This is a genomic window from Novosphingobium chloroacetimidivorans (genome assembly GCF_014204535.1).
GTDB classification, from domain to species: domain Bacteria; phylum Pseudomonadota; class Alphaproteobacteria; order Sphingomonadales; family Sphingomonadaceae; genus Novosphingobium; species Novosphingobium chloroacetimidivorans.
In genome coordinates, this window is sequence record NZ_JACHLR010000002.1 from 53,764 (window position 1) to 282,099 (window position 228,336).

General features: G+C 66.9%; 208 protein-coding genes and 2 tRNA genes (2 of these 210 cut by a window edge). 126 read left to right on the top strand and 84 right to left on the bottom strand.

Translation table 11 applies throughout. From position 1 onward, the window contains the following. The 6 genes from HNO88_RS02665 to HNO88_RS02690 all read left to right on the top strand — a co-directional run. On the top strand, positions 1 to 749 hold the 3' portion of the coding sequence (locus HNO88_RS02665) for a circularly permuted type 2 ATP-grasp protein (RefSeq protein WP_184242538.1). 694 nt of this gene lie to the left of the window's left edge; the window shows 749 of its 1,443 coding nt (coding positions 695-1,443); its start codon lies beyond the left edge, outside the window; the stop codon is at positions 747 to 749. A gap of 217 nt (positions 750 to 966) precedes the next feature. Next, a complete protein-coding gene (locus tag HNO88_RS02670; protein WP_184242539.1) occupies positions 967 to 1,914 on the top strand; it encodes an alpha-E domain-containing protein in 948 nt (315 codons plus the stop codon). Between the two features lie 11 nt (positions 1,915 to 1,925). Next, complete coding sequence (locus HNO88_RS02675) at positions 1,926 to 2,783, top strand: transglutaminase family protein (RefSeq protein WP_184242540.1); 858 nt, start codon at positions 1,926 to 1,928, stop codon at positions 2,781 to 2,783. Positions 2,784 to 2,863: 80 nt separating this feature from the next. Continuing rightward, a complete protein-coding gene (locus HNO88_RS02680) occupies positions 2,864 to 3,625 on the top strand; it encodes a proteasome-type protease (RefSeq protein WP_184242541.1) in 762 nt (253 codons plus the stop codon). A 370-nt stretch (positions 3,626 to 3,995) separates the two neighbouring features. Continuing rightward, positions 3,996 to 5,324: an O-antigen ligase family protein gene (locus HNO88_RS02685; protein WP_184242542.1), complete on the top strand. Its 1,329-nt coding sequence runs from the start codon at positions 3,996 to 3,998 to the stop codon at positions 5,322 to 5,324. Positions 5,325 to 5,421: 97 nt separating this feature from the next. Further along, the gene (locus HNO88_RS02690; RefSeq protein WP_184242543.1) at positions 5,422 to 6,921 is read left to right on the top strand and encodes a hypothetical protein; all 1,500 of its coding nucleotides are present in this window, start codon (positions 5,422 to 5,424) and stop codon (positions 6,919 to 6,921) included. Positions 6,922 to 6,929: 8 nt separating this feature from the next. On the opposite strand, the gene HNO88_RS02695 is transcribed toward HNO88_RS02690, so the two are convergent. Then, positions 6,930 to 8,870 (bottom strand): acyltransferase family protein, encoded by a 1,941-nt coding sequence (locus HNO88_RS02695; protein ID WP_184242544.1) that lies wholly within the window; start codon positions 8,868 to 8,870, stop codon positions 6,930 to 6,932. Between the two features lie 236 nt (positions 8,871 to 9,106). On the opposite strand from HNO88_RS02695, the gene HNO88_RS02700 reads away from it, so the two are divergent. From HNO88_RS02700 to HNO88_RS02730, 7 genes are all read left to right on the top strand, one after another. After that, positions 9,107 to 10,303, top strand: coding sequence for a glycosyltransferase family 4 protein (locus tag HNO88_RS02700; protein WP_184242545.1), 1,197 nt, complete (start codon positions 9,107 to 9,109; stop codon positions 10,301 to 10,303). Next, a complete protein-coding gene (locus HNO88_RS02705; protein ID WP_184242546.1) occupies positions 10,300 to 11,301 on the top strand; it encodes a glycosyltransferase family 2 protein in 1,002 nt (333 codons plus the stop codon). Before HNO88_RS02700 ends, HNO88_RS02705 begins: the two co-directional genes overlap by 4 nt. Then, positions 11,298 to 12,407 (top strand): glycosyltransferase, encoded by a 1,110-nt coding sequence (locus HNO88_RS02710; protein WP_184242547.1) that lies wholly within the window; start codon positions 11,298 to 11,300, stop codon positions 12,405 to 12,407. Before HNO88_RS02705 ends, HNO88_RS02710 begins: the two co-directional genes overlap by 4 nt. Positions 12,408 to 12,501: 94 nt before the next feature. Further along, the gene (locus tag HNO88_RS02715; protein WP_184242548.1) at positions 12,502 to 13,947 is read left to right on the top strand and encodes an O-antigen ligase family protein; all 1,446 of its coding nucleotides are present in this window, start codon (positions 12,502 to 12,504) and stop codon (positions 13,945 to 13,947) included. Next, positions 13,944 to 15,218, top strand: coding sequence for a hypothetical protein (locus HNO88_RS02720; protein ID WP_184242549.1), 1,275 nt, complete (start codon positions 13,944 to 13,946; stop codon positions 15,216 to 15,218). Before HNO88_RS02715 ends, HNO88_RS02720 begins: the two co-directional genes overlap by 4 nt. An 88-nt stretch (positions 15,219 to 15,306) precedes the next feature. Continuing rightward, positions 15,307 to 16,134 (top strand): WecB/TagA/CpsF family glycosyltransferase, encoded by an 828-nt coding sequence (locus HNO88_RS02725; protein ID WP_312856987.1) that lies wholly within the window; start codon positions 15,307 to 15,309, stop codon positions 16,132 to 16,134. A 48-nt stretch (positions 16,135 to 16,182) separates the two neighbouring features. Continuing rightward, positions 16,183 to 18,639 (top strand): WD40/YVTN/BNR-like repeat-containing protein, encoded by a 2,457-nt coding sequence (locus HNO88_RS02730; RefSeq protein WP_184242550.1) that lies wholly within the window; start codon positions 16,183 to 16,185, stop codon positions 18,637 to 18,639. 39 nt (positions 18,640 to 18,678) lie between these two features. On the opposite strand, the gene HNO88_RS02735 is transcribed toward HNO88_RS02730, so the two are convergent. Next, the gene (locus HNO88_RS02735; protein ID WP_184242551.1) at positions 18,679 to 19,527 is read right to left on the bottom strand and encodes an acyltransferase family protein; all 849 of its coding nucleotides are present in this window, start codon (positions 19,525 to 19,527) and stop codon (positions 18,679 to 18,681) included. Between the two features lie 184 nt (positions 19,528 to 19,711). On the opposite strand from HNO88_RS02735, the gene HNO88_RS02740 reads away from it, so the two are divergent. Then, positions 19,712 to 20,725 carry an NAD-dependent epimerase/dehydratase family protein gene (locus HNO88_RS02740; protein ID WP_184242552.1) on the top strand — a complete coding sequence of 338 codons (1,014 nt, stop codon included), beginning with the start codon at positions 19,712 to 19,714 and terminating at the stop codon, positions 20,723 to 20,725. Positions 20,726 to 21,035: 310 nt separating this feature from the next. Here the strand turns inward: HNO88_RS02740 and HNO88_RS02745 are convergent, their stop codons facing one another. From HNO88_RS02745 to otsB, 7 genes are all read right to left on the bottom strand, one after another. Continuing rightward, positions 21,036 to 21,620 carry a thymidine kinase gene (locus tag HNO88_RS02745; protein ID WP_184242553.1) on the bottom strand — a complete coding sequence of 195 codons (585 nt, stop codon included), beginning with the start codon at positions 21,618 to 21,620 and terminating at the stop codon, positions 21,036 to 21,038. A gap of 11 nt (positions 21,621 to 21,631) precedes the next feature. After that, entirely contained in the window at positions 21,632 to 22,636 is a 1,005-nt protein-coding gene (gene galE / locus HNO88_RS02750) for a UDP-glucose 4-epimerase GalE (RefSeq protein ID WP_184242554.1), read from the bottom strand. A gap of 122 nt (positions 22,637 to 22,758) precedes the next feature. Continuing rightward, positions 22,759 to 23,544 carry a sulfite exporter TauE/SafE family protein gene (locus HNO88_RS02755; RefSeq protein WP_184242555.1) on the bottom strand — a complete coding sequence of 262 codons (786 nt, stop codon included), beginning with the start codon at positions 23,542 to 23,544 and terminating at the stop codon, positions 22,759 to 22,761. Between the two features lie 324 nt (positions 23,545 to 23,868). Then, entirely contained in the window at positions 23,869 to 24,114 is a 246-nt protein-coding gene (locus tag HNO88_RS02760; RefSeq protein WP_184242556.1) for a hypothetical protein, read from the bottom strand. A gap of 129 nt (positions 24,115 to 24,243) precedes the next feature. Further along, positions 24,244 to 25,692, bottom strand: a complete 1,449-nt coding sequence (gene otsA, locus HNO88_RS02765) for an alpha,alpha-trehalose-phosphate synthase (UDP-forming) (protein WP_184242557.1) — start codon at positions 25,690 to 25,692, stop codon at positions 24,244 to 24,246. A gap of 212 nt (positions 25,693 to 25,904) precedes the next feature. Beyond that, positions 25,905 to 27,740: a glycoside hydrolase family 15 protein gene (locus HNO88_RS02770; protein WP_184242798.1), complete on the bottom strand. Its 1,836-nt coding sequence runs from the start codon at positions 27,738 to 27,740 to the stop codon at positions 25,905 to 25,907. A gap of 2 nt (positions 27,741 to 27,742) precedes the next feature. Further along, positions 27,743 to 28,519, bottom strand: coding sequence for a trehalose-phosphatase (gene otsB, locus HNO88_RS02775; protein WP_246381133.1), 777 nt, complete (start codon positions 28,517 to 28,519; stop codon positions 27,743 to 27,745). A gap of 141 nt (positions 28,520 to 28,660) precedes the next feature. On the opposite strand from otsB, the gene HNO88_RS02780 reads away from it, so the two are divergent. From HNO88_RS02780 to HNO88_RS02790, 3 genes are all read left to right on the top strand, one after another. Then, positions 28,661 to 29,233, top strand: coding sequence for a hypothetical protein (locus HNO88_RS02780; protein WP_246381135.1), 573 nt, complete (start codon positions 28,661 to 28,663; stop codon positions 29,231 to 29,233). Between the two features lie 72 nt (positions 29,234 to 29,305). Further along, a complete protein-coding gene (locus tag HNO88_RS02785; protein ID WP_184242559.1) occupies positions 29,306 to 29,758 on the top strand; it encodes a Dps family protein in 453 nt (150 codons plus the stop codon). Between the two features lie 81 nt (positions 29,759 to 29,839). Then, on the top strand, positions 29,840 to 30,334 hold the full coding sequence (locus HNO88_RS02790; RefSeq protein ID WP_184242560.1) for an NUDIX hydrolase: 495 nt from the start codon (positions 29,840 to 29,842) through the stop codon (positions 30,332 to 30,334). Here HNO88_RS02790 and dinB read toward each other — a convergent pair. Beyond that, positions 30,316 to 31,428 (bottom strand): DNA polymerase IV, encoded by a 1,113-nt coding sequence (dinB, locus tag HNO88_RS02795; protein ID WP_184242561.1) that lies wholly within the window; start codon positions 31,426 to 31,428, stop codon positions 30,316 to 30,318. The two genes, HNO88_RS02790 and dinB, sit on opposite strands and share 19 nt — an antisense overlap. A gap of 210 nt (positions 31,429 to 31,638) precedes the next feature. Here dinB and HNO88_RS02800 point away from each other — a divergent pair, with 210 nt between their 5' ends. After that, on the top strand, positions 31,639 to 32,916 hold the full coding sequence (locus HNO88_RS02800; RefSeq protein ID WP_184242562.1) for a multidrug effflux MFS transporter: 1,278 nt from the start codon (positions 31,639 to 31,641) through the stop codon (positions 32,914 to 32,916). On the opposite strand, the gene HNO88_RS02805 is transcribed toward HNO88_RS02800, so the two are convergent. The 5 genes from HNO88_RS02805 to crtY form a co-directional block, all read right to left on the bottom strand. Next, the gene (locus HNO88_RS02805; protein ID WP_184242563.1) at positions 32,913 to 33,059 is read right to left on the bottom strand and encodes a lmo0937 family membrane protein; all 147 of its coding nucleotides are present in this window, start codon (positions 33,057 to 33,059) and stop codon (positions 32,913 to 32,915) included. The genes HNO88_RS02800 and HNO88_RS02805 overlap by 4 nt on opposite strands. Positions 33,060 to 33,211: 152 nt before the next feature. After that, positions 33,212 to 34,159 carry a phytoene/squalene synthase family protein gene (locus HNO88_RS02810; RefSeq protein ID WP_184242564.1) on the bottom strand — a complete coding sequence of 316 codons (948 nt, stop codon included), beginning with the start codon at positions 34,157 to 34,159 and terminating at the stop codon, positions 33,212 to 33,214. Further along, positions 34,156 to 34,734 carry an LOG family protein gene (locus HNO88_RS02815; RefSeq protein WP_184242565.1) on the bottom strand — a complete coding sequence of 193 codons (579 nt, stop codon included), beginning with the start codon at positions 34,732 to 34,734 and terminating at the stop codon, positions 34,156 to 34,158. Before HNO88_RS02815 ends, HNO88_RS02810 begins: the two co-directional genes overlap by 4 nt. Before the next feature lie 253 nt (positions 34,735 to 34,987). Beyond that, positions 34,988 to 36,466 carry a phytoene desaturase gene (locus HNO88_RS02820; RefSeq protein ID WP_184242566.1) on the bottom strand — a complete coding sequence of 493 codons (1,479 nt, stop codon included), beginning with the start codon at positions 36,464 to 36,466 and terminating at the stop codon, positions 34,988 to 34,990. 10 nt (positions 36,467 to 36,476) lie between these two features. Continuing rightward, entirely contained in the window at positions 36,477 to 37,664 is a 1,188-nt protein-coding gene (crtY, locus tag HNO88_RS02825) for a lycopene beta-cyclase CrtY (RefSeq protein WP_184242567.1), read from the bottom strand. Between the two features lie 75 nt (positions 37,665 to 37,739). Here crtY and HNO88_RS02830 point away from each other — a divergent pair, with 75 nt between their 5' ends. Then, a complete protein-coding gene (locus HNO88_RS02830; RefSeq protein WP_184242568.1) occupies positions 37,740 to 38,279 on the top strand; it encodes a GNAT family N-acetyltransferase in 540 nt (179 codons plus the stop codon). Between the two features lie 86 nt (positions 38,280 to 38,365). After that, positions 38,366 to 39,208 carry a MipA/OmpV family protein gene (locus tag HNO88_RS02835; protein WP_184242569.1) on the top strand — a complete coding sequence of 281 codons (843 nt, stop codon included), beginning with the start codon at positions 38,366 to 38,368 and terminating at the stop codon, positions 39,206 to 39,208. A 149-nt stretch (positions 39,209 to 39,357) separates the two neighbouring features. Here the strand turns inward: HNO88_RS02835 and HNO88_RS02840 are convergent, their stop codons facing one another. Both HNO88_RS02840 and HNO88_RS02845 read right to left on the bottom strand, forming a co-directional pair. Further along, positions 39,358 to 39,945: a uracil-DNA glycosylase family protein gene (locus HNO88_RS02840; RefSeq protein WP_184242570.1), complete on the bottom strand. Its 588-nt coding sequence runs from the start codon at positions 39,943 to 39,945 to the stop codon at positions 39,358 to 39,360. Positions 39,946 to 40,202: 257 nt separating this feature from the next. Further along, positions 40,203 to 40,276, bottom strand: a tRNA-Gln gene (locus HNO88_RS02845). Between the two features lie 201 nt (positions 40,277 to 40,477). Between HNO88_RS02845 and HNO88_RS02850 the strand changes: the two genes are divergently transcribed. From HNO88_RS02850 to lptG, 4 genes are all read left to right on the top strand, one after another. Continuing rightward, complete coding sequence (locus HNO88_RS02850) at positions 40,478 to 41,806, top strand: Ppx/GppA phosphatase family protein (RefSeq protein ID WP_184242571.1); 1,329 nt, start codon at positions 40,478 to 40,480, stop codon at positions 41,804 to 41,806. Continuing rightward, positions 41,803 to 42,465, top strand: a complete 663-nt coding sequence (locus HNO88_RS02855) for an RlmE family RNA methyltransferase (protein ID WP_184242572.1) — start codon at positions 41,803 to 41,805, stop codon at positions 42,463 to 42,465. The genes HNO88_RS02850 and HNO88_RS02855 overlap by 4 nt, the downstream gene beginning before the upstream one ends. Positions 42,466 to 42,736: 271 nt before the next feature. Beyond that, positions 42,737 to 43,996 (top strand): LPS export ABC transporter permease LptF, encoded by a 1,260-nt coding sequence (gene lptF / locus HNO88_RS02860; RefSeq protein WP_184242573.1) that lies wholly within the window; start codon positions 42,737 to 42,739, stop codon positions 43,994 to 43,996. Between the two features lies 1 nt (position 43,997). Next, a complete protein-coding gene (gene lptG / locus HNO88_RS02865) occupies positions 43,998 to 45,095 on the top strand; it encodes an LPS export ABC transporter permease LptG (protein ID WP_184242574.1) in 1,098 nt (365 codons plus the stop codon). 133 nt (positions 45,096 to 45,228) lie between these two features. Here lptG and HNO88_RS02870 read toward each other — a convergent pair whose 3' ends face one another. Further along, complete coding sequence (locus tag HNO88_RS02870) at positions 45,229 to 46,287, bottom strand: fatty acid desaturase family protein (protein WP_246381149.1); 1,059 nt, start codon at positions 46,285 to 46,287, stop codon at positions 45,229 to 45,231. 159 nt (positions 46,288 to 46,446) lie between these two features. On the opposite strand from HNO88_RS02870, the gene HNO88_RS02875 reads away from it, so the two are divergent. Further along, positions 46,447 to 47,628 carry an N-acetyltransferase gene (locus HNO88_RS02875; RefSeq protein ID WP_312856979.1) on the top strand — a complete coding sequence of 394 codons (1,182 nt, stop codon included), beginning with the start codon at positions 46,447 to 46,449 and terminating at the stop codon, positions 47,626 to 47,628. 194 nt (positions 47,629 to 47,822) lie between these two features. Here HNO88_RS02875 and HNO88_RS02880 read toward each other — a convergent pair whose 3' ends face one another. Together HNO88_RS02880 and lipB are read right to left on the bottom strand one after the other, a co-directional pair. Continuing rightward, positions 47,823 to 48,077 (bottom strand): hypothetical protein, encoded by a 255-nt coding sequence (locus HNO88_RS02880; RefSeq protein ID WP_184242576.1) that lies wholly within the window; start codon positions 48,075 to 48,077, stop codon positions 47,823 to 47,825. Next, positions 48,074 to 48,772 carry a lipoyl(octanoyl) transferase LipB gene (gene lipB, locus HNO88_RS02885; RefSeq protein ID WP_184242577.1) on the bottom strand — a complete coding sequence of 233 codons (699 nt, stop codon included), beginning with the start codon at positions 48,770 to 48,772 and terminating at the stop codon, positions 48,074 to 48,076. The genes HNO88_RS02880 and lipB overlap by 4 nt, the downstream gene beginning before the upstream one ends. Before the next feature lie 162 nt (positions 48,773 to 48,934). On the opposite strand from lipB, the gene HNO88_RS02890 reads away from it, so the two are divergent. From HNO88_RS02890 to HNO88_RS02900, 3 genes are read left to right on the top strand one after another with little or no spacing between them, the layout of a single operon-like run. Next, positions 48,935 to 49,750, top strand: coding sequence for a DUF7847 domain-containing protein (locus HNO88_RS02890; RefSeq protein WP_184242578.1), 816 nt, complete (start codon positions 48,935 to 48,937; stop codon positions 49,748 to 49,750). After that, positions 49,750 to 50,157, top strand: coding sequence for a nucleotidyltransferase substrate binding protein (locus HNO88_RS02895; protein ID WP_184242579.1), 408 nt, complete (start codon positions 49,750 to 49,752; stop codon positions 50,155 to 50,157). Before HNO88_RS02890 ends, HNO88_RS02895 begins: the two co-directional genes overlap by 1 nt. Then, positions 50,154 to 50,459 carry a nucleotidyltransferase family protein gene (locus HNO88_RS02900; protein ID WP_221419801.1) on the top strand — a complete coding sequence of 102 codons (306 nt, stop codon included), beginning with the start codon at positions 50,154 to 50,156 and terminating at the stop codon, positions 50,457 to 50,459. Before HNO88_RS02895 ends, HNO88_RS02900 begins: the two co-directional genes overlap by 4 nt. Positions 50,460 to 50,461: 2 nt before the next feature. Here the strand turns inward: HNO88_RS02900 and HNO88_RS02905 are convergent, their stop codons facing one another. The 9 genes from HNO88_RS02905 to tldD form a co-directional block, all read right to left on the bottom strand. Next, on the bottom strand, positions 50,462 to 51,100 hold the full coding sequence (locus HNO88_RS02905) for a class I SAM-dependent methyltransferase (RefSeq protein WP_184242580.1): 639 nt from the start codon (positions 51,098 to 51,100) through the stop codon (positions 50,462 to 50,464). A gap of 111 nt (positions 51,101 to 51,211) precedes the next feature. Next, positions 51,212 to 51,556, bottom strand: coding sequence for an arsenate reductase family protein (locus HNO88_RS02910; protein WP_184242581.1), 345 nt, complete (start codon positions 51,554 to 51,556; stop codon positions 51,212 to 51,214). Between the two features lie 33 nt (positions 51,557 to 51,589). Next, positions 51,590 to 52,129, bottom strand: a complete 540-nt coding sequence (locus tag HNO88_RS02915; protein ID WP_184242582.1) for a (2Fe-2S)-binding protein — start codon at positions 52,127 to 52,129, stop codon at positions 51,590 to 51,592. A 199-nt stretch (positions 52,130 to 52,328) separates the two neighbouring features. Then, a complete protein-coding gene (locus HNO88_RS02920) occupies positions 52,329 to 54,386 on the bottom strand; it encodes a TonB-dependent receptor plug domain-containing protein (protein ID WP_246381136.1) in 2,058 nt (685 codons plus the stop codon). Positions 54,387 to 54,590: 204 nt separating this feature from the next. After that, entirely contained in the window at positions 54,591 to 54,992 is a 402-nt protein-coding gene (locus tag HNO88_RS02925; protein WP_184242583.1) for a DoxX family protein, read from the bottom strand. Between the two features lie 124 nt (positions 54,993 to 55,116). Beyond that, positions 55,117 to 57,390 (bottom strand): TonB-dependent receptor, encoded by a 2,274-nt coding sequence (locus tag HNO88_RS02930; protein ID WP_184242584.1) that lies wholly within the window; start codon positions 57,388 to 57,390, stop codon positions 55,117 to 55,119. Positions 57,391 to 57,572: 182 nt separating this feature from the next. Continuing rightward, complete coding sequence (locus HNO88_RS02935; protein WP_184242585.1) at positions 57,573 to 58,151, bottom strand: TetR/AcrR family transcriptional regulator; 579 nt, start codon at positions 58,149 to 58,151, stop codon at positions 57,573 to 57,575. 128 nt (positions 58,152 to 58,279) lie between these two features. Beyond that, on the bottom strand, positions 58,280 to 58,693 hold the full coding sequence (locus tag HNO88_RS02940) for a hypothetical protein (RefSeq protein ID WP_184242803.1): 414 nt from the start codon (positions 58,691 to 58,693) through the stop codon (positions 58,280 to 58,282). Positions 58,694 to 58,816: 123 nt separating this feature from the next. Further along, on the bottom strand, positions 58,817 to 60,244 hold the full coding sequence (gene tldD, locus HNO88_RS02945) for a metalloprotease TldD (RefSeq protein WP_184242586.1): 1,428 nt from the start codon (positions 60,242 to 60,244) through the stop codon (positions 58,817 to 58,819). A gap of 172 nt (positions 60,245 to 60,416) precedes the next feature. Between tldD and HNO88_RS02950 the strand changes: the two genes are divergently transcribed. Further along, positions 60,417 to 61,439 (top strand): DUF2889 domain-containing protein, encoded by a 1,023-nt coding sequence (locus HNO88_RS02950; protein ID WP_184242587.1) that lies wholly within the window; start codon positions 60,417 to 60,419, stop codon positions 61,437 to 61,439. A 55-nt stretch (positions 61,440 to 61,494) separates the two neighbouring features. Here HNO88_RS02950 and HNO88_RS02955 read toward each other — a convergent pair whose 3' ends face one another. Continuing rightward, the gene (locus HNO88_RS02955) at positions 61,495 to 61,965 is read right to left on the bottom strand and encodes a GbsR/MarR family transcriptional regulator (RefSeq protein ID WP_246381137.1); all 471 of its coding nucleotides are present in this window, start codon (positions 61,963 to 61,965) and stop codon (positions 61,495 to 61,497) included. An 81-nt stretch (positions 61,966 to 62,046) separates the two neighbouring features. On the opposite strand from HNO88_RS02955, the gene HNO88_RS02960 reads away from it, so the two are divergent. The 4 genes from HNO88_RS02960 to HNO88_RS02975 are packed head-to-tail and all read left to right on the top strand — an operon-like array spanning position 62,047 to position 65,412. After that, complete coding sequence (locus HNO88_RS02960) at positions 62,047 to 62,859, top strand: SDR family NAD(P)-dependent oxidoreductase (RefSeq protein WP_184242589.1); 813 nt, start codon at positions 62,047 to 62,049, stop codon at positions 62,857 to 62,859. Between the two features lie 5 nt (positions 62,860 to 62,864). After that, positions 62,865 to 63,368, top strand: coding sequence for a nuclear transport factor 2 family protein (locus tag HNO88_RS02965; protein WP_184242590.1), 504 nt, complete (start codon positions 62,865 to 62,867; stop codon positions 63,366 to 63,368). Beyond that, positions 63,365 to 64,381: an LLM class flavin-dependent oxidoreductase gene (locus HNO88_RS02970; protein WP_184242591.1), complete on the top strand. Its 1,017-nt coding sequence runs from the start codon at positions 63,365 to 63,367 to the stop codon at positions 64,379 to 64,381. The genes HNO88_RS02965 and HNO88_RS02970 overlap by 4 nt, the downstream gene beginning before the upstream one ends. Continuing rightward, positions 64,378 to 65,412 (top strand): zinc-binding dehydrogenase, encoded by a 1,035-nt coding sequence (locus HNO88_RS02975; RefSeq protein WP_184242592.1) that lies wholly within the window; start codon positions 64,378 to 64,380, stop codon positions 65,410 to 65,412. Before HNO88_RS02970 ends, HNO88_RS02975 begins: the two co-directional genes overlap by 4 nt. Before the next feature lie 131 nt (positions 65,413 to 65,543). Here the strand turns inward: HNO88_RS02975 and HNO88_RS02980 are convergent, their stop codons facing one another. From HNO88_RS02980 to HNO88_RS02990, 3 genes are read right to left on the bottom strand one after another with little or no spacing between them, the layout of a single operon-like run. Beyond that, positions 65,544 to 65,996, bottom strand: coding sequence for a MaoC family dehydratase (locus HNO88_RS02980; protein ID WP_184242593.1), 453 nt, complete (start codon positions 65,994 to 65,996; stop codon positions 65,544 to 65,546). Positions 65,997 to 65,998: 2 nt separating this feature from the next. Beyond that, positions 65,999 to 66,373, bottom strand: coding sequence for a TfoX/Sxy family protein (locus HNO88_RS02985; protein ID WP_312856980.1), 375 nt, complete (start codon positions 66,371 to 66,373; stop codon positions 65,999 to 66,001). Continuing rightward, on the bottom strand, positions 66,370 to 68,220 hold the full coding sequence (locus HNO88_RS02990; RefSeq protein WP_184242594.1) for an acetyl/propionyl/methylcrotonyl-CoA carboxylase subunit alpha: 1,851 nt from the start codon (positions 68,218 to 68,220) through the stop codon (positions 66,370 to 66,372). Before HNO88_RS02990 ends, HNO88_RS02985 begins: the two co-directional genes overlap by 4 nt. 71 nt (positions 68,221 to 68,291) lie before the next feature. Between HNO88_RS02990 and HNO88_RS02995 the strand changes: the two genes are divergently transcribed. Further along, on the top strand, positions 68,292 to 68,732 hold the full coding sequence (locus tag HNO88_RS02995; RefSeq protein ID WP_184242595.1) for an endonuclease domain-containing protein: 441 nt from the start codon (positions 68,292 to 68,294) through the stop codon (positions 68,730 to 68,732). 5 nt (positions 68,733 to 68,737) lie between these two features. Here the strand turns inward: HNO88_RS02995 and HNO88_RS03000 are convergent, their stop codons facing one another. Both HNO88_RS03000 and HNO88_RS03005 read right to left on the bottom strand, forming a co-directional pair. Continuing rightward, on the bottom strand, positions 68,738 to 70,339 hold the full coding sequence (locus HNO88_RS03000) for a carboxyl transferase domain-containing protein (protein WP_184242596.1): 1,602 nt from the start codon (positions 70,337 to 70,339) through the stop codon (positions 68,738 to 68,740). An 82-nt stretch (positions 70,340 to 70,421) separates the two neighbouring features. Beyond that, positions 70,422 to 71,195: an IclR family transcriptional regulator gene (locus HNO88_RS03005; RefSeq protein WP_184242597.1), complete on the bottom strand. Its 774-nt coding sequence runs from the start codon at positions 71,193 to 71,195 to the stop codon at positions 70,422 to 70,424. A gap of 109 nt (positions 71,196 to 71,304) precedes the next feature. Between HNO88_RS03005 and HNO88_RS03010 the strand changes: the two genes are divergently transcribed. The 6 genes from HNO88_RS03010 (at position 71,305) to HNO88_RS03035 (ending at position 77,990) form a co-directional block, all read left to right on the top strand. After that, positions 71,305 to 72,882, top strand: coding sequence for an acetate--CoA ligase (locus HNO88_RS03010; protein ID WP_184242598.1), 1,578 nt, complete (start codon positions 71,305 to 71,307; stop codon positions 72,880 to 72,882). A 125-nt stretch (positions 72,883 to 73,007) separates the two neighbouring features. Further along, positions 73,008 to 74,150 carry an FAS1-like dehydratase domain-containing protein gene (locus HNO88_RS03015; RefSeq protein ID WP_184242599.1) on the top strand — a complete coding sequence of 381 codons (1,143 nt, stop codon included), beginning with the start codon at positions 73,008 to 73,010 and terminating at the stop codon, positions 74,148 to 74,150. A 201-nt stretch (positions 74,151 to 74,351) separates the two neighbouring features. Beyond that, complete coding sequence (locus HNO88_RS03020) at positions 74,352 to 75,356, top strand: alpha/beta hydrolase (protein WP_184242600.1); 1,005 nt, start codon at positions 74,352 to 74,354, stop codon at positions 75,354 to 75,356. Next, positions 75,353 to 76,561, top strand: coding sequence for a CaiB/BaiF CoA transferase family protein (locus tag HNO88_RS03025; protein ID WP_184242601.1), 1,209 nt, complete (start codon positions 75,353 to 75,355; stop codon positions 76,559 to 76,561). The genes HNO88_RS03020 and HNO88_RS03025 overlap by 4 nt, the downstream gene beginning before the upstream one ends. Positions 76,562 to 76,678: 117 nt before the next feature. Then, positions 76,679 to 77,596: an SDR family NAD(P)-dependent oxidoreductase gene (locus tag HNO88_RS03030; RefSeq protein WP_184242602.1), complete on the top strand. Its 918-nt coding sequence runs from the start codon at positions 76,679 to 76,681 to the stop codon at positions 77,594 to 77,596. A gap of 40 nt (positions 77,597 to 77,636) precedes the next feature. Next, on the top strand, positions 77,637 to 77,990 hold the full coding sequence (locus HNO88_RS03035; protein WP_184242603.1) for a PRC-barrel domain-containing protein: 354 nt from the start codon (positions 77,637 to 77,639) through the stop codon (positions 77,988 to 77,990). A gap of 8 nt (positions 77,991 to 77,998) precedes the next feature. Here HNO88_RS03035 and HNO88_RS03040 read toward each other — a convergent pair. The 5 genes from HNO88_RS03040 to pabB all read right to left on the bottom strand — a co-directional run bounded on the left by HNO88_RS03040 (position 77,999) and on the right by pabB (position 82,316). Next, a tRNA-Gly gene (locus HNO88_RS03040) sits at positions 77,999 to 78,072 on the bottom strand. Positions 78,073 to 78,121: 49 nt separating this feature from the next. Next, a complete protein-coding gene (arfB, locus tag HNO88_RS03045; protein ID WP_221419816.1) occupies positions 78,122 to 78,538 on the bottom strand; it encodes an alternative ribosome rescue aminoacyl-tRNA hydrolase ArfB in 417 nt (138 codons plus the stop codon). Positions 78,539 to 78,550: 12 nt separating this feature from the next. After that, positions 78,551 to 79,297: an RluA family pseudouridine synthase gene (locus tag HNO88_RS03050; protein WP_184242605.1), complete on the bottom strand. Its 747-nt coding sequence runs from the start codon at positions 79,295 to 79,297 to the stop codon at positions 78,551 to 78,553. Continuing rightward, complete coding sequence (locus HNO88_RS03055) at positions 79,294 to 80,460, bottom strand: pyridoxal phosphate-dependent aminotransferase (RefSeq protein ID WP_184242606.1); 1,167 nt, start codon at positions 80,458 to 80,460, stop codon at positions 79,294 to 79,296. Before HNO88_RS03055 ends, HNO88_RS03050 begins: the two co-directional genes overlap by 4 nt. Further along, the gene (gene pabB / locus HNO88_RS03060; protein ID WP_184242607.1) at positions 80,460 to 82,316 is read right to left on the bottom strand and encodes an aminodeoxychorismate synthase component I; all 1,857 of its coding nucleotides are present in this window, start codon (positions 82,314 to 82,316) and stop codon (positions 80,460 to 80,462) included. Before pabB ends, HNO88_RS03055 begins: the two co-directional genes overlap by 1 nt. 98 nt (positions 82,317 to 82,414) lie before the next feature. On the opposite strand from pabB, the gene HNO88_RS03065 reads away from it, so the two are divergent. Next, positions 82,415 to 84,013, top strand: coding sequence for a helicase HerA-like domain-containing protein (locus HNO88_RS03065; RefSeq protein ID WP_184242608.1), 1,599 nt, complete (start codon positions 82,415 to 82,417; stop codon positions 84,011 to 84,013). Positions 84,014 to 84,015: 2 nt separating this feature from the next. Then, on the top strand, positions 84,016 to 86,700 hold the full coding sequence (locus HNO88_RS03070; protein ID WP_312856981.1) for a M1 family metallopeptidase: 2,685 nt from the start codon (positions 84,016 to 84,018) through the stop codon (positions 86,698 to 86,700). Here HNO88_RS03070 and HNO88_RS03075 read toward each other — a convergent pair. From HNO88_RS03075 to HNO88_RS03095, 5 genes are all read right to left on the bottom strand, one after another. Next, entirely contained in the window at positions 86,693 to 88,114 is a 1,422-nt protein-coding gene (locus tag HNO88_RS03075; protein WP_312856982.1) for a sensor histidine kinase, read from the bottom strand. The two genes, HNO88_RS03070 and HNO88_RS03075, sit on opposite strands and share 8 nt — an antisense overlap. Next, entirely contained in the window at positions 88,111 to 88,851 is a 741-nt protein-coding gene (locus tag HNO88_RS03080) for a response regulator (protein ID WP_184242609.1), read from the bottom strand. Before HNO88_RS03080 ends, HNO88_RS03075 begins: the two co-directional genes overlap by 4 nt. Before the next feature lie 41 nt (positions 88,852 to 88,892). Continuing rightward, positions 88,893 to 89,510 carry an EF-hand domain-containing protein gene (locus HNO88_RS03085; protein ID WP_184242610.1) on the bottom strand — a complete coding sequence of 206 codons (618 nt, stop codon included), beginning with the start codon at positions 89,508 to 89,510 and terminating at the stop codon, positions 88,893 to 88,895. Positions 89,511 to 89,702: 192 nt separating this feature from the next. Further along, positions 89,703 to 90,101 carry a cupin domain-containing protein gene (locus tag HNO88_RS03090; RefSeq protein WP_184242807.1) on the bottom strand — a complete coding sequence of 133 codons (399 nt, stop codon included), beginning with the start codon at positions 90,099 to 90,101 and terminating at the stop codon, positions 89,703 to 89,705. A 229-nt stretch (positions 90,102 to 90,330) separates the two neighbouring features. After that, positions 90,331 to 92,166 carry an aminopeptidase P family protein gene (locus tag HNO88_RS03095; RefSeq protein ID WP_184242611.1) on the bottom strand — a complete coding sequence of 612 codons (1,836 nt, stop codon included), beginning with the start codon at positions 92,164 to 92,166 and terminating at the stop codon, positions 90,331 to 90,333. 166 nt (positions 92,167 to 92,332) lie between these two features. On the opposite strand from HNO88_RS03095, the gene HNO88_RS03100 reads away from it, so the two are divergent. Both HNO88_RS03100 and HNO88_RS03105 read left to right on the top strand, forming a co-directional pair. Continuing rightward, the gene (locus HNO88_RS03100; RefSeq protein WP_184242612.1) at positions 92,333 to 94,411 is read left to right on the top strand and encodes a S9 family peptidase; all 2,079 of its coding nucleotides are present in this window, start codon (positions 92,333 to 92,335) and stop codon (positions 94,409 to 94,411) included. Between the two features lie 175 nt (positions 94,412 to 94,586). Then, positions 94,587 to 94,955 (top strand): acyl-CoA thioesterase, encoded by a 369-nt coding sequence (locus HNO88_RS03105; protein WP_184242808.1) that lies wholly within the window; start codon positions 94,587 to 94,589, stop codon positions 94,953 to 94,955. 8 nt (positions 94,956 to 94,963) lie between these two features. On the opposite strand, the gene HNO88_RS03110 is transcribed toward HNO88_RS03105, so the two are convergent. Further along, complete coding sequence (locus tag HNO88_RS03110) at positions 94,964 to 95,167, bottom strand: hypothetical protein (RefSeq protein WP_221419802.1); 204 nt, start codon at positions 95,165 to 95,167, stop codon at positions 94,964 to 94,966. 56 nt (positions 95,168 to 95,223) lie between these two features. On the opposite strand from HNO88_RS03110, the gene HNO88_RS03115 reads away from it, so the two are divergent. Beyond that, positions 95,224 to 95,487, top strand: coding sequence for a helix-turn-helix domain-containing protein (locus HNO88_RS03115; RefSeq protein WP_184242613.1), 264 nt, complete (start codon positions 95,224 to 95,226; stop codon positions 95,485 to 95,487). Positions 95,488 to 95,524: 37 nt separating this feature from the next. Here HNO88_RS03115 and ald read toward each other — a convergent pair whose 3' ends face one another. The 5 genes from ald to HNO88_RS03140 all read right to left on the bottom strand — a co-directional run bounded on the left by ald (position 95,525) and on the right by HNO88_RS03140 (position 102,372). Further along, positions 95,525 to 96,640 (bottom strand): alanine dehydrogenase, encoded by a 1,116-nt coding sequence (ald, locus tag HNO88_RS03120; protein ID WP_184242614.1) that lies wholly within the window; start codon positions 96,638 to 96,640, stop codon positions 95,525 to 95,527. Between the two features lie 93 nt (positions 96,641 to 96,733). Then, positions 96,734 to 98,506 carry a cation:proton antiporter domain-containing protein gene (locus HNO88_RS03125; protein ID WP_184242615.1) on the bottom strand — a complete coding sequence of 591 codons (1,773 nt, stop codon included), beginning with the start codon at positions 98,504 to 98,506 and terminating at the stop codon, positions 96,734 to 96,736. Positions 98,507 to 98,600: 94 nt separating this feature from the next. Continuing rightward, the gene (locus HNO88_RS03130; protein ID WP_184242616.1) at positions 98,601 to 99,254 is read right to left on the bottom strand and encodes a class I SAM-dependent methyltransferase; all 654 of its coding nucleotides are present in this window, start codon (positions 99,252 to 99,254) and stop codon (positions 98,601 to 98,603) included. Positions 99,255 to 99,310: 56 nt separating this feature from the next. Then, positions 99,311 to 101,704 (bottom strand): DNA translocase FtsK, encoded by a 2,394-nt coding sequence (locus tag HNO88_RS03135; protein ID WP_184242617.1) that lies wholly within the window; start codon positions 101,702 to 101,704, stop codon positions 99,311 to 99,313. 56 nt (positions 101,705 to 101,760) lie between these two features. After that, the gene (locus HNO88_RS03140) at positions 101,761 to 102,372 is read right to left on the bottom strand and encodes a thiamine phosphate synthase (protein WP_184242618.1); all 612 of its coding nucleotides are present in this window, start codon (positions 102,370 to 102,372) and stop codon (positions 101,761 to 101,763) included. Here HNO88_RS03140 and HNO88_RS03145 point away from each other — a divergent pair. Further along, positions 102,371 to 103,033: a YggS family pyridoxal phosphate-dependent enzyme gene (locus tag HNO88_RS03145; RefSeq protein ID WP_184242619.1), complete on the top strand. Its 663-nt coding sequence runs from the start codon at positions 102,371 to 102,373 to the stop codon at positions 103,031 to 103,033. The two genes, HNO88_RS03140 and HNO88_RS03145, sit on opposite strands and share 2 nt — an antisense overlap. A gap of 174 nt (positions 103,034 to 103,207) precedes the next feature. Here the strand turns inward: HNO88_RS03145 and pyk are convergent, their stop codons facing one another. Further along, entirely contained in the window at positions 103,208 to 104,677 is a 1,470-nt protein-coding gene (gene pyk / locus HNO88_RS03150; RefSeq protein WP_246381138.1) for a pyruvate kinase, read from the bottom strand. A gap of 77 nt (positions 104,678 to 104,754) precedes the next feature. Between pyk and HNO88_RS03155 the strand changes: the two genes are divergently transcribed. The 4 genes from HNO88_RS03155 (at position 104,755) to ruvC (ending at position 106,870) form a co-directional block, all read left to right on the top strand. Next, on the top strand, positions 104,755 to 105,063 hold the full coding sequence (locus tag HNO88_RS03155) for a DUF1244 domain-containing protein (protein WP_184242621.1): 309 nt from the start codon (positions 104,755 to 104,757) through the stop codon (positions 105,061 to 105,063). A gap of 105 nt (positions 105,064 to 105,168) precedes the next feature. Beyond that, positions 105,169 to 105,405 carry a DUF2312 domain-containing protein gene (locus HNO88_RS03160; protein WP_159873866.1) on the top strand — a complete coding sequence of 79 codons (237 nt, stop codon included), beginning with the start codon at positions 105,169 to 105,171 and terminating at the stop codon, positions 105,403 to 105,405. Between the two features lie 216 nt (positions 105,406 to 105,621). Next, positions 105,622 to 106,365, top strand: a complete 744-nt coding sequence (locus HNO88_RS03165; RefSeq protein ID WP_184242622.1) for a YebC/PmpR family DNA-binding transcriptional regulator — start codon at positions 105,622 to 105,624, stop codon at positions 106,363 to 106,365. Positions 106,366 to 106,393: 28 nt separating this feature from the next. Continuing rightward, positions 106,394 to 106,870, top strand: a complete 477-nt coding sequence (gene ruvC / locus HNO88_RS03170; RefSeq protein ID WP_184242623.1) for a crossover junction endodeoxyribonuclease RuvC — start codon at positions 106,394 to 106,396, stop codon at positions 106,868 to 106,870. On the opposite strand, the gene HNO88_RS03175 is transcribed toward ruvC, so the two are convergent. Then, complete coding sequence (locus HNO88_RS03175; protein WP_184242624.1) at positions 106,867 to 108,366, bottom strand: glycosyltransferase family protein; 1,500 nt, start codon at positions 108,364 to 108,366, stop codon at positions 106,867 to 106,869. The two genes, ruvC and HNO88_RS03175, sit on opposite strands and share 4 nt — an antisense overlap. A gap of 150 nt (positions 108,367 to 108,516) precedes the next feature. Here HNO88_RS03175 and HNO88_RS03180 point away from each other — a divergent pair, with 150 nt between their 5' ends. From HNO88_RS03180 to ruvB, 6 genes are all read left to right on the top strand, one after another. Continuing rightward, positions 108,517 to 109,296 (top strand): SDR family NAD(P)-dependent oxidoreductase, encoded by a 780-nt coding sequence (locus HNO88_RS03180; protein WP_184242625.1) that lies wholly within the window; start codon positions 108,517 to 108,519, stop codon positions 109,294 to 109,296. Positions 109,297 to 109,445: 149 nt separating this feature from the next. Further along, positions 109,446 to 110,045, top strand: coding sequence for a Holliday junction branch migration protein RuvA (ruvA, locus tag HNO88_RS03185; protein ID WP_184242626.1), 600 nt, complete (start codon positions 109,446 to 109,448; stop codon positions 110,043 to 110,045). 22 nt (positions 110,046 to 110,067) lie between these two features. Continuing rightward, complete coding sequence (locus tag HNO88_RS03190; protein WP_184242627.1) at positions 110,068 to 110,334, top strand: ribbon-helix-helix domain-containing protein; 267 nt, start codon at positions 110,068 to 110,070, stop codon at positions 110,332 to 110,334. Then, positions 110,327 to 110,626 carry a type II toxin-antitoxin system RelE/ParE family toxin gene (locus HNO88_RS03195; RefSeq protein ID WP_281383976.1) on the top strand — a complete coding sequence of 100 codons (300 nt, stop codon included), beginning with the start codon at positions 110,327 to 110,329 and terminating at the stop codon, positions 110,624 to 110,626. Before HNO88_RS03190 ends, HNO88_RS03195 begins: the two co-directional genes overlap by 8 nt. Continuing rightward, entirely contained in the window at positions 110,626 to 111,030 is a 405-nt protein-coding gene (locus HNO88_RS03200; protein ID WP_184242629.1) for a GFA family protein, read from the top strand. Before HNO88_RS03195 ends, HNO88_RS03200 begins: the two co-directional genes overlap by 1 nt. Further along, complete coding sequence (gene ruvB, locus HNO88_RS03205) at positions 111,023 to 112,054, top strand: Holliday junction branch migration DNA helicase RuvB (protein WP_184242630.1); 1,032 nt, start codon at positions 111,023 to 111,025, stop codon at positions 112,052 to 112,054. The genes HNO88_RS03200 and ruvB overlap by 8 nt, the downstream gene beginning before the upstream one ends. Before the next feature lie 507 nt (positions 112,055 to 112,561). Here the strand turns inward: ruvB and HNO88_RS03210 are convergent. Further along, entirely contained in the window at positions 112,562 to 113,080 is a 519-nt protein-coding gene (locus HNO88_RS03210; RefSeq protein ID WP_184242631.1) for a hypothetical protein, read from the bottom strand. A 357-nt stretch (positions 113,081 to 113,437) separates the two neighbouring features. On the opposite strand from HNO88_RS03210, the gene HNO88_RS03215 reads away from it, so the two are divergent. The 3 genes from HNO88_RS03215 to HNO88_RS03225 all read left to right on the top strand — a co-directional run bounded on the left by HNO88_RS03215 (position 113,438) and on the right by HNO88_RS03225 (position 116,539). Further along, on the top strand, positions 113,438 to 114,544 hold the full coding sequence (locus HNO88_RS03215; RefSeq protein ID WP_184242632.1) for a histidine kinase dimerization/phosphoacceptor domain -containing protein: 1,107 nt from the start codon (positions 113,438 to 113,440) through the stop codon (positions 114,542 to 114,544). After that, on the top strand, positions 114,541 to 114,984 hold the full coding sequence (locus HNO88_RS03220; protein WP_184242633.1) for a response regulator: 444 nt from the start codon (positions 114,541 to 114,543) through the stop codon (positions 114,982 to 114,984). The genes HNO88_RS03215 and HNO88_RS03220 overlap by 4 nt, the downstream gene beginning before the upstream one ends. A gap of 67 nt (positions 114,985 to 115,051) precedes the next feature. After that, entirely contained in the window at positions 115,052 to 116,539 is a 1,488-nt protein-coding gene (locus tag HNO88_RS03225; RefSeq protein ID WP_184242634.1) for a PAS domain-containing protein, read from the top strand. Between the two features lie 222 nt (positions 116,540 to 116,761). On the opposite strand, the gene acnA is transcribed toward HNO88_RS03225, so the two are convergent. Beyond that, positions 116,762 to 119,434, bottom strand: coding sequence for an aconitate hydratase AcnA (gene acnA, locus HNO88_RS03230; RefSeq protein ID WP_184242635.1), 2,673 nt, complete (start codon positions 119,432 to 119,434; stop codon positions 116,762 to 116,764). 161 nt (positions 119,435 to 119,595) lie between these two features. Next, positions 119,596 to 120,501 (bottom strand): DMT family transporter, encoded by a 906-nt coding sequence (locus HNO88_RS03235; RefSeq protein WP_184242636.1) that lies wholly within the window; start codon positions 120,499 to 120,501, stop codon positions 119,596 to 119,598. Positions 120,502 to 120,774: 273 nt separating this feature from the next. Between HNO88_RS03235 and HNO88_RS03240 the strand changes: the two genes are divergently transcribed. Together HNO88_RS03240 and HNO88_RS03245 are read left to right on the top strand one after the other, a co-directional pair. Next, positions 120,775 to 122,214 (top strand): L,D-transpeptidase family protein, encoded by a 1,440-nt coding sequence (locus HNO88_RS03240; protein WP_246381139.1) that lies wholly within the window; start codon positions 120,775 to 120,777, stop codon positions 122,212 to 122,214. Between the two features lie 150 nt (positions 122,215 to 122,364). Continuing rightward, positions 122,365 to 122,703, top strand: coding sequence for a response regulator (locus tag HNO88_RS03245; protein ID WP_221419803.1), 339 nt, complete (start codon positions 122,365 to 122,367; stop codon positions 122,701 to 122,703). A gap of 155 nt (positions 122,704 to 122,858) precedes the next feature. Here HNO88_RS03245 and HNO88_RS03250 read toward each other — a convergent pair whose 3' ends face one another. From HNO88_RS03250 to pyrE, 6 genes are all read right to left on the bottom strand, one after another. Next, positions 122,859 to 124,034, bottom strand: a complete 1,176-nt coding sequence (locus HNO88_RS03250) for a DUF3089 domain-containing protein (RefSeq protein WP_184242639.1) — start codon at positions 124,032 to 124,034, stop codon at positions 122,859 to 122,861. A gap of 69 nt (positions 124,035 to 124,103) precedes the next feature. Then, entirely contained in the window at positions 124,104 to 125,216 is a 1,113-nt protein-coding gene (locus HNO88_RS03255) for an AI-2E family transporter (RefSeq protein WP_184242640.1), read from the bottom strand. Continuing rightward, positions 125,213 to 126,106: a signal peptidase I gene (gene lepB / locus HNO88_RS03260; protein WP_184242810.1), complete on the bottom strand. Its 894-nt coding sequence runs from the start codon at positions 126,104 to 126,106 to the stop codon at positions 125,213 to 125,215. Before lepB ends, HNO88_RS03255 begins: the two co-directional genes overlap by 4 nt. Positions 126,107 to 126,160: 54 nt before the next feature. After that, positions 126,161 to 126,562, bottom strand: coding sequence for a holo-ACP synthase (acpS, locus tag HNO88_RS03265; RefSeq protein WP_184242641.1), 402 nt, complete (start codon positions 126,560 to 126,562; stop codon positions 126,161 to 126,163). Between the two features lie 13 nt (positions 126,563 to 126,575). Next, entirely contained in the window at positions 126,576 to 127,307 is a 732-nt protein-coding gene (locus HNO88_RS03270; RefSeq protein WP_184242642.1) for a pyridoxine 5'-phosphate synthase, read from the bottom strand. A 46-nt stretch (positions 127,308 to 127,353) separates the two neighbouring features. After that, the gene (gene pyrE, locus HNO88_RS03275; RefSeq protein WP_184242643.1) at positions 127,354 to 127,938 is read right to left on the bottom strand and encodes an orotate phosphoribosyltransferase; all 585 of its coding nucleotides are present in this window, start codon (positions 127,936 to 127,938) and stop codon (positions 127,354 to 127,356) included. 215 nt (positions 127,939 to 128,153) lie between these two features. On the opposite strand from pyrE, the gene coxB reads away from it, so the two are divergent. The 7 genes from coxB (at position 128,154) to HNO88_RS03305 (ending at position 134,440) form a co-directional block, all read left to right on the top strand. Beyond that, positions 128,154 to 129,347 (top strand): cytochrome c oxidase subunit II, encoded by a 1,194-nt coding sequence (gene coxB, locus HNO88_RS03280; protein ID WP_246381140.1) that lies wholly within the window; start codon positions 128,154 to 128,156, stop codon positions 129,345 to 129,347. A 28-nt stretch (positions 129,348 to 129,375) separates the two neighbouring features. Then, positions 129,376 to 131,064: a cytochrome c oxidase subunit I gene (ctaD, locus tag HNO88_RS03285; protein WP_184242644.1), complete on the top strand. Its 1,689-nt coding sequence runs from the start codon at positions 129,376 to 129,378 to the stop codon at positions 131,062 to 131,064. A 222-nt stretch (positions 131,065 to 131,286) separates the two neighbouring features. Further along, positions 131,287 to 132,186 (top strand): heme o synthase, encoded by a 900-nt coding sequence (locus HNO88_RS03290; RefSeq protein WP_184242645.1) that lies wholly within the window; start codon positions 131,287 to 131,289, stop codon positions 132,184 to 132,186. Positions 132,187 to 132,195: 9 nt separating this feature from the next. Further along, entirely contained in the window at positions 132,196 to 132,312 is a 117-nt protein-coding gene (locus HNO88_RS23230) for a cytochrome c oxidase system small membrane protein (protein ID WP_512698569.1), read from the top strand. Between the two features lie 4 nt (positions 132,313 to 132,316). Beyond that, positions 132,317 to 132,910, top strand: a complete 594-nt coding sequence (locus HNO88_RS03295; RefSeq protein WP_184242646.1) for a cytochrome c oxidase assembly protein — start codon at positions 132,317 to 132,319, stop codon at positions 132,908 to 132,910. A gap of 65 nt (positions 132,911 to 132,975) precedes the next feature. Next, positions 132,976 to 133,797: a cytochrome c oxidase subunit 3 gene (locus HNO88_RS03300; RefSeq protein WP_184242647.1), complete on the top strand. Its 822-nt coding sequence runs from the start codon at positions 132,976 to 132,978 to the stop codon at positions 133,795 to 133,797. A gap of 70 nt (positions 133,798 to 133,867) precedes the next feature. Beyond that, entirely contained in the window at positions 133,868 to 134,440 is a 573-nt protein-coding gene (locus tag HNO88_RS03305) for an SURF1 family cytochrome oxidase biogenesis protein (protein ID WP_184242648.1), read from the top strand. Positions 134,441 to 134,449: 9 nt separating this feature from the next. Here the strand turns inward: HNO88_RS03305 and HNO88_RS03310 are convergent, their stop codons facing one another. Further along, positions 134,450 to 135,052, bottom strand: a complete 603-nt coding sequence (locus HNO88_RS03310; RefSeq protein ID WP_184242649.1) for a hypothetical protein — start codon at positions 135,050 to 135,052, stop codon at positions 134,450 to 134,452. A 405-nt stretch (positions 135,053 to 135,457) separates the two neighbouring features. Between HNO88_RS03310 and thrC the strand changes: the two genes are divergently transcribed. Genes thrC through HNO88_RS03345 form a run of 7 tightly spaced genes read left to right on the top strand, consistent with a single transcriptional unit; the run spans position 135,458 to position 140,174 of the window. Then, entirely contained in the window at positions 135,458 to 136,867 is a 1,410-nt protein-coding gene (gene thrC, locus HNO88_RS03315) for a threonine synthase (RefSeq protein WP_184242650.1), read from the top strand. Beyond that, positions 136,860 to 137,747 (top strand): class I SAM-dependent rRNA methyltransferase, encoded by an 888-nt coding sequence (locus HNO88_RS03320; protein WP_184242651.1) that lies wholly within the window; start codon positions 136,860 to 136,862, stop codon positions 137,745 to 137,747. Before thrC ends, HNO88_RS03320 begins: the two co-directional genes overlap by 8 nt. Positions 137,748 to 137,756: 9 nt before the next feature. Beyond that, a complete protein-coding gene (locus tag HNO88_RS03325; RefSeq protein ID WP_184242652.1) occupies positions 137,757 to 138,128 on the top strand; it encodes a dihydroneopterin aldolase in 372 nt (123 codons plus the stop codon). After that, complete coding sequence (locus HNO88_RS03330) at positions 138,128 to 138,469, top strand: Rossmann fold domain-containing protein (RefSeq protein ID WP_246381141.1); 342 nt, start codon at positions 138,128 to 138,130, stop codon at positions 138,467 to 138,469. Before HNO88_RS03325 ends, HNO88_RS03330 begins: the two co-directional genes overlap by 1 nt. Further along, positions 138,466 to 139,473 carry a GTP 3',8-cyclase MoaA gene (moaA, locus tag HNO88_RS03335; protein ID WP_184242653.1) on the top strand — a complete coding sequence of 336 codons (1,008 nt, stop codon included), beginning with the start codon at positions 138,466 to 138,468 and terminating at the stop codon, positions 139,471 to 139,473. Before HNO88_RS03330 ends, moaA begins: the two co-directional genes overlap by 4 nt. A gap of 1 nt (position 139,474) precedes the next feature. Then, complete coding sequence (locus tag HNO88_RS03340) at positions 139,475 to 139,717, top strand: MoaD/ThiS family protein (RefSeq protein ID WP_184242654.1); 243 nt, start codon at positions 139,475 to 139,477, stop codon at positions 139,715 to 139,717. 1 nt (position 139,718) lies between these two features. Next, positions 139,719 to 140,174 (top strand): molybdenum cofactor biosynthesis protein MoaE, encoded by a 456-nt coding sequence (locus HNO88_RS03345; RefSeq protein ID WP_184242655.1) that lies wholly within the window; start codon positions 139,719 to 139,721, stop codon positions 140,172 to 140,174. 12 nt (positions 140,175 to 140,186) lie between these two features. On the opposite strand, the gene HNO88_RS03350 is transcribed toward HNO88_RS03345, so the two are convergent. Continuing rightward, a complete protein-coding gene (locus tag HNO88_RS03350) occupies positions 140,187 to 140,711 on the bottom strand; it encodes a hypothetical protein (RefSeq protein ID WP_184242656.1) in 525 nt (174 codons plus the stop codon). Between the two features lie 271 nt (positions 140,712 to 140,982). Between HNO88_RS03350 and rplU the strand changes: the two genes are divergently transcribed. From rplU to HNO88_RS03370, 4 genes are all read left to right on the top strand, one after another. Continuing rightward, positions 140,983 to 141,279, top strand: coding sequence for a 50S ribosomal protein L21 (rplU, locus tag HNO88_RS03355; RefSeq protein ID WP_184242657.1), 297 nt, complete (start codon positions 140,983 to 140,985; stop codon positions 141,277 to 141,279). Positions 141,280 to 141,307: 28 nt separating this feature from the next. Further along, positions 141,308 to 141,577, top strand: coding sequence for a 50S ribosomal protein L27 (rpmA, locus tag HNO88_RS03360; protein ID WP_184242658.1), 270 nt, complete (start codon positions 141,308 to 141,310; stop codon positions 141,575 to 141,577). A gap of 235 nt (positions 141,578 to 141,812) precedes the next feature. After that, positions 141,813 to 142,400: a GNAT family N-acetyltransferase gene (locus HNO88_RS03365; protein WP_184242659.1), complete on the top strand. Its 588-nt coding sequence runs from the start codon at positions 141,813 to 141,815 to the stop codon at positions 142,398 to 142,400. Between the two features lie 120 nt (positions 142,401 to 142,520). Further along, positions 142,521 to 143,084 (top strand): GNAT family N-acetyltransferase, encoded by a 564-nt coding sequence (locus HNO88_RS03370; protein WP_184242660.1) that lies wholly within the window; start codon positions 142,521 to 142,523, stop codon positions 143,082 to 143,084. Between the two features lie 97 nt (positions 143,085 to 143,181). Here HNO88_RS03370 and ygfZ read toward each other — a convergent pair whose 3' ends face one another. Together ygfZ and HNO88_RS03380 are read right to left on the bottom strand one after the other, a co-directional pair. Next, positions 143,182 to 143,925, bottom strand: a complete 744-nt coding sequence (gene ygfZ, locus HNO88_RS03375) for a CAF17-like 4Fe-4S cluster assembly/insertion protein YgfZ (RefSeq protein ID WP_184242661.1) — start codon at positions 143,923 to 143,925, stop codon at positions 143,182 to 143,184. A 46-nt stretch (positions 143,926 to 143,971) separates the two neighbouring features. After that, positions 143,972 to 144,880, bottom strand: a complete 909-nt coding sequence (locus HNO88_RS03380; protein WP_184242662.1) for a LysR family transcriptional regulator — start codon at positions 144,878 to 144,880, stop codon at positions 143,972 to 143,974. Between the two features lie 103 nt (positions 144,881 to 144,983). Here HNO88_RS03380 and HNO88_RS03385 point away from each other — a divergent pair, with 103 nt between their 5' ends. After that, a complete protein-coding gene (locus HNO88_RS03385) occupies positions 144,984 to 145,682 on the top strand; it encodes a pirin family protein (RefSeq protein ID WP_184242663.1) in 699 nt (232 codons plus the stop codon). Positions 145,683 to 145,704: 22 nt separating this feature from the next. Further along, a complete protein-coding gene (locus tag HNO88_RS03390) occupies positions 145,705 to 146,283 on the top strand; it encodes a nitroreductase family protein (RefSeq protein WP_184242664.1) in 579 nt (192 codons plus the stop codon). A gap of 331 nt (positions 146,284 to 146,614) precedes the next feature. Here the strand turns inward: HNO88_RS03390 and HNO88_RS03395 are convergent, their stop codons facing one another. The 4 genes from HNO88_RS03395 to HNO88_RS03410 all read right to left on the bottom strand — a co-directional run bounded on the left by HNO88_RS03395 (position 146,615) and on the right by HNO88_RS03410 (position 149,408). Then, entirely contained in the window at positions 146,615 to 147,499 is an 885-nt protein-coding gene (locus tag HNO88_RS03395) for an ROK family protein (protein ID WP_184242665.1), read from the bottom strand. Positions 147,500 to 147,577: 78 nt separating this feature from the next. Beyond that, complete coding sequence (locus tag HNO88_RS03400) at positions 147,578 to 148,267, bottom strand: sugar transferase (RefSeq protein ID WP_184242666.1); 690 nt, start codon at positions 148,265 to 148,267, stop codon at positions 147,578 to 147,580. A gap of 71 nt (positions 148,268 to 148,338) precedes the next feature. Next, positions 148,339 to 148,857 (bottom strand): FxDxF family PEP-CTERM protein, encoded by a 519-nt coding sequence (locus tag HNO88_RS03405; RefSeq protein WP_184242667.1) that lies wholly within the window; start codon positions 148,855 to 148,857, stop codon positions 148,339 to 148,341. A 377-nt stretch (positions 148,858 to 149,234) separates the two neighbouring features. After that, complete coding sequence (locus tag HNO88_RS03410) at positions 149,235 to 149,408, bottom strand: hypothetical protein (RefSeq protein ID WP_184242668.1); 174 nt, start codon at positions 149,406 to 149,408, stop codon at positions 149,235 to 149,237. A gap of 298 nt (positions 149,409 to 149,706) precedes the next feature. Here HNO88_RS03410 and xrtV point away from each other — a divergent pair, with 298 nt between their 5' ends. Genes xrtV through HNO88_RS03425 form a run of 3 tightly spaced genes read left to right on the top strand, consistent with a single transcriptional unit; the run spans position 149,707 to position 152,164 of the window. Beyond that, positions 149,707 to 150,612 carry an exosortase V gene (gene xrtV / locus HNO88_RS03415; RefSeq protein ID WP_184242669.1) on the top strand — a complete coding sequence of 302 codons (906 nt, stop codon included), beginning with the start codon at positions 149,707 to 149,709 and terminating at the stop codon, positions 150,610 to 150,612. Continuing rightward, positions 150,609 to 151,337 (top strand): exosortase C-terminal domain/associated protein EpsI, encoded by a 729-nt coding sequence (locus HNO88_RS03420; RefSeq protein ID WP_184242670.1) that lies wholly within the window; start codon positions 150,609 to 150,611, stop codon positions 151,335 to 151,337. Before xrtV ends, HNO88_RS03420 begins: the two co-directional genes overlap by 4 nt. Beyond that, a complete protein-coding gene (locus HNO88_RS03425; protein WP_184242671.1) occupies positions 151,334 to 152,164 on the top strand; it encodes a hypothetical protein in 831 nt (276 codons plus the stop codon). The genes HNO88_RS03420 and HNO88_RS03425 overlap by 4 nt, the downstream gene beginning before the upstream one ends. Positions 152,165 to 152,453: 289 nt before the next feature. Here HNO88_RS03425 and HNO88_RS03430 read toward each other — a convergent pair whose 3' ends face one another. Then, positions 152,454 to 153,548, bottom strand: a complete 1,095-nt coding sequence (locus HNO88_RS03430; protein WP_184242672.1) for a glycosyltransferase family 4 protein — start codon at positions 153,546 to 153,548, stop codon at positions 152,454 to 152,456. 43 nt (positions 153,549 to 153,591) lie between these two features. Between HNO88_RS03430 and HNO88_RS22815 the strand changes: the two genes are divergently transcribed. From HNO88_RS22815 to HNO88_RS03445, 3 genes are read left to right on the top strand one after another with little or no spacing between them, the layout of a single operon-like run. Beyond that, positions 153,592 to 154,806 carry a glycosyltransferase family 4 protein gene (locus HNO88_RS22815; protein ID WP_312856988.1) on the top strand — a complete coding sequence of 405 codons (1,215 nt, stop codon included), beginning with the start codon at positions 153,592 to 153,594 and terminating at the stop codon, positions 154,804 to 154,806. Positions 154,807 to 154,811: 5 nt separating this feature from the next. Next, on the top strand, positions 154,812 to 156,020 hold the full coding sequence (locus HNO88_RS03440) for a glycosyltransferase family 4 protein (RefSeq protein ID WP_184242674.1): 1,209 nt from the start codon (positions 154,812 to 154,814) through the stop codon (positions 156,018 to 156,020). An 8-nt stretch (positions 156,021 to 156,028) separates the two neighbouring features. After that, a complete protein-coding gene (locus HNO88_RS03445) occupies positions 156,029 to 157,201 on the top strand; it encodes a glycosyltransferase (RefSeq protein WP_184242675.1) in 1,173 nt (390 codons plus the stop codon). Between the two features lie 566 nt (positions 157,202 to 157,767). Here the strand turns inward: HNO88_RS03445 and HNO88_RS03450 are convergent. After that, positions 157,768 to 159,576 carry an IlvD/Edd family dehydratase gene (locus HNO88_RS03450; RefSeq protein WP_184242676.1) on the bottom strand — a complete coding sequence of 603 codons (1,809 nt, stop codon included), beginning with the start codon at positions 159,574 to 159,576 and terminating at the stop codon, positions 157,768 to 157,770. Between the two features lie 21 nt (positions 159,577 to 159,597). After that, positions 159,598 to 160,764, bottom strand: a complete 1,167-nt coding sequence (locus HNO88_RS03455; protein ID WP_184242677.1) for an aldose epimerase family protein — start codon at positions 160,762 to 160,764, stop codon at positions 159,598 to 159,600. A gap of 157 nt (positions 160,765 to 160,921) precedes the next feature. Here HNO88_RS03455 and HNO88_RS03460 point away from each other — a divergent pair, with 157 nt between their 5' ends. Next, on the top strand, positions 160,922 to 162,262 hold the full coding sequence (locus tag HNO88_RS03460; RefSeq protein ID WP_184242678.1) for a sugar MFS transporter: 1,341 nt from the start codon (positions 160,922 to 160,924) through the stop codon (positions 162,260 to 162,262). A gap of 120 nt (positions 162,263 to 162,382) precedes the next feature. Here the strand turns inward: HNO88_RS03460 and HNO88_RS03465 are convergent, their stop codons facing one another. Continuing rightward, positions 162,383 to 163,135 carry a FadR/GntR family transcriptional regulator gene (locus HNO88_RS03465; protein ID WP_312856989.1) on the bottom strand — a complete coding sequence of 251 codons (753 nt, stop codon included), beginning with the start codon at positions 163,133 to 163,135 and terminating at the stop codon, positions 162,383 to 162,385. A 109-nt stretch (positions 163,136 to 163,244) separates the two neighbouring features. Here HNO88_RS03465 and HNO88_RS03470 point away from each other — a divergent pair, with 109 nt between their 5' ends. The 7 genes from HNO88_RS03470 to HNO88_RS03500 all read left to right on the top strand — a co-directional run bounded on the left by HNO88_RS03470 (position 163,245) and on the right by HNO88_RS03500 (position 173,881). Then, complete coding sequence (locus tag HNO88_RS03470) at positions 163,245 to 164,771, top strand: aldehyde dehydrogenase (NADP(+)) (RefSeq protein ID WP_184242680.1); 1,527 nt, start codon at positions 163,245 to 163,247, stop codon at positions 164,769 to 164,771. Between the two features lie 58 nt (positions 164,772 to 164,829). Then, a complete protein-coding gene (araD1, locus tag HNO88_RS03475; RefSeq protein WP_184242681.1) occupies positions 164,830 to 165,825 on the top strand; it encodes an AraD1 family protein in 996 nt (331 codons plus the stop codon). Between the two features lie 3 nt (positions 165,826 to 165,828). Next, positions 165,829 to 166,755, top strand: a complete 927-nt coding sequence (locus tag HNO88_RS03480) for a Gfo/Idh/MocA family protein (RefSeq protein ID WP_184242682.1) — start codon at positions 165,829 to 165,831, stop codon at positions 166,753 to 166,755. 23 nt (positions 166,756 to 166,778) lie between these two features. Next, entirely contained in the window at positions 166,779 to 168,344 is a 1,566-nt protein-coding gene (locus HNO88_RS03485) for an alpha-N-arabinofuranosidase (protein ID WP_184242683.1), read from the top strand. After that, a complete protein-coding gene (locus HNO88_RS03490) occupies positions 168,341 to 169,342 on the top strand; it encodes an arabinan endo-1,5-alpha-L-arabinosidase (RefSeq protein WP_184242684.1) in 1,002 nt (333 codons plus the stop codon). Before HNO88_RS03485 ends, HNO88_RS03490 begins: the two co-directional genes overlap by 4 nt. Before the next feature lie 29 nt (positions 169,343 to 169,371). Further along, positions 169,372 to 170,805 (top strand): glycoside hydrolase family 43 protein, encoded by a 1,434-nt coding sequence (locus tag HNO88_RS03495; protein WP_184242685.1) that lies wholly within the window; start codon positions 169,372 to 169,374, stop codon positions 170,803 to 170,805. Positions 170,806 to 171,004: 199 nt separating this feature from the next. Beyond that, entirely contained in the window at positions 171,005 to 173,881 is a 2,877-nt protein-coding gene (locus tag HNO88_RS03500) for a TonB-dependent receptor (protein ID WP_184242686.1), read from the top strand. Positions 173,882 to 174,373: 492 nt separating this feature from the next. Here the strand turns inward: HNO88_RS03500 and HNO88_RS03505 are convergent, their stop codons facing one another. Beyond that, positions 174,374 to 175,234: an SMP-30/gluconolactonase/LRE family protein gene (locus HNO88_RS03505; RefSeq protein WP_184242687.1), complete on the bottom strand. Its 861-nt coding sequence runs from the start codon at positions 175,232 to 175,234 to the stop codon at positions 174,374 to 174,376. Between the two features lie 198 nt (positions 175,235 to 175,432). Next, positions 175,433 to 175,741, bottom strand: coding sequence for a hypothetical protein (locus HNO88_RS03510; protein ID WP_184242688.1), 309 nt, complete (start codon positions 175,739 to 175,741; stop codon positions 175,433 to 175,435). A gap of 778 nt (positions 175,742 to 176,519) precedes the next feature. Here HNO88_RS03510 and HNO88_RS03515 point away from each other — a divergent pair. Further along, on the top strand, positions 176,520 to 177,614 hold the full coding sequence (locus tag HNO88_RS03515; protein ID WP_184242689.1) for an acyltransferase family protein: 1,095 nt from the start codon (positions 176,520 to 176,522) through the stop codon (positions 177,612 to 177,614). On the opposite strand, the gene HNO88_RS03520 is transcribed toward HNO88_RS03515, so the two are convergent. Together HNO88_RS03520 and HNO88_RS03525 are read right to left on the bottom strand one after the other, a co-directional pair. Further along, entirely contained in the window at positions 177,510 to 179,087 is a 1,578-nt protein-coding gene (locus HNO88_RS03520; RefSeq protein WP_184242690.1) for a DUF6418 domain-containing protein, read from the bottom strand. The two genes, HNO88_RS03515 and HNO88_RS03520, sit on opposite strands and share 105 nt — an antisense overlap. A 153-nt stretch (positions 179,088 to 179,240) precedes the next feature. Next, on the bottom strand, positions 179,241 to 179,813 hold the full coding sequence (locus HNO88_RS03525) for a polysaccharide biosynthesis/export family protein (protein ID WP_184242691.1): 573 nt from the start codon (positions 179,811 to 179,813) through the stop codon (positions 179,241 to 179,243). A gap of 282 nt (positions 179,814 to 180,095) precedes the next feature. On the opposite strand from HNO88_RS03525, the gene HNO88_RS03530 reads away from it, so the two are divergent. From HNO88_RS03530 to HNO88_RS03630, 21 genes are all read left to right on the top strand, one after another. Then, the gene (locus tag HNO88_RS03530; protein WP_184242692.1) at positions 180,096 to 181,349 is read left to right on the top strand and encodes an outer membrane beta-barrel protein; all 1,254 of its coding nucleotides are present in this window, start codon (positions 180,096 to 180,098) and stop codon (positions 181,347 to 181,349) included. Positions 181,350 to 181,437: 88 nt separating this feature from the next. Then, a complete protein-coding gene (locus HNO88_RS03535; protein ID WP_184242693.1) occupies positions 181,438 to 183,594 on the top strand; it encodes a GumC family protein in 2,157 nt (718 codons plus the stop codon). 625 nt (positions 183,595 to 184,219) lie between these two features. Continuing rightward, complete coding sequence (locus tag HNO88_RS03540; protein WP_184242694.1) at positions 184,220 to 184,462, top strand: XrtV sorting system accessory protein; 243 nt, start codon at positions 184,220 to 184,222, stop codon at positions 184,460 to 184,462. Positions 184,463 to 185,420: 958 nt separating this feature from the next. Next, positions 185,421 to 186,749, top strand: a complete 1,329-nt coding sequence (locus HNO88_RS03545; RefSeq protein ID WP_246381144.1) for a cell wall hydrolase — start codon at positions 185,421 to 185,423, stop codon at positions 186,747 to 186,749. Positions 186,750 to 187,038: 289 nt separating this feature from the next. Then, complete coding sequence (gene rfbF, locus HNO88_RS03550) at positions 187,039 to 187,806, top strand: glucose-1-phosphate cytidylyltransferase (protein WP_184242695.1); 768 nt, start codon at positions 187,039 to 187,041, stop codon at positions 187,804 to 187,806. Further along, positions 187,791 to 188,888 (top strand): CDP-glucose 4,6-dehydratase, encoded by a 1,098-nt coding sequence (rfbG, locus tag HNO88_RS03555; RefSeq protein WP_184242696.1) that lies wholly within the window; start codon positions 187,791 to 187,793, stop codon positions 188,886 to 188,888. The genes rfbF and rfbG overlap by 16 nt, the downstream gene beginning before the upstream one ends. Then, positions 188,885 to 190,282, top strand: coding sequence for a lipopolysaccharide biosynthesis protein RfbH (gene rfbH / locus HNO88_RS03560; protein WP_184242697.1), 1,398 nt, complete (start codon positions 188,885 to 188,887; stop codon positions 190,280 to 190,282). Before rfbG ends, rfbH begins: the two co-directional genes overlap by 4 nt. Beyond that, positions 190,279 to 191,076: an aldolase/citrate lyase family protein gene (locus tag HNO88_RS03565; protein WP_184242698.1), complete on the top strand. Its 798-nt coding sequence runs from the start codon at positions 190,279 to 190,281 to the stop codon at positions 191,074 to 191,076. The genes rfbH and HNO88_RS03565 overlap by 4 nt, the downstream gene beginning before the upstream one ends. A 7-nt stretch (positions 191,077 to 191,083) precedes the next feature. Continuing rightward, positions 191,084 to 192,982 carry a thiamine pyrophosphate-binding protein gene (locus HNO88_RS03570; protein ID WP_184242699.1) on the top strand — a complete coding sequence of 633 codons (1,899 nt, stop codon included), beginning with the start codon at positions 191,084 to 191,086 and terminating at the stop codon, positions 192,980 to 192,982. Next, entirely contained in the window at positions 192,964 to 193,644 is a 681-nt protein-coding gene (locus HNO88_RS03575) for an HAD family hydrolase (RefSeq protein WP_184242700.1), read from the top strand. Before HNO88_RS03570 ends, HNO88_RS03575 begins: the two co-directional genes overlap by 19 nt. 14 nt (positions 193,645 to 193,658) lie before the next feature. After that, positions 193,659 to 194,600: an NAD-dependent epimerase/dehydratase family protein gene (locus HNO88_RS03580; protein ID WP_184242701.1), complete on the top strand. Its 942-nt coding sequence runs from the start codon at positions 193,659 to 193,661 to the stop codon at positions 194,598 to 194,600. An 88-nt stretch (positions 194,601 to 194,688) separates the two neighbouring features. Next, positions 194,689 to 196,659 (top strand): SLBB domain-containing protein, encoded by a 1,971-nt coding sequence (locus HNO88_RS03585; protein ID WP_184242702.1) that lies wholly within the window; start codon positions 194,689 to 194,691, stop codon positions 196,657 to 196,659. Continuing rightward, on the top strand, positions 196,659 to 197,747 hold the full coding sequence (locus tag HNO88_RS03590) for a GumC domain-containing protein (RefSeq protein WP_184242703.1): 1,089 nt from the start codon (positions 196,659 to 196,661) through the stop codon (positions 197,745 to 197,747). Before HNO88_RS03585 ends, HNO88_RS03590 begins: the two co-directional genes overlap by 1 nt. Next, positions 197,744 to 198,727: a glycosyltransferase family 2 protein gene (locus HNO88_RS03595; RefSeq protein ID WP_184242704.1), complete on the top strand. Its 984-nt coding sequence runs from the start codon at positions 197,744 to 197,746 to the stop codon at positions 198,725 to 198,727. The genes HNO88_RS03590 and HNO88_RS03595 overlap by 4 nt, the downstream gene beginning before the upstream one ends. Position 198,728: 1 nt before the next feature. Next, positions 198,729 to 199,118, top strand: coding sequence for a GtrA family protein (locus HNO88_RS03600; RefSeq protein WP_184242705.1), 390 nt, complete (start codon positions 198,729 to 198,731; stop codon positions 199,116 to 199,118). Then, a complete protein-coding gene (locus HNO88_RS03605; protein WP_184242706.1) occupies positions 199,115 to 200,515 on the top strand; it encodes a hypothetical protein in 1,401 nt (466 codons plus the stop codon). Before HNO88_RS03600 ends, HNO88_RS03605 begins: the two co-directional genes overlap by 4 nt. Positions 200,516 to 200,539: 24 nt before the next feature. After that, positions 200,540 to 202,024: a UbiA family prenyltransferase gene (locus HNO88_RS03610; protein WP_221419804.1), complete on the top strand. Its 1,485-nt coding sequence runs from the start codon at positions 200,540 to 200,542 to the stop codon at positions 202,022 to 202,024. Continuing rightward, the gene (locus HNO88_RS03615) at positions 202,021 to 202,509 is read left to right on the top strand and encodes a GtrA family protein (protein ID WP_312856983.1); all 489 of its coding nucleotides are present in this window, start codon (positions 202,021 to 202,023) and stop codon (positions 202,507 to 202,509) included. Before HNO88_RS03610 ends, HNO88_RS03615 begins: the two co-directional genes overlap by 4 nt. Then, positions 202,506 to 203,834, top strand: coding sequence for an FAD-binding oxidoreductase (locus tag HNO88_RS03620; RefSeq protein WP_184242707.1), 1,329 nt, complete (start codon positions 202,506 to 202,508; stop codon positions 203,832 to 203,834). The genes HNO88_RS03615 and HNO88_RS03620 overlap by 4 nt, the downstream gene beginning before the upstream one ends. 94 nt (positions 203,835 to 203,928) lie before the next feature. After that, positions 203,929 to 204,669, top strand: coding sequence for an SDR family oxidoreductase (locus HNO88_RS03625; protein ID WP_184242708.1), 741 nt, complete (start codon positions 203,929 to 203,931; stop codon positions 204,667 to 204,669). Between the two features lie 5 nt (positions 204,670 to 204,674). Continuing rightward, positions 204,675 to 206,357, top strand: coding sequence for an ArnT family glycosyltransferase (locus HNO88_RS03630; RefSeq protein ID WP_184242709.1), 1,683 nt, complete (start codon positions 204,675 to 204,677; stop codon positions 206,355 to 206,357). Here the strand turns inward: HNO88_RS03630 and HNO88_RS03635 are convergent. Next, the gene (locus HNO88_RS03635; RefSeq protein WP_184242710.1) at positions 206,324 to 207,595 is read right to left on the bottom strand and encodes a glycosyltransferase family 87 protein; all 1,272 of its coding nucleotides are present in this window, start codon (positions 207,593 to 207,595) and stop codon (positions 206,324 to 206,326) included. The genes HNO88_RS03630 and HNO88_RS03635 overlap by 34 nt on opposite strands. Positions 207,596 to 207,879: 284 nt before the next feature. Here HNO88_RS03635 and HNO88_RS03640 point away from each other — a divergent pair, with 284 nt between their 5' ends. Continuing rightward, positions 207,880 to 212,676 carry an NAD-glutamate dehydrogenase gene (locus HNO88_RS03640; protein WP_184242711.1) on the top strand — a complete coding sequence of 1,599 codons (4,797 nt, stop codon included), beginning with the start codon at positions 207,880 to 207,882 and terminating at the stop codon, positions 212,674 to 212,676. An 811-nt stretch (positions 212,677 to 213,487) separates the two neighbouring features. Here HNO88_RS03640 and HNO88_RS03645 read toward each other — a convergent pair. Then, positions 213,488 to 213,949, bottom strand: coding sequence for an Lrp/AsnC family transcriptional regulator (locus HNO88_RS03645; protein ID WP_184242712.1), 462 nt, complete (start codon positions 213,947 to 213,949; stop codon positions 213,488 to 213,490). 106 nt (positions 213,950 to 214,055) lie between these two features. On the opposite strand from HNO88_RS03645, the gene phhA reads away from it, so the two are divergent. The 5 genes from phhA to HNO88_RS03670 all read left to right on the top strand — a co-directional run bounded on the left by phhA (position 214,056) and on the right by HNO88_RS03670 (position 219,923). After that, a complete protein-coding gene (gene phhA / locus HNO88_RS03650) occupies positions 214,056 to 214,919 on the top strand; it encodes a phenylalanine 4-monooxygenase (RefSeq protein ID WP_184242713.1) in 864 nt (287 codons plus the stop codon). A 242-nt stretch (positions 214,920 to 215,161) separates the two neighbouring features. Beyond that, positions 215,162 to 215,803 (top strand): maleylacetoacetate isomerase, encoded by a 642-nt coding sequence (maiA, locus tag HNO88_RS03655; RefSeq protein ID WP_184242714.1) that lies wholly within the window; start codon positions 215,162 to 215,164, stop codon positions 215,801 to 215,803. Further along, the gene (locus HNO88_RS03660; protein WP_184242715.1) at positions 215,800 to 216,807 is read left to right on the top strand and encodes a fumarylacetoacetate hydrolase family protein; all 1,008 of its coding nucleotides are present in this window, start codon (positions 215,800 to 215,802) and stop codon (positions 216,805 to 216,807) included. The genes maiA and HNO88_RS03660 overlap by 4 nt, the downstream gene beginning before the upstream one ends. Before the next feature lie 501 nt (positions 216,808 to 217,308). Beyond that, complete coding sequence (locus tag HNO88_RS03665; RefSeq protein ID WP_184242716.1) at positions 217,309 to 218,916, top strand: bifunctional GNAT family N-acetyltransferase/carbon-nitrogen hydrolase family protein; 1,608 nt, start codon at positions 217,309 to 217,311, stop codon at positions 218,914 to 218,916. Positions 218,917 to 219,215: 299 nt separating this feature from the next. Beyond that, positions 219,216 to 219,923: a GntR family transcriptional regulator gene (locus HNO88_RS03670; RefSeq protein ID WP_312856984.1), complete on the top strand. Its 708-nt coding sequence runs from the start codon at positions 219,216 to 219,218 to the stop codon at positions 219,921 to 219,923. A gap of 30 nt (positions 219,924 to 219,953) precedes the next feature. Here the strand turns inward: HNO88_RS03670 and HNO88_RS03675 are convergent, their stop codons facing one another. Next, positions 219,954 to 221,558, bottom strand: a complete 1,605-nt coding sequence (locus HNO88_RS03675) for an ArnT family glycosyltransferase (RefSeq protein WP_184242717.1) — start codon at positions 221,556 to 221,558, stop codon at positions 219,954 to 219,956. A 297-nt stretch (positions 221,559 to 221,855) separates the two neighbouring features. Here HNO88_RS03675 and HNO88_RS03680 point away from each other — a divergent pair, with 297 nt between their 5' ends. After that, positions 221,856 to 223,460: a GMC family oxidoreductase gene (locus HNO88_RS03680; protein WP_184242718.1), complete on the top strand. Its 1,605-nt coding sequence runs from the start codon at positions 221,856 to 221,858 to the stop codon at positions 223,458 to 223,460. 92 nt (positions 223,461 to 223,552) lie between these two features. Here the strand turns inward: HNO88_RS03680 and HNO88_RS03685 are convergent, their stop codons facing one another. Then, positions 223,553 to 223,948 carry a DUF1489 family protein gene (locus tag HNO88_RS03685; RefSeq protein ID WP_184242719.1) on the bottom strand — a complete coding sequence of 132 codons (396 nt, stop codon included), beginning with the start codon at positions 223,946 to 223,948 and terminating at the stop codon, positions 223,553 to 223,555. Positions 223,949 to 224,143: 195 nt separating this feature from the next. Continuing rightward, on the bottom strand, positions 224,144 to 225,574 hold the full coding sequence (mgtE, locus tag HNO88_RS03690) for a magnesium transporter (protein WP_184242720.1): 1,431 nt from the start codon (positions 225,572 to 225,574) through the stop codon (positions 224,144 to 224,146). A 134-nt stretch (positions 225,575 to 225,708) separates the two neighbouring features. Between mgtE and HNO88_RS03695 the strand changes: the two genes are divergently transcribed. After that, entirely contained in the window at positions 225,709 to 226,164 is a 456-nt protein-coding gene (locus HNO88_RS03695) for a peptidylprolyl isomerase (protein WP_159873106.1), read from the top strand. Positions 226,165 to 226,291: 127 nt separating this feature from the next. Next, entirely contained in the window at positions 226,292 to 227,410 is a 1,119-nt protein-coding gene (locus HNO88_RS03700) for a Tle-like phospholipase domain-containing protein (protein ID WP_184242721.1), read from the top strand. 66 nt (positions 227,411 to 227,476) lie between these two features. Here the strand turns inward: HNO88_RS03700 and HNO88_RS03705 are convergent, their stop codons facing one another. Beyond that, a protein-coding gene (locus HNO88_RS03705; RefSeq protein ID WP_184242722.1) for a prolyl oligopeptidase family serine peptidase crosses the window boundary here: on the bottom strand, positions 227,477 to 228,336 show its 3' portion. The gene runs 1,333 nt beyond the window's last position; only the last 860 of its 2,193 coding nucleotides appear in the window; the start codon falls outside the window, past its right edge; its stop codon occupies positions 227,477 to 227,479.

Below are 228,336 nucleotides of genomic sequence, written 5' to 3' on the forward strand. Positions count from 1 at the left end.
TCTTCAACTCTGCTTACTTCGAGCACGCATACCTGGCCGACCAGATGGGCGCCGAACTGGTCGAGGGCAGCGACTTGCGCGTGTGCAACGGTCGCGTGCAGATGCGCACGACAGAGGGCTACAAACCGGTCGACGTGATCTATCGCCGGGTGGACGACAACTACCTCGATCCCCTGAGCTTCGAGCCCGACAGCGTGCTGGGCGTTGCCGGCATCATGGACGTCTACCGCGCCGGCGGCGTCACCATCGCCAATGCGCCGGGCACCGGGATCGCCGACGACAAGGCGATCTACAGCTTCATGCCCGATATCGTCGAATTCTACACCGGCGAGAAGCCGATCCTGCAGAACGTGCCGACCTGGCGCTGCAGCGAGGCGGATTCGCTCGCCTACGTGCTCGACAACCTGTCCGAGCTGGTGGTGAAGGAAGTGCACGGCTCCGGCGGCTACGGCATGCTGATCGGCCCGACCTCGTCCAAGAAGGAGATCGCCGAGTTCGCGCTGAAGCTGCGCGCCAAGCCGGACAACTACATCGCGCAGCCCACGCTCTCGCTCTCGACCGTGCCGATCTTCACCAAGGAGGGCCTGGCGCCGCGCCACGTCGATCTGCGGCCGTTCGTGCTGTGCTCGCCCGATGGCATCGACATCACGCCTGGCGGGCTGACCCGCGTGGCGCTGAAGAAGGGCTCGCTGGTGGTGAATTCCTCGCAAGGCGGCGGGACCAAGGACAGCTGGGTGCTGGACGAATGAGCTTGCTTGCGCGCGCGCTCTGGCGCTCCCCTTCCTTCGTCATCCCTGCGAACGCGGGGATCCATCTCCTAAGCCTTCGCCATCCGCCGCGACGGTGGGCCACGCGACCGGCGGGCCAAGCGATAGCACCGGAGATGGATTCCCGCGTGCGCGGGAATGACGAAGTGGTGGGTAGAGGCGTGCCGCTGCATCGTGCCACCACCGGAGCACCCCACTGATGCTCGGCCGGGCCGCGAACGGCGTCTACTGGATGGCGCGCTACCTGGAGCGGGCGGAGAACACCGCGCGCCTGATCGACGTGGGTTTCCACCTCGCGCTCACCCGCGGCAGTCGGGCCCGCCAGGAGGAGGAGTGGCGCTCCGTCCTGATCACCACCGGCCAGGAGGCCGCGTTCCTGGCGCGCAAGCAGGAGCTGACCGGCGCGGCAGTGTTCAACTTCCTGCTGCGCGAGCGGGACAATCCCGGCAGCGTGCTCTCGATGATCGAGAATGCGCGCACCAACGCGCGGGTGGTGCGCACCAGCCTGACCAACGAGGTCTGGGAAGCCACCAACGAAACCTGGATGATCCTGCGCGAGCTGCTGGCGCGCCCGGTGCGCGAGACCAACTTGCGCGAAGTGCTCTCCACCATCCGCCAGCGCGCCACCCTGGTGCGCGGCGCGATGGAAGGATCGATGCTGCGGAACGAAGTGTTCAACTTCGCCCGCATCGGCACCTTCATCGAGCGCGCGGACAACACCGCGCGCATCCTCGACGTGAAGTACTACGTGCTGTTGCCGTCGGTTGCGTGGGTCGGCTCCAGCCTCGACAACGTGCAATGGGACACGCTGCTGCGCTCGGTCGCGGGCAACCGCGCCTATTCGTGGCTTCACGCGGGCTCGATGGACCCGCGCGGCATCGCCAGGTTCCTGATCCTGGACGGCCGGTTCCCGCGCAGCCTGGTGTTCTGCTTCGAGAAGATCCGCAGCAACATGGCCGGCCTCGCCAAGCAGTACGGCGCCGAGACACAGGCGCACCAGCTGCTGCGCGACGCCGGCACGCGCCTGCACGACGTCAATATCGAGCAGATCTTCGAGGGCGGCCTGCACGAGTTCCTGCAGGACTACATCGGTCGCACCTATCGGATCGGCGAGGCGATCGCCTCCGATTACCGGTTCATCGCATAGGACGGCCCAGCGTGCTCCTCACCATCCAGCATGAGACCCGCTACAGCTTCGACTTCGGGGTCAACCATGGCCTCCAGCGGCTACGGCTGCGGCCCAAGTCCACGCATGGCCAGCAGATCGTCGAGTGGACGACAGACCTGCAGGGTGCCACGCACGAGGCGGCGTACGACGACCAGCACCAGAACCACGTAGAGCTGGTTTCGCTCGATCCCGGCGTGCGCGAGGTGGTCGTGACATGCCATGGCACAGTGCGCACCGCCGACAACAACGGTGTGGTGGGCGAGCACAGCGGCCACTTTCCGCTATGGTGCTTCCTGCGCGCGACACCGCTCACCCGCGCCGGCCTCAAGGTGCGCGCGCTGGTCGCCGGCATCGACGCCGATCGCCGCGATCCGCTCGCCTTCCTGCACAAGATGAGCGAGGCGGTGCGCGGCGCGGTCGACTACGTGCCGGGCACCACCGACGTGAAGACCTCGGCCGAGCAGGCGCTCGCCGCCGGTCGCGGCGTGTGCCAGGACCAGGCGCACGTCTTCATCAGCGCCGGGCGTCTGGTCGACATTCCGACGCGCTATGTCGGCGGTTACCTCAAGATGGATGGGCGGATCGAGCAGGACGCCGGCCACGGCTGGGCCGAGGCCTATGTTCGCGGGCTGGGCTGGGTCGGCTTCGACGTCGCCAACGCGATCTGCCCGGACGAGCGCTATGTCCGCGTGGCCTCTGGCTGCGACTACAGCGACGCGGCGCCGTTCACAGGTATTGCTACGGGTACGGGGGAAAGCCGGCTGTCCGTTCATTTGTCTGTAGAGGAGAATCGGGTAGGACAGCAGCAACAGTCGCAAGGTGGGCAGCACCAGTCTCGGGGCGAGTAAGTCCACAGGCGGGGCCAGGACGGCAAAACGGCCGCGGGGGCGGTCAAGTAGCCGAAGGGTACGAAGGACAGACAGGTCGGATGACGTATTGCGTGGGCATGATGCTGGATCGTGGGCTCGTGCTGATGAGCGACACCCGCACCAATTCGGGCGTCGACAACATCTCCGTGTTCCGCAAGATGTTCCACTGGTGCATGCCGGGGGAGCGCATCATCACGGTAATGACCGCGGGCAACCTCGCCACCACCCAGTCGGTGATCAGCAAGCTGGAGGAACGCAACAAGGCGCCGGCCGAGCGGCACAACTCGCTGCTCGAAGCTCCGACGATGTTCCAGGTGGCGACGATCGTCGGCGATATCCTGCGCGAGACGATCGCCAGCCGGGCCTCCAACAACGGCCAGACGGCCGCGGCCACGTTCGGCGCTTCGATGATCGTGTCGGGCCAGATCAAGGGCCAGGAACCGCGGCTGTTCCTGATCTATCCGGAAGGCAACTTCATCGAGGCGAGCTACGACACGCCCTTCTTCCAGATCGGCGAGACCAAGTACGGCCGTCCGATCCTGCTGCGCGGCTACGAGCGCGACATGAGCTTCGAAAGCGCGGTGAAGCTGCTGATGGTGAGCTTCGACTCAACGCTGAAGGCGAACCTGTCGGTCGGCCTGCCGCTCGACCTGCTGGTGATCGAGCGCGACTGCTTCGAGCCGCTGCACGAGCGGCGCATCGACGGCAACGATCCCTACTTCAAGGCAGTCTCCACCGGTTGGGGCGAGGCGCTGAAGCGGGCCTTCATGTCGCTGCCCAACTACACTATGGACGAGCCGCTGCACCTGGCGGCGGAGTAGGCTGTCCTCGGGATGAGGGTGGTTCTTGTGAGTGCGAGGGTGTTCTTTGATTCCCCTGCAAAGGGAGGGGGACCGCCAGCGTAGCTGGTAGTGGAGGGGTGTAATCCTCTCGGCCGGGTTCTCGACTGGCGGCGACACTCCTTCGTCAGTCCTGCGGACTGCCACCTCCCCTTGCAGGGGAGGATCTTTCCGGTATGGGCACAAGCGTTGGGCCAGCACGCCTCGGCCCAACCAAGGTTGCCGGCACCGCTTGAACGCAAGCGCTGACACCCCATCCATGCTGGACCGCGCAGCCGTTGTCCTATACGGATAGTCCCTCAGTGAAGCGGCCTTTCGGGGTCGTCGGTTCACCGGAGAAACCGTCCTTCCCATGAAGATCGCCGCTCCCGCTTCGCAGTCCTCGGGCAAGGACCGGCTGCTCTACATCGCCGGTTTCGCCTTCTTCACGATGATCCTGCTCGCGCCCGCCATGGTCGTGCGCGAAGTGGCGGCGGGCGACATCAGCGGCTCGGGAGAGGGCAGCGCGGTGCGCCAGATCGGCTACGTGGCGATCCTGGCGTTCTCGATCTTCGCGGCAATGAAGCAGGGGCCGGGCGCGAAGGCGCTGATCATGCCCTGGCCCTTACTGCTGGCGCTAGCGTGGTGCTGGCTCAGCCTCAGCTGGGCGATCAACCCCGGCGTCGCCATCCGGCGCCTGGTGCTGATGACCATCGTGGTGTGGAATACCTTCATCGTGATGCAGGCGGCAGGATACGAACGCACGATCAAGATCCTGCGCATCCTGTTCGTGACCGTGCTGATCGCCGGCTACCTGGTGGTGGTCGCCTATCCGCAGATGGGTGTGCACATGATGCTGGATGGCGACATCCAGCTGACGGTGGTGGGCAACTGGCGCGGGCTGATGGGGCACAAGAACATCGCCGGCGCCGCCTGCGCGATGACCATCCTGCTGTTCCTCTACGACGCCAAGCAGATCAAGTCATGGATCCGCTGGGCCGTGATCGCCGCAGCCGCCTTCTTCCTGTTCAAGGCGCAGTCGAAGACCTCGGCCGGCATGCTGGGCATCGCCCTCCTGTGCGGCTGGATCTTCCAGCGCTACGACGAGCGCATCCGCAGCTTCGCCATTCCGATGATCATGTTCCTGACCGCAGCCGGGTGGTTCTTCTACAGCACCTACCAGAGCTTCGTGCTGGAGAACCTGCTGAACCCCAAGTTCTTCACCGGGCGCGGGTTCATCTGGGACGCGATGATCCGCTATTCCAGCGAGCATATCCTGCTGGGCTCGGGCTATGGCTCGTTCTGGGATGCAGGGCAGGACAGCCCGATCTACGATTATGGCCAGGGCTTCGTGAAGACCGCGGGTTCGGGCCACAACGGCTACCTCGATCTGCTGGTCTCGGTCGGTCTTCCAGGCCTGGTGCTGGTGGTCTTCGCCGCGGTGATCTGGCCGGCGTGGAAGCTGCTGTCCAGCCGCATCACGCCCCAGCGCGGCGCGCTCGCGGTGGCCATGCTGCTGTTCTGCATGGGCCACAACGTCACCGAATCGAGCCTGCTGGAGCGCGATACACTGATCGGCGTGATGATGATGATCGCCGTCGCCATTGCCCAGAACTGGGAGCAGGTCGGCACCGTGACGCGCAAGATGAGCGGCGCCGACATCTTCGCCGCCCTGTCGCAACGCCGCCGCGAGGCGACCTGACGGCGCGGCGGCGGGTGCTTGTGGCCGTGAAGGCCGTCAATTATTGCAAGGCGTCCGTAATTCCGGACATCGGCAACTGGTCCGGGCAGGGGCAGCCATGATCGCCATTCCTTCGAGCACCCGCGAGGCGATACGCGCGTTTGCCGCGCCGCGTGTGCTCGCCTTGCTGCTGGCCGGCATCGCCTTGCTCCACCTGCTGCTGTCCTGGTCGGGCGGCCTCAGCAACGATGCCAGCATGCAGTGGGCCCAAATCGCCGCCAACCGGCTGAACGACTGGCATCCCCCGGCGATGACGCGGCTGTGGCAGGCACTCGGCGTGTTCGGTCCGGGGCCGGTGCCGCTGCTGGTCCTCTCGATCCTGCTCTACTGGTCGGGCGTAGCGGTGCTGGCCCTGACGCTGGCGCGCCTCGGTCGGTCCGGCGCAGCGCTGGCAGCCATCGCGGTCGGCGTGATCGCCGCGGCGGTGTGGTTCGATCCCATCGGCAAGGACAGCCTGCTGACCTCGTTCTTCCTGCTCGGCTATGGCCTGCTGTTGCGCGCTCGCAGCGGTGGCGGGGTGCGGCACGGACTGATCGCGGGCGGCGTGCTGCTGATCGTGTGCGGCGTGCTGATGCGCCACAATGCCGCCTTCGCCGCCGGCCCCGCGCTCATCCTTGCCTTCGCGCCGCAGCTGCTGCGCCGCTTGTGGCTGAGCCTGCTCATTTCAGCGGCGGTCACCGCGTTGCTGGCCGTGGGCGTCCAGCTCTCCAGCCGCCATGTGTTCGGGGCCGAACCCTCGCGCGTGGAAGATTCGCTGCTGCTGTTCGATCTGCTGGGCATAGCCCATGGCGCCGACGATCCGGCGGTGTTCGGACCCGCCAGCCGCATCTCCCGCAACGATGTCGCGCGCTGCTATTCGCCGGTCATGTGGGACACCATGGCGCCATGGGGCCGCTGCGCGTGGTTCCCGGCCAAGGCGGGCGCGCGGCTGCTCGACCAGCGCGAGATCATCGCCGGGCAAGTGCCGCCCCCTTCGGACTTCAAGGCGCGCTGGATCGCCGCCGTCGTTCGCCACCCGCTCGCCTACGTCGTGCACCGCACCCGGCACATGAATGCAGAGCTGCTGCTGTTCACCTCGACCAAGCCGCGCAACGGCATCGTTCCGGTCACCCCCGCCGAACTCGGCGCGCCGCCACGCGAGAGCCTGCCGCGCCTCACCGCCAAGTACACGCTGGGGGTGGTGTTCATCCCGGCGGTGGTGGTCGCCACGGCGATCGGTGCGTTCGCGATCCTGTTCGCGCGCACGCGCCGCCGCGATCCGCTCGATCCGCTCGCCTGGACCGCGCTGTCGATGAGCGCTGCGGGGCTGCTCTATGCCGGGTCCTACGCGATCGTGGGCGTCGCCACCGCGCCGCGCTATTTCCTGCTGACAGCCGCCCTGTCCGGAGTGGCGCTCGCCGCAGCACTGTCGGACGAGGGCCTGCGGGCCATGTTACGAGAGCGGAGGGGGCTCACGCTGCTGTGCCTCGCGCTGCCGCTGCTTGCCATCGCGGGCGCCGAGATCGGCCGGGTCTTCGTGCCGATCCCGCCCTCGACGCTGCTGCTGCCCGAGAACTGACGGCGCGCTCAGTCGGCGATAGCGCGGCGGATCGCCTCGGCGACCGGCTGCGCGGCGAGCGGGGTCAGGTGCGAGTGGTCGATGTGGCGCGGGCCCCCATCGGCGGTGAACAGCAGGCAGCGGCCTTGCGGGCACTCGATCGCGAAGTGCGAGACGTAGCGGGCGCCCGCTTCGCTCGCGACCTTGCGCAACGTCCGGTCGAGCGGAGCGCGATCGGCCAGGCGCACTTGCTCCATCCGCGTAAAATCATGCGCCAGCATCGAGCGGGCGAGCAGGTCCGGCACGTCGGCGTCGTACTCCACCACCGGCCCGACGACGATCACCCGCCTGGCGCCGCGGGCGCGAAGCGCGCGCACCGTGTCGGCGAGCAGCGGGGCATCGCTTGCGAACCAGCGGCCGGCGAGCACCACGGCGCTGATCCGCGCCAGGTCTGCATGCTTCAGCGCTTGCAGCGTCAGCGTCCGGCAGCTCGCGAGGCCGCGACCCTCCAGTACCGGGCGGCATCCCGCGGCGGTCGCCTGCATCAGGTGCGCCGGCGCGATCGCGCGGGACAAGGCTTGCGACAGCTGCGCGGCGTGGCTGTCACCGACGAGAAGGACGTTGTCGCGACCGGCTTCCGGAAGCAGGCAGGCAGGGTCGTTCGGGCGATGCGTGGGCAGCGCGAAGCAGCGATCGGTGGCATATTGCGCGCGGCCGGCGGGCGTCTTGTCGAAGCGCAGGTAACCTGCGACGCGCGCGACTTCAGGCGGGAGAGGGCGGATGCGCTCGGCCTGCGCAGCGATCAGCAGCCCGGCTGCCGCGACGACGCCGAGCGTCAGCACGGCCCAGGCATGGGGCAGGAGCCCGGTGCCCGATCGCCAGCGCCGCAACGCGGGCCGCTCGACCAGCAGATAGGACGCGATCGCCGCCGCGAAACACAGCGGCAGCAGCACCAGCGCGTCTTGGATGGTCAGCACCTCGGACCGGCCTTGCAGGTAGAGCGCGATGATCGGGCGGTGCCACAAGTAGAGCGAGTATGAGATCAGCCCGATCCAGCGCAGCGGCGTCCAGCTCAGCACCCGGGCGACCACGGTGCCGGGCGAATAGGCGATCAGCATCAAGGCGGAGCCGGCCACCGGCAGCGCGAAGGGCACGGGGAAGGGCCAGCTCGGCTTGATCGCCACCACGCAGGCGAGAATCGCCAGGAGCCCGAACCACGAGAGCACCGCCGCCCAGCGCCGTGACACTCGGGGGTAGGCGCCCAGCGCCACCAGCGCTCCGGCCAGCAGCTCCCAGACGCGCGCGGGCAGCAGGTAGAAGCCCGCGGCCGGATCGGTCATGGCGAAGTAACCGCCTACCGCGAGCGAAGCCACAGACAGCGCCGCCAACAGGACGACGAGCCTCTCTCGCGAGAGCTTGCGCGTGGCCATCAGCAGCAGCGGGTAGAGCACGTAGAACTGCTCTTCCACCGCCAGGGACCACGTGTGGACCAGGGGCGTCAGGTCCGAGTAGAAGTAGTCGACGGTCGCATAGAAGTAGATGTTCGAGCCGAACGCGGCCGTCGCGGCGGCGCTGCGCCCCAGGTCGCGCAAGGGGATGGGCAGCAGGATCGCGCAGCCCAGTGCCAGCACCACCGCGATCATCAGCACCAGCGCAGGCAGGATGCGCACGATACGTCGCCGGTAGAACCGCGCGAGCGAGAAGCTGCCGCCCGCGATCTCGGAATGGATGATCGCGGTGATCAGGTAGCCGGAGATGACGAAGAACACGTCGACACCCACGAAGCCGCCACGCAGGCCCGGAACGCCGCAGTGCAGCAGGAGGATCGGCAGGATCGCGAAAGAGCGCAAGCCGTCGATCTCGGGGCGGTGCTGCAGCGACGGCCGATGCTCTCGGGCAAGCTGCTCACGGGCAAGATGCACACGGGCAGGGCCACCGGCAGGCGGGTGATCGGCAGCCGGGTCCTGCATGGCACTCCTTCGCGTGGTACCCGCAGGCCTTGCGCGCCCGCGGTGTGTGGCTTGGGCAGGCGGGCCCCGCAAGCAGCGCCCGGCGACGATGTGTTCGGCAGCGGGACACCTGAACGCTCGGGTTTGCTTCCCCCCGCTCGGCCCCGGTCCCGACCCTCGACGCCACGTAATTGCACTGATAGACGCTTGGCAAGTGCGGCGGGGGCGCTTCGCACGTGCAACGCGAAGGATCGGTGTTGTCCAAGGCAGCAGTCAATGCGGCGACCGAGCCCGATCCGCTCGCGGCGACGCCGGCCAGCATTGGCAGTCGCCGGCCGCGCGTCATGCAGGTCGTGACCAAGCTGGACCTCGGCGGCGCGGAGAGCGTGGCGGTGGATCTGGTCGGAGCACTGCACGAAAGCGTCGACTTCGCCATGTTCGCGGTCTTCGCGCTCGATGCGCCGACCCGGGTCGGCCGCGACATGGCCAGGCGACTTGCAGGGTGGAACGTTCCGGTCTTCACCGGCACCGCCGGGCACTTCAAGAAAGGGGGCGCACTGGTTGCCGCCTGGCGCCTCGCGAAGGCGGTGCGGCGTTTCCGGGCCGATGTCGTCCACCTGCACACCGAAGTGCCCGAGTTGACGTGCGCCATCGCCACCGTGCTGTCGCCGCGCCTTGCTCGCGTGCAGGTGTTGCGCACCGTGCACAATTGCGAGCTCTGGATCGCCTGGGGCAAAGTGGGGCGCTGGGTGACGCAGCGCCTCGCGCGGGGGAGTGCCATCGCCGTGTCGCTGGCCGCCGCACAAGCCGACGCCGCCATTCCGACGCGGATGCCTCGCGCGCCCGCTCCGGTCGTCTACAATGGCGTCGCCCCGCCGCCGATCGCCCCGCCCCGAACCCGGGGACCCTATCGCCTGCTGTTCGCGGCGCGGCTGGTTCCCGCCAAGGGTTCCGACCTCCTGCCACGGATCCTGCACGCCGCGCATGCACGGACGGCGAGGCGCGATGTCGAGGTGACGATTGCGGGGACGGGGCCGCAGGAGGCGCAACTGGGCGAGGCGCTGCACGGCGTGGCGCCCGGCTGGACGGTGCGCATGGTGCCGCCGATCGAGCAACTCGGGGCGCATCTGGGCGAATGGGACGGCGTGCTGATGCCCTCGCGCTTCGAAGGCCTGGGCCTGCTGGCGATCGAGGCATTCATGGCCGGCGTTCCGCTTGCGGCCACCGATGCGCCGGGTCTCTCCGAAGTGCTACCGCAAGACTATCCTTACTGCGCTCAGGTCGACGATGCGGAAGCGCTCGGTGCGGTGGTGGCGCGGATGATCGACGACCCGGCAGGCGCGCGGTCGCATGTCGCACCTTTACGCGCGGCGATGATCGCGCGCTTCTCGCCCACGGTAATGGCGGACGGCTATCTTTCGGCCTACCGCGCGGCCATGGCTCCCACGGCATGAGCGTGACCGTCACCATCGGCATCAAGGCGCTGAACGAGGAGGCGCACATCGCCAAGTGCCTCGCCAGTGCCTGCGCCGCCGCCGAGCCGTTCGGCGGCGAAGTGATCCTGGCGGACAGCGGCTCGAGCGACCGCACGGTCGAGATCGCGCAAGGCTTTCCCGTGCGCATCGTGCAACTCTCCGATCCCGCACAGCGCTCGTGCGGCACCGGGGCGCAACTCGCGTTCCAAGAGGCGCACGGCGAGTTCTTCTACCTCCTCGACGGCGACATGGTGCTCAGCCCGGAGATGATCGCGCAAGGCATCGCCTTCCTGCGCGCCAATCCGGACTATGCCGCGGTCGGCGGGCGGGTGAACGAGGCGAACACCAACAGCATCGAGTTCGAGCTGCGCGCCCAATCCGACGCTCAAAAGGGCTCGCGCGTCTCAGGCGAAGTCGACCGGCTCGACTGCGGCGGCCTCTACCGCACCGAGGCCGTGCGCGCCGCCGGCTATTTCGCGGACCGCAACCTGCACGCCTTCGAGGAATTTGAACTGGGCGCGCGGCTGCGGGCACGCGGGTGGAAGCTGGCGCGCATCCCGGTCGATGCGGTGGACCACTATGGCCATGTCGTCGCCGGCTACAAGCTGATGCTGCGTCGCTTGCGCAGCGGCTATGCCGGCGGCCCCGGCGAGGTCGTCCGAGCGGCGCTGGGCCAGCCGCACTTCGCACAGGTCGCGCGCGACTTCGCGCAGCTGCGCTATGGCGTCGTGATCTATGCCTGGTGGCTGGCGATGCTGCTTGCGGTCGCGACCGGGCAGTGGCTGGCGCTGGCGATCGTGGTGGCGCTGCCGATCGCCTACTTCGCCTGGCGACGCGGGGGCTTGCGGCTGGGGCTCTACTCGCTGGCGACGTGGAACGTGAACGCGATCGGCCTGATCCAGGGCTTCCTGCGGCCGCGTCGCCCGGCCGCTCAGGCGATCCCGCGGCGCGATGTCTCGGGCAAGCCGCGGGCATGACCGGGGCGATCCACTTCGCGATGACGCACAGCGAGCCGGGCGGCCTGCGCGAAATCTGGAACGACATCTCGGCCGGTCTGGAGGCGCGCGGGCACCGTACGGAGCGCTTCGTGCTCTACCCCAACGGCGATGCAGCCCAGCGCGACCATGCGGAGGCCGAGGGGTGGCATCATGTGCTCGGCGGGCGGGCAGGCGGCTTCGGCGGCGTCGCCAAGCTGTTCCGGGCGCTGGTCGGCTATCTGCGGCGCACGCGCCCCGCCGCCGTGATCACCGCGATGCCGTTCGCCAACGTCATGATGCCGCTGGCGGTGCGGGCGGCACGAACGGGCACGCGAGTCTACGTCTCGCACCATTCCCCTGCCGACACGCACAACCCCGCGCTGGTGCGGCTCGACGCCCTAACCGGGCGCATGCGCGAAGTCGCCGCGGTGATCTGCGTCTCGCACGCGGTCGCCGCCTCGCTCGCGGACAAACCTGCCGCCTATCGCGCCAAGCTGGTGACGATCCATAATGCGCTTCCCGAGCCGGTCGAGCGCGCGATCGACGCGCTGGTCGCCGAAGATGCCCCTGCCAAGGTGCCCGGCCGCGTGGTCGCGCTCGGCCGCCTGAGCTACCAGAAGAACTATCCCATGCTGCTGCGCGCGATGGCGCATGTGCCGCAAGGCACGCTCGACGTGGTTGGCGCCGGAGAGGACGAGGCCGAGCTTCGCGCCCTGGCGGAAACCTGCGGCGTTGCTGGACGCGTGCGTTTCCTGGGGCAGATGACGCGCGGCGAGGCGCTGGCCCATGCCGCCACGGCGCAAGTCTTCGCGCAAGTGAGCCACTACGAAGGCCACAGCCTTGCGCTGATCGAGGCGGCGCGGCTCGGCTTGCCGCTGGTGGTGTCGAAGGTGCCGGTGCAGGTCGAAGGGATCACCGATGGCGATGGCGCGCTTTGTGGGTTGCCGGTCCCGATCGGAGACGATGCCGGCCTGGGCGCCGTGCTTGCCCGGCTGCTCTCGGACCCGGTCGAGCGCGAGGCCTGGGCTCGGCGGGCCCGCGCGCTGGGAGTGGCCGCCTCGAATCGGGCGATGATCGATGCGTACGAAAGGCTGCTGGTAGCGTGAAAGCCGTAGTGCTAATTTCCGGGCATGCATGTCTGTGCGCTTCTCTTGAACTTGCGGCTGCCGTCGGCCGGTATCCGGACGTGAGCCAAGGCTGATGGCAACCACCCTGCTTTCGCCCGCGCGCGTCGCGGCCCACAAGTTCGAGCAGCACATGCGCCAGCGGCGCATGATCGCCAGCATCGCGCTGCTGCTGCTGCTGGAGCAGTCTCTGATCGGCGTGCCGTTGCTGCAGGACTGGACTCTCAGCGATTCCGCCGCGGCGCAGGGCGACGTGGTGCGCCAGGTGATCATCCTGGGCGTGCTCGGCGTGCTGCTTCTGGCTCCGTCGCAGACGCGGCCGCCGATGTCGGTGCCGACGTCCATCCTGCTGCTGCTGGGGTATTGCCTGGTCAGCGTCTCCTGGGCGATCGAGCCGCTGATCTCGTTGCGACGACTGGCCTTCACCTCGGCGGTCATCTGGATCCTGGTGCGCTCCATTGGCGACCTGGGGGCGGTTCGCACCTTGCGGTTGGTGCGCGCCGCGCTCGTGGGGCTCCTGCTGATCAACTACGTGATGGTGATGGTTTCCTCATCCGGCGTGCACATGGCGGCGGTGACCGAGGACACCTCGCTGGTGGGCGACTGGCGCGGCATCACCGGGCACAAGAACATCGCAGGACCGGCCTGCGCGCTGACAGTGCTGCTGTTCGCCTTCGACCGTGAGCGGCTTCCGACCTGGGTCACCGGCGCGGTGCTCGCGGCAAGCCTGATCTTTCTCTACTACACCCATTCCAAGACCTCGATCGCCATGCTCGGCATCGCCTTCGTCGTGGGTGCGGCGATGCGCTTCTACAACCCGCGCTATCGTTCGATCCTGCTGCCAGCCGTGCTGGTGCTGGGAGGCCTGCTGCTTGGCGCGGTCGTAATGTATTTCGGCGGCGTCGAGGCGATCCTGGACGATCCGGGCGCATTCACCGGCCGCGGCTCGGTCTGGTCGCTGCTGCTGGAATACAGCAGCGAGCACTTGTGGACGGGTGCGGGCTACCAATCGTTCTGGCAGATCGGTTATTCCAGTCCGATCTGGACCCTGACCACGAACTGGGTCGCGCGCGTGGCCGGGCACGGGCACAACGGCTACCTGGACACGCTGGTGACGATCGGCCTGCCGGGCCTGCTGCTCGCGCTGCTGGTGCTCTTCGTCTGGCCCGCCATTCGCCTCCTGTGCAGCATCAACATCTCGCGCTCGCGCCGGGCGCTGCTTTTCGCGATCCTGACATTCTGCGCCGGCCACAACATGAGCGAATCGACCATGCTGGATCGCGCCGCACCGGTTCAGGTGTTCCTGATGATCGCGGTGGTGCTGATCCATCGCCTGTCCGATCAAAGCGCCGGCGCCCACCAGGACTTGCGGGCACGGGTAGCCCGCATGGCCGGCCGCAACGGCTTTACCGCCTTGCGCAACCGCCTGACGCGGCAGACGCTCGCGCCCGCCAGAGCCCGTCGGCCCGTTTCACGCCCGCAACCCGGCCCAAGCCAGGACCTGGAGGACGGCATCGCGTGAACGCCGGCGAGGCGTCGTCGCTTCGCGGCCGTCTGCAGTGGTACGCGACCGCCGCGGTGGGGCCGATGGCCTCGGCGGGCGTGCAGTTCCTGCTCTCGCTCACCTTGCTTGCGCGCCTGCCGGTGGCCGAGTTCGGACGTCTGTCGTTCGTGTTCGTCGTGTCGCAGTTCAGCGTCGGCATCTGGAGCGCGCTGTTCACCTCGCCGATGCTGGTGCTCTCGGCGCAAGCTGCGAGCGATGGCGGCGGGGCCGAGGCCGCGCGCGAACTGGGTGGGGTGACGGCCGTCTCGGTCTGGGCACTGCTGCCGGCCACGCTGCTGTTCGCCGCCATCGCTGCCGCCGTCGGCCTGGCGCCGCTCTCGGCCGGGCTGTTCTCGCTCTATGCCAGCGTCGTGCTGCTGCGACAGTTCGCCAGGGTCGGCGCGACCGCGCGCGGGGCTTACGGGCGCGCGATGACGTCGGACCTCGCTTACAGCGCGCTGCTGCTGGCGGGCGTGATCGCGCTCGCGGTGCTGCCCGAAGCCGGCGAAGTGACGGCGCTGGCGATGCTGGCCTTCGCCGTTGCCGGGGCGTTGGCGCCGCTGCTGCCGGGCGTGCGCCTCCGCCTGCCCGGCATGTCGAGAGTGCGCGCCTACCGTACGGTCTGGAGCCGCGACGCGCGCTGGTCGCTGCTGGGCGTGATCAGCACCGAGGCGACCGTGAACAGCCACAGCTACATCGTCACCGCGCTGCTCGGCCCTTCCGCGTTCGCCCCGATCGCCGCCACGGTGCTGTTCATCCGCCCGGTGACAGTGGCGGTGAACGCGCTGGTCGAGTTCGAGCGGGCCCGCGCCGCCCATCGCGTCGCCCGCGCCGAGTTTACGGCGATCGCCCAGGCCCGGCTACACTTGCGTCTGCTGCTGCTTGCGGTGTGGACGGGGACCGCGATCCTGGCGGCGCTGGTGATCGCCTTTGCGCCGGCCGAGTACATGGTGGGCAAGTTCGGGCTGGAGACGGTGCTGACCGGAACGGGGCTCTGGCTTGCCGTTGCGATGGCCCGTCTCCTGCACGCGCCCGAGGGCGTGATCCTGTTGGCGGCCGGTCGCTTTCGCCAGCTCGCGTGGATCAGCGGCTGGACGGCATTGGTCTCGCTCGCCGCGGTGCTGGGCTTGGTCGCGGTGGCAAGCCCGGTTCTCTCGATCGCCGGCATCGTGCTGGGCGAGGGCGCGTTCGCCTTCGCCGCCTGGCGGGCCACCACACGCCTCCTTCACGATGCGCCAGTGCCCCGGTGAGCGGCCCGGGGTTTATCCCTAGCAGGGCTGTGCTAAAGTCGACGCTCAAGGCCGGCGAGGCCATGGACCGGAGCTGCGCTTGAACGATGTGAGACAGGACCTCGCGCGCACGAACCTTGCGGCGCCGGCCGCTGGCGCCAAGGGTCCCGCTCCCCGCAGCCCGGAAACGATCACCATCGGCGGCCTGCCGATCGCGCGGCTGACCCGGGCGGAGATGGCGCAGCTGATGCTGGACGACGTGGCGAGCGCACGTGCCGGCGCCCTGCCGCACCCGCGCGTGCTCACGTCCGCCAACGGCAGCGTCGTCGCCGCCTATCACCAGGACCCGGTCCTGCGCGCGGCAATCGATGCCGTCGACCTAGTCGATGCCGACGGCATGCCGCTCGTCTTCGCCAGCCGCGTGTTCTGCAAGCGCCCGCTGACTGAGCGCGCGGCGACCACCGACTTCCTGCTCGATGCCTCGCGCGTGGCGGCGGACGAGGGGGTGCGCTTCTACTTCCTGGGTGCGCGCCCCGGCGTAGCCGCGCGCGCGGCGGAGCATCTGCGCTATCGCTTCCCCGGCCTGCAGATCGCCGGCACTCGCAATGGCTACTTCAAGGACGAGGATCTGCCCGAAGTCGCCCGCCTGGTGCGCGAAGCGCGCGCGGATGTGCTCTGGTTGGGGGTGGGCACGCCCAGGCAGGAGCGCATGGCGGTGGCCTTGCGCGCGCTGCTCCCCGGAGTGGCCTGGGTGCGCACTTGCGGCGGCCTGTTCGACCATTACGGCGGCGGCGTCTCGCGCGCGCCCGACTGGATGCAGGCCTTCGGGCTGGAGTGGCTCTATCGCGGTGCGCGCGAGCCGCTGCGCCTGGGCTGGCGCTACCTGGTGACCAACCCGGTCGCCGTCTACTACTTGCTGACGCGAACGCACGACTGATGCGCCCCATCCCCATATCCGCACACGCGTCCCGTCCATGAGGAAACCATGCCCCCACGCGACCCCCCGCGCGCCAGCGCACGCGACCGACGCTCGATCAGCTACGATCAGTTCACCCAGCCCGCACCCAGGCAGTGGCCGCGCCTGATGCTGTACTTCGGCGTGCCGCTTGCCCTTGCCGGAGCGCTGGCGGGCGCGGCCTATGTCAAGCTGCACGGGCGCGGGCCCGAGGCGCTGGACACCACGCCGCCGGCCGCGCTCGCCAAAGCGGGCGGGCCGGTTCAGAACGAGACCTACCAGTGGAAGCGGGTGGCGATCGGCGGCGGCGGCTTCATCGCCGATGTGTCCATCGACGCAAGCGGCAAGACCATGGTTGCGCGCACGGACGTCTATGGCGCCTACATCTGGAGCGACAAGGACAACCGCTGGCACCAGCTGGTCACGGCCACGGCGATGCCGCAGGACTTGCGCACCCAGAGCGGGGCCGCGCAAGGCGTCTACGAGATCACGGTCGCGCCCTCCGATCCGAACCGCATCTACATGGCGACGAAGTACACGGTCTATCGCTCGGACGACCGTGGCCGGACCTTCACCGCCCCGCAGAGCGGGCCGTTCCCGACGTGGTGGGATGCCAATAGCGAGTGGCGCTTCGCCGGGCCGCACATCGCGGTGGACCCCACGAACCCGGACCTGGTTCTGCTTGGCACGCCCGGGCAGGGCGTCCTGCGATCGAGTGACGGTGGCCGCAACTGGCAGCGTGTCGCCAGCGTGCCGGCGGGCAAGGATCGCGTGCCGCAGCAGGAAGGCGTGCAAGGTCCCGGTAGCCAGGTCTGGTTCGAGCCGGGCCGCGATGGCAAGCCGACAGGCCGCGTCCTCGCGTTCGCGCCCGGCACCGGCATGTTCGTTTCGGCAGATCGCGGCGGCAGCTTCCGCCCGCTCGGTGCCAGCGGCGCACAGCCGACAACGCTGAACCGCGGCGCCTTTGCGCGAAACGGGGATTTCTTCGCCGTCGATCTCGATGGCAAGACCGTCTGGACCTATCGCGAGGGCCGCTGGCACGATCTGGTGCAGGAGGGCAAGCTGAGCGCCATGACCTACCAGTCGCTCGCCACCGATCCGCGTAGCGACCGGGTGCTGGTGCTCGATCAGGGCGGCAACGGCTTCCTCAGCCCCGACGGCGGCAGGACCTGGTCCAACGTGACCCATTCGGCCCGCGTGGGCGAGGGCGACCCGCCATGGCTGAAGGTTGCCGACATCCCTTACTTCGCCACCGGCTCGATCCAGTTCGATCCGGCCAGGCCCGACCGCATCTGGGCCGCGCATGGCGTGGGCGTGTTCCATGCCGACCTCTCCGGCGGCGACACCCACCTGGCCTGGGTCAGCCAGGCGCGCGGGATCGAGGAACTGGTGGCCAACGACGTGGTCCAGCCGCCGGGCCATGCGCCGCTCTTCGCGGCCTGGGACTTCGGCATCCACATCAAGCACGACCTCAACGCGTTCTCGACCCGCTTCGCGCCCGATCGCGGCTTCATCGCCGTGCAGCAGGTCGACTGGACGCCGGCAAAGGCAGGCTTCCTGGTGACCAATGCCAGCGACACGCGGCCCTGCTGCGCCGAGGACGGCAATGCGGTCATGGCCGGATACAGCACCGATGGCGGCAGCACCTGGACCAAGTTTCCGACGCTGCCGACGCCGCCGGGCACCAGGGGCGACGATCCCTGGCGCATGGCGTTCGGCACCATCGCGGTTTCCTCCGGCGATCCCGACAACATCGTGTGGGAACCGGCCCAGAACCGCGCGCCGTTCTTCACCAAGGATCGCGGCCAGACGTGGGAGCAGGTCGTGCTGCCGGGCGCGGTGGGCGATGCCTACGGTTCGTTCCAGAACAACTGGTACCAGCGCAAGACGCTGACCGCCGACAAGACCACCGGCGGCGTGTTCTATCTCTATCACAGCGGCGAGGCGCCCAACGCGGGACTGGCGGGCCTGTGGCGCACGGCGGACGGAGGCGCGGGATGGGAGCGGGTGTTCGCGGGCGAGATCGACCGCGACAGCTCCATCGCCGCCAAGCTGCGCTCTGTGCCCGGCAAGGCGGGACACTTGTTCTTCACGTCCGGGATCGTCCATCAGGCGGCGCCGCTGAAGCGCAGCACCGATGGCGGCCGGACCTGGGCGTCGGTCGGCACCGTGACCCACGTCGACGATGTGGCGTTCGGCAAGGCCGCACGCGGCGCGAACTACCCTGCGATCTACATCTCGGGCCGGGTCGGCGGCGTCTACGGTATCTGGCGGTCGACGGACGATGCCGCCAGCTGGCAGAAGCTGGTCGATTTCCCGATGGGCACGCTCGACCAGGTCAGTGTGATCGGCGCCGATCCCGACGTCTTCGGCCGCGTCTACCTGGGCTACTTGGGCTCAGGCTGGATCTGGGGCGAGCCGGCGCCGTGCCGCGCCGCGCCGCTTGCGACCTTCGCGACATCGCAGTGCAGCACGCTGGGGCAGTAGCTTCGAGCCGGCATCGCTCCTCCGCTGCGAGTGGAGGAGCTATGCCGGCCTTCTTGTACGAAAGATCGGCGGCCGGTTGCGCAGCCAGCGGCTCATCGGCTTTTCTATGTACGTGTGGAACGGTATCGCGATCAGCACGCTGAGCGCGATCGAGCTCACCAATTCGAGCCAGGGCGCCTGCGGCCCGGCCAGCTTGCCGATGACCACGATAGAGCCCGCCACGAAGTACATGTGAGTCAGGTACATGGCATAGGACGCATCGCCCAGTATCAGGCCCACGCGCGAGACGGGGATGTGCTTCTCGACGCAAAGCCCCAGCGCGATCAGTGCCGCCGATGCAAGCGTGAACAGCGCGTCGGTCTTGGGCCCGAGCGGCTGCACCGGCGATACCGCGAAGGCGAGCGCGATCAGCACCACGGCCGCCGCGATCCACACCGGCGCCATGCGCAGGCTCGTCACCAGCGGAGAGCCGCGCAGGAACAATAGGCCAAGGCCCATGCCGACGGTGAAAGTCAGCAGCAGTTCCTCGTAATAGTGCTCGGAATCGATCGTCGGCACCGGGCGGCCGTGTTTCTCCTGCTCGGCCCAGCGCTCTGCCAGTTTGCGATAGGTGGCGCGCACCTGCCACTCGGCCATGGCGCGCCAGGTCGCCTTGTCCCGCGCGGCGATCTCCTGCTGGGCAAGGCCGATCAGCAGGACGATCGCGCCGATGCCGGCGATGCCGACGGCGATGTAGTAATTGCTTTCCCACACGGCGCGTAGCACCAATCCGTAGATCACCGTGCCCATGATCAGGAGCAGTACGAAGAAGCACAGGAGATTGACCACGCGCCCGAACGACCGCAACCGGTTGTGTTCGGGCCGGTCGATCAGTCCTTCGACGTTCATCGCGGTACCATGCCAAGCAATGCTCCGTGCGGCAAGTGGTTGTCCTTAGCAGGTGCAGCGAAGCGGCTCGGGGGCTGCTGTAAATGCCACCGAACTCGCATCGATTGCCGTCAGGGCGCGCTTGTCCGCCTGCCCCGCTCCGCCTATGCGCTGCGGCGTGGACCAGGGGCGGTTCGGAGGGCACATGGCGACGCGTTTTCCCGCAGTTCTGGTAACCGGAGCCGCCGGCTTCATCGGCGCGGCGCTGTCCGACCGGCTGATGGCGCGCGGACAGCGCGTGATCGGGATCGACAACCTCAACGACTACTACCCCGTGCAGCTCAAGCGTGATCGCCTGGCGCAACTGGACGAGCGCTTCGGGGACAAGTTCACCTTCCTGGAACTCGATTTCGCCGACAACGCGGCACTCTATCGGGCGCTGGCCGGGTATGAGTTCGACGCGATCGTTCATTTGGGCGCGCAAGCCGGCGTGCGCTACTCGCTCGAAAACCCACATGCCTACGTGCGCTCGAACCTGGCGGGCCACGTCAACATGCTCGAACTGGGCCGGGCCCGCCAGACGCCGCACCTGGTCTATGCCAGCTCCAGCTCCGTCTATGGCGGAAACGAGAAGCTGCCTTTCGCCGTAGAAGACCGTACCGACCACCCCGTCTCGCTCTACGCCGCCACCAAGCGCGCCGACGAGCTGATGAGCGAGACCTACGCGCACTTGTTCCGCCTGCCGCAGACGGGCTTGCGCTTCTTCACCGTCTACGGACCCTGGGGCCGACCGGACATGGCGCTCTGGATGTTCACGGAGAAGGTGCTCGCGGGCAAGCCGATTTCGGTCTTCAACAACGGCCAAATGCAGCGGGACTTCACCTATATCGACGACATCGTCGCCGGCGTGATCGCCTGTCTCGACCGACCGCCCGCCGACGATGGCCTGGTGAAGCCGGGCGGCAGCACCAAGCCGCATGCGGTGTACAACATCGGCAACAATCGCTCGGAAAAGCTGATGCGGATGATCGAGGTGCTGGAGCAGGCCTGCGGACGCAAGGCCGAGCTGCAGATGCTGCCGATGCAGCCGGGCGACGTGCCTGCGACTTACGCCGACATCAGCGCCATCTCTCGCGATACGGGCTATGCGCCGACGACGCCGATCGACGTGGGCGTACCGCGCTTCGTGGAGTGGTATCGGGCGTATACGGGAACTTGAACGCCGGCAGCGAGGATGCCGTCGTTACGGGCTCGACCCGGGGCCGATTGCGCCACGTTGCGAGCTTTCGTCAAATGTGGTGCACGCTCTTGCCTTGAGAGGGTGCCGTTTGCCGGAAGCGGTCCTGGGTCGAGCCCGAGACAACGTGTCCGCCCCTGGATCCTCCCCTGCAAGGGGAGGAGGACCGCCAGCGTAGCTGGTGGTGGAGGGGTATAACCCTCTCGTCCGAGCACTCCGCCAGCGGTGACACCCCTCCGTCACGCACTGCGTGCGCGCCACCTCCCCTTGCAGGGGAGGATCTCACCGAGTCTCACGTCCAGCCGTGCATCGCCTCGCAGAAGTGTCGCCGGCATAGCGGAACATAGCGTTCGTTGCCGCCGATCAGCGTCTGCGCGCCATCGTGGATTGGCTCTCCCGAGCCATCGACGCGCAGGTTCATCGTCGCTTTGCGCCCGCAGTGGCACACAGCCTTGAGCTCGACCAGCTTGTCCGCCACGCCCAGTAGTGCCCCGGAGCCGGAGAACAGATCACCGCGAAAGTCGGTGCGCAGGCCAAAGCAGAGCACCGGGATGCCAGCGAAGTCGGCCAGGCGCGCACACTGCCACACTTGACTGGGCGTGAGAAACTGCGCCTCGTCGATCAGCACGCAGGAGAGCGGCGTTGCCGCATGGCAGGCACACACCGCTTCCCACAGATCGGTCGCGGTATCGAAGCGGCGGGCATCGGCGCCGAGGCCGATGCGGCTCTCGATCGCATGGTGTTCGCCCCGCCCATCCAGCGCGGCGGTCCACAGCATCGTCGCCATGCCGCGCTCGCGATAGTTGAAGTCGGCCTGCAGCAGGGTTGTCGATTTCCCCGCGTTCATGCTGGCATAGTAGAAGTACAGCTTGGCCATCGCCGACGAACTCAGCCTTCGCCGCGGATCTCGCCCAGCTTGCGCTCCCAGGCGAGGGCGTGGCCGACGATCACGTCGAGATCGGCGTACCTGGGGACCCAAGGCAACGTGCTCTTGATACGGCTGTTGTCGCTGATGAGCGCGTCGGGGTCGCCGGCACGACGTCCCTGCAAGCGGCGGTCGATGGTGCGGTTGGTGACGCGGTCGACAGCGTCGAGCACTTCGAGCACCGAGAAGCCACGGCCATAGCCGCAGTTCATCGTCAGCGAGCGTGTAGGCTCGGCGACCAGCGCCTCGAGCGCCAGCACGTGCGCTTCGGCCAGGTCGGTCACGTGGATGTAGTCGCGCACACCGGTGCCATCGGGCGTGTCGAAGTCGGTGCCGAACACGCCCACGCTCTCGCGCTTGCCTAGCGCGGCTTCCACCGCGACCTTGATCAGGTGTGTCGCACCGGCGGTCGACTGCCCGGTGCGGGCCTGGGGATCGGCGCCCGCGACGTTGAAGTAGCGCAGCGCGCAGTAGTTCATCGGGTGTGCCCGCGCGGTGTCGGCCAGCATGAACTCGGTCATCAGCTTGGACATGCCGTAGGGGTTGATCGGCTGCTTGGGGCTGTCCTCGGTCACCGGCGAGACTTCGGGAATGCCGTAGGTCGCCGCCGTCGAGCTGAAGATGAAGTGTGGCACGCCGGCCTTGACCGCCGCCTCGATCAGGGCGCGGGTCTTGGCGGTGTTGTTGCCGTAGTACTTGAGCGGATTCTCGACCGATTCGGGCACCACCACCGATCCGGCGAAGTGCATGATCGCACCGATCTGCTGCTCCGCAAAGATGCGCGCAAGCAGGGCGGCGTCCTCGATATCGCCTTCGTAGAGCGTCACGCCCTCGGGCACGGCGAAGCGGAAGCCGGTGACCAGGTTGTCGATCACGCAGACCGGCCAGCCGCGGTCGACCAGCGCCAGCACCGCGTGGCTGCCGATATAGCCGGCACCGCCGGTCACGAGAACGGGTGGTCTTTGCATGCGTGTCGCCTGGCTAGCCCGGCGCCCCCTTGCGCCTGATCGCGCTTATGTTGCGCTGCGGTGCGGTTGGCAACAGGGAGGAGAGGCCGGCGCGGGCGGTTTGGGGCATCAACGAGGGCACCTCAGGCCGTCAGCATCTTGACACCGGAGAATGCGAGCATCGCCGCCAGCGCCACCCGGACCCAGGTCTCGCCGATCTTGCCGGCGGCAAAGGAGCCGGCGATCACGCCGGGGATGGAGCCGATCAGCAGCATGCCCAGCAGTTCCCAGTTCACGTTGCCCAGCCACGAATGCCCGATCGCGGCGATCAGCGCGAGCGGGATGGCATGCACGATGTCTGTGCCGACGAGCGACTTGGCGTTGAGCCGCAGCGGATAGAGGAACATCAGCACCACCGCCACCAGCGCTCCGGCGCCAATCGAGGTCAGCGTGACCAGGCAGCCGACCACCGCGCCGGCGGCGATCGTCACGGCAAGCTGGGTCATGCCCAGCCGCTCGCCCAGCAAGGCACGTATGCGCGCGACCGGCGCGTGGATGATGTGCTTGATCGGCACCAGCACGGCGGTGACTACCAGCATCGCGCCCAGCAGCTTCATCAGCAGGTCGGAGTTGAGCTTCCCGCCCTCGGCAAAGCCCAGGTAGAGCAAGGTCAGGATCGCGGCGGGCACGCTGCCCATCGCCAGGCGGCCGATCACGGTCCAGTCTGGCGAGCCGAAGCGGCGGTGCACCACGCCGCCGACGATCTTGGTGAAGGTCGCGAACCACAAGTCGGTGCCGACTGCGAGCGAAGGCGAGAAGCCGAAGCCGAGGACCAGTATCGGCGCCATCAGCGATCCGCCGCCGACGCCGGTCATGCCGACCAGGAAACCGACCAGGGCCCCTGCAAGCGAGTAGTAGAGCTCGGTCATAGGGGCCGGGCGGTCGCGTCTGTGCAGGCGGGAACAGTCATGGCGTTGGCGCGGGACCATGACGCCTGTGGCAGGCGAGGCAAGCGAATTCGGCTGGGGACGTGGCTTGGGCGGAGTTCTCGGGCGATATTAAGCCTCTCGTGATACCCGCGCCGGAGGGGGCCGTTACTCCTCCAGCAAACAGTGCCTTGCCCAAGAAGCGCGGGCTCCGCCTGCGCGGGGCCAACGGGTGGGGAGGGAGGTATTGGAGGCCGGATTGGAGGCGAGGCAGACAATGGCCAGAAGCGTCACCCCGGACAAGCTCAGGGTGACGAGCGACCAGCTTCACGCATGCGCAAAGTGCGCGATGATCCTCTCGTCCAGCGGCTCCCGGAACTTGGCACGCACGCGGCCGCCGCTGTGCTCGGCCGTAACCGGCAGCGGGCCGATGGCGCCGATCCACAGATCCAGCAGGCCTTCGATCCGGTTGGCACCTGTCCGTGCCTCCAGCTGGCACTCCAGCCCATCGAGAGCCGATATGGTGACGGGCGTGCGCTCAAGCACACCGATGCATTCGCCGTAAATCGCCATCAGATCACTTCGGCCCCTTCAAGGGGCTGCTCCCAACTTCATCACAATGCCGCGGGCCCGATCGGACCCGGCGAGCAACGTAGCTATGAACGTCGTGTGTGGCGGGAGAGTTTCAGTTCAGAGCGAATTTCATGAAGCCGCGGCGGACAGTTCCGGCCCGGGCCTTTCTGGCCTTGCGTCGAGCGGCACCTCGGCCCCATGCTCGCCCCGCAGCGCACCAACGAAGTTCTCGCGCCAGCGCACTACGTCCTCGTCGCGCACCGAGGCGAGCAGGCGCTCGTGCCGGCGGCGGCGTTCGGGCAGGGGCATGTGCAGAGCCTGGCGGATGGCGTCGCTCACATCCTCGGTGCTGTGCGGGTTGACCAGCACGGCATCCTCCATCTGCGGCGCGGCGCCGGCGAAGCGCGACAGGATCAGCACGCCGGGATCCTCCGAATCCTGCGCCGCGACGTATTCCTTGGCGACCAGGTTCATGCCGTCGCGCAAAGGGGTGACGAGGCCGATGTCGGCGGCGCGATAGAACCCGGCCAGCTCGGCGCGCGGATAGCCGCGGTTGACGTAGCGAATCGGCACCCAGGCGACATCGGCATGGGCGCCGTTGATGTGGCCTGCTTTACGCTCCAGGTCGTGGCGGATCAGCTGGTAGCTGGCGACTTCGCCGCGCGAGGGCGGGGCGATCTGGAGCAGCACCACGTCCTTGGCCATCTCGGGATTGTCGGTGAGGAAGCGGTCGAAGCTGTCGAAGCGCTCGCCCAGCCCCTTGGAGTAGTCGAGCCGGTCGACGCCGATCAGCATCTTGCGGCCATGGCCCAGGCTGTCCTTGAGGCGCTGGTAGGCACCCTGCGCCAGCTCTGTCCGGGCCGAGGCGACGAACTCCTCGTAGTCGATGCCGATCGGGAAGGCGCGTGCGACGATCCGCCGGCCTTCGTACTCGATCACGCCATCGTCGCTGACCTTCAGGCCCATTTCCTTTTTCAGGTAATGGGTGAAGCTGTCCAGCCACTCCTCCGTCTGCAGCCCGATAAGGTCGTACTGCAGCATCGAGGCGACCAGCTGCTCGTGATTGGGGAGCGAGACGAACAGGCGCGTGGGCGGCCAGGGAATATGGAGGAACAGCCCCATGCGGTTGGTCACGCCCTTTTCCCGCAGCATCGATCCGAGCGGGAGCAGGTGGTAGTCGTGCACCCAGACGAGGTCGTCGGGCTCGATCAGCGGCAGCACGGAGTCCGCGAAGCGGGCGTTCACCCGCTCATAGCCCTCGCCGAAGTTGCGATCGTACTCGGTCAGATCGATGCGGTAGTGGAACAGCGGCCAGAGGGTGCGGTTGGCATAGCCGTTGTAGTATTCCTCGATGTCCTGGGGCTCCAGGTCGATCGTCGCGGTGGTGACGTCCTGGTTGCGCTGCATGTCCAGATGGCCGGTGAAGCTCTCGGTTTCCTTGCCCGACCAGCCGAACCAGATGCCCCGATGCTCACGCAAGGCGGCGCTCAGCGCAACGGCCAGCCCACCCTGGGCGCCTGCCGCTCCCATGGCTTGCGGAACCGAAACCCGGTTCGACACGACGATCAGCCTGCTCATTCCACATCCTTCACACTACCCCTCTCCCCGGCGGGGAGAGGTAGCGAAGCTTACCGCGAGAGCGGTTAGCGTAGCTGGGAGAGGGGGCTCGACGCCCGAGAGCGCACAAACCCCTCTCCAACTTCGGCTAGGCTCCGATGGAGCCAAGCCTGCGTATCCTCTCCCCGCGCGGGGAGAGGGCAGGGGCGCGATTTGTCGTACGGCGGAGCAAATCAGCGCCAGTCGCGCCATGGCCGCGAGAGCAGCCCGGCGCAGTTGATGATGCCAACTAGCGAATAAGTCTGAGGAAAGTTCCCCCACAGCTCGCTGGTCTCGAAGTCCATGTCTTCCGACAGAAGGCCCGATTGCGTGCGATGGCCTAGCATCGCCTCGAACAGATTGCGGGCTTCCTCGTTGCGGCCATCGAGGTGCAGTGCCTCGATCAGCCAGAAGGTGCAGATATTGAAGGCGGTTTCCGGCAGCCCGAAATCGTCCTCGTTGGCATAGCGCAGCATGTGCTCGCCGCGGCGCAGGACCTTCTCGACGGTGCGCAACGTCGCCTGGAAGCGCGGATCGGTGGCATCGACATAGCCGAGCTCGACCATCTGCAGCAGACTGGCGTCGAGTTCCGTACCGCCGAAGCTGGCGGCGTAGTGGCCGCCGTCCTTGAACCAGGCGTTCTCCTCGATGTGCTCGCGCACGGTATCGGCCCGCTCGCGCCAGAGCTTTTCGCGATCGGCCAGGCCCAGCACCTCGGCCGCGTTGGCGAGACGATGGCACGCGGCCCAGCTCATCACCACGGAGTAGGTGTGCACCGCCGTGCGGGTGCGCAGCTCCCACAGGCCGGCATCGGGCTGATCGTGCAGCTTCCAGGCGAGTTCGCCCACCTTTTCCAAGCTGGTGAAGTCGTCGGCATTGCCCATCCGCAGCAGGCGATGGTCGGAAAACGCCTGGATGTTGGGAATGATGATCTGCCCGTAGCAGTCGTTCTGGATCTGGTAGTAGGCGGCGTTGCCCACCCTGACCGGGCCCATGCCGCGGTAGCCGGGCAGCGCCTCGGCCTCCCACTCGATGATCTCCTTGGCGCCGCTCACCGAATAGAGCGGCTGGATGATCCCTTCATGCGAATCGTCGACCAGGTTGCGCAGATAGGCGAGGTACTTCTCCAGGACGTCGAGCGCGCCCAAGCGATTGAGCGCCTGCACCGTGTAGTAGGCGTCGCGGATCCAGCAGTAGCGGTAGTCCCAGTTGCGCTGCGATCCGGGCGCCTCGGGTATGGAAGTGGTGAGCGCGGCCACGATCGCGCCGGTTTCCTCGTGCTGGCACAGCTTGAGGGTGATGGCGGCGCGGATCACCGCCTCCTGGTAATCCATCGGCGTCGCCAGGCCGCGCACCCACAGTTGCCAGTAGCTCTGCGTCTGGCGCAGCATGGCGTCGAGCTGGTCGGCGATGTCGCCGCTGAACGGCTCGTCGGGGCCGAGGAAGAACGCCAGCTCCTTTTCCAGCCGGAAGTACCGCTCGTCGAGGATGTAGCTGACCGGCGCGTTGGTTGTCAGCCGCAAGGCGTTGCGCTCGTTCAGATAGCGGATGTGGTTGGAGCCGTGGGTGATCGGCGCCTGGCGCGCGCCATATCCGTCCATCGGCGTCAGCGTCACCTGGATGCGCGGCGAACCGCAGACCGGGCGCACGATGCGGGCATAGGCGACGGGGCGGTACATGCGGCCGTTGCGCTCGAACCGAGGCGCGAAGTCGAACACGTCGACCGCGGCGCCGCTGGCGTCCTCCAGGCGAGTGCGCAGGATCGGGGTGTTGCGGACATATTCCTGGGTGACCGATACCTGGTTCTCCAGGCTGAAGCGCCAGGTGCCCAGGTCCTGGCCCTCATCGCCGCGCAGGAGCGCGCAGAACGTGGGGTCGCCATCTACGCGCGGCACGCAGCCCCAGACCAATGCGCCGCGCGTGTCGATCAGCCCCGAGACCTGGCAGTTGCCGATCGGCCAGAGCTCCAGCGAGGAGACGGCGGCTTGCGGCCCAACGGGATCGGCGTCGGGGGCGGACGTGGGTTGCATGCTCAAGCTTGTTCCTCCAGCCAGCTGTGAACGGCCGCCACGCTGTCGATGCGCCAGAGCGCCTGGGTGCGGCGCATCGGCCCGACCAGCACGCCGCCGCCATCGAAGCGGCGCACGGCGGCAAAGGCGTCCTCGTCGGTCACGTCGTCGCCGATGAACAGCGGGCGGGTGCCGGCGAACGGCGGCATTTGCATGAAACGATTGACGGCGGTGCCCTTGTCTGAGCCGGGCATGCTGAGTTCGACCACCATCTTGCCGTGCTTGACCGTGAGGCCGTTCTCGGCCGCCAGCCTGGCCGCGAAGTCGTACAGACTGGCGCCGATCTGGGGGCGGTCGCGGTAGTGCACGGCGGCGCTGAACGGCTTGGCCTCGAACACCAGCCCGCCGTTCTCCTGCGCGAAGGCGTCGAGGGCCTGGCACACGGGCCTGGGCAGGGGATCGGCCAGGGGTTCGACTTCGACCGCGCCAGCGGGGCGGAACTCACCGCCATGCGAACCGGCCATGGCGATCGCCACGCCGCCGAGCAGCCGGTCCAGGGTCGCCAGCGCGCGTCCGCTGATGACGGCGAGTCGACCTTCCAGCCGCTCCGAAAGCGCGGACAGCGCTTGCGGCAAGTCAGATGGAACCACCACGTCCTGCGGATGATCGGCGATCTCCACCAGCGTGCCGTCGAAGTCGAGAAACAGAGACAGTCCCGTGCCTGCGCCCAACTGCGGCGGTCTGGAAAGCGGCATGTCGTCCTCCGGCAAGGGAGCGTGGGGCGAGATCGCGATCGTCATGGCCTTCCCGTGTGGCATTGCAGAAGCGCGGGGCCAAGCCCGCAGTCAGGCCCGCAGTCATGCTGGCCCCTACACCGCGTCCGAACGGCCCGAACGAGCGGCGGTTCCTAACCGGCGTTGAATTGCAGTCGCCGAGCGGCCATGCTCGCGGGCGCAATGGGGGCCTTCTATCTCACTTTCGTGGCAGTGCTGCTGTCCGGGATCGCCGCGCGCGACCAAGTGACGATCGCGGCGCTCACCCGCGCGCAAGGGCAGCGCTTCGGCGTGCTGGTGGTCGCCCTCGTGTTGGCGGGAGCGACCAGCGCCTTTGCCGCCTATGCCGCGGCGCAGATGCTCTCGACCGTGCCTGTGCCGGCGCGGCCCATCCTGGCAGCCATCGCGCTCGGGCTTGCAGGGCTTGAATCGCTGATCCTTTCGCCGCGCGCCAATCCGAAGGAGCCGACCCATTCGCTGGGCGCGCTGGCGATCGTGCTGCTGGCGCATCAGGTCACCGACGCCGCGCGGTTCACGCTGTTCGGCCTTGCCGTCGGGATGGGAGCGCCGTTGGCGGCGGGGCTGGGAGGCGGGCTTGCGGGCGTGGTGCTGACCGCCGGCGCATGGGCCTTTCCCCGAGCGCTGGTCTCCCCCCGCATCCGCATCGCCCGCCGGATCGTCGGAGGATTGTTGTTGCTGGTGGCGATCACCATGTTCTTCCGCGTTCGGGGAATTCTGTGATCGCCAAAACCGTGCGAACGGATGCCTCTGATCGCCGTTATGCATCACGAATTGCCACATGGAGGACGCACGATGACCACCAACGCCCAGGCCGCGCTGATCGACAGCCTTAACGGTCTGCTCGCCGACACCTTCGCGCTCTACATCAAGACCAAGAACTTCCACTGGCATGTGCGCGGCCGCCAGTTCCACGACCTGCACCTGTTGTTCGACACCCAAGCGACCGAGATCTTCGCGCTGACCGACCTGATCGCCGAGCGCGTGCGCAAGCAGGGCGGCACCACCCTGACCAGCCCCTCCGCCATCGCCGCCAAGACCCAGATCAAGGCGCAGGACGATACCGGCCTCGATGCGATGGCGATGGTCAAGGAACTCGCCGAGGACAACGACACCTACATCGCCAAGATTCGCGAAGTGAAGGCCGCGGCCGAGGAATTCGGCGACAACGCCACCAGCGGCATCGCCGACGACTGGACCGACCAGGCCGAACAGCGCGCGTGGTTCCTGCGCGAGATCCTGGCTTGAGCTGAGGCGTCGCTATCCCCCTCCACCACTGACCCGCTCGCGGAGCGAGTGGCGGAGGGGAAAGGCGCAACAGTCGCTTTTATGAGTGTCGCCCGCATCCTTTCCCTCATCCCCGCACCGCTACATCGCCGGCTCTACCGCCTCGCCTATTGGGCCCGCTCGACCTGGTGGCGCACGCTCAAGCCCACGATCCACGGCTGCCGCATCGTCGCGTTGGACGAGCGCGGTCGCGTGCTGCTGATCCGGCAGTCCTATGGCTCGAGCCAGTGGGTCACGCCGGGTGGCAGCGTCGGGCGGCGCGAAGATCCGGTCGATACCGCTTGTCGCGAGCTGACCGAAGAGACCGGTTGCACCTTGTCGAACGCCCGCAAGGTGGCGCAGCTGCTGGAGCGGCCGATGGGGGCGTACAACGTTGTGCACGTGGTGGTCGGCCGGGGTTCGGGCACACTACGGCCGGATGGACGCGAAGTCGACGAAGCCGCCTGGTTCTCGCCCGACGACCTGCCGGCAGACGCCTCTCGCCACATCGCGGATGGCCTCGCCGGCTGGATCGCGGCCTACAACAGCGAGAGCTGACCGTCCTTCGCGCGCCCGTGCTCGCGCGGCTCGCGTTCGAGCGACGACAGCGTCAGCCCCATCAAGCGCACCGGCTGGGGCAGCGGCATCAGCTCCTCCAGCAAGGTGTGCCCCAACCGCGCGAACATCGCCTTGTCGGACACGCGCGGCATGACCGAGCGGGCGCGGGTGAGGGTGCGGAAATCGGCATAGCGCAGCTTGAGCGTCACGGTCCGCCCGGTCGCACCCGACCGCTCGATCCGCTCCCAGACAATGTCGACGATCTGGTCCATGGTCTCGCGAAGCTTGTCGGGGTCCTCGATGTTATCGAAGAACGTGCGCTCCCCACCGACCGACTTGCGCTCACGGTTCGCGCGTACCTGCCGCAAGTCGATGCCGCGGGCGGCGCGGTAGAGGTACTCAGCGAAGCTGCCGAAGTGCGCGCGCAGGAAGGCGAGGTCGCGCTGCGCGAGGTCGGCTCCGGTCTGGATCCCGAGCGCCGCCATCTTCTGCGCCCCGCGTGGCCCCACACCATGGAAGCGGCTGACCGGCAGGCCGGCCACGAACGCCGCGCCTTGGCCGGGGCGGATGACGCACAGGCCGTCCGGCTTGTTCTGGTCGCTGGCCAGCTTGGCGAGGAACTTGTTGTAGGAGACGCCGGCGCTGGCGGTCAGCTGCGTGTCCTCGCGGATGCGCCGCCGGATGTCCCTGGCGATGCGCGTCGCCGAGCCGATGCCCTTGAGGTCCGCTGTGACGTCGAGGTAGGCCTCGTCCAGAGAGAGCGGCTCGACGTGGGGCGTGTAGTCGAGGAAGGTCGCGCGGATCTGGTCGCTCACCTGCTTGTAGACCTCGAACCGCGGTTTGCGGAACTGCAGGTCCGGGCAGAGCCGCACCGCGCGCGCCGACGGCATGGCCGAGCGCACCCCGAACGTGCGTGCCTCGTAGCTCGCTGCGGCCACCACCCCGCGGCCCGACGATCCACCGACCGCCAGCGGCTTGCCGCGCAAGCTGGGGTCGTCGCGCTGCTCGACGCTGGCGTAGAAGGCGTCCATGTCGACGTGGATGATCTTGCGCAGGCCGGCTTCGTCCTGTGCATCATCTTCGGCCCTCTCCATGGGGCCAACATAGCGATCTCCGATCTTCTTGTCCTCCTGGATGCGGGGTGACCGCCGCAGGCGGCGATGGGGAGTGCCGCCACGATCTGAGGGCCGCTTGCGGACGCAAGATCCTCCATCATGCTTCGCATGGTTCCCCTTCCCGCATCGGGGAGGACAGTAATCTCACCGTTTCAGAGCTTACGCTGGCAACCACCGTCGGCATGGGCCATGAGCGCTCGCATGCGACTCTCCTCGGCCCCAAGATCGCCCTTGCGCGAGACGGAGTTCGTCGGCCTGATGGCGGCGATCCAGGCCCTCCAGGCGCTGGCGATCGACGTGATGCTGCCCGCGCTCGGACAAATCTCGCGCGATCTGGGCGTGACCGATGCCAACGAGCGGCAACTGCTGGTTGGCATCTTCCTCATCTGCAGCGGTCTGGGCTCGCTGTTCCCGGGCGCCATCGGCGATCGCTTCGGGCGCCGTCCGGTGGTGCTGGCCAGCCTGGGCATCTACGTGGCGATCTCGCTCGCCTCGGCCCTGGTGACCGACTTCACCACGCTCCTGGTGCTGCGCGCCATTCTCGGCTTTGGCACGGCCGCGATGATGGTGATGCCGATGGCGATCATCCGCGATCAGTTCGGGGGCGACCGCATGGCGCGTATCCAGTCGCTGATCTCGATGACCTTCATGGTGGTGCCGATGTTCGCGCCCACGGTAGGGCAGGCCGTGCTGCTCATTGCCGGTTGGCGCTGGATCTTCGGCGTCATGGCGCTGCTCGCCGCGTGCGTCGCCTTGTGGGCGTGGGCACGCCTGCCCGAGACGCTGCGCCCTGAATACCGCCAGACGATAGCCCCGCGCGCGATCCTCTCCAACATGTGGGATGCGCTGCGCTGCCGGGCGGCGCTGGGCTACTTCCTGGGTGCCTCGTTCGTGCAAGGCGCGCTGTTCGGCTATATCAACAGCTCGCAGCAGCTGGTGGCGGAGCACTTCGGCGCGGGCGTGTTCTTTCCGGCGGTGTTTGGCGGGATGGCGCTGGTCATGTCGGCCACGAACTTCATCAACGCGCGCATCGTCGAGCGATTCGGCGCGCGTCGGGTCAGCCATGCCGCGGCGATCACCTACATCGTGGTCGCCGCCGTGCATCTCGTATGCGCGATGCTGGGCGAGACGCTGTGGGTGTTCGTTCCGCTGATGACGATCAGCATGTGCATGATGTCCTTCATCGGCTCGAACTTCGCCTCGATCGCGCTGCAGCCTTTCGCCAGGACCGCCGGTGCGGCCGCCTCGGTCATGGCGTTCGTCAGGCTGCTGCTGGGCGCCTTGCTCGGTACGCTGATCGGCCAGGCCTACGATGGTACGGCGCGACCATTGCTGGCGGCGATGACCGTGGCAGGTGTGGTGGCCTTGGGGTTGGTCTTCTACTCAGAACGAGGCGTGCTGTTCCGGCGGCTCAATCCGCCGGGACAGACGGGGCCGGAAGTCAACGGACCTGCCGAGCTGACCTAGACGCGTCGACCGCGGAACAGCTGAACCAGTCCGACAATCAGCGCGAGGACCAGCAGGATGTGGATGATGCCGCTCGCCACATGGAAGACGACGAAGCCGAGCAGCCACAGGATCAGCAAGATGGCGGCGATCGTATAAAGCATGACACTCTGGCTCCGATGGATTCGGGGATCGTAACGCAGCAAGCCGCCGATGGCTGCGTTCCTGGCAACAGAGCAGCAACATCTAGGTTGCGCTAGCGCCCTTCCACTGTTCGCAACCGCTGACCGCCGGGAAGGGGCGGCGCGATCTATCGTTATCGTGCCAGGGCCGCCAGTTCACGCCGCGATGGCTTCGGCGCCGGAGCTGCTGCGGGCGAGGCCCGCACCGCCTCCCATCCCGCACCCAGCACGAGCCGCAGTTTCTCGGCCTTGGTGGTGCGCACGCGGTGATCCCAGGCATGGGCGCCACGCTCCACCACCTTGCGCCCGATAGCGCCGTAGATGTTGGCGGCGGCCAGGATCGCCCAGCGCTGGCGGAACTGCAACCGCGCCGCGCCCACTCTTGCGGAAGCTTCGTAAGCACGCGCAAGGTCGCAGGCGCGTGCGACGATGCGGACCAGCTGCGGGCGGTAGTGCGGCTTGGTCAGCTCGCCCATCGGCACGTCCTCCTCGACCGTCCACTCGACGGGAAGGTAGCGACGGTCGGCAGCATCGTCCTCCAGCACGTCGCGCACGATGTTGTTGAGCTGGAAGGCAAGGCCGAGATCGCAGGCCCGGTCGAGCGTGTCCTCGTCGCCTTCCGGCACGCCCATGACGGCGGCCATCATCACGCCCACCGCGCCCGCGACATGGTAGCAGTAGCGCAGCATGTCGGTTTCGGAGCGCGGTCGCCATTCGGCGGCGTCGAGCGCGAAGCCGGCGATCACGTCGTCGGCCATCGCCCGGGTCATCGGCACCTCGCGGGCGAGCTGGCCCAGCGCGTCGAACGCCGGGTTTCCGGTTTCCTCGCCAGCGAAGGCGAGTTCGGTCAGCGTGCGGATGGTGGCGAGGCGCGCCTCCGGGTTGAGCTGCGGGCCGAGGGCTCCCCCATGATCCTGATCGTCGGCCAGATCGTCGCAGGCGCGACACCAGGCATAGAGCATCCACACCCGCTCGCGCGTGGTCCGGTCGAAAAGGCGGCTGGCGGCGCGGAAGCTGGCCGAGCCCTTGCGGATCGACCGGTGCGCAGCCTCGACCAGGTCCTCGCGCGACGCTTTGGTCACAAGGTGGCAGGATCCATCGTCGTGATCGTCTGCGGCGGCTGGTGGGCGCGCATGCGCTCGAGCAGCGGGTCGAGTTCGGTGTCGGCCAGGATGATGCCCTGATGTGCGGGCCGCACGAAGCCGACCTCGGCCATGTGCCGGTTGAAGGCGAGCAGCCCGTCGTAGAAGCCCAATGCATTGAGGATCCCGACCGGCTTGGCGTGATAGCCAAGCTGCGCCCAGCTGACCGCCTCCCACAGCTCGTCCATCGTGCCGACGCCGCCGGGCAGGACCAGGAAACCGTCGGACAGCCGGGTGAATGCCGCCTTGCGCTCGTGCATGTCGGCGACGATCGTCAGCTCGCAATCGTAGTTGGCGACTTCGCCGCGCACCAGCGCTTGCGGGATGACGCCGATCACCTCGCCCCCCGCCAGCATCGCCGCGCCGGCGACCGCGCCCATCAGCCCCAGCTTGCCGCCGCCGTAGACGACCCCGATGCCCTGGCGTGCGAGCGCAGTGCCGACGTCGGCTGCGAGCTGGACGTAGCGCGGGTCTGCCGGAGTGGCCGATCCGCAATAGACGGCGAGGCGTTTCATGGTCGGTATTCCAGAGAGGGGTTCACGCGGAGGCGCGGAGACGCGGAGGAAGGAAAAGAAGTAGTGGGCGCGCGCAGAGGCGCAGAGAGGTTGCGCGCGCGGCGCAGCCGCTCTCCACACCTTGGATGCGTGTGCCGCAAGGCTTCAGCAGAGAAGGGCCTGGCGGCCAGCACGACCTCTCTGCGCCTCCGCGCCTCTGCGCGCGCCAAATCCTGTCCTTCTCCGCGGCTCCGCGCCTCCGCGTGAAACATGCTCACGCCAGGTCCTCCAGCATCAGCTTGGCGGTCGCCTTCGCGCTGCCGACCACACCTGGAATGCCCGCACCCGGGTGCGTGCCGGCGCCGGCGAGATAGACGTTCTTCAGCTTGTCGTCGCGATTGTGGCCACGGAACCAGGCGCTCTGCGTCAGGATCGGCTCGAGGCTGAAGGCGCTGCCCAGGTGCGCCTGGAGGTCCGTGGCGAAGTCCGGCGGGGCATAGTGGAACTGCGTGACGATGCGATCGCGGATGTCGGGGATCAGGCGCCGGCCGACCTCGTCGATGATGCGCCCGGCCAGGATCGGGCCGACCTCGTCCCAGTCCACCGGCAGCTTGCCCATGTGCGCCACCGGCACCAGCGCGTAGAACGTGCTCTTGCCCGCAGGCGCCATGGCCGGATCGGTCACGGTCGGATGGTGCAGGTAGATCGAGAAGTCCTGCGGCAGCACGCCGTGCTCGTAGATGTCGTCCAGCAGGCCTTTGTAGCGCGGGCCGAACAGGATCATGTGGTGCGGGATGCCGGGCCAGGTGCCTTCCAGACCGAAGTGGACCACGAACAGGCCGGGCGAGAAGCGCTTCTTGGTCAGCTTCTTGGCCATCTCGGGCCCGCGCTGACTGTCGCTCAGCAAGTCGCGATAGGTATGGACGATATCGCCGTTCGAGGCGACCGCGTCGAACCGCTCGCGCCAGCCGCTCTCCGTCTGAACTTCCGTGGCGCGATCGCCGACCGTGTGGATTTGCACCACCTTGTCGGACAGGCGCACGGTGCCGCCGAGGCGCTCGAAGTGCCGGGCCATGCCTTGTGCCAGCTTGTTGGTGCCGCCCTTGGTCCACCACACGCCGCCGTCCTTTTCCAGCTTGTGGATCAGGGCGTAGATCGCGCTGGTGGTCATCGGATTGCCGCCCACCAGCAGCGTGTGGAACGAAAGCGCCTGGCGCATATGCTCGCTCTTGATGAAGTGCGAGACCATCGAATAGACCGAGCGCCACGCCTGATAGCGGGCCAACGCCGGCGCCGCCTTGATCATGCTGGAGAAGTCGAGAAACGGCGTGTGCCCCAGCTTGACGTAGCCTTCCTGGTAGACGCCGGCCGAGTAGGCGAGGAAATCCTCATACCCCGCCATGTCGTCCGGCGCGACGCGCGCGAACTCGCGGCGCATCGAGGCATCGTCGTTCGAATAGTCGAAGGTCGTGCCGTCGGGCCAGTTGAGGCGGTAGAACGGCATCACCGGCATCAGCGTCACGTCGTCCGCCATGTCGTGGCCGGAGAGCGCCCACAGTTCCCTGAGGCAGTCGGGATCGGTGACCACCGTCGGACCGGCATCGAAGGTGAAGCCTTCGCGTTCCCAGGCGTAGCCACGACCGCCGACCTTGTCGCGGGCCTCCAGCAGGGTGGTGGCGATCCCGGCGGACTGCAGGCGAATGGCGAGCGCGAGCCCGCCGAATCCCGCGCCGATCACACATGCTCGCTTCATAGGGCGCGCTTCATCGTAGATTTCCTAGTGGAGCGAGAGGCCGCCCCTTGCCCCGCAAGCTGGCGATCGCGGCGCCCAAAGGCACCGGCGGCTTGCCTGCAAGGATGCGCAGCATGTCGGCTGGGCTCGATTGTCCGGCGTAGAAGCGCTCGATCAGCGGCTCGGAAAGCCCGTAGAATCGCTCCAGAACCTTGTAGCGCTGATCCGGCGCGGCGGCGCCGAAGAGCATGGCCGTCAGCATCCGATAGAAGCGTCCCTGGCGCCAGTGCTCGCGTGCCCATGCATGACACGCCTCCTCTACGGCGTCGCCCGAGAGCTTGTCGAGAGTGCAAAGGTGCACCGCCAGGCGCAGCGCGATCGGCAGCGAATAGCTGGTGAGCGGATGAAGCAAGCCTGCGCGGGCCCCAGCACGCGCGACCCCGGGCTCTCTCCCGGCTTTCCAGAACGCGTCGAAGTCGCCCGCGCCGACCACGGGGAGCACGCCGGTTTCCTCGTACTCGATCGCCTCCACGCGCCAGTCCTGCGCGGCGGCATAGGCGGCGATGCGCTGGCGCAGCACCGGCAGGTCGAGTTCGGGGACATCGGAATAGTACGTGTCCTCGACGAAGACCGCGTCGGACGTGAACGGCAGGGCATAGACGAAGCGATAGCCGTCGGCTTGCGCGACACTGGCATCCATGACGATGGGGTGGGTCAACCCATGCGGCACCTTCAGCCGCAGCATCTGCCCGGCGAACTTCTGCCATCCCCCGGCCATGTGCGGAAGTCCCGCGGCACCGCGCGCGTCGATCACCGCATGCGCGCTGAAGATGCGGCCATCGGCCAAGGTCACCGCATTGCGCGTGACCTCCGTCACCATGGCGCCGGTCAGCAGCGCCTCGGCCGGCAGGGTCGAGCGCAGCACGGCGTCCAGCCGCTCGCTCGTCACGCTGCGATAGGCGGTGCGCAAGGCACGCTGGCGCCTGGGGAAGCGCACGAAGTAGCCGTCCCAGCGCGCGGCGACCAGCGGCTCGAGCAGCTCGGCGCCATCGCCCAGGTCGCTCGCGAAGTAGGACCACACGTGATCGCCGCCGCAGCGGGTCCCCGCTTCGAACAGGGTGACCCGCAGCTCGGGACGGCGGGCGGCGAGCGCCAGGGCGATCAGCCCACCGGACAGGCCGCCGCCCAGGATCGCAATATCGGTTGACGGCGCGCTCATCGTCGTCACGTTTAGGGGAGGGGCTGCTCGGCCGCAACTTGGCGCGGCAAGAGCTTTGGGGCATGTTTCACTTCGATGACCGATGAGCTGACCATTTGCGACGCCTGCGAAGGGGATGCCGCCGCTATCGCCGACATCTACGCGCACTACGTGCTGGAAAGCGCCGCCAGCTTCGAGACCGAGCCACCCGATGCGCAAGTCATGGCCGATCGGATCGCCAAGGTCCTTGGCTCCGGGTATCCCTGGCTGGTGGTGCGCGACTCCGGCGATCGCGTGCTCGGCTTCGCGTACGCCCAGCGCTTCGGTCCGCGCGCGGGGTATCTGTATAGCTGCGAGACGCACATTTTCGTCCGCAACGATGCGCTGGGCCGCGGGATCGGCACGATGTTGATCAACGCACTGCTCGCCGCGTGCGAGGCCCGCGGCTACCGCCAGGCCTTCGCGCTGATCGCCGGGACCGAGCCGGCGTCGGTGGTGCTCCATGCCCGCGCCGGCTACTTGCCGTGCGGCACGCTGACCGGCGCCGGCTGGAAGCATGGCCAGTGGACCGACGTCTTCATGATGCAGCGCAAGCTCGGCGCCGGCAACGAAACGTTGCCCGAAAGCCACGCCTGAAAAGCATTTACTCAGCTGCGCCGTGCTGCACTGCAACGCTCTGCCGTCCTGCGCGTTCACCGGCAAATCACAGGGGTTCTTCACCAATGCGTAAGCTTGCTCTCCTCGGCGGCCTGACCGCCGCGCTCGTCTCCCTACCCGCATTCGCGCAGGACGCGACCAGCTCCGACCTCGACGCAGACCGCATCACCATCGGCGTGGGCGGCGTCTACATGCCCAGCTACCGCGGCTCGGACGACTACAGCGTCTCGCCGGTTCCGGTGATCCAGGGACAGTTCAAGGGCATCGGCATCAACCCGCGTGCGGGCGGTGTCGCGCTCGACTTCATCCCGGACAATCGTGACAGCGGTTTCGGCTTCTCGCTCGGCCCGGTGGCGACATATTCCGGCAATCGTGCGCGCGGCATCCGCGATGACGTGGTGAAGCGCGTCGGTAAGCTCGACGACGCGGTGGAACTGGGCGTCACCGCCGGCGTGACGGCGTACAAGCTGACCAACCCCTACGATTCGCTCAGCCTGTCGATCGACGCGCGCTGGGACGTGGCCGGCGCCTACAAGGGCATGGTGTGGACGCCGAACCTCACATACGCCACCCCGCTCAGCAAGGGCTCGCTGGTCACGCTGAACGTCAGCGCCCACCACGGCGACGGCAAGTTCAACCGCTACTACTACTCGGTCACGCCGGCTCAGAGCCTGCGCACGGGCGGTGCCCTGCCGGTCTACAATGCCAAGAAGGGCTGGGACAGCGTCAGCTTCGGCCTGCTTGGCGCCTATGATCTCGACGGCGACCTGCTGAACGGCGGCCTGGCGATCTTCGCGCTGGGTTCGTACTCCAAGATGCTCAACGACGGCAAGGACACGCCCTACACCCGCATCCGCGGCGATGCGGACCAGTGGATCGGCGGCCTGGGCGTGGCTTACACGTTCTGATCCGAGGAGAGGTGGCCTCTTTTTGGAGACAGGCGCTGGGGACAGTTTAGCGAGATCCATCCGGATCCTCCCCGAGCTTGCTCGGGGAGGGGGACCGCTCGCGCAGCGAGTGGTGGAGGGGCTCTGCAACGCTCACCTGAGCGAGCAAACTAATCGACTAACCTCGCCACCCGCGCCCGCAATTCAGGCAGAACCTCTGCCTCGAACCACGGATTGCGGGCCATCCACAAGCGGCTGCGCCAGGCCGGATGCGGCAGGGGAAACAATCCCGCAGGCGCCTCGCGCCAGCGCCGCACCGCCTCGGTCATGTTGGGTGCGAAGCCCTTGGGCAGGTAGCGCTTCTGCGCATGCATGCCGACCAGCAGCGTCATCCTGACCTGCGGCAGGCCCGCCAGCATGCGCGCGTGCCACTTGGGCGCGCACTCCGGCCGCGGCGGCAAGTCGCCTCCGTCTCCCTTGCCTGGATAGCAGAACCCGCTCGGCATCTGCGCCACGCGCGAGATGTCGTAGAACATCGTCTTGTCGATCCCAAGCCAGCCGCGCAGACGGTCGCCGCTGTCGTCGTCCCACCCGATGCCGCTCGCATGCACCTTGCTCCCCGGCGCCTGCCCGATGATCAGCAGCCGCGCAGTGGAAGAACCGGCGACGAACGGCCGTGGCTCATGACCGAGGACGCCGGCACAAGCACGGCAGGCGCGGATTTCGGCCAGAAGAGGAGCGAGAGGGTCGAGGGCCACGCAAGGCAGATGTGGCGAGGAGAGGCGGGCTACAAGGCTTACCGACACAAAGCGGCGGACTTCGGCTTGTGCCGGTCACAGACGTGTTGAGGAGGCCCCAAGCCGGCAAGGTCTGGCATGCCGAGCGGCCTGGCAGGCGCCTGACCTGCGTCGTCCATTCCTCAAGAGGCCGCTGTCAGCAGCAAGAGCAAGCTGCACAGTTACGCCTGCCCAAGCACCCTATCCCGCAAGGGGAGATCAGCTGGCGAAGAAGGAAATGGATGCCCGACAAGGATTCGAACCTTGATTGACGGAGTCAGAGTCCGCTCTCTTACCGTTAGAGGATCGGGCAGCGAGGCGGTCCGTTTAGCGGCTGTTTTCTGCGGGTCAAGCGCCTTTCGCGACGGACGGTGCGCGCGCGGCGGCGTGGTGCTGCTAGCGGCGCCTCCGCGCTATAGCGGCAGCGGCCTTGCCGGGGAGGGCTGGCGGCGTTAGCATCGGTGTCAGGTTTCCGCTCCACCTGAGCGGATTGTTTTGAAAGAAGTTGCTTCTCATGGCGGATTCCGCTCCGCCGGCAGCGAAGGTCGAAGTGTCGGGACGCCGGGCGAGACGGCGTCATGGTCGCAAGGGCAAGGTTCGCCCGGCGCCAGCCGATACACCGGACGCCCGTGTCGCGGGCAGCCGGCCGCATCCGACAAGCGCCACGCCGCGCGAGAATGACAGGGCGCTAAGCCCACCCCGTATTTCCCCCGTCGTCGCCGAGGCGCCGCGCGCGTCGCCTGCCAGCCCGCACGCGGGCGAGGGGGATGGCGGCACGGTTGCCGGTGCCGGTGCGGCCGTGTTCCGGCCTGCAGCCGCGCGGCATGGCGTCTATCGTCAGTCCTATGCGGCGATTGACCTCGGCACCAACAACTGCCGGCTGCTGATCGCGCGGCCCTCGGGCGAGAACTTCACGGTGATCGATGCCTTCAGCCGCGTAGTGCGCCTGGGCGAGGGGTTGGCGCAGACCGGCCGCCTGTCCGACGAGGCGATGGATCGCACGCTCGCCGCCTTGCGCGTCTGCGCCGACAAGCTGATGCGCCGGAACGTCCACCTCGCCCGCTCGGTCGCGACCGAGGCGTGCCGGCGAGCGGTGAACGGCACCGACTTCATCGAGCGGGTGCGGGGTGAAACCGGCATCGCGCTCGACATCATCAGCGCGCGCGAAGAGGCGCGGCTGGCGGTGCTGGGTTGCCATGTCCTGCTGGAAGCCGGCATGGGTCCGGCGATGATCTTCGACATCGGCGGCGGCTCGACAGAGCTGGTCCTGATCGAGAGCACCGACACGGTGCCGCGCATCCTCGACTGGCAGAGCGTTCCGTGGGGCGTGGTGTCGCTGAGCGAGAGCTGCGGCTCGGAGGGCGCAACGCGCGAGGAACGGATCGAGCGCTATCGCCACATGCACGGGCTCGTCGCCGAGAGCTTCGCTGCCTTCGCCCGGCGCACGCAGCCGGCCCGCGAGTCGGCATCGAGCACCGGCCCGCTGCGCTTGCTGGGCACCAGCGGCACGGTGACCACGCTCGCCAGCTTGCACCTGGAATTGCCGCAATACGATCGCAGCGCCGTCGATGGATTGATCGTGCCCGCCGAATCGATGCGCGCGATCAGTGCGCGGCTTTCGGGCATGCCCATCGAGGAACGGCGCGAGCTTGCCTGCATCGGGCGCGAGCGGGCCGACCTGGTGGTGGCCGGTTGCGCGATCCTGGAGGCGATTCTCGACTTGTGGCCGGCAGGGCGGCTCGGGGTGGCCGACCGCGGTATTCGCGAGGGCATCCTGCGCAGCCTGATCTCCGCGGGCGGGCATGGTGCCGGCGCTCGCACCAGCGCGGCGGGTCGCGCATGAGTCGTTCCGGCCGGGATCCCGGCGAGCGGTTGAAGACCGCCAGGAAGCGCACGACCAGCTCGGCACGATGGCTGACGCGCCAGCTGAACGATCCCTATGTGAAGAAGGCCAAGGCCGACGGCTATCGCAGCCGGGCGGCTTACAAGTTGCTGGAGCTGGACGAGAAGTTCGAGCTGCTGAAAGGTGTCACCCGCGCCGTCGATCTCGGCATCGCGCCCGGTGGCTGGAGCCAGGTGGTGCGCCAGCGCAGCCCCAAGGCGCGCGTGGTCGGTATCGATCTGCTGCCCACCGATCCGATCGAGGGCGTGACGATCTTCCAGATGGACTTCATGTCCGATGCTGCGCCCGCTGCTCTGGAAGAGGCACTGGAGGGCGCGCCCGACCTGGTGCTGTCGGACATGGCTGCGAACACCGTGGGCCACAAGCAGACCGACCACTTGCGCACGATGGGCCTGGTGGAAACCGCTGCGGACTTCGCCATCGCCACATTGGCGCCGGGTGGCACCTTCGTCGCCAAGGTGCTGGCGGGAGGCACCGACACCGCGCTGCTGGCGCTGCTCAAGCGGCACTTCACCAGCGTGAAGCACGCCAAGCCGCCGGCGAGTCGGAAGGATTCGTCCGAATGGTATGTGATCGCAAAGGGGTTCAAGGCGGCTTGAGGCTGCGAAGGATCCTCCCCTGCAAGGGGAGGGCGACCGCTCGCGAAGCGAGGGGTGGAGGGGTGTAACCCTCTCGGTCAGGCGCTCGACTGGCGGTGACACCCCTCCGTCAGTCCTGCGGACTGCCACCTCCCCTTGCAGGGGAGGATCGACGGAGCCTGCCTTTGCCGCAACCCGCGCGATCCGCGCCGCACGCGCGATTGTGGCACTTCCGCCCGCGGCATCTTGCGGTTAAGGCAGTTGGCCAGCCATTCGGTGACAGCCCTTTTCCGTGAAATTCTTCAGCGCCATCGACCGTTACATCTTCCGGCTCGTGCTGATGCCGATGCTGGGCGTGTTCATCCTGGCCGCTTCGCTGCTGATGCTGGACAAGATGCTGCGGCTGTTCGACTTCGTCGCCACCGAGGGCGGACCTGTAGGCGTCGTGTTCAAGATGCTCGCGAACCTGCTGCCCGAATACGCCAGCCTGGCGATCCCGCTCGGCCTGATGCTCGGCATCCTGCTCGCGTTCCGCAAGCTGGCGACCTCCAGCGAGCTTGACGTGATGCGCGCGGTGGGGCTCAGCTACACCCGGCTGCTGCGCGTGCCTTACATGTTCGCGATCGCGCTGGCGCTGCTCAATTTCGCAATCGTCGGCTTCCTCCAGCCGCTGTCGCGCTACTATTACGAGCAGCTGGAGTATGAGCTGAAATCGGGCGCGCTGGGTGCCGCGATCAAGGTGGGTGAGTTCACCACGCTCAAGGACCGCGTCGCGTTGCGCATCGAGCACAGCGAAGACGATGGCCGCCGCTTGATCGGCATTTTCGCGCGCGTAGCCAATCAGAAGGGTCAGGTGCTGTCGATCTCGGCGCGCGAGGGCAGCTTCCTGGCGCTGCGCGACAATCCCAACACGATCGTCCTGCGCCTCTCGCAAGGGCAGATCATCCAGGACATGCCGGGCCAGGTGCCGCGCGTGCTCAGCTTCACCCGGCACGACCTGCCGATCGACTTGCCCGCGATCGAGCGTTTCCGCAACCGCGGCGCCAGTGGCGAACGGCGCGAATATCTGCTGCCCCAACTGCTGCAGATCGGCTGGAACAAGAGCCTGCCCAAGGCCGAGCGCGTGTCCAGCCAGGCGGACTTCAACTTCCGCATGGTCGAGGTGATGATGATGCTGTTGCTGCCGCTCCTGGCAGTGGCGCTGGCGATCCCGCCCAAGCGCTCGACCTCGTCGCTCGGCCTGTTCGTGTCGATCGTCCTGGTGGTGGCCTACCACAAGATCAATCAATACGCGGCCGACGTCGCCTCCCTGGGCAAGGTCAGTCCGCTGATCGGGTTGTGGGGCCCGTTCCTGCTGTTCGCCGGGCTGATCGTGTGGATGTATTACCGCGTCGCCTACGTGCCCGGCGGCCAGGCGATCGGCTGGCTGGAGAAGGCGGCCGAGAACGGCATGAAGAAGCTCAAGTCGCTGCTGCGCCGCAATCGTCGCGGCCCCATCATGCTGCCCGATCCGGGACCCGAGCATGTGCCGCAACCGGGCGGGAGTGTCTGAGGTGAACCTGGAGTTCTACCCCTCGCGCACGCTGACGGTCTATCTGGCGCGCCTGTTCACCACCCGCATCCTCGCCGTGCTGTTCATGCTGGTGCTGGTGCTGCAGATGCTCGACCTGCTGGGCCAGAGCGGAGATATCCTCGCCTATCCCGGCAACGGACAGGCGCAGCTGCTGCACTATGTGTCCCTGCGCATCCCTCAGCTGATCGCGCGCTTCCTGCCGTATTCGGTGCTGCTGGCGACGATCATCACCCTCGCGACGCTGAACCAGAACAGCGAGGTGATCTCGATGAAGGCGGCGGGACTGTCGGCGCACCAGGTGCTCGCGCCGCTGGTGGCGACCGCGCTGGTGATCTCGGGGATGAGCTTCCTGTTCAACGAGCGCATCGTGACCCGCGCCACCGCCTCGCTCAATGCCTGGGAGGCGGTCGACTATGGCCCGATCCCCAAGACGGCGAGCGCGCGCAACAACCTCTACATCGCCGAAGGGCGCGACATCTTGCTCGCCGGCACGCTCTCGGGCGAAGGCGATGCCATGGTGATGACGCAAGTCACGTATTACCGCCGCGACGCTGCCGGTATGATCGTCGAGCAGCTGCGCGCACCCCGGGCGACATACGCGAACCCGGGTTGGCGGCTGGAGCAGCCGGTGCGGTTCGATGCGCAGGCCGTCAAGGCCAGCAAGCTCGACTCGGCGGTGGTCGCCAAGGGTGTGACCCCTGCGCGCATTGCGATCTCGGGCGTCGATGCCGATGCCGAGGGCCTGTTCACGCTCACCAACTCGATCGATGCCATGGCGGTGGCCGGGCGGCGCACCACCGATCTCAAGGCCGCCTGGTGGCATAAGCTGTCCGGACCCTTGTCGGCCGCGCTCATGCCATTGCTCGGCGCGGTCGCGGCTTTCGGCCTCGCGCGTTCGGGCCAGTTGCTGATCCGCGCCGTGACCGGCATGGCGCTGGGCTTCGCATACTTCGTGTTCGACAATGCGGCCCTGGCGATGGGCAACTTCGGCGGCTACCCGCCGTTCGTGGCGGCTTGGGCGCCGTTTTTGCTCTTCCTGCTGATCGGCGAGACGGTGCTGATCCGCACGGAGGAGTAGATGGCGTCGTCCCGGGCTTGACCCGGGACCGGTTTCGCCATGTCGCGCGCTTTGGGACAGCGTTCTACGAGAGGGTCGTCACTTCCGAAACCGGTCCCGGGTCAAGCCCGGGACGACGGCTCACCGCACTCTCTCACCGTGCTGTCATCGTGCTCCGGGCGATCCGCCCGATCAGCGGCAGCAGCCCCGCATGGTTCGCCTTCACGTACGTTCCATCGGTCCCGAGATGTGCATGCAGGCGGCGGTGCGCTTCGGCGAGCGAGTGGTAGGGCATGCTCGGCAGCAGGTGGTGCAGCGCATGATAGCGCAGGCCGACCGGCGCCCAGAGCGCAGGCACCGGGCCGGGCGGCGGCACGTTGACCGAGTCGAGGAACTGCGCAGTCACCGTCATCGTCTCGCCCTCGTTCTCCCACAGATGCGCCACCAGGGTGCGCAGCTGGTTGAGCAGCGCGGCAAGGCTGACCACGCACAGCGCGATCAGCAGCGGACGCCAGCCCCAGGCCAGGCTCGCGGCGATGAGCGAGAGTGCCCAGACGCTGGCGCCCAGTTCCTGCCAGAACACCATGCGCTTCAGCTCGCCCTCCGGCGGACGGCGGCGAAAGCCGGGATTGATGGCGAGCGCGGACAATCGCTCCCACACCAGCGTACGCAAGGGCGGGATCACCGCGCCGAGCGGCACCAGCACCGCCGAACGCACCAGCAGCGCGAACGGCAGCAGCAAGGCAGTGACGATGAACACGGGCAGCGACCACGGCTTCATCAGCGCGAGGGGCAGGTACTCCGGATCGTCCGTAGTGCCATAGCGCGTGCGGGCGTGGTGCAGCTGGTGCACGCCCTCGTACATGAAGCTCGGCGTCAGCAGCGGAATGCCGACGACGAGATTCCAGGTTGTGCGGAAGCCGGGCAGCGCATCGCGATGGATGTGGGTCAATTCGTGGATGAACAGCATGGCGCGATAGATCGCCAGCGCCGCGACAATGCCGCAGATCACCGCCACCACCGTGCTCGACACCAGGATCGTCGCGGCCAGCGCCGCATAGCCGACCGCCGCCGAGACGAGCATGTCCGTCCAGTAGATCCCCGGGCGCGCCGTCGCGATGTCGCGCGTCAGTTCGACCGCGGCGCGCAGCATCTCCTTGTCGTCGGCGATCGCTTCGCGACGGGCCTTCATCGCCGCTGCGGACGGGGTCATGCCCGGGGGGGAAACCGACTGATAGACGCTCATGACCGATCCGTATCTTTCGCCGCGAACCGTCGCGGCCATCGCTTCGCCACACTTGCTTGACAAGCCGAGGGCGTCGAACACACTTCGCGCGACCCGACTTAACTAACCCGGAACAAAGGCAGCATCGTGGCCGAAGCCCAGCATAACAGCGGCGACCTAATCATCGAGGCGGTATCGGACAAGGCTGGCCGCGCCGCCTTTGTCGATTACGCTTATCGTCGGAATGCGTCGGACCCGAACTGGGTGGCCAACTTGCGCATGGAAGAGGTGGAGAAGTTCACCCCCGGCAAGAACCCGTTCTTCGACCATGCCAGGGTGCAGCTGTTCCTGGCCAAGCGGGGCGGCAGGATCGTCGGCCGCATCTCCGCCCACATCGACGAGCTCGCGCTCACCCAGCCGCCCGAACAGGGCATGGGTCCGGGCACCGGCAACTGGGGCGCGATCGAGGCCGATGACGAAGCGGCTGCGCTGGCGCTTATCGCGCGCGCCGAAGCGTGGTTGCGCGAGCAGGGGATGACCCGCGTGCTGGCGCCCATGAACCTCTCGGTCTGGGAGGAGCCGGGCCTGCAGGTGAAGGGCTTCGATCATCCGGCGATGGTGATGATGGCGCATCACCAGGCCGCTTATCAGCCCTGGATCGAGGGCGCGGGCTACACCACGGTGAAGACGCTCTACACCTACGATCTGGACATCCGGAAGGAATACCCGCCGCTGATCCAGCGGATCATCTCGTCTGGCGAGAAGAACCCCAAGATCCGCGTGCGAGAGGTGGTGCTGAAGGACTTCGACAAGGAAGCCGCGATCATCTGCGACATCCTCAACGATGCCTGGTCGGACAACTGGGGCTTCGTGCCCTTCACCGACAAGGAGATCGCGCATACCGGCAAGAAGCTCAAACCCCTGGTGCATCCCGACCTCATCCGCATTGCCGAGTACGAGGGCGAACCGGTGGCGTTCATGATGACCTTGCCCGATCTCAACGGACCGCAGCTGCGGATCAACGGCCGGAGCGGCAAGCCCTCGCTGCTGGGCTGGATCAAGCTGGCGCTATGGCTGCGCAAGCCTCGCCCCGCCGACATGCGCGTGCCCCTGATGGGCGTGCGCAAGCGCCTGCAGAGCTCGCGCCTGGCCAGCCAGCTAGCCTTCATGATGATCGAGTACATCCGCCGCGCCGCCATCGCCAACTACGCCGGCAAGCGCGCGGAGATCGGCTGGGTGCTGGAAGACAACCAGGGCATGGTGGCGATCGCCAACTCGATCGACAGTCAGGTGAACCGGGAATACCGGGTCTACGAAAAGGCGTTGTAAGGCTGTCCTCCCCAATCCGGGGAGGCCTCGAGGCCGCGTGCAAGATACTCCCCTGCAAGGGGAGGGGAACCGCCAGCGTAGCTGGTGGTGGAGGGGTGTAACCCCCTCGGTCGAGCGCTCCGTTGGCGCTGACACCCCTCCGTCAGCCGCTACGCGCCTGCCACCTCCCCTTGCAGGGGAGGATCTTGGTAGCGTCAGGTCGCCAACGCTTCCGGCACCGTCTCGCCTTCATCCTCACCGCGCGGGGCATCACCGCGTGAGCTCTCGGGCACATCGTAGGTCGGCGCTTCCAGCGGCGGTGCGGAGGTCACCGTATCGTACGGCAGCATCGCGTCGCTGGCCGAACCCGGCAGCACTTGCCCGAACGACGAGCCCTTGGGCTGCTCCGTCTCCTTGCTCCCGCACGCCGCCAGCGTGCCCAGGGCGAGCACCAGAACAACCCGCCTCATGCCACCGCCTCCGATTGTACGATCGGCGGACACGCGCGATCGAGCGCCGCCAGGAACGCCGGCGCATGCGCCAGCAGCGCCTTGTCCCACGCCCCGGCGGTGACTGACTTGCCGAGCCGCTCAAGGCTGGTCACCCCGAACTCCTCGATCCCGCATGGCACGATCCCGCCGAAGTGCGACAGGTCGGGGCTGAGGTTTACCGAGAAGCCGTGCATCGTCACCCACTTGCGGATGCGCACGCCGATCGCGCCGATCTTCGCCTCGCGTCCGTCGATGTCGTGGGTCCAGATGCCGATGCGGCCCTCGGCACGGAACCCCTCGATGCCGAAATCGGCCAGCGTGGCGATGACCCAGCCCTCCAGCGCATGGACGAAGCCGCGCGCGTCGCGGGCGCGCTTGCGCAAGTCGATCAGGACATAGCCGATGCGCTGACCCGGACCATGGTAGGTATAGCGTCCGCCGCGCCCGGCCTCGACCACCTCGAAGCGCGGATCGAGCAACTCGGCGGCCGCCGCGCTGGTGCCGGCGGTGTAGACCGGCGGATGCTCCAGCAGCCAGACCAGCTCCCGCGCCTCGCCACTCGCAATCGCCGCGTTGCGCGCGGTCATCTCGGCCAAGGCCTCGCGATACGGCACGCGCGCCTGCGAGACGCGCAGCTCGATGTCGGCTCCAAGCGTATCCGTAACAAGCGTCATGGGGCGGGACGTGGCCCCATTCGCGACGGCGATCAAGGGGGTCTTTCTTCCGCGGCCGGGCCAGCCTAGAGCGTCGGGCTGAGTCTGTCCGCTCTACGCGAGGTACCGCGGGAACAGGACGACTTTAAATCAACGCCTGCGGGCGGCCGGAGTTCGACGAGCATGAAGCTGGACACCAACCGCGCCTGGAAAGACGCCTCGCGCAACGTCACGCGCAACCGCGATGCGCTGCTGGCGGTCGCCGGCGTGTTCTTCCTGCTGCCGCAGCTGGCCTTCACCCTGTTCTATCCGCAGCCCGAGCCGACGGTGGGGATGAGCGAGCGCCAGATCATGGCTCTGGCGCAAAGCTATTACGTGTCGGCCATGCCGGCGGTGATCCCGATGGTGCTGTGCCAGGCGCTCGGCACTCTGGGCCTGCTCAGCCTGCTCAGTCACGTGACGCGGCCGACCGTGGGCGGCGCGCTGCGCCTCGGCCTTGCCGGTCTGCCGACGTACCTGGGCGCGCAGATCCTGCTTGGGCTTGGCCTGGCCCTCATCGGAACACTGATCATCAGCGTGCTTGCGCTCAGCGGCGTCATGGCGGTCGCGGTGGCGGGGCTGCTGCTGGTGCTGCTGCTCGCCATCGCGATCGCGCTGCGAGTCTCGCTCTCGGCGGCGGTCGTTGCCATCGAGGGCGAGCGCAACCCGGTGCGTGCGCTGCGCCGTTCGTGGCTGCTGACCTCGGGCAATGCCTGGCGCCTGCTCGGCTTCTACGCGCTGTTCTTCGTCGCGTTCCTGGTGATCCTGATGATCGCCAGCCTGGTGGTGAACATCCCGCTCGCGCTGGTCGCCAGCGGCTGGATCGCCGAACTGGGCGCCGCGCTAGTCTCCGCGGTGCTCAGCGCGCTATTCGCCGTCTACCTCGTGGCGGTGATCGAAGCCGTCCACCACCAGCTCGCCGGCGATCCGGTGGAGGCGGAGCGGCGGACGTTCGAGTGATGGAGCTGGACTTCGGCCCCCTGACCCGCGCCGTCGCGCGTCTGGGCGAGGGCCTGACGCGTTACCATCAGGACACTTCGGACACGCAGATCCGAGACGGCCTGATCCAGCGCTTCGAGTTCACCTACGACTTGTCCGCCAAGATGCTGCGGCGTTTTCTCCAAGCTTCGGCGGACATCCCCGAAGCTGTCGATCAGATGAGCTTCCCCGCGCTGATCCGCACCGCGAACGAACAAGACCTGCTGCTCGGCTCCTGGCCGGACTGGCATGGCTATCGCGACATGCGGAACATCACATCCCATACCTACGACGAAGCAAAGGCTCTCAAGGTCGTCGAAGCGATCCCGGCGTTCCTTGAGGAAGCACGCGAGTTGCTGCGGCGTCTGCAGGAGCGCTCCACGTCGTGACCCCGATCGCGCTGGGCGACGCGGATCTCGATCTCGTCCGCTCGATCCTGCGCGCCCATCTGCCAGGCGATGTGCAGGTCGCCGTGTTCGGCAGCCGGGCCGGTGGGCGCGTGAAGCCGTTCTCGGACCTCGACCTGGTGCTGGAGGGGCCGGGTCCCTTGTCCTTGTCGCTCTTGGGCACCCTGGCCGACGCCTTCGACGAAAGCCTGCTGCCGATCAAGGTCGACCTGGTCGATCGCCTATCGGTAGACGAGAGCTTCGGCGCGATTGTCGATGCGACGAAGGTGCCGCTGCGGCTTTAGGATCAGGCCGCCTCTTCGTCCTTCCAGCCCCAGAACAGGAAGCAGGGCATGACGTTCAGCAGCTCGAAGTCGCTCTCGATTCGGGTGAAGTGGCGGCCCATGAAGTCGCGCGCGCGGGAGGTGAACTGGTAGACCAGGAAGGCGCCGCCCGGGCGGATCACGCGGTGGGTGGCATCGGCGATCGCTGGGCCGACGCCTGCGGGCAGCGTCGAGAACGGCAGGCCCGACAGCACGTAGTCGGCCTTCTCGTGGCCATGCGCGCGCACGATGTCCTCGACATCGGCGGCCGAGCCGAGCACCGCGGTGAAGCGGCTGTCGGTGATCGTGCGGCGCAAGTAATCGATGTAGAGCGGATTGGTGTCGATCACGATCAGCGCGCCATCGCGCGAGAGGCGATCGAGCACCGGGCGGCAGAAGGTGCCGACACCGGGCCCGTATTCGACGAAAAGCTTGCACTCGTCCCATTTCACGCGGCTCAGCATCTTGTTGATGGTGAAGCGCGAGGAGGGGATGATCGAGCCGACCATCACCGGATGGCGGATGAAGCCTTCGATGAAGACTCCCCATGGCCCGAGCGAGTGCTGGATCTTGCGCACGATCTTCCGGGGAAGCGCCTCGCGGGCAAGCTCTGAACTGGTCATGCTGGAGGCGGCTCTCGGACTGTCATGGCACTATTTTGATCGAACGAGCGCGGTGGCAGATTGATCCGGCCTTTGCAAGCGAGGCGAATGGGCCGGACGCCTCGCAAGTGTTCACAGGATCTCGCGCACCTTCTCCTGCGGGCGGCACAGGCGCACGCCCTTGGCGGTTTCCACCAGTGGTCGCTCGATCAGGATGGGATCGGCCGCCATCGCCGCCAGCACGGTCGCGTCGTCCGCTTCGGGAAGGCCGCGCTCCACCGCATCGGTGCCGCGCGTGCGCAGTGCCGCTTGCGGGGCGATGCACGCGTCACGGTAGAGCTGGGCCAGCTTTTCGGCCGAAGGCGGTGTCTTGAGGTACTCGATGACCTCGACCTCGGTGCCGGGTGTTTCCTGCAGGATCGCCAGCGTCTTGCGCGAGGTGCCGCAGGCGGGGTTGTGCCAGATCGTGGCTTTCATCAGGGTGGTTCTCCTCCGGCTCGTGTTTTCAGATCAGGGTGTCGCATCCAGGGCCGGTACGGTCCGGGCCGCATCCTCGATGTCGATCCCCGGCTCGGGTGCGGCGCGCAGTGTTTCTTCCCGGCGCATGATTCGTCCCGCGCGCTGCACCGTGCGCAGCAGGCGGGGATAGACGCCGCACCGGCACAAGTTGGGGATCGCGGCCTTGATCTCGGCCTCGCTTGGATTGGCGTTGCGGGCGAGCAGGGCAGCGGCGGCGATCACGATGCCAGGCGTGCAGAAGCCGCATTGGATCGCCTGCTCGGCCACCATCGCCTGCTGCACGGGATGCGAGCGGTCGCGCGACAGGCCCTCGATGGTGGTGACCGAGCGGCCCTCGCATTCGGCCAGGCTGACCAGGCAGGAGCGCAGCGCCTCGCCATCGATCAGCACCATGCAGGCACCGCAGTCACCGACGCCGCAGCCGTACTTGGTGCCGGTCAGGTTGGCGGCATCGCGCAGGCCCCACAGCAGCGGCGTCATCGGATCCATGTCGAACTCGACGGCGTGATCGTTGACGGTCAGGCGGGGCATGCGGGGTGTCTAAAGGATGAGGCAAAGAAACGGAAATGCGATGTTCGCTGCAACAAAGCTGCCACAACTACTATCGTCATCCCCGCGAAAGCGGGGTCCATCTTCCGAGGCCGCGTAAAGGGAACCACCTGGAGATGGATCCCCGCCTTCGCGGGAATGACGAGCTTAGGGGGGTGAAGCAGCGCTTGCTTATCAGGAGTTACCGCAATCCCACTCGCACCCCCGCCCACAGCGTGCGCGGGATGCCGAGGTCGATCGATCCGGCCTGGTTGCGGGTGACGATGCTCTCGTCGAACAGGTTCTCCCCCCGCAGCAGCAGGCTCACCGCGCGGGTAAGCGGGATCTGCACCACGCCGTCGAGCGTGGTGGCGGCGGGCAGCACGTCGGTTTCGAGATCGTCCTCGAACTGGGCACCGGTGTGGCGCAAGGTCGCGGCAAGGCGCCAGCCCTCGCGCGGAGCCCAGGCGAGGGTTCCGGTCGCGGCGAGCTTGGGCACTTGCGCCGGCCGCTTGCCGTCGAGCGCGGCCGAGGTGCCGCTCGCGTCCACTTCGGCGTCGGTCCAGGACAAGCTGCCGTCGAACGAAACGGTGCCAAGAGCCGCGCGCGCGCCCAATTCCAGGCCGCGCGCGTGGACGGCGTCGACATTCCGGCGCTGCCGGGTGGTGGGGGTGAGCGTCACGTTGGCGATCGCGTCCTTCAGCCGGTTGTCGAATACGGTTGCGGTGAGCGTGACGTTCGGCACCGGGGTCAGCTCGATCCCTGCCTCGTAGCCGCGTAGCCGCTCGTTCCGGAGCGCGGCGTTGGCCTGGGTGGCGATCGGGAAGACCACGAAGGGCCGGTATAGCTCGTTGAGCGTCGGCTGGCGAAAGCCGGTATAGGCCGCCGCGCGCAGGGCCAGGGCCGTGCTCGCGCGCCACACGGCGCCGCCACGGAAGTTGCCTTCCCAGCCGGCGCGATCCGCGAAGCGGGTGTCGATGGTCGTCCGTCCGGCGGCGTCGAGTTCGCGGAAGAAGCCATCTGTGACCTGCCACCGATCGGCGCGCGCCCCGGCGGTCAGGATCAGGTCGCCGATCGTCCAGTCGTCCTCGGCATAGAAGCCGACATCGGTGTTGCGCCCGCCTGCGCGGCGCACCGCCGTGCGCAGGCCGGTAATGGCGTTGAACGGTTCTTCGTAGAGCGCGCCTTCGGATACGCGCACATCGGCGCCGAGCCGCAGCACGTGGTTCTCGCCTATCGGTGGGCGCAGCTCGGCCTTGCCGCCGTAGCCAGTCGATGGCGTCTTGGCCTGGTTGAGCGTCTTGCGGAAGCTGGTGGCGCTGATCACGATGTTGGAGAAGTCCTGCACCTGGACGTAGCCGAGCACATCGAAGGCCCAATCGCCGCGGCCGACCAGGCGCAGGCTCGCCTGCTGTCCGCTCGAGGTCGAATCGGCGCCGTCGAAGCGCAGCGTGCGCGCATCGTCGTATGCAAGCGCCGAGGCCTGCACCTCGATCGTGTCGGTGAGCGGCACGACGGCGCGCAGGGCGGCGGACCAGCTCTCGTACCGCGCGCGTGCGCTGGCGGGCACGCGCTGGTCCCTGGGCGTGGTCCAGAAGCCCTGGCCACGATCCCACTGCACCGATGCGACGGCAAAGCCCTGGCCCAGACGCGGCGCGGCGGTGAGCGAGGCTTGCGTCTCGCCGCGCTGGTCTACCAGCACCTGGCCGGAGAGCAGGCCGATTGAGTCGGGCCCGCCGCTCTCCAGCTCGATCGAGCCCGAGACCGCGCCCGAGCCGAACGCGCCCGAGCCGCCGCCGCGCGTCACGCGGACACGGCCGAGCCGATCGGGTGCGAGCGCGCTGAACGGGATGTAGCCGAAGAACGGGTTGGCGACCGGCACGCCGTCGAGCAGCACCAGCGCCCGGCTGGAGGCATTGCCGCCCAGCGCGCGCAGCGTCGCGCCCTGGTTCGAGGGATTGGACGAGCGGCTGTCCGAGCGGCGGAACTGCGAGAAGCCCGCGACCGAGGTCAGCACGTCCTCGATCCGGCCCGAAGCGCTGGATGCGATCGTGCCGCGATCGAGCGTGACCACGTCGTAGGCCGGAGTGGCCGGACTGTCGGGCAGTCCACGGCCGATGACGATGATCGGACTAGCGGGCTGTGGTCCCGCTTCCGGGCTCGCTTGCGCGAACGCGGGGGTCGCGGCCATCGTCAGCATGGCAGAAGACAGCATCGCCGCGACAGAGCGATGCGTCCGCGGGTAAGGGAAATGCAGCATGGCGCCCCTTATCGGCTGGCACAGGCAAGGCCAACTGCGTCTGGGAAACTTTCCCGGCACCTCTTACAGGTGGGTTCGAGTGGGGGCGATGCGGAATGCTCATCGCCAGTGTCGTCCCGGACTTGATCCAGGCCGGTTTCACCATGTCGCGCGCTAACCGGCTTGCTCGAATTCAGGATCATCGCTCCTGGAACCGGTCCCGGATCAAGTCCGGGACGACGCGGACCTCCTGCCCACCGCTCCGCTCGCCCACAGTGCCCACCAGATGATCAGCGGCTGCGCCAGCATTCGGGGCACGTGGTACGCCAGACCCAGGCCGTGATCGGCGCGCGCTAGGTCGAGCTGCATGTGATGGTAGTTGGCCGGCCAGACGCATAGCGCATAGAGCGCCAGGCCCCAGCCTGCCGCGCGGCGCAGCGGAAGCGACACAGGCTGCAGCAGCCCGGCTGCGCCCAGCAGTTCCGCGAAACCGGTCAGCGCCACTACCGTATGAGGATAAGGCACCCACTCCGGCGTGATCGCAGCGAAGGGCGCTGGCCGGACGAGGTGAATCACGCCGGCAGCACCATAGACTATTGCCAACGCCACGCACCCGATCCGTCGCATGCGGCTTTCGCTGTGCTCGATCAAATGCGTTCACTCCGACAAACAGGAAGGCACCCGACCGCAAATGATCGGGCGCCTGCCAGTAAACGCGCGAGGGCAGGGCGCGTGCCCCGCCCACCGGCCGTCAGAAGTCGAACTTCAGGTCCACGCCGTAGGTGCGCGGCGTGCCCAGCGCCTCGGTCACGCCGGTGGCGGTGGTGAGGTCCTGGATGGCGTATTCCTTGTCGAACAGGTTCTTGCCCCACAGTGCGATCCCAAAGGTTTGCGTGGGTCGGTATTCGATCGAGCCATTGACCAGGCTGTAGCTGCCCTGGCGATGGACGTTGTCGGGCTCGAAGTAGTAGCCATCGTTGTAGCTGTAGAGGCCAGTGACCTGCAGCTTGCCGGTGTCGCCCACCGGCATCGTGTAGCTCGCGCCCAGGCTCGCGGCGAACTTGGGCGAATTGGGCGTACGGTTGCCCGAGACATCGCCGAAGCACGTCAGGAAGCCGCCGGTGCGCGGGCCGGGGCCGAGCAGTCCAGGGTCCTCGGTGCCGAAGCGCGCGGCCGGGCAAGACGCCGGGTTGGGATAGACGATCGGCGCCTGAAAGTCTGCGCCCGGTCCGCCGAACTTGCTGAACCGCGACTTGAGATACGTCGCGCCCCCGAACAGGCGCAGGCCGTCGGCAGGCGCAGCCTCGAACTCCATCTCGACACCGTCGACCTTTACCGTCGCGGCGTTGAGGATCAGGTTGGCGCCGGGAGTCGCGACGGCGGCCGAGCGCACCTGGAAGTCGTCGATATCGTAGTGGAAGCCGGCCAGGTTCACGCGCAGCTTGCGGTTGAACAGCTCGGACTTGAGGCCAAGCTCGTAGGCCATGATCGTCTGCGGCAGGAACGGCGCGTTGGCCGGGCTCTGCAGGCTGTAGCTGCCCGCCTTGAAACCGCGATTGACCGACGCGTACAGGTTCACGCCATCGGTCAGATCCTGCCGCAGCGCGACGCGATAGGTCCACTCGTTGTATTTCAGGCGCGGGATCGGCTGGGTCGCGGGCGGCAGGCGCGTGCCGTTCAGCAGCACGTTGGTGGAGGTGCCGTCGAACTCGCGGCGATCGGCGGTATAGCGCAAGCCGCCGGTCAGCTGCGTGGTGTCCGTGACCTTCCAGGTCAGCTCGCCGAAGCCCGCGTAGGAGTTGGTCTTCAGGTCGGCGCGGATCTCCTGGCGCGCCACGCCGCTGCCGCTGAAGGCAAGACCGGTGAAGTCCGAATCGTTGCTGGCCTTGGAGTTGAGATAGAAGAACCCGGCCTGCCACTGGAGCGCACCGGTTCCATTGGAGGACAGGCGCAGTTCCTCCTGGATCGTCCGCGAGGTCGACACGAAGGTGATGCGGATGAGGTTTCGCGGACCGCCGTCGACGTCGAAGTCGCTGGCGTTGCGTGCCTTGCGATAAGCGGCGACGTTGGTCAGCGTGGCGAAGCCCAGGTCGAACTCGCCGGTCAGGCTGGTGCCGTAGACCTTCTGGCGGGTCACCGGGATCTGGTCCGAAGTAGAATCCTGACCTTCGACGCCGGGGAAGCCGCCGGTACCGACCGTTCCCGGCTTGATCTTCCAGGCGACGCCCAGATTGTCGCGGTTCTTGTAGTAGTCGCCCGCAAGCGTCAGCTTGATCGTGTCGGTGGGCTTGGCCACCAGCTTGGAGCGTGCGCCCCAATAATTCTCGGTGTGGATCTCGCGGTTCAGCGTCAGGTTGCGGCCCCAGCCCTTGTCCTGGTTGCGGTAGGTGACAGCGAGGTCGACGCCTAGCTTGTCCTCGACCAGCGGGGTGGCGAGGTAGAGCTTGGCATCCACGGTCTGGTAGTTGGCGTATCCGAATTGCCCGTGCATCTCCACCTCGTCGCCCGGATCGCGGGTGATGACATGGATCAGACCGCCAGTCGCATTGCGGCCGAACAGGGTGCCTTGCGGCCCTTTCAGGACCTCGATGCGCTCGACATTGTTGAAGTTGTTGATCGTCTGGGCAAGGTCGCCGAGGTACACGCCGTCGACGTAGAAGGCATTCGCGCCTTCCTCGCCCACCGCTGCATTGGTGGTGCCGACGCCGCGCACGAAGAACAGACCGCTCGCGCCCGAGCGGGAGAACTGCACGCTGGGGATGACTTGCGGCAGGTCGCGGCTGACGTCGATGCCCGCCTCATCCAGAGTGGCGGCGCTGACCGCCGAGACGGCGATCGGCACGTCCTGCACGTCTTCCTGGCGGCGCTGTGCGGTCACCACGATCGCCTCCAGCCCTTCGGTGTCCAAAGAGCTTGTCTGCGATGCGGGATCCTGCTGCGCCCATGCCAGTGTCGGCATCGCCACGGCCAGGACGCCGGCCCCGGCCAGCGCATGGACGCGTACCCTCGATCTCGAAGACCTCATACCCTGTTCCCCTCCTGTGCCCTGTTCGGACGCGCGTCTGCCGTGCCGTGGAGCGGCATGCGGGCGCATCGTTTCGGCTCGTTATTTTGACGCTGTCTTAGTCGGAATGGAGAAACGGTCAAGCATGGCGTCTTGACGCTTGTCGCAAGCTAGGTGCCGGAGGACGCCCTCAGGCGAGATCCTCAGCCTTCCAGGCTGGAGAGAAAAGTCCGGACCAGTTCGACGGTGTCGTCATGCGCCTTGTTCATGCCGACCTGGCTTTCCAGCACCATCGCGCGCGCGGTCGCGGACATCAGCATTGCCAGGGCCGGTGCGCTGATCTGCGGATCGGTGATGCCGCGTTTGGCATATGCGCGTTCGATCGCCTCGATCTGCAGGTCGCGGAAGCTCTCGCCGCTCTTGCGCATCTCTTCGCGCAGGAGCGGGTACTGCTTCGCAAGCGCCACGAACTCGAGCATCCGGCTGGCCTCGGGCAGGTTGGCGTTGAGGTCCCAGAGTGCATGCAAGGGACGCGGTGTGCTCAGCGCCTCGTCGTGCAGGCGGAAGTAGATGGCTGAGGAGCGGTGGAATACGGTCACCACCAGTTCTTCCATGGACCGGAAGTAGTAGTGCACCAACTGCGGCTTGAGTTCGGCGCGGGCGGCGATGCGACGCGCGGTGAACGCGACATAGCCTTCGTCGGCGAGGATTTCGGCAGCCGCTTCGATCAGGCGCAGGCGGGTTCTGGTGCCGGTCGACTGAAATCCGCGGTTCGAAACCATCGCATTCTCCACGTGGATCTTGGACCTACGCAGGAGAACGCCGCCGCACCAACGCTGACAATCCTATCGCCGTGGAGCCTGTTTGCAAAGTACGCAGGTACGCCGCCGGCAACCCGGCGGCGACTGCCTTAGCGTGCCGACGCGACCTTCTTGTACGGGACGAAGTCCTGCAGGCCTACGAAACCGCTGTAGAAGCGGCTGGTGCGATCGTGCAGTTGCACGGTGTCGAGCCGGCAGAGCGAACTCTGCGAGGTCGAGGTCACCATGATGTCATCGTCGTCAAGCGCATCGGCGTTGGTCGGGCGGTTGACGTAGAGCGTGTTGCCGAAGCGGTAGACGATCGCGGTCTTGTCGATGATCCGCGATTCCTGTGCCGAGCCGAGCGGCAGGCAGTTGACCGGCTTGCCGGGCTGGCGACCCTCCAGCATCCGAGCGAGCTTTGCCTCGCCTGTCAGCTTGGGCTTGGCGGCCATGGTGGGAGTTGCGAGCAGCGCTGTGGCAGCAACGGCCATCGTGATCGCCGCGGTAATGCTCTTCTTCATGGTGACCTCGTCCTGCGTTCTTGCGCTATCCATGCCACATCCGTGCTGAACCGGCGCTTGACGAAGTAACGTCACGTCACCCGCCATGGATCCGCAAGTCGCCCTGGATCAAGCCCCGAACGATCAAGCTGTGCCGCCCACGGTCAGCCCTTCGATCAGGAGCGTCGGCTGGCCGACGCCCGCAGGCACGCTCTGCCCGCCCTTGCCGCACACGCCCACGCCCTCGTCGAGCGCCATGTCGTTACCGATGCCGGTGACGCGGGTGAGCACCGAAGGTCCGTCGCCAATCAGCGTCGCGCCCTTGATCGGGGCTCCCAGCTTGCCGTTCTCGACCTTGTAGGCTTCGGTGCAGCTGAACACGAACTTGCCCGAGACGATGTCTACCTGTCCGCCGCCAAAGCTCTTGGCGTAGATGCCGTTCTTGATGCGCGACAGAAGTTCGGCCGGATCGTCGTTGCCGCCACGCATGAAGGTGTTGGTCATGCGCGGCATCGGCACATGGGCATAGCTCTCGCGCCGGCCGTTGCCGGTGGCGGGCACGCCCATCAGCCGCGCGTTCAGGCGGTCCTGCATGTAGCCCTTGAGGATGCCATCCTCGATCAGCACGTTCTCCTGAGTCGGCGTGCCCTCGTCGTCGATCGAGAGCGAGCCGCGGCGATTGGCGATGGAGCCATCGTCGACCACGGTGACTCCGGATGCTGCCACGCGCTCGCCGATGCGGCCGGCAAAGGCGCTGGTGCCCTTGCGGTTGAAGTCGCCTTCCAGCCCATGGCCCACTGCCTCGTGCAGCAGCACGCCGGGCCAGCCCGGGCCGCAAAGCACCGTCATCTCGCCGGCGGGCGCATCGACGCTTTCGAGGTTCACCAGCGCCTGGTTGAGGGCGATGTCGATGCCGCGGTTCCAGTTGGCCGGATCGAACAGGTCGTCGTAGAGCCAGCGACCGCCCATGCCGAACGATCCGGTCTCGCGCCGGCCATTGCTCTCGGCGAAGATCGAGACGTTGAAGCGCACCAGCGGGCGCACGTCGGTGGCGACGAAGCCATCGGGGCGGACGATCTCCACCACCGACCAGCTGCCGGTCAGCGAGCACGAGACTTGCGCCACGCGCGGATCGCGGGCGCGGGCGGCGGCGTCCACCATCTCGAGCAGCTTTACCTTCTCGGCAAAGGGCACGAGGTCGAGCGGTGATGCGTCGGTATAGAGGTGGCGGTTGGTCGCCTTGGGCGGGGCGGAACGCTTGCCGCTCGCCGGATCGAGCAGCTTGAGCGTCTCGCCCGCGCGGCGGATCGCGGCGGCGCTGATGTCGTTGGCATGGGCAAAGCCGGTCATCTCGCCCGACACCCCGCGCAGGCCGAAGCCCGCGTCGCGCGAGTAGTCGCACGTCTTGAGCCGGCCGTCGTCGAAGCCGAACGCCTCGGACGCGATGAACTGGAGGTAGAGCTCGCCGTCATCGCAGGACTTGAGCGTCTCTGCGGCGAGCCTTTGCGCTTCGTCGGGCGTGAGCTGGCCGGCGCGGTAGAGGAGCGAGCGGGGATCGGGTGCTGATGCCATGGGTCGGATATAGGCAGTCTGGCCCGGCGCGCCAATCGGCTCGCTGCGCTTCGTGGGCTGGGGGGGCACATAGGACGCGCCGACACGCGGAGGAGTTGTCCGTCTGCCCCGCCTCGGCGATACGGCGCTGCCCGGCTTGCCACGCCGCCCCCCGCCATCCACTGTGACTTGCATGGCGCTTTCCGATCTTCCCCGCCCTCCGCGTGCCACGGCCAATCCGGCCCCCGTGCGCCCCTCGAACTCGCTGCGGCGCACCTCGAGCATCGACGTGGCCTGGCCCGATGGCCCGGAGGCGCCGAGGCTGATGCTCGGTCGCGCCCGCGACGTCCGCACCGATTCGAGTGGTCGGTGCGAGGTGCTGGCAGAGGGTGGCTTCCGGCTGCACATGACCGAGGACAAGACGATCACCGAGATCGCGGCCGACCCGTCGCGGGCGAGCGTCGCCACGCTGGTGGGCGAGCGGGGCGGCGGCCACTTGCGCATGGTCCTGCGTGAGCGCTGCCCCGAGCTGATCGCGCAGGGCGACCCGCTCTACCTCGCGCTCGACGACATCTCGGGCACGTCGCTGGTTTCCGCCTTCGCCTGGTCGCAGTGGTATCCCGACTGGGCCGAAACGCTGCGCGCGCGGATGGGTGGCGAGGAGATGGACCGGATGATGGAAAGCCGCATCGACGTCTGCTGGGGCCTGCAGGAGGGCAACAGCGGCGTCCGGCGCGAAGGCCCACCGCACAGCGTCGCCGATGCCGATGCCGGCGAGCTCGTCAACCCGGCGGACCCGAGCGGCTGGCATGCCTTCCACGACGGGGATGGACCGGGCTTTCGCCGCGCGCGCCGCATCGACGTCACCCACGATGCCGGCGGCGGCGCCTTGCGCATCGACTCCATGTTCCAGGACAGCGCCAAGCTGCGCGAAGGCGGCCGCGTCGCCATCCACGAGTACCTGCTGCGCGCGACCTGCGATGCCGAGACGCTGGAGATCCTGACGCTGGAGCCCGAGGCGCGCATCCTGCCGTTTTCCGAGTGCCCGGGCGCGGTGCACAATACGCAGCGGCTGCTCGGCAAGCGCCTCGACGAGATCCGCGGCGAGGTCCTGGCGCTGCTGCGTGGCCCGGCGGGCTGCACGCACTTGAACGATGCCTTGCGCGCGCTTGCGGACGTGCCGGCGCTGGCGCGGGATTTGCAGGAGCCGACTTAGGTCACGTCCACCCGGATCGACAGTTCGCGGCCAGGCTGTGCATCGGTGCCGGGAACTAGCCTGCCTGGCGCTCCGATGCCTGGCGGGCGCGCTCTTCGCCCTCGATCACGCCTTCCATTGCTTCGCGCATGCGGGCGTAAAAGGCGGCGAGCGTATCGAAGCGCGCCATCACGGGGGCCGGCAGGTCGCGCTCGGTCTGACGTTCGAACAGGGTCTCCAGCCGCCCGAGCAGCGCCGCACGCTCGATGAACGAGCCGCCGTGGCTATCGGGAACGGCATAGTAGATGCGCTTGCTCCCAGGCTCGCTGTGGCGGCGCGCATTTCCGCAATGTTCCAGCGTGCGCGCGGCGACGCTGGCGTTGCTCTTGCTCATGCCGAGGTCGGCGGCGATCTCGTCCAGCGTAGCCGGACCGGCGCGCAGCAGCAGGTAGGCGTAGATGCGCCCCACCGGCCTTGCCCAACCCCATGGCGCCATGAGCAGTGCGATATCGTCCAGGAAACGTTCGTCCTCCGCCGACAAGTTCATGTTTGACATATTCGGAATTTAGTGAATTTTAGTGGGAGAAGCCAGCGAAGAATCTGGCGACCATTCGGGAGAGAGCATTCGATGGAAGCGGCGCAGTTCGCAAGCCGGTATGGCCCTTGGGCTCTGATCGCTGGCGCCTCGGAAGGCACCGGCGCCAGCTTTGCACGCCTGCTTGCCGAGATGGGCCTCAACCTGATCCTGGTCGCCAGGCGCGCGGCGCCGCTCGAAACGCTGGCGCAGGTGCTGCGCTCCGACCACGGCGTGGATGTCGTCACCGCCACGATCGACCTGTCCCGCGACGATGCCACGGCACACCTGCTGGCCGCTGTCGGACCGCGCGAAGTGGGCCTGCTGATCCTCAACGCCGGGGCCGATTCGAACGGCTCGATGTTCCTCGACAATGCCATCGCAAACTGGGACGCGCTGGCGAACCGCAATGTCATGACCACCATGCGGGCGCTTCACGCCTTCGCCATGCCGATGCGGGAGCGCGGGCGCGGCGGGCTGATCGTGGTCGGCTCGGGCGCGTGCTATGCCGGCCTGCCCGGCATCGGCGTCTACGCCGCCAGCAAGGCCTTCGACCTCGTGCTGTGCGAGGCGCTCTGGGCAGAGCTGGAATCCCACGGCGTCGACGTGCTCAGTTACGTGATCGGCCGCACCGACACGCCAGCGCATCGCGAGCTGATGGAAGCGCGCGGCATGGCGATTCCGGACGACCTGGCGCACCCCGACGATGTCGCCCGGCTGGGTCTGGAGCGGCTGCCGCATGGCCCGGTCTGCAATTGGGGTGAGGCGGACGACGAAGCGGTCATGGGCCCCAGTTCCGCGGCCCAGCGGCGCGAGCGGATCCGCGCCGTCGCGGCGATGTCCGCCGCCTATGCCGCGAAAGGATGACGCCGATGGCCGATATCATGCAGGAACTCGCCGACAAGCTGGCGATCACCGAGCAGATCTATCGCTACTGCCGCGCGGTCGACCGGTTGGACGTGCCGCTCGGCCATTCGGTGTTCCATGAGGACGCGACGGCCGATTACGGCCCGACTGCCTACAAGGGTCCGGGGCGCGGCGCGATCGACTGGATCTGCGACGCACACCTGAAGCTCGCCGCGCACTCGCACCAGGTCACCAACGTGCTGATCGAGTTGGACGGCGATCGCGCCGGCAGCGAGGCCTACGTCATGGCGGCGCTTCGTGGAGAGCGTGAGGGGCGTCCGTTCCAGATCCAGGTCTGGGCCCGGTACTGCGACACCTGGTCGCGGCGCGACGGCATCTGGCGCATCGACCATCGCAACAGCGTGATCGATTTCGATTCGATGAGCGACGTCCGCCCCTTGCACGATCACCAGTGGCCGCGGCGCGACCGCAGCGATCCCTCCTACGCCAACCTGGGAAATTCCGCATGACCGCCAGCAAGATCACCGTTTCGTTCGATATGCGCAGCCCCGATTGGGCGACGCCGACGCCGCAGCTCTATCGCGCCGCGATCGACATGGCCGCCTTCGTCGACCGGATCGGCGCCGACCAGATCGGGCTGATGCAGCACCACGGCTCGGACGACGGCTACCTGCCGCAGCCATTCACGCTGGCGGGCGGCATGGCGGCGGTGACCCAGCGCATCCGCTTCATCCTGGGCGCGGTAATCCTGCCGTTGCACGATCCGCTGGAACTGGCCGAGCACATCGCCGTGCTGGACAACATGTCCAACGGCCGGCTCTACGTGATTTTCGGCGCCGGCTACGTACCGCTCGAATTCGCGATGTTCCGCAAGTCCCTGAAGGACCGCGCGCGGCTGATGGACGAAGGCATCGAACTGATCCTGCGCGCGCTGGACGGTGAGCGCTTCGAGGCGGATGGTCGTCCCATCTTCGTTCGCCCGCGGCCGGTGCAGGACGCGCGCGACATCATCCTGGTCGGCGGCGGTGTTGCCGCTTCGGCCAAGCGCGCGGCGCGGCACGGCGTCGGCTTCGGCCCGATGAAGGGCGAACTGGTCGACCTCTACCTCGAAGAGTGTGAGCGGTTGGGGCATGCCCCGCGCACCTATTTTCGTTTGGTGCAGGGCATGCCGCTGGCGGTGCACTTGTGCGAGGATCCGGATGCCGGCTGGGAGGCGATCGCGCCCCACGCCGTCCACGTCATCACCGAGTACGCCAAATGGGCGGCGCATGAGGGCGACGGTTCCAACTCGCCGTTCAAGGGCCTCACCGATCCCGCGGTGCTGCGCCAGGCGGGCATGTTCTCCGCGATGACGCCCGACCAGCTGCTGGAGCGCGTCGCGTCCCTGCCGGACGGGCCCAACATTGGGTTCCAGCCGCTGCTCGGCGGCCTCTCGCCCGAGGAAGGCTGGAAGTCGCTGCACCTGCTGGAAAAGACGATGCCCGCTCTGCGAGACGTTATGGCGGCGAAGGTCGCCGCGTGAAGGCCGCCTTTATCGCCAATGGCCAGGTCGGCGTCGGCGAACTGGCCGACCCGACGCCCGGCAGGGGACAGGCCCTGGTGCGCACGCATGTCTGCGGCTTGTGCGCCTCCGACCAGCATTTCCTCAGCGGCGGGCACAATCTGATCGCACTGTCGCGCAAGCTGGGCGGGCCTTATGCCGCGCTCGACTTCGCGCGGCCCTTCGTGCCGGGGCACGAGTACGTCGGCGAAGTGCTGGATTACGGGCCCGGCAGCCGGCGCAGCGTGCGGCCGGGGCGCCGTGTCGTCTCGGTGCCGATCATGCGCCAGGGCGGCAGCCATGCGGTGGTCGGCTATAGTCACCAGTGCCCGGGCGGTTTCGGCGAGCTCATGCTGCTGGACGAGGACTTTCTGATCGAAGTGCCCGACGCGCTGCCCGACGACTACGCCGCGCTTGTCGAGCCGCTTGCAGTCGGGCTGGAGCATGCCCGCCGCGGCCGCCCGGACAAGGGCGATGCCGCGCTGGTGCTCGGCTGCGGGGCGATCGGGCTGGGTGTGATCGCCGGTCTGAAGCTGATAGGCGTGGGCCCGATCGTCGCCGCGGACTTCCATCCCGCACGGCGTGATCTGGCCATCGCGGCCGGCGCGCACATCGCGATCGATCCGCGGGAAGGCGATCCCTACGCACCGCTGCCGGCGTTCGACGGCCGCCGCGTGAACCTGATCTACGAGTGCGTCGGACAGCCCGGCATGCTGCAGCGGATCGTCGAGGCGGCGCCGTTCGACGGGCGGATCGTCATGGGCGGCTACTGCATGGAGGCCGAAAGCCTCTACGTCTTCGCCGCGCAGAACAAGCGCCTCAACATCCAGTTCGCCGGCGGCGAGGAGCCGCAGGACATGGACCTGGCGCTGCGTGCCATCGCCGACGGGCGGATCGATGTGACGCCATGGCTGGGCGGCCGGATCGGGCTGGGCGAGGTGGCGGATGCCGTGGCCAACCTCTCGGGTCCGACTGCGCCGGTAAGGACGCTGGTGGATCCGCGGCTGGGCTAGGCGGTCACCTCACACTTCGTCATTCCCGCGAACGCGGGAATCCATCTCCAGGTCGTTCCATGTACGCGACGTCGTGAGATGGATCCCCGCTTTCGCGGGCGTGACGGGTTATTGGTGTGAGAGAGACGCTTCTACCCCTCCCGCTTCTTCAGCAGCACGGTGCGCAGCATCGACAGCGCCGTCTCGCCGCGCTGGTTGGTCAGTTCGTGCTTGAAGACCACGATCCCCTGGCTCGGTCGCGACTTGCTCTCGCGCATCTCGACCACTTCGCTGTGGCAAGTGAGGGTGTCGCCGATGAAGGTCGGCTTGGGAGTGACGACCTTGTCGAATCCCAGGTTCGCCACCAGCGTGCCGACGGTGGTGTCGGCGATCGACAGGCCGACCGCCAGGCTGAAGGTGAAGGTGGAGTTCACCAGGATCTGCCCGAACTCGCTCGCCTTGGCGGCCTCGGCATCGAGGTGGAGCGGCTGCATGTTGTGCGTCATCGCGCTGAACAGCAGGTTGTCGGTTTCGGTCACGGTGCGGCTGGGCTGGTGGGTGATCCGCTCGCCCAGCTGCCACTCGTCGAAGAACTTGCCCGGCATCGTCAGCTTTCCTTTTTCGGCTTCTTCTTGGCCGCCGCGTGGCGGCCGGCGACCAGGCCCAGTTCGGCCCAGCGCCGCAGTTCCTCGGGGTAGTCGTAGCAATCGTCGGGCGCGAGGCGGTAGTTCATCGTGGCCGGCTTGCCGTCGCGGTCGTAGGTGAACTTCTCGCGCCCGGCCGCATCCCACTCGTGATCGGTCTGCGCATCGGCCTTGAACCACAGCTGGCCATCGGCGACGATCGCGAAGACCACGCCGTCGCAGTAGAGCGTCTGCCCGCCCATCATCGCGCGCGAAGTGACGGTGCCGGCATCCTCCATGCTCTCGACCACCCAGTCGACGATCTCGGCGTGCCGCTCCTTTTCGCGCGAAGTGCTCACGCGGGTTCCTTCGCCGCTTCCTCAATGCGGGCCAGCAGGGCCTCGACCTGCACTTGTTGCCCGGCCGCGGCGTTGAGTTCGGCCACCACCCCGTCGAACGGCGCGGTGAGCGTATGCTCCATCTTCATCGCCTCGAGCGTGAGCAGCTTCTGCCCGGCGATCACGGTCTGCCCGGCTTCGACCTCGACGGCGATAACCTTGCCCGGCATCGGCGCCAGGATCGCGCCCGAGCCGGCGGCGGCGCCGTGTACGCCCTCGCGGCGCCAGGGGGTGAGCTGCCAGGCCTGGCCTTGCTCGGTCACCAGCACGGACTCGGCTGGGTCGTCGCTACCCTCGCCGATGGCGATCTCGATCTCCTGCCCGTCGAGCAGGAACCAGGCCTTGCGCACCGGCGCGGCGTTCAGCCGCAAGCCCGGCGTGCCGTAAGCCGGCACCAAGGCAGCTGCGGCAGCCTCGAGCATTTCGGTCGAGGGCTGCGGCACTTGCGCCATCGCCTCGCCGTCGCGGCCGATGAGGCCGGTGTCGACGGTGCCGGCGACGAAGTCGGGGTGCTCCAGCGCCTTGACCAGGAACGAGGCGTTGGTCTTCACCGGCCACACCGCGCTGTCGCTCAGCATGTCGGACAGCCGCTCGCGTGCTTCTTCGCGATCCTGCCCCCACGCGATCACCTTGGCGATCATCGGGTCGTAGAACGGCGAGACTTCGGCGCCTTCGTAAACCCCGGTGTCGATGCGGCCACCTTCGCTTTCGCCGAACTGCAGCAGTTCCAGCTTGCCGATCGAGGGCAGGAAGCCCTTGGCCGGGTCCTCGGCATAGAGGCGCGCCTCCATCGCCCAGCCATCGATGCCCAGGTCGTCCTGGCTAACCGGGATCGGCTCGCCGCTGGCAACGCGCAGCTGCCATTCGACGAGGTCGACGCCGGTGATCTCCTCGGTCACCGGGTGCTCGACCTGAAGACGGGTGTTCATCTCCATGAACCAGATGCGGTCGGCGCGCAGGCCTTCCGAACCGTCGGCGATGAACTCGATCGTGCCCGCACCGACGTAGTCCACGGCCTTGGCCGCGCGCACGGCGGAGGCGCACAGTTCGGCGCGCGTGGCGGCGTCCATGCCGGGGGCGGGGGCCTCCTCGATCACCTTCTGGTGGCGGCGCTGGAGCGAACAGTCGCGCTCGAACAAGTGGACGACGTTGCCGTGCTTGTCGCCGAACACCTGGACCTCGATATGGCGGGGCGAGAGAATGTACTTCTCGATCAGCACATGGTCGTTGCCGAACGAGGCCGCCGCCTCGCGCTGGCACGAGGCGAGCGCGTCGGTGAAGGCATCGGGGTTTTCGACCAGCCGCATGCCCTTGCCGCCACCGCCCGCGACCGCCTTGATGAGCACGGGGTAGCCGATCTTCGCGGCTTCGGCGGCAAGGTGGTCGGGGTCCTGGTTCTCGCCCATGTAGCCGGGTGTGACGGGTACGCCTGCTTGGGCCATCAGCTTCTTGGCCGCGTCCTTAAGGCCCATGGCGTCGATCGAGGCCGGGTTGGGGCCGACCCAGACGAGCCCCGCGTCGATGACGCTCTGCGCAAAGGCGGAGTTCTCGGACAGGAAGCCGTAGCCTGGGTGGATGGCCTCGGCGCCGGTCTGGGCTGCGGCGGCGAGGATGCGCTCGCCTACAAGGTAGCTCTCGCGCGCCGCCGAGGGGCCGATGTGCACGGCCTCGTCCGCTTCGCGCACGTGGAGCGCCTGTGCATCGGCGTCGGAATAGACCGCGATGGTGCGGATGCCGAGCTTGCGGGCGGTGCGGATGACCCGGCAGGCGATCTCGCCCCGATTGGCGATGAGGAGGGATTTGATCATAAGAGGTCTCCTGATCCTCCCCGATACGGGGAGGGGGACCATCGCGCAGCGATGGTGGAGGGGCACAGGCGATGATCACTGGACCGCGAGACACGATCAAGCGCGCGAGGATGCTGCGCAGCGAAATGTCGCTGCCCGAGGTGCTGCTCTGGAAGGAACTGCGCAAACGGCCGGGCGAATTGAAGTTCAGGGCGCAGCATCCAGCGGGGGTGTACGTGGTCGATTTCTACTGCGCAGCGGCCAAGCTTGCGATCGAGATCGACGGCGCCGCGCATGACAGTGCGCCGGCGGCCAAGCGCGATGCAAGTCGATCGGCATTCCTGCGCTCGCAAGGTGTGGCGACTTTGCGAGTGCCTGCCAAGGCGGTCTTCGCTGACATTGGTTCGGTCGTCGTGCGGATTGTCGAGGTTTGCGGGCAGCGGGTGCGGCGACGCCGGGAGAATGCGCGGGTGCCCCTCCACCATCCTGCGGATGGTCCCCCTCCCCGATTCGGGGAGGATCTGGGCGACTGACCCCATCACATCCGGAACACCCCGAAGCGGGGTGCCTCCGGGATCGGGGCTTCGAGGCAGGCCAACAGCGCCAGGCCCAGCACGTCGCGGGTTTGCACGGGGTCGATCACGCCGTCGTCCCACAGGCGGGCGGTGGCGTAGTAGGGGTTGCCCTCGTCCTCGTACATCTGGCGGATCGGGGCCTTGAAGGCTTCGGCTTCCTCCGGTGTCCACTTGGCGGCGTCGCGGTGGACGGTCGCCAGCACCGACGCGGCTTGCTCGCCGCCCATCACGCTGATGCGCGCGTTGGGCCAGGTGAACAGGAAGCGCGGGTCGTAGGCCCTGCCGCACATGCCATAGTTGCCCGCGCCGAACGATCCGCCGATAAGCACCGTCAGCTTGGGCACTTGCGCCGTCGCCACCGCGGTCACGAGCTTGGCGCCGTGCTTGGCGATGCCTTCCGCCTCGTACTTGCCGCCGACCATGAAGCCGGAGATGTTCTGGAGGAACAGCAACGGGATCTGGCGCTGGCAGGCCAGCTCGATGAAGTGCGCGCCCTTTTGCGCGCTCTCGGAGAAGAGCACGCCGTTGTTGGCCAGGATCGCCACCGGCATCCCCCAGATATGCGCGAAGCCGCAGACGAGCGTGGTGCCGTAGAGCGCCTTGAACTCGTGGAACTCCGATCCGTCGACGATGCGGGCGATCACCTCGTGCACGTCGTAGGGTGCGCGCACGTCCTCGGGCACGATCGCGTACAGCTCTTGCGCGTCGTATTTGGGCGGGCGCGGCTCCTTGAGGTCGAGGCCATGCTGGTGCGCAGGGCCCAGGTGGCTGACGATGTCGCGCACGATCGTCAGCGCATGCTCGTCGCTGTCGGCGAGGTGATCGGTGACCCCGGACTTGCGGGAGTGCAGCTCTCCGCCGCCCAGGTCCTCGGCGCTGATCACCTCGCCCGTCGCGGCTTGCACCAGCGGCGGTCCGGCGAGGAAGATCGTGCCCTGCTCCTTCACGATGACGCTCTCGTCGCTCATCGCGGGAACGTATGCGCCGCCGGCGGTGCAGCTGCCCATGACGCTGGCGATCTGCGGGATGCCCTTGGCGCTCATGTTCGCCTGGTTGAAGAAGAACCGACCGAAATGGTCGCGGTCGGGGAAGACTTCGGCCTGGTTGGGCAAGTTGGCGCCGCCGCTGTCGACGAGGTAGACGCAGGGCAGGCGGTTGGCCTCAGCGATTTCCTGCGCGCGGATGTGCTTCTTCACCGTCAGCGGGAAGTAGGTGCCCCCCTTCACCGTCGCGTCGTTGGCGAAGACCATGCACTGGCGGCCCGAAACGCGGCCAATGCCGGTGATGATGCCGGCACCGGGAACCTCGTCGTTGTAGAGGCCGTTGGCTGCCAGCTGCCCGATTTCGAGGAACGGTGAGCCCGGGTCGAGCAGCCGTTCCACGCGATCCCGGGGCAGCAGCTTGCCGCGCGAGACGTGCCTTGCGCGCGAGCGCTCGTCGCCGCCCAGCGCGGCATGCGCGACGCGTCCGCGCAGCTCCGCGGCAAGGACGCGATTGTGCTGGTCACGTGCCTTGGCTTCGGGGCTGGCGAGGTCGAGCTTGGTGGGGAGCACTGGCGCGCTCATGCATCTCTCTCCTGGCGTTTAGTTGGGGTGTCTAGCGGGCGAGCCGCCGCGACGGAATGCGAAAAGACGGGCTCTGCGCAAGTCATGCCGAGAGCTGCTCGCTCAAGCTGCGCGATGCGCCCAGCAGGGCGGCCTTGATGCGGGGCAGGTCCTCGCGAATGGCGCTGCCGATGCCGATCGCCACCAGCGCATGGCTGGGCCGACCTTCCTGCTTCCACACCGGCGCGGCGACGACGGTCACGCCCGCGATGTAGTGCCCGGCGTCGACGGCGACGCCGCTGGTGCGTGCCTCTTCGACCTGGCCCTTCCAGGTTTCCCACGTGGGGGCCTCGTCCCAGCGCAGCCGATCGAAGCGTGGTTTCAATTGCGCATCGCTCCAGCCGCCGAAGGCGGCGATGCAGCGCCCGGTCGCCGATACCAGTGCCGGGAAGCGGCTGCCGACCTGAGTCGAGAGCTGGAAGGTGGCGCCCGACTGCGACATCGCCGTCACGATGATGTGGTCGAGGCCGAAGAGCTGTGCGCCAAGCGTCGTCAGCCCGAACTCGCGCGCAATGCGATCGAGCACGGGCTGGGCGAGCTCGTGAAAGGCATCGTGCCGCAGCCAGTGACGCGCCAGCGTAAGCACGCCCGCGTCCAGCGCATAGCGCTTGGTATCGGCATCGAAGGCGACCAGCTCTTCCTCGGCAAGAGCGCGCAAGACGTAGAGGCAGGTGCTGGGAACCAGGCCCAATTCGCGCGCGATCGCCTGCACACCCATCGGTGTTCCCCGCTTGCCCAACAGACGCAGGATCGCAGCCGCGCGGGCGATCGCCGGGGCCTTGCTGGTCTTCGTTTCGGGAGCGAGTTCAGCGATCATCGTTCAATATGTTGAATAGCATTCGATATTTACAACAACAAGCAGCAGTGGCAGAGAAGGTCAAGCAAGAACAGGCACGGGCGGATCCGTGCCGATCCGGGATTGATCGATGACCAGGCTCACCGACTACACCAGCTATGCCGATGCCCAGCTCCACGCGAGTTCCGCAGGGTTGTGGGAGCTGTTCGATGGCGATCGTGAGCACCTGAACATCGCGCACGAGTGCATAACCCGCCATGCCGACGGCTCCGGCCGGGCAGCGGTGCGGCTGGCGAACGCGGACGGCTCCGACGCCATCCTCAGCTTCGACACGATCAGCGCCGGCGCTGCGCAGTTCGCGCACTGGCTCGACAAGGAAGGCGTGCAGCCGGGCGAGCGGATCGCCTTTATGCTGGAGCCGTCGCTGCCCTTTTACGTCTGCCTGTTCGGGGCGATGCAGACCGGCGCGATCTCGGTCCCGCTGTTCACGCTGTTCGGTCCCGATGCCCTGCGGCTGCGCGTGGGGGACTGCAATCCCACGATCCTGATCACCAATGCCGAGAAGGCGGAGCTGGCGCGTTCGGTCGAAGGGCCGCGCGTGATCGTCGCCGACGACGCGTTCCTCGCCTCGCTCTCCGATCTGCCGACCACCTACACGCCGAAGACCAAGGCCAACGACATGGCCGTCTTCCAGTACACCAGCGGCACCACGCGCGAGCTGCCCGAGGCGGTCAAGCACTCACACCGCACGCTGGTGACGCTGATGTTCGCGGCGCTCTATGGCACCGGCATTCGCCCGGGCGACGAGTTCTTCTGCCCGTCATCGCCCGCCTGGGGCCACGGCTTGTGGCACGGCACGCTCGCGCCGCTGGCGATGGGCGTGACAACCGGCACCTTTGCGGGCCGCTTCGATCCGGTGCGGCTGATGAAGGCGCTCGACGATTTCAAGATCACCAACATGAGCGCGGCCGCCACCCACTACCGCATGATGAAGAACAGCGGGAAGGGCGGCGACTTCCAGTTCCACTTCAAGAAGCTGTCGTTCACCGGAGAGCCCATCGACCCGGCCACGCTGGATTGGATCGACGAGACCTTCAAGGTCCCCGCCTGCTCGATGTACGGCACGACCGAGATCGGCGTGGTGCTGGTGAACTACCCGGGCGCCGAGGACTTCGTGGTCAAGCCTGGCTCGCTCGGCAAGCCCATCCCGGGGCAGAAGCTCGAAGTGCATCGGCTGGACGGCTCGATTACCGATCCGGGTGAAATCGGCGAGCTGATGCTCTGGCGTGGCGGCGGGTGGATGACCACCAAGGACCGCGCGAAGACCGACGAGGACGGCTATTTCTATCACTGCGGCCGCGCCGACGACGTGATCATCTCGGCCGGCTGGACGATGTCCGCGGTCGAGATCGAGAACACCATGCTGCGCCACGACAACGTCATGGAGTGCGGCGTGATCGGCGTTCCCGACGAACAGCGCGGCCAGGTGGTCAAGGCTTTCGTCGTCGCCAATTGCGCGGGCAGCGATGCACTGGTGAAGGAGCTGCAGGACTTCACCCGCGAGCGGCTGGCCCAGCACGAATTCCCTCGCATCGTCGAGTTCGTCGACGAACTGCCCAAGAACCCGGCCGGCAAGGTCCACCGCAAGATGCTGCGCGACCGTGAGGCCGCAAAGGCGGCGGAGGCGGCCACGGCCTGGTCAACCTAGCAACCTCGTCATCCCGGACTTGATCCGGGATCCCGCTTCTTCCGGCGGACGAGGACAAGAACAAGCGGCACCCCGGATCGAGTCCGGGGCGACGGTAGAAACGAGAACACAGGAGTACGATCGAAATGGCAGAAGCAGACGCCCCCAAGAACAAGTTCCCCAAGATCACCGAGCAAGGCCTCGACGATCTGCGCGCCCGCATTGGCGTCAAGATCGAGAACACGGTCGAGCCGTGGAACTACGAAGCCAGCCGCGACGCGATCCGCCACTACGCGCATGGCATCGGCGACGATAACCCACTGTGGTGCGATCCCGAGTACGCCAAGAACACCAAGTACGGCACGATCGTGGCGCTGCCCTCGTTCCTGTTCAGCACCAGCCGCATCGTCTCGGGCTACTGCGGCGGCCTCGCCGGCGTGCACGCGATGTGGGCGGGCGCCGACTGGACCTGGCACCAGCCGGTCCTGCGCAACGACACCATCCGCACCGAGGCGTACCTCAAGGACCTGGTCGAGCACCAGACCAAGTTCGCCGGCCGCTCGTTCCAGCAGATCTACCACGTCGACTTCTACAACCAGAACGGCGATCACCTCGCCGGCGCGGACTCGTGGGTGTTCCGCACCGACCGTGACGAAGCGCGTGAGCGTGGCACGAAGTACACCGAAGCGCGTGGCCGCGTTGAGCCCTTCACCCAGGAGCAGCTCGACGAGTTCTACGACATCTACGACCGCGAAGAGATCCGTGGCGCGACCCCGCGTTACTTCGAGGACGTGAACGTCGGCGACAAGCTGCCGCCGATGATGAAGGGCCCGATGACCGTCACCGGCTTCATCGCCTATGCACAGGGTTGGGGCGGCCTCTATATCCGCGCCAACCGCCTGGCGTACAAGATGCAGAAGGCGCACCCGGGCCTGGGCATCCGCAACCGCTTCAACGTGCCGGACTGCCCCGAGCGCGTGCACTGGGACGAAGAGTTCGCTCTGGAAGTCGGCGCGCCGGGCGCCTACGACTACGGTCCGGAGCGCACCTCGTGGCTGACGCACCACATCACCGACTGGATCGGCGATGACGGCTTCCTCCACAAGTCGAGCTGCCAGATCCGCCGCCACAATCCCGACGGCGACGCCATCGTGATCACCGGCGAGGTCATCCGCAAGTTCGAGGAGAACGGCAAGAAGTACGTCGAGATCGAGCAGAAGGCGACGACCCATCGCAACGAGCTCTCGGCTTTCGGCACCGCTGTCGCGGAACTGCCGAGCAAGGGCTGAGCCAATGCGAGCTTCCCTCCCCGGCGGGGAGGGAAGCCGGGGTGGGGAGCGACGCCGGCGGCGGCGCGTCCACGCAGGCGTGGGCACACCCACCTCCCGACCTCCTCCCTCAAAGGAGGAGGCGGCGGCTTGCGAAGCTGCACGCAGATGCGGCAACCAGTCTCTTGCGCCGGCACCACCGGCAACCCGAAGGAGAGGGACATGGAAGACGCCAGGCCGCAGTTCGAGCCGAATGGCGACGTGCGCGTGCCCGCTTTCGTGCTGCCCGTCTCCGGCCTCGTCAGCCCGGAAGCGGCGGCGGCGCAGCGCCGGCGGCCCACCGTGCCGCCCATCGACACCAGCCACATCACCGACATCGCCGAGCGTCGCGCCCGGTTCAACGCGCTGACGCAGCCCGCGGTCGACCGCTTGCGCGCCCGCTTCTCGGTCACGATCACGCCGGCGACCATCGCGGGCGTCCGGGTGCTCGACATCACGCCCGCGGACGGCGGCCACGATCCCGATCGCGTGCTGATCAACCTGCATGGCGGCGCTTTCCTGCTCGGCTGGGACAGCAATGCCCTGATCGAATCCATTCCCGTGGCCGCGCTCGGTCGCTATCGGGTGATTGCCCTCGACTACCGCATGGCGCCCGAGCACCGGCACCCTGCGGCGCTGGAGGATGTGGCGGCCGTCTACGCAGCGCTGCTCGACACCTACGAGGCGCCCCGGATCGGGCTCTATGGCGGCTCGGCCGGTGGCTTGCTCGCCGCGCAGGCGGCAGCGTGGCTGCCTCGTCACGGTCTGCCGCAAGTGGGTGCGCTCGGCGTCTTCGGCGCAGGTGGCGTGCCGTTCCAGGCAGGCGAGTCCGCGTACCTGGCAGGGTACATCGATGGCGAATACCCTCCACCTGCACCGGGCCAGCAAGGTAAGCCTGACGAGGGCTACTTCGCCGGCATCGATCCCGATGATCCGACTGCCTGGCCCGCCTACCATCAGGACGTGCTGGCGAACTTTCCCCCAACGCTGCTCATCACCGGCACCCGCTCGATCGATCTCAGCCCGGCGATCTACACCAACTCGCAGCTGATCAAGGCGGGCGTACGCTCGACTTTAATCGTCGGCGAGGGGATGGGCCATTGCTATTATTACGACGTGGGATTGCCCGAGGCGCAGGACGCCTACGCGGCCATGATCGCCTTCTTCCGCGAGAACCTTGATCGATGAGCGAAATTGAACCGTGGCTGGGCCCACTCGCCGGCGTCCGAGTGATCGACTTCACGCGCGTGCTGGCCGGCCCCGCCGCGAGCCTGGCCCTCGCCGACCTGGGCGCCGAGGTGTTCAAGATCGAGCCCCCCGGCACGGGCGACGAAACCCGCACCTTCCCGCCGATCCGCGATGGCGAGAGCCACTATTACCTCGCCGTCAATCGCGGCAAGAAGTCGATCGTCGTCGACCTGAAAAGCGCCGAGGGACTGGCGCTGGTCAAGGACCTAGCCGCCAAGTGCGACGTGCTGGTCGAGAACTACCGGCCGGGCGTGATGGAGCGCCTGGGGCTCGGCTACGAGGCGATCAAGGCGATCAACCCGCGGCTGATCTACTGTTCGATCTCGGGCTACGGCCAGACGGGTCCGCTCAGGGATCGTCCCAGCTTCGACATCGTGCTGCAGGCCATGTCCGGCACGCTGGCGATGAATGGCGAGCGTGACGGACTGCCGACCAAGCTCGGCATCCCGCTGGGCGATCTCGTCGGCGGCATCAACGGCCCGATCGGCATCCTCTCCGCGCTCTACGAGCGCGAGCGCACCGGCACCGGCCGGCATATCGACATCAGCCTGATGGACGGCTTGATGGGCATGCTCGGCTACATCGCCCAGCTCGCCTTCTTTACCGGCCAGGACCCGCAGCGCGTGGGTTCGCAGCACCCCAACCTGGTGCCCTATGGCATCTTCCCGGCCGCGGACGGCTCGATCGTCGTCGCCTGCCTGACGCCGAGCTTCTGGAGCCGTGTCTGTCGCTCGATAGACCGCCCCGAGCTGTGCGACGACACGCGCTACGACACGCTGGAGAAGCGCCGCGATGCACGCGAGGAGGTCAACGCGATCGTCTCGGCCTTCACGCAGGACCGCACGGTGGACGAACTGGTCGCGATCTTCACCGAGCACGAAGTGCCGCACGCGCCGATCCTCGGCGTCACCGAAGCACTGACCCAGCCACAGGCGGTCGCACGCCAGATGGTGGTCGAGGCGCAGCATGCGAGCCTTGGACCGATCCCGATCGTCAACCGCTCCATCCGCTTCACCGATGCCGAGCAGCCGGTGCCCGAGGCGCCGCCTGTTCTAGGCCAGCATACCGACTCGATCCTGGCCGACGTGCTCGATCTTTCGCTCGAGCGGATTGCCGAGCTGAAAGCCGCGGGAGTCGTTGCCTAACGTCTGCCGCTTCGTCATTGCGAGCGCAGCGAAGCAATCTAGCTCGGTTTACGTCGTCCTGGATTGCCTCGACGGCTTCGCCCTCTCGCAATGACGAGGGTAGTTGAGGAGAGAACCATGCCCGACTTGCGCTTCGACGACCGCGTGGCGGTGATCACCGGTGGCGGCCGCGGCCTGGGGCGCGCGCATGCGTTGCTGCTGGCGAGCCGCGGATGCAAGGTCGTGGTCAACGATCCGGGCGTGTCCATGGCCGGCGACTTGACGGAGGAAGGCCCGGCCGAAGCGCTTGCCGCCGAGATCCGTGCCCAAGGCGGAGAGGCGATCGCCAACACCGACAGCGTCGCCACGCCCGAAGGCGGCAAGGCGATCATCCAGTCCGCTCTCGATGCATTCGGCCGTATCGACATCCTCATCCACTCGGCCGGCAACGTGCGCCGTGGCAGCCTGAGCGATCTCGCCTATGAGGACTTCACCGCCGTCCTCGATGTGCACCTGAAGGGCGCCTACCACGTCGTGCGCGAGGCGTTTCCGCACATGAAGGCGCAAGGCTATGGCCGGATCGTGCTGACCAGTTCGATCAACGGGCTCTACGGTAAATCGGACAACGTCACGTATGCGATCTGCAAGGCCGGCTTCATGGGCCTGTCGAACACCGCCGCGATCGAGGGGCAGCATCATAACGTAAAGTCCAACCTGATCGTGCCGGCCGCGGTCACGCGCATGTCCGAGGGGATCGACACCAGCAAGTTCCCGCCGATGGAGCCCGAGCAGGTCGCGCCGATGGTCGGCTATCTCTGCCACGAGGACTGCACTGCCAGCGGCGAGATGTACGTCGCCATGGGCGGGCGCGTCGCCCGCGCCTGGATTGCCGAGAATGCCGGCGTCTACCAGCCCGAGTGGTCGCTCGAGGACGTAGCCGAGCAGATCGACCTGATCCGCACCGGTGGAGAGCAGATGGCCTTCCCGCCGGTGCCCGACGGCCAGCTCGAGCACTTGCTCTATGGCTTCAAGATGATCCGCGAAGGATCGAACTGAAGCGCTTCACACGCGTTACGGGCGGCAAAGGAGACTTGTCATGCCCGAACGCGAAGTCGACACCACCGGCCCCGACGCGCCGATCGAAACCGTCGGCAACCACGAGCTGATCGCCTCCAACCGGGTCGAGGGGACGGCGGTATACGGGCACGACCATCACAAGGTCGGGCACGTGCACAACTTCATGGTCAACAAGCGCACCGGCCAGGTCGCGCATGTGATCGTATCGGACAGCGGCCTGTTCGGCTTGGGCGCCACCCGCTTCCTGCTCCTGCCCTGGCAGGACCTGACTTACGAGCCGGACCTCGGCGGCTACGTCTCGCACATCAGCAAGGACATGATGAGCGAGCACGGCCGCATCTCCGCCGAAGACGCCGAGATGCAGATCTGGTGAGGAGTAGCTGGAGCGGGTGAAGGGAATCGAACCCTCGTATTCAGCTTGGGAAGCTGCTGCTCTACCATTGAGCTACACCCGCGTCGGTCGGCCTAGTGCCATGGGCGGCACGGTTGCGTCAACGCGTCTGATCAATCGAATGACACCTTGCCGCGCCCGGCCTTGACCGAGCCGCGAAGCTTCTTGCCCTTGATGCGTTGTTCCTTGCCAACGCGGTTGAGGCGGCTCTTGGCGCGCTGGGCGGGGAGTTGCTGCGCTTGTGCGAGCAGTTCGGCGAGGCGCTCGCGCGCGTCTGCGCGATTGGCTTCCTGGGTGCGAAAGCGGCGCGCGGCGATGACCAGTTCGCCGCGGCCGGTCATGCGGCTGCCGGCCAGTTCCTTGAGCCTCGCGAAGACGGGGGGCGAGAGCCGTAGTGCGTAGACGTCCAGGCGCAACTGGACGGCAGTCGCCACCTTGTTGACGTTCTGCCCCCCAGGGCCCGAGGCGGCAATGAAGCTTTCACTCGCCAGCGCCTGAGCCCGGTCGATCAGATCGTCAGCCACGAGCAGTCCACGTCTTCGTCATTCCTGCGACGGCAGGGATCCATCTCCGTTGCCGTCGATCGACAAAGCTTCGGAGACTGGAATCGCGCCTTCGCGGGACGTGGCCTGGTGTTCAGGCGCGGTGAAGCCCAGCGCGAGGAAGTCGGCGGGGAATGGCGCCCCCGCAACGATGGCGGGCTTGCCTTCGCGCGGCACCGTCAGTGCCGCAGCATGCAGCATCGTGCGTGCAGCATTGCCGCTGCCGTACACCGGATCGCCCAGCAGCGGGGATCCCAGGCCGCTCGCCGCATGGACGCGGATCTGGTGGGTGCGGCCGGTTTCGGGACGGAACTCGACCAATGTGCGACCCTCGTGCTCGGCCAGCTTGCGCCAATGGGTGATCGCCGGCTTGCCCTTGCGCGCGGGGATCATGCGCCAGCCATCCTTGGCGGTGCTGACCTTGGACAGGGCGAGATCGATCGTGCCTTCCTGCCCTTCGACGCTGCCGTCGACCACGCCGAGATAGACCTTTTCCACCGCGCGTGCCTCGAACGCGGCGGAGAAGCGCTTCAACGCCTTGGGATTGCGCGCGAGCAGCAGGCAACCGGAGGTGTCGCGGTCGAGCCGGTGAACGGGAGCGGGATCGCGCTGGAAGTTCAGGCGCAAGTTGCCAAGCTCGTCCTCCAGGCTGGGACCGCCGGCACGCGGCGTGTCGAGCGGCAGGCCGGCCGGCTTGTCGATGACGAGCGCCTCGCCATCCTCGAACAGGATCGGGAACGGGCTCATGCCACGGCCTTGGCGATGCGGCGCAGGGCCTCGTCAAGCTTGGCCTCGTCGGCGGCGAAGCTGATGCGGAAGCCATCTTGACCGCCGAAGGCACTGGCGGGCACGACCGCCACCCCATGGTCGAGCAAGTGCAGCACGAGTGCAGCATCGTCACCGAAGCGATCCATCAGGGGCGCCGCATCGACCATGCAGTAGAACGCGCCCTGGGGCACCGGCGTGGACAGGCCCGGGATCGCGTTGATGGCGTCTACCACCACGTCGCGCCGGGTGCGGAAGCGATCTCGCCACTCGGCCAGGAATTCCTGCTGGCCTTCGAATCCGGCGACGGCGGCGGCCTGGCTGATCGACGAGGGATTGCCCGATGAGTGCGACTGCAGCGTTTCCATGGCGCGGATCAACCACTCGGGTCCGGCGGCAACGCCGATGCGGAACCCGGTCATCGCATGGCTCTTGGACACGCCCGAAACGGTCAGCACCCGATCGGCCAGGTCGGGACACTCAGCGGCGAGCGTCACGTGGCTTTTCCCGGTGTAGTTGAGCGGCGCGTAGATGTCGTCCGACAGCACCAGCACCTCCGGATGACGGCGCAGCACTGCGCCGATGCTGCGCAGCATTTCGGGTGGATACCAGGCACCGGTCGGGTTTCCGGGGCTGTTGAGCAGCAGCCAGCGCGTGCGCGGGCCGATCAGCGCGTCCAGGTCCGCGCCATCGAACAGGTAATCGTGGGCCGGCGAGGTGATCAGCGGCACGACGTTGCCGCCGGCGAAGCGAACGATCTCCGGATAACTCACCCACCAGGGAGCGGGCACGACCACCTCGTCGCCTTCGCTGATGGTGGCGAGCAGCGCGTGGAAGATCGCCTGCTTGCCGCCGGCGCTGACCGTTACCTGGCTGGTCGGAACTTCGAGGCCGAGGTCGCGAGCGAAGTGCAGCGCGACTGCCTGCTTGAGCCGTGTGGTGCCGCCCACCGCCGTGTAGCGTGTCTCGCCCGCATCGAGCGCGGCCTTGGCGGCGGCGATCACGTGCGGCGGGGTCGCGAAGTCGGGCTCGCCGACCGACAGGGAGATGATGTCCACGCCCTGCTCGCGCAGGCGCGTGGCCCGGTCGGTCATGGCAGTGGTCTGCGAAGGCGCGATGCGCGCGAGGGCGGTGGAGGTATGCATCAGGTGAGCAGCCGCGCAGGCATGAGGCCGCGCAAGGCGTTGCCGACGAGGAAACCGCCGGCAAGGTCGTCGAGCGTCAGCTCGGCCTCGCGCGCGCGTCCCGCATCGATCAAAGAGCGGCGCAGTACGCCGGGCAGCAGGCCAAGCGCGGCGGGCGGCGTCAGCAGCGCGCCGTCTCGCTCGACGAAGATGTTGGTGAAGGTGCCTTCGGTGACCAGGCCATCGTCGCGCAGGAACAGCGCCTCGCCGGCGCCCGCGCTTCGCGCCACGGTCAGGCCTCGCTCGTAAAAGCCTCGGTCGGTACTTTTGTGCCGCAAGCGCCAGTCGCTACCGTCCACCGGGATCGGCAGCACCGCGCAGGTCAGCGGACTTGGCATGGCTTCGGGCAGCTCGGCCAGTTCCAGGCTATAGGCACCGCTGCGCGCGGCGACGAGGCGCAGCTTAGCGGGGCCGTCGGCATCGAAGCACAGCGCCTGGATGGCATTGCGCAAGGCATGGCGATCGTAGGCGAACCCGAGCGCCTCACAGCTGAGCCGCAGCCGCTCCAGATGCAGTTCGAGCAAGGGGATGCCGTCTTCGGGGGTGAAGCGCATCGTCTCGATCAGGTCGAACCGAGCGGCACCGGCGCCGTGGCCGCTCTGGGGATCCCGTCCCGACTGTCGCACGAACCCCCCTTTGACCAGGCACTCCCGCCACTCGGGAAGTGCTTGCGAATCCGCGACGATCGCGGAGCCGACGCCCAGGACCGCCCGGCCGCTTGTGCCTGACTTGCCCGGTTCCAGGCGCAAGGTGCGGATTGCCACATTGAACGCGGCATCGCCAGAGGGATCGATCCGGCCGATGCTGCCGCAGTACGCTTCGCGGGGATCGCGCTCCACTTGCGCGATCAGTTCCATCGCGCGGATCTTGGGAGCGCCGGTCACCGAGCCGCAGGGGAAAAGCGACCGCAGCAGGTCGATCGCGTCGTGATTTTGAGCAAGCCGGCCGCGGACGGTAGAGACCATCTGGTGCACGGTCGGGTAGGTCTCGACCGCGAAGGGCTGCTCCACCCGCACGCTGCCGGGCACGGCGACGCGAGAGAGATCGTTGCGCATCAGGTCGACGATCATCAGGTTCTCGGCACGGTCCTTGGCCGATCCGGCAAGTGCGCCACGCAGGGCAGCGTCGTCCGCATGGTCCTGGCCGCGCGGGCGGGTCCCCTTCATCGGCCGGACCGTCACCTCGCCCGCCCGGAGCGCGAAGAACAGTTCGGGCGAGAAGCTGAGGAGCCAGCGATGACCATCATGCACGATGCCGCCGTGGCCCGCCGCGGCGCTTGCACGCAGCGCAGCATAGAGCGCGAGCGGATCGCCTTGCCACGGTCCGGCGAGCGGGAACGTCAGGTTCGCCTGGTAGATGTCGCCCGCGGTAATCGCCTCGTGCATGGTCGCGAAGGCCTTGGCGTAGCCGCCCTGGGAGACTTGCGGCTCGAGCGGGCCGATCGACGCCGGCGCGGTGCCGGTCGCGTGCGATGACAGCCAGCGCGGAACATCCACCGCTGCGATCGTCTCGTACGCCGAAAAGGCGCCGAACCACAGCAGCGGCGCGTCGCCTGCGCGATGCCGCAGCAGGTGCTCCAGCCTGGGCTCCAGGGAGAGGCCTGCCTCGTAGGCGATCGATCCGGCGAGATAGGCTCCCTCGCGCGAGAGCTGCCGCAGCCGGGCGAAGGCAGGCAGCACCTCGTCGGTGCGCCGGGCGACCACCAGCTCGCGGGGCGCGGTGTACAGCCGTGCCGCTTGGGCGCCCTCCGCCCGCGCATCGTCGAGCAGCACGAACGCAGTTCCGGCGGCAAGGGGGGCAGGAGCGCGAGACGACACGGCAGCGCCCTAGCGGCTTCGTGGCGCGCTGGCAAAAATGCCTCTCGCTTGGGCGACCAGCGAGCCCTATCGTCGACTGCGATAAGTTGGGAGAGACGATGTCCGAGATCTACCTGGGGCTGGGCAGCAACGGCGAACGCCAGATCCTGCGCCTCTCGCGCGCCAACCGCCATGGACTTGTGGCGGGCGCAACCGGCACGGGCAAGACGGTGACGCTCCAAACCATGGCCGAGCAGTTCTCCGCCGCCGGGGTTCCGGTGTTCCTGGCGGACGTGAAGGGCGACCTCGCCGGCATCGCCATGGCCGGCAGTCCGACGTTCAAGAACGCCGCCGTGCTGGAGGCGCGCGCCAAGGAGATCGGGCTTGCCGATTACGCCTACTCGGACAATCCGGCGGTGTTCTGGGACCTCTATGGCGAGCAGGGCCATCCGATCCGCACGACGATCTCGGAGATGGGGCCGCTGCTGCTGGCGCGGCTGCTGGACCTGAACGAGACTCAGGAAGGCGTGCTCAACATCGCGTTCCGCTTCGCCGACGAACAGGGCCTGCTGCTGCTCGACCTGGAGGACCTGCAGGCCATGCTGGTCCACACCGCCGAGCATGCCAGCGAGCTGTCGACCAGGTACGGCAACGTCTCCAAGGCGAGCGTCGGCGCCATCCAGCGCCAGCTGCTCAGCCTGGAAAGCCAGGGCGGCGCGCAGTTCTTCGGCGAGCCGGCGCTGGAGATCGTCGACTTCATGCGCTGCGACGAGCAGGGCCGCGGCGTCATCAACGTGCTGGCCGCGGACAAGCTGATGCGCAGCCCGAAGCTCTACGCCACGTTCCTGCTGTGGCTGCTGGCAGAGCTGTTCGAGACGCTTCCCGAAGTCGGCGACCTGGACAAGCCGCGGCTGGTGTTCTTCTTCGACGAGGCGCACCTGCTGTTCGACGATGCGCCCAAGGCGCTGCAGGAGAAGATCGAGCAGGTCGTGCGGCTCGTCCGCTCCAAGGGCGTGGGCGTCTACTTCGTCACGCAGAACCCGATCGACGTGCCCGAGGAGATCGCGGGCCAGCTGGGCAACCGCATCCAGCACGCACTGCGCGCCTTCACGCCGCGCGACAAGAAGGCGATCAAGGCGGCGGCCGAAACCTTTCGCATCAATCCCGAGCTCGATGTCGAGCGTGCGATCACGGAGTTGAAGACGGGCGAGGCGCTGGTTTCCACTCTGGACGAGGAGGGGGCGCCGAGTGTCGTGCAGCGCACGCTGATCGCGCCGCCGCGTTCGCGGCTGGGGCCGGTGACTGCCAAGGAACGCGCGATCGTGCAGTCGATCAGTCCGTTCGCCGGCAAGTACGACGCCCGGGTCGATCGCGAGAGCGCGGAGGAAGTGCTGGCGGCCAAGGCAGCCGATGCCGCTGCCACCGCGCGGGAAGTGGCCGAAAAGGGCGCGGAGGCGGTCGGTCGCCAGGAGCGCAAGAGCCCGAGCCTGTGGGATGGCTTGGGCGGCAAGGTTGCGCGCGCCGCTGCCGGCGCTGCGGCTGCGAGTGCAGGCTCGATCCTGGCGGGCAAGCTGCAGGGCCGGACCAGCCGCGCCAGCCCGCGCGCAAGCGCGGCCAGCGCCGCGGCCGGCACCATCGGCGGCACGCTGGAAAAGGCCATCGGCATCCCCGGCATCGCCCGGTTCGCGCGCAACCTCATCGGCGGGTTGATGCGCTAGGAGTGTCGCGGGTTCGATTTCCGATCTGGTGCGCCGTAACGGGGACGCTGCTGGCCCTTGCCGGCCCGGCGCCGGCCGCGGACGAGAGTGCCGACCAGGCGCCCATCGAGGTGCAGGGCCGGCGCAGCATCGCGTCCCATCCGCAAGGCCGGCTGGGCGATGCGGTTCGACCCACCGCATACCGGCTGGACCTGACCGTCGATCCGGCGCAGCCACGCTTTACCGGTCATGTCGAGATTGCCGTCGTCCTGGCGTCCGGGACCAGGGAGGTGTTTCTCCACGGGCGTGGCCTCGATGTCCGTCGGATCGTGGCGCGGATCGGTGCCCGTACCATCCCGGGCAGCTGGGCACAGCTCGACGCCGATGGCGCGGCCCGCATCGCCTTCGCGGAGCCGCTACCGGAAGGCGCGGCGACGCTGGTGTTCGACTACGATGCGGCGTTCGGCGACACCGCGGCGGGCATGTTCCGCGTTCGCGTCGACGGTGACTGGTACAGCTGGACGCAGTTCCAGTCGACGGACGCGCGCGCGGCCTTTCCCAGCTTCGACCAGCCCGGCTTCAAGACGCCATTCGATGTCACCCTGCGCACGCCCGCCGGTTTGACGGCAGTATCCAACGCTCCGGAACTGCCGCTCACGCGCGAAGGTCCGTTCGACGTTCATCGCTTCGCGCCGACCGCGCCTTTGCCGACTTACCTCGTCGCGATGATGGTCGGCCCTTTCGTCACGCAGGAGGGCAATGTCGCGCCTACCCGGCAGCGGGCCGATCCGCTGCCACTGCGGATCGTCTCCACGCGCCAGAATGCCGCCCGGCTGGACTATGCGCGCGAGAACTCGGCGCAGATCGTGCGCTTGCTGGAGGACTACTTCGGCGAAGCCTTTCCCTACCCCAAGCTCGACCAGATCACGACGCCGATCCTGCCCGGCGCCATGGAGAACGCGGGCGCCGACTTGTACCGCGACGACCTGCTGATCATGGATCGCAACGCGCCCCTGGCTCAACAGCAGGAGTTCGGCCGGATCGTCGCGCATGAACTGGCGCACCAGTGGTTCGGCGATCTCGTCACCCCGGCCTGGTGGGACGATCTGTGGCTGAACGAGAGCTTCGCCAACGCCATGGGCTACCTGATCGGGCAGGCCTGGCGCCCCGATCTCGATATCTGGTCGGGCACGCTCGACGAGGGCTTCGCGGCGATGGAGATCGATTCGCTGCGCGCAGGACGCGCCGTCCGCCAGCCGATCGCGACCACGGCTGAGATCGACGGCGCCTTCGACCGCATCACCTATGGCAAGGGCGGACATGTCCTGGCGATGATGGGCGCCTACATGGGCGAGGCGCGCTTTCGTGACGGCGTCCGGCGCTACATCGCCGCGCACCGCCATGGCACGGCGACGAGTGCGGACTTCTTCGCGGCTCTGTCGCAAGCCGCAGGCGATCCCCGCATCGTGCCGGCCTTGCGCAGCTTCATCGACCAGCAGGGCGTGCCGCTGCTGGTGTTCGGGCGCGACGGCGAGCGCTTTCAGGCAACGCAAATCCGCTATGCGCCGCTGGGGCAGCCGACACCGGCGACACGCTGGATCATCCCCGTCTGCGTTCGTCGCGGGTCGGAGCGGCAGTGCAAGATCATGGATGGTCGATCCACGACGTTCGACTTGCCCGGATCGGAGCCGTTGGTCCCCAATGCCTGGGGCACGGGTTACTATCGAGTAGAGATGCCGCGCCGGATGTGGAGCGCGCTGATCGCCAGTGCCCGCAGCCTGACGGCGGGAGAGGCGCTTTCGGTGGCGGATTCGCTGTCCGCTTCCGTCATGGCGGGACGCGGCACGGTGGCAGAGCTGGCGATGCTGTCGTCGCAGTTGAGCCGCCACGCCGACAGCCGCGCCGCGTTCGCGGCGGATGCGGCCATGAGCAAACTGGTGCGCATGGGCCTGGTCGACACTGTCGGACGGCTGGGCTGGGTCCGCTTTCGGCAGAGGCTCTATGGTCCCTTGCTCAAGCGCTACGGGTTCGATCCGCGTGCCGGCGTCTATGCCGGCGAGGCGCCCGCGCGCATGCGCTGGCGCTCGGCGATGCTGGCCTCCTTGCTGGGCACCTCGCGCGGCGCGAGGCTGCGCCACCAGCTTCAGGAGGCGGCGACGCGCTACCTCGCGGGCGATCGTTCGGCCTTGGACGAGGCCTGGATCGATCACGGCTTCGATCTCTATCTCGTGGACGGCGGAGAAGAGGCGGCGCGCAAGCTGGTCGACTTCGCACTGTCGTCGGAGGATCCGGTGGCGAGGCCGGCGGCGCTGGTGGCCGCCGCGCGCAGCAGCCGCACGGCCGTGGCGTCCTGGATGCTGGGCCTCACCGATCCCCGGCTGCGCGCCAGCGAACGGCTCGACATCCTCGATGGGGTGATGGCGCGTCGGGCGACCCGGCCGCTCGGCTACGACTGGATCGTCGCCAACCTCGACAGCCTCCTGAAAGGCAGCGAGGGGCCGTTCTATGCGGCGCGGATCGCCACCGCGTTGGGGCAGTTCTGCTCGGTGGAGCGATCGGAACAGATGGCGACGGACTTGCGCCCGCGATTTGCCGGCACCGCCGCGGCGCTGCAGCTCGATCGCTCGATCGAGCAAGTCCGCAATTGCGGCACGCTCGACGAGCAACTCGGGGCGGCGATCTCGGAGGAGTTCGCCGCGCTCAAGTAAGCGGCAGCGCCAGTTGCGCGGTGAGCCCCTCGACCTTGCCGTCGGTGCCGCGCCGGTTGGCGAGCCGCAAGGCACCGCCATGCTGCTCGGCGATCGCACGGGCGAGGGCAAGGCCGAGGCCGGCGCCGCCCGTCTCGGAGTTGCGCGAAGGATCGCCGCGCGCGAACGGCTGCGTCATCGCTTCGATCGAGGAGTCGGGAATGCCCGGGCCATCGTCGTCGATGCGGATCACGGCAAACCCGCTCTCGCGGCTGAGCGCCACTCGCGCACGCTCGCCATAGCGAACGGCGTTTCCGACGAGGTTGCGCAGGGCCCGCCGCAGCCAGGTCGGGCGGACTTCCAGGACGATGCGTTCGGTATCGCCGAGCTCGACCGGCTCGGCCATGTCCTCGTATTCCTCGACCACCGAAGCGACCAGGGCCGAGAGCTCGTTGCGCTCCAGCGGGTCACTGGGGCGGCCGACGCGGGCGAGCGACAGGATGTCGTCGAGCGTGCGCACGATGTCCTCGATCGTCGCGGCCATTCGCATGCGCTCGGTATCGTCCTCGACCGACTCGATCCGCACGCGCAAGGCCGCGAGCGGCGTCTTCAGATCGTGTCCTATGGCGCCGAGCATGACGTCCTTCTCGTCGAGCAGCGAGGAGATGCGCCACTCCATCGCGTTCAGCGCGACGATCAACTGGCGAATGTCCTGCGGGCCCATTGGCTCGACCTGGCCGGATGGATCCTGCGTCGCGGCGAAGCGGGCGACCTGGCGAGTGAGCGCATTCAGGGGGTGCGTGATCCGGCGCAGGATCAGCGCCACTACACCGACCAGCACCAGGTAGAGCGTCAGGGTCTGCAAGGTCAGCGGCACCAGCAGGGCATTGGCCGAGGGCGGCGCCCGAACGCGTGCAACCATCCAGCCCGTGCTCTGGGGAGAGCGGACCCCTGCGACGTAGAGGTCCGCAGCCTTGGCCCGATCGAACGCCTCAGGCGGCAAGTCGATCCGATCGGCGCGTCGAGCAAGCGCTGCCGTGGCATAGAGGTCCGAGGCCAGGGGGCGGCGTACGACGACGACCTCGGTGGTGCCGAAATCCTGGCTCGTCAGGATTTCTCGCAGCTTCTGCTCCGCGCCGGGATCGCGCCTTTCGCCTTGCTGCAAGGGCGAGGATCCGCGAGCTTCCACGGAGAAGCGGTGCAGGCGGTCGCCGAAAAGCGCCCGTGGTCCGGTCCGCAATCGACGCGGCGCGTGTTCGATGCCGCGCGTCTCGGCGATCAGGCGGAAGGCCAGCGCGTTCACCGTGTCGGCCTGGAAGCGCTCGCGCTGCGCACGGTAGATCAACGCAGCACCCAGGCCCTGAACCAGCAGCAGCGCCGCCGCGACGGCCAGCAGCATCTGGCCCATCAGGCTTCCGGGTCGAAGCGCTCTCACGTGCCGTCCTGGACGATGCGCTTGACGTCGGCCGCGAACATGTAGCCGCCGCCCCACACGGTCTGGATCAGTTGCGGGTTGCGGCTGTCGACTTCGATCTTGCGACGCAGGCGGCTGACCTGGTTGTCGACCGCGCGGTCGAACAGATGCGCCTCGCGACCCTGCACCATGTCGAGCAGGCGATCGCGGTCGAGCACCTGGCGAGGATGCTCCAGGAACGCCATCAGCAGGCGGAACTCGACCGAGGAAATCGCGACGACCGCGCCCTCGCGGTCGCTGAGCCGCCGCTTGAGCGGGTCGAGCCGCCAGCCCTCGAACTCGAAGATCTCGTTCTCGGCAGCCGGGGTTGCCGCGCGACCGGCGCGGCGCAGCACGCTGCGGATCCGGGCGACCAGCTCGCGCGGCTCGAACGGCTTCACGACATAGTCGTCGGCCCCGATCTCGAGGCCGACGATCCGGTCGGTCGCTTCACCTCGCGCGGTGAGGAAGATCACCGGAATGTCGCGGCTTTCCACCAGATGGCGGCACAGCGACAAGCCATCCTCGCCCGGCATCATGATGTCGAGCAGGACGATGTGCGGCTTGTCCTCGCGCAGGCGGCTGCGGGCCTCCGCGGCATTGGCCGCGGCGGTGACGAGGAACCCCTGGCGGGTGAGGTACTCCGCCAGGGGTTCGCGCAGGGCCGCCTCATCGTCGACGAGCAGGACCTTGGAGGCAGGGGGAAGACTATCGTTCATGCCTGGTCCGGTGTCTCGCGCCCCATGCTGCGCCTCATCCTTCAGCCCTGAGCCTTCTGGGCGCGCATCTGCTGCCACTTGGCCTTCATCTGCTCGCGCGCGGCCTGGCGCTCCGCCTGGGTGACCTGGCCGTCCTTGTTGGCATCGATCGTGTCGAAGCGCTTGAGCGTGGCTGCGGCGAACTCCGCCTGGGTGACGGCGCCGTCGCCGTTGGCGTCGGCCATCTTGCCCATCATCATGCCGCCACGGTGTCCGCCACGTCCACCCCAGCGATGGCCGCCGCGACCCTTGCCCCAGCTCTTGGCGCCATCTGGTCCATCAGCCGCCATGCGTGGGCCAGCCTTGGCGGGTCCGCGATCCGCGGTGAACTCGGCCTTGGTGATCTGTCCGTCCTTGTTGGCATCGAGCCGCTCGAACATGCGCGTCTTGCGGGCTTCGCGTGCCAGCTGGCGGTCGGCCTTGTCGAGCTTGCCGTCCTTGTTCTGGTCGAGCTTGGCGAAACGCGTCGCAGCCTGCGTCTGCGCCTCGGCGCGGGTGAGCACGCCGTTGCCGTCGGCATCGCCCCACCTTGCGCCCTGCGTCTGGGCGGCATTGGCGGCGCCGCCTGCCAGGGCGAGGGCGGCGGCGGAAAGTCCGATCGCGATTGTCTTGATGGTCATGGTTCGATCCTGGTGTCCTGAGGAGTAAAGCGAAAGCCGCGGAGCGGAAGGGGAGGGAGGAGAACTCTCGCCCTGCGGCTTTCTTGCAACCCTTCTAAAGCGCGAATGTCGCGCGAGTGTGCCGGGTCGCTGCGAAAGTGTGATGATTTGTATCACGCACTGTGTCCCGTTCACCCCAGTGCAAGCGCGAGGTTACCGGCGGCGGTGCTGCGTGCCCTGGCCGGCCGTGACGAACAGAGCGGTCGCCGGGCCGGCAAGGTCAGCGGTGTGCCAGGTTCCCGCCGGGTTGATCGCGTATTGCCCGGCTTGCAGCGGCTCAGAGTGGAACGCGCCGTTCGGCAGCACCTGGATCAGCGTCATCTCGCCGGCGATGCAGACGACGAGTTCATCGCCTGCCGGGTGCATCTCCCAGCTGTCCCAGCTTTCGGCGAAGTCGTAGAGCGAAACCAGCCGACCTTCCGCACCGTCCGCTGCCGTGCGCGCGGCATATGCTTCGTACCAGGCCATGCCGGCGAATTCGGGCTGTGGGATGGCCTTGGCGCCGAGCCCGAGATGCACCGGATGGGTGCGCAGATCGCCGGGGGCGGCCATCATGAGCCAGCCGGCATGCAGAAGGTGTTGAGCGTGTCGTCATCGGGGTCGCATTCGCAGCGCCAGCTGTTCGCCAGATCGGTCGTGCCGAACGTCACATGAGCCACCTGCATTGCAATCGCTCCCTCCTCACGCTCCGGTTCCCCTCGCGGGACGGATATGTTCTGCATCGTGGAGGGGCATCGGCGATGGTGCAACCATGTGTTTGCACTACCTCCATCCCGATCGCTCAGCTCAGCGGTCGGCAGCGCTCCTCCAGCCAGGCGCGTTCTTCCTCGTCCAGCTGCGGACCGACCACTTCCAGCACGCGGGCATGGTAGGTGTTCCACCAGCCCAGCTCCAGCGGAGTGAGCAGCGAGACATCGACCAGCGCGGCATCGATCGGTACCAGCGTCAGCGTCTCGAAGCCGAGATACGATCCTTCCGCTCCGGGGATGTCGCGCGCTTCGACCAGCACCAGGTTCTCGATGCGGATGCCGTATTCGCCGGTCTTGTAATAGCCGGGCTCGTTCGAGAGGAACATGCCGGCGATCAACTCCTGGTCGGTTCCGGCCTGCCCGCCGGCCGACTTGGCGATACGCTGCGGACCTTCGTGGACCGAAAGGAAGCTGCCGACGCCGTGGCCCGTACCATGTGCATAGTCGAGACCCGCGGCCCACAGGTACTGGCGCGCAAGCACGTCCAGCTGATGGCCGGCGGTGCCTTGCGGGAACACCGCCTGGGCGAGAGCGATGTGGCCCTTCAGCACGCGGGTGAAGCGGTCCTTGACCTCGGCAGAGGGTTCGCCGCCGCCACCTTGGTGGCCGATCCACACCGTGCGGGTGATGTCGGTGGTGCCGTCCGGATATTGGCCGCCCGAATCGACGAGGTAGACGCTTCCCGGCTCCAGCGTGCGGTTGGTTTCTTCCGAGACGCGATAATGCACCACCGCGCCGTTCGGACCGGCGCCGGAGATCGTGTCGAAGGACAGGTCGCGCAAGTCACCGGTCTGGCGGCGGAACTCCTGCAGCGCGTCCGCCGCCGACATCTCGGTGACGGTGCCCTTGGGCCCCTCGCTCTCCAGCCAGCGCAGGAAGCGCGACACCGCCGCGCCATCGCGCACTTGCGCGTTGCGGTGTCCTTGCTGCTCGACCGGGTTCTTGACTGCCTTTGGCAGCACCGTGGGATCGCGCGTTTCGACGACGTGCGCGCCGGCCTGCTCCAGCTGCGCGAAGATCGCAGCGACGGCGCGTTCCGGGTCGACCGCAACGCGCTTGCCCTTCAAACCTTGCAGCGCCGGCACGAAGGCGTCACGCGGCTCGATCCGGACGGCATTGCCCAAGTGGCGGGTCAGTTCGGTCGTGACCTTCTCAGGCGCGATAAACAGCTCTGCAGTCCCGTCTGCATGCGCCAGGACATAGGACAGCGCCACCGGCGTGCGCTCGACGTCCTGCCCCCGGATGTTGAGCAGCCACGCGATCGAATCGAGCGCCGAGATCACTGCGGCGTCGAGCTTCTGCTCGGCGAGCCAGGCGGACAGCGCCTCGCGCTTGGCCTGGCTCGACTGGCCGGCGAAATCGTCGTCGTGGACGATCGCGGGTGCGGGCGAGGGGGCGGGGCGGTCCTGCCACACGACGTCGATCGGATTGCTCTCGACCGCCACCAGCGCGCCGCCCCTGGCTTCCAGTGCCTTGCCGGCAGCGGCAGCCCAGCCCTTGCCGTGCAGCCAGGCGTCATAGCCGATCCGCGCGCCCTCGGGGGCATGCTCGCTCAGCCACTTGGCGACGCTGGTCTGCGGCACGTTTTCGTAGGCGTAAAAGCGGCCGTCCACCTGATCGCGGACCTGCAGGGTATAGCGCCCATCCACGAACATCGCCGCCGCCGGCGAGAGCGTCGCATCGGTCAGTACCACGGCCGTCCCGGCGGAGCCGCCGTAGCCCGTCAACCACTCCAGGCGCTGTGCGTAGCCGCCGACGTATTCGCTCATGTGCTCGTCGGAGATCGGCACCACGAAGCCGTCCAGACCCTGCCGGGCCAGCTCCTTGCGCAGGGCGTCGAGGCGGGCTTCGTGCGTGTTCATCAGCATGGCGAGTCTCGTTTGAACGGCGGTGTCGAGTATCGATGATAGGCTCTGTGCAAGTCGGGCGAAAGTGGCGGGCTTGCGGGCCACGTCGACCCGGACTTGATCCGGGTCGACGCTGATGGCGCACGGGGGCTTTCGCCCGTCCGTCGCAGACCCTAGATGATCCGCCATGGCAAGCTCCACCCCGACCCTTGCAGGTCCTCCGCAGGCGGCGAAGAAGCCGCACGTCTCCACCCACCATGGCATCGAGGTGGCGGACGACTACGCCTGGTTGCGCGATCCGGGCTACCCCGAAGTCACCGACAAGGAGGTGCTGGCCCACCTGGAAGCGGAGAACGCCTGGTTCGAGAGCCGCATGGCGCCTCGCAAGGGCCTGATCGACACGCTGTTCAAGGAAATGCGCGGCCGCATCAAGGAGGCCGACAAGTCGGTGCCGCAGAAAGACGGCGACTGGCTTTACTGGATCGAGTTCGAGGAAGGCGCCGAGTACAAAAAGTGGTGGCGCCGTCCCGTCGACGCGCCCGACGACGGCAGCGAGGACGAGCTGCTGCTCGACGAGGTCGCGCTGGCGGAGGGCAAGGAATACTTCCGGCTGGGCGCAATCTCGGTCAGCAAGAAGGGCAATCTGCTCGCCTACGCGATCGACGACAACGGCTCGGAGCGGTTCACCGCGCGGATCAAGGACCTCGACACCGGCGAGCTTCTGCCGGACGAGATCCCCGGCACGCTCTCCAGCCTGGTCTGGGTCGCGGACGATACCGCGCTGGTCTATTCGCTCGCCAACGAGCAGTGGCGCACCGACAATGCCCGGTTGCACAAGCTGGGCACGCCGACGTCGGAGGACGTCGAGCTGTATCACGAGGATGACGAGGGTTTCCGCGTCGGCTCCTCGCTCTCGGCCAACGAGAAGTGGCTGATCATCGGCGCCAGCGACCACGAGACCAGCGAAGTGCGCCTGGTTCGCGCCGACGATCCCCTTGGCGAGCAGATTCTGGTGAAGCCCCGCCAGAAAGGCGTCGAGTATGACGTCGATGAGCGCGAGGGCGTGCTCTACATCCATGCCAACGACACCCACGAGAACTTCCGCCTCGCCACCGCGCCGCTTGAAAATCCGGGTGAATGGACGACGCTGATCGAAGGCTCGGACGAGTTCTACCTGACCGGGTTCGACCTCTTCCAGGACTTCTTCGTGATCGAGGGGCGCCGCGGCGGCCTCGATAAGATCGAGCTGCACTGGTACGAGGAAGACGAGTTCCAGCCGATCGTCTTTCCCGAAGCCAGCTATTCCGCCAGCCTGGGCGACAATCCCGAGTGGGACATGGACCGGCTGCGCATCTCGTACGAATCGATGGTCAGCCCGGCGACCGTGTTCGACTACCACGTCGCCGATGGCCGGCTGGAGACGCTGAAAGTCCAGCAGATTCCCTCCGGCTACGACGAGAGCCTCTACAAGACCGAGCGGCTTGAGATCGAGGCGCGCGACGGGACCAAGATCCCGGTGAGCGTGGTGATGCGCAAGGATCGGGCAGACGGCGGTCCGCTGCACCTCTACGGCTACGGCGCTTACGGCATTTCCATCGATCCGGGCTTCTCGATCGCGCGGCTCAGCCTGGTCGATCGCGGCTTCGCCTATGCGATCGCCCATATCCGCGGCGGCGACGACCTGGGCCGGGCCTGGTACAAGGCCGGCAAGCTGGAGCGGCGCACCAACACCTTCAACGACTTCGTCGATGTCGCGAAAGGCCTGGTTGAGCGCGGCTACACCGCGGAGGGCAAGATCAGTATCTCCGGCGGCTCTGCCGGCGGCGAGCTGATGGGCGCGGTCGTCAACTCCGACCCGCACCTGTTTGGCGCGGTGGTGGCGCACGTGCCCTTCGTCGACGTGCTGGCGACGATGCTGGACGCCTCGCTGCCGCTCACGCCGGGCGAGTGGCCCGAGTGGGGCAACCCGATCGAGGACCACGCCGCCTTCGAGCTGATCCGCAGCTACAGCCCCTACGATCAGGTCAAGGCGCAGGCCTATCCACCGATCCTGGTCACCGCCGGCCTCAACGACCCGCGCGTGACCTATTGGGAGCCGGCCAAGTGGGTCGCGAGGCTGCGCGAGCTGAAGACCGACGACAACGAACTGCTGCTCAAGACCAACATGGGCGCAGGCCACGGCGGCAAGTCTGGCCGGTTCGAAAGCCTGCAGGAAACGGCGGAAGAGTTCGCCTTCATCCTCTGGCAGCTGGGAGTGGAAGAATAATCCCCGAGCGCAGCGATGGGGTCCGCATGTTCCCTTCCCGCCTGCGGGAGGGGTTAGGGGAGGGCCTGTCTGCTCTCGTCCTGGCCTCTAGCGTCCTGCGAGCGCCACAATCCCTCCCCCGACCCCTCCCGCAAGCGGGAGGGGAGTAGTGGCGTTCCAACTCACCTTCACCGCCATGCCCCAGCACATCGACCGCATGGGCCACGTCAACAATGCGGTCTGGGTTCAATGGATGGAGGCGCTCGCCACCGCGCACTGGGAAGCGGTCGCCAGCCCGGAGCACCAGGCCGCCTATGTCTGGCTCGTGGTGCGCCACGAGATCGACTACCGCGGCAACATCCGCGAGGGCGACAGCGCGCAGGCCACGACCTGGGTCGAGGCGCCGCCCGAAGGCGCGCGCTTCGAACGGCGCTACGAATTTCGCAACGAGGCCGGCAAGCTGATCGTCGCGGCGCGCACGCAGTGGGCGATGCTGGACATCGCCGCCGGGCGCATCATGCGGGTGCCCGCGGACCTGGCAGAGCAATTCCTGCGCGGTTCGTAGCGCGGTGGCTACAGTGCCTGTTCCTTCATCTGCGCATAGGCCGCCTCACGCGCCTGCGGGGCAAGCGACTGCAGGTAGCGGCTCGCCTCCTTGTAGGTCAGGAAAGGCCGGCCATCGGCGACGATCGGCACCGAACGCCCGTTGTAGATGCGACGCAGCAGCCGCCGCTGGGTCCGGCTCAAGGACGGATCGTCGTCATCGCTGATAGCCATGCGCCGCCCTATAGAGCAGAGCGCCATGCAGACCATCCCGGGACGAAAGGAAAACGATGACCGAACCATCCGCGACGCCGGAGCTCGCCGCGCACTTCGCCCATTGCATCCAGGTGCTTGGCGGCGTGACCACCGCCGCCCGCCGCCTTGGCATCGACGAACGTTCGATCCGGCGCTTCGTCAACGGGGAGAAGCCGATCAGCGCCCGCTTGATGGAGGACACCGCCAAGGCCCTGCAGCGCCTGATTGCCGACGCCACCGAGGCGGAGAAGCAGATCGCCAAGGCTCTTGGCACAGCGCCGGATCAGCCGCCGTCATGAGGATGCCGTCGACCCGGGCTTGATCCGGGTCGACGTGTTACCCGAGCACCTGCCCGACGGGCACGTAATCGTAACCCAGGTCCGCGGCGACGGCCTCGTACGTCACCTTCCCGGCATGCACGTTCAGCCCCTCGGCCAGGTGCGGATCGTCGCGCAAGGCCTGTTGCCAGCCCTTGTCGGCGATCGCCAGGGCATGCGGCAGGGTCACGTTGTTGAGCGCATAGGTGCTCGTGCGCGCCACGGCGCCCGGCATGTTGGCGACGCAGTAGTGGACGATACCGTCTACCACGAACGTCGGATTGTCGTGCGTCGTCGCATGGCTGGTCTCGAAACAGCCGCCCTGATCGATGGCGACGTCGACCAGCACCGCGCCCGGCTTCATTGTCGAGAGCATCGGCCGGCTCACCAGCTTGGGCGCGGCGGCGCCGGGGATCAGCACCGCGCCGATCACTAGGTCGGCATCGGCGACGCTGTCGGCGAGGTTGGCCTTGCTGGAGAAGCGCGTCTTGGCGCGGCTTTCGAAGTGGATGCCGAGGCGCTCCAGCGCATCCGGGCTACGGTCGAGGATGGTGACGTCGGCGCCCAGGCCCACCGCCATCTGCGCCGCGTTGAAGCCGACGACGCCGCCGCCGATGACCACGACCTTGCCCGGCATAACCCCCGGCACGCCGCCCAGCAGCACGCCTCGCCCGCCATGCGCCTTTTCCAGCGCCGTCGCGCCGGCCTGGATCGACATGCGGCCCGCAACCTGGCTCATCGGCTTCAACAGGGGCAGCGCGCCGCCAGGCCCGGTGACGGTCTCGTAAGCGATGGCAGTGACGCCCGACTTGACGAGGTCGGCCGTCTGCTCGGGATCGGGCGCGAGGTGAAGGTAGGTGTACAGCACCTGGCCCTCGCGCAGCCTGGCCCGCTCAGCCGGCTGCGGCTCCTTGACTTTCACCACCATCTCGCAACTGTCGAAGATCGTCGCGGCATCGGCCTTGATCGTTGCGCCCTGGGCTTCGTAGTCGCGGTCGCTGGCACCGATGCCCAGGCCAGCGCCCGTCTCCACCCAGACTTCGTGTCCATGGGCAACGAGCTCGCAGGCGCTCTCGGGCGTCAGGCCGACGCGGTATTCGTGGTTCTTGATCTCGCGGACGGTTCCGACGCGCATGGGGTCTCTCCGGTGTGTTTTGGCACTACGCCTTATGGCGCGCGATGTTTCACCTGAGAGGCGCGATTGCGAGTCCCGTGATTGCGGTGGCCTTTAGCGGCGCTCGCGCGCCGGCTGGGTGAAGATGCGATCGCGCGCGGCGGTCAGCTCGCCAGCCTCGAACTGTGCTTTGAGCCGTTCCTTGTCGCGCGAACGGTAAGCGGCCTCGGCCCGGTCTATCTCGGGCAAAGACACGTCGAGCGCGTCCAGCGCGGCCCGGCCCATGGTGACAGCCGATTCCAGCACTTCGCGCACCACACGCCGTACCGGCGCGTCCTTCAGCTTGAGCATGGTGCGTCGGTCGAACGCGCGGACTAGGATCTCGGCACGTGGGAAGGCGGTGTGCACGCCGTGCAGGAAGTCCTCGCTGATCTGGTCGCCGTCGATGCAGAAGGCGATCAGCTCGGCCTCGGCGGCGCCGGCCTGACGCAGCAGGTCGATGCGAGTGCCATCGCCGAAGTAGACCTTGGCGCCGAACCCTTCGGCGATGTCGATCATCTCGACGTCGGTGTCGATCAGCGTGACCGGGATGTCGGCCGCGATCAGCATCTGCGCCACCGTCTGTCCGAAGCGGCCATAGCCGACCACCAGTGCGTTCGAGCCGTCGATCTGCGGCTCGTCCCGCTCTTCCTTGCTTGCCGGTGCTTCGCGCATGCGGCGTGTGGCCATCATCAGGAACGGCGTGCTCACCATCGAGAGGGTGACGACGGCAGTGAAGACGCTGCCCGCCAGGGGTGAGATCAGCAACGCCTCCTGCGCCTGCGCGAACAGCACGAAGCCGAACTCGCCGCCCTGGCTCAGCAGCAGGCCGAGCGCGAGCGCGCCGCGCCAGTCCATGCGGAACAGCTTGCCGATGCCGAAGATCACCACCGCCTTGGTGACGATCAGCGCCAGCGCCATCGATAGAACGTAGACGGGGCGCTGCGCGATCGCCTGCAAGTCCAGCATCATGCCCACCGACATGAAGAACAGGCCGAGCAGGATGGTGCGGAACGGCTCGACGTCCGCCTCCAGCTCATGCCGATAGGGCGAGTCCGCCAGCATGACGCCGGCGATGAACGCGCCGAGGGCAGTCGACAGGCCCAGCAGCTCCATGGCGGCGGCCGAGGCGATCACGGTGAACAGCCCGGCGAAGACGAACATCTCGCGCTCGCCCAGATTGCCGATCAGGCGAAACAGCGGTCGGATGACGAAGCGACCCGCGGCGATCAGGCCCGCGACTGCCACCAGCGTGTAGATCACCAGCAGCCATCCCGGCGGGCCGGCAGCGGCCGCCGGGTTGCGGCTCATCGCCGCGATGATGGTGATCAGCGGGATGATCGAGAGATCCTGAAACAGCAGGATCGCAAAGGCACGCTCGCCGAAGGGCGTATGCAGGCGGCCGGCGCTCTGCAGCATCGGCAGCACCTGCGCGGTGGAGGACAGGCCGAGCGGCAGACCGAGCGCGAGCGCGGCCGTCCAGGTGAAGCCCTGGTCGGAAAAGATGTGAGTGAGCGCGTAGATCACTCCGGTCACGGCCAGCCCGCAAGCGGCGACCTGCAGCAGCCCCAGCCCGAAGATCTCGTGCCGCATGCGCCATAGCCGGTGCGGGGCGAGCTCCAGCCCGACGATGAACAGCAGCAGCGTGATGCCCAGCTCGGCGATGCCGATCTTGCTCTCCGGATCGCCGACGAGGTGCAGCGCGTAGGGGCCGAGCACTGCGCCGGTCATGATGTAGCCCAGCGTCGCACCAAGGCCCAGCCGGCGGAACACCAGCACGAAGACCAGGGCGGTACCCAGCAGCAGGAATCCGTCCTGCAACAGGAAGCTTTGCGCGTGCTCTTCCATCAGGGGCGGGTCCGGGGCTGGTCTGAGCGGGTCACGCGCTCGTGCATGGCTGGCTGGCCCTCAACGGAACCCCGGCGCAAGTGGAAGGCTTGGCTCACGCGCGTTCGGGCGTGGGCAGGCGCACGGCGATCAGCGACTTGGTGGTTCCAAGGAACTTCTCGCGGTGGATCTTGGCGTCGGGGAAATAGGCCTGGAACTCGCGATACGTTGGCAGGCGGATCTCATCGATCATCTCGTCGATCTCGTGCTGGCTCGGCCTTGCGGCCCAGCCGCGCACCGACAGCCAGCGCGCCAGCTTGCGATAGATCGGACGTGGCAGCCAGTGCAGGAACGGCGCGATGAAGTGCGGCTCTATCAGGGCCCAGCGATAGGGCGCCTGCACGTAGTAGCCATTGCCCACGCGGCGCACCTCGCTGGCGAACGCGGCCTGTTCCTTCGGCCCGCCGACATGCTCGATCACCGAGTTGGAAAACGCGATCTCGAAGGCGCGATCCGGGTACGTCATGGCGCAGGCGTTCTGCTGCGTCGTGGCGAAATGCGGCGGCACGTCGTCGCCCGGCGGGTAGATGTTGAGCAACGTCACCTGCGGCATCTGGTCCAGGTGGTACCAGTACTGGTGATACCCGCCGACATCCAGGATGCGCGTATCCGCCGTCACATCGAAGGTCCTGGCGAAGGCCTTCATGCGCCGCTGCTGGAACTTCAAACCCTCGCGCAGAAACGTGGTGATGCGGATGATCGCGTTCATGGGTGTCGTGTCCGTCCTGGGATGCGGCGTCCAGAGGCGAGCCGGTGTAGGCCTACCTAGAGAGGATTGCCGTTCTCGTCACGGTAGATGTCGCGGCGGCCGACGTGGTTGGCAGGACCGACGTAGCCGTCCTGCTCCATGCGCTCGACCCACTTGGCGGCGGTGTTGTAGCCCACGCCCATCTGCCGCTGCAGCCAGGAAACCGAAACCTTCTGGTTCTCGAACACCAGGTGGCAGACCTGGCGGTACTTGCGCTCGTCCGGGTTGTCGGACGCGGCATCGATGTCCTCGAAGCCGAAGCCGCCGTCTTCGGGCTCCTCGGTTACGGCATCGACGTAGTCGGGCTTGCCCTGCGTGCGCCAGTAGTCGGCAACGCCTTCGACTTCCTCGTCGCTGACGAAGGGGCCGTGGACGCGCTTCAGCGGATCGGAACTGGGCTTGTAGAGCATGTCGCCCTTGCCCAGCAGCTGCTCGGCGCCTTGTTCGCCCAGGATCGTGCGGCTGTCGATGCGGCTGGTGACGGCGAAGCTGATGCGGGTGGGCAGGTTGGCCTTGATCACGCCGGTGATGACGTCGACCGACGGCCGCTGGGTCGCCATGATCAGGTGAATGCCGGCCGCGCGGCTCTTCTGCGCCAGGCGCTGGATGAGCACCTCGATCTCCTTGCCGACGGTGACCATGAGGTCGGCCAGCTCGTCGACGATCAGGACGATCTGCGGCAGCGTCTCGTAGTCGAGCTGATTCTCCTCGTAGAGCTCCTCGCCGCTGTCAGGGTCGAAACCGATCTGCACGCGGCGGCCGAGCGGCTTGCCCTTGGCGGCGGCGGAGCGGACCTTCTCGTTGAAGCTGGCGAGATTGCGCACCGACAGCTCGCTCATCATGCGATAGCGCCGCTCCATCTCCTCGACCGCCCACTTCAAGGCGCGCACGGCCTTGGGCGGCTCGGTCACCACGGGCGAGAGCAGGTGCGGAATGTCGTCGTAGCTCTTGAGTTCGAGCACCTTGGGATCGACGAGGATCAGGCGGCACTGCGCCGGTGTCAGGCGATAGAGCAGCGATAGCAGGATGCAGTTCAAGCCCACCGATTTACCCGAGCCGGTGGTGCCCGCGACCAGCAAGTGCGGCATGGTGGCAAGGTCTGCGACGACCGGCTCGCCGGCGATGTCCTTGCCCAGGATGATCGGCAGCATGCCCTTGTGGCTGGCGAAGGCCTCCGATCCTACCATCTCACGGAACGAGACCATCTGGCGGTCGGCATTCGGAAGCTCGATGCCCATGACCGTGCGCCCGGGGATCGAGGACACGCGCGCCGAGATCGCGCTCATGTTGCGGGCGATGTCGTCGGCCAGGCCGATGACGCGGCTGGCCTTGATCCCGGGCGCTGGCTCCAGCTCGTACATGGTGACGACCGGGCCGGTGCGCACCGCGGTGATCTCGCCCTTGACGTTGAAGTCGTCGAGCACCGTTTCCAGCAGGCGGGCGTTGCGCTCCAGGCTGAGCTTGTCGATCGGCTTCTGCGAGCCGGGTGCAGGCTCCTTGAGCAGTTCGAGGGACGGCAGCTCATACTTGTCGAACAAGTCCTTCTGCCGGCTGCCGGCGCCCAGCTGCGCCGGAGCGGCGGGCTTGCTGGGGTCGACGATCTCGGGCGCCTTGCGGGGCTTGTCGTCGGCCCAGGGCAGGGCGGAAACAGAGGTGGGGGCGTCCTCGATCGCCGACGCTGCCTCGCGGGGAGTTGTCGCTGCCTTCTGGCGCGGGGCGGCGCGTTCGGCATTGCCGCTCGCCGGCAATGCATCCGCGACCCGGCCCAGCTTGCCCGGCAGCGAGAACAGGATGCCCCAATCGACCGCGAAGACCTTGCCGGCGAGCGCGGTGCCCGCAAACAGGCTGACCACGGCAAGCGCGAACGTCGCCCACCCTTGCGCGACTTCGGGCAGTACGCCCGTCGCCAGGTGGATCACCTTGGCGCCGAGCAGTCCGGTCACGCCGCCCATGGAAGCGGGCAGCACGCCGCCTTCCTGGGTGAAGCCGAGCGAGAGCACCGTCGCGATCAGCACCATGGCAAAGGCGAGCACGGCGGTGGGCCTCCACCAGCGCTGGTCCACCGGCTCGACGCTGCCGTCCTCCTCCTCGACCAGGCGCCACAGCTTGCGCGCGAAGACGTAGAGCAGGGGCACGAACAGGAACGAGACCGGGCCGAACAGCAGCAGCATCAGGTCGGCCAGCCAGGCGCCGCCGGGGCCCATCCAGTTCAGCACGGCGCCACCCGCCGCGGTCGACATCGAGGGATCCGTCTGGTGGTAGCTCGCCAGCGAAAGCGCGAGGAACAGCATTGCCGAGAACAGCGTCAGCGCGCCGGTCAGCTCGCTGGCACGGCGCAGAGAGCGCTTGAGGACGGCTCGCCAGTCCGGCTTGGCGATGCGCCGGCCGGCCGCGATGGGTCTTGTCGCCATGTCTTAGGTAGGTTCCCCGTTAGAGCTGCAATAATGCGCCCTGACGGCCGTTTCCGTCAAGAATGGATCGGGAACGCGCGGCGGCGCGGCTGTGCAAGACTCGCGATGGCGGCCCAGCGCCTGGCGCCGATGTGGCGGGCGCCGTCTGCGTCCATGCCGCCGAGCGCGATTACCGGGGCCCGTGCCCGGGCGGCGAGCAGGCGGAACCGGACCGGCCCGAGCCCGCGAGCACCAGGATGCGTGCCGGTCGCGAAGACGGGCGAGAGCAGCACCGCATCGGCGCGCATGGAGCTGGCGGTGCCTAGCTCTCGCAGCGAATGCGCCGTCACCAGCCGCACGGCTGCAGGTCCTCGATTGAGCCTGTGCGCGGCCCCGTATGCACCGTCCGCACCCCACTGCCGCGCGTCACAGACCGTTCCGGAGAGGATCACGACATGTCCGCGACCGCGCGCCACTCGAGCCAGGTGCTCGAAACGCGCGCGGCGTTCGGCCGGCGGCAGATGGTAGTGGCGAAAGATGAACCCCGAGCCTCGCGGCAGGCGCCGGATCGCGGCCTCCATGCGGTCGTCGATCCGCTCGTCGCTGACCAGCCACAAGGCGGGAAGCTGGGTCGGAAGGCTGCGGGGCGGGTAGCGGTGGCGCACGCAGGCGCTATAGCAGCGCGCCATGGATCAGCCCACCACTCCGCTGCAGGACATCCGCCGCCGTATCGCGAACACGGCCGCCATCGCCGGACGCTCGCCCGACGCGGTGACGCTCATCGCCATCTCCAAGACGCATGCCGCCGAGGCGATCTCCCCGCTGATCGACGAAGGGCAGCGAGCCTTCGGTGAGAACCGGGTGCAGGAAGCGCAGGCGAAATGGCCGGCGTTGCGCGAGGGCTTTCCGGACCTTCAGCTGCATCTCGTCGGCCAGCTGCAGTCCAACAAGGCGGCGGACGCGGTGGCGCTGTTCGACTGCATCCACTCGCTCGACCGGCCCTCGCTCGTCGACGCGCTGGGCAAGGCGATGGACAAGGCTGGCCGGCAAGTGCCGTGCTTCGTGCAGGTCAACATCGGCGCGGAGGAGCAGAAGGGGGGCTGTCCGATCGCCGAGGTGGCGGCGCTGCTCGCCCGTGCGCGCGACGCGCAAGTCCCGGTGCTCGGCCTGATGTGCGTGCCGCCAGCCGACGTGGAAGCCGCGCCCTACTTCGCGCTGCTGGCCAAGATCGCCGCCGACAACGGCTTGGCGCAGCTTTCGATGGGGATGAGCGGTGACTTCGAAACCGCCGTCATGCTGGGCGCGACGCATGTGCGGGTAGGCTCGGCGCTGTTCGGTTCGCGAGCTTGAACCCTCTCCCCAGATGGGGAGAGGGTACGCAGGCTTAGGAGCGGAAGCGACTTAGCCGCAGTTGGAGAGGGGTTTGTGCGCTCTTGAGGTCGCGCACCCCTCTCCGAGCTTCGCTAGTTCCTGGCGGAACAAGCTACGCTATCCTCTCCCCGAGCGGGGAGAGGATGTCGGCAGTCACCCTTGGTGCCGCTCCAGCTCGTTGCCCGACAGCGTCACGACATGCAGCAGGTTGGTCGAGCCGGGCACGCCGAACGGCACGCCGGCCAGGATCACCAGGCGCGAGCCGGCGGCGCCGAAGCCATGGCGCAAGGCCATGCGCTTGCCCTTGGCGATCATCTCCTCGAAGCTGCCGATGTCCTTGGTCGACACCGGATGCGCGCCCCACAGCAAGGCGACGCGGCGTGCTGACTTCTGGCTCGGCGTCAGCACCAGCATCGGCGCCGAGGGCCGCTCGCGCGCGACGCGGCGGGCCGAGATGCCCGACATGGTGAAACAGATTACCGCTTCGATCGGCAAGGCGTTTGCGATGCTGGCGCAGGATTCGGCCAGTGCGTCCGCCATGGTCGCGTCGGGTGGGGTTTCTGTAATGTGGATGCGTTCGCGATAGGTCGAATCGCCTTCGACCTGCACGGCAATGCGATCCATGATCGTCACCGCCTCGACCGGCCACTGTCCCGCAGCGGTTTCGGCCGAGAGCATCACCGCGTCGGCCCCGTCGTAGACCGCATTGGCCACGTCGGACACTTCGGCGCGGGTCGGCGTCGGCCGCTCGATCATCGATTCGAGCATCTGCGTCGCCACCACGACCGGCTTGCCGGCGAGGCGCACCTTCTCGATGATGCGCTTCTGCAGCGGCGGCACTTCCTCGGGGTTGAGCTCGACGCCCAAGTCGCCGCGCGCGACCATGATGCCATCCGAAAGCTCGATGATCTCGTCGAGCGTGTCGATCGCGCTCGGCTTCTCGATCTTCGCCATGAGCGCGCAGTGGCCGCCCATCAGGCGCCGCGCCTCGGCCACGTCCTCGGGTCGCTGCACGAACGAGAGCCCGATCCAATCGGCCTGCTGCTGGATGGCGAAGGCGAGGTCGCGGCGATCCTTTTCGGTCAGCGCGGGCACCGGCACCAGGGTGTCGGGCACGTTGACGCCCTTGCGGTCCGAAATCGGCCCGCCGACTTCGGCCGAGCACAGCAGCGAATCGGGTTCGGCACGGATGACCTTCAGCTTCAGCTTGCCATCGTCGATCAGCAGCCGCTGGCCCTTCTGGAGAATGCCGAACAATTCGGGATGCGGCAGCTCGACGCGGGTGTCGTCACCCGGCTCGGGATTGCGGTCGAGCGTGAAGTGCGCGCCGTGGCGGATGAAAGCCGATCCGTCGCGGAACTTGCCGACGCGCAGCTTTGGCCCTTGCAGGTCGCACAGGATCGCGACCGGCTTGCCCAGCTCCTTTTCCACTTCGCGGATCAGCGCGATCGTACGCGCGTGGATTTCGTGCTCGCCATGACTCATGTTGACGCGGAAGGCGTCGGCACCGGCGCGCAGCAGGGCGGTGATCGTCTCCTTGGTGCTGCTTGCAGGGCCGAGCGTCGCCAGGATCTTGACCTTGCGGCGGCGCCGGATGCTCTTGGAGGTATCGTTGCGGGCCAACTTGCTTCCTACCATGTTGCGAACCGGGGCCCATATGGCAAAGGGAACGTGACAAGCAAAGGACGAACGGATCGTTTATGACCGCAGCCGACCCCCTCGACACTCTCGACGATGCCCAGGCCGCCGCGGCCTTCCGCCGGCTGGTGCGCCACTTGCGCCATAGGAGCGACGCGCAGAACATCGACTTGATGGGCTTGTCCGGATTTTGCCGGAATTGCCTGGCCGACTGGATCCGCGATGCCGGCTACCCCGGCGACAAGACCCAGGCGCGCGAACTGATCCACGGCATGCCCGCGGCCGAGTGGAAGCAGACGCAGAGCGAGGCCACTCCGGAGCAGCTTGCCCGCATGGAGGAGAGCCTGAAGAAGAACGCCGCTCCGCACTGAGACGAGCAGCCTTCCCCGCTATCCACAGCCCCGGCTTTTGCTCCGCCGGGGCGAGGTCGCTATCAGCCCCGGCCAACCGATTCTATCCGAACACGAAAGACCATCATGGCCGAGACCACCGACGACCGCCTGCGCCTCCTGATCGAGCGCGTCGAGCGCCTGGAAGAAGAGAAGAAGGGCATCTCCGACGACATCAAGGACGTCTATCTGGAGGCCAAGGCAGTCGGCTACGACGTCAAGATCATGCGCCAGATCGTGCGCCTGCGAAAGATGAACCCTGACGACCGCAAGGAAATGGACATGCTGCTGGACACCTACAAGGCGGCTCTCGGCCTGGGGTGAAGACGTGAGCCGGCCTGCGTCGACCCGGGCTTGACCCGGGTCCGGTTCCGCCAAGTCGCGGCCTTTCGGCAAGGCGCCAAGACGCCGTGGTTCGTCACTGCCAAAAACCGGACGCGGGGTCATGCCCGGGTCGACGTCCAGCCGCTACGCGGGTTTGCAGCCGGCCAAGCCCTGTTGTAAGGGCGCCCATCCTCTTTCAGACCGCACGGGCAGACCATGGCAGGCCATTCCAAATTCAAGAACATCATGCACCGCAAGGGTGCCCAGGATAAAAAGCGCTCGGCGCAGTTCAGCAAGCTGAGCCGCGAAATCACCGTGGCGGCCAAGATGGGCATGCCCGATCCGGACATGAACCCGCGCCTGCGCGCTGCGGTCAACGCCGCCAAGGCGCAGTCGATGCCCAAGGACAACATCCAGCGCGCCATCGACAAGGCGAGCAAGGGCGATGCCGAGAACTACGAGGAAGTGCGCTACGAGGGCTATGGCCCGGGCGGCGTCGCCATCATCGTCGAGGCGCTGACCGACAATCGCAATCGCACGGCCACCAACGTGCGCACCGCATTCTCCAAGAACGGCGGCAACCTGGGCGCGTCGGGCGCGGTCAGCCACGGCTTCGACCGGCTCGGCCTGATCGAGTACCCCGGCTCGGTGGGTGACGAGGACAAGGTTCTGGAAGCCGCGATCGAGGCCGGCGCCGACGACGTCGAGAGCGATGGCGAGAGCCACTCGGTCTGGACCAGCGTCGAGAACCTGCACGAAGTCGCCCGCGAGCTGGAGAAGACGCTGGGCGAGGCCGAGGGCGTCAAGCTGGCGTGGAAGCCCACGCTCAAGGTCGACGTGGGCGAGGATACGGCGGCGACCCTGTTCAAGCTGGTCGATACCCTCGACGACGACGACGACGTGCAGACCGTCTGGGGCAACTACGAGGTGTCCGAGGACGTGATGGAGAAGCTGGGCTGATCCTGGCCGTTCCCGTCGCTTCCCAGCCATGCTCATAATCGGCCTCGACCCCGGCCTTGCCTGTACCGGCTGGGGCATCGTCGCCAAGTCGGGCAGCCGCCTCAGCCACGTCGCCAACGGTCAGGTCAAGACCGACGCGTCGGCCTCGCTGGCCGAGCGTTTGGTGACGCTCGACCGGGAACTCACCGACGTGATCCTCGCGCATCGGCCGGACAGTGGCGCGGTGGAGGAGGTGTTCGTCAACACCAATGCCCAGTCGACGCTCAAGCTGGGGCAGGCACGCGGTGTCTGCCTGCTGGCGATCGCGCGCTCCGGCCTGCCGGTGGCGGAATATGCGACCAGCCTGGTGAAGAAGGCGCTGGTGGGCACCGGACGAGCCGAAAAGGCGCAAGTGCAGGCGATGCTCAAAGTGCTCTTGCCCGGCGTCAAGCTGGCCGGCGCCGACGCCGCCGACGCGCTCGCGGTGGCGATCACCCACGCCAACATGCTGGGCAGCCACCGCTAGAGCCCGTCGCGCTCGAGCGTTTGCTGATAGCTGTAAGTCGGATCGCCCGTGCAGCCGCCGTCTCGCACGTAGAGGCACGCGGTCTCCCCGGGCATCGGCATGCAGCGCAAGGTACGGTAGCTTGCCATGCCTTCCGGCCGGCGAGCCGTCAGCAGCGCGTTGGCGGCGTGCTCCAACGGAGCGGGCAGGGCGATACGGTCCTCGTAGAAGCCGGCCGGCGCGACCGACAGCGGAAGATCGCGAGGCAGCACCGCCGGTACGACGTGGGCGAGATATGGCTTGGCCAAGGCCAGCCGGCACACCTCAGGCCGTTCGGCGGCCACGATCGCCAGCCGCGTGATGGCGGAGCCGCCGCGGTAGGCACCCAGGCCGCCGCTGACGCGGTAGGAGGACAGGTCGAGTACGCTCCACAATACCAGCGCCGCGCCCAGTGATCCCCAACCAAGCCATTGCGTGTTGCCGCGACGTTGCAGCAGGTGCTCGATCAGCCGTAGCGACCCAATCGCAGCCAGCACCAGCAGAGTCAGCACGGTCAGCCAGATGAAGCGGTACTCCTTATGCGCGATCAGGCTGTGGAGTGTCAGATTGACGATCGCTGCCCACAGCAGCGGCCGATAGCGTCGGCCCGAAGCAGCAGCGCCGAGCACGACCATCAGCAGTGCACCGGGGCCGAAATGCTGGAGCATGTCCAGCAGGTATTGCCATGGCGGACTGGTGCTGAAGCGGGCGGCGATCCCCTCGCCCAGGTTCTTGTCGAAGGTGACCGCCACCCACGCGAAGGGCACTCGGCCGGCGTAAAGATCGCTGGCCACTCCCAACAGTGCCGCCGCAAGCCCGCCGATCCCAAGCGACTGCCAAGCTCTAGGAGAGCGGAGAAGGGCGCCGAGGCAGAGCACGGCGGCAAAGGGCGCGTACTGAACGCGCACGATCACGCCCATGCCGATCAGGAAGCCGGCGAAGGTCGACGCCCGTGAGCCCGCCTTGGGGTCGAGCAGTGGTGTCGCAGCGAGCAGCAGGAGCGCGGTACTCAGGCTCTCCGACAGCAGCAGGTCCGCGTAGAGCACGCTTTCCCACCAGACCGCGGCCACGAACAGGGCGGCGAGCGCATGGCGGCGAGAGGTCAGCGACCCCAGCCGCCAGGCGCCCGCAAGTCCCATCAGTGTCAGCGCCGCGAAGGCCGCGCGCGCCAGATGCACATGCGCCAGCGTGGCCGGCGCGATTGCGTGCGCGATCAGGACCGGCAAGCTCAGCAGCTGCGGGATCATCGCGCTGCGCAATCCGACGCGTGATTCCCAAGGCACGATGCCGTGACCAGTTACCAACCGATTGGCTTGCTCCAGGTACTGCATCCATTCGTCGGCATGGCTGATGTCGAACGGAGCGTAAGCCAGCACTCTGAGCGCAACGGCGAGGAACACGATTAGCGCGCAGGCCAGCCAGCCAAGGGCGAGCGGGGTATCCCCGCCCCGCTCCTGCGTCTGTCGCTCCCCACTCATTGGCTGGACGTAGCCGCGCGCGCCCGCCTTGTCATGGCTCCCTTGTTATGGCTCCATTGTCATCGCGTCCGTCGTTCCGCGCTCTCGCAATGGCGGGCGGCCTACCCATATCGCGCGCCACTCCTCCTCGCCCCAAAACAGGACATGCAAATGGATCTTCAGCTTGCCGGCAAGACGGCCCTCGTCACCGGTTCCACCGCCGGGATCGGCCTTGCCATCGCCAAGCGCCTCGCCGCCGAGGGCGCGACCGTCGCCATCTGCGGACGCAACGACGAGAAGCTGCAGGCCGCCGCAGCGGACGTCGGCGGCAACGTGCGCGCGGTGCTTGCCGACCCGGCAACGGCCGAGGGCGCCGAGCGCTTGATCTCCGAGGTTCCCAAGGCCGACATCCTCGTCAACAATCTGGGCATCTACGAGGCCAAGCCCTTCGCCGAGATCACCGACGCGGACTGGCACCGCTTCTTCGAGGTCAACGTCGTCAGCGGCGCGCGCCTTGCCCGCAATTACTTCCCGCAGATGCTGGCAGCCGGTTGGGGCAGGGTGATCGTCATCGCCAGCGAAAGCGCGCTCGTGATCCCCAGCGAGATGATCCATTACGGCATGACCAAGACCGCACAGCTTGCCATCGCCCGCGGCATGGCGGAGATGACGCGCGGCACGCAGGTGACGGTCAACTCGGTCCTGCCCGGGCCGACGCGTTCGGAAGGGATCGTCGACTTCATCCGCTCCACCGTCGACAACAAGGATGCCCCGGAAGCCGAGCGCGAGGCCGAGTTCTTCACCAAGATGCGCCCGCTCTCGCTGATCCGCCGCCTGATCGAGGCCGACGAGATCGCGGCCACGGTCGCCTTCCTCGCCAGCCCACTGGCTGCGGCGACCAACGGCGCCTCCATCCGCGCCGAAGGCGGGATCGTACCGACGATCGCGTAAGCAAGCGAGCGCCGTTCGAGCGTTCCGTTCACCCGATATTCGTCGCCCCCGCCTGCACGGGGGACGACGAGGAGGACGATGGAGAAGGGAACGCCATCGTGTCGTTCGTGGCTTGCTCCAGCGGCACCCTCCTGCCATAGGAACAAACCATGATCGCGCGGCTTTCCGGCATACTCGAGGATTTCGGCCCCGATTGGGCGATCATCGACGTGGCTGGCGTGGGCTATCTGGTCCATTGCTCGGCGCGGACGCTGCAAGCCCTGGGCATTCGAGGCGATCGGGCGGTGGTGTTCACCGACTTGCAGGTCTCGGAAAACGACATGCGCCTGATCGGCTTCGCCACGGGATCGGAGCGTGACTGGTTCCGCCTCCTCACCGCTGTCCAAGGTGTCGGCAGCAAGGTCGCGCTGGCGATCCTGTCGGCCCTCACCACCGACGAGCTGCAGCGCGCGTGCGCCGGGGGCGATGCTGCCATGGTCGCCCGCGCGAACGGCGTCGGGCCCAAGCTCGCCAGCCGCATCGTCAACGAGCTGAAGGACAAGGCAGGCGCATTGCCGACCGCCGCGGGCGTGGCGATCGCCACGGCGCCGGCAGGTTCGGCAACGGCCGACGCGATCTCCGCGCTACAGAACCTGGGCTTCAAGCCTCCGATCGCCAGCGCGGCAGTGGCGCAGGCCGTGGGTGAGCTGGGCGAGGATGCGGGACTGAACGACCTCGTTCGGGTGGCGCTCAAGCGGGCGGCGGGGTGATGGGGAGCTTGGAGAGGAAGCCATGACGGCTTATACAAAGGTAGTGACCGAGCTCAGCTTCACCATGCCGCCAGAGTTGCAACGTTGGCTGGAAGTGCGCCTCGCTCAGGGGCGCTACGCAGATGCCGGCGACTACTTGCGTGACCTGGTGCGCCGCGACCAGGACGCGGGCAAGGAAGACGTCGCGTGGGTGCGCGCCATGGTTGAAGAGGGATTGGCTTCCGGCGTGATCGAGGCCGAGCCTGAGGATGTACTAAAGGAGATCATGGCGCGACTTCCGGATGCCTAGGGTTCGCCTGTCGGCGCGCGCGCGCTTGGATCTCGAGGACATTCAAGATCATGGACTGATCGAGTTCGGTCTTGCTGCCACACGCAACCACATGGCTGGTTTCGAAAAGGTCTTCGCCTTGCTTCGCAGGCACCCACGCGCCGGCCAGCTACGAGAAGAGTTCGGCCAAGGCATTCGCGCCTTTTCACATGCGCCGCACCGGATTTTGTATAGGCTACAGGCAGACGATGTGTTGATCGTGCGTGTGCTGCACACGGCGATGCGATCCCGTTTTGCGAGCGGGAAACACTGATGATAGCGCCACCCGATCGCGATGCGCGGTGTCAATGCGGCCAGCTTCGCGCGACGGTGCGAGGCGAGCCGGTGCGCGTGTCCGTGTGTCACTGCCTCGATTGCCAGCGCCGCAGCGGGTCGGCGTTCGCCATGCAGGCGCGCTACGCGGCAGACGATGTCGGAGTCTCTGGCGAGACGCGAGAATGGTCGCGCCCCGGCGACGAGGGCGCTGGCGCGGTGTTCCACTTCTGCCCGACTTGCGGGTCGACGGTCTACTATTGCCTGATCGATTATCCCGGCTTCGTCACCGTCCCGGTTGGCGCCTTTGCCGATCCGCATTTTCCGGCGCCCATGGTTTCGGTCTACGAAACACGCAAGCACGCCTGGGTGAGCCTTCCGGCCGATATCGAGCACCATGACTGACAATCCTCTCCTCGCCTCCAGCCGGCAGCCGGAAGACGTCGACGCAGCGCTGCGGCCCAAGACGCTGGCCGAGTTCGTCGGCCAGGCGGCAGCCAAGGGCAACCTGCAGGTCTTCATCGAATCGGCGCGATCGCGGCGCGAGGCGATGGACCATGTGCTGTTCTTCGGGCCGCCCGGGCTGGGCAAGACTACCCTGGCCCAGATCGTCGCGCGCGAACTCGGCGTCGGCTTTCGGGCCACTTCGGGTCCGGTGATCGCCAAGGCGGGTGACCTAGCCGCGCTGCTCACCAATCTCGAGCATGGCGACGTGCTGTTCATCGACGAGATCCACCGCCTCAATCCGGTGGTCGAGGAAGTGTTGTACCCGGCGATGGAGGATCGCGCGCTCGACCTGATCATCGGCGAGGGGCCGTCGGCGCGTTCGGTGCGGATCGACTTGCCGCCGTTCACGTTGATCGGCGCCACCACCCGCCAGGGCCTGCTGCAGACGCCGCTGCGCGATCGCTTCGGCATCCCGGTGCGGCTGAACTTCTACACCGTGCCCGAACTGGAGCACGTGATCACGCGTGCGGCGCAACTGCTCGGCGTCGGCATCGACAAGGGTGGCGCGACCGAGATCGCCCGCCGCGCGCGAGGTACGCCGCGGGTCGCCGGGCGCCTGCTGCGGCGCGTGCGCGACTTCGCGCATGTGGCCGGAACCGCGACCATCAGCCGGGCGCTGGCCGACGATTCGCTCACCCGGCTGGAAGTCGACGCGCTTGGGCTGGATGCGCAGGATCGCCGCTATCTGACCATGATCGCCGACATCTATCGCGGTGGCCCGGTCGGCGTGGAAACTCTGGCGGCAGGCCTGTCAGAGCCGCGCGATACGATCGAGGAGGTGATCGAGCCCTACCTCATCCAGCTGGGCTTGGTGGCGCGCACGGCACGTGGGCGCTGCCTCAACGATGCCGGCTGGCGGCACCTGGGACTCGCGGCGCCAAGCGGCAGTCAGGCCGGCCTGTTCGAACCCGGCGAGGGCTGATCCCGCCGGCCATGGCGACGGTATGGTTTACACCTGCCTACAGCCCCAGTCCCGTTTCGGCACAACTGCGCGGCTAAGTAAGCAAACCTAAGCAGAATCTCGCTTCGGGACTGTGCAATCGTGGTTAACGCCGTTGTCCCGTTAAGAACTCTCTGCGTTCTGTGTGGCAGATGGGATGCGATGGACTGGGGGCACCGGTCCGCTTCGAATCTCTCGGGGTAACGAGAAGAAAGCACCGCCTATGTCAGTCCGTATGGCCCTCGCGAAACTATCTGCCTGTGCGGCAGGCTGCGCCCTTATCGGCGGCGGCGCCGTTCACGTGGCGGAGACCGCGGCCAAGAAGGGGCAGTACCGCTCCGTCAAGGGCGACAAGCGCGTCAAGGTCGTCCGCACGGTCAAGCCGGTGCGCCACGTCGCGCGGGCCAAGCCGCTCAAGCGAGTGCGCAAGGTCATCAAGCGGACCTGCTGCACCCAGCCGCAGATGGCGATGGTGCCGCTGCCCGCGCCTTATATCCCGCCTGCGCCTCCGGCACCGTACGGCGGCGGTGGCGGCGGCGGTCCGGTCGTGATCGGCGGGGGACCTCTGGGCGGCTTCGGCGGTGGCTTCTTCGGCGGCTTCTTCGGCGGTGGCGGCGGTGGCGGTGGCGGCAGCGTCGTCGTGACCTCGACCACCAGCGGCGGTTCTACCTCGACGTCGGGAGGCTCGACCTCCAGCTCGGGCGGATCGACGTCCTCGTCGGGCGGATCGACCTCGTCCTCGACCGGCGGCCTCACCACCACCACTTCCACCAGCTCAGGTGCGACCTCGACCAGTTCGGGCGCGACCAGCACGTCGACGAGTTCCGGCGCCACGAGCACTTCGACGAGTTCCGGCGCGACCAGCACCTCGACCAGCTCGGGGGCGACCAGCACGTCGTCTTCCACTTCGACGTCGAGCTCGACATCGTCGTCGACTTCGTCCTCCACCTCAAGCTCGACCAGCACGTCGAACGGCGGCAGCACGACCACGTCGACCACCAGCGGCACCAGCGGAACGCCGGTCCCGGCCCCGCCGATGCTGATCCTGTTCGGCGCCGCGGCCGCGGCTGTGGTGGGTCGGCGCCGGCTCGCCAAAAGGGCCGACTAAGGCAACAAGCAGGTTCATGGGGGTGAACGGGGCGGTGTCGAAAGGCGCCGCCCTTTTCGTGTGAGATCCTTTCCAGCAAGCCTGTCCCGAGCCATGGCGAGTGCTGAGGGGAGGGAGATCGACCGCGTGGGCTGTTGCTGAGGGTACAACCCTCTCCGTTAAGGCAAAAAGCTTGGTTTAACAAAAGTTGGAAACCGCAGCAGCCCTGTCGCGTTGTTGCGATCACGCGACGCCTTCGGCATTCGCTGGAGGCATTCGTGAAGCAAAGTGACAACTGGCATCTGACCGAGGCCCTCGATTACGAGCACGGTCGAGGCGATCCGTTCGCCGCCGCCGTTCGGGCAACGCGGATGCCGATGGTGATCACCGACCCGGCCCAAGACGACAACCCCATCGTATTCTGCAACGTCGCTTTCCAGAAGCTCACCGGCTATGCGAGAGAGGAGATCATCGGTCGCAACTGCCGCTTCCTGCAGGGACCGCAGACCGATCCGCAGACCGTCGGCAAGGTGCGCTGGGCGATCGAAAATGGCCACGACATCGACGTGGATCTCCTGAACTATCGCAAGGACGGATCGACCTTCTGGAATGCCCTCTACCTGTCGCCGGTGCGTGACAAGGATGGCGTCATCCGCTTCTTCTTCGCATCGCAGCTTGATGTCACCGACCGGATCGAAATTCAGCGCGCCATCGCGGACCAGAAGGCCTTGGTCGAGCGCGAGGTCGAGAAGCGCACGCAAGACTTGAGCGCTGCTCTGGAGGCGAAGACGATCCTCCTGCACGAAGTCGACCACCGGGTTAAGAACAACCTGACCATGATCGGCTCTCTTCTTCGGTTGCAGGTGCGGACGATCGACGATCCCGCGATCCGGGCGAAGCTGGACACCATGCTGGAGCGTGTCGATGCGCTGGCCGTCGTTCACAGGCAGCTGTATCAGTCATCGAACGTCGCTCGGTTCGACATCGGCAGCTTCACCGAGACGCTGGCCAACGATGTCATCGCATCGAGCGGCCGCAGCGACATCCGTTTGCATACAGCGGCGATCCCCATGTTCGTCGATGCGGCGCATGCTTCGGCGCTCGGCCTCATCCTCAACGAGATCCTGACGAACGCGATCAAGCACGGCTTCGCCGACGGACGATCGGGGACGCTCACCATCCTTGTCGAACGAAGCAAGAATCAGGGAATCATCAAGATCTGCGACGATGGGCCCGGATTGCCGTCTGCGACGCGCTCGAAAAGCATCGGGACCGCGTTGATCACAAGGCTCGCAAGGCAAGTCGATGCGGAAGCGATCTGGGCCGACAATTCACCGGGCACCTGCGTGACAATCACCGTCCCGCAAGGAGGCGCAACGCGATGAGCGGCAGGATGGACGTGCTCATCGTCGAGGATGAAGTGCTGCTCGCCATGGATATCGAGGCCATGGTGGAAGACAGCGGTCACACGGTCTTGGCCGGGGCCACGTGCGTCGAAGAGGTGAAGGCCTTGCCGAGAGACATCAACCCGCAGCTCGCCTTGGTCGACGTGCACCTCGCGCATGGGTCTAGCGGCTTCGATGCATGCCGGATCATACAGCAAAGGTGGCCCGACGCGCTGGTGGTTTTCGTGACCGCGAATGCGTCCAAGATTCCGAACGACTTCCTCGGCGCCCACGGGGTGATCGCCAAGCCTTTCTCTCATGCCGGGGTCATCAGCACGTTGAAGTATCTCGCGGAGGGCGTGTTCGATCCGCCGCCGACCCTGGCGCGACCCGCCAGCTTCCAGCCGTCACCTCACTTGCGGCAGAGATGGGTAGGCTGATGATCGCCCGCGCGCGTCAGCTGCTGCCGTCCTCATTGTCCATGCTTCAAGTTGCGCAAGGAACCGAATGACCGGTAGTCCGACACGACCCGGCGAGCCGCTGGCCGTCTACGAGATCGAGGGTCTCAGCGGCGATCCCGAACTGGAACGGCTCGTTCGGTTCGCCGCCGAGCTATGCGGCTGTCCGACCGCTTTGGTGAGCCTGGTCGACGAAACCCATCAGAGGTTCGTGGCCAAGGTGGGGCTGCAGGCCAACGAGACGCCGCGCAGCATGTCGTTCTGCGCCCACGCGATGGTCGAAAACTGCGTCATGGAAGTTCCCGACGCCAGGCTCGATCCACGCTTCTGCGATAATCCGCTGGTCACCGGCGCGCCGCACATCCGCTTCTACGCCGGTGCACCGCTCGTCAGCCCGCAAGGCGCCCCGCTCGGCTCTGTGTGCGTCATCTCACCCGAGCCGCGCGTCGCGCTGAGCGATCACCAGCGATCCGGCCTGACAGTGCTTGCCGATGCCGTCATGAGCCGCCTGGAAGCGAGGCGCGTCCTCCTGACCAAACAGGCCTGGGAAGAAGCGGCAGAGGCGGATCCCGCGGCGAGTGAAAAGCGCTTTCGCGTCCTTGCCGATGCGATGCCGCAGATGGTCTGGTCGACGCGGCCGGACGGCTATCACGATTACTACAATGCGCGCTGGTACGAGTTCACGGGAGCCAGGCCCGGTGACACGGAAGGCAATGGCTGGAACGGGCAGTTCCACCCCGACGATCAGGCTCATGCCTGGGACCTGTGGCGGCGCTCACTGGAAACCGGGGAACCGTACGAAGTCGAGTACCGCCTGCGCCGGTTCGACGGGCAATACCGATGGACGCTGGGACGCGCGCTCCCGATCCGGGACGAGCACGGCAAGATCACGCGCTGGTTTGGCACCTGCACCGAAATCCATGAGCAGCGCTTGCTGAGCGAGGACAAGGATCTGGTGTCCCGCGAGCTCAGTCACCGGATCAAGAACATCTTCCAGGTCATCGGCTCGATGATCCGCCTGTCGAGCCGAGGGGAGCCCACGCTCAAGGCCTACGGCCTGAAGCTCAGCGAACAGGTGACCGCTCTTGGGCGCGCGTACGACTACGTGCGCGTACAGGAGGGTACATCCGCCATGACCCTGCAAGGCATGCTGCGCGAGGTATTCGGCGCCTACAACATGAACGGAGTGGAACGGGTCCGAATCCACGGCGAGGAGGTGTTCCTATCAGAACACGTCATGACGCCGCTGGCGCTTACCTTCCATGAGCTTGCCACCAACGCTGCGAAATATGGCGCGCTCACGAGCTCGACCGGCACCATCGATCTGACCATCACGCGCCATGATGATCTGCTGCAGTTCGAATGGGAGGAAAGCGGCAGCCTCGTACTTCATTCTACGGAACGCAGAGGCTTCGGGTCCGAACTGATTGCCGCTAGCATTGAGCGACAACTAGGCGGTCGGTTCACGCGTGAATGGTTGCCCACCGGTTTGAAGGCAACCGCGACAATTCCCTTCGTCGAGGATGGTGCCGTTTAGAGCGGGAGCATGAGCTGCTTGAGCCATCCGCAACTCTCCTTGATAACCCCCGATTGATCGGCACACCGTATACAGGTGATGTCGCTGGTTTTTGGCTTCGTCAGCGGACCTGATGCTTCTTTGATGCGCTGAGGGCACGCTTGCAGACCTTGGCGCAAACGAGAACCCCGCCCTGCGCTTGGCAGGACGGGGTTCTCGTAATCCTAAGCTAGACCCGATGGATCAGGCGGCCAACTTGCGCAGCACGTATTGCAGGATGCCGCCGTTCATGAAGTACTCGACCTCGTTGGCGGTATCGATGCGGCACAGCGCGGTGAAGGTGAAGGTGGAGCCGTCCTTGCGGGTGACTTCGACTTCCACGTCCTGCTGCGGCTTCAGGTCCGCCACGCCGCGGATGGTGAAGCTGTCGTCACCGGTGAGGCCCAGGGTCTGGCGATCCTGGCCCGCCTTGAACTGCAGCGGCAGCACGCCCATGCCGACTAGGTTCGAGCGGTGGATGCGCTCGAAGCTCTCGACGATGACCACGCGCACGCCCAGCAGGTTGGTGCCCTTGGCCGCCCAGTCGCGCGACGAGCCGGTGCCGTATTCCTTGCCGGCGATGACGATCATCGGCGTGCCTTCGGCCTTGTGCTTCATGGCCACGTCGTAGACCGCGCCGACCTGCTCGCCGTAGCGGCTCATGCCACCCTCGATGCCGGGGACCATCTCGTTCTTGATGCGGATGTTGGCGAAGGTGCCGCGCATCATGACTTCGTGGTGGCCACGGCGCGCGCCGTAGGAGTTGAAGTCTGCCTTGGCGACCTGGTGCTCCTGCAGCCACACGCCCGCCGGGCTGTCGGCCTTGATCGAGCCGGCGGGGCTGATGTGGTCGGTCGTGATCGAATCGCCCAGGATCAGCAGCGGCTTGGCCTCGATGATGTCGCTGACCGGCGCCGGGGTCATCTCCATGCCCTCGAAATAGGGCGGGTTGGCGACGTAAGTCGAGCCCGCGCGCCACGAGTAGGTGTCCGAGCCGGTGACGTGGATCGACTGCCAGTGCGTGTCGCCGCGATAGACGTCGGCGTAGCGGGCCTGGAACATGGCGCGGTCCATGCAGGTCGCCATGGTCTCGGCGATCTCGTTATTGGTCGGCCAGATGTCGCGCAGGTAGACGTCCTGGCCATCCTTGCTGGTGCCGATCGGCGTGTCGACGAAGTCGGTCACGACCGTGCCCTTGAGCGCGTAGGCGACGACCAGCGGCGGCGAGGCCAGGAAGTTGGCGCGCACGTCGGGCGAGACACGACCCTCGAAGTTGCGGTTGCCCGAGATCACAGCGCTGGCGACCAGTCCGTTCTCGTTGATCGCCTTGCTGATCGGCTCGGCCAGCGGGCCGGAGTTGCCGATGCAGGTGGTGCAGCCGTAGCCGACGAGGTTGAAGCCGATGTTGTCGAGGTGCTGCTGCAGCCCGGCCTTGTTGAGGTAGTCTGTAACGACCTGCGAACCGGGCGCGAGGCTGGTCTTGACCCAGGGCTTGGGCTTGAGGCCGAGCTCGTCCGCCTTCTTGGCGACAAGGCCGGCGGCGACCAGCACCGAAGGGTTTGAGGTGTTGGTGCAGCTGGTGATCGCCGCGATCACGACGTCGCCGTCGCCGATGTCGAAGCTCTTGCCCTCGACCGGAACACGGGTGGCGGTCTTCTTGTAGACCTTCTCCATGTCGTTGTTGAAGACTTCGTCGACGTCGGGCAGCGAAACCCAGTCCTGCGGGCGCTTGGGGCCGGCGAGCGATGGCACGACGGTCGACAAATCCAGCTCCAGCGTGCTGGAGAACACCGGGTCGGCAGCGCCGGGCTCGATCCAGAAGCCCTGCTCCTTGGCATAGGCCTCGACGAGGTCGATCTGCGCTTCGTCGCGGCCGGTCAGGCGCAGGTAGTCCAGCGTCTTGTCGTCGATGCCGAAGAAGCCGCAAGTCGCGCCGTATTCGGGCGCCATGTTGGCGAGCGTCGCGCGGTCGGCGAGGCTCAGCGAGGCGAGGCCCGGGCCGTAATACTCGACGAAGCGGCCGACGACGCCGTGCTTGCGCAGCATCGAGGTGCAGGTGAGGACGAGGTCGGTCGCGGTGACGCCTTCCTTCAGCTCGCCGGTGAACTTGAAGCCGACGACTTCGGGGATGAGCATCGAGACCGGCTGGCCGAGCATCGCGGCTTCCGCCTCGATGCCGCCGACGCCCCAGCCCAGCACGCCCAGGCCATTGACCATGGTGGTGTGGCTATCGGTGCCGACGCAGGTGTCGGGATAGGCGACGAGATTGCCGTCCTGGTCCTCGCTGGTCCACACCGACTGGGCGATGTATTCCAGGTTCACCTGGTGGCAGATGCCGGTGCCCGGGGGCACGGCGGAGAAGTTGTTGAGCGACTTGGAGCCCCACTTGAGGAAGTCGTAGCGCTCCATGTTGCGCTGGTACTCGATCTCGACGTTCTCTTCGGCAGCGCGGGGGTGGCCGAATTCGTCGACCATGACCGAGTGGTCGATCACGAGGTTGACGGGGACAAGCGGGTTGATCTTGGAGGTGTCGCCGCCCAGCTTGTTGATCGCATCGCGCATGGCGGCGAGGTCGACCACGCAAGGCACGCCGGTGAAGTCCTGAAGGAGGACGCGCGCGGGGCGGTACTGGATCTCGTTGCCGGTGACGGGGTTGTTCTGCCAGTCGACCAGGGCCTGGATATGCTCCTGGCCGACAGTGAAGCCACCGTCCTCGAAGCGCAGCAGGTTTTCCAGCAGGACCTTCATCGAGAAGGGCAGGCGGCTGACATCGCCCAGCTTCTCCGACGCCTTCTTCAGCGAGTAGTAGGCGATCTCCTTGTCGCCGACCTGCATGGTGCTGCGGGTGCCTAGCGTGTCCTGTCCGACCTGGGTCATGGAATTCCCTTCTGTGTGGGCTCGCGACAGGACAGCGGGCTTCTCCCCAGCCTTGCTGCACTGCGACAAGCGGATTCGTCGGCGCTGCCGATGCGCGCTCAGGGGCGCAAGGTCAAGGCCAGGGGCGCAAGGTGAAGAGCGCCAGGTGATGGGGAGGGCCGCTAGACGGCGGTCTGTTCGGTGCGTGCACGCTCTGGGTCGCGGGTGCCGATCCAGCAGCCCAGCACGATCAGCAGGGTGCCGGCGAGGGTCGCGGCGCCGACCGGCTCGTCGAAGAACACCCATCCCAGAAGCGCGGCCCACAGAAACGCAGTGTACTCGATGGGAACCAGCACCTGGGTTTCGGCCCGGGCATAACCCCAGGCGAGCAGCGCCAGTGCCGACGTTGCCAGGGCGGCGCCCAGCGTGATCAATCCAAGCGCAGGCAAGGAAGGCAAGATGGCGAGCCAAGGGGCGGCGAGGGCAAGCAGTGCGAAGATGACGAGGTTCTGGAACAGCGTCACCTCGATCGGTCCGGCCAGCAGCGCCAGCTTGCGCTGGAGTACCAGGTTGATCGCGTAAAGCACGGCCGAAGCGATGATCGCCGCCAGGCCGATCAGGGTATCGTGGTCCGGCGTCCCGGTCCCGAAACGGTCGGCGACGATGACGCCGACGCCGGCGATCCCCAGCAATGATGCGATGACCGCCTGGCGGCGGATCGTCTCCCCCAGCATCACGGCGGCCAGATAAAGCGCGATCAGCGGCGCGATGAACGAGATGGCGATGCCTTCGGCGATCGGCAGGCGGACGATGCCGACGAAGAACAGGACCATCATCGCCGCATTCGCGCTCGATCGCAGGATGTGCAGCCGCAGCACGGCGGGGCTCGGCCAGCGACGCGGTCCGGCCAGCCAGATCGGCACGATCATCGCCACGCCAATGAGGTTGCGGATGAGCAGCGCGGAGTAGACGCCTGCCATCAGCGCAGCGCCCTTTATCGCGGCATCCATGCCGCTGAACAGCGCGATGCCGAGCACAACGGCAAGCACCGGCGCCGGCTTGGACTGGAGGAACGAAGCGCGCGTCATGACGTTTATCGCTCTCGCCGGGTCCGGCGGCCAGGGCAAGCGGCGATGGCGCTCGCCTTCAGGTTTTCGGCAAGCAATTCACCGCCGGGTCAGGACGAGTGCTTGATGTTGCAGGGCGTCAGGGGCTAATCTGGCGAACGGCGGGTGTGGTCGGCCGTTCGTCCGGTGCGGCGGTTCGGTCGGTCTTTTTATCAAGGTTTGGAGCGAGTTCTGGCACTCATAATTCAGCGCAAGCGAGCAGGCATCGCGGCGATCACCCTCACCGGCATGCTCATGGCTTCGGTGGCTGGGCAGCCCGCGCTCGCTCAAAAGAGCAGCACGCCCAAGATCAAGCCGCAGGCGTCGGTGTCCGAATGGGATATTGGTGCGCCCGATACGTCCACCGCGCCGGTTCGATCCAGCTCCGTCCAGGCGACTCCTGCACGGTCGAGCACCTCCGCGCCGACGCCGCCGGCCTCCGTTCAGGGTCTGCCGCCTGCAGCCGAGGATGCCGATCCCTCGTCCACCGCCGAGCCGGTGGTGCAGCCGGTACCGGTGCGCGAGCCGATCATGAACTGGTCCATGGCCGACGCGCAGGTGCTGCTCAAGACCATCCAGGGGATCAAGAGCGAAGGCCTGTTCGCCAAGGACTACCAGCCCGAAGCGCTCAAGGCGGCAATCGCGCAAGGCGAGGGGCCGGCCCTCGACCAAGTCGCCAGCCGCTCGTTCGCCTGGCTGATCGAGGACTTGCGTGACGGTCGCACCCCGGTGCCCGCTCGCGTGCAGTGGTTCGCGGTCGATCCCGACCAGGACAAGATGCCGACCGCTGCGGTAATGCAGCAGGCGCTGGACAGCCACGACGTGGCCGGTGTCGTCACGACGCTGGCGCCGACACACCCGGACTATGCGGTGCTCAAGCAGGCGCTGGCCGATACGCCCGAGGCGCAGGCCGCCAGGAAGTCGCTGATCCGCGTGAACATGGATCGCTGGCGCTGGCTGACGCGCGATCTGGGCGAGGTCTACCTGATCACCAACGTGCCCGAATTCCAGCTGCGGCTGACTGTCCGGAACCGCAACATCCGCACGTACAAGACTGTGGTCGGCAAGCCCGGTCGCACGGCCACGCCGCAGTTGGCCGAAACGGTCAGCGCAGTGGTGTTCAATCCGACCTGGACGGTGCCGCAGTCGATCGTGAAGGGTGAGGGGCTGGGCGCCAGGGTCATCGGCAGTCCGGGCTGGGCCAAGGCCAATGGCTACAAGGGGATCAAGAACGGCGACGGCACGATCACCGTCGTCCAGCAGCCGGGCAAGAACAACGCACTCGGCCTGATGAAGATCGATATGCCCAATCCGCACGCGATCTACCTGCACGACACCCCGGCCAAGCAGTACTTCAACTCCGAAGTGCGCGCCTTCAGCCATGGCTGCATTCGCACGGAGCGGGCGGTGGAACTGGGCATGACCATGGCCATCCTGGGCGCGCAGATGCCTGCCGACCAGGCGGCCGACCTGTCACGCGCAGGCGTCTACCAGAAGGTGGAGATGACCCGGACCTTCCCGGTCTATATCACGTACATGACCATGGCGCGTTCGATCGACGGCGAGCTCAAGAAGTTCGCGGACATCTATGGCCGGGACACGCCCGTGCTCGCCAGCTTTGCGGCACCACGTCAGACCAAGACCACGCAACGCGCCAGCGAGGAACCGATCATCCAGCTCGACAACCCACTCTGATCCAGGAGTTTACCATCTTAACCTAGTGTTAAGTTATGTAATTTGCTCATTTTTTTACCTGTCTGGAACGGCAAGCGATCCGCGGCCGTTCACATCATAAGTTGATATGATGAGTCAGGCATGGGTTCGCGATTGAAAACGAAAGTCCTCTTGGTCGAAGACGAACCGATGATCCGGGCGATCGGCATCGATGCGCTAGAGGAAGCGGGCTACGAGGTGATCGAAGCCAAGGACGCTGACGAGGCGGTGCGTATCCTGGAGATGCTGGGTGAAGTGCATGTGCTGTTCACCGACATTCGCATGCCGGGCAGCATGAACGGGCTTGAGCTGGCCAAGCTGGTGCACGAGCGCTGGCCTGCCATGAAAATCCTGGTCACTTCAGGTGACACCTGGCCGACCAGCACGCAAATCCCTGACGAGGGTCATTTTCTGGCCAAGCCCTATCGGCTCGATACCCTGCAGAACGAGGTGACCTCGCTGTTGAGGTGATCGGAGCTGGATGCGTTGCCGGGCAAAGCTGGGCCGGCTTGGCCAAGATGTGTCGGCGGCGCATGATCAGAGTTGTCGTGGCGAACCTGGCCCACTCGAACGTGTCGGATCGCACACGGTGCCCCGCGAACTAAGGCCGTCCCACCGCCGCCCTATCATTTGGTGAAGGCCTCGACCCGACGGGCGAAATCCGCGCGCAGGTTCGACCAGAACAGCGTTATGTCGTAGAGGTGGTAGTTGTTGCCCGGCAGCACGTACGGGCCGATGTCGAGATCGGGCGCGGGGCCGATATGGAGCAGGTGGTCGGCGCCGCACTCGGCCGGCACGACCTCGGGCACGAGCGTGCCGGTGCCCTGCGTCAGGTCCGGCACCATGGTTCCCAGGTTGTCCTTGGCCGGGGCCTTGCCGTTCTCGACACCGCTGATCGGATTGACGCAGACGAACGAGGGATTGGCGCCCACTTCCTGTCCGTCGAGGCCCCGACGCCGGGCATAGGCGCGCAGCAGCATCTCGGTTTCGGGCGGTTCGGCGAAGCTGAGCCAGCTGACGACGCAGCCGGTGGACGTCGCATCCTTGCATGCCGGCATGCCCATCAGCGGCAGGTCGCGGTCGTGCGAAACCGGCCAGCCGACGATGTAGGCGACGGCGATGCGCTTGGCCAAGGGCGTGCCGGCGATCCTGTCGCGGATCAGCCGGCGCAGATGGAACGCGCCCTGGCTGTGCCCGGCCAGCACGATCGGCTGCCTGGGGCCGATCGCCCTCACGAACGTGTCGAAGGCCTGCGCCACGTCGCGATAGGCAAGGTCGAGCGCCTGGGTGGCCTCGGGCGCGTCGGTCAGGAAGGCGCCGACCGCCGCCTGCCGGTAGCGTGGCGCCCATACGTCGGCACTGGCGTTGAACGGGCTCGCCATACCTTGCACGAACAGCCGCGAACGCTGGCGCGACACGGTGTCATCCAGGGATGCGTTCCAGCTCGATCGACTGACCAGACCAGTGGGGTGGACGAAGAACACGGCGGCATCGACCCTGGCCTCCGCCGCGGCAGGGACGGTTTCGCCCTCGCTCTCGTTCTCGCCTGCCGCCCCGCTCGCATGAACCTGCGCGAAGTCGGAAGGAAGCCAGCGCGCCGCGTCGTTCTTCATGCCCGGGCGGGCGAGCCACATGTCGGGGTTGTCGTAGCTTGCTTCGGCGAGGCGCGGCTGGTCGGTGAACTTGGCCGACGGCACGAAGGCGATCTCCGTCAGGTCCTGCGCGAAGATGCGCAGGGCCAGGAAGACCAGCAGGACGACCACGATCAGGCCGGTAACGATATAGAGGAACTTGCGCGCCATGGTGCCTGGCGCCCTAGAGCCTAGTTGGCGGCAACGGAAGTTCCCATGCGGTGCGAACCGGCCTTGTCCTCACGCCGCCGCGGGTGCGGGGAGGTGTTCGCCGTTCTCCTGCTTCTCCTGGTTGCGGTCGGCCGTCCGTTCGAGCCAGACCTTGATCATGGCCACCAGCGGGTCCGCGAGCGCAAGACCCAGGATGCCGAACAGCACGCCCATGATCAGCTGCGCCGCGAGCACCAGCGCCGGCGGCAGGTCGACCGTCTTGCGCGCGATGATCGGCACGATGACGTAGCCGTCGATCGTCTGCACCAGGGCATAGACGATGATCGTGAAGATGCCCATGTCCATGCCGCCCGAGAAGCCGACCATGATCATGATCGCGCCCGAGATCGGCGCACCGATGTTGGGCAGCGCGGCGAGGAGCCCGGTGATGAGGCCCAGCAGAAATGCCATCGGCACACCGTAGACCTGCAGCATGATCCAGGTGGCGATGCCCTCGACCGCCATGCCTAGAAGGCGGCCGAACAGCAGGCGGCGTAGTGAGCGGCCCATTTCCTGCGCGCTGCGCTCGAACTCGTCGCGGCGGTCCGCCGGCAGGATCCAGGCGACGCCACGACGATAGATGTCGGGCTCGATCGCGAAGTAGATCCCGAGCACCACGATCAGGAACAGCGTGGTCAGGCCACCGATCAGGCCGCCCACCGCGCGAGTGACCTGGCCCAGCCCGCCCATCGCCTGCTGCGCCAGCTTCTGCACGTCGCCGGTGTTGACCTTGATGCCGTGCCCCTGCAGCCAGGCCAGGCCCTTGTAGAACTGCCCCTGGATCGTCGTCGGCAACTGCGCTGCCTGTTGCGCGATCTGGCTGCCGGCGAACTGGATCGTCCAGATCATGAACGCGAGCGCGGCGATCAGGACGATGGCGACGCGAAGACCGCGGCTGATCGGCAGGACCCGGCCCAGCAGGCGCGCGCCGCCGTCGATCAGCGCGGCGAACACCACGCCACCGAAGATCACCAGCAGCGAGCCCGACAGGAAGACGGCGAGCCCGAAGAGGAGAGCGACGCCGAACCATGTCATGGCCCTGCGCACTTCGAAGCGGACGCGTGGATCGGCGATGTCGGTGGGTCCGGCGAGCCCTTCGTCGATCACCGTCTCGGTATCGGGGCGGTCGGCCGCGTCGGTCATGACGAGGACCGCTGCAAGGCGGCATGCGGGTCGAGCGGCGGTCGCAGCGACGATCCCGCGCGTCCGGAGCGCAAGGCGCTGAACCAGCTCAGCGGGTTCCAGCCCTGGCTGCCATCGAGCGAGAAGGTGATGAACTCGGCCCGACCGCCGATGTCGGAAAGCGGAACCGGCCCGCCAAGGCCGTTGCCCCACAATGGCATGCGGCTGTCCGCCGAGTGGTCGCGGTTGTCGCCCATCAAGAATACCTGCCCCTCGGGAACCGTGATCTCCGGGAAGTGATCCAGAGTCTGGTTCGCATGATCGATCACGGTGTAACTCGCACCATTGGGCAATGTTTCGCGATAAGCCGGCAACTCGTAGACCTCGCGTCCGCTGGGCAGTCGCGTGCGGTAGTCCTCGAAGTCTTCGAGGCATGGCTTCTGGAATCCGCCGGCATCGCACATCAGCTGGTCCTCGACCGGCAGCTGCACCGGCATTTCGGCACGTTGCGGTACGGGCTTGCCGTTAAGGACGATCTGTCCATTGATCACGGCGATCCGGTCGCCCGGCAGCCCGACGACGCGCTTGATCAGGTCCTCCTTGCGGTTTCGCGGCACGACGATGACGATGTCGCCGTATTCCGGCGTGCGGCCCAGGACACGCCAATCCCCGCGCGGGAGCAAGTGGAAGCTGATCGACGACCAGTCCCAACCGTAGGGATACTTCGACACCACCAGCCGGTCGCCGACCAGCAGGTTGGGCATCATCGAGATCGACGGGATGTAGAACGGCTTGGCGAGGAAGCTGTGAAAGCCGAGCACCGCCAGCAACATCAGCACCAGCCCGCGCAGTTCGCGCAGCCAGTCGACCCGGTCCGGGCCGCTGCGCTGGGCCGGCTCGCCCCCGGGCATGTCGTCGTGCAGGGCGGCCTCGGCGTTGATGTTGCTCATGAAAGGCCAGGGATCCTATGCGCGGCGCGCTTCGATGACGACGAAGGCCTGCGCCCATGGGTGGTCGTCGGTGAGTGTCAGGTGAACCACGGCCTCGTATCCTTCCGGAACGAGGCTGGCGAGCCGCGCGGCCGCCCCGCCGGTGAGCGCCAGCGTCGGCGCGCCCGAAGGAGCGTTGACGACGCCGATGTCCTTCATGAACACGCCCGCCTTGAAGCCGGTGCCCACCGCTTTGGAGAAGGCCTCCTTGGCGGCGAAGCGCTTGGCGAGCGTGCCGGCAATCGTATGCGGCCGGCGCGCGGCCTTGCGCCGCTCGACGTCGGTGAAGACGCGGTTGAGGAAGCGGTCGCCGAAGCGATCGAGCGAGGCCTGGATGCGCTCGATGTTGCACAAGTCCGAGCCGAGTCCGATGATCATGGGCGGTCGCCTGTCACCGCACCGCGTCCATCAGCTCGCGCATCTTGGTTACGCTTGCCTCCAGCCCACAAAAGATCGCCTCGCCAATCAGATAGTGCCCGATGTTGAGCTCGGCCAGCTGGGGAATCGCGGCGACCGGCTGGACGTTGTCGTATGTCAGGCCATGGCCGGCATGCGGCTCGATCCCGTTCTTCGCGGCAAGCGCCGCCATGTCGGCGATGCGCCGCAGTTCGACCGCGACCTGGTCACCGGTGGCATGGGCATACTCGCCGGTGTGTAGTTCGACGATGGGCGCGCCGAGTTGCATGGCTGCCTCGATCTGCCGCGCCTCGGGGGCGATGAACAGGCTGACCCGGATGCCGGCATCGCGCAGGCGCGCGACGATCGGCGCCAGGCGGTTGTGCTGCCCCGCCGCGTCCAGCCCGCCCTCGGTGGTCCGCTCCTCGCGCCGCTCCGGCACGATGCAGGCGGCGTGGGGCTGGTGCCGCAAGGCGATCTCGACCATCTCGTCGGTCGCCGCCATCTCCAGGTTGAGCGGCAGCCCGGTCGCGGCCTGCACACGCGCAAGGTCCTCGTCCCGGATGTGGCGGCGATCCTCGCGCAAGTGGACGGTGATGCCGTCTCCTCCCGCCTGCGCCACGATCTGTGCCGCGCGCACGGGATCGGGATGTTCGCCGCCACGCGCGTTGCGGATGGTGGCGACGTGGTCGATGTTGACGCCGAGGCGTAAAGGGCGGGTCACCATGCTGTAATGCCTCGCGAGCCGAAACGGACTTCAGGTCGGAACGGAGTTAGGGTTGTGAACGGCTTCCCGGCTTGATCGCGGGCTGGGCGGCGAGTTCGGGCGGAAGAGCATCGGCATCATACGTCGGGAAGTTCAAGGCGACCAGCGCGGTGAACGGCACCCCAAAGTCGACGCCCCCACCCGAACGGTCGACCAAGGCCGCGGCGGCGATGACCTGGCCACCGGCGTCCTCGATCGCGGCGATCGCTTCGCGCGAGGACTTGCCGGTGGTGACCACGTCCTCGACCAACAGCACCCTGTCGCCGGGCTCGAGCGCGAAGCCGCGGCGCAGCTCGAAGGTGCCGGTGGGACGCTCCACGAACATGGCATCGACCTGCAGCGCGCGGCCCATCTCCTGGCCGATGATCACGCCGCCCATCGCCGGCGAGACCACCTTGGCGATCTGCCGGCGCACGTCGTGCGGCAGTTTTGCGGCCAGTGCCGTCGCCAGACGTGCGGCGCGTTCCGGGTTCATCAGCACCCGCGCGCATTGCAGGTAATGCGCGCTGTGCCGTCCGGAGGAGAGGAGGAAGTGGCCCTCCAGCAACGCCTTGCTCGCGCGGAACTCGGCGAGGACGGCTTCTTCCTGCATGACGGTCTTGATCCTCGATGGGTTTGTGCAGGCGCGGATGCTGTCCGATGCGGGCCTGCCTCGGTGTGTGTCAAAAATTCCCCTAGAGGCGCTTGAGACGCGCCGCAAGCGCGCGTATAGGCCCGGCTCAAGGGGCATCCGTGCCCGCATCAGGGGGCGCGCGCGGCACCGATTTCGCCTGCCGCGCCGGCAAGGGAATCGGGAAAGCACGAAGAATGAAGTCCGGTCACCAAGTCCGTCCCACGAGCCTCAAGATCTCGCATCTTGGGAAAGCTCTTGGCCTGTCACTCGCTCTGGCGATGCTGCCGTCCGCGGCGCTCGCCGCGGCGCCGACTCCGCTGCCTGCCTATTCCACCCCTGCTGCCGGGGCGCCGGGCGCGCAGGCTCCGGTCGCGGCAGACAAGGGTGCCGCTTCGGCCGAGGTAGCCGGCAATCCGGTCAACAACGAGGGGCCGACCAAGGACGCCGCCGCGCTTCCGGGCTATACCCCGATGAAGCCGACACCCGGCATCGGCATGCCGGTCGATGGCGGCATCGGTCTGCAGAAGCAGTTCTCGCCTTTCGGTGAGTACGGCCACTGGATCCACGATGTCGTGCTGATGCCGCTGGTCGCGGCGATGACGATCCTGGTCCTGGTGCTGCTGGTCTGGGTTGCGATCCGCTTCAACCGGCGCGCAAATCCGATCGCCTCGCGCACCAGCCACAACACCTTGCTCGAGGTGGCTTGGACGCTGATCCCGGTGCTGATCCTGGTCTGCATCGCAGTTCCCTCGATCGACCTGATCGCCAAGCAGTACAAGCCGGCTCCCAAGACGGCGCTGACGGTCAAGATCACCGGCAACCAGTGGTTCTGGACTTATTCCTACCCCGACAACGGCGAGTTCGAGGTCAACTCGTACATGCTGAACCTGCCGGGCCAGCCGATCATCAACGCCGGTATCCGCGAAGTCGGCTCCAAGCCCTGGGATGGCCCCAGCCACATGGAAGTCGACAACCGCATGGTCGTTCCGGCGGGTGAGCCGATCCGCCTGCAGATCACCGCGGCCGACGTGATCCACTCATTCGCCGTGCCCTCGCTCTGGTTCAAGCTCGACGCCGTGCCGGGTCGCATCAACGAGAAGGTGCTCTTCGTCGAGAAGCCGGGCGTCTACTACGGCCAGTGCTCGGAACTGTGCGGCGTCAAGCACGGCTACATGCCGATCGCGATCGAGGCTCTGCCGCGTGCGCAGTACAATGCCTGGGTTCTCGCCCATGCCGGCGGCGTGATCGACGGCCAGAAGAAGCTCGCCGACACCACCACGCAGGCGCCTGCTGCCGCTCCCGCGGCCGACGCCAGCGAAGCCGTGCCGGCCGACAATGCGAGCGAGGCGGTGCCGTCCGTCGAGACGACCGCGTCGCCCGCCGCTTAACGATATTCAGTACGAAGGTCCTAGCCAAATGGCCACCACCGCAGATCACTTCCAGGGTCACGTCGACGACCATCACGGTCACGCCGACCACGACCACAAGCCGAGCTTCTTCGCCCGGTGGTTCATGTCGACCAACCACAAGGACATCGGCACGATGTACCTGGTCTTCGCGATCTTCGCGGGGGTCATCGGTGGCGCCGTCTCGGGCATCATGCGCGCAGAGCTGATGCACCCGGGAATCCAGTATCTTGGCATGGTCGCCTCGTTCTTCGGTGACGATGCGAGCGATTTCAACGCCACGCTGCACATGTGGAACGTGCTGATCACCGCGCATGGCCTGATCATGGTGTTCTTCGTGGTCATGCCGGCAACGATCGGCGGCTTCGGCAACTGGTTCGTGCCGCTCATGATCGGCGCGCCGGACATGGCGTTCCCGCGCATGAACAACATCTCGTTCTGGCTGACCTTCGCCGGCTTCTGCTCGCTGATGATGTCGGCCTTCGTGCCCGGCGGTCTCGGTAATGGCGCCGGCACCGGCTGGACGGTCTATGCGCCGCTCTCGACATACGGGTCGACCGGTCCTGCTGTCGACTTCGGCATCTTCGCGCTGCACCTTGCCGGTGCCGGCTCGATCATGGGCGCGATCAACCTCATCACCACCATCTTCAACATGCGCGCACCTGGCATGACCATGCACAAGATGCCGCTGTTCGCGTGGTCGGTGCTGGTCACCGCGTTCCTGCTGCTGCTCTCGCTGCCGGTCCTGGCCGCGGCGATCACCATGCTCCTGACCGATCGCAACTTCGGGACGACCTTCTTCGATCCGGCCGGTGGCGGTGATCCGGTTCTGTACCAGCACTTGTTCTGGTTCTTCGGGCACCCCGAGGTCTACATCATGATCCTGCCGGCGTTCGGCATGATCTCGCAGATCATCTCGACCTTCTCGAAGAAGCCGGTGTTCGGTTACCTGGGCATGGCCTACGCCATGGTCGCGATCGGCGTGGTCGGGTTCATCGTGTGGGCGCACCACATGTACACCACCGGCCTGTCGGTTAACACGAAGATGTACTTCACCGCGGCCACCATGGTGATCGCGGTGCCGACCGGCATCAAGATCTTCTCGTGGATCGCGACGATGTGGGGGGGCAGCCTGGAGTTCAAGTCGCCGATGGTCTGGGCGCTGGGCTTCATCTTCCTCTTCACCGTCGGCGGCGTGACCGGCGTGGTCCTGGCGAATGGCGGCGTCGACGACGTGTTGCACGACACCTACTACGTCGTGGCGCACTTCCACTACGTGCTGTCGCTCGGTGCGGTGACCGCGCTCTTCGCCGGGTTCTACTACTGGTTCCCGAAGATGAGCGGCCGCATGCATTCGGAGTTCCTGGCACACGTCCACTTCTGGATCTTCTTCATCGGCGTGAACCTGATCTTCTTCCCGATGCACTTCCTCGGTCTGCAGGGCATGCCGCGTCGCTATCCCGACTATGCGGAAGCCTACACGCACTGGAACCAGGTCGCGACGATCGGCTACATGATCATGGCCGTCAGCATCGTCGTGTGGTTCCTCAACATCGTCTACGCCTTCACCGCCGGCAAGCGCGCCGAGGGCAACTACTGGGGCGAGGGTGCGACCACGCTCGAGTGGACGCTGTCGAGCCCGCCGCCGTTCCACCAGTTCGAGACCTTGCCGGTCATCGAGGATGGGGCGCACCACTGATCCAGCCATTTGGCTGCACGCACGCGAGGGGCCGGTGGAGCGATCCACCGGCTCCATTCGTTTGAATATCGCACACAAACCTCTGTCCCGTTCGTGTCGAGCCAAGTCGAGACACGCTGCGGCCGTGTGCGATGTCTCGACTTCGCTCGACACGAACGGAAGGCCAGAGCGAGTCGCGGTTTGCCTTTGCTCGTCGTCACCAGCGCGCCTATAGGCCCCCACATGACCGTGGCCTTGAGTCCTCCCCCCGCCGACTGGCGCGACTTCTTTGCGCTGACCAAGCCGCGGGTGATGAGCCTAGTCATCTTCACCGGCCTGTGCGGCCTGCTTGCCGCGCCCGAGCGCATCCACCCGGTGCTCGCGTTCACCGCGATCCTGTGCATCGCCGTCGGTGCCGGCGGCGCCGCCGCGCTCAACCAATGGTGGGAAGCGGATATCGATGCCGAGATGAAGCGCACCGCCGCGCGGCCGTTGCCGCAAGGCCGCATGAACCGCACTGACGCGCGCGATTTCGGCGTGGCGATCTCGGTCGGCTCGGTGCTGCTGATGGGCCTTGCCGTGGGCTGGCTGGCGGCCGCGATCCTGGCCATCTCGATCGTCTACTACGCGGTCGTCTATACCATCTGGCTCAAGCCGCGCACGCCGCAGAACATCGTCATCGGCGGCGGCGCCGGCGCTTTCCCGCCGTTGATCGGCTGGGTTGCCGCGACGGGCGATATCAGCCTGATGCCGGTGCTGCTGTTCGCGATCATCTTTTTCTGGACGCCGCCGCACTTCTGGGCGCTCGCGCTGTTCGTGAAGACGGACTACGCGAAGGTCGGCATCCCGATGATGCCCGTCGTCGCGGGCGAGAAGTCCACCCGGCGCCAGATCTTGATCTACGCCATCCTGCTGCTGCCGCTCAGCATCTTGCCCTGGTGGATCGGCGGTGCGGGCGCGATCTACGGCGTGAGCGCGACCGTGCTGTCGCTGGGCTTCCTGGCGCTTTCGGTGCGCGTCGGGCTGCGCGAGCAGACCGCCGACGATACCATGAAGCCCGAAAAGCAGCTTTTCGGCTATTCGGTCATCTATCTCTTCGCGCTGTTCGCGGCATTGGTGGTCGATCGCTTCCTGCCGTTGTAAGGTCCTGACATGACTCGTCCCACCGATCCCAAGCGCATCCGCCGCAACCGCAACAACGTGCTCGGCCTGCTGCTCGCGGCGTTCGTCATCCTGGTGTTCTTCATCTCGCTGGCGAAGATGGGCTGAGCCGATGCAAGTAAAGGCGCTCAATCGGTTCAACCCCAATCATCGCATCGCGCTGATGGCGCTGGCGATCGCGGCGGCCATGCTCGGCCTGGGCTTCGCGTCCGTGCCGCTCTACCGCCTGTTCTGCGCCGCCACCGGCTTCGATGGCACTACCCAGCGCGTCGACGAGCAGACCGCGTCGCAAGTGAAGGCGCTGTCCAACACCATCTCCATCCGCTTCGACGCCAATGTCGAGCGTGGCATGCCCTGGCAGTTCAAGCCGCTGCAGCGCACCGACGAGATCAGCATCGGCGTGCGCGACATGGCGCTGTTCTGGGCCAAGAACACCTCCAACGAGCCGCTCACCGGCACCGCCAGCTTCAACGTGGAACCCGAGCAGGTCGGCAAGTACTTCAACAAGATCCAGTGCTTCTGCTTCACCGAGCAGACGCTGCAGCCTGGCCAGGAGGTGCGCATGCCAGTGCTGTATTATGTCGACCCGGCGATCCTGAACGATCCGGATGCCAAGGACGTGGAGCAGATCACGCTAAGCTACACCTTCCACCCGGCAGTCAATGCCGGCGCAAAGGCTCTGGACCGCACCGGATCGGGCAAGTAAGGGCGCAAGGAACTCTTTCGCGGCGGGTGCGCTGCGCAACGGCGATCAACAGGGACGAAGGCATCATGGCCGGTAGCAAGACACACGATTACCACATTCTTCCGCCGGACATCGTTCCCCTGGCGACCACGGCTGGCGCCCTGATGTTCACCACCGGCATGGTGCTTTACATGCACAAGATGCCCGGCGGCGCATTCGTGCCGTGGCTCGGCATGGCGGTGCTGCTAGCCAGCATGTTCTCGTGGTTCTCCAAGATCATCAAGGAAGCGCATGCGGGCGACCACACGCCGGTGGTGCAGCTGCACCAGCGCTATGGCATGATCCTGTTCATCGCCTCCGAGGTGATGTTCTTCGTCGGCTGGTTCTGGGCCTTCTTCGACTTCTCGCTGTTCCCCTCCGAACTCGCCGAGAGCGTCGCCGGCCAGTGGCCGCCCAAGGCGATCGAAGCGGTCATGGATCCGTTCGACCTGCCGCTGCTGAACACGCTGATCCTGCTCTGCTCCGGCACCACCGTCACCTGGGCGCACCATGCGCTGATCCACGGTGACCGCGATGGCCTGAAGAAGGGCCTGTGGGCGACGATCCTGCTCGGCGTGCTGTTCACCGGCATCCAGGCTTTCGAATATGCCAACGCGCCGTTCCCCTTCGGCGCCAACACGTATGGCTCGGCCTTCTACATGGCGACCGGGTTCCACGGCTTCCACGTGCTGATGGGCACGATCATGCTGATCGTCTGCCTGGTGCGTGCGTACCGTGGCGACTTCACGCCGCGCCAGCACTTCGGCTTCGAAGCCGCGGCCTGGTACTGGCACTTCGTCGACGTGGTGTGGCTGTTTCTCTTCGTCGCCGTCTACGTCTGGGGCGGTTGGGGCTACCCGACGCACTGATCGACACGATCGCACTCGACATCATGGGGCAGCCGGAGTTCGCTTCGGCTGCCCCTTTCGGTTTGGACACATGACCCGACGCCGCATCCCGATTCTCCCCACCCTCCTGGTCCTTGCGGCAGCAGGCGTGATGATCGCCCTTGGCTTCTGGCAATTGCGCCGTCTGCACGAGAAGGAGGCGTTGCTCGCGCGCTATCAGTCGGCGCATGGATCGGCCGCAGAGGTGCCTTGGCCCGTGAGCGAGCAGGCGGCACAACTCGCACTGTACCGCCACTCGCGGCTTGTATGCACGCGCGTGATCGAGCGTCGCGGCGTTGCCGGGCGTAACGCCAATGGTGAAGCGGGGCTGGCGCTTTATGCCCAATGCGTGCTGCCCGGCGGTTCGCAGGCCAAGGTGGTCATGGGCTGGACGCGCGACCCGCGGACTCTCGGCACCTGGAGCGGCGGCGCAGTGCGCGGCGTGATCGCGCCGGGGCCGCGGCTCGTGGCCGATCCTCCGCTTGGAGGACTGCAGGCGAACGAGCGGCCCGATCCTTCGGAAATCCCGAACAACCACCTGGCCTATGCCGGGCAGTGGTTCTTCTTCGCGCTGACCGCGCTGGCGATCTACACCGTCGCGCTCAGGAGGCGGTTAGCGCATTAAGCGCGGCGATCAGAGCAGCTGCCTCATGTTCAGGCCCACCACGGTGCCTTGAACGGTGACGCTGAACCAGCCGAAGACGCGCGCCATGCCGGGGTGGTCGGGCAGCAGCGTGCGCATGACCCAATAGTGCACGCCCGATGTCAGGGCCTTGGCTCCGATGATCACAGCCGGCTTGGGGCGCTTGCCATAGATCGGGTTCTCCTCCTGGCAATCGTCGCGCTGCAGGCATGTCACAGTCGAGATCGCATCGGCGGCGTTGAGTAAGTGGAAGGCGATCTCCAGCCGCTTGATGTCCACCGGGGTGCGGGCGGGCAGCAGGCGATCGCTCCGAGCAAAGCCACGCGCCTCCAGATCCTCCGCCGCGAGCTTGGGGCCAAGTACCGGCTGAGCAGAAGCCGCCGTGGTTGCCGTTGCTCGCGTAGAGCCTTGAAGAGGTGAGGCGGGCATGGGGACGGCGTGGCCCGAGGCGATCGGCGAAGGGGCAACGAAGATCGGCTCGGGCAAGGGGCCCGGGGGCTCGGTCCGCCCCGGCAGCGACCAGTGCGTGATCATGGCCATGTCGGCGAAGCGCGTCGTTGCGATCTCCGCCCGCGCGCCCGTAGACGCGAGCACGGCGCAGGCACTTGCGAGCAGGCCGCACGAAACCTTTCCTCGTCGCTGCGAGGCGAAAAAACCAACCATGTTCGAAAGTCCCCGGCAATTCGCTTGCTTGTCGGGGCAAGTTTATGGTGCGCGCTTGGGTGGCTGAATCCGTACAACTCCAGAAGGGCGGCGTTCGCGGACAAACGGAAGGCAAGCTCAGATCGACTAAATCTTTGAATGGGCGCGTATACTCTGCCTGCGATGGACAGGATGGCCGTGCCGCGGGACTATCTCGATCATGGAGCTATAAGCGACACACGCCCAGCTGCACTCGGCAAGGCCAGCGCAGCATAAAGCCGCAGAACTGGAGCTAATCGCGCGCCAGGCCACGCACCATTGCGCCGCCTCTCCGCTGCGGCTAGGCGCGCAGGCGCAATGGAATACGTCAGCACCAGAGGAAGCGCGCCCGCGCTCGATTTCGAAGGCGCCACGCTCGCCGGGCTCGCCAGCGATGGTGGGCTCTACGTGCCGCGTGAGTGGCCGCGTTTCAGCGCTGCCGAGATCGCCGCGATGCGCGGTCTGCCTTATGCGCAACTCGCGGCCCGGGTCATGCAGCCCTTCGTCGGCGACAGCCTCAGCGCTGAGCGCCTGCAGGAGCTGTGCGAGGCTGCCTATGGCCGCTTCAGCCACCAGGCCGTCACCCCGCTCGTGCAGCTCGATGCGCAGCACTGGCTGATGGAGCTGTTCCACGGCCCTACGCTGGCGTTCAAGGACGTGGCGCTGCAGCTGCTCGGCCTGCTGTTCGAGGAGTTCCTCGGCCGCTCGGACCGCAACCTGACGATCGTGGGCGCGACCTCGGGCGACACCGGCTCGGCCGCGATCGATGCGGTTGCCGGGCGCGCCAAGGTGGACGTGTTCATGATGCACCCCAAGGGCCGCGTCAGCGACGTGCAGCGCCGGCAGATGACGACGGTGCTGGCGCCCAACGTGCACAATCTCGCGCTGGAGGATGCCAGCTTCGACGATTGCCAGGCGATCGTGAAGCGCATGTTCAACGATCGCGCGATGACCGACCGCTTCGCCATCGGGGCGGTGAACTCGATCAACTGGGCGCGGCTGATGGCGCAAGTGGTCTATTACTTCGCGACGGCGCTGCAGCTCGGCGCGCCCGAGCGCGAGGTTGCGTTCTCGGTGCCGACCGGCAATTTCGGCGACGTCTTCGCCGGCTATGTCGCGCAGCAGATGGGCTTGCCGGTCGCCAAGCTGATCGTCGCCACCAACGTCAACGACATCCTCCATCGGGCGTTGGCGAACGGCGATTACTCGCAAGGATCGGTGACGCCCACCGCAGCGCCGTCGATGGACATCCAGGTCTCCTCGAATTTCGAACGCCTGCTGTTCGATCTGGGTGGTCGCGACGGGGCGGCACTCGCCACCCAGATGGCCGGCTTTGAGGCGAACAAGGCAATGCAGCTCACCAACGCGCAGCGGGAAGGCGCGGCTGCCTTGTTCACAAGCTGCAGAGCCGACGCCGATGAGATGGCGAAGGCGATCCGCTGGGCCTGGGAGAACTGCGGCGAGCTGATCGACCCGCACACCGCCTGCGCGCTCCACGCGGCGCGGATCGCGGGGATCGACCCGAGCATCCCGGTCGTCACGCTCGCAACCGCGCACCCGGCCAAGTTCCCCGAAGCCGTCGAGCGCGCCACGGGACGGCGCCCGGGTCTGCCCGCACGCGTGGGCGACTTGTTCGAGCGCGAAGAGCGCTGCGCGACCGTGCCCGGCGCCTACGAGGCCGTGGCGCAGTACGTCGCCGAGCGGGCTAGCCCGAAAGCCGATGGCTGAACTGGCCCGCGATCCGCTGATCTTGGTCGGCGAAGGCTGGGACGACTACGGCCTGATCGACTCCGGAGACGGTCGCAAGCTCGAACGCTACGGCAACTACCGCTTCATCCGCCCCGAGCCGCAGGCGATGTGGTCGCCGCGCAAGCCTGACTGGGACGCGCATGGCGAGTTCGTCCCCGGTTCGGACGAAGACGGTGGGGGCAGGTGGCAGTTCGACAAGCCGGTTTCGCGCGAAGGCTGGCCTCTGGCGTGGCGCGAAGTCGCGTTCACCGCGCAGTGTACCCCGTTCCGCCACCTCGGCTTCTTCCCCGACATGGCGCCGGTATGGGACTGGATGCGCGGGCAGTTGCCGACCGAGAACGCCAGCACGCTCAACCTGTTCGGCTACACCGGCGTCGGGACCCTGGCGCTCTCGGCCAGCGGGCCGGTCACTCATGTCGATGCGTCGAAGAAGTCGGTGGCGCAGGCGCGCGAGAACGCCGCGCTGTCCGGCGCGGCCGAGCGCCCGATCCGCTGGCTGATCGACGATGCCGCCAAGTTCGCCGCGCGCGAGGTTCGGCGCGGCAAGCGCTACGACGGCATCATCCTCGATCCGCCCAAGTTCGGCCGCGGCCCTACCGGCGAAACATGGCGACTGGAGGAGAACCTGCCGGCATTGATGGCCGATTGCCGCCGGTTGCTCGATGCCGACAGCAAGTTCCTGTTCCTCACCGTCTATGCCGTGCGCATGTCCTCGCTGGCGCTGGCGGGCCTGGTGGCCGAGCTCTTCGCCGACTTGCCGGGCAAGATCGAGCATGGCGACCTGGCCGTACAGGAAGACGGGGAGGGTGGCCGCCTGCTCCCCACTGCGATCTTCGCGCGCTGGACCAATCCGGGCTAAAGCGCGCGCATGGCCGATTCGCTTACCCTCGAAGTCGCCGACTTCACCGTCGACGTGCTCACTGGCATCTATTCGGAAGAAACCGGCAATCCGCAGCCGCTGCGGATATCCATTGCGGTCGAGATGAAGCCGATCGATCGCTACGCACCGGATACGCCGCTCAGCGCCAGCAAGAACTACATGGATCTGAAGTTCGCCGCGAGCGACGCGCTGCCGGCCGGGGTGCACTTCAAGCTGATCGAGGCGGTGGCGGATCACATCTCCGAGACGTTGTTCGTGCAGGATGCGCGGATCGAGGCGGTGACGGTGAAGATCGTCAAGCTCGCCATTGCCGAAGCGGGCGAGGCGATCGGGATCACGCTCACGCGCGAGCGACGCTGATGGCGGTGCTGCGGGTCGGGGCGCTCCCCGACGAGCCGCTCGCCGCCGCCGCCCGGTTCCATGCCGATATCCTGCCCCGCGCGCTTGCGGCGCTTGCCGGGGGCGAGAACATGGTGATCGTGTTCGATGCCGCGGATCACACCCACCGCGACTGGCGACTGGCGATCGTGCGCGGGCTTGCGCGCCAGTATGCGCCCTTGCGCGTCAACGCCGTGGCCGGCGGTGCGGACGACGCGATCGAAGCGGGTCTGCGTTATCTCGCCCAGGCGCCGGGCGTGACCGGACAATTGCTGCCGGTAGATGGAACAGGCGCGGGTCCGATGCTATATCAGCAGGGATGACACTTTCGCCCGCACCTCTCGTAGATCAGTTTCAGCGGCGGATCAGCTACCTGCGGCTCTCGGTCACGGACCGCTGCGACTTGCGCTGCACTTATTGCATGCCCGAGCGCATGACCTTCCTGCCGCGCAAGGACGTGCTCAGCCTGGAAGAGCTGCACGACCTGGCGCTCGGCTTCATAGAGCGCGGCATCACCAAGATCCGCCTGACCGGCGGCGAGCCGCTGGTGCGGCGCGACATGATGGAGCTGGTGCGTGCGCTTGGCCGCAAGGTCGGCGACGGGCTGGACGAGCTGACGCTCACCACCAACGGCACGCAGCTGAGTGAGTTCGCGGATGGCCTCTACGAAGCCGGCGTGCGGCGCATCAATGTCTCGCTCGACACGCTCGATCGCGCCAGGTTCCAGCAGCTGTCGCGGCGGGACTCGCTGCCGCAAGTGCTGGAAGGGCTCGCCGCGGCCAAGGCGGCGGGGCTGAAGGTCAAGCTCAACACCGTCGCGCTCAAGGGTTTGAACGAGGACGAGATCCCCGACCTGATCGCCTGGGCGCACGGGCAGGGGTTTGAGGCGACGTTGATCGAGGTCATGCCGCTGGGCGAAGTCGAGGAAGATCGCTTCGACCACTACCTGCCGCTGATGGCGGTGCGCGACGAGCTGGAGCAGCGCTGGACTCTCACCCCATCCGATCACCGCAGCGGCGGTCCGGCGCGCTACTTCGACGTGGCGGAAACCGGCGGCCGGCTCGGGCTGATCACGCCGCTGACGAACAACTTCTGCGAAGGCTGCAACCGCATTCGCGTGACCGCGACGGGCCAGCTCTACGCGTGCCTGGGCGGTGTCGAGCAGGTCGATCTGCGAGCGGCGTTGCGCTCGGACGATCCGCACACGGCTCTCACCGAGGGGCTGGATCTGGCGATGCGGATCAAGCCCGCGCGCCACAGCTTCGCCATCGACGCGCGCGGGCAGGCTCCGGCGTTGCCGAGGCACATGTCGATGACCGGCGGCTGACATGGCGCTCAAGCTGGTGTTCCTGGGCCGGCTGGAAGATGCTGCCGGCGCGCCGGAGCTAGAGGTGGCCGCTGCGTCGTCTCTTGGCCAGGTGCTGGCGGGCCTCGACCCGGAGCTCGCGGCAGCCTTGCAGGGACCGCGCGTGAAACTGGCCGTCAACGGTGCCCTCGTGCAGGACAGCGATGCGCTGGTGCTGGGCGATGGCGACGAACTGGCGTTCCTGCCTCCCGTCAGCGGCGGTTGAGATGGGCGCCGACGTTCGCCTGCTGACCGAGGCTTTCGATTTCGCTGCCGAACTGAGCGCCTTTACCAGCGCCCATCCCGCAGCCGGTGGTGTCGCAAGCTTCCTGGGCCAGGTGCGTGCATCGGCGCATGACAGCGCAGTGGAGGCACTGGAATTGCGCCAATACGGCCCCCTCACCCTGCCGGCGATGGAGGACCTGGCGGCGCGTACGCAAGGCCGCTGGACGCTGGAAGGACTGTTGATCCTCCATCGCAGCGGCGAGATGCAACCGGGCGATCCGATCGTGCTCGTCGCCGCGGCGTCGCGCCATAGGCGCGAGGCGTTCGCCGCCGCCGAGTTCGCCATGGACCATCTCAAGTCCGAAAGCTGGTTCTGGAAACGCGAGAAGGTCGCAGGCGCCTGGCGCTGGATCGAGCCGCGAGCGCAGGACTTCGAGGACATCGCGCGCTGGAGTTGACGCGCGTCGCGTCTATCTCAGGCGTGCATCCAGACGGCTGATCACCGCCGTTTCGGACGAGACCCAGCTCTCCACCTGATCGCGGGCTGCGCCGATCGCCGTTGCGGCCGGGCTCACTTGCTCGGGATGGGCGGCGCGCTCGTCGACGTAGAGCTGGTCGAGTTCGGCCAGCGCGGTCAGCGCGCCGCTGCGCGATGTCTGAAGGTCGGACAGCGCCACTTCCGCTGCCGTCCACCCATCGCTGCGCGCAGCTCCGGCTGCAGCCACCGCGCGTTCGGTGGCGGCCTGGCGCGCGGTGAAGCGGCCGTGGGCCTGGCGTGCGACGTCGACCAGTCCGGCGAGGCGGGTTGTCAGGTCGGCACTCGCCGGGGGCAGGGTCGGGATCGCATCGGCGCTGCCTGCCGCGGGGGCTCCGGATCCCTGCACCCGTTCGACCGGGCGCACTGCGAGCGAAGGATAATCGGTCGAAGCGGCGCATCCCGCCAGCAGCAGGGCGGCACCGAGAAGGAGGGCGGGGCTTGCGCTTGCGCGGATCATGCAAGCGCCATAGCACGGTGATGACGCCGCGCGAGAGGCAAATGCCGGCCGGTCGATCCTTTGAAGTCGGGCCATTCCCCGCCCGGCAAGGTATCACTGCACCGTTGACTCGAATCAGGGCTTGGACTAACGGCACCGTTCTTCCGGCCACCCGTGCACGCACGGGCTGTCCGGCGCGTCGCCCGTGCTAGGATGCTGGTAGCAGGATCCGCAGCGGCCGGGGCAGGTTGTTTCGGCCTACGGGCATAGATTGAGATTGGGTAAGGGCACCATGTTCGCAGTAGTGCGCACGGGCGGCAAGCAGTATCGGGTTGCCGCCGGAGACAAGATCGCGGTCGAGAAGCTGGCGGGTGAAGCCGGCGACAAGATCACGCTGGGTGACGTTCTGCTTGCGGGCAAGGACGGCGAAGTCGCCGACATTGCCGGCGTGACGGTCGCTGCCGAGATCATCGCCCAGGCCAAGAGCGAAAAGGTGATCGTGTTCAAGAAGCGCCGTCGCCACAACTATCGTCGCAAGAACGGCCACCGCCAGCAGATGACCCTGCTGCGCATCGTGTCGGTCGGCTAAGCGCCCGCAAAGTTCGGAGTAGTTAGAAATGGCACATAAGAAAGCAGGCGGCTCTTCGCGCAACGGTCGCGACTCGGCTGGCCGCCGCCTCGGCGTCAAGAAGTTCGGCGGTCAGGAAGTGATCGGCGGCAACATCATCATCCGTCAGCGCGGCACCCGCGTGTACCCGGGCGTGAACGTGGGCATGGGCAAGGATCACACCCTGTTCGCCCTCGCCGAGGGACGCGTGCGCTTCCACGACGGCAAGCTTGGCCGCAAGTACGTGTCGGTCGACCAGATGGCCGAAGCCGCCGAATAACGGATGGTCGATGACGGGCCATCCTGCCGGGATGGCCCTGCCGGGCTTGCGTCATGCAAGCACCGGCCTTGGAGGGGAGAGGGCCATCAGCCCGCTCCCTTTTTTCGTGTCTCCCTTCAGCCACTTGGCACCGTTCGCAAGGAAATGCGTTCCCTTGCCGGCGGTGCGTAACGCCCCTGTCATCCGCCTGCTCTAACGGGCGGCGCGGGGGATGGTCGACTGGGAGACTTGGGTCATGTTCATTCGCAGTGAGCGGCTGTTCCTACGCCCCGCGTGGCCGGAAGACGTCGCGGAGCTTCATGCCGCCTTGGCTGACGAGCGCGTCGTGCGACATCTGGCACGTGTTCCCTGGCCTTACACGCTGGAGCATGCACAGGATTTCGTCAGCCGCCCCCAGGATCGACGCTACCCCTCGATGTTGATCACATTACCCGGCGCGCGAGGTGCGCGGGTGATCGGCGGCATCGGCCTGCATGAGGATGCCACCGGCGTCGATGCGCCGGCGCATCTGGGATACTGGCTTACGCCCGAAGCCTGGGGCCGCGGCTATGCGACGGAGGCAGCCAGCGCTGTCCTGCGGCTGGCACGTACCCTGCGGCACCCCCGTGTCGGTGCCCATCACTTCGTCGACAATCCGGCCTCCGGTCGCGTGCTGGAGAAGCTGGGCTTCCGGGCCTGCGGCTCCGTGACCGAGCGGTTCAGCCTGGGCCGTGGCGAATGTGCGCCTTCGCGTGGCTACCTGCTGCGCTTCGACACGGCCGGCGATTGCGACGACGATGCACCGCCCGAGGGTTCGCCAGAAATCGGCAAGCGAGCGGCCTGAAACGACGGCGAGCGCCCGGCGCAGCCAGGCTCGCTTCGTGCGGCGCCTGCCGTTTTCTTCGTGCAATCGGATGCACAAGGAGTCATGTTCCGTCCGCGGCATTGGGACGGAGAAAAGAACATGTTCATCCGCACGGAGAGGTTGTTTCTAAGACCGGGCTGGCCCGAGGACATGGGCGAATTGGTCGAAGTCCTGGACGAAGACGCCGTGAGGCGCAGCATCGGCATATCCGCGTTACCCCGCTCGGCAGTGGCTTTGCGGGAATACATATCCCGTCCGCGCGATCCGCTGTTGCCGCACTTCTTCATCAACTTGCGCGACGATGCCGGCGCGCGGCTGATCGGCGGCATCGGGCTCGGGCGGTACGGCAAGGACGTGGAGCTAGGATACTGGATTGCGCAACGGCATCGTGGCCTGGGCTACGCGACCGAAGCCGTTAGGGCGGTCCTGGCCGAAGCGCGCATGCTGGGCCATCGCGAGATCGTCGCGCTGCACTTTGCGGACAACGAAGCCTCGGCCAGGGTCCTGCAGACATCCGGGTTCAAGCCGACGGGGGAGACCCGTGCGCGGCTCAGCATCGGGCGGGGAGCCGAAGCGCAGGCGCGACTCTACGTGGCGACCCTGGCGGACAAGCTGTTCGACCTCTTGGGCGTGGGGCCGCAGAGCGCCGCGCAGGCGGCCTAGAGCATTTTCAAGTTGACCGTTCACGGTCAATGGCTCGCAAAAATGCGGCATCGAAAACCTGGAGCGTCTTCGCACATAGTGAAGACGCTCTAGCTCATCAGGTTTCGCGAGGTTCCAGCTTCATCCACGGCGGTGCGATCTGCGCCGTGATATCCTCCACTCGCAAGTGATCGATGGCCAGGTTGAGCTCGGGATAGGCCATGCGCTGCCGCTTCGGATCCGAACGGTCGAGTGGGACGACGACCAGGCGCCGATTGACCTTCTGCCGCCAGTTCATGCGGGCCGTGTTCTCCTGCCCTACGTAGCAGCCCTTGGTGAAGCTGACGCCGTTCAGTTCGACGGCGTTGCACTCCAGCCAGAGTGTCGCATCCTGCCCCAGCTCGGCCCGTCCCTCGACCACGCCGTGCCCCAGGCGGTGCCTCAGGTACGCGTCGTCGGCACTGGCGCCGGTCGCGTCCGCAGGGCCGATCCAGCGGCTGCCCAGTGCGTCCAGGCGTGGGTCGACGGCGGCACCCTCATGCGGTCCTGCGCTCCAGTGCACCGCCAAGCTTGGATCGATGGCGATGTCGATGGCACGTCGCAGCCGGTACAGCGAGAGGCGTTTGGCCAGGGCCTCGGCAACCTCGACTTCGCAATCGATCAACAGGTCGTCCCCCGAGCGCCAGACCAGGAAATCGAACAGGACCTTGCCCTGCGGGCTCAGCAGCGCGGACCATGCCGGCAGTGGGCCGGTCACGTCCGAAGTGACGAGGCCCTGCAGGAACGCGGCCACGTCCTCGGCCGAATTCTCGCGAGGCGAGATGCGGATCACGGCGCGGCGGGCAAGATGCGTGGCGGTCATGGCGCGCAAGGTGGGGGTGCGGCTTGCGCGCCGCAACCGCGAGCGTTCACACGGGACAGCTGGCGAACAAGCCAGGAAGAGCGTCAAGCACCCAGGTCGCGGCCGGGCCTGGCGGCGTGTCCTTGCGCCAGATCGCCACCAGGGCATAGTCCATCGGCGGTCGCTCGGGCAGCGAGAGTTCCACAAGCGTGCCTTGGGCGATATCCTCGCGCACCAGGTTGCGCGGCATCGAGCCCCAGCCGATCCCTTCCTTCAGCAGCGCGTGCTTGGCACTGAGGTCCGCCAGACGCCAGGTGCGCGGGCTGAAAACAGAAAAGTCACGCCCCTCCGTCAGTGGCGAGCGGTCGGTGAGGACCAGTTGCAGGTGCTTGCGCGCCTCGCCGGCCGGCACTCGGGGCATCTGCGCAAGGGCATGGCTGGGTGCCGCCACCGGAACCAAGGCGACCGCTCCTACCGTCTCGCGCTCCAGATCGGGCAGGTCCATGATGTCGGGGCCGGCGATGCCGAAGGTCGCGCGCCCTTCCAGCACGAGCGCCGCCACCGCGCCGAGCGCCTCGACATGGAGCCGCAGGGCAACGCTGGGATACATGGTCTGGAAGTCGCGAAGGAGCCGGGCAAGCGCCTGTCCCGGGACCATCACGTCCACGGCGAGCGCCACTTCCGCTTCCAGGCCCTGCTGCAGGGAACGGACCTTGGCGAGCAGTGCATCCACGCTGTCCGACACGCCATGCGCCTCGCCCACCAGTGCCTTGCCGGCATCGGTGAGTTCCGGACGGCGCGACCCCTCGCGCGCGAACAGCCGAACGCCGAGCTGCGCCTCGAGCTGCGCGATCGCATAGCTGATGACCGAGACAGCCCGCCCGAGCTTGCGCGCGGCGCCATTGAAGCTGCCCTCTTCGCACACCGCCAGAAACACGCGGAGATGGTCAAGGCTGGGAGCTACTAGGTCCGGCATTCAACTCTCTCGATCATCTGACGCGATTTTATCCCAGTTATCCGATTGCCCGGCAAGCGCCATATTGCGCTCGACACACCACTTCCCACACCGGGAGAGCGCCATGATCGAACTTCGACCCTTCGCCACCCTGGGTGCCGCCAACCACGGCTGGCTCGACGCCCATCATCACTTCGCCTTCGCCGACTACCACGACTCCGATCGCGTGAACTGGGGCCGGCTGCGCGTGTGGAACGACGATACCATCGCGCCCAAGTCCGGTTTCCCGGCCCATCCGCACCGCGACATGGAGATCGTGACCTACGTCCGAACCGGCGCGATCACGCACCGCGACAGTCTGGGCAACGAAGGGCGCACCGGCGCCGGGGACGTCCAGGTGATGAGCGCGGGCAGTGGCATCCAGCATGCCGAGTTCAATCTGGAGGACGAGCCGACCACGCTGTTCCAGATCTGGATCCTGCCCGACCAGCGCGGCGGAACGCCCAGCTGGGGCGCGCGGCCCTTTCCCAGGGATGCGCGCGACGGCCGCTTTGTCACGCTCGCCTCGGGCTTTACCGGCGACACCGATGTGCTGCCGATCCGGGCCGATGCGCGTGTTCTGGGCGCCACGCTCAAGGCTGGCGAAACCGTGACCTACGACACCCGCGCAGATCGACACGCCTACCTCGTTCCCGCCACCGGGCGGGTGCAGGTCGGCGAAGTCGAGGCACAGGCCCGCGATGGCGTTGCCATCACCGGGCTAGAGACGATCACCGTTACCGCGCTCGAGGACGCCGAACTCGTCCTCGTCGACGCCGCCTGATTTCCCACGAAAGGACCTGACCATGACCGGACGTACCGCTCATCCCAAAGTCGAGAAGTTGATTGTCGATCGCTGGAGCCCGCGTGCATTCGACGAGAGCGAGATGCCGCAGGAGGATCTCGGCGTGATCTTCGAGGCCGCCGGGTGGGCGCCGTCCGCCTACAACGTCCAGCCGTGGACCTTCCTCTACGCCCGGCGGGGGGATGCCAACTGGGATCTGCTGCTCTCGCAGCTGATCGACTTCAACCAGGGCTGGGCGAAGGACGCCTCGGCGCTCGTGTTCATCGTCTCGGACCGCTACATGCGTTCGGACAAGGGCAACACCGAGAACCACAGCCATAGCTTCGACGCAGGCGCGGCCTGGGCCCTTGCGGCCTTGCAGGCACAGGCGCTCGGCTACCATACCCATGGCATGACCGGGCTGAAGTTCGGCGAAGCGGAAGCGGCGCTGGGCATCCCCGAGGATCATCGGCTCGAAGCCGCCTTCGTGATCGGCAAGGCGGCCGGTAAGGAGAAGCTGCCGGACTTTCTGCAGGAGCGCGAAGTGCCGAGCAGCCGTAAGCCGTTGAGCGAAATCGTCAAGCCCGGCAAGTTCGCCTGAAGCCTCCTCCGGAGCCGCGTATGTGCTGCGCGGCTCCGGTCGTACGCCAAGCGTGTTCGCCTTTGGTACCTCGAGGATGGCGCGGGTTCAGCGAGCAAGGTGCACTGCCGCAGGAGCGGACGTGCCATCACTGGCTTTGCCGACGTAAAACGAGGGGGCGCGATGCCCCCGCGCGAGCGAAGCGCCGCCGATGCGATGGTCGCCGGACGGCCAACCGTTCAAGCTTGTTCGGGCCCGCCCCTCGCTCAGCTCTTACGGCAAGCACGCGGTCCAGCGTCGGCTTAGCGAAGGTGCTATGCGCTGTCCGCGCGAATTGGGTACACCCGACATCCTAGCGCGAGGCTCGCTTGGCCAGGCACAAGCTCCCATTGGGACCCGCGTCGTTGCCGAGCGCGGGGGCGACGATACGGTGAGCAAGGTCGGCCCGGGTGGTCGCGCCCAGGTAGCCGGCGAGACGCTCGGGGATTTGGTCGATGGCTGCGGCGAGCAGTTGCGGTTGGCGCATGGCGACGCCGCCTCCGACGATGATCCGCTCCGGCGAAAACGCCAGCAGCAGGTTCGCGAGCAGTTCCGCCAAGTCGGAGGCAATGGGATGCCAGCGCGGATCGCCCCAGGGCACCTCAGCCGGCACGCATCCGAACCGCGCTTCTATGGCCGAACCGCTGATCAGTCCTTCGACGCAAGCGCCGTGGTAGCGGCATGCGCCTTCGAAGCGGTCGCCGACAGCACGGCGCAGGCGCATATGGCCGATTTCGGGATGCATGACGCCGTGCATCGGATCGCCTCGCACGAGCACGCCACCGCCCACACCCGTTCCGATCGTCAGGTAGATCAGCGAGGCGCAGCCCCGTCCGGCGCCCATTTCATGTTCGGCCATGGCTGCTGCGTTGACGTCTGTGTCGAGTGCGATCGGACCGGGGAAGCCAGCACGCAGGATCCCAACCACCTGCGTGCCCCGCCAGCCGGGTTTCGGAGTGTCGAGGATGGTGCCATAATCCGGTGCTGTTCGGGCCAAACGAACGGGCCCGAAGCTTGCGACACCCAGGCCGGCGATCCTTCCATCGCGGTGCCACCGCCCCACTTCGCTCGCGGCGCGGCCGAGAGTCTCTTCCGGTGTGCTGGTCGCAAATTCGATCCGTTCGCGGATGGCGCCCGGTTCGCCCAGCACCACGATGGTTTTCGTCCCGCCCATCTCGAGCCCGGCATAGAGCGGCATGGTCAGCCTTCGGTTACACCATCAGTCGTGCCGACCATGGCAGAACGCGAAGTCGAGGAAAACGGGAACGTTCGGTACTCAGTAGCAGCCTGAGCCGGTCAGAACGGCGGGCACGGTGCGTGCAAGGATCGCCAGATCGAGTGCGACGGTCCGGCTGCGGGCATAAGCCGTATCCAGCGCGACACGGCGGCGATACGTCGTGTTATTGCGACCGCTGATCTGCCACAGCCCGGTTATGCCGGGTTTTACCGACATATAATCGACGATGTACTGGCGGTACCGGATCATCTCGCCCTCGACGATGGGACGAGGGCCGACCATGCTCATCTCGCCGCGCAGGACGTTGAAGATCTGAGGCACCTCATCCAGGCTGGTGCGGCGCAGCAAACGCCCGATCGGGGTGACGCGCGGATCGTTGCGCAGTTTCTGATCGCGCTGCCATTCGGCGCGAGCCTGTGGATTCTCGGCCAGGTGCTGCTCGAGCACTTCGGCGGAGTTCACCACCATGGAACGGAACTTGTAGCACGGGAATGCCTGCCCACCCTTGCCGATGCGGCGATGCGCGAAGAGGACAGGGCCAGGCGAGGTCAGCTTCAAGCCTACGAAGATCAAGAGCAGCAACGGCAGCAGCACCATCACCGCGCTGACCGCGATGGTGATGTCGATTGCCCGAATAAGCAAGGCATCGCGTGCCGCGGCGCGCGATGCCGCCCGGGGAAGCGGCTCGAGGCCCTGGAAGGGCAATGGGGGCGTAGCGCTGAGATCCATGACGTCCTCGCGTGTCGCAGGAAATGACGGTGTGGGCAGGTCGCCCCGGGACCATGCCCGGGGCGTCCCGATCAGAAAGCGTAGTTGACGCTGTAGGCCGCCTTGCGGCGACGCATCGCGAAGCCGGTGAAGCCGACGCCTGCGATCATCATCAGCCAGGTCGCAAGCTCGGGAACCGCGGCCGAGAAGGTGACGTTGCCCGAATACGAACCGTTTCCGGTCGAGGTGCCGCCGACGAGGATGGTCTGGATGCCCGCGCCGACCGACTTGCTGACGCCGCCCGCAAACAGGCCGCCGCCGACCTCGACGAGGTTGATAGGCGTACCGTTGAAGGATGCAGTCAGGCCGGTAATGCCCGACAGTACCTTGAAGTAAAGAACGCCGACATCGGCTGTGCCGACGGACGGCGTGGTGAAGTTGATCTCGTCGTTAAATACACCAACCGGGATCTGCGCGTCCGAGAACGCGCCAGTGCCGTTGATGATGGTCTGCGTGCCGTTACCGGCAAACGATGTCGCGCTCGCAGGAGCACTGACGGCCAATGCCGAGGCGATCGCTGCGGAAGCAAATAGAACTTGGCGTCCAGGCATAGTTACACACTCCTACTGGAAATTACGTAGCCGTTTGTTGAGGCGAATCAGAAATGTTCTGTGCCCATGCCAAGTTCTCATGATTTATTTTGCAGTGCAACGTCAGCGCTAAGCGACGGATAAACGCCAAATTAACCGCGTTTGGAAGAGATAATCGAGATAGTTCACTCGATCGGCATTATAAAACCAGGTAAACATACGTAGAAATCGCGCAGATTTACGTAGTTTATCGTCTCGATATTGGAGATATTAGGCCGGCGCTGGCCTATCTCCGCCCAGCTCGTTAACCGCAGTTGCGAGAAACGACGAAAGGCTGCAACCGGGCAGGCCGCCCTTCCTCAACGACCCTACCGAAGTGCGCAATCGCGTCGGGGAGCTCAGGTTAAGGTGACGAAGGCGACGATTCCAAGCAGCCACATGGCAGCGCCGACCGCAAGGCCCAGGATCAGTCCACGCGGCGCCCGGGCGGCATCGCGTCCGCCCGACCGATCACATTCATCCTGGTCCAATCTCATGCTCATCAATGGCTCGAAGTTTCGGGCGTGCAGCATGCCATCTTTCCTCGACGATGCCGACTCGTCCACGCACGAGTTTTCGCGGCCTCACGCATGGGCGTACGCTGAAATGGTGGCGGGCTGCTGAAGAGGCACGTCGGACATTCCCTGAGAGGATGATCCTCTAGGCAATAGATCCAAAACGGCTTCAGTGCACCCCATCTGCGCGGCAGCCCATCTTCCGGAATAGCACCGCGCCACACCTCCGCTCACGTGTTTCTACGTGGCCTAATCGGATCACCTTGGACATGATCTCGATAGGCGAACCGCCCCGCCTCGCTCTACGCGAAGGGCCATGCAAGCTCTTGCGCCCGATCTGGTCGAAGTCGACACCTGCGTGAGCGACACGTATCGCGCGGAGCCGCGCTGGTGGGTCCGCCACTGGTACGTGGCTCTGTCTGCGCTCATCATGGCCATTCCCGGCCTTGCTGCCTTGGCGCGTAACTACTGGTCGACCGAGCAGGGCGCCGCCGGTCCGATCATACTGCTGACCGGGTTGTGGTTGCTGCACCACGAGGCATCCGGGCTGCGCACGCAATTCGATCGCGCGGCCGGGTGGCTGGTGCCGCTCGGGCTCGTGGTCGTCGGACTATGCACTGTGATCGCCGCCGTCACGGCCAAGCAGTGGCTCCAGTTACTCGGTATCTATCTGAGCCTGATCATGCTGCTCTATGCGATGATTGGATGGCGTCAGCTGCTGTCGCTGCGCATACCGATCCTCTATCTTGCCTTCGTCATTCCGCCGCCGGACAACCTTGTCGTGCCGCTGACGCACGCGCTGAAGGATCTCGTCGCCGGCGGGGCGGTCGGCGCTCTGGGCATGCTTGGTTATCCCGTCGCTCGGGATGGGGTGCTGCTTTACATCGGGCAGTACGAGCTTGTCGTGGCGGCTGCTTGTTCGGGAATGAATTCGATCCTCAGCCTGACCGCGATCGGGCTGTTCTACGTGTACCTGCTCCATCGCGCCCACATGAGATATGCCGCGCTGTTGGCGCTGCTGATGGTGCCGGTGGCACTGTTCGCGAATGCGGTGCGGGTCATCGCCTTGCTGCTGATCACGTACTACGGCGGCGAGGCTGCCGGGCAAGGGATCCTGCATGACGCGGCAGGCCTGTTCATCTTTCTTGTCGCGCTGGGCACGCTGCTTGCGCTCGATCGCATGCTCGCGCCGCTGCTGATCCGTGGGCGAGCATCGCGGTGACTGCGCTTCCCTTCAACCTGCGCCAGCCCTTGCCTAGGGCGAGCCGCCGAGAGGTGCTGATCGGATCACTGGCGCTTGCGGTGACTGCGGCCTCCGAACTGATGCAGCCGCGCCGCATGTTCGCGCGATTGTCCCAAGACCAGCTGGATGCGGCGATCCCCAAGCGCGTAGGTGCCTACCGCTTCGCATCCAGCTCGGGGCTGATCCTTCCGGCCGGCGACGAGCTGTCGCAGAAGCTATATGATCAGGTGCTCACCCGGGTGTACCAGGCCGACGGTTTGCTGCCGATCATGGCGCTGTTCGCCTACGGCAGCGTGCAGAACCTGTCGCTTGAGCTGCATCGACCCGAAGAATGCTACCCGCAGCAGGGCTTCACGATAACCGAACCGCAGCCAGTGCCGCTGGTGATGAGCGAAGCGACGATCCCGGCCAGCGTGCTCACGGCGCGTCGCGCCAACGGCTATGTGGAGCAAGTGCTATTCTGGTCGCGCATCGGCACGCATTTCCCTGAGAGCCGCACGGCGCAGTCGATCCTGGTGGCGAGGGAGAACTTTGCCGGGCGCGTGCCCGATGGATTGCTGGTCCGCCTGTCCGTGCCGACTCCGGACCTGCCGCTCGGCCTGCAGGCGGCACGATCGTTCACCGCCGAGCTTGACCACGCGCTGTCGCCGCGTGGGCGCACGATCGTGTTCGGCGACAAGGATAGAGAGGACAGCCTGCCATGATCACGCCGTATCAAGCCGCAAAGCCGCTCGTGATGATGGCGTGCTGCCTGGCAGCGCTGCTCGCCGGCTGTGACAAGAAGGCTCCCGAAGGCCAGGTGGTGGCCGTTGTGAATGGCGAGGAAGTCACTCGCCGCGAACTCGCCACCGAGCCTGGAGCTGCAAACGGCGATGTTGCGCAGCCGCAGCTCGCGGCGATGTTGAGCGGTGTCGTCGATCGCAAGCTGGCTGCCGCCGAAGCCAAGAGGCTCGAACTGGATCAGACGCCTCGCTTCGTAGCCCAGGCCAAGCGGCTGCAGGAGGTGATGCTCAGCCGCACGCTGTTCGATCGGTGGATCAGCGAGATCCCGCCACCGCAGCCTGCCGCCATTGCTGCTTACGTGGCCCAGAACCCGCAACGCTTCGATGGCCGCAAGCTGTTTCTTATCGACCGGATCGAGACGGCGGATAGTGGTCCCAACAAAGAGGCCATTGGGCCGCTTCAAACCAATGACGCGATCGCGGCGTACCTCGATGCGCACGACCAGCCTTATCGTCGGGAGCGAGCGGTGCTCGATTCGACCGGCCTGCCGCTCGCACTGTATCGTAAGCTGGTGACGCTCCCGCCGGAAACGCCGATCGCCGTGGCGCAGGGCGGACGGCTGCTGATTGTCGCCGCACAGCAAACGCGCGATGCACCGCTGCCTCCGGCCGAGAAGTCGGCCGCAGCTGTGCTGGCGCTAAAGCAGGTGAAAGTGCAGGAGAAGCTGGCGGCGCTCCGCAAGACAGCCAAGGTTTCCTACCAGCCGGGCTACCGGCCGAGCAGCTCGGATGCAAGTCAGGCGCCCTAATCGTTTGGCGCGATGGAGCTTAGGCTGATTGCTTTGGAGGTTCACCGTGCGCAATTGGCGCCAAAGCAAGACTCCACCTCGGCGACGCTAGACCTGAAGGCTGATCGCCTGCGGCTTGGGCCACCTGATTGGTCGTCCTCATGTGATGGTCTGCGTGGCGTGCTGCTTGGATGCACTTGCATACTGCAATCGTAACAAGCGACGATCTCGATTGTCGGCAGCCCATAAGTGAGTGGAATAGGGCGCTGCGTCGTTAGGTACCACTCGATCTTCCGAAAGTCCTACGGCTTTAGTCGCTGGTGACTGCCTCGATCAGCGTGCGAGCACTTCTCTCCCACGTGAAGCGCTCAAGTCTCTCACTGGCAGCCGATCGCTGTGCGCTTCCACGCTGCGGAAAGTCCCAATGCTGCCTGAGCAGGCTGACTAATCCATCCAGATCGGACAGACTGAAGTAACTGGCGGCATCGCCACAGACCTCGCGAAGAACCGGAATGTCGGATACGATCGTGGGACAGCCACTTGCCATCGCTTCAAGGGGCGGGATGCCGAAACCTTCGTAGACGCTGGGGAAAACATGCGCGGTCGCATGCGAGTAGAGCGCGGCAATTTTCGCATCGCTGAGCCCGGGGGCGAGCACGACATCCTCGCCCCCTATGGCGCGACCGTCTCCGAAGACGCCGCGGTCGAGCGAGCCGGCAACCACCAACTTGGCGCCCGCGCGTCCGATGTGCGAGAATGCCTCTAGCAGGAAGCGCAGGTTCTTGTTGGGCGCATGGTTGCCGACGAACAGGAAATAGCGCTGAGGCTCCACACCGAGAGCATCGAGCACCCTTTCGTCTCTGTCGCGTCCGATGAAATGGTCGCATCCATTGTTGATCACGACGATCCTGTCTGGATCGAGATGCAGCACTTGCGAAAGCTCGTCCCGGGAGAACTGCGACACGGTGCCGATCCGGCCGGTTGCCGCCAGCGCTCTGCCGAGCGCTTTGTGCATCAGACGATAGCGCCGGCCGAAGTTGCCGGGTGTGCGGAATACCGCCGCATCATGGATCACCACCAGACGGTCGCGGTGCAGCAGCGGGCCTGAATTGCCCAGGTTGACCAGTCGGGCTCCCCGCGAGGCAACCGCCAAGTCGCGCTGCTCCCACAGATGGCCGTCGCCGGCCCCCACTTGCTCGATGCGGATGGCCTGCAATCGGAACTGTGGATCTGCGCCGGAAGGCACCAGCAGCCGCCACTGCCGGCCACCGAAACGTGTATGTTCAGAATGGATCAAACGATCGGCTGCTTGAACGATCTCACGACTATAACGCTGAACACCGCTGAGTTTCTGCGTAAGAAATCGGCCATTGATGACAATATCCTTTGGCGGTGTCGCAGTCATAATTCGCCAGGTTTCCAGATTTATGGGGTCTTAGGCCATCATCATACTTCACCTCAGCTCCCTTTATCCACCCGCATCGGTCGGCGGAGCGGAGAAAGTTTCCGCCATATTGGCCGAGACGCAGGTTCTGGCTGGTCATCAGGTCCATGCCTGTTCGCTCGTTCGTGACCCGCAACCGCGAGGGGAGCGACACGGCGTCGCCACGCGCCCACTCGGCGCGCGCAACCCATTGTGGATCGAAAGCTCGCACCGCTATCCGTCTCCGCTCCGCCTGGCGAACAAGGCGGTTACGGTTCTGAACCGGCGGGTTGGCTCCGAATTCGCGGCGCTTCTGGACGACATAGAACCGGATGTTCTGCACACCCACTCCATGGTCGAACTGCCGCCTTCTGTATGGGACCGGGCCGCCCGCCGTGGGGTGCCGATCGTGCACACGCTGCACGACTACGATTTGCTGTGCATCCGCGGTGCGCTCTACAAGGACGGACGCAGGTGCCGGCCGCGCCACGCGGCCTGCCGCCTGCTGTCGGCGCCCAAGCGCGCCTTGCACGATCGGATCGACGTGGTCGCGGCCGTGTCGCGCACGGTGCTCGACACCCATCTCGAGCATGGACTGTTCCATCATCTTCCGCCGGAGCGGCGCCGGGTGGTGTGGAACCCGGCAAGGCTGGCCCAGGCAGGTCCGCGGACTCCCCGCAAGGCAGGCGAACCCTTGAGGTTCGGATTTCTCGGTCGTCTCGTGGGAGAGAAGGGCCTCGGGCCGATCCTGGACGCATGCCGCCTGGTGGGGGGCAGTGGCTGGACGCTGCGCGTGGCAGGCGACGGACCAGAGCGCGCGGCCTTCGAACATCAGTCGCGCGGGCTCCCCATACGCTTCGAGGGATATGTGGAGGCCGCCGCGTTCCTCAGCGAGATCGATGTCCTGATCTGCGCACCTTTATGGGACGAGCCGTTCGGCCTGACCATGGTCGAGGGCTACGCCGCAGGGTGCCGCGTCATCGGGACCCGTGCCGGCGTGATCGGCGAAGTCGTCGAACGCGTGGAACCGGGCTGGACCGTCGCTCCGGGCGATGTGGCGGCCATGGCTGCTGCCATCGCGCGCGCGATCGCCGAAGGGCGAGCGCTACCCGCTGATAGGCAAGGCGCGGTCGCAGCCCTGCTCGAAGAACTTGCGCCCCGCACCGTCGCTCAGACCTATCTCGAACTTTACCGCACTGCGGGCGACGCGGCGACGCCGTCGCTTGCGGCACACGGGTGACCGCCATGCGCATACTCCATCTCAGCATGCTCTATCCGCCACACATCCTGGGCGGCGCGGAGCGCTCCGTCGCCATGCTGGCCGAGGCGCAGACCGCGCTTGGTCATCGCGTGGCTGCGGCATGCACCACTCCGGGGGCTTTCGTGCGCGAGGAACGCAACGGCGTGCAGGTCTTCCGCATGCCGCACGAGACGCGTTTCTGGGCGGAGGAATGGCCCCAACACGGCAAGCTCGAACGTGGGTGGCGCAAGTTCTCGCAGCAGTTCAACTATCGCCTGCGTGACCATTTCGCCCGCGTCATCGAGGAGTTCGCGCCGGACATCGTCCACACCCATTCGATGGTCGATGTCTCGACCACGGTGTGGGAGGCGGCGGCCGAGCGGAACCGCCCGATCGTGCACACCTTGCGCGACTACGACCTGCTCTGCGCCGACGCATCGATGTGGCACGATGGAGGGCCTTGCGGGGTCAAGTGCAAGGTCATGACCTTCGCAAAAGTCGGGCGTCACCGCCTGACCGATGGCGTTGCCGCGGTCGGTCAGGAGACGCTCGAAATCCATCGACGCGCCGGCTTCTTCGACCATCTGCCCTCGGACCTGCAGCGCGTGATCTGGAACCCTGCCGTGGTCGAAGGCGCGGGCGAGGACTATGAGCGCCCCTCGCGCGAAGGGCAGCCCTTCACGATCGGCTATCTGGGCCGCATCAACGAAGAGAAGGGCGTCGGCACCCTGATCGATGCCGCGCGACGGCTTCGTCCCGGCAATTGGCAGGTGGTGATCGCGGGCAAGGCCAACAATTCGCTCGAGCCGTTCGTCGAACGGGCCGCAGGCCTGCCCGTGACGTTTCCCGGCTTCATGGATGCACGCGCGTTTTTCGAAGGCATCGATGTCATGGTCGCCCCGTCGATCTGGGCCGAGCCTCTGCCGCGCACGATCCTGGAGTCCTATGCGATGGGCGTGCCGGCGATCGGCGCGCGGTCCGGAGGCATCCCGGATTTGATCGGCCATGACAACGCCGAGTGGTTGTTCGCCCCGGGTGATGCCGAGCAACTCGCCGACCGGCTGCAACGAGCCGTCGATCACGGTCGCGAACGGCTGCCTGGCAAGACCGCATTCGGGCACGTGCTGCGCGAGACTCGCCCTCCGATCGTCGCGGAGCGCTATCTCGCGTTCTACCGCGATGTGATCGCCGCGCGCCTGGCGCGGGCAGCCTGAGGGCGGCCATGCGTATCCTGCACGTCGCGGAGTCCGTCAAAGGGGGATGCGGCACCTATCTGAACCAAGTCGTCGCATCGCAACTGAGCGACCCGGCGATACACGATCTCCATGTCGTGGTGCCTGATGAACACATCGTGCAAGTGCCGGACATTCCCACGGCCAAGCGCAGCCTCTTTGCCAGTCGGGGTCGCTCTCCGGCATCGCTCCTGGCGCTCTGGCGCGCCACCGACCAAGCCGTGCGCGAATTCAAGCCGGACTGCGTCCACCTGCACTCGACTTTCGCGGGTGCCGTTGGACGGATAGGCCTGATGCTGAGGGCGCAGCGCCCGCCAATCGTCTACTGCGCGCATGGCTGGGCCTTCGACATGGCAGGTTCGATTGCAAAGCAACGGTGTGTCGCCCGCGTGGAGCGCTGGCTCTCGCGCCGGTGTGAAGGCGTGATCGCCATCTCCGACTACGAGCGGGCGCGCGGCATCGAAGTCGGCATTGCGCCGGAACGCATCGTCACCGTGCCGAACGGCATCGGCGACGCGCCGCCTCCGCCTCCGCCTGAGTGCAGTCCGATCCGTCGCGTCCTATTCGTCGGCAGGCTGGATCGGCAAAAAGGCGTCGACGTGCTGCTGCAGGCCATGCGCGACTTGGGCGGACGTGTCGACTTGCGGGTGATCGGCGCGTCCGTTGTCGGTGACGAGGCGCCGGTGCTCGATCAACCGGGAGTGACCGCACTGGGATGGTGCGATCAGGACCGGATATGCCGCGAACTCGCCTGGGCCGACTGTGTGGTCGTTCCCTCACGATGGGAGGGGTTCGGGCTTGTCGCGGTCGAAGCCATGCGAGCCGGCCGGGCGGTCGTGGCGTCCGATGTCGGAGGTCTCGCGCAAGTGGTCGAGCACGGCCGTACCGGCTGGCTGGTTCCACCCGAAGATCCCGTTGCGCTGGCAATGGCGCTGGTCGCGCCGAGCGATGCGGATCTGCGCGCGGCGGGCGTTGCCGGGCGGCAGCGCTTCCTGCGGCACTTCACCATCGATCGGACAGTCACGGCCCTGCGTGCCGTATACCGGCAAGCCATCGCCATGCGCAGCAGCATCAATCACGCCTTTGCCCACGAGTTCGGGGAGGTCGGCATGGCACCACTCGGCGCTCGCGCCGAGCGCTTGCCGCGGATGTCCTCTCTGTGATGCGCGGTGCCTTCGTGTCATCCGGGATGCGTGAGCGCTGGACGAGCGCGACGGTTTGAGCCGCCGGGAGTGACAAGGGTCACGACCCGTGAGCCACTTGCCTGCGTAGACCTTCGCGCGGTGAAGCCCTGCTCTAGATCCAGTTTGAGTGCTGCCGCAGTGTCTTTGGTGCTGTCATGCCCGTCGCAGCAGGATCAACGAACAGGCGGCCAGGCTCATGGCCAGCCAACGCGCTGTTGGTGACGCGCGTGACCGGTGCTGGAATCATGATGTCGAGCTGCTCGGTGCGAGAGCAGGGCACTCTGCCTGATAGAACGCCTGATCGTACGCACACTGCAGGCCACTTTCACCGAATCACCACTGCTCTCGCTTCTTCTCGTACGATCGATCGGGTCCGTTTCCGTTGCGCCTGGGACCGACCCGGCAAGCCGGGATCGATTGCAGGACCAGCCCCTGTCCAGCCTCCCACGATCGTGCGCTTCGTGAGAGGCTCGACGGCGGCATGGGCCGGTGCCGCACCCATGTCAGTCAATGAAACGGCCGTTGGAGCGGCAGGCCATCGCGTGTCAGTGGTTATCGCGCGGAAGGCCCATGGTCTGCGCGATGCGCTGGTACTTGTCCGCACCTTCCAGGATCGCGCCGGTGTCCAGCTGGCCGACGACGGCCCGCTGTATTTCCTGCCACGGGGTCTGGGAGGCGGGGTACTTGTACCCGCCTTCCGCTTCCAGGGCAGCACGGCGCTCGGCGAGCTCTTCGTCGGAGATCAGCACGTCGACGCGGCCCTGCTTGAGGTCCATGCGGACGCGGTCGCCGGTCTTGAGCAGGGCCAGGCCACCCATCGCCGCGGCTTCGGGAGAGGCGTTGAGGATCGAGGGACTGCCAGAGGTGCCCGATTGGCGGCCGTCGCCGATGCAGGGCAGGGCGTGGATGCCTTCGGTGATGAGGTAAGACGGCGGACGCATGTTCACGACTTCGGCGGCGCCCGGGTAGCCGATCGGCCCGGCCCCGCGCATGAACATGAGCGTCTGGTCGGTGATGCCCAGCGCGGGATCGTCGATGCGGTCGTGGTAGTCCTCCGGACCATCGAACACGACGGCGGGGCCCTCGAACGCTTCCGGATCCTCGGGGTTCGAGAGATAGCGCTGGCGGAACTCGGACGAGATGACGCTGGTCTTCATGATCGCGGCATCGAAGAGGTTGCCGGTCAGCACCAGGAAGCCGGCCTCCTCGACGAGCGGCTGGTCGAAGGTCTTGATGACCTTTTCGTCCTCGATCGTGACATCGCGGCAGTTCTCACCGATGGTGCGGCCGTTCACCGTCATCGCGTCCTCGTGGATCAGCCCCTGGCCGATCAACTGTGCAACGACCGCGGGAACGCCGCCGGCGCGGTAGTAGTCCTCGCCCAGGTACTCGCCCGCGGGCTGCAGGTTGACCAGCAGCGGGATCTTGTGCCCGTAGGTCTCCCAGTCCTTGAGCGGCAGGTCGACGCCAATGTGGCGGGCGATGGCGGCCAGATGGATCGGGGCATTGGTGGAGCCGCCGATCGCGGCATTGACGGCGATCGCGTTGCGGAACGCTTCGAGCGTCAGGATGTCGGAGGGCTTGAGGTCCTCGTGCACCATGTCGACGATGCGCTTGCCGGTACGCCACGCGACTTCCTGGCGATCGCGGTAAGGCGCGGGGATGGCGGCCGAGCCGGGCAGCATCATGCCCAGGGCCTCGGCAAGCGAATTCATGGTCGTCGCCGTGCCCATCGTGTTGCAGTAGCCGGTGGACGGCGCAGATGAGGCGACGAGCTTGATGAAGCCTTCCTCGTCAAGCTCGCCCGCCGCCATCATCTGCCGGCCCTTCCACACGATCGTGCCCGATCCGGTGCGCTCGCCCTTGTGCCAGCCGTTCAGCATCGGCCCGACCGACAGCGCGATGGCCGGGATGTTCACGGTCGCGGCCGCCATCAGCAGAGCCGGGGTGGTCTTGTCGCAGCCGGTCGTCAGCACCACGCCGTCAAGCGGGTAGCCGTAGATCGCCTCGACAAGCCCGAGGTACGCGAGGTTGCGGTCGAGCCCGGCCGTGGGGCGCTTGCCGGTTTCCTGGATCGGGTGGACCGGAAACTCCATCGCGATGCCGCCGGCCTCGCGGATGCCCTCGCGGATGCGCTCGGCCAGGACGATGTGGTGGCGGTTGCACGGGGACAGGTCGCTGCCGGTCTGGGCGATTCCGATGATCGGCTTGCCCGAGCGCAGCTCTTCCAGGCTGATCCCGAAGTTCAGATAACGCTCTAGATAAAGCGAGGTCATGTCGATGTTGGCGGGATTGTCGAACCAGGCGCGCGAACGCAGCTTGAACGTCGGGGCGGGAACGGTCTTGTCAGTCATGGTGGTGTTCGTTTCCGTGGCTCAGCGCGGCGATGTCGTGACGCGATAGATCATCACGTGGCGATAGGGCTTGCCCGGATCCACGCGGGTCGAGGCGAAGTTGGGGTGGTTGGGTGCATCCGGGAACTTCTGCGGCTCGAGCGCGATCCCATCGCCCATGCGATAGAGGTGCCCCTGCTTGCCGAGGTAAGTCCCGTCGAGAAAATTGCCGGAGTAGAACTGGAGGCCAGGCTCTGTAGACAGCACTTCGAGCACGCGACCCGAAACCGGATCCTCCAGGCGGGCGGCGAGTTGCGGGTCCTGGGTCACGCCCTTGTCCAGTGCAAAGTTGTGGTCGAACCCGCGGCCGTAGACGATCTGCTGGTCGCGACCATCCCGGATACCGACCGCAACCCGCTTGGGCCTGGTGAAGTCGAACGCAGTACCGGTGACCGCACGCAGCTCGCCGGTGGGGATCAGCTTGTCGTCCACCGGTGTGTAGCGGCTGGCCGGGATGGTCAGCACATTGGTCAGCGCATCGCGCTCAGAGCCTTCGCCGGCCATGTTGAAGATGGCGTGATTGGTAAGGTTGAGCACGGTCGGCTTGTCGGTGGTCGCGTCGAAGGCGATCGTGAGGTTGCCGGCCTCGTCGAGCGAGTAGGTGGCCTTGACCTTCACGGTGCCGGGATAGCCGGAGTCGCCATCGGGGCTGACGAGCGAGAGCACGGCCGTTGCCGTCTTGCCGGACTTGACGGACTCCAGCTTCCAGTTCTTGACGTCGAAGCCCTTGCCGCCACCGTGCAGTGACTGCCCGTGATCGTTTTGCCGCAGAGTGTGGGTCCTGCCATCCAGCGTGAACCGACCGCCGGCGATGCGGTTGCCGTAGCGGCCGATCGTGGCACCCCAGAAGTTCGGACGCGTCTCGAAATCGGAAACCTTGTCGTAGGCGAGCAGGACATCGGCCACCTTGCCATCACGATCGGGTACCTCTAGCTTCCACAAGGTAGCGCCAAACGTGAGGATCGTAGCGGATATGCCGTTGTCGGCCTTGAGCGTGACCGCGGTGACCGGGCTGCCGTCCGACAGCGTTCCCGCGTTCGCCTGGGTTGCCTGCGCGGCAAGGGCCGGGCTGGCCCCCAGCGCGAGTGCCAGGCCAGAGGCGAGTGCCGGTGATAGACGCGTCGCAGAAGGTGTCGCCATATTCCTCATGTCCTCGATCCCGCTACACGACTTGCCTCGCGGCTGCGCCAGGGTCGATCAGGCCAGACCATTGACGAAGCTATTGCCGACCTATAGTCCGACAAATAGAAGAAGCGCAAGCTGGTTCGCCGGGCATTGTGCAAGCGCTGAATAGAGAGGACCTTGCATGCCCCCTGTGGCCTCATCCACTGCCACCCAGGCCGCTTCGGCACAAACCGGCACCGTGCGCTACGCACCGGCTCTCACGCTGCTTGCCAGCCTGTTCTTCATGTGGGGCTTCATCACCGTCATCAACGGCACACTGCTGCCGCATCTTCGGTCGGTGTTCGAGCTCAGCTACTTCCAGGCGGCGCTGATCGAGTCGGTCTGGTTCATCGCCTATTTCTTCGCGTCGATCCCCTCCGCGCTGCTGATCGAGCGGATCGGCTACAAGAAGTCGCTGGTCACCGGCCTGTTGATCATGGCGACCGGAGCCGTGGGCATGACGGTTGGGGCGATCATTCCATCTTACGGCGTCACACTGCTGATGCTGTTCGTCATCGCTAGCGGCATCACGCTGCTGCAGGTGGCGGCAAACCCCTACGTGGCCGTGATCGGCAAGCCGGAAACCGCCTCGGCCCGCCTCAACCTGGTGCAGGCGATGAACTCCGCCGGGACGATGCTGGCGCCGCTCTTCGGCGGTTATCTCATCCTTGGCCGCAGCAAGGGCGGGACGGCCGACGCCGGCACGGTCCTGACCCAGGCCGAGCGCCTGGCCGATGCTCAGTCGGTCATCCTGCCCTACTTGCTGGTGGCGGCGGTGCTGGTGGTGCTGGCCTTGATCATCGGTCGCTTCCCCCTGCCTGCGCTCGGCGCGGCGACGCAGCGCTCCAAGGTGCACGAGAAGACGGGCTCGATCGTCTCGCGGTTCTGGAACCATCCCTTATGGCAGCACCGCAACCTGACCTTCGGCGTCGGTGCGATCTTCATCTACCTCATTGCCGAGATCGGCGTCGGCAATCTTTTCGTGAACTTCGTGGTGCGGCCAGAGATCGGCAACATGACCGCCACCGAGGCGAGCCACTACCTGACCCTGCTGTGGGGCGGGATGATGGTCGGCCGCTTCGTGGGTTCGGCGATCATGGCCAAGGTGGATGCGGCCAAGGTGCTGGCGGTGGCGGCCGTCGGCGCGTTCGTGGTCATGGCGATAGCGGTCTTCTCCACCGGTCACGTGGCCATGTGGGCGCTGATTTCGGTCGGCCTGTTCCACTCGATCATGTTCCCGACGATCTTCACGCTGGGCATTCGCGGCCTGGGCCCGCTGACCGAGGAAGGCTCGGGCCTGCTGGTCATGGCGATCGCCGGTGGCGCTCTGGTGGCGGTGCAGGGCTGGATCGCGGATCACTATGGCCTGCAGACTTCCTTCCTGCTCACCGCCGCATGCGAGCTCTACATCCTGTTCTACGCGCTGTGGGGCAGCAAGCCGACCCATGTCGAGCCGGACGTGGCACCAGTCGGGAACGAGTAATCCGACCTCGTCCCGGGCTCGACCCGGGACCGGTTCCGCCATGTGGCGCGTTTAGCGGATTGCTTCGGCTCGGTCCGTCGTCGCGGAAGTCCGGGGCGGTCAGCCCGGTCCGGCTTCCTGTCAGTCCGGCATCGATCCGCGCATGTCTTCCAGCGCGAGATCGACGAGAACGTTCATGGCTTCGGCCGCAGCCCCCGGATCGCCGGCGACAATCGCGTCATATACGCGGACGTGATCGGGTATGGGATTGCGTGGCAGCGCGCGGGCGCGTTGCTTGAACACGGTGGTCCAGTTCACCGCCGCTCCGATCGAAGCGCTGAGCACCAGCAGCGCGTCGTTGCGCGTCGCCTGGAGGATGGCCTTGTGAAAGTCCCGGTCCGCGGCGCGTCCCGCCTCGGTCGTGAGCGTGTGCTGGCGCATCGCGGTCAACGCCGTCTTCATCTCGCGCAGATCCGCTTTGTCACGGCGCTGCGCGGCGAGCCTGGCTGCCGCCGGTTCGACGATGGCGCGCAATTCGAACAGGTTGCGCACGAATTCCTTGTCCGGCTCGCCCGTGAAGGCCCAGCCGAGGACCTCGGGGTCGAGCAGGTTCCAGCGATCGCGCGGCAGCACGCGCGTCCCGGCCTTGGGCCGGCTGGCGACGAGGCCCTTGGCCGTAAGCACCTGGATCGCCTCGCGGTAGGCACTGCGCGAGACGTTCAACTCCTCGGCAAAGGCGACTTCGCCCGATAGGATATCGCCCGGAGCATATTTGCCCGACAAGATATCGGTGCCGAGTCTATGGGCGATGGCGCCGTGAAGGCGGCGGCCAGGCCCGCGGCCCGCATCGATGTTCCTGGCGCTATCATCGGTCGTCAGATCGGTATCCGTCACTGTGGGCAGTTCCTCCGCCGAGGAACGTAACAGCGCTTTCCCAAGGAAGGAATACAAACGTTGCCTTTCTTCCGCACAGGAAATATGTCGGAGTAAATAGGAGACATCCATGACCGAGTTCCGATCCGTCGTCGCTGCCACGGGAGAGTTCCAGGGCGAACCTATCCCGGTAAGCACTCCAGCCGATGTGGCCGCAGCCTGCGCCGCCGCCGCCGAGGCGTTCGATGTCTACCGCGCCACCGACCGCGAGACGCGCGCCGCCTTCCTCGAGCGAATCGCCGATGAGATCGTGGCCATCGGCGAGCCGCTGATCGAAGCCTACATGGCCGAGAGCGGCCTGCCACGCGGCCGGGGCGAGGGCGAACGTGGCCGCACCGCCGGCCAGCTGCGTCTGTTTGCCGATGTCGTGCGCAAGGGGCAGTGGCAGCAACTGCGCATCGATCCCGCGCTGCCCGACCGCCAGCCGCCGCGCCCCGACCTGCGCCTGCGCATGATCCCGGTCGGGCCGGTCGCGGTGTTCGGTGCGTCCAACTTCCCGCTCGCCTTCTCGACGGCGGGCGGCGACACTGCTTCCGCGCTTGCCGCCGGTTGTCCGGTGGTGGTGAAGGGCCATCCGGCCCACCCGATCACCGGCTCGCTCATCGCCGCCGCCATTACCAAGGCCGTGCGCGACGCCGGCCTTCCCGCTGGCGTGTTCGGCCACCTCGTCGGGCCGTCGAACGACCTTGGCGCCGCCCTGGTGCAGGATCCGCGTATCATGGCGGTGGGCTTCACCGGTTCGCGTGCCGGCGGTCTGGCGCTGGTCAAGCTGGCGCAGGCCCGCGAAGTGCCGATCCCGGTCTATGCCGAGATGTCCAGCATCAACCCGGTCGTGCTGCTGCCCGCAGCCTTGAAGGCGCGTGGCGAGGCCCTGGGCGAGGGCTTCGTCGGATCCCTGACGATGGGCGCGGGTCAGTTCTGCACCAATCCCGGCCTGGTCCTGGCGCTCGAAGGCGAGGGACTGGACGCTTTCGCCGCGGCAGCCGCAACGGGTGTTGGCGCCGCCAAGCGGCAGACGATGCTGACGGCGGGCATCGCCTCGGCCTATGCCAAGGGCGTCGAGGCCCTGGCGGCGCTGCCGGGCGTGGAGAAGCTGGCCGAGGGCGAGATCGGCTCCACCACGTGTGGAGGCGCGGTGCTGTTCTCGACCACGGCGGAGAAGTTCCTGGCCGACAAGGCGCTGGGCAACGAGGTGTTCGGCGCTTCCTCGGTGATCGTGCGCTGCAAGGACGAGGCGGAACTGCTGCGGGTGCTGGAAAGCCTGGAGGGTCAACTCACCGCCACCTTGCACATGGACGATGCGGACGAGGCCCTGGCCGCTCGCGTGCTGCCGGTGCTCGAGCGCAAGGTCGGTCGGATCCTGGCGAACGGCTGGCCGACTGGCGTCGAAGTGACTCACGCGATGGTGCATGGCGGCCCCTTCCCGTCGACATCGGACCCGCGCACCACTTCGGTCGGCAGCCTGGCGATCGACCGCTTCCTGCGTCCCGTCAGCTACCAGAACCTGTCGCAGACGCTGCTCCCGCCCGAACTGCGCGACAGCGCGGCAGGCGAAGGCAGCCCGCGCCTGGTGGACGGCGTGCTCACCATCAACTGACCCAATCCAACGTCCGCGGCGCGTCCTCGAGAAGACGCGCCGCGACAGGGAGAGATCCATGACTTACCTTCGCCTGCTCCAGCATCTGAGCACGGACAACGTGCGCTCCGTTATCCTGGCCGAGGGCGATGCCGCGCACGTACTGCCCGGCGTCACCACCGTGCGCGAACTCGCGCTGCGCGCCATCGCGCAAGGCACGACGCTGGCCGAGGCGGCGCGTGGCTGCGGGCAGGGCGAGAGCATCGACATCGCCGCCGAGTTCGCCGCCGGACGCCTGCTGGCGCCGATCGATCACGAGGACGCCGCCCATCTGCTGATGACCGGCACCGGCCTGACGCACCTCGGCTCGGCCGAAGGCCGCGACAAGATGCACAAGGCGGCCGCATCGGGCGAACACGTGACCGACTCCATGCGGATGTTCCTGGAGGGGCTCGAAGGCGGCAAGCCGGCCGAGGGCGCCGAAGGCCAGCAGCCCGAGTGGTTCTACAAGGGTGACGGATCGCAGCTGGTCGGACCCACCGAGCCGCTGACGATGCCAGCCTTCGCCAAGGACGGTGGCGAGGAGCCCGAACTCGCCGGCGTCTACCTGATCGGCGAGGACGGCACGCCCTATCGCCTGGGCGTCGCGCTCGCCAACGAGTTCTCCGATCATGTGACGGAGCGTCACAACTACTTGTGGCTCGCGCACTCCAAGCTGCGCCAGGCCGCGCTGGGCCCCGAACTGCTGCTCGGCGACGTGCCTGCCCACGTAGAGGGTACCAGCCGCATCCTGCGCGATGGCACGACGATCTGGGAGAAGCCATTCCTCTCGGGCGAAGCGAACATGTCGCACAGCTTCCACAACCTGGAGCAGCACCACTTCAAGTACGACTTGTTCCGCCGTCCCGGCGACCTGCACGTACACTTCTTCGGCACGGCCACGCTGTCGTTCTCGGACGCGGTGCAGACGCAGGAAGGCGATGTGTTCGAGGTGTCTGCCGCACCATTCACCTTGCCCGTCTCGAACCGCCTGGCGCGCGCCGCTGCGGCGCCCGTCATCGTCAAGGCGCTCTGAGCGGTGGACCCGATCCGCATCGCGGTGGTCGGCGTGGGCAAGATCGCCCGCGACCAGCACTTGCCCGCCATCGCCGGCAACCAGGCCTTCAGCCTTGCCGCTACCGTCAGCCCGCATGATCCCGGCGTGGACGGCGTGCCGCACGCCAGGACCCTCGACGAACTGATCGAGAGCGGCCCAGCGGTCGATGCCGTGGCGCTCTGCACGCCGCCGCAGGTCCGCTACGACCTGGCGGTGCAGGCGCTGAAAAAGGGCATGCACGTCTTCCTCGAGAAACCGCCCGGCGCCACGCTGAGCGAAGTCGCGGCGCTTTCCAGCCGCGCCGAGAGGGTGGGGGCGACGCTGTTCGCGGCCTGGCATTCGCGCTTCGCGGCCGGCGTCGCGCCGGCACGCGCGTGGCTGGCCGAGCGGCGGGTCCAGAGCGTGTCGATCGTCTGGCGCGAGGATGTGCACGTCTGGCATCCGGGGCAGGCCTGGATCTGGGAGCCGGGCGGCCTCGGCGTGTTCGATCCCGGCATCAACGCGCTCTCGATCCTGACGCACATCCTGCCGCGGCCGGTGTTCCTGACCGGCGCCACGCTGGAGATCCCCTCGAACCGCGCGGCGCCGATCGCCGCCGACATCCAGTTCCGCGACACCGGCGGCGCGGCGATCCACATGGACCTCGACTGGCGCCAGACCGGTCCGCAATCATGGGACATCGTCGTCGAGACCGACGCCGGCACGCTCAAGCTGTCCAACGGCGGCGCGGTGCTGACGTTGCCCTCGGGCGTCCAGCACAGCGAGGACCTGGAGTACCCGGGCCTCTACGCCCGCTTCGCCAGCCTGATCCGCACCGGTCGCAGCGACGTCGACGCGGCGCCGTTGCGCCTTGTCGCCGATGCGTTCCTGCGCGGGCATCGCAAGGTGGTCGCCGAATTTCACGACTGACAAAGCCTCAGGGAGAGGACACGATGATCACCACCCTACGCCGCGCCACGCTGGCCATGCTGATGGCCGCCACGGCCCTATCCGGCCCGGCCTGGGCCGACACCGACAACCAGCCCACCACCGCCACGATCCAGGCCGACAAGCCGGGTCCGGTCTACCACAAGGAAGTCTTCACTCAGTTCGCGGAGCACTTGGGCCACGGCATTTATGGTGGCCTGTGGGTCGGCAAGGGCAGCAAGATCCCCAACACCAACGGCTTCCGCAACGATGTGGTGATCGCACTTCGCAACCTCTCGGTGCCGGTCATCCGCTGGCCGGGCGGCTGCTTCGCGGACGAGTACAACTGGCGCGAGGGCATCGGTCCGCAAAAGAACCGCCCGGTGAAGATCAACACGCACTGGGGTGGCGTGACCGAGCCGAATACCGTGGGCACGCACGAGTTCTTCGAGCTGATCCGCCAGGTCGGCGCGGAAGCCTATGTCGCGGGCAATGTCGGCAACGGCACCGCGCGCGAGATGGCCGAATGGGTCGAGTACATGACCTCGCCCGCCGGCTCGCTTGCCGATGAGCGCGCACGCAATGGCCACAAGGAGCCCTGGCGCGTCGCCTACTTCGGCGTCGGCAACGAGCTGTGGGGCTGCGGCGGCAACATGCGGGCCGAGTTCGCGGCAGACGAGACCCGTCGCTACGCCACCTTCATCAAGGCGCCGGCCGGTACCAAGATCCTGAAGGTCGCGGCGGGCGCCAACGTCGACGATTACAACTGGACCGAGACGATGATGCGCGTCGCCGCGCCGCAGCTCGACGGACTTTCGCTGCACTACTACGTGCACCCGGCGGGTGGCTGGCCGCCGCGTGCGCCGGCGGTCGACTTCGACGAGAGCGGCTGGGCCGATGCGCTCGCCGGCGCGCGGCGGATGGACGAGCTGATCACCAAGCACACCGCGATCATGGACAAGTACGATCCCGACAAGCGGGTCTTCCTGGCCGTCGACGAATGGGGCGCCTGGTATGCGCAGGATCCCGGCACGCACCCGGGTTTCCTGCGCCAGCAGAACACCTTGCGCGATGCCCTGATCGCATCGGTGCACCTCGACATCTTCGCCAGGCACGCCGACCGCGTGCGCATGACCGCTATCGCGCAGATGGTGAACGTGCTCCAGGCGATGATCCTGACGGACGGCAGCAAGATGGTGCTGACACCGACCTATCACGTCTTCGAGATGTACAAGCCGTGGCAGGACGCGACGGTGCTGCCGATCGAGATCAAGTCGCCGTGGTACTCGAAGGATCAGTTCACCATGCCGGCGGTCAGCGGGTCGGCGGTTAGAGGCAAGGACGGCAAGGTCCACGTCGCGCTCTCCAATCTCGATCCGAACCAAGCGAACACGGTGACGATCAACCTTGGCGGCGTCAATGCAAGCAGCGTGACCGGTCGCGTGCTGACGGCGTCGGCGATCAACACCCACAACACGTTCGATGCGCCCGAGGTAGTTCGCCCCGTGCCGTTCAGCGGCGCCACGGTGCAGGGCGGCCAGCTGTCGGTCACGCTACCGGCCAAGTCGGTCGTCGTGCTCGAACTGCAATGAAGGCGCTGGTAACGGCAGCCCTGAGCGCGCTGGCATGCGCCGGCGCGGTTCAGGCGCAAGCTCCGAGCGGGACGGCAACCCTCAATTCGCAGCTGACCGGCGACCTGACGGTGCACGATCCGGTGATCATCCGCGAGGGCGACACCTACTACGTGTTCAACACCGTGGGTCGCTACATCGGCGTGCGAACCTCCACGGACCTCAAGTCCTGGAAGGACGCCGGCGCGGTCTTCCAGGAGATTCCCGCCTGGGCGAGGCAGGCCATCCCCGGCACGGACGGGATCTGGGCGCCCGACATCGCCTACGTCGATGGCCAGTACCGGCTTTACTACTCGGTTTCGACCTTCGGTTCGAACCGCTCCGCGATCGGCGTGGCGACCAGCCCGACGCTGGGGGCAGGAGCCAAGTGGACCGACCACGGCCAGGTGGTCATGTCCACCAGGGAGAGCGACTTCAACGCTATCGACCCCAATTTCGTGGTCGATGCGCAAGGCAAGCACTGGCTGGCGCTGGGAAGCTTCTGGACCGGCATCAAGCTGTTTCCGCTCGACCGGAAGACCGGCAAGGTCGTGAACGGCGCGAAGCCCTCCGCGATCGCCCGCCGCCCTGCGCCCGCGGGCGGCCCGGCGCCGGTCGAGGCGCCCTTCATCATTCCGCACGGCGGCTGGTACTACCTGATCGTCTCGTACGACTACTGCTGCAAGGGCGTGAACAGCACATACTACACGGTGGTAGGGCGCGCGAAGGCGATCACCGGGCCGTACCTGGGCGGGGACGGCAGCGCATTGATGCAAGGGGGGGGCTCGATCCTGTTGCGGGCGGACCTGCAGGAGCAGCAGCGCTATCGGGGCCCCGGCCATGCCGGAGCTTTCACCGACAAGGATGGCACGACCTACCTGGTCTACCATGCCTACGACAAGCAGGCGGACGGCAAGCCGGTACTGCGCATCGCGCCGCTGCGCTGGGATGCGCAGGGCTGGCCCGTCGCACGATACTGACCACGAAGAATACGTCGGGAGAGGACACAATGACCATCCGCCTTTCGCGCCGCAGCTTTGCCGCTGCCGGATCGCTGCTGCCGATCGCCTGCTCCCAGGCTGGCCGAAGCGGGCTAGCCACCGCGGCGGCGCCGAGTGCAGCTCCGCTGGCCGTCAATCCGCTGGTGAGGCAGCGCGCCGACGCGCAGGTGTTCCGGCACGAGGACGGCTGGTACTACATGACCGGCTCCGTGCCCGAGTACGACCGACTGGTCCTGCGCCGGTCCAGGACGCTGGCCGGGCTCTCCACGGCGGAAGAGCGGGTGCTGTGGCGCCACCAGGCGCGTGGGCCGATGTCCGGCTTCCTCTGGGCGCCGGAGCTGCACTTCGTCGACGGCCGGTGGGTCATGTACTTCGCTGCCGGCCCCAGCGGCGGCGGCGAGGACGTGTTCCGCATCCGCACCTATGCGATCGTATGCGACGGTGCCGATCCGATGACCGGCGACTGGACCGTGCTCGGCCAGTTCCAGGCGCCCTGGGACAGCTTCAATCTTGATTCCACGATCTTCACCCACAAGGGCGTGCGCTACTTCTCCTGGGCGCAGCGCGAGGCTGGGATCGACACCAACTCCAACGTCTACATCGCGCCGATGAAGGATGCGCTGACCCTGGCCGCCGCGCCGGCGCGGCTGACCGTGCCGACGCTCGACTGGGAAGTGCGTGGGTTCAAGGTGAACGAGGGTTCGGCGTTCCTGGTCAAGAACGGGCAGGTCTTCATGACGTATTCGGCGAGCGCCACGGATGCACGCTATTGCCTCGGGCTGCTCTCGATCGACGAGAACGCGAACCTCATGGACCCACGCGCCTGGACCAAGTCGCAGCAGCCCGTGTTCGTCACGTGCCGCGAAACATCGGTCTATGGTCCCGGCCATAACAGCTTCACCGTCGATGAGCAGGGCCGCGATATCCTGGTCTATCACGGCCGTGACTACGAGGCGATCGCGGGCGATCCGCTGTTCAACCCGGATCGTCACACGCGCATCCAGAGACTCTATACCGATGCACGGGGCAATCCCAATTTCGGTGTGCCCGTCGGTAACGGACCGCTTCCGGAGCGGTTTACACCCGCGGTGCGGCGCAACGTCATGCTGGCGCATGAAGGGGAGCGACTGCTCATCGGCAACGCGCCCCTGCCGCAGACGCAGTTCCGTTCGCTCTCGTTTGAGGATGGCAGCGTTCAGCTGTCGCCGATCCTCAAGCCCGGCCATCGCCTGGTCGCGAGTGCCGAGGGTTCCGTCACGCTCGTTGCGATGGACACGTCGAGTGTTGGCCCGGGGGCCGACCGGTTCCGCCGCATGGCCGGGCCCGGCGGCACCGTCCAGTTCATTTCGCAGGCTTTCGAAGGCAGGGCGCTCGCTCATTCCTCAGACAAGGTCCGTCTCGCGCAAGCGACGGATGCAGCGAGCACATGGCTGGCTGACTAGCTTGCGGAGGCTGCGGGCACGAGGACAGCCGTGTTCAAGGCCAGCTTTTAAGCCGTTTCTTCGCCGAAGTCGGACAAGCGGATCCAGATTGTGACAGATCGGGAGCTTTTTGCTTGCGTTCTAATTGTCTGACTAATAATCTGCCGCGAGAAGACGGGGGCATGGTAACGGGCCAGCCTCACCTTGGGAGGGTTGAACGATGGCCATGAAGCCATTTGCTCTGTGCACTGCATCCATTTTCGCACTTGGCCTGGCCAGCGTCGCCCACGCACAGGACGTACCGCTGAACCCCAGCGGCGATACCGCCTCGCCGGATTCCGCGCCCGCAGCGACCGGTGATGCGGCCGGTGCTTTCGCGGAAGGCGGCGACGCGATCGTCGTGACCGGCGTGCGCGCCTCGATCGTCGGCGCCATCAACAGCCGCAAGGAAAACGTCCAGATCGTCGACTCGATCGTCGCCGAGGACGTCGGCAAATTGCCGGACAACAATGTGGTCGAGGCGCTCCAGCGCGTGACCGGCATCCAGGTCACCGATCGTGGCGGCGGCGAGGCCGGCGCGATCAGCATCCGCGGTCTGACCGACCCGCTGACGACGCTGAACGGCCGCAACATCTTCACGGCCGCGGGCACTTCGTTCGCGCTGCAGGATATCTCGGCCAATCTCGTCAAGAAGGTCGACGTCTACAAGACTCGCTCCGCCGACCAGATCGAGACCGGCCTTGCCGGCCAGATCGACGTCCAGACGCGTCGCCCGCTCGATTTCGACGGCTTCACCATCTCGGGCCTGGCGCGCGGCGTCTACAGCGAGCTGGCCGACAAGATCAATCCCAACGCCGCGCTGCTCGTCAGCAATCGCTGGGAGACCGGCATCGGCGACATCGGCTTCCTGATCAACGCCAGCTACACGCGCACGCAGTTCCGCAACCAGCTCCTGCAGGCAGGCGCGATGGTGCCCTTCGCGACGCAGAACCCGCCAGCGGGCTCGGGCCTGACGCCGCTGCAGCGCATCTTCCCCGGCGATCGCAACCAGAACTGGACGCCCGGTCTCGACGCCGGCCTGCCGACCGCGCCCGGCTCGACGCTGAACATCAACGGCGTCGCCACGCCGTACTACCTCTCGCGCGATGCGGTGATCAGTTCGGACCTGTATGGGAAGCGCACACGTCCGGCGATCAACGCCGCGCTGCAGTGGGCGCCGAACGAGCGGTCGGTCTACACGGCCGAGTTCTTCTATACCGGGTTCAAGCAGAAGACCTTCAACAGCCTGCACTTCAGCTTCGTCGACTGGTGGGGCAACCTTGGCGCCAACCCGGGTTCAACATTCGAGCTCTATGACGGCACCAACATCATCAAGTCTCGCCAGGTCGGCGCCGTCGCCGGCTTCAACAGCGGCGACACCACGACCAGCAAGACAGACAGCTTCGTCTATGCATTCAATGCCAAGTGGGACGTGGGCGATCGCGGCAAGATCTCGGCCGACCTCGCGTACCAGGACAGCAAGAACACGACGTCGTTCTTCGCCATCCGCACCGACCGTGGCCCGCTCGATATCGATGTCGACTTCAATGCCGGGGGCGGCCTGCCTTCGTTCAGCTTCGCCAACCAGGGCGTCCTGACCGACCCGAACGCCTGGACCGTCGGCAACCTGTTCGACAGCGGCACCAAGAACACCGGCAGCGCGCTTACGTTCATGCTCGATGGCGAGTATGCCTGGGACGAAGGCTTCCTGCGCCGCATCAAGGCCGGATTCCGCTACGACGACCGCAAGGCCGCCAACTTCGTGCGCGACCAGGGCGCCGGAGCGCTTGGCGTCACGCTGGCTTCGCTGGGCGGCGACGCGGCGTTCACCAACAAGGACTTCTTCGACAACCGGGCCGACATCCCGACCAGCTGGGTGCTGGCCGACACGCGCAACATGGATCGCGACGCAATCCGCTCGCTCTATCGCTCGGTCGCGCCGGGGCTGCTGCTGTCGGATCAGCTATCGTTCGGCAAGGTGTTCGGCATCAACGAGATCAACATGGCGGCCTACCTGATGGCCGATGGCGAGATCTCGATATTCGGTCGCCCGCTCCAGCTCCAGGGCGGCGCACGCTTCGTGACGATCGACACCAACTACGACTATTTCGATCGTGGTGCCGGGTTCGCCCAGACCAAGGTGGGCACCTCGTCGTCGAAGTTGCTGCCGGCATTCACCGCCCGCTACGACATCACCGACAACCTGCGTATCCGCTTCAATTATGGCGAGACGCTGCGCCGGCCCGACTTCGGAGCCCTCAACCCCAACCCGATCCTGACCGGTGACTTGTCGCGCATCGGCTTTGGCAGCGCGAGCGCGGGCAATGCCGATCTGGGCGTGACGCACTCCAAGAACATGGACCTGGCGCTGGAGTGGTATTTCGAGCGCAACAGCGCGATCTACGTGACCGGCTTCCGTCGCGAGATCGACGGGCTGGTGGTGCCGCTGACCATCCGCGAGTTCATCCCGAACAACTACCTGCCGCGCAACGAGACTTATACCGAATTCTTCAACGTGACCCGTCCGGTGAACGCATCCAACGGCGTGCTGAAGGGCGTGGAACTGGGGCTGACCTACTTCCCGACCTATCTGCCCGGTCCGCTGGACGGCCTTGGCTTCACGGGCAGCGCGACGGTGCTGGACTCCGAGCAGACGATCCCGGTCACCGACGCGGTGGGCAACATCACCGGCAACACCAAGTCGGCGTTCTTCGGCGTGTCGAAGCTTTCGTACAACGCGACGCTTGCGTACGACAACGGGCCGATCGGTGCGCGCCTCTCCTACGTGTGGCGCAAGGGCTTCCTACGCGTGAATGAGGGACGCAGCTTCGCCAACCCGATCGGCATCTGGCGCAAGCCCGAGAAGAGCCTGGACCTCCAGCTGACCTGGAACGTCAACGAGGACATCGGCGTCACCTTCGATGCGGTGAACCTGACCAAGGCCAAGCAGCAGGAGTATTACAAGTTCAGCGATGTGGGCAACGCGGAGCAGTTCAACACCACCAACCTCCTGATTGACCGGACCTTCGCCATCGGCGTCCGATTCAAGTTCGACTGATCCGGCCGGCCCGCGGTGCCGAGGCGACAAGCCGGGCATGCGGGTGGCTGAAGGCGGCCGCGCTTCCCTCGTTCTCCCCCCTCTCTCCGCGAGGGGACGCGGCCGCCCCGAAACAGTTGCGATCACCCGGCCGGAAACTGAGAAAGGCACGAGCCTTCGGGTCGTTCAGGCTGCGGTGATCTCTGGCGAGTTCTGCGTGGCTTCGGCCAGGCAGAACTCGCCTTCCGTCCAGATGAGAATCGGTTCGCGGCGACGCGTTAGGGCCGGGATCAAATCCCGGCGCGGGAGCCGCCATGGCGTCAGGCAAGGGAACCCTGCTGGCCGAGATCACGATCCTGTTTCCGCCAGGCTCGTTCGACGTCGCGGTCGCATGTCGTGCCTTGGTGCGGCACCGCCCGCGCCGAGATCGCCGTCGATCTTCCCGGCTGCAGATGGCGTCCTGTTCGCTTGATCAGAGAGCGCCAAGGCGACGAACGGCCAAGGCGCCGGGCTTCAGGTGCGCATCGCCGGTTGTGGGCGACCTGGTACATCGACGCGGAATGTGAACAGGCTGCCCGCCAACGGCTGCTCGGCCAGCGCGGCATCGTCAAGGCCGACGCGGGCCGTGGTGACGTAGGCCGTTCTCAGATCCGGACCGCCCAAAGCCAGCTTGGTGACGCGGGCGCAGGGCAGCGGCACGTGCAGCAGCATCGTCCCATCGGGCGCATAACGGCGAACGCCCCAGCCATCCCACAGCGCCACCCAGACGCAGTCCTCGCTATCGAGGACGATGCCATCGGGATAGCCTTCGTCCTGGCCCAGCGTCACGAATGGCTCCGGCTCGCCCAGCCGGCCCTCGGCATCCACCGGATAGCGGCTGATGGTGCGAGCGCCCGAATCGACATGGTAGAGCGTACGGGCGTCCGCCGTGATGGCCGGCCCGTTGGTGACGACGGCAGACGTGCCGGCATGACGCAGCGTCGCTCCGTCAAGGCACCAGAGCGTTCCAGTTTCCGCCTCCTCCGGATCATGCATCGTCGCGATCCAGAGACGACCCAGACTGTCGACCGCGGCGTCGTTGGTCCGGTTGTCGGCGGGCTGATCCAGTGTTGCAACGATAGGACCAAGCCGTCCGCCATCGGCGCGCAACACCTTGTCGCGCGAACCGATCACCAGGCCACCATCGTCGGTGGGTACGACGAAGCTGGGATTGCCACCCACTTCGAACGTCTCTGCACTGCCGGTCTGCGGATGGAAGCGGTGCAAGTGACCGCGCTTGATGTCCACGAACCAGAGCGCCTGCTCCTCGGGTAACCAGACCGGCCCTTCGCCAAGTGCTGCATCGAGGTGCCAGACAGCTTCGGGCTGGGTCATCGTCGCGCTCCTGCGACCACCATTGTCGCGCAAGGACCGACCCCAGGGTCGACCTCAATTGTCGGACTAGACCGCGCTCGGTGTCCGATCAAGCGTGCAGCACAAGGCCTGACGTCGCGTTTTTTGGGAGTGATGCTCTCGGTTCGACACCATACCCGCCGGTTGCAGGCAAGGCGTCAGCCTCGCCTGCTGGACACATCAGCGCCGGTAATAGCGATCCCGGTCATACCGATCGTAACGGTCGTGGCGGTTCCGATCATACCGGTTCCAACGCTGATCGCGCCAACCGCGCCGCGAATCGCGCTGCGCCTGGCTGATCTCGCGGCGGCACTCGCGGCGTTCGCGCTGATACTCCCGACGGCTGTCGGCCCGGCGCAGTTCGCGACGACACTCGCGCACCTCTTGCCGCACTTCACGACCGTTGCCCGAGTAGTAGCGCTGAGCCGAAGCGACGCCGGGTACAAAGGTCAGGGCAGCCACGACTGCGCTGATGATGAACTTGCGCATCCTTCTTCCTCCAAGTTGAATTTGTAAGGTACGCACCGCCGTCTGAACGATGCCCATCCGGAGCGTTCATCTGCACCTCACCTTCGCGTGACCCGCTTAGGCCCGCGTACGTTGGTGATGCCAGTCACCGAGCACCGCGACACCATTGCTGGCGTCGCCTAGACGCCGCAGATTGACTGCAAAGCTTCGCGGCAGGGGCGCAAGGCTTCGCCGACCGCACGGATGACGATGCGGGGAAGAGGCCGGCCTGGTTTATTCCGTCCATCATCGCCGTCGAGCCACTGTTACCGGGCACGCCCGAGTTCGTCGCCATCAAGCTCCAGCCGGCGAGAGCATGGCTGAGCCTGCATGGACAGGGGCGAACTGCGAGAAGGTCCCTGCGTCTGCCTTCACCTAGAGCCTTGCATCGCGCTCTTTGCCGCCGGAGCCGATCGCCCGGCAAGCCTCGCTCACGCGCTCTGCCGATGGCAGCGGCAGCGCTGGTTGCCTTCGCGATAAGCCTTCGCGGCTTGGCTGCGCAGGAGCGTCGAAGCGGTTTGATCCGAAACGGACGAGATCTGCCGCCGGCGAGCAGCGTGCTGGCCGAGCCGATCGGTGCTGCTGCGCTTGCGAAACAGCGTCAGGCTCCATTGTACCCGCAGGGCGCGCTCGAAGCACTGCAGAACCGATCCATCCCGGCTTGCGCGCAGCGCGGCATCGGTCAGGGATCATGGCCGCTGCGGCACCCGGCGAACGTGCTGGGTGCCGAACGTCGGCGAGATCGAGAAGGCGCAGGATCATGGCGAACGGTGGAAGCTATCTTGGGCGCGTGCAGGTGTTGCGCTTCTTCGCCGCAACCGCTGTGCTCTTCGCCCATCTCCAGCATGAGATCGCGACGCGGCTGCCGGCGGGCGGCTCGTTCCGGCCGTTCTCGCTGATCGATGGCGGATTTGGCGTCGACCTGTTCTTCGTCATCAGCGGGTTCATCATGTACCATGTCTCGGCCGACAAGTTCGGGGAGCCGGGCGGCGCGCGCACGTTCCTGGTGAGACGATATTTACGCATCGCTCCGCTGTACTACCTGGCGACGGCGCTGATGCTGGCTGCCACGTTCACCTTCTCCGGCGCGGTCTCCATCGCGCAGCCGGATGCCGGCCACGTTCTGGCATCGCTGCTGTTCCTTCCGGCAACGAACGCTCTGGGCCAGCCGGTGCCGGTCTTGAAGCTGGGCTGGACGCTGAACTTCGAGGCGTACTTCTACGTGACCTTCGCGCTGGCGCTGCTGTTCAGCCGACGCGTCGGGCTCACGGTACTGGTCCTCGTCCTATCGGCGGTCGTGGTGGTTGCCCAACTCGTGCCCGATCCGCCCGTCTGGCTCTCGTTCTGGGGGCAGTCGCTGGTCTTCGAGTTCCTGGGCGGCGTCGGGATAGCGATGCTGTATCGGCGCGGGATGGCCATGCCTCTTGCAGGCGCCTGGGCCTTGATCGCAGCGAGCCTGGTCGTTCTGGCGCTGCTGCGAGCGGGGGGGGCGATCCCCTATCTGCCGCGAGCGGTTTATGCGGGGCTTCCGGCCTGGTTGATCGTGCTGGCCGTCGTGGCAGCACCGTTCGCGCAGCGTGGCGGGGCCATGACGCGCCTCCTGATCGCCGGAGGAGAGGCATCCTACGCCATCTACGTCATTCATCCCTTCGGCATCCGCGCGGGCGCGCTCCTGTGGGCACGGCTTGGCCTGCCGCCGCAGCCGTGGCTCTACATCGCGACGCTGATGGTCATCGTGATCGCCGCCGCCCTAGCGGTGAACGTGCTGGTCGAGCGGCCGCTCGATCGCGCGCTCCGCCGCTTGCTGGATCGCGCGCGGCGGCAAGCGCCGGTCGCGGCGATGCCGCGGACGTGACCGCGCTCCGCCTTGACCCAGAAGCAGCAAGCCCAATTCGATGATGAGGATCACGACCAGCCACCGCAGCGAGTAGATGCTGCCGATCACCCACGGCGCGGCTTGCACGATCGAGGCTTGTAGCTGATTCAGGACATAGGCGGCGAAGAGCGCGCTCAGCAAGGAGCGGTTCTCGATGGCATAGGCCATGTAGGAGCATGCCAATCCCACCAGCATGCCGACGATGGCCATCATCAGGCCCAGGCCCAGCCAGCCGAACAGCACCAGCCCCATCGGTTCGGCGACCTCGGTGTACGTGACTGATCCGGCATTGCGGTGCAGCGACGAGCGCAAGTAGTCGGGCGCGTAGCGATTGGAGAAGTAGTGCGCGCCCAGCGAATTCTGGGCCGCGAACAGATCGGTCGCCTTGACCGTGAAGGACTGTGCATAGCGTTCGATCAAGGTGGCGTTCCAGTCGATCAGCGGGGCGCCGATGCTGGACTGGAGGAACCATAGCTCGCCTTGGCCCACCATGCGCCCGCTCAGTCGCTTGACGGTCGCCGCGCGCGTTTCCGTAAAGCCCTTGGAGTAGATGTACGTCGTCATCGTCATCACCCCGCTGAGGGCGATCGCGGCAATGATAGCGTAGAGCCATATGCGTCGGCCCACCTTGGCGTAGTGACGATAGAGGTAAGGTGACCCGAACGCGCTCAGGAAGCCGAGCTGGGTGAAGAACTTGTCGCCGAACAGGAAGTACAGCGCCATCATGCCGGCGAACGTGCCGATCGCCGCCTTGCGCAACCAGGGTCTCGCCGGCAGCGCAAAGGCAACGAAGCCCAGTGCATAGCCGATTACGAACTTCAGGTTCAGCGCATAGAGCGTGACCTTGTCGGCGGCGAAGCGGCGAAAGCTGAAGCGATCGATGCCGGCCAGCAGCGGAAAGCCGTACTGCAGCCCTCGCACCACCAAGGCCAGCGCGATGACGGCGGTGAGCGCGAGTGCGATCATGGCCAGGGCGTTGGCATAGCGATCGAGCAGCGGCGAGAGCGCGTACTCGCCCCGCCGGTCAAGCGCCCGGATCAAAGTGCGGAAGGTGAGCAGGAACCCGATGCACAGCATGAGGTCGCTCAGCACCAGAGCGCTCGACCAGGGGCCGGCTCGGCCGACGAGGCCGAGTTCGAACATCTCGCCACCGGACTCGATCATGATCAGGGCGACGAGGCACGACGCCCCGTTGAACATCTGCGGCAGGAACAGGACCGCGCCGCGCGGCTCCAATCGGAACACCAAGGCACAGAGCCAGCCGTAGTTGGCCAGCGCTACGAGCGACCAGGCCGGGTGTACCCAGCGGGAAGAGGCATAGAGCGCGGCCAGCATGGACAGCAGCAAGACGCCGATCTCCAGCGCCCGACCGGCGTAGCTTTGCCCGGAAGCGCTCGACGCCGGCCGACGGAGGCGCGCGGATGGGGAGCGGAACGCGGTAGCTGCAGGCATATGTCTTCAGGTCCTCGTATTGCGGCTGGGGTTCGGGAGGCCGCGTCACCGGAAGCCTCGCGGGCGCCAGCGAAGCGGAGCGCCTGCGATGGCGAACGGTTCTGGCTGTTGGGGCCTCGGAGCCTGGGCCGCCGACGCCGCGAGCATCGCCCGTCAGAAGTGTCGTTCGGGTATGCGGATCGTGTCGCCAGGGGCCACCGCCGTTCCTGGCGAGAGCTTGTAGGGCACCTCGCTGGTCTCACCCCAGCGGGTGATCATGGCGTTGCCTTGCTGCGCCCGGTAGGTGTAGCCCTTGGCCGTGGCGATCGCCTGGCGCACCGTCATGCCCGGGATGAACGGGTATTGTCCCGGCGCGTTCACTTCACCCAGCACGAAGAATGGGCGGTACTGGAGGATTTCCACCGCCACCTTGGGGTCGAGCAGGTACCCACCCCGGGCGTAGGCGGTGCGCACCGCTTCCTGCAGTTCGGGAAGCGTCCTGCCGCTCGCCTCGATGCTGCCCACGAGGGGCAGGGCCACCCGCCCATCGCTGCCGATGCTGTATTCGCCATTCAGCTTGTCTTCGCCGTAGAAGATCAATCGCAGCCCGTCCCCGGCACCCAGGCGATAGTCGCGCACCTCGCTCACCGTGGGGGCCGCCTGCTTGGGTGTGGATGCGCAGCCGCCCAGAGCCATCGCTGCCCCAAGGCCTGCCGCAGCGGCCAGTCGTATCTTTGAACTCAGCATCTCGCTGTCTCCCCGAAGGTCCTGAATCGGAAGTTACCACGATGCGGCCAAAATGGATTTAAACGCCGAAACCGTCCAAATTGGAGTAAATGCGTCAGACATCGGATAACTGCCTAGTTTTAGGCATTGTTACGAGCCAAATTGTAGATCGAATGTTTGCAGCTGCAACACGAACAACATCGATCATCGTGGAGATTGCGGTTGCGGGTCTTAACGCTGCCGATATGACTTGCCGGCATGAGGATCAGAGCTTTTACATGTGTCTGCGGAGCGGGATCGCTCATGGCGTTATTCGCCGGGCATGCTGCACGCGCGCAGGACGTGTCGGCCTCACCCTCAGCCGGCACGCAGTTCGATCGGCTGCGGACGGTATCGGTCGCCGATCGGGTGCAGCCGGGCTACGAAGAGGTGGGAACACGCACCAGCGGGTTCGTCTTCTACCCGCGGGTGCGCGCCCAGGTCACTTACGACGACAACGTGCGCGCAGGCACGTCCGACAAGGACGATGATGTCGCGTTCACGATCGAACCGTCGGTTCGTGCCGTTTCGGAATGGTCCCGGCATCAACTCGGCCTACTGGCCTCGGCGAACCTGACGCGCTTCGCACGGCTCGATACGGAGAACGCGGAAACCTACTCGGTCCAGGGTCAGGGGCGCTACGATGCGGGCGACGAGGTCCGCTTCTATGGCGATGTCGGCTACCGACGAGACGTAGAGCGGCGTTCGGCGCCCGGTGCCCTGCGCAACAGCCGCAAGCCGGTTTCGTACCGCACGGCCTCCGCCGGCGGACAGGCCACCTGGCAGGGTAACCGCCTGCGCCTCACCGCCACCGCCAGGGCCGCCAAGATCAGCTACGAGGATGTCGATCTTGGCGATGGAGTGACGATCGACTCGCGGGAGCTTGACCGCAGCCGCTACCAGGCCGGACTGCGTGCCGACTACGCGGTCACGGCGGACCTGGCTGTGCTGGTCAGTGGTACGCTCAGCAAGCTCGACTACAATCGCTCCGCCAACCCGCTGATACCGGATCGCACCGCCCGGCGTGCCGAGCTCCTGGCGGGTGTGAGCTTCGAGTTCACCGACCTCCTGCGCGGCGAAGTGGCGGTGGGCTACATCCACCAGAACTTTCGAAGCGCGGGCATCCGCAACTTCTCGGGCTTCGGCGGTCGCGCCGAGGTCGAGTACTTTCCCACTCGCCTGACCACCGTTCGGCTGGATGCATCCCGAACTCTGCAGGAGGCCGGCAACCCGCTGGCGCCCAGCTATCGCCGCACGCATTTCGGTCTGCGCGTCGACCACGAGCTGTACCGCTACATCGTCGTGTCCGGTTTCGCCGATTACGAAAGCGATCGGTTTCAGCTTCCCGAACGCACGGAGCGTCGGCGTCATTTCGGAGCCAGCGCGCAGTACCTGGTCGATCGCCACATCACCTTGTTCACGCGCTACGACAACTTGCATGTGACCTCGCGCCCAGCCGCGTTCGGCAGGCGCCTGACGGACAATGCCATCAGCGTGGGCGTCCTAATCAAACTATGACCGGTCGCAGCCCCGCCCGGCCGAACTGCCACACAACCGCAACCAAGGCGCCGCTGCAGCGGCTTGCTATCGCGACGGGAACAGCACCTTGAGCAACGAACTGACAGCCGGGCAACATCATGCGCTTGCAGAGCGCGGGCGGCACTTCGGTATCGAGGATGGCGGCTATGCCGGCGGAGCCGCCCAGCTCGACGGATCGCGGTTCGGCCGCTTCGTGCGGGATAACTACAAGCTGTTGCTCGGCATCATGGCGATCGCGCTTGGCCTCGCCGCGCTCTACACCTTGCGGCAGGATCCGGTGTTCGAGACCAAGGCGAGCGTGCTGCTCGATCAGCGCAAGAAGCAGGTCGTGCAGGGGCTGGAAGATGTCGTCTCGCCGCTGCCGGCCGATTCCAGTGTCGTCGACACCGAGGTGGAGCTGCTGTCCTCTTCCGGCATGGCGATGCAGGTGGCGCGGCGTGCCGGGCTGATCCCCGATGTGCCGGTCGAGCGCATGTCGCACGAGCAGCAGGAAGATGCCGCCCTGGTCGTGCGTGACGTTCTCGATCATCGCACCATCAGCCGCGTAGGCCTGACGTACCTGATCGACATACGCTATAAGTCGAGCGACCCGGAAACGGCTCAGCGCATGGCCAACCTCTATGCGCAGACATACATCGAGTCGCAGGTCGGGGTTCGCGTCGACGAGAACACCCGTGTGCGCCGGCATCTGGAAAACGAGATCGCCAGGTTGCGCGGCCAGGTCAAGCAAGCGGATGCCGCCGTCGCAGCCTACAAGGCGCGCACGGGCCTTAACGGCAACACGGCCGCGGGCACGCTGACCGAGCAGGAGATCTCGAGCTACAACCAGACCCTGGCGGTGGCGCGCGCGCAGGCAGCCGAAGATGCGCAGCGCCTGGACGCGGCGCGCTCGCAACTCGCGCGGGGCGCGGACAAGCTGGGTGAACTGAACACGCCGGGCATGGCCGACTTGCGCGCGCAGCAAACCAGCACCAGCGCCCTCGTGGCGCAACTTGCCAGCCGCTATGGCCCCAACCACCCCGAACTGATCACCGCGCGCCAGCAACTCGCGGAGATCAACCGGCTGATCGCGAATCAGGGCTCGCGCGTGGTGTCCGGCTTGCAGGCACAGGCACAGGCCTCTGCCGGACGCGCGGCAGAGATCGCCAGCAAGCTTTCTGCCACCGAGGGCGAACTGGCGAGCGCCGACACGGCGGCAGTGCGATTGCGCGAGTTGGAGGCGGAAGTGACCGCGCCCAAGACCCTGCTTGACGCCTATATGACGCGCCTGGCGCAGATCTCGACGCAAAGCGGGATCGAGCAGGCCGACGCGCGTGTCGTCGCCTTCGCTCCCCTACCCGTGCAGGCCGCAGGGCCGAGCCTGATCGTCAATCTCGTGATCGGCGCGGTGCTGGGAGCGATCCTGTTCGCCATCGTCGCGCTTCTCAAGCAGGTCTTCGCGGTCGGCGTCAGCTCGCCCGAGGAGGTCGAGACCATCTTCGGCGTGGAGTTCCTCGCCGCCGTGCCCCGCCTGCGCAACGAGGATGACATGGCGATCATCAACCAGGTGGTCGAAGCTCCCAATTCGCCGTACGCGGAATCCTTGAGAGCGCTTGCAGCCGGCCTGTTCGTGCCTGGACAAGCGCAACCCGGCGTCATCGCGCTGACCTCGCCCCAGGCGGCCGAGGGCAAGTCGACCACGGCCATCGCTTTGGGCCGCAGCCAGGCGCTGCGTGGCCGCCGCGTGCTGGTCATCGATTGCGACTTGCAGCGCCCCACGTTCCACCAGCGTTTCGGCTTCGGACGGTTCGGACCCGGGCTCGTCGAGGTTTTGCGTGGCGAGGCGCACCTGGCAGACTGCCTTGTGGCGGACGGCCTGACCCCGGCGCGGTTCCTGCCGGTGGGCGAGGTGGTGGAAGCCGGGCAGTCGATCGCCTTCGACCAGTTGCAGGCCTTGGTCGCGGAAGCGAGGACCCAATTCGATCTGGTGCTGCTGGACCTGCCGCCGGTCCTTCAGGTCGCCGAGGCGCGCGTCATCGCCGCGGCAAGCGATGGCGTGGTGCTGCTGACCCGGTGGAAACACACCTCGCGCCAGGCCATCGAGTTCGCGATCACCGTTCTGACGCGAGCGGGTAACTCCGTTCTGGGTCTTGTTCTGACCGAGGTGCCGGTCGGCAGCGAGATCATGATGGGCAGCTACCAGGAGCCAGCGGTCGGCAAGCTGCGCTTCGCGGGAAACGGTTGATGGGCGGGCTGTGCAAGGAGCAGGCCAGCGTCCACGATGCGTCGTGCGGGCAAAAGCGACGGCGCCACGCCGAGTGCCGATCGCGCATGCACGCCCAGGCAGGGCTAACGGATGGACAACGCCAGCGACGAGATGGACGCGCGGTCAACGACCTAGGGCCACGCACAGCCCGCAGCCGGAACGATCGCCAGACTGGCGGCAGGATAGCAGTCGCTCGTGCCGCTTCGATCTTGCCGTGCGACGGTGACGAGCACGCCGGGCCTGGTATGATCAACTTCGGGCGAGAAGACGGGCGGTCGTCGCGCCCACGCCGCTGCTGGAGCGATCGCGAGGCCGGCGGCGAGGGAGCAGATGCTCGTGTCGCGTCGCTCTTGCCATGCGATGGTCGTGCGCAGGTGGTATCTGGTGCGATCCATTCCGGACAATACGTAGGGCGAAGTCTGCTTGCCTCACGGCAATGCCAGCCTCTTCGACGCAGCTTTGTGAATCGGCCGGCGAAGCGATCTTTCAAGCTGCGTTCCCTGCTCGATCAGCCTGGACCGGCGGCGAAAGCGGGTGAGCTTCGCGCCTCGCGTCTGGTTGGTATGGGCGGCGCGGCGATACTGATCGTCTCGAAGGCGGCAACATGAGCACGGTCTTCGATTGGCTGACCGTCGCGATCTTCGCCGGTCTTGCCGTGGTCTACCTGCAGCGGTCCGTCGGGCCTCGTCCAGCGCATGATGCGGTATGGAAGTATGCACCACCGGCGATCGCCTGTGTGGCCGCCAATCAGTTCGGCAACGAAGGTTGGGTTCTGCTCGGCACTATGCTGATGTTTGCAGCGCTGGTTTACGTCTGGTTCGTCATCAGGCCGCTGGATCGCGCATGAGGTTGGTTGCGCAAGCGAACAAATGTGGGAGGGCGGCGGATGCCTGCGGATCAGACGGGTCGCTGGTGCGGCGTGGTCTGGCCTGCGTCTTGTCCCCCGAATCCGACCCGGCGCCTGCGATCGATTGCTTCAGGCCGTGCGTTCACAGAGATCGATCGACGGCTTGGTCGAAAGGCTCAGTCCGACTGAAGGCAGTTCGGTCGAGGCCAATCTGGCAGAAGACTGACGCGGCGATCGTGCAAGACGTCACCCAGCCGATGCAAGGGCGCCACTGTGATCAGCGCAGAAGTGTCAAAAGCACTATCCACAAGAGCGCCGAGAAACAAAGCCCATCCACGATCGCAGCGGGCACGCCAAGCTGCGTTCTTGCGCTCAAGCGCGGGGAGGTCCCTTCGGACAAGGGACGCCACGGCGCAGTGATCCCAGATCTCATCTCAAACATCCTCGGTTTCTATCTTGGCGACACCTTAACACGGTCGAGCCTGCAAACGTTCATCTGCTCAAGCGTCGAATGGTCCAGATCGGATGAGCGTCCAGCAGTTTGCCGACAGGGCCGGATGCGCTGCGCACATGCATCGGAGGTGGGTGGTGGTGAATGCCCGCAGCGGCACGGCACACTCGCTGTGCCATGCCGCCAAGAACGCCTGTACCGTGCTCCCGCAAGCCGATCGCTTGTCGAGCCGAGCCGAGACGCTGGACATCTTCGCCATGGCCGCCCTGTGCCAATGCGTCGGAACGACAAGCCGCACTTTCGTTGTGGAATGCCGGTCTTGCGCCAATCAATCCTGGTTCTTCCCGCGTCCGTCGCCGGCGAGATGGTGTTAGGATCGCAACGCCCATTCCTCGCAGTCTCGCCTTCATGAACCGCGGTGTTGGTGCGGTTGCTGATTTCGGCGATGTCAGCCGCCGCGTCAGCCGTGGCTCGGCCAGGCGAAGCGCGCCAAGGTTGGCCCGTGGCATGGGGTTGCTGCATCTGGCGGCGGCTGCCTGGGCGCATCCCCCGGCGCGATGGCGGCTCGTCGGGGCGGCTGTGCTGAGTGCGGCCTGGTTCATCCTGCTCGCGCTCTGGCTGCTCCCGCACGCACCGGGGCGCGTGATCGGGTCTGCTCCCCAGGAGCTTCGCATTTCCGACGTGAGCACGCTGCCTGGGCGACCATCGGTGGACACGCTCACAAGCCAGCCGACTCCGGCACCGATCAAAGGCAGCGAGGCGTTCAGACGCAACGCGATGACGCCGTTTGTGGCCACGGGCCGAGCCGCCGCCCCCTTCCACTTGGGCGGAACCCCGCAGGAGTATGTCCAAGCCCGCGCCTGCCTTGCTGCGGCCATGCTCTATGAGGCCGGGAGCGATGCGGCCGGGCAGATGGCGGTGGGCCAGGTAATCCTCAACCGTGTGCGGCATCCCGCATTTCCTCATAGCGTCTGCGGTGTGGTGTTGCAGGGCAGTGAGCGTGCGACCGGGTGTCAGTTCACCTTCACCTGCGACGGTGCGCTCTCTCGCCGTCATGCCGATGCCGCGATCGATAGGGCACTGGCCCGCGCAGGGCTGATGCTGGATGGAATGGTGTATCCCGGTGTCGGCCTCGCCACCCACTACCACACCGAGCAGGTCTATCCGTGGTGGAGCCCGAAACTGGAGAAGATCGCGCGGGTGGGGACGCACTTGTTTCTGCGCTGGCCGGGGTTTTGGGGCTCGGCAGCGGCGTTGACCGGCCGGCACCGGACGCCCGAGCCCGGCACCAATCTCTTCGCGCACTTCGGCTCCCTTGGTGCCGAGGCTCTCGCCGCATCCGCCGCGCCTTCCGCGACCTCTGTACAAACGGCTGCCCGTATCGAGCCGCAACTCGCCGCTCTGGACCATGATCCGTTGCAGACGGCGACCCGGCGGTTCGAAGTGCCGGCCAGTCCGCCACGCTCGGCGGGAAGCGCCGATGCCGTTCCGATCTCGCGCCGGCTCGATGCAGCATGGCAGCGGCCTGCGAAAGCGGCATCTGCGGTGATGGGCGCGCCAGTTGTTCAGGGAATGCGGCTCCTTCGCATGTTCCCCGACAAAGGGGCCTTTTATGTCGAGCTTGCACCGGGTTCGAGCGAAGGTACCCGGCGCCGATCGGCCCAGGCACTATGCGGAGGCCGCGACAGGTGCGACGTCTATGGCTGGTCGAGCGCGGGCGAGGCGCCCTCGATCTTGCCGTCGGACCGCCAGTTCAAGCCGGCTCCGGCCTTTCACTTCGTCTGGGAGCCTGCGAGAGGCGGGCGAGCGGTTCCGCCGTCCGCGAACGCCTTGTGAGCGCCGCTGCAATTCCGACTGGCTGCCATGCTCTCCGGCATGGGCCAGGCCTCAGGCATGGCCGCGGTGGAAGCCGAGAAGAAGCCATGCCTGGGCCGCGTTTCGACAATGCCTGGACGCATCGGCGCTCCACACGATGGGCAGGTGGAGCGCCGGGCTGGAGGCGATTGGCAATTGTCAGGACGATGGTTAGCGGCTACAGCGGATACTCGGCTCAAGTAAAGCGCATGAATTACAAGCGCTTGGATGGCAAAAGTCAGAGAAGCAAGGTTCAAGCGGGGACTTACGAGTGAAAGCCGTCATACTGGCGGGCGGATTGGGCACCCGCTTGGGCGAGGAAACCAGCGTCCGTCCCAAGCCCATGGTCGAGATCGGCGGGATGCCGATCATCTGGCACATAATGAAGATCTATGCCTCGCACGGCATCAACGATTTCGTGATCTGCCTTGGCTACAAGGGATACGTCATCAAGGAGTTTTTCTCCAATTACTTCCTGCACGCGTCCGACGTGACGATCGATCTGTCGAAGAACGCGATGGAGGTGCATCAGAACTGGAGCGAGCCTTGGCGGATCACCCTGGTCGATACCGGGGCGGACACGCAAACCGGTGGCCGTTTGCAGGCGGTGCGGCGCTATCTCGATGACGGCGAGTCTTTCTGTTTCACGTATGGCGATGGCGTGTCGAACGTCGATATCACCAGCGAGATCGCCTTCCACAAGCAGCATGGTCGCAAGGCAACGATCGCAGCGGTGACGCCTCCGGGCCGCTTCGGTGCGCTCGAGTTCGAAGGCGATCTCGTGCGCAGCTTCCGAGAGAAGCCGGCGGGTGACGGCGGCTTGATCAACGGCGGCTTCTTCGTCCTCGAGCCCGAGGTCATCGACCTGATCGAAGGTCCCGCGACCCTCTGGGAGCGCGAGCCGCTCGAGGCCCTGGCCCACTCGGGCGAACTCGTTGCTTTCGTGCACGAAGGCTTCTGGCAGCCGATGGATACCCTGCGCGACAAGCAGCATCTCGAGGAGTTGTGGCAGAAAGGCGCGCCTTGGAAGACCTGGTAAGCGACGCCTTCTGGGCCGGTCGCCGCGTCTTCCTGACCGGGCATACGGGCTTCAAGGGTAGCTGGCTCGCGATCTGGCTGGCGCGCATGGGGGCGCACGTCACCGGCTTCGCGCTGCCGGCCGAGGAGATCAGCCTGTTCGGCATGGCGCAGGTGGCCGAACTGGTCTCCCATGTCGAAGGCGACATCCGCGACCTGGCGGCGGTCGAGGCGGCGATGGCTGCCTGCGATCCCGAGGTCGTGTTCCATCTCGCCGCGCAGCCGCTCGTGCGTGAATCCTACCAGACCCCGGTCCAGACTTTCGCGACCAACGTGCAGGGCACTGTCCATGTGCTCGACGCCTGCCGCCGCATGCCGGCGCTCAAGGCCATCGTCTGCGTTACCTCGGACAAGTGCTACGAGAACAACGAGTGGGTGTGGCCCTATCGCGAGAGCGATCCGATGGGCGGGCACGATCCGTACAGCGCCAGCAAGGGCGCTGCCGAACTGGTCATATCGGCCTACCGGCGCAGCTTCTTCCACGGTGTCGAGGGAGCTCCGCTGCTCGCGTCCGTGCGGGCCGGCAATGTGATCGGTGGCGGCGACTGGGCCAAGGACCGCCTGATCCCCGACATCGTGCGCGCACTGATCGCCGGCGAGCCGCCGCTCATCCGCTCGCCAGGCGCGATCCGTCCCTGGCAGCACGTCCTGGAAGCGCTTGGCGGATACCTGTTGATCGCCGCGCGTCTGCTGCAAGGCCGCGAGTGGGCTGCCACCGCATGGAACTTCGGCCCGGCCGACAGCGACGTGCAGCGGGTGGACTGGATTGCCGATCGTCTCACCGCCCGCTGGGGGACCGCAGGGTGGGAGCGTGGCAACGAGGCCGGCCCGCATGAGGCGCATATCCTCAAGCTTGATTGTGCCAAGGCGCGCAGCGTACTGGGCTGGCGTCCGGCACTGACGCTGGGTGACGCGCTTGCAATGATCGTCGATTGGCACCGCCCGGTGGCTGCCGGCGAAAACGCAAGAAAAATAACGTATTCGCAGCTTGATGAATATCGCTACAAGTTTCAGTCCGCATTGGCGGGAGCAGGTATTGAATGACGATTGAGAACGCCAAGGCAGATCTCGCCGCGCTTGCGGCAGGCTGCGACGAGGCGCAACTTCGCGACATGATCCGGGGTCTGACGGGAGAGTACGCGCGCCGGTTCCATGCGCCGCGTCCCTTCGTGCCCGGCGAAAGCCCGGTGCCGGTGTCCGGCAAGGTCTATGGCGACACCGACATGCAGTTGCTGGTCGATTCCGCGCTGGATTTCTGGCTCACGACCGGCCGCTTCAACGATCAGTTCGAAGCCAGGCTGGCGGCCCGCCTCGGCGTGGCGCATGCGCTCACGACCAACTCGGGCTCATCGGCGAACCTGCTCGCGCTCTCGACGCTGACCTCGCACTATTTTCGCGGCGACGCGTTGAAACCGGGCGACGAAGTGATCACGGTCGCCACCGGCTTCCCGACCACGGTTAATCCCTCGTTGCAGTACGGGCTCGTACCCGTCTTCGTCGATGTCGACATCCCGACCTACAACATCAAGCCCGAGATGATCGAGGCGGCCGTCACCAGCAAGACGCGCGCGATCATGATTGCGCATACGCTGGGCAACCCGTTCAACCTCGCCGAGGTCATGCGGGTCGCCGAGAAGTACGACCTGTGGGTCGTCGAGGATTGCTGCGACGCACTCGGCGCCACGTACGACGGCAAGGGTGTCGGCACCTTCGGCCACATCGGCACGCTCAGCTTCTACCCCGCGCACCACATCACCATGGGTGAGGGCGGGGCGGTGTTCACCGACAAGCCGCGCCTGAAGCGCGTGATCGAGTCCATGCGCGACTGGGGTCGTGACTGCTGGTGCGCGCCGGGGCAGGACAACACCTGCGGCAAGCGGTTCGGCCGCAAGTTGGGCACGCTGCCCAAGGGCTACGATCACAAGTACACCTACAGCCACGCCGGCTACAACCTGAAGATCACCGACATGCAGGCCGCGGTCGGTCTGGCGCAGCTGGATCGGCTCGAGGACTTCATCGCGGCTCGCAAGCGCAACTTCGCGCTGCTCACCGAGATGCTCAAGCCGCTGGAGGACATCCTGATCCTGCCGCAGGAAACGCCCAACTCCGAGGCGTCCTGGTTCGGCTATCCGATCACCATCCGGCCCGAGAGTCGCGTCAATCGCGACGAACTGGTCGAGCGGCTGAACGACTTCAAGATCGGCACCCGCCTGCTGTTCGGCGGCAACCTGCTGCGCCAGCCTTACATGAAGGGCCGCAACTATCGCGTCGTCGGCGACCTGACGAACGCCGATCTGGTCACCACCAATACGTTCTGGATCGGGCTCTATCCCGGTCTCACCGAGGCCCACCTCTCCTATGCCGTGGAGACGATGACCAAGCTCATCAAGTCGCAGACCACGGGGATGGCGGTCACTGTTGCAGGGAGCACAACGTGAACAACACCGAAAAAAAGATGCTCGAGATCCTGAAGTCGGCGCGCGACTACGGTGTGGTCGCGGTCAAGGCCGAGTTCGAGGCAGAGGGCACGCGTAACGACGAGTTCCTGCGCCTGCTCGAGATCGCTCGTCGGGCCGACCTCAAGGTCGCGTTGAAGATCGGCGGCTGCGAGGGCATTCGCGATCTGATCGAAGCGCGCAACTTCGGCGTGGACTACATCATCGCTCCGATGGTCGAGACGCCCTACGCGCTCACCAAGTATGTCGCGGCCAAGGACAAGATCTATCCCGCCGACGAGCAGCAGGACATGCGCTTCCTGTTCAACATCGAAACCCGCACCGGGTTCGAGAATCTCGCCGGCATGGCCGTGGAAGCGGAGAAGGGCAAAGTCGGCTTCGTGTTCGGCCGCGTCGACTTTGCCGGCTCGCTCGGCAAGGGCCGCGAGATCGTCAACGCGCCCGAGACGATGGACTGCGTCGAGAAGGTTGCGCAAGTGGCCAAGGACCGCAACCTGGAACTGGTCGTGGGCGGCGGCGTCAACCCGGACTCGATCGCGCCCCTGCAGCGTATCCGCAAGATCCGCCTCGATCGCTTCGAAACCCGCAAGGTCATCTTCGACGGAGCCTGCCTGGAGAACGGCGATGCCGAGCAGGGCATGGAGCACGCCATCGAGTTCGAGCTGCTGTGGCTCAAGAACAAGCGCGACTTTTACAAGTCGATCGCGGCCGAGGACGAAAGCCGGATCGCGATGATGGAAGCGCGCCAGCAGAGCAGTTTCCAGCCGGTCGGCTGATCCTGTCATGGCAAGTTCTGGGGCTAAGATCCGGGTCGCCGATCTCATCGCGCGTCTGCTGGTCGAACACGGCATCTCCGATGTCTTCATGCTCACCGGTGGCGGTGCCATGCATCTCAACGATGCGCTTGGACGCGAGCAGGGCCTGCGCAAGGTCTTCACGCACCACGAGCAGGCAGCCGCGATCGCGGCGGAGAGCTATACCCGCCTCTCGGGTCGCCCTGCGGCGGTCAACGTCACGACCGGCCCGGGCGGCGTCAATGCGCTGAACGGCGTCTATGGCGCCTATGTCGATTCGATCGGCATGGTCGTCGTCTCCGGCCAGGTGAAGCGCGAGACCTGCGCTCCCAACTTCCCGATGCCGTTGCGGCAGCTGGGCGATCAGGAAATCGACATCGTTTCGATGGTGCGCGGCATCACCAAGTACGCGGTGGTGCTCGACGATCCGCTGCAGGCGCGCAAGGTGGTCGAAAAGGCGCTCTACCTGTGCACCCGCGGTCGTCCCGGCCCGGTGTGGATCGACGTGCCGATCGATGTCCAGGCGGCTCCGGTCGACCCCGACGCGCTCGAAGGCTTCGATCCGGCCGAACTGGACGAGGCCGATGCGATTGCGACGGGTGAGGCGCCGAACAACGCAGCCGAGCTCGGCGCGCTGACCGGCGAGGCGCTCGATGCCGAAGTCGCGGCGATGCTGGCGGAGATCCATGCGGCCGAGCGGCCGGTGGTGCTCGTCGGCGCCGGCGCCCGCATCTCGGGCCAGCACGCGCAATTCCTCCGCTTCGTGGAGAAGCTCGGCGCGCCGGTCGTCACCGGATGGAACGCGCACGATGCCATGCCCGATGCGCACCCGCTCTATGCCGGGCGCCCGGGTTCGGTCGGCGATCGTGGCGGCAACTTCGCGGTGCAGACGGCCGACTACCTGCTGGTGCTCGGCTCGCGCCTGAACATTCGCCAGATCAGCTACAACTGGAAGGCCTTCGCGCGCCACGCTCGCATCGCCATGGTCGACATCGACCGGGCGGAGCTGGAGAAGCCTACCCTGTCGCTGCACCGGCCAATCCACGCCGACTTGCGCGACTTCTTCGCCGCGGCAGAGCGCGCCGCCGCTCCGGCCGTCGACAAGGCGGCCGAGCGCGCCGAGTTCCTGCGCTTCAGCCGCGAACGCAGCGCGCGCTTCCCGGTCGTCCTGCCCGAGTACTGGTCGGACGAAGGACCGATCAATCCCTATGTCTTCGGCAAGGTCCTGTTCGATCAGCTGGAAGAAGGTGACATCGTCGTTTCCGGGGACGGCACTGCCTGCGTCACCATCTTCCAGGTGGCGCAGATCAAGGATGGGCAGCGGCTCTACACCAACTCGGGCTGTGCCTCGATGGGGTACGACTTGCCGGCCGCGATCGGTGCCTACTATGCCGCCAACCCACGTGGCACGTCGGGCAAGCGGATCATCTGCCTGGCGGGCGATGGCTCGATCATGATGAACCTGCAGGAACTGCAGACGATTTCGGGGTCGAAGTTGCCGGTCAAGCTGTTCGTGCTGAACAATGACGGCTACCACTCGATCCGCCAGTCGCAGCAGAACCACTTCCCCGACAACATCGTGGGTTGCGGGCCGGATAGCGGGCTCACGTTCCCCGAGTTCGATCGCCTGGCCGGCGGTTTCGGCATCCCGGCGAGCAAGGTGAGCCGCGACGCGGACCTTGCCGCCGCCATTCGGGCGACGCTGGACAGCGAAGGGCCGCACTTGTGCGAGGTCATGATCGACAAGCGGCAGGAGTTCGCGCCCAAGCTCAGCTCGCGCCGGCTTGAGGACGGGACCATGGTGTCGCCGCCGCTAGAGGATCTCAGCCCCTTCCTGGAAACCGAGGTCCTGGCCGAGGCGATGGCGCCGTGCGAGGTCCTGCGGTGATCCGCCAGCTCATCTTCGATCTCGACGGCACCTTGGTCGACAGCTGTTCGATCTGCGTCCAGATCCTGAGCGGCATGCTGGAGGATCGCGGCAGCGACCACCGCATCGACACGGTGACGGCGCGGCCGTGGATGAGCGTGGGCGGTGCCGCGATGGTCGCCGCCCTGCTGGGGCCGGCATGCGGGGACCCGCAGCGCGAGATCATCGAGTTTCGTGCCCGCTATCGTGAGACGGTCACGCCGCCCGAAATGCTGTTCGACGGCGTGGCGGAAGGATTGGCGCGCCTTCACGACCAGGGTTTCACCATGGCGATCTGCTCGAACAAGCCGCAGGACTTGTGCGAGCAGGTGCTGCGCGACACCGGCATCGATGGTCTGTTCCGCACGGTAACGGGATTGCGCCCAGGCCTGCGCGCCAAGCCGGAGCTCGACCTGCTGGACGCCACCCTCAGCGCGCTGCGCTGCATGCCGGGCGAGTGCCTGTTCATCGGCGACAGCGAGATCGACCATCACGTGGCCGACCGTGCCGGCATCCCGTTCGTGTTCATGTCCTATGGCTATGCCGTGCCCGAATACGAGCCCGAGGAAAGCGTGAGCTACGACTGCTTCCTGGCAATGAGCGACTCCATCTTGCGCCGCGCGCTCGCCGCACGCGCGGCCTGACGGTCGGCCAAGCCATGCTCGACCCGCGCGTGGCGCAGGCGCTTGCGGCCTCGGGCCGTCGCGTCGTCATCACCGGTGCCGGCGGATGGCTGGGCCTGGCGACGCTCGACAGCCTCGCATCCGCGCTTGGCCCGCAGTTCGCGCGCAGGATTCGCGCATTCGGCTCGTCGGCGCGCACGCTGCACCTTCGCGATGGCATCGACATCGAGCAGCGCCCCCTTGCCGAGCTCGCCGCCCTGTCCGCGGCGCCGACGTTCGTGCTCCACTTCGCCTTCCTGACCAAGGATCGTGCCGAGGAGATGGACGAAGCCGCCTATCGCACTGCCAACGAGGCCATCGGCGACCAGGTCCTGGCGGCGCTGGAGCCGATCGGCGCCGAGGCCGTGTTCGTCGCCTCGTCGGGTGCGGCCTACAAGGCGCACGATGCCGCTGCCTCTCCGGCCATGCGACTCTACGGCGAGCTCAAGCTGGCCGAGGAGGATCGCTTCGTCGCCTGGGCCGAGGCGCACGGCAGGCGTGCGGTGATCGCACGGATCTTCAACGTCACCGGGCCCTACATCAACAAGCACCAGGCTTATGCTCTGGCCAGCTTCATCCTCGACGGTCTGGCCGGACGCCCGATCGTGGTGCGGGCGCCGCGCGAAGTCATGCGCGGCTATGTCGCGATCGACGAGCTGATCTCGCTCGCTCTTGCCGAAATGGCCGCAGCGCCGAGCGGTGTCGTGCGCTTCGACTCTGGCGGACAGGCGCTCGAGTTGGGCGAAGTGGCGCATGTCGTAGCCGGTCACTTCCCCAGGGTTACGGTGGACCGGGCGCCGATCGTCGAGGACGGGCCGGACCTGTATTTCGGGGACGATGCGGCTTACCAGGCTCGGCTTCGCCGCCACGGAATCGTCGCCCAGCCGCTGGCCGAGCACGTCGCCAAGACCATTGACTATCTTCGTGGCGGTCAATAGCAGCGCGAGGGATGCGGGGACGACACATGAGGCAGGTCCGGCGCCTGGGTGGGGACTGCTGCCAATGCGGCTTGCAAGCGGAAACGTCATGAAAAAACAGAGCTTTCGGCCCGCTGCGGTGCGCGGCGTCGTGCCCTCGCGCAAGGCGCTGGCCGCCGCTCTCGCGATGGTGGCGAGCTTCGCATTCGTCGGCGAGGCGATGGCTCAGGCGATCGTCGTCGATGCGCGATCCATTCCGGGCGGCTCTCCCCTTCAGGGCCAGGGGGCATCCGGCGCGTCGGCGGCGCAGCCGGCCAGTGGCTCGGAGGAGCTGCCGTCTTCGGTGAGTACGGGCGTCAGCGCGACCCCGGCTTTCCGTGCCGGCAATATCGGCTCGGCGACCGTGAACGCGGCCGATGCCGAGCTCGCGGCGCAAGAGGCTCAGCAGTCCAGGCTGACGCGGCCGCGCACCGCACCCAAGCCCAACGAGTTCGAAGTCTACGTGCGTTCGGCCATCGGTCGCAGGATACCTCGCTTCGGTGAGGACCTGCTGGTGTCCCCGGCGACGAACTTCAACGTGCCGGCGACCAGCACGATCCCCGGCGACTACCCGGTCGAGGTGGGCGACACGATCTCGGTCAACACGACCGGCTCGGTCGAGGGCAGCGCCGACTTCATCGTTGATCGCAACGGCGAGATCTTCATGCCGAGCGTCGGCAGGGTCAGGCTGATCGGCGTGCGCAACCGCGATCTGCGCGACCGGATCGCCGGGGCCATCGGCACGAAGTACCGGGATTTCGAGGTCACGGTCAGCATCAAGCGGCTGCACGGCCTGCGGGTCTACGTCACCGGCTTCGCCAATCAACCCGGCGCCTATAACGTCAACAGCCTGTCCACCCTGGTCAATGCGGTCCTGGCCGCCGGCGGTCCGTCCGCAGGCGGTAGCTTCCGCTCGATCAAGCTGTATCGCAACGGCCAGGAAGTCCGCGACTTCGATCTCTACGATCTGGTGCGCGGGGGCGACCGCAGCCGCGATGCGATCCTGCAGAACGAAGACGTCATCTTCATCGCGCCGGTCGGCCAGCAGATCGCGGTGATCGGCAGCGTCAACGAGGAAGCGATCTACGAAGCGCGGCCCGGTGAGTCCGTGGCCGACATGTTGCGCATCGCGGGCGGTGCCAGCACCCTGGCGGACTCCTCGCGCGCCATCCTCTACAGCCTCGATGACAAGGGCACGGTCGGCAGCCGCGAGTTGATCCTGGGCGACATCGCCAGCCGGCCGGTCACCGGCGGCGACATCGTGCAGGTCCTGTCGCAGGGCTCGCTCGCCTTCCCGCTGGAGCGCCAGTCGGTGGTGGTGCGCCTCGAAGGCGAAGTGAACCGCCCGGGCAACTACTTCGTGGCGCCCAATACGCCGCTGTCGCAAGTGATCGAGCAGGCCGGCGGCCTGACCTCGCGCGCTTACGTGTTCGGCACCAAGCTCACCCGCGTCACGGTGCGCGAACAGCAGCGCGAGGGCTACGCGGAAGCGCTCGATCAGCTCGAGACGATGCTGGCCTCGGCGCCGCTCAGTTCGGATCAGCTGATCGCGGCGGGCGAGCGCGAGTCCCAGCTGCGCGCGGCGAACGCCTTGCTCGACAAGCTGCGCCGCAGCGAGCCCGACGGGCGGCTGGTCCTGGATCTGCCGTATGCGTCCACCACCCTGCCCGGCGACCTGCTGCTGGAGAACAACGACAGCATCGTCGTCCCGCCGCGGATCGACACCATCGGCGTATTCGGCGCGGTCTATCGTCCGGCCTCGTTCCGCCTGGGCACGGCGCCGGCGCGGGTGCGGGAGTACGTCGAGCGCGCGGGCGGGGCCACTCGCTTCGCGGACAAGCGCAACATCTTCCTGGTCCGCGCCAACGGCGAGGTGCTGACGCGCAAGAATGGCGCGCTGAACGCGCGCGTCTATCCGGGCGACGTGGTGTTCATGCCGGTCAAGGCGCAGTCGTCGTCGTTCTGGGCCAAGCTGCGTGACATCACCCAGATCGTCTTCCAGCTCGGCCTGGGCGCGGCAACAGTCGCGGCGATCAACTGATGACGCCTCGCCCCAGTCTGGTCGGCCGCATCTCGCATAGCCCGGTTTTCCGCAACAACGCGGCGCGCCGGGCCATCGTGGTGGTGCTGGTCGCGATCTGCGCCGTGCTCACGCTGTTCCCCGAGAAGCAGCATGGCGTGGTGACGCTGGCGCCGACCGATCCGAGCACGCTGGGCCTGGGTGACACGCTGATGCAGTTGGGGGCCGGCAACTCGGTCTTCGGATCGCAGGCGGCGATCGACCTGACGTTGAAGATCGCCCGCAGCGTCGAGGTGCGTCGGACCGTGGCCAAGCGCCTCGATCTCGAGAAGCGCCTCGAGCAGGATCAGATCCACGTGATGCGTTGGCTGGACGGGAAGGTGATCGTTCGCGCGTTGCGCGGTGGCATCATCCAAATCGAGACCAAGGATCGAGACGGCGTGTTCGCACGCAATCTCGTGGCCTCCTATGCCGACGCCATCCGCGACAATCTCGGCGTGATCTCGCGCCAGCAGACCAGCTACAAGCGCCGCATCCTGGAAGACCTGCTGAACAGCGCGAGCGCCCGGCTCGACCGCGCCCAGGCGGCTTACGACACCTTCCGCCGCTCGTCGGAGTACGGCGATCCGCAAAGCGCCGTCGCCCAGGTGGCGGGTCGTATCCCGGCGCTGGAGCAGGAAATCCTCGACAAGGAGCGCGGCCTCATCGCCCTGCGGCGGTTCGCGACAGACGCCAATCCGCAGATCCGCACGGTGCAGGCGGACATCGCGGCCCTGCGCGCGCAACTGGCGCAAGCCAAGTCCGAGCAGGTCAACAAGGGTTCGCTGGCGGCGGTGATCGATCAGTCCACCCGTAACCAGCAGCTGCGCCGCGAGCTCGATGTCTCGCGTGAGCTGTACTACAGCTATCGGCGCTTCCTGCAGGGCACGACGGTCGAGAACCTGACCTCGAACGCCAACATGCGCATCCTCGAGCCCGCCTACATCGATCCGGACCGGCAGTTCAACTTCGGCTTCCTGGCGCTGGGCGTGCTGATCGCGCTGGTGGGGCTGGCGGTGGAGTTCTACCGCATCCGTCCGCCGGTGGGCGACACCGCGCTACCGGCATGAGCCTGCCCGTGGGGACCGCGCACCCCCCGCTCGACCAGGCAGCCGGGCACCAGACCGACGTCTCGGTGGTGATCCCCTGCCGCAACGAGGAGGCCAATGCCGAGGCGATCGCCGCGGCGGTCATCGCCGAGCTCGAGCCGCTGGATGTCACCTTCGACATCATCTTCATCGACAACGAATCCGTCGATCGCACGGTCGAGATCATCCGCGCCATGTGCGCGCGTGATCCGCGCATCCGCCTGATCATCAACACCCGCAACTTCGGGCAGATGCGCTCTCCCACACACGGCATCTTCGAAGCACGCGGCAGGGCGGTAATCGGCATGTGCGCCGACTTCCAGGATCCGCCTGCCTTGCTGCCGCGCTTCATCGAGCGCTGGCGCGCGGGCATCGACATCGTCCTTGGGGTGCGCGAGTCCGAGAAGTCGGGCTTCATCCTCGATACCACGCGCAAGCTGTCCTACACGCTGGCGCGCAGCTTCGGCGATCACGCGATCATACCAAACGCGACCGGCTTCGGCCTCTACGATCGCAAGGTCGTCGATGCGATCAAGGCCATGAACGAGCCCGAGCCGTTCTTTCGCGGGATGCTGGTGGAGACCGGCTATCCGCTGGAGACGATCACCTATCATCGGCCGGTCCGGGCGCGGGGCAAGTCGAACAACAACTTCTTCGCGCTGCTGGACTTCGCGGTGGGCGGCCTCACCGCCTCGTCCAAGCGCCTGCTGCGGGTGCCGCTCTACCTGGGAGTGCTGGGCGCCGTGGCGACGCTCGTCATGGGCATCGGCGGCGTGATCGCGTTCTTCGCGCACCGCCCGATCGCCGGCTGGTTCATCGCCATGGTGCTCCAGGCCCAATTCGCGCTGCTGTTCGGTTTCCTGGGCCTGATGGGCGACCACATCCGCCTGATCTCCGAGCGCACGCGCCGCACGCCGCTGGTGCTGGAGCGCGAGCGTGTCAACTTCCCCCAGGATTACTGACGTGCTGGCCCGGTTCCGGAGCGAGCGGGTGATCGAGATTTTCCGCTACTACCAGGCGGGGGTGGTCAACACGCTGTTCGGCCTGGGCGCGTACTGGCTGCTCCTGTGGCTTGGGCTTGGCCCATATGCCGCCCAGGCGATCGCTCATGTCGCGGGCATGGCCTTCAACTATCTCACCTATAGCCGCCACGTGTTTCGCGATGCGGGACCGGCCAAGGCCCGCTTCGTCCTGTCTTACGCCGTCAACTACGTGCTGAGCGTGGCCAGCCTGGCGCTCATCATGCGCCTGATCCCCAACCCGTACATCGCCGGCATCGTCTCGACGTTCCTCGTCTCGGTCGTGAACTATTTCGCGCTCAAGTTCGTCGTGTTCAGGGCCCGGCCCTCGTGAGCGCGGCACCGCGGGACCGTGCGCCCGGCCAATGGATCGAGCATGTGCTGGCCGGCGCGATCCTGGTGTGCGGGCTGCTGGTCGCCTACCACACGGTCAGCGAAGGCTACTTTCCGGCACCCTTCTTCTACGACAGCGACGACACCTTCCGCGACTGGTTCAGCACGGCGATCTGGGCGCATGAGAAGGGCGCCTATGACACGTGGTTCTCAGTCTATCCGCCGCTCAGCTTCGTAATCCTCAAGTTCACCGGCCTGCCGGCCTGCTACGAGTTCGCGCCGCTTTCCACCATTCGCGACTGCGACTGGCTGGGGCTGGTCGTCATCCACGTCTTCTATGTGCTGAATGCCGTGCTCGTGTCGGTCATCTTCATGCGGATCGACCGGCGCACCGCGCTTCCCCGGGCCTTTGCGTTCACCGCCGGCATGCCGATGCTGTTCGGGCTGGAGCGGGGCAACATCATCCTGCTGACCATCACCTGCGTCATGCTGGGGTGGGGGCCGCTCATTCGTTCGGCGCGCTGGCGCTGGGCGTACATCGGGCTCACCGTGAACTTCAAGGTCTACCTGATCGCGGCGGTGCTGGTGCAACTGGTGAAGCGCCGCTGGCTGTGGGTCGAGGGCGCGGTGATCGGCACGATCCTGGTCTACGTCATCTCGTACATCATTTTCGGCGAGGGCACTCCGGGAGAGATCGTCTTCAATCTCTTCAACTTCGCGCAAGGGTTCTATTCGACCGAAGCCACGGTGCTCTCGATCTGGTACGCGAGTTCCCTGAACGCCTTGTACAACGTGCTGACATCGTCGTCCGCACCGGTCACCTTCCTTCTGGGCGAGCAGCTGACCAACCAGCTGACGCTGGCGGTGCTGCTGATCATGCGGAGCGGACAGTTGCTGGCGCTGTTGGCGATAGTTGCCGCATGGATCCGCCCGGAAGTGGTGTCGCCCCATCGGCTGACCATGCTCGGGCTGGGTTTCGTCATGATCGTGCAGGAGAACCCGCCCTACGCGCTGCCGATCCTGTTCTTCTTCATCTTCATGGAGCGCTGGAAAGGCTGGCTCGTGCCTCCGGCGATCGCGTTGACCTATCTGATCTCGCTTCCGGGCGAGCTTGCCCTCGGGCCGGGGTTCTGGACCTTCGAATTCAGCTATATCGGCAACCGCTTCGTCGCGATCGAGCGCAGTCTGGCCCTTGGCATGTTCCTGAGGCCATTGGGGCTGATGCTGATCGTGGCGCTGTTCTCGCTCGACACGCTTGTTGCGGTCTGGCGCGATGTGCGTCAGGAGGGCTGGGCCCAGCGCTGGCGGTTCCGCAACGATGCGCCGATCCTGCCGCGTGTCCGCCCCCCGGTGTTCCGCGCGCCCGGTACGGCGAAGGGCGCGCAAGGGGCGGTATGACTGGCTTGAGCGATGCGCCATCCGATGACTGCTGATCCGATGAATGCGATAGAGGCTGAGAGTTCGACCGGACCGGCGGCATCCCGAACACTGCCGCGCGTGCTGGCTGTCGATCTCGACGGCACGCTGCTGCGCTCAAACATGCTGCACGAGACGTTCTGGTCGGCCTTCGCCAGCGACTGGCGCACGCCGTTCGGTGCGGCCGCGCGGTTGGGCAAGGGCAAGGCGCAGCTCAAGGCCTACTTGGCCGAGCGGTCTTCCGTCGATGTCAGCGTGCTCCCCTATGACGACGAGGTGATCGCCTTCATCCGCGCCTGGCGCGAGCAGGGCGGACAGGTGGCGCTCGTCACCGCGACCGACCAACGCCTCGCCGACGGGATCGGCGCACACCTGGGGCTGTTCGACGAGGTGTTCGGCTCGGATGGCGTGCGCAACCTCAAGGGACCGAACAAGGCGGCGTTCCTGGTCGAGCGCTATGGCGCCGGCAACTACGCCTATGTCGGCGATACCCATGCCGACCACGAGGTCTGGCGCCAATCGGGCCATGCCGTGGTCAAGAGCCGCTCGGGCCGGGTGCGGGCGCGGGCGCAGGCACATGCCAGCTCGCACGCGATAGAGCCGCCGGCCGGCAGCGCGCTGGGGCTGATCAAGGCACTGCGGCCGCACCAGTGGGCCAAGAACGTGCTGGTGTTCCTGGCCATCGCCGGCGCGCACAAGCTGCTCGATCTCGATCTGCTGTCGCGCGCGGTGGCCGCCTTCGTGGCGTTCAGCCTAGTCGCCTCGAGCGTCTACCTCGTCAACGACCTGCTCGATCTCTCGGCCGACCGGGCCCATGCCAGAAAGCGCAAGCGGCCCTTCGCCAGCGGAGCGGCGGCGATCGAGCTGGGCCTGCCGGTCACGGTGCTGCTGCTGGTCGCCGGGTTCGCGGTGGCGGCGCTGCTGGGGCCGATGTTCCTGCTGACGATCGGGATCTATTTCGTCGCCACGACGGCCTATTCGCTGTCGCTCAAGCGCTACCCGATCATCGACATCTGCGTGCTGGCGGGCCTCTACACCATCCGCGTGCTGGCGGGCGGCGTCGCCACCGGGCTGCCGATCTCGGTCTGGCTGCTGGCGTTCTCGCTGTTCATCTTCTTCTCGCTGGCGGCGGTGAAGCGCCAGGCCGAGCTGGTCGATGCGGTGAAGGCCGGCAAGCTCACCATCCATGGGCGCGGCTACCATCCGGAGGACCTGGAGCTGGTCTCGCAGCTCGCCACCGGCTCGGGCCTGGTGTCGGTGCTGGTGATGACCCTCTACCTCAGCTCGGATGCGGTGACGCGGATCTACCATCGTCCGGAGGCGCTGTGGGGGGTGACGCCGGTGCTGCTGTTCTGGATCAGCCGCGTCGTGTTCAAGGCGCATCGCGGCGAGATGCACGACGATCCCATCGTGTTCGCGGCCAAGGACAAGGTCAGCATGATCTGCGGCGTGCTGGTGCTCGGCTTCGCGATCGCGGCGACGATCCCGTGAGCCGGTCTTCGTTGACCCTGCCCGCGCTGGTGCTGCGCTACGCTATCTTCGCGGTGATCGCGACGGTGGCGAACCTGGGCACCCAGCGGCTGATCATGCCGCTTGCCGAGCGCATGCCGGCATGGCTCGACGGCCTGATCCCGCCAGCCCTGTTAGCGACCGGGGTGTTCGGTGCGGCCCTGGTGCTGGGCACCTTCGTCGGGCTGGTGATCAAGTACGTGCTCGACAAGAAGTGGATCTTCTTCGACGCCGGCACGGGCCTCAAGCAGCACGGCGCCAAGTTCGGGCTCTACACCGCGATGGGGCTGGTCACGACCGCGATCTTCTGGGGGACGGAGAGCCTGTTCTGGTTCGTCTGGCACACCCAGGCGATGCGCGAGCTGGGCGCCGTTCTGGGCCTCGCGGTCGGCTATGTCGTCAAGTACCGGCTCGACCGGCGGTTTGTCTTCACGGACGCCGTCCTGCATCGCGGAGCCGTGGCATGAAGCTTTCGGGCTGGGGCCGCCATCCGGTCGCGGAGTGCGAGGTGGTGCGGCCCCGCGACCCTGAGGCGCTGCGCCAGGCGCTCGCCGTCACGTCGGCCGATCTGATCGCGCGCGGCAATGGCCGCGCCTATGGCGACAGCGCGCTCAACCCGGCGCGTACGATCGACATGCGCGGCTTCGACCGCATCCTCGGCTTCGACTCCACGACCGGCCAGGTCATCGCCGAGGCGGGCGTGCTGCTGGCCGACCTGATCGAGGTGTTCCTGCCGCGCGGCTGGTTTCCGGCGGTCACGCCGGGCACCAAGTTCGTCTCGATCGGCGGGGCGATCGCCTCCGACGTCCACGGCAAGAACCACCATGCGCACGGCTCTTTCGGCCAGTTCGTCGACTGGATCGACGTGCTCGGACCCGATGGCGTCGAGCGCCGCGCCAGCCGGGACGAGAACGCCGAGCTGTTCGCCTGGACCGTCGGCGGCATGGGCCTCACCGGCGTGATCCTGCGCGCCGGAGTGCGGCTGACGCGGGTCGAGACCGGGTGGATCCGCCAGACCATGCTGCCCGCGCCCGACCTGGCGACCGCGATGGACCTGTTCGAGCGCGGACAGGATGCGACGTACTCGGTGGGGTGGATCGACTGCCTTGCGACCGGCAGGGCAATGGGCCGTTCGCTGGTCATGCTGGGCGAGCATGCCACACTGGACGAACTCGGCGAGAAGGAGCGTCAGGACCGGTGGGTGCAGCAGCCCAAGCGCAAGAAGGCGGTGCCGCTCGACTTTCCCAGCTTCGCGCTGAACTCGGTGTCGGTGCGCGCCTTCAACACGTTGTACTACGCCAACGGGCGGCGCCAGGCGGGATCGGCGCTGATCGACTACGACAGCTATTTCTACCCGCTCGACGCGATCCTCGAATGGAACCGCATCTATGGCCGCAAGGGCTTCGCGCAGTTCCAGTGCGTGATCCCGCTGGCCGCGTCGATGGCCGGGCTCACGGCGCTTTTGGGCGCCATCGCGCGTTCGGGGCAGGGCTCGTTCCTGGCGGTGCTCAAGCGCATGGGCGCGCAGGAGAGCCGCTTCTCGTTCCCGATGGAGGGCTACACCCTCGCGCTCGACTTCCCGATGCGGCAGGACACGCCGGCTCTCTTCGCAGAGCTGGAGGCGATCGCCATCGACCACGGCGGGCGGTTCTACCTCGCCAAGGACAGCCTGCTTACCCCCGAACGCCTGCGCCGGTCGGACGGCCGCACCGCCGCCTTCACCCGCATGCGCGAGGCGAGCGGCGCGGATGCGCGGTTCCGCTCTCTGCAGTCGGAGAGGCTGCGGCTGTGATCTGCCAATGGCAGCCTCTAAACGGGTTGGGTCAGTCCCACTCGCCCGTTCTCACGCCCCCAACTCATCGCAAGCCACAAACGCGAGATAACTCATGAACAAGACCGTCCTCGTCATCGGCGCGCGATCCGACATCGGCATTGCCGTCGCGCGGGCCTACGCCGCCAAGGGCTACGATGTGCAACTCGCCGCCCGCAACGCCGCGTCGCTGAGCGCAGACCGGCAGGACCTGGTCACGCGCCATCATGTCGGCGTCACCCTGCACGAAGTGGACGCGCTCGATCTTGCCAGCCACAAGGCCTTCGTCGACGACTTGCCGGTGCTGCCCGACGTGGCGGTCTGCGCGGTGGGCTACATGGGCGAGCAGGCGCGCAACGAAACCTCGCTGGAGGAAATGTCGCGCGTCATGCGCAGCAACTTCGAGGGGCCGGCCAGCCTGTTCTCCGTGCTGGCCAACCGCATGGTCGCGCGGAGGTCTGGCACGCTGGTGGGCATCAGCTCGGTAGCGGGCGAGCGCGGCCGCGCGGCGAACTACGTCTACGGCTCGGCCAAGGCGGGCTTCACCGCGTTCCTTTCCGGGCTCCGCAATCGCCTGGCGAAGGACAAGACGGGCGTGCACGTCGTCACCGTGCTGCCGGGCTTCGTCTACACCCAGATGACCCAGGGCATGGACCTGCCGGCCAAGCTCACCGCGCAGCCGGCGGAACTGGGCACCGCCATCGTCAAGGCGGTGGAAAAGGGCAAGGACGTGATCTACGTGCGCCCGGTGTGGCAGGGCATCATGCTCGCCATCCGCAACATCCCCGAGTTCCAGTTCAAGAAGATGAGCATCTGACCACCATGGACACGGCCGAGCGCCTTTCTCCTCGCGCGAGGATGCTGGCGCTCGGGCTCGTGTTCCTCGTCGCGCTGCTGCTGCGGCTGAACGGCATTGCCTACGGGCTGCCCGCGCTCAACGATCCCGACGAGCTGATGTTCGAGATGGGCGCGGTGCGGCTGCTGAGCGGGCCGACGCTGAACCCCGGCTGGTTCGGCCACCCGGCAACAACGACGATCTATCTGCTCGCGGTGTTGAACGCGCTGGTCTTCGCCGGGGGCTGGGCGCTCGGCTATTGGACCGGTCCGGAGGCGTTCGCCAAGACCATCTACGTCGATCCCAGCTGGGCGATCCTGCCCGGTCGTCTGGCGATGGTGGCATTCGCGCTGTGGAGCATCTGGCTGACCTGGCGCCTGGCGCGGGAGCTTGCCGGCGAGCGGGTGGCGCTGGCCGCCGTGGCGGTGCTGGCGGTCAGCCCGCTGCACGTCACCTATTCGCAGATCATCCGGTCGGACATGATGGCGGTGTGCTTCATGCTGCTGGTGGCGCTCGCCGCCTTGCGGATCGCTCGGGGTGGCGGGCGGCGCGACTTCGTGCTGGGCGCGCTGTGGCTGGGCCTGGCGATCGTCACCAAGTGGCCCTTCGCGGTAGCCGGCGCGGCGGTCGCGGGTGCCTATGCCTTGCGTGTCTCGCGCGGCGAGGAGAGCCGCGGCGGTGCCCTGCGCAAGCTGGCCGCGTTCGGTCTACTGGCGGGCGCATTCGGCCTGTTGATCTCGCCGTTCATTGTGCTCGACTACCCTGTGCTGCTGCGCAACCTCCAGGGCGAGGCGCAGCCGCATCATCTGGGCGCGACAGGCGGGTCACCGCTCGCCAATGCCTGGTGGTATCTCTCCGGCCCGATCCTGAGCAGCCTCGGCCTCGCCGGAGCGCTTGCCGCGGCATGGGGGCTTGGACTGCTGGCGCGCCGGCACGAGGCGCTGGCGGTGCTGCTGACCGTGCCGGCGCTGTTCTTCGTGCTGTTCTGCTTCCAGCGGCTGATCTGGGAGCGCTGGGCCGTGCCGCTCACGCCCGCGCTGGCGATTGCGGCCGGAGCGGGGCTGGTCTGGCTGCTCGACTTCGTGCGCGGGCGCTTGTCCGCCTCCCTGCGCACGGCGACCATGACGCTGCTCGGCCTGGCCGTGATTGTGCCGCAAGTGAGCCAGGCCCTGACCGACGCCAGGGTTCGAAACAATGACACCCGCCAGCGCGCCGCCGCCTGGGCCCTGGCGCACATTCCGGGGGGCAGCACGATCCTGGTCGAGCACTTCGCCTTCGATCTCCTGCAGGGCCCCTGGCAGTTCCGCTTCCCGGTGGGCGATGCTGGCTGCGTCGACGTGCGCGGGCTGCTGGGCGGCAAGACCCAGTACAGCCAGATCCAGCAGGCGCGCGACCAGCGCTCCAACGTCGACTACGGCACGATGAACCCAGGCATGCGCGGCACCTGCGGCGTCGATTGGGCGGTCCTGACCCAGTACGGCCGCTACCGTGCCGAGCGCGCGACGTTCCCGCGCGAGTACGCCGCCTATGCCGACTTGCTCAGCCGCGGCACCGTGGTCGCCAGCTTCGCGCCCGAGCCGGGCCGCAGCGGCGGGCCTCCTGTGACGATCGTCCGCTTCGAACGCGGCCTGGACGGTCAGCCCGGCTTCCTGCCGGCCATCCAGGAGTAGGCACGCAGCCAGGGCGCGTCGGGGCGGGCCGGGCGGCGCAGGACGACGATGACGAGAGCACCCAGCGCAGCCAGGGCGATGGGCGAGATCGTCCACAGCTGCATCTCGTGGGTGATGATCGGCACCCCGTACCAGTACTGGCGCAACCCGCTCCACAAGTAGTTCGAGGTGGCGATCCAGCTGAGCAGGACGGCGATCGGCAGCTCATACCGGCCGGCGCGCGCCACGAAGCGCGGCAGGACCATGGCGTAGGCGAGGCCAAGGGCGACGCCGTCGTAGTCGTAGGTGTACGGGCTCGTCATCAGGCACACGCACACGGTCAGCGCGAACACGGTTTCGGTTCGCGCCTTGCGCCACCAGGCCAGCGCCACCGCAAGCACCAGGGCGGCGGCGCAGGTCAAGTGGACGACCATGGCCGCGACCGCCGGCACGCCGAACCGGTGCAGCGCGGCGAAGACCGTCAGCATGCGCTCCAGCGGGTAGAAGCCGGTCCACAAGTATTCGCTGGCCGTGCTGGTGCCCTTCTGGAAGGCTGGCCAGATCTCGACCCCCAGGACCAGCGTCGCCACCGCGAACGAGGCGGCGATCAGCACGACGGCGCGGACCATGGCGCCCCAGCGACGCTCGATCAGCGCCAGCAGGCCGATGCCGGCGGCCAGGTGCGGCTTGAAGATCATGGCGCCGAGCGGCCAGCCGGCCTTGGCGGACCGCTCGCGCAGGAAGACCAGGAACCAGCCGATGAACGCGGCACTGAGGAAGCCGGCCTGCCCGCCCTTGCCGTTGATGATCAGCGAGGGCAGGATCACGAACAGCGCGGGGATCGTCGCTCGCCCGGCGAGCCGCACCATCGCGGCGTAGAACAGCAGCCACGTCACCGCCATGAACAGCAGGTAGGCGGCCCAGATCGGTAGCAGCCCCAGCAGGCCGACCAGCATGGTGAACGGCGGCGGATAGGCCCAGGGCATGAACGACCAGTTGCGGGTCTGGACGATCTGCTCCAGCTTGAGCGTGGGCCAGTCATACGTCTCGATCGCCCGACCGGCGGCGACCATGCGGCCGACGACATGGTAATCGTTGAAGTCGGTGAGGATGGGCGGGACCGGCGCGTCCAGGCGGTGCTGGAACAACCATGCCTGGAGCGCGAAGGCCGCGAAGGCGATGGCCATGACGACCAGATGCTGTCGGATCCGAAGGGCCTGGAAGATGCCGAAGCTGCTTTGACGATCTGGTGCCGACATGGCGGTAGTGCTGGTTTCGTTCACAGGTATCCCCGATGTGGCGGCGGCCTTATCCCCGCGCATCGTACGCCGCAATACGCATCCGACCGGTGCGCCCTGGCGCGCGTCGGCTGCACTCTGGAGCCTGCCTGTTCAAGCGTGCCGCTCCCGGGCGGAGCGGAGATACCAAGGCGAAGTGCCGCAGGCACGTGGCTGTTGGCTTGACGCGCAGACCCTATATGCAGCGAAGATGAGGCTGGGCGCGCGGGTGGGGCAGGGCCACCGCCAGCCATGTGGAGAGATCGATGACCGCAGCTGAAACCACCCGTTCGCACAAGCGCCAGTCTCGCTCGCAGGCCGACTTCCAGGGGGCCATCGCCGCCCGCATCCGGGACTCGCTGCTGCCCGGCGATGGGCCGATCGAGGCCGAATGGGTCCAGGCCGCGGCCAGCTTCCTGCTCGACGCCGCGCAAGAGCGGCGCGTGGGCGAGCCGGCGATCGCGCTGGATTCAGCGACGGACGGCGGCGGACGGCGCCACTTGCGCATCGCGCTGATCAACGACGACATGCCGTTCCTGGTCGATTCGGTGGCGAGCGTGATCACGGCCATGGGCATCGCGATCGATCGCCTGGTCCACCCCGTCGCCGCCGCCCTTCGCGATGGCGAGGGCAGGCTGACCGGGCTTGCCGCTGCGCATGAGGACGGGACGCCCGACGGCGCCATTGCCGAATCGATGATCTACATCGAGACCGAGCGCGTCGATGCCCGCCTGCGCCGCGAGCTGGTGCAGGCGCTCGGCTCGGTGCTGGGCGACGTGCGCGCGGCGGTCGGTGACTGGCCCAAGATGGTCAAGCTGCTGCAGGAAGATGCGGCGCGTATCGAGAACCCGGAAGGTGCGGCCCTGCTGCGCTGGTTCGCCGACGGCAACCTGACGCAACTGGGCCATCTCACCCGCAAGCGCGACGGCGGTCACGCGCAACGGCTCGGGGTCTGCCGGCGCAGCGCCAAGGTGCTGCTGGGCGAAGTCAGCTATGAGCGCGCCTTCGCGGCTTTCGACCGGATGCTGAAGGACGGTGCCGAAACCACGCCGATCGTGCTCAAGGCCAACCGGGTGGCGACCGTCCACCGCCGGGTGCCGCTCGACTTGTTCCTGGTGCCGGTGGTGCAGGATGGCGCGGTCACGGCGATCTCGGTGCATGCCGGGTTGTGGACCAGCGCCGCGCTCGCCGCTTCGGCCGAGCAGGTGCCCGGCGTGCGTGAGCAGCTGCGCACGATCAGCGAGCGCTTCGGCTTTGACCCGAGCGGCCACACCGGCAAGGCGCTGCGTCACGCGCTGGGAGCCTTGCCGCACGACCTGCTGGTCAGCTTCAGCGATGCCGACGTCGAGCGCGTGGCGACGACGATGACCAGCCTGGTCGACCGTCCGCGTCCCCGGCTGCTGCTGGTCGAAGCGCCACTGCGCCGTCACCTGCTCGCGTTCGTGTGGCTGCCGCGCGACTTGCTCTCCTCGCAGATGCGCGGCCGCATCCAGGCGCTGATCGAGCAGAGCCCCGGCGTCGCCGTGCTCGACTGGAGCCTGCAGGTGGAATCCGGCACCCTCGCGATGCTGCGCTACGTGCTCGACATCCGCGAGGCGGACCCCGCGCCCGGCAGCCTGCCCGACGAGGCCGAGCTCGACCGTCAGCTGCGCGTGCTGCTGCGCGGCTGGAGCGAGGCGGTGGAGGCCGCGATCGTCGCGGAGGGCGAGGGTTCGCGCGCGGTGGCGATCACGGCTCGCTATGCCGAGGCGTTCCCGATGGGCTACCGCACCGACTACGGCGCTACCGAGGCCGCGATCGACATCCGCCACTTGCGCCGGCTCGCCGGAGCGGAGGCGGAGATCGCCTCGGGCCCGCACAGCCGGCGCGACGTGCGGCTCTATAGCCTGCCAGCGGATGGTTCGGAACGGCTGCGGCTGAAGATCTACCAGAACGAGGGTTCGCTGCCCTTGTCCGACGCGGTGCCGGCGCTGGAGGCCTTCGGCTTCCGCGTGCTGGAGGAGATACCCACCGCGCTCGACCGTGGGCAAATGGGCACGATCCACGACTTCCTGCTCGAGCTGCCCGCCGGCGGCGAGGCTGCGCCGCTGCTGGAGCGCGCGGAGGCGATCGAGGCGGCCTTCGCCGCGGTCTTGAACGGCGTGGCGGAGAACGACAGCTTCAATCGGCTGGTCATTGCCGCCGGGCTCGGCGCCGGTGAGGTCGACTGGCTGCGCGCGTTCTACCGCTACTTGCGCCAGACCGGGATCAGCTACACGATCCAGACCGTGGTCGATGCCCTGGCGCGTTCGCCCGAGATCACCCGGGGACTGATCGCCCTGTTCCGCGCGCGCCACGACCCTGCGTTCGCGGGCGATCGCGCCGAGGCAGAGGAGCAGGCGTCCGAGGCGATGCGGACGGCGCTGGCCGGGGTCGCCGCGATCAACGAGGACCGCGTGCTGCGCCTGTTCCGCAGCCTGGTCGAGGCGATCCTGCGCACCAACGCCTTCGCGCCTGCCGCCGCCCCGAACAACGGACACGGGGCGCTGGCGTTCAAGCTCGATTCCGCGCTGGTGCCCGGCCTGCCCAAGCCGGTGCCGTGGCGCGAGATCTTCGTCTACTCGCGCCGGGTCGAGGGCATCCACTTGCGCGCCGGCCCGGTCGCGCGCGGTGGCCTGCGCTGGTCCGACCGCCGCGACGACTTTCGCACCGAGATCCTGGGCCTGATGAAGGCGCAACGGGTCAAGAACGCCGTGATCGTCCCGACCGGCGCCAAGGGCGGGTTCTATCCCAAGCTGCTCCCCGATCCCTCGCGCGACCGTCCCGGCTGGGCAGCCGAGGGCCAGGCATCGTACGAGATCTTCATCCGCACGCTGCTGTCCGTCACCGACAACATCGTCGACAATGCGGTCGTGCATCCGGAAGGCGTGGTGATCCGCGACGGCGAGGACCCGTACTTCGTGGTCGCCGCCGACAAGGGCACCGCCAAGTTCTCCGATGTCGCCAACGGCATCGCCATCGCCCACGACTTCTGGCTGGACGACGCCTTCGCCAGCGGCGGCTCCAAGGGCTACGACCACAAGGCCATGGGCATCACCGCCAAGGGCGCCTGGCTCTCGGTCCAGCGCCACTTCCTGGAGCAGGGCGTGGACGTGCAGACCGACCCGGTGCGCGTGGCGGGCTGCGGCGACATGTCGGGCGACGTCTTCGGCAACGGCATGCTGCTGAGCAAGTCGCTGAAGCTGGTCGCCGCCTTCGACCACCGCCACGTGTTCCTCGATCCCGATCCCGACCCGGCGAAGAGCTGGGCCGAGCGCCAGCGGCTGTTCGACCTGCCGGTCTCCAGCTGGGACGATTACGACAAGGCACTGATCTCCAAGGGCGGTGGGGTGTTCGCCCGGTCGATGAAGCGCATCCCCTTGAGCGCCGAGATCCGCGCCGCGCTCGACATCGAGGCGACGGAACTGGAGCCCGAGGCGCTGATCTCTGCGATCCTGCAGGCGCCCGTCGATCTGCTGTGGTTCGGCGGCATCGGCACGTACGTGAAGTCTTCGGCCGAGAACAACGCCACCGTCGGCGATCCCGCCAACGATGCTGTGCGGATCGACGGGGCCCAAGTGCGCGCCAAGGTCATCGGCGAAGGCGCGAACCTGGGCACCACGCAGGCGGGCCGAATCGAGTTCGCGCAAGTCGGTGCGGGTGGCAAGGGTGGCCGGATCAACACCGACTTCATCGACAACTCGGCCGGCGTCGATTGCTCGGACAACGAGGTCAACATCAAGATCGCGCTCGCCGCCGCCAAGCGCGCGGGCAAGCTGACGGAAGCCGGCCGCGTCAAGCTGCTGCGCCAGATGACCGACGATGTCGCCGCGCTGGTGCTAGAGGACAACCGCCTCCAGGCCCTCGCCCTGTCGATCGCCGAGCGTGGCGGGGCGGGCGCGATCCCCTCTTACCTGCGGCTGATCGAGACGCTGGAGGAGGGCGGCAACCTCGACCGGCGCACCGAGGGACTGGGCGACAACGACACCCTGTCGCGCCGCGCGGTCGATGGCCGCGGGCTGACCCGGCCGGAGCTGGCGGTGCTGCTCTCCAGCGCCAAGCTGGTGCTGCAGGATGCGATCGAGGACAGCCCGCTCGCCGCCGATCCCAGCATGGAAGGCGTGCTGCTCGCCGCCTTTCCCAAGGCGATGCAGAAGAAGTTCGGCAGCTTCATCAAGGAGCACCGCCTGGCGGGCGAGATCGTCGCCACCAAGCTCGCCAACCGCATCGTCAACCGGCTGGGCGTGATCCATCCGTTCGAGCTCGCCGAGGAGGAAGGCGCGACGCTGGGCCAGGTCGCCGCGGCGTTCACGCTCGCCGAGCGCCTGCTGGGTCTCGACACGCTGTGGGAGCGGATCGAGACCGAGGCGATGCCGGAGACCGCGCGTCTCGCTCTGTTCGACCGGATCGCCCACGCCGTGCGCGGGCACATGGCAGACTTGCTGCGCGTTGGGGCAGGGCGGGTCAGCCCCACTGCCTTGATCGCGCAGCTGGGCAAGTCGGTCACCGCCCTTGCGACCGACACGCGCGACTTGCTGGGCGAGAGCGGCCGCGCGCACTCGGCGCGGATCAGCGCGGCGCTGGTCGAGCAGGGCGCGCCCGAGGCCGAGGCCACGGCGGTGTCGCACTTGTACGACCTCGACGGCGCGGTGGGCATCGCCGCGCTCGGCGATCAGACGGGCATCCCTGCGCGAGAGCTGGTGGGAGCCTTCATCCGGCTGGGCGCTGCCCTTGGCCTCGACTGGGCCCAGACCAGCGCCGCGGTGATGAGCCCGTCCGATCCCTGGGAGCGCCTGCTCGTCGCCGGCCTCGCGCGGGATTTCCAGCAGATGCGGCTCGAGTTCCTGGGCGAGCTGGCCAAGGGCAAGGCCAGGCGGGATGATCCGCTCGCCGCGGTGGAAAGCTGGATCGAGGCGCATGGGACCGCGATCAAGGCGTTCCGCGCGATGGTCGAGCGTGCCGAGGGCGCCACGGCCGTGGCGCCGGCGATGCTGGCCCAGATCGCCAGCCAGGCGCGCAACCTGCTCTCGCGGCGCGTGGGATGAGCCGTCCTCCCCGGCACGGGGAGGGGGACCGCGCGAAGCGTGGTGGAGGGGAGTCTCGGCATCTCCGGAGCTCGCCGGCAAGCTAGTGTGAGGACGCGAGTCCCCACCACCCCTCGCTGCGCGAGCGGTCCCCCTCCCCGGTCCGGGGAGGACAAGATGCACTCAGATCCTCCCCTGCAAGGGGAGGTGGCGCGCCTGCTAGGCGTGACGGAGGGGTGTCCCCGCTGGTGGAGTGCGCGACCGAGAGGGTTACACCCCTCCACCACCAGCTACGCTGGCGGTCCCCCTCCCCTTGCAGGGGAGGATCTGGAAGGCACGGCTTTTCGCCCGCGGGCGAGTGCGGGATAACGCCGGGTAAGATCGAAACGTCGGACGTAAGCGGCCGGCGCAGCCCTGGCGCGACAGGGTTGGCTCGCAGCTTCCAGTATTGCGAACGTCCGGCGTGGGAAGGCGTAAGCGCCACCGGATCGGCCCTGATACGCGAAGCGCCGGCGAGACGGGCTCGCAGCTTGCCGCCGGCCTCTCGGGTGAACGAGAGCAAAGGCTTCGCATGGTTGCAGACGCCCGTCGAAAGCGCCGGCCGCAGGTGGTGCGGGCAAGAGCGACAGGCCTGAAAGCCGCTCGTCTGCATCCGACCTGTTGCGGCGTGTAACCTATGTGGTTCAAATTGTCAAGCGTCATCGTCGTCCCGGGCTTGACCCGGGACCGGTTCCGACGGTGACCGCCCTATCAGCATAAGCGCTTCGCCGGCAGGTTCATCGCTTCCGCAACCGGACTCGGGTCGAGCCCGGGTCGACGATGGCCCGCTCCCTCACTCCAGCGGCAGGGCCGGGCTGCGCTTGATCGTGTCCAGCACGATCACCGACTGCACGTCGCGCACGCCCTTGATGCGCACGATCGATTTCAATGTGATCTGCCCCAGGTGCTCGACGTCGCGGGCGATGACATGGAGCAGGTAATCGCGCTCCCCGGTCACCGCATGGCAGGCGATGACGTAGGGGTTCTCGGCGATGGCCTGCTCGAACCCGGCGATGTTGGCGTCGCTGTGCGCGTCGAGGTTCACCAGCACATAGGCATCGAGCGCGAAGCCCAGCTTCCGGGCGTCGAGCATCGGCGCATAGCCGCGGATCACTCCCTCGTCCTCCAGCCGCTTCAAGCGGCGGCTGACCGGGGTTGCCGACAGCGCGGTGCGCTCGGCGATCTGCGCCACCGGCATGCGCGCATCTTCCTGCAACGCGCCGATGATCTTGCGGTCGAAATCGTCCAGCTGCATGGATCCACTCTCCTGTACGCTGATCTTGGTGGAATCCACTTCAGATGCAAGTGCCGCAAGCCAACTCTGCACGGAACTGAAGCCGGCTGTGTGGCATTGTAAACGAGTGAAGACACCGCTGTCCCCCAAGAGCACGAGCGGGCTTCGTGGAGAGTATGCCGAGGCCGCCGACGACTTTACCGTCACGCAAGGATGGCACGGCTACTCGCCCGAGGCGCACGACCGCTGGCGCCGGCTCTATGCCGCGCAAAGCGCGCTGGCGCGCCGCTACGCCGCGCCGCAATTCGTCGAAGGGCTCGGCAAGCTCGACTGCGCCGACGGCATCCCGCGCTTCAAGGATGCCAATGCGGTGCTGCAGCCGGCGACCGGCTGGACGCTGGTCGCCGTGCCCGGCTTCATCCCCGACGCGGTGTTCTTCGACCACCTCGCGCATCGCCGCTTCCCGGTGACCCGCTGGCTGCGGGAGGAGCACGAGCTGGACTACCTGGTCGAGCCGGACGTGTTCCACGACTTCTTCGGCCATGTGCCGATGCTGCTCGATCCGCACATGGCCGATTTCCTGGAAATGTACGGCCGGGCCGGGGAGAAGGCGATGGCAATGGGTGCGCTCGACATGCTGGCGCGCATCTACTGGTACACCGTGGAATTCGGACTGGTGCGCGAGGGCGCGGGGCTGAAGGTGTTCGGGGCCGGCATCGTCTCCTCGGCGGGTGAGACGGTCTATGCGATCGAGGATAAAGCGGTGCTGCGCCTGCCGTTCGACCCGGTGCGGATCATGCGCACGGCCTATTCGATCGACAGCTTCCAGCAGAATTACTTCGTGCTCGACAGCCTGGACCAGCTGATCTCCGGCCTCGTCGATCTCGATTTCGGACCCATCTACGAGCGCTGGCGCCACGAGGCGCCGCTCCCCGCGGGGCAATTGCAGCCGGGCGAGCAGGCGTTCGCGGCTGGAGAGCAAACCGCATGACCTCTTCGACAGCCCGCTGGTCTTGGGCGGCATCCACCACGTCGCGCACCCGCAAGGCCGCGCGCCATGCCGCCTGGCTGCACGAGAAGATCGCGGCGCCAACCGAGGGTTGATGGCTTGCGCCGACCCTCATACCCCCGTCGCCCCGGACTTGATCCGGGGCCCCGCTTTTCTTCTCCGACGCGGCAGGAAGAAGCGGGATCCCGCGTAACGCCCGGGATGACGAGGGAGAGAACGACCTGATGCGCCTGCACGCCTACCATCGCAGCTCCACCAGCTATCGGGTGCGGATCGCGCTCAACCTGAAGGGGTTGGCGTACGAGACCGCACCGGTGAACCTGCTCGAGGCCGAACAGCGCAGCCAATCCTTTCGCGCGGTGAACTGCTTCGCGGGCGTCCCGGCACTGGAAGTCGACGGCCGTGTCTATGCGCAGTCGCTGGCGATCCTGGAGTGGCTCGACGAACGTTATCCCGCCAACCCCCTCCTGCCTCAAGACATCGAGGACCGCTTCGCCGCGCGCGAGCTGGCCTATGCCATCGCCACCGAGCTGCACGCGCCGCTCAACTCGCCGGTGCTGGCCTACCTGGAGCAGGACCTCGGGCTCGACAGGGGGGCGGTGCAAGACTGGTATCACCGCTGGCTCGGCAAGACGCTGAGCGGCGTCGAGGCCCGTCTGGCGCAGCGTGGCGCCGCCGATTTCCTGTTAGCCGCGCCCGGCCTGTTCGAGGCGGTGCTGATCCCGCAGCTGTACAACGCGCGGCGGTTCGCCTTCGATCTCTCGGCTATGCCGCACATCACGCGGATCGAGGCAGCCTGCCTGGCACTTCCCGCGTTTGCAGCTGCGCATCCCGACAACCAGCCCGACGCGGCGGAGAAATCATGAAGCTTGCCTCCTTGAAGTGCGGCCGCGACGGTCGCCTCGTCGTCGTCTCGCGCGACCTTGCCCGCTGTGTCGCCGCGCATGAAGTCGCGCCGACGCTGCAGGCCGCGCTCGACGACTGGGCCGAGGCCGAGCCGCGGCTGCGGGCGATCGCCGAGCAGCTCGACAGCGGCGCCTGGCCGGGCGAGCCGTTCGACCAGACGCAAGCACACTCGCCACTGCCGCGCGCCTACCAGTGGGCGGACGGCAGCGCCTACATCAACCACGTCGAGCTGGTCCGGAAGGCGCGGAATGCCGAGGTGCCGGAGAGCTTCTACAGCGATCCGCTGATGTACCAGGGCGGCTCCGATGCGTTCCTGCCGCCGCGCGATCCCATTGTGCTGCGCGACGAGGCCTGGGGCTGCGACATGGAGGGCGAAGTCGCCGTCATCACCGACGACGTGCCGCCGGGCGTCACCTCGGAACAGGCGCTCGGGCACATCAAGCTGGTCATGCTGTGCAACGATGTCTCGCTGCGCAACCTGATCCCGGGCGAGCTGGCCAAGGGCTTCGGCTTCTTCCAGTCCAAGCCGCCGAGCGCCTTCTCGCCGGTGGCGGTGACGCCGGATGAGCTGGGCGCGGCGTGGCGCGACGCGCGCGTGCACCTGCCGCTGGGCATCGACTACAACGGCCAGCCCTTCGGCCGCGCCGAAGCGGGCGAGGACGCGACCTTCAGCCTGGCCGACCTCGTCGCCCATGCGGCCAGGACCCGGCCCTTGTGCGCCGGCACGGTGATCGGTTCGGGCACGGTCTCCAACAAGGACGCCGACGGCAGCCCGGGGCGGCCGGTGAATGAGGGCGGTCTCGGCTATTCCTGCATCGCCGAGATCCGCACCATCGAGACCATCCGCGACGGCAAGCCGGCAACCGACTTCATGCGCTGGGGCGACCGCGTCGGGATCGAGATGCTGGACAGGGAGGGGCACTCCATCTTCGGCCGGATCGAGCAGGAGGTGGTGCGGGCATAGGCACCCGGCCTCTCTCCTTTACGATTGCATCGCCGCTCCCTCGTCATTCCCGCGTAGGCGGGGATCCATCTTCGGCCCTCTCGTTTCGTCTGGCGGTGAGTTCATCCAAGGCGAGGCTCATTGCAGCGCTCATCTCCGCACCCGTGTATCACACGATGGGTCAGGAGATGGATTCCCGCCTTCGCGGGAATGACGATTTAGGTGGGGCGAACTGAAGGTGTGCCGCCGCACATTCCCGCCATCATGGAACCGCCACCCCACCGCGCATACGCACACACTCTCTCTCTCTCTCTCTCTTCGTCATCCCCGCGTAGGCGGGGATCCGTCTCCTGCCGTTTCGTTTTGCGTAACGGTGAGGTCGCATGCGGGGATGCCGATGGCTCCGCCTTGGGGCCTAGCCTCCCACGACACGATGAGTCAGGAGATGGATTCCCGCCTTCGCGGGAATGACGAAGGTGGAAGGAATGGGAACCGCCATCCTCCCCGCGCAATTAGCACGCGATGTCCACCTCCAAAGCCAAGCTCATCATCCGTCCGGCCGCTCTGACGGATGCCCCGGCGATCACGCGCCTGTCGGCCAAGGTCTATGGCCCGACCGAGGCGTTCACCCGCGCCGAGATCCGCGGGCAGATCAACAACTTCCCCGACGGCCAGTTCGTCGCCGAGTACCAGGGCAAGGTCGTCGGCCACTGCGCGACGATGATCGTCTCCTCCGATCTGGCGTTCAAGCCGCACACCTGGGAGGAAATCAGCGCCGGCGGCTATGGCCGCCCGCCCGCCGCCGATGGCGACGTGCTCTATGGCTTCGAGATCTGCGTCGATCCCGAGTTCCGCCGCCTGCGCATCGGCCAGCGCCTTTATCGCAAGCGGCGCGAGCTGTGCCAGGACTTCGAGCTGAAGGGCATCGCCTTCGCCGGGCGCATGCCCGGCTACCAGCGCCGCCGCCGCCGTTTCCCCGACCCGCATGACTACCTGGAAGCGGTGAAGGCCAAGAAGGTGCGCGACCAGGTCATCGAGTTCCAGATGAGCGAGGGCTACGAGCCGCGCGGCATCCTGCCCGGCTACCTGCCCAACGACCGCGAGAGCGGCGGCAACGCCGTGCTGATGTTCTGGACCAACCCGATCGCGCCGCAGGAAACCGGCAAGGCGGTGCCCGGCCTGCAGGAGTGGCTGCCCTCCAGCGTGCGCGTGGCAACCGTGCAGTTCCAGATGCGCAAGATCGACACGATCGACCAGTTCGAGGACCAGGTCGAATACTGGATCGACGTCGCCGCCGACTACGAGGCCGACTTCGTGGTGTTCCCCGAGCTGTTCACGCTGGAACTGCTCTCCATGGCAGAGACCAAGCTGGAGCCGGTCGAGGCGATCCGCTGGATCTCCGAATATACCGAGCGCTTCACCGAGTTCATGGAGCGCATGGCGGTGAGCTACAACATCAACATCATCGGCGGCTCGCATCCCACCCGCGTGGGCCGGGACGAGATCCGCAACATCAGCTACATCTTCCTGCGCGACGGATCCACGCATACGCAGGAAAAGCTGCATCCCACCCCGTCCGAGCGGCGCTGGTGGAACATCCGCGGCGGCTATGGCGCCAGCGTGATCAACACCGATTGCGGGCCGATCGGGGTGATGATCTGCTACGACAGCGAGTTTCCCGAGATGGCGCGCCACCTGGTCAACCAGGGCGCATTGCTGCTGTTCGTGCCGTTCTGCACCGACGAGCGCCGCGGCTACTTGCGCGTGCGCTACTGCTGCCAGGCGCGCGCGGTGGAGAACCAGTGCTACGTCGTCACGTCCGGGGTGGTCGGCAATCTGCCCAATGTCGAGAACATGGACATCCACTACGCGGAAAGCGCGATCCTGACGCCGTCCGACTTCCCCTTCGCGCGCGACGGCGTGGCGGCGGACACGGCGGCCAACACCGAGACGATCGCCATCGCCGATCTCAGCATCGACGCGCTGCTGACCGCGCGCCAGTCCGGCGCGGTGCAGAACCTGCGCGACCGGCGCTTCGACCTGTACCGCGTCGACTGGCGGCAAGTGGGCTCGACGCCATCGACCGACACCACGCCACCGACCGGCGGAGGCAGCGGCGCGCACGGATGAGTGGGTGAGCGGGAGCCATGCCCCCCACTTCTCGTAATCCCCATCACTCCTCGTCTTCCCATACTCTTCGTCATCCCCGCGCAGGCGGGGATTCATCTCCTGACCTCGCAGCCACCGGCACGGCGCGTTGCCGGCTTGCGAGTGCGGCAAGGCCCGTCCCAGCCGATCGTCCCGAGCAAGCCGCTGACACCGGAGATGGATTCCCGCCTGCGCGGGAATGACGAAGGGACACGTCCAGCCAAATCGGCTATTCGCTTGTCCCACGCGCCGGCAACCGCGCGCCATGACAAGGACACCCAGTGATTAAGGAGCAGCCCCAGTCCGCCGTCGCCAGCCAGCGCGTGGCCGACATCCTCGCCGAGCGCATCCTCTCGGGCGAGTTGAAACCAGGGTCGCGCATCAAGCAGGACGAGCTGGCCGACGAGCTGCGCACCAGCCGTATCCCGGTGCGCGATGCGCTGCGGATGCTGGAAGCCCGCGGCTTGGTCACCATGCGTGCCAATGCCGGGGCGCGGGTGACCGAGCTGACGACCCGCGACCTCGTGATCTCCTACGAGATCCGCGAGCGCATCGAGCCGCTGCTGCTGGCCGAGAGCATCCCGCACCTCACCGAGGCCGACCTGGCCGACTTGCGCCGGGTCATCGCACGGAACGAGGTCTGCACCGACATCGACGAGGCGATCGCCCTGGGGCGTGAGTTCCACTGGATCAGCTATCGCCGGAACGAGACGCCACTGCTGGCGCAGATCGTCGAGCGGGTCTGGGACACCACCCAGAGCTACCGGCGCGCCTACCTCAAGCTGGCGATGGGCGGCGGCAACCGCACGCATGATGTCGAGCACCAGATGATGTACGATGCCATCGCCAGCGGCGACGTGGAAGTGGCGCAGGCGGTGCTGGTGATGCACATCCGGCGCACGCGCCAGGGCCTGACGCGCCATGCGCACCGGCTGGCTGGGAATGGCGAGGATGCCCATCTGGAAACTTCGCTGATCGCGACCGAGTAGCGGCCTTACCGCCGTCGGCTCGGCAGCGGTTCAGATGCACGATCCCATGATCGGCGCCAGGTGCCACACCAGGCGGCGCACCGGATCGGACCAGGGCGGCGCCTGCTCCGCGCGGCAGCTCTTGGCGACATGCAGCGGCCCTGAGCTGGCAGGCGCCTGTGCCTGTGCCACCCCGTCGCGCCTGCTGTAGATCAGGTAGTCCCGGCCCTGCACCGGATAGCGCCAGGTGAGCACGTAGTCGCGGCGCAGCGCCTCCGTCATCACGGCGGTGACCCGGGGATTGTCCTCGGGCGCGGCGGGATCGCGAAGGAACACCCGGTCCGGCTTGGCGGCCATGATCCGGCGCACTTCCGCCAATTCGTCGATGCCGACCGCGCCGCCGCTTTCGTTCAGGGTGCGCAAGTTCTCGGGGAAGGGCCGGCTGGAGGGCAGGCAACTGCCGCTGGCATCGTAGAGCGAGGTGGGCCCGTCGTAGACGAACAGGCAGTTCCTCTGCCCCGCCACCGCCGCCGTCGCCGATGCGAGCAGCCGCCGGTCGCCGCGCTGCTCCATGTGGACCACGCCTAGCACCTGGCCGGCCGCGAGCCCGTATAGGAACAGGAGCCCCAGGACGATGCGCCCCGCCAGCTTCTGGCCGAGCGGTGCCAGGGCCAGCGCGAAGGGGGCGAACAGGGCCAGCGCGTAGTGGCCGAACCAGGTCCCGAAAAGCGCCACGCCCAGCGCCGCCGCCGCCGCCCAGCCGTCGAGAAGGCGCAAGTCGGCCGCGCGCGCCGGGTCGGCGGGTCGGCGGGCGATCGGCAGGCGCAGGACCATGCCGATGACGAGCGGCGCGACCAGCATCAGGATGATGACGATCCGCTTGAGCACCAGGTGCATCGGCTCCGAGGTGCGCAGGCCGATCGAGATGAAGTTGGCGAACATCCAGTCGCCGAAGTGGCCCTTGGCGAGGTAGAACAGTCCGACGAGGATCGTGGGCGCCAGGGCACTGCCGACCCAGGCGGCGGCATCGAGCGCCAGCGCGCCGGGCGTGCGCCCGCGCGACCAGGCGGTGTAGAGCAGCACGAGGCCCAGGAACACGCCCTCGAACAGCACGGTATACTTCACCTGCAGCGCCAGCCCGAACAGCAACATCGCCCGCGCGCCACCCCGGCGCAGGTTTCCGCCCTGGCCCTGCGTCGTCTCGCGGGCTCGCAGGTACGTGGCGATCGCGGCGACGACCAGCAAATTGTAGTAGACCGGCGCCTGCCCGCCCTCGCCCCCGGCCAGGGTCAGGAAGACGATGTAGATCAGACCCACCATCACTGCCGCGAAGGGGCTCGCGACGCGCAGGGCCAGTCGGTAGAGGATGAACGCGGTGCCGACGACCGCCAGCAGCGCGATGATCTGGCTGCCGAGCAGCACGTCGCCGAACAGCGCGCCTGCCGCATAGATCAGGAACAGCCCGATGGGCTTGCGGTCCCAGATATCGACGTAGGGCAGGGCGCCATCCAGCATGCGATTGGCGACCAGCACGTAGAACTGCTCGTCGACGCCGGTGATGATCGGATCGCCGAACACCCGCCAGCGAGTCACCAGCGCGACCAGGGTGAACAGCAGGAGCGGGCCGACCACCGAACGCAATGGTGACTTGAACATACTTTCGCGTCCGGAGATCGCCATGCCTGCTGCGCTCCTCATGCTCGCGCGTTCGATCGGTACACGACACGAGCCGGTCTCGCCGGCAAGCCGATGTCTGCCGCATACGGCGCACGGCAGTGCCTGCCGGCTACTACGTCATTCAATCCATTGATCAAGCCAAAGCGGGTGCTGATCGGACGAGTTCCTTCTGGCGACTTGTCGTTCGGTACTGTGAAAAATGCTGGCTCCCTTGCGATCCATCCGCCACACTGCCTCGACGCCGTGGCGAGAGAGCACGGAAGAAGGAGCGAGGCGATGCGCGGCGAGGAGTCGGATTACGTGATCGTGGGCGGCGGCAGCGCCGGGTGCGTACTGGCCAGCCGGCTCTCGGCCGACCCGCGCAACCGCGTGGTGCTGCTGGAGGCAGGCGGCGAATCCGGCGGGTTCTGGAACCGCATGCCCGCCGCCGGGATGAAGCACCTGGGCACCGAACGCGACTGGCTGTTCGTCACCGAGCCCGATCCCTCGCTCAACGGGCGGCAGGGCTACTGGAGCGCGGGGCGGCTGCTGGGCGGCGGCTCGGCGGTCAACGGCATGATCTACATCCGCGGCGACCGGCGCGACTACGACCAGTGGGCGCACGATCTGGGGTGTACCGGCTGGTCGTGGCACGATGTGCTGCCTTACTTCCGCAAGTCCGAAGGCTACACCGGCGAGCCAAGCCAGACCCACTCCAACCTGGGCCCGCTGGGCGTCAGCAAGCTGCGCATGGAGCACCCGCTGACCCGCACCTTCATCGAGGCCTGCGAACAGTACGGGCTGCGTCACGTGGAGGACTACTGCGCCGGCGATGTCGACGGCGCCTTCACCATGCTGGTCACGCAGGCAGGCGGCCAGCGTTCCAGCGCCGCGCGCGCGTTTCTCGACGACGCACGCAAGCGGCCGAACCTGAGCGTGGTCACCGGCGCACTGGTCGACAAGGTCATGATCGAGGGCGGCCGCGCCACCGGCGTTCGCTATCGCCAGGACGGAAAGGCGCATACCGTCCTGGCGCGCGGCGAGGTGATCGTCAGCGCCGGCGCGCTGCAATCGCCCGCGGTGCTGATGCGTTCCGGGCTGGGACCGACCGAGCAGTTGCAGGCGCTCGGCATCGAAGTCGTGCGCGTTATGCCCGAAGTCGGGCGCAACCTGCAGGAGCATGCGAGCTTCCACTCGGTCTTCCAGGTGGATACGCCGACTTGGAACATGCTTATGAAGCCGGTCACTCTCGCGCGCGAGTTCCTGCGCTACGTGGTGAGCAGCAGCGGCTTGATGACGATCGCGCCGGTGGAGGCGATGGCCTACTTGCGTTCGCGCCCCGAGCTGGATTTCCCCGACATCAAGCTCTCGTTCGGGCTGATGGCGAACAACGCGGCGACTCGCAAACCGCATGAGGTGCCCGCGGTGGTGGTCTTCGCCAACGTCGCCAAGCCGCAGAGCCGGGGCGAGATCCGCCTGCGCAGTGCCGATCCGGCGGACAAGCCGGTGATCGACCATCGCCTGCTCGGCAGCGAGGCCGATATCGCGGCGCTGATCGCCGGGACCAAGAAAGTGCAGGAGATCTTCCGCATGCCGGCGCTGGCCAGGCACGTCGTCGCCCCGCTCGCGCCTTCGCCGATGCCGATGAGCGATGGCGAGTGGGAGCAGGCGATCCGCAACTCGGCCGGGATCGGCTATCACCCCGTGGCGACCTGCCGCATGGGCGGGGATGCAGGCTCGGTCGTCGATCCGCGGCTGCGGGTGCGCGGGGTGGATCGACTGCGCGTGGCGGATGCCTCGATCATGCCGGTGATGCCCGCGGCCAACACCAACGCGCCCTCGATCATGGTGGGCGAGAAGGCGGCGGACATGATCCTGGAGGATGCACGGGTCCTGGCGTGACGATGGTTCCTCCCCGGCACGTGTTGCGTATCGGCGCAGGCCCCTTCCGTCACGCGCTTCGCGCGCGCAACCTCCCCGTACCGGCGAGGAACCTAGACCAGCCCTAGCTTCGCCAGCTCGCCGACGAGCCGCGCGGGCAGCACGTCGCCGGCGTCTTCCCCATCGCCCAGGTCGCGCGGGGCGTCCTCCGGGTCGAGATAGCGCCAGCCCTGGTGCGCGCGTCGCGGTCGGGTGTGCACCGCGATCAACCTGGGTTCGAGCCGGATGTGCCAGCGCCCGTCCTCGCGCTGGTCGAACCCGAGCAACGGCGAGCGGCCGATCAGCACATGCTCGAAAATCCAGTAGAGCGAGCCGCCCGCCATCTCCTCGTGCCGCTTGGGCAGGTAGCGGGTGGTCATCAGCGCCTCATGCGGATGGCTCTCCAGCCAGGCCTTGAGGCTGGCCGGGCTCTCGGCTCCGTAGGCAATCTTGGTCATGTGGAGGGGCATCTGGAGTATGTAGAGCCGACAAGGCGGTTTTGAAGCTGCCCGAGATCCTCCCCTGCAAGGGGAAGGGGATCGCTCGCGCAGCGAGTGGTGGAGGGATGTCACCGCCGGCGTATCGCGCAGTTGAGAGGGTTACACCCCTCCGTCAGCCGCTTCGCGTCTGCCACCTCCCCTTGCAGGGGAGGATCCAAGACGGCCTCAAGCGAGGCCCGTGAGCACCGCCAGGCCGAGGAAGCTGAAGAAACCCATCACGTCCGTCGCCATGGTCACGAACACCGCGGACGACACCGCCGGATCGACGTTGAACCGGTCGAGCGTCACCGGCACCAGGATCCCGGCGAGGCCCGCGATCAGGTTGTTGATGACCATGGCCATGGCGATCACCGCACCCAGCAACGGGTTGCCGAAAATCAGGGTGGTGCCCACGCCGATCAGCACGCCAAGCACTGCGCCGTTCGTCATCGCGATCCGCAACTCGCGCCAGATCATCCGTTTGGTGTTGGAACTGGTGAGCTGATTGGTCGCCAGCGCGCGCACGGCCACCGCCAGGGTCTGGGTGCCGGCATTGCCGCCCATGCCAGACACGATCGGCATCAGCACCGCCAGCAGCGCCAGCTTGGCGATCGCGCCCTGGAACAGCCCGACCACCGAGGCGGCGATCATCGCCGTGCCCAGGTTCACCACCAGCCAGATCAGGCGAGTGCGCACGGTGAGCAGAATCGGCTCGTTGATGTCACCGTCGCCCGCACCCGAGAGCAGCAGCGCGTCCTCGCCCGCTTCCTCCTGGATGATGTGGACCACGTCGTCGACGGTGATCTGACCGACCAGCCGCCCGGATTCATCGACCACCGCGGCCGAGATCAGCGCGTACTTCTGGAAGCGGAGCGCGACCTCTTCCTGATCCATCATGACCGGGATCAGCGTCTGCTCGCGCTTCATCACGTCGGCCAGCGGGATCGAGCGGGGCGTGCGCAGGATCCAGGAAAGCAGGCAAGTCCCGATCGGATGGTGCAGATGATCGACGATGAACACCTCCCAGAAATCGGTGGGAAGGTGGCGCTGTTCGCGCAGGAAATCGATGAGGTCGCCCACCGACATCGACTCCGGCACCGCCACGAATTCGCGGCTCATCAAGCGGCCGGCGGACTCGTCGGGATAGGCGAGCGCGGCCTCGATCGCCGCGCGGTCCTCGGGATCGAGCTCGGCCAAGACAGCCTGCTGGTCCTCGCGGTCGAGATCCTCGATCATCGCGACGGCATCGTCGGTGTCGAGCTGCTCGGCGATCTCGGCGACGACGTCGGCGGGCAGGCCGTCGAGCAGCGCCTCGCGCACCCAGTCGTTCAGCTCGGCGATCACCTCGACGCCCATCAGGTCGCTGATCGCGCGGGCGAGGTCGAGGCGCTGGTTCTCGTCGAATAGCTCGAACAAGTCTGCGATGTCGGCCGGATGCAGCGGCTCGACGAGGTTGTAGACGCGATCGAAGTCCTCGTCCTCCAGCGCGTCGCGGACGTTGCGCAGGAACTCGGGCTTCAGCCGGTTGTCCTCGTCGTGGTGCTCGTTCTCGGAAGACGCGTCGTCGGCGTGGCTCACGCCTTCGACCAGTTCGTCCTCGAGATGCTCTGCTGCCATTGGTCAGCGGTCTACGCGGGTGGGCTTCAAAAGCAACCGCCGATGGTGCGGTGCAGCGGCGGTGTCATGCGCGGAGCAAAGGTGACATCGCCGGCACAGCCCCTATATGCACGGCCGACCTACAGGAGACTCCCATGGCCGACGAATACCTGAACCTGCAGCTGACCACTGGCGACGTGAAGATCAAGCTGCGCCCCGACCTCGCGCCCGGCCATGTCGAGCGGATCAAGGAGCTCGCCAGCGAGGGCTTCTACGACGGCGTGAAGTTCCACCGCGTGATCGATGGCTTCATGGCGCAGGGCGGCTGCCCCAACGGCACCGGCACCGGCGGCTCCGACAAGCCCGACCTCAAGGCCGAGTTCAATGCCGAGCCGCACGTGCGCGGCGTGTGCTCGATGGCCCGCACCAGCGCGCCCAACTCGGCCAACAGCCAGTTCTTCATCGTGTTCGACGATGCGACCTTCCTCGACAAGCAATACACCGTCTGGGGCCAGGTCGTCGAAGGCATGGAAAACGTCGACGCTCTGCCCAAGGGCGAGCCGCCGCGCGAGCCCGGCCAGATCGTCAAGGCGACCGTCACCGAAGGCTGATCCCCGATACGTCGACCCGGGCCAGCCCGGGTCGACGTCGATTCCCGCGCGGCAGCCCCGGAACAGGACGATCCTGGTCCATGCGGGCACTGGCGGACATGTCATAGCTCTGGCAGATACGCTGCCGATGCTCGCACCTTCCCGCTTCTTCGCCGCTACCGCCATTGCCACCTTGCTGGGTGGCTGCGTCGTGACCAAGGCCCCCCTGCCTGACCTGACGCAGGCGCATGGGCCGTGTGTCGACCAGGGCGGCGGCTGGTGCGGCTTTACCCGCGATGCTGCCACAGTCTTGTGGCCTTATGGCCAATTGGCCACGAACGCCTACTGCGACGATAACGACATCTTCGATCTGCCGCCCGGATACACCGTGGTGCGCCGCCTGCCCACGCAGGACATCTGCGATCTGGAGCGCGCCGCCGCCGCCGGTGACGAGGCCGCGAAGGCCAAGCTGAAGCCGATCCGCAAGGCCGAAGCCAAGTTGAAGACGCACGGTTTCAACTACGCCGTCTACGACAAGCGCAACAGCGCAGGTGCGCTGGAGCGCCGGGTCATCGCCTTTCGTGGCACCGACACCAAGCAACTGGCCGACTGGTTCTATGGCAACCTGGGCGGCACCCAGCGCGAGCAGGGCCTGGAACTCTACAGGGAAGAGCGCGCGAGGCTCGATGCGAACGGTGGCAAGGGTGTGCCGATCGCCGTCACGGGACACTCGCTGGGCGGTGCGATCGCCATCCAGGTCTCATTGGAGAACCCGGGCGTTGACGCTTTCGTGTTCAACACCTCGCCGCGCTACACCTTGATCCAGCCCAACGCGAACCGGCGCGTCGCGATCTCGGAGCGGGGAGATATCCTGGAAGTCCTGCGCAGCCGCTCGATGCCGGTGCGCCAGGACATGCTGATCATCAACTGCCGCCCTACCGAGAGCGGGGTCAAGGCGCATGCCATTCGCGATCTCGCGGCTTGCGTCACCTGGATCGCGGCGAAGACAGACCCCGGGGCCAAGGCGTCTGTTTTGACCAACAAGCTGATCCAGCCGGCAGGTGAGGTCGCCAATCTGAATTGGGGACTCCCGCCCACGCCGACCGCGCAAGCCCAGGTCGTGGCGCAGTCGGAAAAGCTGGATGCGCGCAAGGAGGCGCAGAAGCACAGCGGTCGCCTCAAGCGGGAACGCCGTTCGAAGTCCGCGCTGCAGCCCGCGCCGGTGCCCCAGCCGTTGCCGACCGCGACAGCGACGCCGAAGCCTTAGCTTGGCCGGCTGCGCGAGGCCGCAGCCGCTGCGCTCCCATCCGGATCGGATGAGAGCGCACTGACTCTACTTCGCCGCCGCCGCCTTCGCCGCATCGACGCCGAGCTGGTCGAACAGGAACATCGTCATGTCGGTCTGCTGCGCGATCACTTCGTCCAGCGACGAGCCCTGGCCATGGCCCGAGCTCGCCGAGGTACGCAGCAGGATCGGCGCCTTGGACGATGTCGCCGCCTGCAGCGCCGCGGCGAACTTGCGCGAGTGGAACGGGTTCACGCGCCCGTCGTTGGCGCCGGTCATCAGCAGCACCGCTGGGTAGGCAGTGCCCTTCACCACGTGATGGTAGGGCGAGTAGGCGTAGAGCGCCTTGAACTGCGCCGGATCCTTCACCGTGCCGAACTCGGTGACGTTGAACGCACCGTTGGGATCGAGTTCGACGCGCAGCATGTCGTAGATGCCCACCTGGGCGATCACCGCCTTGGCGAGGTCCGGATGCTGGGTGATCTGCGCCCCCATCAGCAGGCCACCGTTGGAGCCGCCCTGCAGCGCCAGCTTGTCGCGGCTGGTGTAGCCTTGCGCGATCAGCGTCTGCGCGGCCGCGGTGAAGTCGTCGAACACGTTCTGCTTCTTGGTCAGCATGCCCTGCTGGTGCCAGGTCTCGCCATACTCGCCGCCGCCGCGGATGTTGGCGAGCGCGTAGATCATGCCCCCATCGAGCAGCATGCGCGTGCGCGCCGCAGAGAAGCCCGGCGACATGTTCACGCCGTATCCGCCGTAGCCGTAGAGCAGCAGCGGGTTCTTGCCGTCGAGCCTGGTGCCTTTCTTCATCACCAGCGTGACCGGAACCTTGGTGCCGTCCTTGGAGGTGGCGAAGATCTGCTTCACTTCGGTATCGGCGTAGGACACCGAGGTGGTCATCCGGATCGCGG

Coding starts and splice junctions, on each gene's coding strand:
- HNO88_RS02670 (WP_184242539.1), top strand. CDS start 967: ATGCTCGGCCGGGCCGCGAACGGCGTCTACTGGATGGCGCGCTACCTG.
- HNO88_RS02680 (WP_184242541.1), top strand. CDS start 2,864: ATGACGTATTGCGTGGGCATGATGCTGGATCGTGGGCTCGTGCTGATG.
- HNO88_RS02685 (WP_184242542.1), top strand. CDS start 3,996: ATGAAGATCGCCGCTCCCGCTTCGCAGTCCTCGGGCAAGGACCGGCTG.
- HNO88_RS02690 (WP_184242543.1), top strand. CDS start 5,422: ATGATCGCCATTCCTTCGAGCACCCGCGAGGCGATACGCGCGTTTGCC.
- HNO88_RS02695 (WP_184242544.1), bottom strand. CDS start 8,870: ATGCAGGACCCGGCTGCCGATCACCCGCCTGCCGGTGGCCCTGCCCGT.
- HNO88_RS02705 (WP_184242546.1), top strand. CDS start 10,300: ATGAGCGTGACCGTCACCATCGGCATCAAGGCGCTGAACGAGGAGGCG.
- HNO88_RS02710 (WP_184242547.1), top strand. CDS start 11,298: ATGACCGGGGCGATCCACTTCGCGATGACGCACAGCGAGCCGGGCGGC.
- HNO88_RS02715 (WP_184242548.1), top strand. CDS start 12,502: ATGGCAACCACCCTGCTTTCGCCCGCGCGCGTCGCGGCCCACAAGTTC.
- HNO88_RS02730 (WP_184242550.1), top strand. CDS start 16,183: ATGCCCCCACGCGACCCCCCGCGCGCCAGCGCACGCGACCGACGCTCG.
- HNO88_RS02735 (WP_184242551.1), bottom strand. CDS start 19,527: ATGAACGTCGAAGGACTGATCGACCGGCCCGAACACAACCGGTTGCGG.
- HNO88_RS02740 (WP_184242552.1), top strand. CDS start 19,712: ATGGCGACGCGTTTTCCCGCAGTTCTGGTAACCGGAGCCGCCGGCTTC.
- HNO88_RS02745 (WP_184242553.1), bottom strand. CDS start 21,620: ATGGCCAAGCTGTACTTCTACTATGCCAGCATGAACGCGGGGAAATCG.
- galE (WP_184242554.1), bottom strand. CDS start 22,636: ATGCAAAGACCACCCGTTCTCGTGACCGGCGGTGCCGGCTATATCGGC.
- HNO88_RS02755 (WP_184242555.1), bottom strand. CDS start 23,544: ATGACCGAGCTCTACTACTCGCTTGCAGGGGCCCTGGTCGGTTTCCTG.
- HNO88_RS02760 (WP_184242556.1), bottom strand. CDS start 24,114: ATGGCGATTTACGGCGAATGCATCGGTGTGCTTGAGCGCACGCCCGTC.
- otsA (WP_184242557.1), bottom strand. CDS start 25,692: ATGAGCAGGCTGATCGTCGTGTCGAACCGGGTTTCGGTTCCGCAAGCC.
- HNO88_RS02770 (WP_184242798.1), bottom strand. CDS start 27,740: ATGCAACCCACGTCCGCCCCCGACGCCGATCCCGTTGGGCCGCAAGCC.
- otsB (WP_246381133.1), bottom strand. CDS start 28,519: ATGACGATCGCGATCTCGCCCCACGCTCCCTTGCCGGAGGACGACATG.
- HNO88_RS02780 (WP_246381135.1), top strand. CDS start 28,661: ATGCTCGCGGGCGCAATGGGGGCCTTCTATCTCACTTTCGTGGCAGTG.
- HNO88_RS02785 (WP_184242559.1), top strand. CDS start 29,306: ATGACCACCAACGCCCAGGCCGCGCTGATCGACAGCCTTAACGGTCTG.
- HNO88_RS02790 (WP_184242560.1), top strand. CDS start 29,840: ATGAGTGTCGCCCGCATCCTTTCCCTCATCCCCGCACCGCTACATCGC.
- dinB (WP_184242561.1), bottom strand. CDS start 31,428: ATGGAGAGGGCCGAAGATGATGCACAGGACGAAGCCGGCCTGCGCAAG.
- HNO88_RS02800 (WP_184242562.1), top strand. CDS start 31,639: ATGAGCGCTCGCATGCGACTCTCCTCGGCCCCAAGATCGCCCTTGCGC.
- HNO88_RS02805 (WP_184242563.1), bottom strand. CDS start 33,059: ATGCTTTATACGATCGCCGCCATCTTGCTGATCCTGTGGCTGCTCGGC.
- HNO88_RS02815 (WP_184242565.1), bottom strand. CDS start 34,734: ATGAAACGCCTCGCCGTCTATTGCGGATCGGCCACTCCGGCAGACCCG.
- HNO88_RS02820 (WP_184242566.1), bottom strand. CDS start 36,466: ATGAAGCGAGCATGTGTGATCGGCGCGGGATTCGGCGGGCTCGCGCTC.
- crtY (WP_184242567.1), bottom strand. CDS start 37,664: ATGAGCGCGCCGTCAACCGATATTGCGATCCTGGGCGGCGGCCTGTCC.
- HNO88_RS02830 (WP_184242568.1), top strand. CDS start 37,740: ATGACCGATGAGCTGACCATTTGCGACGCCTGCGAAGGGGATGCCGCC.
- HNO88_RS02835 (WP_184242569.1), top strand. CDS start 38,366: ATGCGTAAGCTTGCTCTCCTCGGCGGCCTGACCGCCGCGCTCGTCTCC.
- HNO88_RS02850 (WP_184242571.1), top strand. CDS start 40,478: ATGGCGGATTCCGCTCCGCCGGCAGCGAAGGTCGAAGTGTCGGGACGC.
- HNO88_RS02855 (WP_184242572.1), top strand. CDS start 41,803: ATGAGTCGTTCCGGCCGGGATCCCGGCGAGCGGTTGAAGACCGCCAGG.
- HNO88_RS02870 (WP_246381149.1), bottom strand. CDS start 46,287: ATGACCCCGTCCGCAGCGGCGATGAAGGCCCGTCGCGAAGCGATCGCC.
- HNO88_RS02880 (WP_184242576.1), bottom strand. CDS start 48,077: ATGAGGCGGGTTGTTCTGGTGCTCGCCCTGGGCACGCTGGCGGCGTGC.
- lipB (WP_184242577.1), bottom strand. CDS start 48,772: ATGACGCTTGTTACGGATACGCTTGGAGCCGACATCGAGCTGCGCGTC.
- HNO88_RS02890 (WP_184242578.1), top strand. CDS start 48,935: ATGAAGCTGGACACCAACCGCGCCTGGAAAGACGCCTCGCGCAACGTC.
- HNO88_RS02895 (WP_184242579.1), top strand. CDS start 49,750: ATGGAGCTGGACTTCGGCCCCCTGACCCGCGCCGTCGCGCGTCTGGGC.
- HNO88_RS02905 (WP_184242580.1), bottom strand. CDS start 51,100: ATGACCAGTTCAGAGCTTGCCCGCGAGGCGCTTCCCCGGAAGATCGTG.
- HNO88_RS02910 (WP_184242581.1), bottom strand. CDS start 51,556: ATGAAAGCCACGATCTGGCACAACCCCGCCTGCGGCACCTCGCGCAAG.
- HNO88_RS02915 (WP_184242582.1), bottom strand. CDS start 52,129: ATGCCCCGCCTGACCGTCAACGATCACGCCGTCGAGTTCGACATGGAT.
- HNO88_RS02920 (WP_246381136.1), bottom strand. CDS start 54,386: ATGCTGCATTTCCCTTACCCGCGGACGCATCGCTCTGTCGCGGCGATG.
- HNO88_RS02925 (WP_184242583.1), bottom strand. CDS start 54,992: ATGCGACGGATCGGGTGCGTGGCGTTGGCAATAGTCTATGGTGCTGCC.
- HNO88_RS02930 (WP_184242584.1), bottom strand. CDS start 57,390: ATGAGGTCTTCGAGATCGAGGGTACGCGTCCATGCGCTGGCCGGGGCC.
- HNO88_RS02935 (WP_184242585.1), bottom strand. CDS start 58,151: ATGGTTTCGAACCGCGGATTTCAGTCGACCGGCACCAGAACCCGCCTG.
- HNO88_RS02940 (WP_184242803.1), bottom strand. CDS start 58,693: ATGAAGAAGAGCATTACCGCGGCGATCACGATGGCCGTTGCTGCCACA.
- tldD (WP_184242586.1), bottom strand. CDS start 60,244: ATGGCATCAGCACCCGATCCCCGCTCGCTCCTCTACCGCGCCGGCCAG.
- HNO88_RS02950 (WP_184242587.1), top strand. CDS start 60,417: ATGGCGCTTTCCGATCTTCCCCGCCCTCCGCGTGCCACGGCCAATCCG.
- HNO88_RS02955 (WP_246381137.1), bottom strand. CDS start 61,965: ATGAACTTGTCGGCGGAGGACGAACGTTTCCTGGACGATATCGCACTG.
- HNO88_RS02960 (WP_184242589.1), top strand. CDS start 62,047: ATGGAAGCGGCGCAGTTCGCAAGCCGGTATGGCCCTTGGGCTCTGATC.
- HNO88_RS02965 (WP_184242590.1), top strand. CDS start 62,865: ATGGCCGATATCATGCAGGAACTCGCCGACAAGCTGGCGATCACCGAG.
- HNO88_RS02970 (WP_184242591.1), top strand. CDS start 63,365: ATGACCGCCAGCAAGATCACCGTTTCGTTCGATATGCGCAGCCCCGAT.
- HNO88_RS02980 (WP_184242593.1), bottom strand. CDS start 65,996: ATGCCGGGCAAGTTCTTCGACGAGTGGCAGCTGGGCGAGCGGATCACC.
- HNO88_RS02990 (WP_184242594.1), bottom strand. CDS start 68,220: ATGATCAAATCCCTCCTCATCGCCAATCGGGGCGAGATCGCCTGCCGG.
- HNO88_RS02995 (WP_184242595.1), top strand. CDS start 68,292: ATGATCACTGGACCGCGAGACACGATCAAGCGCGCGAGGATGCTGCGC.
- HNO88_RS03000 (WP_184242596.1), bottom strand. CDS start 70,339: ATGAGCGCGCCAGTGCTCCCCACCAAGCTCGACCTCGCCAGCCCCGAA.
- HNO88_RS03005 (WP_184242597.1), bottom strand. CDS start 71,195: ATGATCGCTGAACTCGCTCCCGAAACGAAGACCAGCAAGGCCCCGGCG.
- HNO88_RS03010 (WP_184242598.1), top strand. CDS start 71,305: ATGACCAGGCTCACCGACTACACCAGCTATGCCGATGCCCAGCTCCAC.
- HNO88_RS03015 (WP_184242599.1), top strand. CDS start 73,008: ATGGCAGAAGCAGACGCCCCCAAGAACAAGTTCCCCAAGATCACCGAG.
- HNO88_RS03020 (WP_184242600.1), top strand. CDS start 74,352: ATGGAAGACGCCAGGCCGCAGTTCGAGCCGAATGGCGACGTGCGCGTG.
- HNO88_RS03025 (WP_184242601.1), top strand. CDS start 75,353: ATGAGCGAAATTGAACCGTGGCTGGGCCCACTCGCCGGCGTCCGAGTG.
- HNO88_RS03030 (WP_184242602.1), top strand. CDS start 76,679: ATGCCCGACTTGCGCTTCGACGACCGCGTGGCGGTGATCACCGGTGGC.
- HNO88_RS03035 (WP_184242603.1), top strand. CDS start 77,637: ATGCCCGAACGCGAAGTCGACACCACCGGCCCCGACGCGCCGATCGAA.
- HNO88_RS03050 (WP_184242605.1), bottom strand. CDS start 79,297: ATGAGCCCGTTCCCGATCCTGTTCGAGGATGGCGAGGCGCTCGTCATC.
- HNO88_RS03055 (WP_184242606.1), bottom strand. CDS start 80,460: ATGCATACCTCCACCGCCCTCGCGCGCATCGCGCCTTCGCAGACCACT.
- HNO88_RS03065 (WP_184242608.1), top strand. CDS start 82,415: ATGTCCGAGATCTACCTGGGGCTGGGCAGCAACGGCGAACGCCAGATC.
- HNO88_RS03080 (WP_184242609.1), bottom strand. CDS start 88,851: ATGAACGATAGTCTTCCCCCTGCCTCCAAGGTCCTGCTCGTCGACGAT.
- HNO88_RS03085 (WP_184242610.1), bottom strand. CDS start 89,510: ATGACCATCAAGACAATCGCGATCGGACTTTCCGCCGCCGCCCTCGCC.
- HNO88_RS03090 (WP_184242807.1), bottom strand. CDS start 90,101: ATGGCCGCCCCCGGCGATCTGCGCACCCATCCGGTGCATCTCGGGCTC.
- HNO88_RS03095 (WP_184242611.1), bottom strand. CDS start 92,166: ATGCTGATGAACACGCACGAAGCCCGCCTCGACGCCCTGCGCAAGGAG.
- HNO88_RS03100 (WP_184242612.1), top strand. CDS start 92,333: ATGGCAAGCTCCACCCCGACCCTTGCAGGTCCTCCGCAGGCGGCGAAG.
- HNO88_RS03105 (WP_184242808.1), top strand. CDS start 94,587: ATGCCCCAGCACATCGACCGCATGGGCCACGTCAACAATGCGGTCTGG.
- HNO88_RS03110 (WP_221419802.1), bottom strand. CDS start 95,167: ATGGCTATCAGCGATGACGACGATCCGTCCTTGAGCCGGACCCAGCGG.
- HNO88_RS03115 (WP_184242613.1), top strand. CDS start 95,224: ATGACCGAACCATCCGCGACGCCGGAGCTCGCCGCGCACTTCGCCCAT.
- ald (WP_184242614.1), bottom strand. CDS start 96,640: ATGCGCGTCGGAACCGTCCGCGAGATCAAGAACCACGAATACCGCGTC.
- HNO88_RS03125 (WP_184242615.1), bottom strand. CDS start 98,506: ATGGAAGAGCACGCGCAAAGCTTCCTGTTGCAGGACGGATTCCTGCTG.
- HNO88_RS03130 (WP_184242616.1), bottom strand. CDS start 99,254: ATGAACGCGATCATCCGCATCACCACGTTTCTGCGCGAGGGTTTGAAG.
- HNO88_RS03135 (WP_184242617.1), bottom strand. CDS start 101,704: ATGGCGACAAGACCCATCGCGGCCGGCCGGCGCATCGCCAAGCCGGAC.
- HNO88_RS03145 (WP_184242619.1), top strand. CDS start 102,371: ATGGATCAGCCCACCACTCCGCTGCAGGACATCCGCCGCCGTATCGCG.
- HNO88_RS03140 (WP_184242618.1), bottom strand. CDS start 102,372: ATGGCGCGCTGCTATAGCGCCTGCGTGCGCCACCGCTACCCGCCCCGC.
- HNO88_RS03155 (WP_184242621.1), top strand. CDS start 104,755: ATGACCGCAGCCGACCCCCTCGACACTCTCGACGATGCCCAGGCCGCC.
- HNO88_RS03160 (WP_159873866.1), top strand. CDS start 105,169: ATGGCCGAGACCACCGACGACCGCCTGCGCCTCCTGATCGAGCGCGTC.
- HNO88_RS03165 (WP_184242622.1), top strand. CDS start 105,622: ATGGCAGGCCATTCCAAATTCAAGAACATCATGCACCGCAAGGGTGCC.
- ruvC (WP_184242623.1), top strand. CDS start 106,394: ATGCTCATAATCGGCCTCGACCCCGGCCTTGCCTGTACCGGCTGGGGC.
- HNO88_RS03175 (WP_184242624.1), bottom strand. CDS start 108,366: ATGAGTGGGGAGCGACAGACGCAGGAGCGGGGCGGGGATACCCCGCTC.
- HNO88_RS03180 (WP_184242625.1), top strand. CDS start 108,517: ATGGATCTTCAGCTTGCCGGCAAGACGGCCCTCGTCACCGGTTCCACC.
- ruvA (WP_184242626.1), top strand. CDS start 109,446: ATGATCGCGCGGCTTTCCGGCATACTCGAGGATTTCGGCCCCGATTGG.
- HNO88_RS03190 (WP_184242627.1), top strand. CDS start 110,068: ATGACGGCTTATACAAAGGTAGTGACCGAGCTCAGCTTCACCATGCCG.
- HNO88_RS03195 (WP_281383976.1), top strand. CDS start 110,327: ATGCCTAGGGTTCGCCTGTCGGCGCGCGCGCGCTTGGATCTCGAGGAC.
- HNO88_RS03200 (WP_184242629.1), top strand. CDS start 110,626: ATGATAGCGCCACCCGATCGCGATGCGCGGTGTCAATGCGGCCAGCTT.
- ruvB (WP_184242630.1), top strand. CDS start 111,023: ATGACTGACAATCCTCTCCTCGCCTCCAGCCGGCAGCCGGAAGACGTC.
- HNO88_RS03220 (WP_184242633.1), top strand. CDS start 114,541: ATGAGCGGCAGGATGGACGTGCTCATCGTCGAGGATGAAGTGCTGCTC.
- HNO88_RS03225 (WP_184242634.1), top strand. CDS start 115,052: ATGACCGGTAGTCCGACACGACCCGGCGAGCCGCTGGCCGTCTACGAG.
- acnA (WP_184242635.1), bottom strand. CDS start 119,434: ATGACCCAGGTCGGACAGGACACGCTAGGCACCCGCAGCACCATGCAG.
- HNO88_RS03235 (WP_184242636.1), bottom strand. CDS start 120,501: ATGACGCGCGCTTCGTTCCTCCAGTCCAAGCCGGCGCCGGTGCTTGCC.
- HNO88_RS03240 (WP_246381139.1), top strand. CDS start 120,775: ATGGCTTCGGTGGCTGGGCAGCCCGCGCTCGCTCAAAAGAGCAGCACG.
- HNO88_RS03250 (WP_184242639.1), bottom strand. CDS start 124,034: ATGGCGCGCAAGTTCCTCTATATCGTTACCGGCCTGATCGTGGTCGTC.
- HNO88_RS03255 (WP_184242640.1), bottom strand. CDS start 125,216: ATGACCGACGCGGCCGACCGCCCCGATACCGAGACGGTGATCGACGAA.
- lepB (WP_184242810.1), bottom strand. CDS start 126,106: ATGCCCGGGGGCGAGCCGGCCCAGCGCAGCGGCCCGGACCGGGTCGAC.
- acpS (WP_184242641.1), bottom strand. CDS start 126,562: ATGATCATCGGACTCGGCTCGGACTTGTGCAACATCGAGCGCATCCAG.
- HNO88_RS03270 (WP_184242642.1), bottom strand. CDS start 127,307: ATGGTGACCCGCCCTTTACGCCTCGGCGTCAACATCGACCACGTCGCC.
- pyrE (WP_184242643.1), bottom strand. CDS start 127,938: ATGCAGGAAGAAGCCGTCCTCGCCGAGTTCCGCGCGAGCAAGGCGTTG.
- coxB (WP_246381140.1), top strand. CDS start 128,154: ATGAAGTCCGGTCACCAAGTCCGTCCCACGAGCCTCAAGATCTCGCAT.
- ctaD (WP_184242644.1), top strand. CDS start 129,376: ATGGCCACCACCGCAGATCACTTCCAGGGTCACGTCGACGACCATCAC.
- HNO88_RS03290 (WP_184242645.1), top strand. CDS start 131,287: ATGACCGTGGCCTTGAGTCCTCCCCCCGCCGACTGGCGCGACTTCTTT.
- HNO88_RS23230 (WP_512698569.1), top strand. CDS start 132,196: ATGACTCGTCCCACCGATCCCAAGCGCATCCGCCGCAACCGCAACAAC.
- HNO88_RS03295 (WP_184242646.1), top strand. CDS start 132,317: ATGCAAGTAAAGGCGCTCAATCGGTTCAACCCCAATCATCGCATCGCG.
- HNO88_RS03300 (WP_184242647.1), top strand. CDS start 132,976: ATGGCCGGTAGCAAGACACACGATTACCACATTCTTCCGCCGGACATC.
- HNO88_RS03305 (WP_184242648.1), top strand. CDS start 133,868: ATGACCCGACGCCGCATCCCGATTCTCCCCACCCTCCTGGTCCTTGCG.
- thrC (WP_184242650.1), top strand. CDS start 135,458: ATGGAATACGTCAGCACCAGAGGAAGCGCGCCCGCGCTCGATTTCGAA.
- HNO88_RS03320 (WP_184242651.1), top strand. CDS start 136,860: ATGGCTGAACTGGCCCGCGATCCGCTGATCTTGGTCGGCGAAGGCTGG.
- HNO88_RS03325 (WP_184242652.1), top strand. CDS start 137,757: ATGGCCGATTCGCTTACCCTCGAAGTCGCCGACTTCACCGTCGACGTG.
- HNO88_RS03330 (WP_246381141.1), top strand. CDS start 138,128: ATGGCGGTGCTGCGGGTCGGGGCGCTCCCCGACGAGCCGCTCGCCGCC.
- moaA (WP_184242653.1), top strand. CDS start 138,466: ATGACACTTTCGCCCGCACCTCTCGTAGATCAGTTTCAGCGGCGGATC.
- HNO88_RS03340 (WP_184242654.1), top strand. CDS start 139,475: ATGGCGCTCAAGCTGGTGTTCCTGGGCCGGCTGGAAGATGCTGCCGGC.
- HNO88_RS03345 (WP_184242655.1), top strand. CDS start 139,719: ATGGGCGCCGACGTTCGCCTGCTGACCGAGGCTTTCGATTTCGCTGCC.
- HNO88_RS03350 (WP_184242656.1), bottom strand. CDS start 140,711: ATGATCCGCGCAAGCGCAAGCCCCGCCCTCCTTCTCGGTGCCGCCCTG.
- rplU (WP_184242657.1), top strand. CDS start 140,983: ATGTTCGCAGTAGTGCGCACGGGCGGCAAGCAGTATCGGGTTGCCGCC.
- rpmA (WP_184242658.1), top strand. CDS start 141,308: ATGGCACATAAGAAAGCAGGCGGCTCTTCGCGCAACGGTCGCGACTCG.
- HNO88_RS03365 (WP_184242659.1), top strand. CDS start 141,813: ATGTTCATTCGCAGTGAGCGGCTGTTCCTACGCCCCGCGTGGCCGGAA.
- HNO88_RS03370 (WP_184242660.1), top strand. CDS start 142,521: ATGTTCATCCGCACGGAGAGGTTGTTTCTAAGACCGGGCTGGCCCGAG.
- ygfZ (WP_184242661.1), bottom strand. CDS start 143,925: ATGACCGCCACGCATCTTGCCCGCCGCGCCGTGATCCGCATCTCGCCT.
- HNO88_RS03380 (WP_184242662.1), bottom strand. CDS start 144,880: ATGCCGGACCTAGTAGCTCCCAGCCTTGACCATCTCCGCGTGTTTCTG.
- HNO88_RS03385 (WP_184242663.1), top strand. CDS start 144,984: ATGATCGAACTTCGACCCTTCGCCACCCTGGGTGCCGCCAACCACGGC.
- HNO88_RS03390 (WP_184242664.1), top strand. CDS start 145,705: ATGACCGGACGTACCGCTCATCCCAAAGTCGAGAAGTTGATTGTCGAT.
- HNO88_RS03395 (WP_184242665.1), bottom strand. CDS start 147,499: ATGCCGCTCTATGCCGGGCTCGAGATGGGCGGGACGAAAACCATCGTG.
- HNO88_RS03400 (WP_184242666.1), bottom strand. CDS start 148,267: ATGGATCTCAGCGCTACGCCCCCATTGCCCTTCCAGGGCCTCGAGCCG.
- HNO88_RS03405 (WP_184242667.1), bottom strand. CDS start 148,857: ATGCCTGGACGCCAAGTTCTATTTGCTTCCGCAGCGATCGCCTCGGCA.
- HNO88_RS03410 (WP_184242668.1), bottom strand. CDS start 149,408: ATGCTGCACGCCCGAAACTTCGAGCCATTGATGAGCATGAGATTGGAC.
- xrtV (WP_184242669.1), top strand. CDS start 149,707: ATGCAAGCTCTTGCGCCCGATCTGGTCGAAGTCGACACCTGCGTGAGC.
- HNO88_RS03425 (WP_184242671.1), top strand. CDS start 151,334: ATGATCACGCCGTATCAAGCCGCAAAGCCGCTCGTGATGATGGCGTGC.
- HNO88_RS03430 (WP_184242672.1), bottom strand. CDS start 153,548: ATGACTGCGACACCGCCAAAGGATATTGTCATCAATGGCCGATTTCTT.
- HNO88_RS03440 (WP_184242674.1), top strand. CDS start 154,812: ATGCGCATACTCCATCTCAGCATGCTCTATCCGCCACACATCCTGGGC.
- HNO88_RS03445 (WP_184242675.1), top strand. CDS start 156,029: ATGCGTATCCTGCACGTCGCGGAGTCCGTCAAAGGGGGATGCGGCACC.
- HNO88_RS03450 (WP_184242676.1), bottom strand. CDS start 159,576: ATGACTGACAAGACCGTTCCCGCCCCGACGTTCAAGCTGCGTTCGCGC.
- HNO88_RS03455 (WP_184242677.1), bottom strand. CDS start 160,764: ATGAGGAATATGGCGACACCTTCTGCGACGCGTCTATCACCGGCACTC.
- HNO88_RS03460 (WP_184242678.1), top strand. CDS start 160,922: ATGCCCCCTGTGGCCTCATCCACTGCCACCCAGGCCGCTTCGGCACAA.
- HNO88_RS03470 (WP_184242680.1), top strand. CDS start 163,245: ATGACCGAGTTCCGATCCGTCGTCGCTGCCACGGGAGAGTTCCAGGGC.
- araD1 (WP_184242681.1), top strand. CDS start 164,830: ATGACTTACCTTCGCCTGCTCCAGCATCTGAGCACGGACAACGTGCGC.
- HNO88_RS03485 (WP_184242683.1), top strand. CDS start 166,779: ATGATCACCACCCTACGCCGCGCCACGCTGGCCATGCTGATGGCCGCC.
- HNO88_RS03490 (WP_184242684.1), top strand. CDS start 168,341: ATGAAGGCGCTGGTAACGGCAGCCCTGAGCGCGCTGGCATGCGCCGGC.
- HNO88_RS03495 (WP_184242685.1), top strand. CDS start 169,372: ATGACCATCCGCCTTTCGCGCCGCAGCTTTGCCGCTGCCGGATCGCTG.
- HNO88_RS03500 (WP_184242686.1), top strand. CDS start 171,005: ATGGCCATGAAGCCATTTGCTCTGTGCACTGCATCCATTTTCGCACTT.
- HNO88_RS03505 (WP_184242687.1), bottom strand. CDS start 175,234: ATGACCCAGCCCGAAGCTGTCTGGCACCTCGATGCAGCACTTGGCGAA.
- HNO88_RS03510 (WP_184242688.1), bottom strand. CDS start 175,741: ATGCGCAAGTTCATCATCAGCGCAGTCGTGGCTGCCCTGACCTTTGTA.
- HNO88_RS03515 (WP_184242689.1), top strand. CDS start 176,520: ATGGCGAACGGTGGAAGCTATCTTGGGCGCGTGCAGGTGTTGCGCTTC.
- HNO88_RS03520 (WP_184242690.1), bottom strand. CDS start 179,087: ATGCCTGCAGCTACCGCGTTCCGCTCCCCATCCGCGCGCCTCCGTCGG.
- HNO88_RS03525 (WP_184242691.1), bottom strand. CDS start 179,813: ATGCTGAGTTCAAAGATACGACTGGCCGCTGCGGCAGGCCTTGGGGCA.
- HNO88_RS03530 (WP_184242692.1), top strand. CDS start 180,096: ATGGCGTTATTCGCCGGGCATGCTGCACGCGCGCAGGACGTGTCGGCC.
- HNO88_RS03540 (WP_184242694.1), top strand. CDS start 184,220: ATGAGCACGGTCTTCGATTGGCTGACCGTCGCGATCTTCGCCGGTCTT.
- HNO88_RS03545 (WP_246381144.1), top strand. CDS start 185,421: ATGGGGTTGCTGCATCTGGCGGCGGCTGCCTGGGCGCATCCCCCGGCG.
- rfbH (WP_184242697.1), top strand. CDS start 188,885: ATGACGATTGAGAACGCCAAGGCAGATCTCGCCGCGCTTGCGGCAGGC.
- HNO88_RS03570 (WP_184242699.1), top strand. CDS start 191,084: ATGGCAAGTTCTGGGGCTAAGATCCGGGTCGCCGATCTCATCGCGCGT.
- HNO88_RS03580 (WP_184242701.1), top strand. CDS start 193,659: ATGCTCGACCCGCGCGTGGCGCAGGCGCTTGCGGCCTCGGGCCGTCGC.
- HNO88_RS03585 (WP_184242702.1), top strand. CDS start 194,689: ATGAAAAAACAGAGCTTTCGGCCCGCTGCGGTGCGCGGCGTCGTGCCC.
- HNO88_RS03590 (WP_184242703.1), top strand. CDS start 196,659: ATGACGCCTCGCCCCAGTCTGGTCGGCCGCATCTCGCATAGCCCGGTT.
- HNO88_RS03595 (WP_184242704.1), top strand. CDS start 197,744: ATGAGCCTGCCCGTGGGGACCGCGCACCCCCCGCTCGACCAGGCAGCC.
- HNO88_RS03610 (WP_221419804.1), top strand. CDS start 200,540: ATGACTGCTGATCCGATGAATGCGATAGAGGCTGAGAGTTCGACCGGA.
- HNO88_RS03620 (WP_184242707.1), top strand. CDS start 202,506: ATGAAGCTTTCGGGCTGGGGCCGCCATCCGGTCGCGGAGTGCGAGGTG.
- HNO88_RS03625 (WP_184242708.1), top strand. CDS start 203,929: ATGAACAAGACCGTCCTCGTCATCGGCGCGCGATCCGACATCGGCATT.
- HNO88_RS03630 (WP_184242709.1), top strand. CDS start 204,675: ATGGACACGGCCGAGCGCCTTTCTCCTCGCGCGAGGATGCTGGCGCTC.
- HNO88_RS03635 (WP_184242710.1), bottom strand. CDS start 207,595: ATGTCGGCACCAGATCGTCAAAGCAGCTTCGGCATCTTCCAGGCCCTT.
- HNO88_RS03640 (WP_184242711.1), top strand. CDS start 207,880: ATGACCGCAGCTGAAACCACCCGTTCGCACAAGCGCCAGTCTCGCTCG.
- HNO88_RS03645 (WP_184242712.1), bottom strand. CDS start 213,949: ATGCAGCTGGACGATTTCGACCGCAAGATCATCGGCGCGTTGCAGGAA.
- maiA (WP_184242714.1), top strand. CDS start 215,162: ATGCGCCTGCACGCCTACCATCGCAGCTCCACCAGCTATCGGGTGCGG.
- HNO88_RS03660 (WP_184242715.1), top strand. CDS start 215,800: ATGAAGCTTGCCTCCTTGAAGTGCGGCCGCGACGGTCGCCTCGTCGTC.
- HNO88_RS03665 (WP_184242716.1), top strand. CDS start 217,309: ATGTCCACCTCCAAAGCCAAGCTCATCATCCGTCCGGCCGCTCTGACG.
- HNO88_RS03675 (WP_184242717.1), bottom strand. CDS start 221,558: ATGTTCAAGTCACCATTGCGTTCGGTGGTCGGCCCGCTCCTGCTGTTC.
- HNO88_RS03680 (WP_184242718.1), top strand. CDS start 221,856: ATGCGCGGCGAGGAGTCGGATTACGTGATCGTGGGCGGCGGCAGCGCC.
- HNO88_RS03685 (WP_184242719.1), bottom strand. CDS start 223,948: ATGCCCCTCCACATGACCAAGATTGCCTACGGAGCCGAGAGCCCGGCC.
- mgtE (WP_184242720.1), bottom strand. CDS start 225,574: ATGGCAGCAGAGCATCTCGAGGACGAACTGGTCGAAGGCGTGAGCCAC.
- HNO88_RS03695 (WP_159873106.1), top strand. CDS start 225,709: ATGGCCGACGAATACCTGAACCTGCAGCTGACCACTGGCGACGTGAAG.
- HNO88_RS03700 (WP_184242721.1), top strand. CDS start 226,292: ATGCTCGCACCTTCCCGCTTCTTCGCCGCTACCGCCATTGCCACCTTG.